Genomic DNA, 226,249 nt, shown 5'->3' with positions numbered 1-226,249 from the left:
ACGAGTATTGGTGAACACGCCGGTGCAGACCCTCAAGACCCACTTCCCGGCTGGCTAAGCGAGTTTGACCTTCAAGTTCACATCAAGCGTGTCGTCCGAGGCATTGAGCGCAGGCCTATCGTTCCAGCCAGTAGCATCACACACGGGCAGATAAGGGGTGACAGAGATTTTCTTGTGGTCCTGAGTCCGGATCAAGGAAATGGATTCAGTTTGAACACCGCAACACTGATGAACAATCGACCAAAGCTGCACGAACCCTGTGTGCCGCACTGACGGTTGCGCTCCCGCCACGCTACCAGCCATGCGGGATCGCCATCAGCCTGTATTTGCGCAGTTCTATGTCCAGTTAACTTCCCATGCACGGAAGGCAGCGACAACCGCCACCATATCCCGCCGATCCAACTCTCGCCCTCAATGCCAGACGGCACCTCGCACTCACCCCAAGCGTCTAACCAGCCGAAAGGGGGCGCGAACGGCAATGATGTCGACTTCTCCGCTTCCTCGATCCGCTTAACACGATGCCGCAGAGACATAGATGGAGACACCTCCCCCTCCCCTTACCAATTGTCAATCATTGGCCCGCATAGCGGAAGGATCACGGTGGGGACCGGATATGACTCAGAATCTGTTCGACTTTTTTATGCATCTGGCCGCGATGGCGGCGATCCTGACGGGCTTTGTGACGGTCCGTCGGCGCAGGCGGCGGCAGCGTAACTAGGCGCTCTGCCGCGCGATTATCCGGCGGACCGCCCCATGGGCGCGGGCGATCGCGTGTCGGCCCGCCTTTCGCACTGTCCTACAGATAACCATATGGGATAAATGATCCGCTTCCTTTAACCACAGGAGGCGAATCATGGATGTTGACGACCTGATCGAGGGCGTGATCGCGCGCGAAGGTGGCTTCAGCGATCATCCGTCCGATCGCGGCGGCCAGACCAATATGGGCATCACTGCGGCCGTGGCGCGCGCCAACGGCTATTTCGGCGATATGCGGGCGCTGCCGCGCAGTCTGGCGGAGACGATCTATCGCCGGCTTTACTGGGAACAGCCGGGCTATCATTTCGTCGCGACAATCAACTGGATCATTGCCGCCGAGTTGTTCGACACGGCGGTCAATATGGGCGTCGGCACCGCGACCGGCTTTCTCCAGCGCGCGCTCAATGCGCTCAACCGCAACCAGAAGGATTATCCGGACCTGAAGGTCGATCGCGTCATCGGCGCGCGCACGATCGCCGCGCTGCGCGCCTATCAGGCGCTGCGCGGTTCATCCGGCGGATTCGTGCTGTTGCAAGCGCTTCAGGCGTTGCAGGGCGAACGCTATATCGAACTGGCCGAAAACCGTCCCGCCAACGAAGCCTTCCTTTATGGCTGGCTCGCGAACCGGATCGGCTAGGATGGAGCCTATCCCCAACAGCGGCGCTCCCGCCTCCCTGGACGACAGCATTGATCCATGGATCGCGCGCGCCCGGCCCGCCTTCCTCTATGTCATGTATGCCCTGCTGCTCTGGTCCGTGCCGATGGGCCTGATCGCGGGCGTCCAGCCACAGGTTGCGGCGGCGATCATCACCGGCATGCGCGCCTATCTCAACGCCCTGCCCGAACCGCTCTATGCGCTCTTCGGCACCGGCTATCTGGGCTACACCGCCGCCCGCGCATGGGGCAAGGCGAAGGGGGTGGAGCGCTGATCCTGCGGGCGGGGCGCCTGTCGTCCCGCCCGGATTGCCTGTCAGAATCGCCGATGCGCGGCCGCATCCACCGTGTCGCACGTGCCGTGAAAAGCATAATCAGCGGTGCCGATGATGCTGATCTGTCCGCTCACCCGGTTGACCAGGATGCGCGGCTTGTTGAGGCCGTTCAGCCGATATTCGCCGCTGATCCGGTCGGGCTGCATCGAGACATTATAGACGTCCCACCAGCCATCGTCTGTGCCGCGCGAATGGATCGGCGGGACGAGCTTCCTGGGCAGCTTGATCCGCCCGCCGCCTGCCCAGAATTGCAGCATGACCGATGCATCGAACTGCTGCGCCGTCATGTCGATGCGATTGCCATAGACATAGCGTTTGCGATCATGATCCCAGGTCCAGCCATAGCTGTTGGCGACGCCCGGCCGCTGCCCGTCGCCAAAGCAGACGAGGCCAAGGTCCACCGCTTGCCCATCCACCATCACCGGTTCGCGATCCGGCGCCGCATAGCTGGGCGCTTCGCGCGCCGCCTGTGGTCGGGCATAGCCGATATCGGGATGATAGCCCGATCCGCGCGCATCGCCTTGCTGCGCCCGTTCGCCGCAATCGGGCGCGGGAGTAGCGGTGATCGCCTGATAGCGACCGTCATAAGTGGCGACGCTCAGGCATTGATGCCGCTGCGGATGCCACCAATAGCTCCATTTGCGATCGTCGCCCGCCTCCACCCGTACGAAGCGATAGCCGCGCGCCTGCAACTGGGTTTCGCCGCCCGCCCCCTTCGCACCGACCAGATCGGCGACATCCGACGGCTCCTGCGCCATGGCGGCTACGGCAAAGCACAGGGGTAAGGCGAGAGAGACTCCGACCGACAAACGCATATCCGACTCCGGGACAAGAGGGCATGACCCGCCGATTATGGCATCAAAGCGCGACCGGCGCATGACGACAGTCGCTGCGTCTCTTATCCCTCCGCCGGGAAATGCGCCTTCATGAAGTCCAGCACCAGCCGCACGCGCGGGGGCAGGCGTCGGTGGGACGGGTGGACCGCGAAAATGTCGAGCGGGGCGATGGCGCTGTCGGGCAGGACCGGCGCCAGTCGCCCCGCAGCCATATCCCCCGCCACGCGAATCGCGGGCAACAGCGCGATGCCAAGGCCGCTGCGCGCCGCGCGATGCACGGCTTCGCTATTGTCCGACCGGAAGACGCCCGTCACCACCCGTTCGCGCCCGTCGATCGTCCAGCGCGCGCGCCGGTCACCATAGGCATAGGCGATGCACTGGTGATCGGCCAGATCGTCGACCCGCGCGGGCACGCCATGGCGCGCCAGATAGTCGGGATGCGCCACCAGCCGCCGGGCCAGCGCGCCCAGATGATGCACAACCAGACTTTCGTCGCCAATCGGCCCGACCCGCAGCGCCAGGTCCAGCCTCTCTTCCACCACATCCCGCTGCCAGTCGGTCATGGCACATTCGATCTGAAGGCCGGGATGCCGCGCCGTCAGTTCGCCCAGCCGCTCGACATAATGCAGCCCCAGCGCAGTCGTCAGCCCGACCCGCACCAGTCCGCGCGGCTGATCGCGCGCCGGGCCGAAATCCGCCTCCGCACTGTCGAGCGCGTCCAGCATCATGCGCGCATGCACCAGCAGCCGGTCAGCCTCCGCCGTGGGCACCAGCCGCCGCGTGGTGCGGTGGAACAGCGGCACGCCGAAATGCGCCTCTACCTGATCCAGCCGCCGGGCGACCGTGGTATGGCTGGCGTGCATCTCCTGCGCGACGCGGGAGAAACTGGGCAGTTCATGCAGTCGGACGAATGTCCGTAGGGCGACCAACAGATCAGACATATGAACGTAATCCGCACAATCTTTGTGCGGTGAATCCTTATTGTCTTCCTGCCGGAAAAGCCAGAACGGAACATCTGAAAGCGGCCCGATTGACCGCAGGAGGTAGAGGATGATGACCAATCGTATCGCCCATGCGGGGCTGGCGTCGAAAAGCCGTTCCGCGCAGGATGCCGCCGCGCTGATCCATGACGGCATGACCGTGGGCATGAGCGGCTTTACCGGGTCGGGCTATCCCAAGGCAGTGCCGCTGGCACTGGCCGACCGCATGACCGCCGCGCATCAGGCAGGCGATCGGTTCCGCGTGAAGATCTGGACCGGCGCATCGACCGGCCCGGAACTGGACGGCGCACTGGCCAAGGCCGATGGCGTCGAATTCCGCCTGCCCTACAACAGCGATCCCATCGCCCGCGAGCGCATCAATCGCGGCGAAATGCATTATTTCGACATGCATTTGAGCCAGGTCGCGCCGATGGCGTGGCAGGGCTTCCTGGGTGATCTGGACGTTGCCGTGGTCGAAGTGACCGGCATTACCCCGGATGGCGACCTGATCCCCTCCGCGTCGGTCGGCAACAACAAGACCTGGATCGATCGCGCCAAGGGCGTGATCCTGGAGGTCAATCGCTGGCAGAACCCCGCGCTGGAGGGGATGCACGACATTTATTACGGCACCGCCCTGCCGCCGCACCGCATCCCCATCCCGCTGGTCCGCGCCGACCAGCGCATCGGCCAGCCGACCTTCCGCTGCGATCCCGACAAGGTGATCGCGGTGGTGGAAACCGACGCGCCCGATCGCAACGCCCCCTTCTCCCCGCCGGACGCCGCCGCCCATGCGATTGCGGGCCATCTGCTCGATTTCCTGGGCCATGAAGTGCGGCAGGGCCGCCTGCCCGCCTCGCTGCTGCCGCTCCAATCGGGCGTGGGCAATATCGCCAATGCCGTGCTCAGCGGCCTGATCGACGCGCCGTTCGACAATATGGTCGCCTATACCGAGGTGATTCAGGACGGCATGCTCGACCTGCTGGAATCGGGCAAGCTGCGCATGGCGAGCGCCACCGCCTTCTCGCTTTCGCCGGAAGCCGCGGCGCGGCTCAACAGCGACATGCATCGTTTCCGCGACAAGATGCTGCTGCGCCCGCAGGAGATCAGCAACCATCCCGAACTGATCCGGCGGCTGGGTTGCATCGCGATGAACGGCCTCATTGAGGCGGACATTTATGGCAATGTCAATTCGACCCATCTGATGGGATCGCGCATTCAGAATGGCATCGGCGGATCGGGCGACTTTGCGCGCAACGCCTATCTGTCGGTGTTCATGACGCCCTCCACGGCCAAGGGCGGCGCGATTTCCGCGATCGTGCCGCATTGCAGCCATGTCGATCATATCAATCAGGACGTGCAGGTGATCGTGACCGAACAGGGGCTGGCCGACCTGCGCGGCTTGGCCCCGCGCCAGCGCGCGGAACTGATCATCGCAAGGTGCGCCCATCCCGATTTCCGGCCGATGCTGGCGGACTATTATGCGCGGGCGCAGAAGGGCAGCTTCGGCCTGCAATCGCCGATGCTGCCGGGCGAAGCGCTCGCCTGGCACCAGCGCTATATCGAGACAGGCACGATGCGGGGGTAGGAGACAGGGCTGGTGGCCCCTCCGCCAGCCCATCCCGCATCATGCCCGGCGGGCCTGCGAGCGCACACGCAGGCCCGCCTTTTCGCGTGGAAGCGGCCTTATGCTTCCGCTTTGTCTATCCTCTCCACGATCACCGGGGCGACCGGCACCGGATCGACGGCGCTCTTGACCAGCGTGTCGAGGCTGGAGCCATCGAGGCCCAGTTCCTTCATCAGCCCGTCGATCACCGGGGCCTGCGCGCGGTAGCGCAGGGCGGCGGAGACGGCGGCGCTGGCGAGATTCTGCTCGCCGCCGGTGCCGAGGATCGCGCCGTCGCCACCGCCATGACCGCCGGTGATGCCATCGACCTGCACGATCTTGATCGAGTCGATGGATTCCATCGGCTTGGCGGCCTCGCGGATCAGGTCGGGCAGGACTTTCAGCAGCGCCAGCTTGGTCTGGAGCGACATCTGGTCGGACGACAGCAGGTTCGCGGCCTCGTTGACGGCGCGCTGGCCTGCGGCTTCCACTTCGAAGCGGACCCGATCGGCATCCGCGCGCAGCTTGGCGGCTTCGGCTTCACCCTCGGCCGCGACGCGCAACGCTTCGGCGCGGTCGGCGGCGACCTGCTTTTCGGCTTCCGCCTCGACGCGAATCGAAATCGCGGCGCGCTCGGCCTCGCGGGAGGCGTCGATCAGCTCGATCCGCTTGGCGCGCTCGGCGATTTCGGTGGCGCGGCTGGTCTGCACCTGCTCCTCGGCGGCGACCGCCTTGGCACGGGCCTCGTCGGCCTGCGCCTTGGCCTGACTTTCCTCGCGGCTCTTATTCTGCACCGCGATCTGCTGTTCCTGCCGGGCGAGTTCGAGCGACTGGGCCTGCTGGATCTTGGCCTGCTGCACGGCGCGGTCAGCCTCGATCTGCTGGCTGTCGACCAGCTTCTTCGCCTCAATCCGCGCCTGATCCGCCTCCTGCTGGCGCAGCGACTGTTCGCGGGCGACTTCGGCCGATTGCACGGCGCGGCGCATCTCCACTTCGCGCTGCTGCTCCAGCCGGGCAAATTCGGTGTCGCGCGCGATCAGCATCGACTGGCGCTCGGCCTCCAGATTCTTCGTCTCGATCTGAACGCGGGTATCCTGTTCGATGTCGTTGCGGGTCTTCTTGCGCAGTTCGATCTGCTCGGTCAGCTTGGTCAGGCCCTCGGCATCGAAAGCGTTGTTGGCGTTGAAATGTTCGATCGACGTCTGGTCGAGACCGGTGAGCGAGACGCTTTCCAGTTCCAGACCGTTCATAGCGAGGTCGACCGACGACACCTGCTGCACCTTCTGCACGAAATCGCCGCGCTGTTCGTGCAGCTGGTTCATGGTCATGCCGGCCGCGACCGATCGCAGCGCGTCGACGAACTTGCCCTCGACCAGCTCCTTCAGCGCTTCCGGGTTCATGGTGCGCATGCCCAGCGTCTGCGCGGCGGTGGCGATCGACTGGGCATCGGGGCGGACGCGGACGTAAAATTCGGCCTTCACGTCGATGCGCAATCGATCGAGCGTGATCAGCGCGTCGCTATTCTTGCGCTCCACCGCCAGGCGCACGGTGTTCATGTTGACCGGCATCGTTTCATGGAAGATCGGCAGCACCAGCGCACCGCCGTTCATCACGACCTTCTCCCCGCCAAAGCCGGTGCGGACAAAGCCGATTTCCTTCGATGCCCGTTTGTAGAGGCGGGCTATGATGATGCCGATGACGAGCAGGGCGATAACGCCAACACCCGGCAGGACGACATAGGGAAGGATGGAAAAGCTTTGCTGGACGGCAGGCAGGTTCATGTCTGTCTCCTGGACTTTGTGGGGATTTAAATTCTCGGCAGATAATGGTCGCCATGGGAAATGGCGCGAAACAGATGCTCTTCCCGGCGGACGAGCAGGATGGTTTCTCCTTCTTCCAGTGTCTGATTGCCATTGTCGGGTTCGACCATGACATAATGGGCCTGACCATGATGGTCCTCGACCCGGGCGCGGGCGGGCGATCCGCTGGCGGCGCGGCCGGTGACGATCGTCGCGCGGCTGCCGACCAGATGGTCGAGCGAAATGGCGGTAGTGTGATCCTGTGGCAGGAAGGGGGCGACGATCCGCGCCGCAACGCCGGTGGCGGGCAGGGCGGTGACCGCCGCGCCGGGGACGGCTATCCACGGCGTGATCATGCCGCCGAACAGATCATGCGCCGCCTGCTGCCCCAGCAGGCCGATGATCGCGAACAGGGTGAGGAACAGGGCGACCAGCGCCAGCAGCGGAAGACGACCCAGACCCAGCCAGCCGAGCAGATCGGCGTCCGTATCCAGATCCAGACCGGCGTCGCCGGCAAAGCCCAGCGCCTGCACGGCGCCGATCAGCAGCATCAGCACAAGCGCCGACACGAAGACGATATTTTCCGGCGCGAAAAGAAAGGCCTCCACTCCTAACCTCCTGATTCGCCAGCGATGCTAACCGACGAATGGAGGCAAAGACAGGATAAAGCGACTCGACTGTATTATTTTACTGCATCACCACGTCGCGGCTGAGATAGACCTGCGCCACGCGGCCATCCTTCATCGCGCAGGTGAAGCGGCGGGTGGTGCCGCTGGCGGCGCGATAGCTGGCGCGGGTTTCCACCTCGCCATCGATGTTGGTCGTACCGCCCTGTCCGGCGCGGGGTGCCTCCATATGGCGGATTTCGGCATAGCCGCTCTGGCCCTGTGCTTCGTCCCGCGCGGCGAGCGCGCAGGCGTCGGTCAGGGCGTCATCCCCGGCGGCGACATCGGAAAAGTCGGCATCGTCGCGGCTGGGGGCGCTATGGACGTCGGCGCCATAGTCGGTGCCGCTGCTGGGCGGTGGCGCGTCATAGTCGTCGCTGTCGTTGCGGGCGGTCTGCGCCTGCTTGTCCTTGTTCAGGGAGGAGGCAACGATCGCCACCGCGCCGACGAGCGCCGCGACACCCACCGCATCGCCGAAACCGAAACCATTGCCGCGATGGCGATGATGATGGTCCCAACCGCCGCGACCGCCATAGCCGCCGCCCCATCCGGGCTGCGCCTGCGCCGTGCCGATGCTACCCAGCATCAGCCCCGCGCTTACCAGCGCTCCGGTCATCCAGCGTGCCTTGGTCCCGATCATCTGCCTGTCTCCTGCGATGGATAGAGGCATAGGCGAGGCAGGCTGTCGCAAGGCTGAACGGGGACGCAGATGGTAATCCTCCCCTTTTCAGGAGAGGTGGCACGCGCGAAGCGCGTGACGGAGGAGGCTGGAGGAACGATGGAGGTTGCGCCCCCCTCCACCACGCCCTTCGGGCGCGGTCCCCCTCCCCTTGCAGGGGAGGATTTTTATTCCGGCTTCGCGCTGATCGTCAGGCCGGTGAAGCGGGCGAGGAAGGCATAGCTGTCGGCATATTCGTCGATCAGCTTGTCGACCGGCTTGCCCGATCCATGGCCGGCGCGGCTTTCGACCCGCAGCAGGCGGGGGCGGGTGCCCAGATCGGCGGCCTGCAGGGCGGCGGCATATTTGAAGCTGTGGGCGGGGACCACCCGGTCGTCGGTATCGGCCGTCGTCACCAGGATCGCGGGATAATCCTTGCCCGACAGGATGTTGTGATAGGGTGAATAGCCGTAGAGCAGCGGAAAATCCGCGGCCTTTTCCGGCGATCCATAATCGTCCACCCAATAGCGCCCGGCGGTGAAGCGGTCGAAGCGGAGCATGTCCATCACCCCCACCGCCGGCAGCGCGGCGGCGAACAGGTCGGGCCGCTGGTTCACCACCGCGCCGACCAGCAACCCGCCATTGGAGCGCCCCTCGATCGCCAGCCCGTCCTTTGGCGTGTAGCCATTGGCCTTGAGCCATTCGCCCGCCGCGATGAAATCGTCGAACACATTCTGCTTGTTGGCGCCGCGCCCGGCATCATGCCACGCCTTGCCATATTCCCCGCCGCCCCGCAGATTGGCGATGGCATAGGCGCCGCCCTGTTCCAGCCAGGCCATGCGCACCGCCGAATAGCCTGGCGTCAGGCTGATGTTGAAGCCGCCATAGCCATAGAGGATGGTCGGCGCGGCGATCGCCTGATCGGCCAGCCGCTTCTTGCGCAATATGGTGATCGGGATCATCGTCCCGTCCTTCGACGGATAGAGCCGCTGCTCCACGCCGAAATCATCGGGGTCGAAGGGCAGGTCGGGCTGCGCGAAAATCTGGCTTTGCAGGGTCGCCGTGTCGAAGCGATAGATGCTGGACGGGGTGACGAAACCGGAGAAGCTGAAGAAGGTTTCCGGGTCGCCCGCCCGCCCGCCAAAGCCCGCCGCCGTGCCGAATCCGGGCAGGGGCACGTCGACCACCTTGCGCCCGTCTAGTTCGACCAGTTCGGCGACCGTCTGCGCGTCGCTCATATAGGCCAGAATCATGCGGTTGCCGACCAGCGATCCGCCCGCCAACGTCTCGGATCTTTCCGCGACAATCTCCTGCGCGCGGCGACCCGGGCGGGCGGCGTCGAGCGTCACCACGCGCATATGGGCGGCGCGATCGTCGGTCAGGAAGAACAGGGTCGATCCCCGGCTACCGATCAGCCGCCAGTCGTGGGCCGGCCCCTTGACCAGCAGGCGCGGCCTGACCGGGCTGCCGTCCAGCATCGCGACATGGACTTCGCGGCGCGGATCGATCCCCTGAAAGCTGTTGATGACCAGCCAGCGGCCGTCCCCCGTCACCTGCGCCTGATGGCTGAGCGCGGGACGATCAGGCGTGGCATAGATCAACTGGTCCTGAGCCTGATCGGTGCCGACGCGGTGATAGAAGAGCTGCTGCCCCTCGCTGGAAGACTGGAAGGCCTGCCCGCTCTGCGGCGCGGCGAAGCGGGAGTAGAAAAAGCCCTCCCCCCGGCCGTCCCAGGCGATCTGCGAGAATTTGACCCAACGGACGGCATCGTCCAGCGCCTTGCCGCTGTCCACATCGATCAGCCGGAGCGTGCGCCAGTCGCTGCCGGCATCCTGCACCGCATAGGCCAGATATTTGCCGTCCGGCGATGGCGCCCATTCGGCGAGCGCGCTGGCGCCATCCTTCGCCCAGTCATTGGGGTCGAGCAGCAGCCTCTGCTTCCCCTCCAGCCCTTCACGGACATAGAGCGGGGTCTGGTTCTCCAGCCCCTTGTTATAGCCATAGAAATACCGTCCACCGGCTTTGCGCGGGATGGTGTAGCGGCCATGCGAGAAGAGCGCCTGCATCCGCTTCTTGAGCGCGTCGCGCCCCGGCAGATCGTCGATATAGCGGCGGGTAAGGCTGTTTTCCTGCGCCACCCAGTCACTGACCGCCGGATCGGCGCGCAGATCATTTTCCAGCCAGCGATAGGGATCGGCGACCTTCACGCCGAAATGATCCTCCACCAGATCCAGCCGCCTGGCGAAAGGATAATGCAGGGCGTCCGGGTTGCCCGCCTCGATCGCCGCGCCATCGGGGGTGGCGGGCGCGGGCGCCGCCGCCAGCAATAGCAGCGGCAGGATCAGGGCAGCGAGGCGCATCCTCTCTTTTTTCACTCTTTTCCAAACAGAACAGGCCGCGTTTCCCTAGGGAAGCGCGGCCTGTCCGTAAAGCATCCAGTCCGGAAGTCGACTTTACGCCTTTTCCGAGTCAGCCGGTGTTTCCATCGGCCTAGAAAAAGCTTGGGTCAGACCGGTCAGATCAAGCTTCTTCCAGCTCGTCCGCGTCGGCGCCCTGGACCGGACCGGAGTCCTGACCCTTGGCGGAAACGTCACGGTCGACCAGTTCGATGATCGCCATCGGCGCGGCATCCGAAGCACGGAAGCCAGCCTTGATCACGCGGGTATAGCCGCCGTCACGATCCTTGTAACGCTCGGCCAGAATGTCGAACAGCTTGATCAGCTGCACGTCATCCTGAAGACGGGCGTGGGCCAGGCGACGGTTGGACAGGCCACCCTTCTTGGCGAGGGTGATCAGCTTTTCGACGTAAGGACGCAGTTCCTTGGCCTTGGCAGTGCCGGTCAGGATCTGCTCATGCTTGATGAGCGAGGCTGCGAGGTTACGCAGCAGCGAGTTGCGGTGACCGGCGCTGCGCTGCAGCTTACGATGACCAACCTTATGACGCATGATATCTTCCTTCGTTCGTTAAGGGGCCGTTTCAGGTACCCCAGACCAGGCAGTGTTAAGGGCCACCGCCTTTTGCCCATAAGGAACCGGGCCGGAGCATACGCTCCGGCCCTGTCCGCTTAACCAAGCAGCTCCTGTTCGAGCTTCTTGGCCATTTCCTCGATATTTTCCGGCGGCCAGCCGGGGATGTCCATGCCCAGGCGCAGGCCCATGGACGACAGCACTTCCTTGATTTCGTTCAGCGACTTGCGGCCGAAATTCGGGGTGCGCAGCATCTCGGCTTCGGTCTTCTGGACCAGATCGCCGATATAGATGATGTTGTCGTTCTTGAGGCAGTTGGCCGAGCGGACCGACAATTCCAGTTCGTCCACCTTCTTGAGAAGATAGCGGTTGATCTGGTTGGTGTCGCTTTCGCCTTCCGAAGTGGCGGCAGCAGCATGACCGGCGGCGGGCGCCGCGGCAGGCAGTGCGTCTTCGAAATGGACGAACAGCTGCAACTGGTCCTGAAGGATGCGGGCGGCATAGGCCACTGCATCTTCCGGCGTCACGGTGCCGTCGGTTTCCAGCGTCAGCGACAGCTTGTCATAGTCCAGTTCCTGGCCGACGCGGGTGTTATCCACCTTGTAGGCGACCTGGCGAACCGGCGAGTAGAGCGCATCGACCGGGATCAGACCGATCGGGGCGTCTGCCGGACGGTTGGCGACAGCCGGAACATAGCCCTTGCCGATGTCGGCAGTCAGTTCCATGTTCAGCGTGGCGCCCTGGTCCAGGTGACAGATCACCAGATCGGGGTTCATCACTTCGATGTCGCCCACGACGCTGATGTCGCCAGCTTTCACCACGGCCGGGCCGGTGGCGGACAGCTGAAGACGCTTGGGGCCTTCGCCTTCCATCTTCAGCGCGACCTGTTTGATGTTCAGGACGATGTCGGTGACGTCTTCACGCACGCCGGCAAGCGACGAGAATTCGTGCAGGACGTTCTCGATCTTGATCGAGGTGACCGCCGCGCCCTGAAGCGAGGACAGAAGAACCCGACGCAGCGCGTTGCCAAGCGTCAGGCCGAAACCGCGCTCCAGCGGCTCGGCGACGAACGTCGCCTTGCGCTTGCCGTCACCCGAAACCTTGATCTCAAGGCTGTTGGGCTTCTTCAATTCCTGCCAGTTCTTCATGTTGACAGTCATGTATTTCCCCTGGGGATGGGCCGGAACGCTTATGAAATCCTGAACCCGACAGGACGTTCCGGCGATGCAAACGGGAAAACGGGCGACGCGTCCGCCGCCCGCATGTCATGCAACGCTGCGTTTAGACGCGGCGACGCTTGGAGGGACGCACGCCATTGTGCGGGATCGGCGTCACGTCGCGGATCGACGTGATGTGGAAGCCGACGGCCTGCAGCGCGCGCAGGGCCGATTCACGGCCCGAACCGGGGCCCTTGACTTCCACTTCGAGGGTACGGACGCCATGTTCCGCAGCCTTGCGGCCGGCGTCTTCGGCGCACACCTGAGCGGCGTACGGGGTCGACTTGCGGCTGCCCTTGAAGCCCATCATGCCGGCCGAGGACCACGAAATCGCGTTGCCCTGGGCGTCGGTGATGGTCACCATGGTGTTGTTGAAGCTGGCGTTGACGTGCGCGACGCCGGCCGAGATGTTCTTGCGTTCGCGGCGCTTAATGCGCTGGGGTTCGCGTGCCATTTTGCTCTAATCCTACTGAAATCTTGTGTTGCTGGAGGCGTCTTCCTTGGGGAGAGCTGCCTCCGGCGGAGAAGAAGACGAAACAGTCCCCCGGACTGTTTCTTACTTCTTCTTACCGGCGATCGCCTTGGCCTTGCCCTTGCGGGTGCGCGCATTGGTGTGCGTGCGCTGACCGCGGACCGGCAGGCCCTTGCGATGACGCAGGCCGCGATAGCAGGCCAGATCCATCAGGCGCTTGATGTTCATCGCGGTTTCGCGACGCAGATCGCCTTCGACGGTCAGGTCGGCGTCGATCGCTTCACGGATCTGGAGGACTTCGGCGTCGCTCAGGTCCTGGACCCGGCGGCTCTGGTCGATGCCCAGCTTGGTGGCGATGTCGACGGCCGTCTTGCGACCGATGCCGTGGATGTAGGTGAGCGCGATGATTACGCGCTTGTTGGTCGGGATGTTAACACCCGCAATACGTGCCATGGTATTAGTTTCTCCTGCTCCACAGGGCCAGCTTTCGCCGTCCCTATCTCAAAGCGTCAAGCCGGATTTCCCTGGCGAGGAAAAGCGGCCAATTACAAGGCCCCAAGACGCACAAAAGACGGCCAGTGCCAAAAGCACCGCCGCTCGCCGCGTTTAGGGGAAGGGGGCCTGTAGCGATTCGCCCCGAAATAGTCAATTGCCGTGCGGCCGGACGCATCGGGTCGGCGGCTCGACCCTTTCGGCCCCTTTTCGGGTTGAGCGGGGCGGATGGCTCCGGCATGGAGGGGGGATGCGCCTCATCCCGTCCTTCGCCGCCTTTGCGCCCTCGCTGGTCCTGCTGGCTTCCTGTGTCGGACCTGCGCCGCAACGGCCCGCACCCACGCCTCCGCCTGCGACGCGCCCCGTCGCACAGCCCCGCCCGGCGCCGATCGCCCCGGCCCAGCCCACCCCCGTGGCGACCGAATGGCAATATCGGCCCGCCAGTCCGGGCAACTGGACTTATCGCCCTGAAGCGGCGGGCAGCGTCGCTGTCTTCGGCCTGTCCGCCAGCGACGCGCGGCTGACCCTGCGCTGCGACCGGGCGAGTCGGCGCATCAGTCTGGCTCGCGCCGGCGTCGGCCAAGGCGCGATGATCGTGCGCACCAGCTATGGCGCGACCAGCTGGCCAGCCACTTCATCTGGCGGCGCGACGCCCCAACTCGTCGCCTTTCGTGCGGCCTCCGACACGGTGCTGGATCAGCTCGCCTATAGCCGGGGCAAGTTCGCGGTCGATGTTGCGGGGCAGGAGGCGCTTATCGTCCCGGCCTGGGCCGAAATATCGCGGGTGATCGAGGATTGCCGGGGATAGCGGAACGACGCGGTTCGGGCTGGCTCGAAGGACGCGAAATTATGATTCCAAAAAAGAAAATTACAAGTCTTGATCATAGCCTGCGTCTGATTCACATTTCCTCTCGTGGACCGGCCAAGGGTAGATCGAAGTCGGCCACTACGGGCTTCAACATAGCGAAAGGAGGTGATCCGATGTCTCATGGTTCAGCAATGGGGTCGGTTCAGTCCATTCGGGAAACGCGCCGCTGAGCGACGCCTTTAGCGTCGATCCGTCATCCGTCAGATATATCTGAGCGCCGACAAACAGGCCGTGTCTGCGGGTGATCGATAGCGCGACCAACCGTTTCCTTCTGGCGGTGCTTCCGGCCGCTGACCATGTCAATGATGGGCCGTCGGGCACTGACCCGGCGGCCCCTCTCATTTTCGTGACTCGCCCCGTTGCAGTCGATTCGATCTGCCGCCGGTAGCGATCCACAGCATGCCTTGATGGACGCCCCGCCCCAACGCGCTATACTGGCCCGTATGACAGCCGCCACGTCCCTTGGACATCCCGTCTACCGGGACATGCCCACCACCATTTTCGAACATATGTCGGCCCGCGCGCGGGAGACGGGCGCGATCAATCTGGGGCAGGGCTTTCCCGAAGGGCCGGGGCCGCAAGCGGTGTTGCAGGCCGCCGCCGACGCGCTACTGACGCAATCCAGCCAATATCCGCCGATGCCCGGCCTGCTGGAATTGCGCATGGCGATCGCCGCCCATTATGCCCGCAGCCAGCAGATCGACCTGACCCCGCAGGAGATCATCGTCACCTCCGGCGCGACCGAGGCGATTGCCGCCAGCCTGCTGGCGCTGGTGCAGCCGGGCGACGAAGTGCTGATGCTCGCCCCGCTCTATGACGCCTATCTGCCGCTGGTGGAGCGGGTCGGCGGCGTGGCCAGGATCGTGAAGCTGACCCCGCCCGACTGGCGTATTACCCGCGAGGCGCTTGAGGCGGCGATCACGCCCCGCACCCGCATCCTGCTGATGAACAATCCGGTGAACCCCACCGGCATCGTGCTGCGCGACGAGGAACTGGCGCTACTCGCCGACCTATGCGTCACCCATGACCTGATCGCCATCTGCGACGAGGTGTGGGAGGAAACCGTCTATGACGGGCTGCCCCACCGGCCGCTGATCGGCTTTCCGGGCATGCGCGACCGCACCGTCAAGATCGGGTCGGCCGGCAAGATCTTCTCCGTCACCGGCTGGAAGGTCGGCTGGATGTGCGCCGCCCCGCCGATCGCCACCCTGCTCGCCCGCGCGCATCAGTTCCTGACCTTCACCACCCCGCCCAATCTGCAATGGGCGGTGGCGGAGGGGCTGGGCTGGGCCGAAGACTGGCTGAACGACCAGCGCGCCGCCTATCAGGCGTCGCGCGACCGGCTGGCGGCAGGGCTGGAGCAGGCAGGCTATGTCGTGCAGCCCAGCGGCGCGACCTGGTTCCTGTCGATCGACCTGCCTGCATCGGGCATCGCGCTGGATGACGTGACCTTCTGCAACCGCATCATCGAGGAAGCCGGGGTGGCGGCGATCCCGATCAGCGCCTTCTATCCGCAAGACCCGGTGACGCATCTCGTCCGCCTGTGCTTTTCCAAGACGGACGAGACGCTGGATCAGGCGATCGGGAGGCTGGCCGCCTTTCGCGCAGCGCTGGGCTGACGCAGGATCGCCGCGCCCAGGATCAGCATGACGATCAGCAGCAGCCCCTGCGCGGCGAGGAAGGGCGGCTCCTTGCCGGTCGGTGCGAAGGCGTTGAGCGCCGGTACCTTCAGGAAGCTCTGCACCACCAGCACGAACAGGTTCATCCACAGGGCGATGGTCGCAGTCACCGCATAGACGGCCCGCGCCCGGCCGCGCAGCTTGAGGCCGTAGAGCGCGACGAAGGCAAGGATCAGCACCAGCGTCGAAATTATCCCTACCCCGATCGCGGGGGTGAAGCCGCGAAAGGGAAAGAGGAAGCCGGTCAGGCTGGTGAGCAGGGTGGTGACGAGGAAGATCGCCTGCGTGCGCGGCAGGAAATGCCCCCGCGCCTGCGCCGGGAGGGCGACAAGGCCCGCAAAGATGCCGATCAGACTGATCGCGACATGCAGCGCGATGAAGGCGGGAATGGAAAGACCGAGGATCATGATGTTTCTCCTTGATTTCCAGAGGGAAGGTCAGGCCCGATAGCGGGCCGCCGCATCCTTGAGCGACAGGTTGGGCCGCAACGCCGCGCGCGCCGCCATATAGGCGTCGAGGCCGGCATTATCGGGCAGCGCGGGAATGGTGATCGGTTCGCCCATGTCCAGCCCGGCCAGCGCCGCGTCGACCATCACCTCCACATCCATCACCATGGCGGCGGGAATGTTGGCGATCTGCTCCGGCGTCCAGATGGCGGTGCGGGTGATGCCCGGCAGCACGGCCTGCACCTTTACCCCCTTGCCGCCCAGTTCGACCTGCAACGCTTCGGTAAAGGCCAGCACATAGGCCTTGCTCGCCGGATAGACCGCGGTGAAGCCATCGGGCATCAGCGCCGTGACCGACGTGATGTTGATCAGCGTCCCCGCGCCTTTCTCGGCAAAGCGGGGCGCGACAGCGCGGGATAGCCGCGTCACCGCCAGGATGTTGAGGTCGATGAGGCCGGTCAGATAGGCCGGGTCCGTCTGCGTAAAGGCCTGTTCCCCGGCGATCCCGGCATTGTTGATGAGGCCGGTGATGGCATCATCATCGCGCAGCCGCGCCTCGATCCGGGCGAGGTCGTCCGCCTTGGACAGGTCCGCCGCAATCACTTCGACAGCGACGCCAGTGCCACGCAGCTCTGCGGCCAGCGCCTCCAGTTTCTCGGCCCGCCGGGCGACCAGGATCAGATTGGCGCCGCGCTTCGCAAAACGATCGGCATAGACCGCGCCGATACCGTCCGACGCGCCGGTGATGAGGATGGTGTCTTTGGTCATGGGATGTCTCCTTGGAAACGATCCCGTCCGGTCCCGGGTCTGCCGAAATCCGAACGAGATCGGAAATGTCAGCCGTTGATGAAATCGAGCAGGTCGGCGTTGAACCGGTCCTGATGAGTCTGCGTCAGCCCATGGTCGGCGCCTTCATACACGATCAGCACCGCATCCGTAACGATCTTCACGGTCGAGAGGGCCGCCGCACCGATCGGCACGATCTGGTCGTCATCGCCATGCAGGACGAGCGTGGGCACATCGACCTTCGCCAGATCGGCATGGAAATCGCTTTCCGAAAAGGCGCGGATCGAGTCGAGCTGTCCCTTGAGGCCGCCCATCATCCCCTGCCGCCAGAATTCTTGCGCGATACCTTCGGAGATCACCGCGCCGTCGCGATTATAGCCATAGAAGGGGATGGTCAGATCGCGGAAAAACTGGCTGCGATTGTCGAACGTCCCCTTGCGAATGCCGTCGAACACATCGATCGGCAGCCCGCCCGGATTGGCCTCCGTCTTGAGCATCAGCGGGGGCACCGCGCCGATCAGCGCCAGCTTGGCGACCCGGCTGGTGCCATGGCGGCCGACATAGCGGGTGACTTCGCCACCGCCGGTCGAATGGCCGACCAGCACCACATCCTTCAGGTCCAGCGCTACGATCAGTTCCGCCAGATCGTCGGCATATTGGTCCATATTATTATTGTCCCACACCTGATCCGACCGGCCATGGCTGCGCCGGTCATGGGCGATGGTGCGGAAGCCTTGTTGGGCGAAAAACACCATCTGCGCGTCCCAGGCGTCGGCGCTCAGCGGCCAGCCATGGGAAAAGACAATCGACTGTCCATCGCGCGGCCCCCAATCCTTGTAGAAGATGCGGGTGCCGTCCTTGGTGGTGATGACATTGCTCATGATGAAAGTCCCTTTCCCTATCTGGAAGAGCGTCTCACGCCCTGTGCTTGCAGAATTAGGGGGAATCGCGGAGGTTCGGGATTGGCGGTTCCGACATTAAGCGGGCCGATTCCGACAAAGGCGCGATACCATGCCCGCAACGCCCCTGCCCAAAGCCGAAATCGGCATTCTCTTCTATCCCCGCTGCCAATTGTCGATGGCCTATGGGCTGACAGACATGATCGCGATCGCCGGGCAATTTTCGATCGACCATGGCGGCCAGCCCCTGCGCGTCAGCCGCTGGGAGCATCAGCCCGATGGCGGCTTCGCCCGCAGCCATGACACGCATCCGGAACTGGGGGACGCGACCCGACCGGAAATCTGGCTGGTGCCCGGCCGCCTGACCGGCATCCCCGATGCGCAGGAGGCCGCGCCCTATGCCCGCTGGCTGGTGGACCGCCATGCGCAGGGCGCCACGCTCGCCTCCAATTGCGGCGGCGCTTTCCTGCTGGCGGCGACCGGCCTGTTATCCGGCCGGCCCGCCACCACCCACTGGTGGTTCGCCGACCAGTTCCGCACCCGCTTTCCCGATGTGAAACTGGATTGCGACCGCATCGTCATCGACGATGGCGACATCATCACCGCCGGCGGGCTGATGGCCTGGACCGATCTGGGCCTGCGGCTGGTCGACCGGTTGCTGGGGCCGACGGTCATGCTCGACACCGCCAAATTCCTGCTGATCGACAGCGCCGGGCGCGAACAGAAGCATTTCGCCCGCTTCATGCCGCGCCTGACCCATGGCGACGAAGCGATATTGAAGGTCCAGCACTGGCTCGCCGCGCGGGAAGGCAAGGCGATCAGCGTCGGCGAAATGGCGGCACAGGTCAGCATGGAAGAGCGCACCTTCCAGCGCCGGTTCAAGGCCGCGACCGCCATGACGCCGATCGAATATGTCCAGCATCTGCGCATTACCAAGGCGCGCGAGCATCTGGAATTCACCAGACGCACCGTGGACCAGATCGCCTGGAGCGTCGGCTATGAGGATGCCGCCGCCTTCCGCAAACTGTTCCACCGCCTCGTCGGCCTGTCGCCGGGCGACTATCGCAGCCGCTTCGCCGCGCCGACTGCGCAGGCGGCGTAGAGCGGGATGACTTTGTATTGAATCGTCATTGCGAGCGAAGCGAAGCAATCTACGGGCGCGCCATTGGATTGCTTCGCTTCGCTCGCAATGACGGCGGGGAGCGGTAGGAATCCAGTCCCGCCCTTGTAACTTGGCTCCTGCTTTCGCAGGAGCACGTCGCGCTTGCGGCCACGGCCTCCCCTCGCTAAGTTCCCGTTTCGTTCCCAGCAAGGATATTATATGGACAGCCTGGCCGCCCTTCTGATCGTCATCGCGCTGCTGATCGGCCTTGCCGTGGGCTGGCTGCTCAAGGGCAAGGCGCTGGCGCCGCTCGCCGCCGAGAAGGCCGATCTGGCCACGAAACTCGACCTCGCCGCCACCCAGCGCAACGCCGCCATCGCCGAACTGGCGGTGGAGCAGGAGCGGGTGACGCAGGCCAATGCCCAGATCGCCCGTGTCGAATCGGCGCTGCACGCGGCCGACCAGCGGCTGGAATCGGCCCAGCTTGCTGCCAGTCAGAAGATCGACGCGCTACAGGCCGCCGCCGCCCAACGGATCGAGGCGATCCAGACCGAACGCGAAGCCGCCCTGCGGGAACTCGCCAGCCTGAAATCCGATATCGAAGCGCGCACCCGCGCGTTCGAACAGCAGATCGCCGCGCTGAAGGACGCCAAGGAACAGCTTTCCGCCCAATTCAGCGAGATTGGCGGCAAATTGCTCGACCAGGCCCAGACCCAGTTCCTGACCCGCGCCGACCAGCGGTTCGCCCAGGCCAATGAGAAGAGCGAGGCGCAGCTCAAATCCTTGCTCAATCCGGTCGAAACCACGCTCAAACGCTATGAGGAAGGGCTCGCCCGCGTCGAAAAGGATCGCGTCGGCAGCTATGCCGAACTGCGTGAGGCAGTGCAGCAGGTGCATCTGGGGCAGGGGCAGGTGCGCGAGGAGACGGCCAAGCTGGTCAATGCGCTGCGCGCCGCGCCCAAGACGCGCGGCCGCTGGGGCGAACAGCAGTTCAAGAATCTGATCGAGACGGCCGGCCTTTCCCCCTTCGTGGACTTTCAGGAGGAAGTGTCGGTCGCGGTCGAAGATGGCCGGATGCGGCCGGACTTCATCATCAACCTGCCGGGCGACCAGCAGATGGTGGTGGACGTCAAATGCTCGCTCGTCGCCTATCTGAACGCCGTCGATCAGGTCGATCCGGCGCTGCGCGACGCCCATATGCTCGACCATGCCCGCGCCATGCGCACCCATGCCGACGCGCTGGGGCGCAAGGCCTATTGGGAACAGTTCGACAAGGCGCCCGACTTCGTCATCATGTATGTGCCCGGCGACAATTTCGTCACCGCCGCGCTGGAAGCGGACATGGATCTGTGGGAACGCGCCGCCAAGAATCGCGTCATCATCTGCGGCCCCGCCACCTTCCTCCCCCTCGCCCGCACGCTGGCGGGCCATTGGCGGCAGGCCAAGATGCAGGAACAGGCACAGCAGGTCGGCCATCTGGGCAAGGAATTGTATGAGCGGCTTGCGGTCGCGGCTGGCCATTTGCGCAAGCTCGGCTCCGGCCTCAACAGCGCCGTGTCCAACTATAACAGCTTCATCGGCAGCTTCGAAAGCCGCGTCCTGTCCACCGGCCGCAAGTTCCGCGATCTCGACATCGAAACCGGCGGCAAGGAAATCGAGACGGTCGAGCCGCTGGACGTGATCGCCCGCGACGCGCAGGCCGACGAAGCAAAGGCCCTGCCCGCCGCCGAATAGAAACTTTCCCCCTCCCGCAAGCGGAAGGGGGTCAGGGGGTGGGCCTGCGCAACCCCACCACACCGTAAATAACGCAGGAACAAGCCAGCCCGCCCCGCGTATCTTCTCTATAAGCGACCGGAAATCCCCATGGTCGCGGACAGGAGAGTATCATGTGGAAGGCCCTGCTGGGGCGCCGTCCGCTGCGGCGGCGCACCGTCCCGATCCCCGATCGGCCCCCGATCGAAAAAGACCGCGTCCTGCGCGACGATCCCTTTGCTGACCTGATCGCGCAACTGAACAAAATCCCCTATCAGCGCCGCCGCAAGGCCGGGATGGGCTGCTGAAACCTGTCCTATTCCGGCTGTCCGACCTATAGGTGACGGACGATGTGGCGGATCATGCCCTGCGTAATATAATTTCCAACTCTTGTTTCATAATGTCGAAATTTGCGGGACATATGCGAAGTTAAGCGTGTGTTTTCCTATTCCCCGCCACCCCTACCCTGTCCCTGCGTGCTTCTGCAGCCCATTGCCGCCTCGCCCCGCCACTGGCATGGCAGCATCATGAAACGCATCGGCCTGCTCGGCGGCTCCTTCAATCCGGCCCATGGCGGGCATCGCGCCATTTCGCTCTTTGCCAAAGACGCCCTCGATCTCGATGAAATCTGGTGGCTCGTGTCCCCCGGTAATCCGCTGAAACCCGCAAAGGGCATGGCCCCGCTGCCCGCCCGCCTCGCTCATGCCCGCAAAGTCGCCCGCCGCGCCCCGATTCGCGCCACCGCGATCGAGCGGCATTTGCGCACCCGCTACACCGTTGACACGCTCCGCGCGCTGACCGGCCGCTATCCCCGCCACCGCTTCATCTGGCTGATGGGCGCGGACAATCTGGCGCAATTTGGCCAGTGGCGCGACTGGCGTGGCATTGCCCGACAAATGCCCATTGCCGTAATCGCGCGTCCGGGCTATAATGAGGCTGCCCGTGGCTCTGTGGCCATGAGCTGGCTGCGGCGCTTCGTCCGGTCCGCGCGCCAGAGTGCAGACTGGACGAATTGGAGACCACCGGCGCTCGTGCTATTGCGCTTTCGCCCTGATCCAAGATCGGCGACCCTGCTGCGGCAGGCGGACCCCCTCTGGCATCGCGAATATGAAGCAACGTGTGTGCGCGATCCGCTCACGCGCCGGTTGATCGTCTAGATTGGAGTTTAATTGACTAACCTCGCCCCTGCCAACGATACCGCGCTTGGCGCAGAATCCGTGGCCGCCCTGCACGCCCTTGTCATGCAATCGCTCGACGACGATCAGGCACAGGAAACCATCTCCATCCCGCTGGAAGGCAAGAGCAGCATCGCCGATCATATGGTGATCGCGAGCGGCCGTTCGTCGCGTCAGGTCGCGGCCATGGCCCAGCATCTGGCCGAACGCATCAAGAAGGAAACGGGCCGCTCCGCCCGCGTCGAAGGCCTGCCGGTCGCCGACTGGGTGCTGATCGATGCCGGCGACGTGATCGTCCACCTGTTCAAGCCGGAAGTGCGCAGCTTCTACAATCTGGAACGGATGTGGGGCTTCGTCGACGCGCCGGTCGCGGGCAACGCCTGATTTAATTTCGAAGGGGCCAGCCCCCTTCGACAGACGGGCCATGACAGTCTAAGGGAGGGGCCATGCTCCTCCACATCATCGCGCGCGGCAAGATCGGGCGTTCGCCCGAGGCCGATCTGGTCGACCGCTATGTCAAGCGGCTGACCATGCCGCACAAGATCACCGAAATGCCCGACCGGGGTGGCAAGCTGCCCCCCGTCGCCCCCGGCACCGTCACAGTCATGCTGGACGAAAAGGGCAAGCAGCTCGGCTCCATGGACTTTGCCCGCCGAATCGAGGGCTGGCGCGACGCGGGGACGCGCGAATGCCGCTTCCTGATCGGCGCGGCTGACGGCTTCGATGATGCCGACCGGGCGAACGCCGACCTGCTGATCGCCTTTGGCGCGATGACCTGGCCGCACATGATGGCCCGCGCGATGCTGGCCGAACAGCTCTGGCGCGCCTGCTCCATTCTCGCAAACCATCCCTATCATCGCGAAGGCTAGAAGCCCGGCCATTTTCCGCCTAGTCAGGGCGAAATAAGGCAGGGCATCGGGTGAAGCGCACTATCCTCATTACCGGCGGACTGACGGGCCTTATGGCCCTTGCCGCCGCGCGCCTCTCCGCTGCGGACGACAGCGCGATCATCCTGTCCGGTACAGCCGGCACCACGTTGGCGCAGGAGCAGCAGGCGCTCAAAAATGCGCGCCGCCAGTCGGACGAAGCGCGCGATCGCTCCGCCCGCCTCGAACAACAGGCCGGCGCCGCCCGCGACGAAGCCGAACAGGCGCGTCGCCGCGCCGCCGCCGTCGCCGCCCGTATCCAGCAGGCGGAGGCGGATATTCAGGCGGCGCAGGCCCGCATCGCCATCATCGCCCGGTTGCAGCGCGCGCAGGCCGCGCGCCTTGCGGCCAAGCAGGAACCCGTCGTCCGCCTGACCGCCGCGCTCCAGATGATGGCCCGCCGCCCGCTGGCGCTCGCACTCGTCCAGCCCGGATCGGTGGCCGATGCCGTCCATATGCGCGCGGTGCTGGGCCAGATCCTGCCCGTGATCCAGCAACGCACCGCCGGTCTGCGGCAGGAGCTGGACAAGAGCCGCGGCCTGCGCGCCACCGCCCAGCAGGCCGCCGATGCGCTGGGCAAGGCGCAGGCCGATCGCAAGGACCGGCAGACCGCGCTCGCCGCGCTGGAGGCGCAGAAGCGCGTCGCCGCCCGCGACTATCGCGCCAATGCGGGGCTGGAGAGCGAACGCGCGCTGGCGCTGGGCGAACGGGCGCGCGACATTGTCGACCTGATGGACCGGCTGGAGGAAGCGGGCGATTTGCGCGACCGGCTGGCCGCTCTGTCCGGCCCGCTGCTGCGCCCCGCCCGCCCCGATCAGGCCGCCGCCCCCGCACCCGAACGCGAAAGCGCCGCCGATGGCCCGCCGCCCTATCGCCTGCCGGTGATCGGCCAGCTCGTCACCGGCATGGGCGAAGTGAATGACGGCGGCGTCCGCTCGCGCGGCCTGACTCTCGTCACGCAACCGGGCGCACAGGCGATCGCCCCCACGGCCGGCCGTGTCGCCTTTGCCGGCCCCTATCGCGATTATGGCCAGATATTGATCATCGACCATGGGCAGGGCTGGACCACGCTCATCACCGGCCTCCACCGCGTGACCGCCCAGGTCGGGGACAGCGTACGCCAGGGCGACCCCGTCGGCATCACCGGCGCTGAACGCCCCAACATCACCGTAGAACTGCGCCGCAACGGACGCCCGGTGGATATCGTGCCGCTGGTGGGGCGGGGGTGAGGCCTATTATCGCTGCCAAAGCATGACGACTTGCGGCACATCACTCTCATCTGATGCGAACAGATAGGCGATGCCCCCGCCAAAGTTCGGCCCCTCACCGACATGGGTTCGCCCCTCAAACCCCTCACCATCAGGTGTGATCCAGCTGGTGTGACGGGTGGGTGCTGAAAGAAAACTGTACACAGAGTCTAGTTGCCCAAGGAACCGCCAGCCCGCAGGCCCTTCTTCTGCGCCTTGTAGCCAACGCGGCGCGCCGCCGAGGCGGGTTGACCAAGTGATATCCGCCAAATCATCATCACCCAATGCGAAGAATGTTTCGTCCGAGAAAAATGCCGACTTGATCGATTCAGGGAGGGGAGAAACTCGCTCGACCCAGCCATTGATAATAGCGGCATTATCGAGAGGAGGATTATCTGTTGGGATTTGCGTGACTGCACGCATCAGTGTTTCCGGTTCAAGAACAAGGCAGTGATTTGCACCGGAAAATGCTTCCCAAGTGGCACACATCCCCGGATCGTGATTGCATTGGAAGACGTATAAAACCCTTCCCTCTCGCCCCAGATTTAAGCGATCCGAATCGTGAGCAAACTGGGCAAGCAATGATTGCGACCCACCACATTCCTTGCATATCGGCCACAGACTTATCGGCAACCCGAAGGGAAGACCGCCAAGGTGCTCAGCATGGGCCGATGCTGCATCCTCCGTTTCAGCCAAATCCAGTTGGGGAACAAAATATCGCAATACCCGCATCCTCACATTGCAACACGAAATTCTAGAATAAGGCATTGGATCATGCCAGCTTCAACCCCATTAACCCGACGCTCATCGACCCTGCACGACACTCCATCGAAGCGCGCTTTTGCGTTGGCACGCGAATCGGCCTATATCGGGGATCAGATGCCGGAATCTAGGACAGCCATGAAATCCACCTTCCTCCAGGGCGCGGTTGCGCTCGGGGCGCTTGCGCTCATCCCTGCTACGACTGCCGCTCTCGCTGACGGAGAAGCGTCGAGTTACAAGGCGCTCGATGAATTCATGGATGTGTTTCAAAAGGTCCGCAGCGACTATGTCGAGAAGGTCGACGATGAAAAGCTGATCAAGGGCGCGATCGACGGCATGCTGGCCAGCCTCGATCCGCACAGCAGCTTCCTCGACGCGCGCGACTTCCAGAATCTGCGCACCCAGACCGAGGGCAGCTATGGCGGCCTGGGCCTGTCGGTTACGCAGGAGGATGGCGCGGTCAAGGTTATCGCGCCGACGCAGGATACCCCGGCCTGGCGCGCGGGCATCAAGGCGGGCGACTATATCACCCATATCGACGGGCAGCTGATCTATGGTGGCACGCTGGACGAAGCGGTGGACAAGATGCGCGGCGCGCCGGGCACGTCGCTCAAGCTGACCCTCGTCCGCGCCGGCCGCGACAAGCCGATCGAACTGACCCTGACGCGCGAGATCATTCAGTTGAAGCCCGTCAAATGGGAAGTGAAGAACAATATTGGCGTCATCAACATCGTCAGCTTCTCGGCCAATACCGGGGCGGACGTGCGGTCGGCGATCCGCAGCATCGACAAGTCGCTGGGCCACAAGCCGACCGGCTATATTCTAGACCTGCGCTCCAACCCCGGCGGCCTGCTGGATGAGGCGGTGAGCGTCAGCGACACCTTCCTGGAGCGCGGCGAGATCGTGTCGCAGCGTGGCCGGGCCAAGGGCGATGTCGAGCGTTACTATGCCAAGCCCGGCGACGATGCGAAGGGCCTGCCGGTGATCGTGCTGGTCGATGCGGGCTCCGCTTCGGCTTCCGAAATCGTGGCCGGTGCCTTGCAGGACCAGCATCGCGCGCTGGTGATGGGTGAGCGCAGCTTCGGCAAGGGCAGCGTGCAGACCATGCTGCCGCTCAGCAGTACCACCGCGCTGAAACTGACCACCGCGCGCTATTACACACCATCGGGCCGCAGCGTGCAGGAAGGCGGCATCCAGCCCGATATCCGCGTGCCGCAACTGTCCGATCCCGATTACAAGAACCGGCCGAAGTTCCGCGAAAGCGACCTGCGCCGTCACCTGATCAACGAGATCAAGACCGACGACAAGGCGCTGGAAGAGGATACGAAGGACGATCCGCGCTTCGCCATGTCGGCCGAGGATCTGAAGAAGAAGGGCGTGGAGGATTTCCAGCTCGACTATGCCTTGAAGACCATCTCGCGCCTCGCCAGCACGCCGGGAGCGACCATCGCGCAGGCGCAGGCCCGCAAGCCGGCGGCGAAATGATCCGATGTCCTTCGGTTCGGGATCGGCTCGAACCGAAGGACATCATTATCTTCAACAAGTTCAGCATGACGAAAGGCGGACGAGGGTTTAAGCGGGCATCATGAACAGCCTGTCTCCCTCCCTTGCCAAGGCCCGCGCTCTGGCCCTGCTTGCGCCAATCGCCATGCTCGCTGGCGCCTATGCCTTCCAATATATTGGCGGCCTGCATCCGTGCGAAATGTGCTGGTGGCAGCGTTATGCCCATTTCGCGGCGATCCCGCTGGCGCTGATCGCCTATGCCGCGCGTGATCGCGCATGCATCAGCGGCCTGTTCGCCGGGTTCGCGGGCATTGCCGTGGGGCTGAGCGGCCTCATCGGCCTGTTCCATGCCGGGGTCGAATATGGCTGGTGGGAAGGGCTGACCAGTTGTTCCACCAGCGCCAGCGGCAATGCTGCCCAATTGCTGGACCAGATATGGGCAACCCCTTTGATCCGGTGCGATGTCGCCCCCTGGCACCTGTTCGGCATTTCGATGGCGGGCTATAACGGCCTCTTGTCCAGCGCCGTCGCACTCGCCATCTTGGCCCTGCTGCTGAAAGCGAGGAAAGCATGAGCGCCGCAAAGGATTTTCCGCGTCCCGGCAAGCGGTCCACCCCAGCCGACCGCGCATCCATGGTGCGCGTCGATCAGGCGGGCGAATTCGGGGCGGTGCGCATCTATGGCGGGCAACTGGCGGTGATGGGCGATCGCCATCCCTATGGCCGGCTGATCGCTGGCATGGCGGCGCAGGAGGAACGGCATCGCGCCGCCTTCGACGCGATGATCGCCCGACGCGGCGTGCGCCCGACGCTGCTGGCGCCGATCTGGAATGTCGCCGGCTTTGCGCTGGGCGCGGTCACCGCGGCGTTGGGGCCAAGGGCCGCCATGGCCTGCACCGCCGCCATCGAAACCGAAATCGACCAGCATTATGCCGACCAGCTGGAACAGCTGGGATCGGACGATCCGGAACTCTCCACCGCCATCGCGGATTTCCAGGCGGAGGAGGTCGAGCATCGCGAAGCCGCCATCGCCCATGGGGCGGAGCAGGTACCGGCCTACCCCTTGCTCTATGGGGCGATCCGGCTGGGCTGTCGCGCCGCCATCGCACTGTCGAAGCGCATCTGATAAGGACGGTTATATGAACAGGATTCCGATGATCGCCAGCAGCCTGACCTTTGGGTTGATGCTGGGCGCGTCCGTCCCCGCCTTTGCGCAGCCGGCCAGCAGCACGACCGAAAAGGTCAATATCGTCATCGTCTATGGCGAAGATGCCTGCCCGCAGAGCAAGGGCGACGATATCGTCGTGTGCGCTCGCAAGGGTGAGGAAGAACGCTATCGCATCCCCGAACCGCTGCGTGGCGACCCCAACATGCCCAGCCATCAGGCCTGGGGCGAACGGGTGCGGTCGATGGAATATGTCGGCGCCAGCGGCACGGAAAGCTGCTCTCCCGTGGGCGCAGGCGGCACCACCGGCTGCTTCACCCAGCTCGCCCGCCTCGCCAAGGCGGAACGGCAGGCGGCGGACAATGCCAGCTGGAAGGATCTGGTCGAGGCCGAACGCGCCAAGCGCCTGTCCACCATCGATGCCGACAGCAAGGCGATCGAGGAACGGGTGAAGGCGGAAGAAAAGGCCGAGCAGGAACAGAAGGGCACGCCGCCCCAGCCATGACGGTTCGGAGACGCCGGTGGCGTCTTCGCCTTGAATCGCCGGGCGCGGGGCGCACCCGGCATTCGACAGGGGATATGAAGGATATTTCTATGCGGCGCTCTGTCGTGCTTCCCCTGATCGGCACCTTGCTGATCCCGATGCTCCCCTCGACCGCGCTCGCGCAGGCCGAGCCGCCGCCCGATCGCATCATCAACTTGCTGGTCTATGGCGACGATCCTTGCCCTGAAAGCAAGGGGGACGAAATCGTGGTGTGCGCGCGCAAGCCCGAGTCCGAACGCTATCGCATCCCCAAGAAGCTGCGCGAAAAGCCCGAACCCGTCGGCGGTCCGGGCTGGGGCAGCCAAGTCGCGACGATGGAACAGACACAGCGCCAGACCCTGCCCAATAGTTGTTCGGTCATCGGCAGCAACGGCTTTACCGGCTGTACCGCCCAGATGCTGCAACAATGGTTCGCCGAACGGCGGATGCAGGAAAGCAAGGGCGAGCCATAGAGTGTGTAGGGTCGAAACCACCGCCGTTCGTCCTGAGTAGCCGCTGAGCTTGTCGAAGCGGCGTATCGAAGGATGGAATGCGCCAGCCCCTTCGATACGGGCCTTCGACAAGCTCAGTCCCTAGTCAGTGCGAACGGGTCATATTTAAGGCTCGGTTCTCTGCAGCTCAGGGACGATTGCCTTCCAGTTCCGGCCCGGTATCGGCGGTCGGGCGGAAGGTCGGCCTGACATGGATGCCCGACGCCTGCTCATAAGCCAGCCCCGCATCCAGCAAGGTCTGTTCGGCATAGGCGGTGCCGATGAAGCTGAGCCCCACGGGCAGCCCGCGCACCAGCCCCATCGGCACGGTCAGATGCGGATAGCCCGCGATCGCCGCCGGGCCGGTCGATCCGCCCGGCCCTTCATATTGATCGCCCCAGACCGTATCGGATGGCCAGGCCGGACCGTAGCTGATCGTCACCAGCAGATCGACGCGGTTTTCGGCCAGCATCGCGTCGATCCCCTCCCGTCCGGCCAGCCGCAGCGATTTTTCCCGCGCCGCCTTGTACGCAGCATCGTCCAGCCCCGCCTTGGCCTGCGCCATTGCGAAGATATCCTGCCCGAACAGTGGCATTTCCCGATCGGCATGGGCGACATCGAAGGCAATCAGATCGCTTAGCGTGCGAACCGGCACCTGATCGGCGCGGGTGGTCGCCAGATAGGCGTTCAGGTCCGCCTTGAACTCATATTGCAGCACGTCGTAGCTGGCGGCGGACATGCCTTCCATTGCGGGCTTCTTCACTTCGACCAGCGTCGCGCCCAATCCCTTGAGCACGCCCAGCGCCACGTCATAGCGGGCCAGCAATTCCGGCTGCGCGCCGCCACGCAGCACGCCGATTCGCATGCCCCTGATCTTCGCCGGGTCGAGCGCGGCCGCATAATCCTGCGCATGCGCCATGGCATCAGCGGTGGCCGGATCGGCGGGATCGCTGGCGATCAGCGCCGACAGCAGGATCGCGACGTCGCGCACGTTGCGCGCCATCGGCCCGGCGGTATCCTGACTATGGCTGATCGGCACGATATGGGTGCGCGGGATCAAGCCGACCGTAGGCTTCAGCCCCACAAGGCCCATCATCGATGACGGGCAGATGACCGACCCGTTCGTCTCGCTGCCGATGGCGCCGGGCGCGAAGCCGGCCGCCACCGCTGCGCCCGATCCGCTGGACGACCCGCAGGTGGTGCGATCGAGCGCATAGGGATTGCGGGTCAGCCCGCCGACCGCGCTCCACCCGCTCATCGACCGCTCCGACCGGAAATTGGCCCATTCAGACAGGTTCGTCTTGCCCAGAATGATCGCGCCCTTCGCTTTCAGCGCAGCGGCCACCGGCGAATCCCGCCCCGGATCGTTGCGGACGAGCGCCAGCGATCCGGCGGTCGTCGGCATCCCCGCCACCTCGATATTATCCTTGAGCAGGATCGGCACGCCATGCAGCGGCCCACGCAGCCTGCCCGCACGCCGTTCCGCATCCAGCGCGCGCGCCTGTTCAATCGCCTGCGGGTTGAGCGTGATGATGCTGTTGAGCCTTGGCCCCTTGCGGTCCATCGCGGCGATGCGTTTGAGATAGGCGCGCACCACCCTTTCGCTGCTCGTCCGTCCGCTGGCCAGATCGGCGGACAGAGAGGCGATCGTCGTTTCCTCCAGCTGCGCCTGTACTGGCGCTGCGATCAGCAGCAGGGCAAGGATCGGCAGCAACTTCTTCATCGCGGATAGACCTTATCCATATGGGCGATGCTCCTGACGATCAGCGCTTCCAATACCGCCATGTCCACGCCCGCCAGCCGCTTGACATAGAGGCAGCCTTTCCCGCGCCGATATTGACCGAGCGGCGCGAAATCATCATCTTCCAGCCCCGCCAGATAGAAGACCAGTTCCGCCTTGCGCGGCGAAAAGCCGATCCGGCACATGTCGCCTTCCCGTCCGCTGTCATAGCGATAATGATAGCGACCAAAACCGATGATGCTCGGCCCCCACATCGCCGCCGGTTCGCCAGACAGGCGCGCCATCAGCGCCGTCACCGTCCGGCCATCCGCCTGCCGCTCTGCCGGTTCGACCCGCGCCAGAAAATCCTCGACCGCTGCGTCCGTCTCGACCGTCTTGTTCGCCTGCGCCATGGCTTGCCTTCCCCGCCTGCCTCGACTAGAGGCTAGCGAGTCATCTGGGGAGTAGCCAGCCGTTCCGATTGCAGGAGCGGGCCATGCGTCAACATATTTGGCCGAGAGGTCATGGCGTATGGGAAGCAGCCAAAGGCTGCATCGGGCGAGACCAATGGCATCGGCGCTTTTCTGTCCGGCCGGGCGGGAAGCCACGGTGGCATTGTGTCTGTCAATCTTCGCCCGGCCCCGGAACAGTCAGATGGAAGCTCTTCTTACCTCCGCCGCTTTGGTCGCGCTCGCCGAAATGGGCGACAAGACGCAGTTGCTCGCCATGCTGCTCGCCACCCGCTTCAGGAAGCCGGTGCCGATCATCCTGGGCATATTGTTCGCGACGCTTGCCAATCATTTCCTCGCCGCGCTGGTCGGCCATTCGATCGCGGGCGTCCTGACGCAGGGCTGGTTCCGCTATGCGGTGGCCGCCTCCTTCATCGCCATGGCCGCCTGGACGCTGGTGCCCGACAAGATCGACGAGGATGCTCCGCTCAAGGCGCCGTCGAAGGCCGGCGTGTTCATGACCACACTGATCGCCTTCTTCCTGGTGGAGATGGGCGACAAGACGCAGGTCGCAACCGTGGCGCTGGGCGCCCGCTTCGACAATCTGATCGCCGTCACCGCCGGTACGACGCTGGGCATGATGCTGGCCAATGTGCCGGCCGTGCTGTTCGGCGAAGCGCTGGCGCGCAAGGTGCCGATGCGCGCCTTGCAGGTCGGCGCGGCGCTGCTTTTCCTGGGGCTGGGCCTGTGGATGCTCGCTGACTTGCAGGGCTGGATCGGCTAAAAAGGGGACCGGGCCGCGCGCGGGCGGTTGTCAGCGCGCGGCGGAAGTTGCAAGGGGATTGGCAGAGTCATTCCCCTTATCGATGAACATGGGACGCACGTGATGAAGGACAGTCTGGTTACGATCTTCGGCGGCGGCGGCTTTCTGGGCCGGCAGGTTGCGCAGGCGCTGATGGCGCGCGGCGCGCGGGTGCGGATCGCCCAGCGCGACCTGGCCGTCGCGGTCAAGGTGAAGTCGCTCGGCAATCTGGGCCAGAGCCAGTTCGTGGGCGCCGACATCCGCAAGCCCGCGACCGTCGCCCGCGCCATCGCCGGCAGCGACATCGTCATCAATCTGGTCGGCATCCTGTCGGGCGATTTCGACGCGGTCCAGCATGAAGGCGCCGCCAATGTGGCGCAGGCCGCAGCGGCCGCCGGCGTGAAGGCGCTGGTCCATGTGTCGGCGATCGGCGCGGACGCGAACAGCCCGTCGGCCTATGGCCGGTCGAAGGCTGCTGGCGAAGCGGCGGTCAAGGCTGCCTTCCCGACCGCGACCATCCTGCGCCCGTCGATCATCTTCGGCGCGGAAGACCAGTTCCTCAACCGCTTCGCCCAGATCATCGGCTCCGCGCCGGTGATCCCGGTGATCGGCGCGGCCACCAAGTTCCAGCCCGTCTATGTCGCCGACGTGGCGCAGGCGATCGCCAATGCGGCCGAGCGGCCGGGCGTGTTCGGCGGCAAGACTTATGAAGTCGCCGGCCCGCAGGTGCTGAGCATGAAGGAGATCAACGCCTGGATCGCCAAGGCGATCGGTCGTGACAAGCCTTTGGTGGACGTGCCCAATGGCTTCGCGACGCTGCTGGCGCTGCTGCCCGGCGGCCCCATCACCCGCGATCAGCTCGCCATGCTGGGTCAGGACAATGTCGCGGCCGCAGGCTCGCAGGGACTGGAAGCGCTGGGCGTCGCCCCGACGCCGCTGGGCGCGGTCGCCGACAAATGGATGGTGCGCTATCGCCGCCACGGCCGCTTTGCCGGCCGGGCGAGCGCCTGAGCCGCCACCGCAAATGACAGGGCGGGGCACGCATCACGCTGCCCCGCTTTTCATGCCCCTCCCCGCAAACCGGGGAGGTTTTTTATGCCAGGACATTAGGGACCATCCATGGACCTCCATTATCTGACCGTCATCCTGCTGGGCATTGTCGAGGGGCTGACCGAATTTCTGCCCGTCTCCTCGACCGGCCATCTGATCCTGGCGAGCGAATTGCTGGGCTATGACGCCGCCACCTGGGCGATGTTCAACGTCGTGATCCAGCTTGGCGCCATCCTGGCGGTTGTGGTGCTCTACTGGCGCACCTTCTGGGCGGTCGGCATGGGCCTGTTGCGGCGCGAGCCGACAAGCTGGCGCTTCCTGCGCAACCTGATCATCGCCTTCATTCCCGCGGCCGTCATCGGGCTTGCGGTGCATGACTATGTCGAGATGCTACTGGGCGCGCCCAAGGTCGTCGCCTGGGCGCTGATCGCCGGCGGCATCGCCATTTTGCTGGTCGAACGGGCGGTAAAGGCGCAGCGCTTTCACGGCATTGCCGATATTCCCGTTCTGCGCGTGATCGGCATCGGCCTGATCCAATGCATCGCGATGATCCCCGGCGTCAGCCGGTCCGGCGCGACGATCATGGGTGCGCTGACGCTGGGCGTCGAACGGCGGACGGCGGCCGAATTCAGCTTCTTCCTCGCCATCCCGACCATGCTGGGCGCGACGACGCTGGAACTGCTCAAAAAGGGCGACCAGATCACCAGCGCGGCCGTGGGCTGGGACAGCATCGCGCTGGGCTTTGTCGTCGCCTTCGTCGTGGCGCTGCTGGTCATCAAATGGTTCGTCGGTCTGGTGTCGAAACATGGCTTCGCCCCCTTCGCCTGGTATCGAATCATCGCAGGCATCGCTGCGCTCATCTGGCTCACAGCCAGATAGTTCCGATACGGTCCTAATAAACCGGCGGAATTTGCGACCTATTCTCAAAAAAGGCAAAAACAGCTAGATAATAGGTCATTAATCCTGTCCTACATGCCAGAATCCACGTGACTCCGTGGGTTTTTCTGCTATGCGCGCTTCAGCAACATAGGCAGGGACAGGGTAATGGGCGACAATCCGATGCTGAAATTTGTGGGCAAGGCACAGGCCTACCCGGAAAAGCGCGCGGCCGATGATCGCGCCGATGACTTTCTGGAAATCAGCAAGTCCTTCATTCTGGACAAGGCGGAGGAACAGGCATCGCGCTGCTCGCAATGCGGCGTGCCCTATTGCTCGACCCATTGTCCGCTGCACAATCATATTCCCGACTGGCTGCGCCTGACCGCCGAAGGGCGGCTGCGCGAAGCCTATGAACTGAGCAACCTGACCAGCACCATGCCGGAAATCTGCGGCCGCATCTGCCCGCAGGACCGACTGTGCGAAGGCAATTGCGTCATCGAATTTTCCGGCCATGGCTCCGTCACCATCGGCAGCGTCGAGAAATACATCACTGACACCGCCTGGAAGGAAGGCTGGGTCGAACCGCTGGTCCCCGGCAAGCCGCGCGGCCAGTCGATCGGTGTGATCGGCGCAGGCCCGGCGGGCCTGACCACCGCAGAATATCTGCGCGTCGCGGGTTATGACGTGCATGTCTATGATCGGCATGACCGCGCCGGCGGCCTGCTGACCTATGGCATCCCCGGCTTCAAGCTGGAGAAGGATGTCGTCATGCGCCGCGTCCAGCGCCTGAAGGACGGCGGCATCATCTTCCATGAGAGCTTCGAGGTCGGCCGCGACGCCACCATGGAGCAGCTGCGCGACAAGCATGACGCGATCCTGATCGCGACGGGCGTCTACAAGCCGCGCGATATCAAGGCGCCGGGCGTCGGCGCGCCGGGCGTGGTGAAGGCGCTCGACTATCTGACCGCCTCCAACAAGGCGGGCTTTGGCGACGCCGTGCCGGAGCATGAGGATGGCACGCTGCTCGCCACGGGCAAGAATGTCGTCGTCATCGGCGGCGGCGATACCGCGATGGACTGCGTCCGCACCGCGATCCGCCAGGGCGCCAAGTCGGTGAAGTGTCTCTATCGCCGCGACCGGGAAAATATGCCCGGATCGCAGCGCGAAGTCGCCAATGCCGAGGAAGAAGGCGTCGAGTTCGTCTGGCTGACCGCACCGATCGCCTTTGAAGGCACGGAGCATGTCACCGGCGTCAAGGTGACGAAGATGCGTCTGGGCCAGCCCGACGCCTCCGGCCGCCGCGCACCCGAACCCGATCCGGGCAGCGAACATACGCTGGAAGCCGATCTGGTCATCAAGGCGCTGGGCTATGATCCCGAAGAACTGCCCCGGCTGTTCGGCGCGGAAGACCTGTCCGTCACCCGCTGGGGCACGCTGCGCGTCGATCACAAAACGATGATGACCAGCATGGACGGCGTGTTCGCGGCAGGCGACATCGTGCGCGGCGCGTCTCTGGTCGTCTGGGCGATCCGCGACGGCCGCGACGTGACCGAGCATATGCACCGCTATCTGAAGGCCAAGGCAAAGGCTGGCGAAAAGGTTGCTGCGTGATGCGCTCCCTTCTTCTCAGCCTGTTTCTGCTGTCGGCACCGGTCGCTGCACAAGCACAGCCGGCCAGCGCACAGGCTGAAGCCACGGCACCGGTCGATCCGGCGCTGCTGGCCAAGGCGCAGCCCATCGCCTCCGTCATCCTGCCGAACGGCACCATGGAACGGATGATGGGGCCGATGATGCAAAAGATGATCGGCCCGATGATGGACGGCATGACCAAGATGCCGATCCGCGAATTCCTGAAGGTCGGCGGGATGGACCCGGAACAGGCGGACGGTCTGGGCGAGGCCACGATCGAGCAGATGATGGCGATCATCGATCCCAATTTCCGCAAGCGGATGGACGTGATCGTCAACACCATGATGCCGGCAATGGGTCGCTTCATGGGCCGGTACGAACCGGATATGCGGGAAGGCATGGCGGAAGCCTTCGCCCACCGCTATGATGCGGCCGAACTGGACCAGATCGCAGCCTTTCTGAAAACGCCGACCGGCGGCAAGTTCGGTGCGGGTTTCATGGAGCTGGCGACCGATCCGCACTATATCGGCCGCATGCAGAAGATCATGCCCGATATGATGCGGGCCATGCCGGACATTCTGAAATCGTCCGAAGCCGAACTCGCGAAATTGCCGAAACCGCGCACCTATAATGATTTGAGCAAGGCCGAACGCGATCGCCTGACCGCCTTGCTCGGCGCGGATGCCAAGAAGGCGAACTGACAATCGGAACCGGCATCATCCGGTTCCAGCAAGTTGACAGCGGCCATGACCGGAAAACGGATGGCCACAAGCAAGGGTAAGTCATCATGACCGACACCAATTTCATGGCCAGCCCCGAAGAGCGCGCACGTATCGCTGCCGAGGGCATGTATCATCCTGAACTGGAGGGCGACGCCTGTGGCGTGGGCCTCGTCGCCGCAACGGACGGTCGCGCCAGCCGCCGCGTTGTCGCCAGCGCGATCGATGCGCTGAAGGCCGTGTGGCACCGTGGCGCTGTCGACGCGGATGGCAAGACCGGCGACGGCGCGGGCATCCATGTGGACCTGCCGGTGCGCTTCTTTGACGATGCGATCGCGGACTCCGGCCACAAGCCGCTGCCCAATCGCCTCGCCGTCGGCATGATCTTCCTGCCGCGCACGGACCTTTCGGCGCAGGAAGCCTGCCGCACCATCGTCGAAAGCGAGATCATCGACGCGGGCTACACCATCTATGGCTGGCGCCAGGTGCCGGTCGACGTGTCGGTGATCGGCCAGAAGGCGCAGGCGACCCGTCCGGAAATCGAGCAGATCATGATCGCCGGCCCGATGCCGGAAGAGCGCGATCAGGCCGAGTTCGAAAAGGATCTCTACCTCATCCGCCGCAGGATCGAGAAGAAGGTGATCGCGAACCAGATCAACGACTTCTATGTCTGTTCGCTGTCCTGCCGCTCGATCATCTATAAGGGGCTGTTCCTCGCCGAATCGCTGTCGGTCTTTTACCCGGACCTTCAGGACGAACGGTTCGAGAGCCGCGTCGCGATCTTCCACCAGCGCTATTCGACCAACACCTTCCCGCAATGGTGGCTGGCCCAGCCGTTCCGCACGCTCGCCCATAATGGCGAGATCAACACGATCCGCGGCAACAAGAACTGGATGAAGAGCCACGAGATCAAGATGGCCTCGCTGGCCTTTGGCGAGCAGTCGGAAGATATCAAGCCGGTGATCCCGGCCGGTGCATCCGACACCGCCGCGCTGGACGCCGTGTTCGAGGCGATCTGCCGCTCGGGCCGCGATGCGCCGACCGCCAAGCTGATGCTGGTGCCGGAAGCCTGGCAATCGGCCAGCGCCGACCTGCCCCAGTCGCATGCCGACATGTACGACTATCTCGCCTCCGTGATGGAGCCGTGGGATGGCCCGGCCGCGCTCGCCATGACGGACGGCCGCTGGGTCGTGGCCGGTGTCGACCGCAACGCGCTGCGCCCGCTGCGCTACACGCTGACCGGCGACAATCTGCTGATCGTGGGTTCCGAAACCGGCATGGTCGTGGTGCCCGAAACCACCATCGTCAAGAAGGGCCGCATGGGCCCCGGCCAGATGATCGCCATCGATCTTCAGGAAGGCGAACTCTATGACGACCGACAGATCAAGGACCAGATCGCCGGCGAGCGCCCATATGGCGAACTGATCAAGGACTTTCTGGCCATCGACGATCTGGCCGATGCGCCGACCGCCCTGCCCGGCTGGGACAAGGCCGAACTGACCCGTCGTCAGGTCGCCGCCAACCTGACGCTGGAGGATATGGAACTGATCCTCAGCCCGATGGTGGAGGATGCCAAGGAAGCGATCGGCTCCATGGGCGACGATACGCCGCTGGCCGTCATTTCTGACAAGCCGCGCACGATCAGCCATTTCTTCCGCCAGAATTTCAGCCAGGTCACGAACCCGCCGATCGATCCGTTGCGCGAACGGCATGTGATGAGCCTGAAGACGCGCTTCTCCAACCTCCACAACATCCTGGAGGAAGACGCGCAGAACAGCCATGTTCTGGTGCTGGAATCGCCGGTGGTGACGAGTCATGAATGGGCGCGGCTGAAGGCCTATTTCGGTCCTTCAGTGGCCGAAATCGACTGCACCTTCCCCGCGACCGGCGGGCAGGAGCAACTGCGTGCGGCCATCGCCCGCATCCGGGAGGAAGCCGAACAGGCGGTGCGCGAAGGCCGTACCGAAATCTTCCTGACGGACGAGGGCGTCGATACCGATCGCGCCGCCATTGCTGGCGTGCTGGCGGCAGCGGCCGTCCACACCCATCTGGTGCGCAAAGGGCTGCGCAGCTATGCGTCGATCAACGTGCGCTCCTCCGAAGCGCTCGACACCCATTATTTCGCGGTGCTGATCGGCGTGGGCGCAACCACGGTGAACGCCTATCTGGCCGAAGCCAGCATCGCCGATCGCCACAGCCGCGGCCTGTTCGGCGACCTGTCGCTGGACGCCTGCATCGAACGCTATCGGGTCGCCATCAACGAAGGCCTGCTGAAGATCATGTCCAAGATGGGCATCGCGGTCGTCAGCAGCTATCGCGGCGGCTATAATTTCGAAGCGGTCGGCCTGTCGCGCGCGCTGGTGAACGATCTGTTTCCCGGCATGCCGGCGAAGATTTCGGGCGAAGGCTATGCCTCGCTCCACTACAGCGCGATGCTGCGCCATGAAAAGGCGTTCGACACGGCGGCCGTGCGCCTGCCGATCGGCGGTTTCTATCGCCAGCGTCAGGGCGGCGAAGCGCATGCCTATTCGGCGCAGTTGATGCACCTGCTCCAGACGTCGGTCGCGACCGACAGCTATTCGACCTATCTGCAATTTTCGCGCGGCGTGCGCGATCTGCCGGCGGTCTATCTGCGCGACCTGATGGAGTTCAACTTCGCCCGCGAAGCCGTGCCGATCGACGAGGTGGAAGCCACCACGGAAATCCGCAAGCGCTTCGTAACGCCGGGCATGTCGCTGGGTGCACTTAGCCCCGAAGCGCATGAGACGCTGGCGATCGCGATGAACCGCATCGGCGCCAAGGCCGTGTCGGGCGAAGGCGGCGAGGATGCGAACCGCTTCAAGCCCTATGAAAATGGCGACAATGCCAATTCGGTGATCAAGCAGATCGCGTCGGGCCGCTTCGGCGTCCATGCCGAATATCTGGGCTCCGCCGAGGAAATCGAGATCAAGGTCGCACAGGGCGCCAAGCCCGGCGAAGGCGGCCAGCTGCCCGGTTTCAAGGTGACCGAATTCATCGCCCGCCTGCGCCATTCGACGCCGGGCGTGATGCTGATCAGCCCGCCGCCGCACCATGACATCTATTCGATCGAGGATCTGGCGCAGCTCATTTACGACTGCAAGATGATCAACCCGCGCGCCAAGGTGTGCGTGAAGCTGGTCAGCCAGGCCGGCATCGGCACGGTTGCTGCTGGTGTGGCCAAGGCGCATGCCGACGTCATTCTGGTCGCCGGCCATGTCGGCGGCACCGGCGCCAGCCCGCAGACCAGCATCAAATATGCCGGTACGCCGTGGGAAATGGGCCTGTCGGAAACCAATCAGGTGCTGACCCTCAATGGCCTGCGTCATCGCGTGAAGCTGCGCACCGACGGCGGCCTGAAGACCGGTCGCGATATCGTGATCGCGGCGATCCTGGGCGCCGAGGAATATGGCATCGGCACGCTGTCGCTGGTCGCCATGGGCTGCATCATGGTGCGTCAGTGCCATAGCAACACCTGCCCGGTGGGCGTGTGCGTGCAGGATGAAAAGCTGCGGGCGAAGTTCACCGGCACGCCGGAGAAGGTCATCAACCTGATGACCTTCATCGCCGAGGAAGTGCGCGAAATCCTGGCGCGTCTGGGTTTCCGCAGTCTGGATGAGGTGATCGGTCGCACCGAATTGCTGAAGCAGGTCAATCGTGGTGCCGAGCATCTGGACGATCTCGACCTTAACCCGATCCTGGCGAAGGTGGATGCCCCCGACGATCAGCGTCGTTTCAGCCTGGACGGCCGCAATCCGGTGCCCGACAGCCTGGACGCGCAGATGATGAAGGACGCGCGCGCCGTGTTCGAACGCGGCGAGAAGATGCAGCTCACCTATACGGTGCGCAACACGCATCGTGCCGTGGGCACGCGCCTGTCTTCCGCCGTGACCGAGAAGTTCGGCATGTCGACGCTGGCCGACGGACATCTGACCGTGCGCCTGCGCGGATCGGCCGGCCAGTCGCTGGGCGCCTTCCTGTGCAAGGGCATCACGCTGGAAGTATTCGGTGACGCCAACGACTATGTGGGCAAGGGGCTGTCGGGCGGCATCATCAAGGTGCGCACGACCGTTTCCTCGCCGCTGTCGTCGAAGGACAATACGATCATCGGCAACACCGTCCTTTACGGTGCGACCAGCGGCAAGCTGTTCGCGGCAGGTCAGGCCGGGGAGCGCTTCGCGGTCCGCAATTCGGGCGCGCAGGTCGTGGTCGAAGGCTGCGGTGCCAATGGCTGTGAATATATGACCGGCGGTACGGCGGTCATTCTGGGCAAGACCGGCGCCAATTTCGGTGCGGGCATGACCGGCGGCATGGCCTTCATTCTGGACGAGGATGGCAGCTTCCCGACGCAGGCCAACCCGGAAAGCATCGTCTGGCAGCGGCTGGAAAGCGCCCATTGGGAAGCGCAGGCCAAGGCACTGATCGCCGAACATGCGGTTGCCACCGACAGTAAATGGTCGAACACCATCCTGGACGACTGGGACCGCTGGCGCCGTTACATCTGGCAGGTCTGCCCGAAGGAAATGGTCAATCGCCTCGCTCATCCGCTGAGCGATGCGCCCGCCGAAACCGTGGCGGCCGAATAAGGCTGTCTCCTATCTGGGTTGCCCCGGTATCGTCGCCACGACAGGCGGCGGTATCGGGGCATCCTCTATCGCGACCTGCGTCATGGCCGCAGGTTGCAGCGCTTCCCCTGCCGCGAATCGCGGGACCTGCGGTGGCAAGGGATGGACCGGCGAGGCGGGAACATCGGGCAGGAGATTTTCCGGTGCTTCCGCCGCCTGATAATCCTGTTCCACCCTATCGCTGTCGTCGGTCGACATCGCGTCCAGATTCAGACCTGCCATATCCGCTTTCCAGCGTCGCTCGGCCAAGGTCGGCCCGCATCCAGTGCAATGGATCGCGACCGGGCGATCCGCTGCGGCGACGGCGGCATCGGCCAGCGACTGACTGTCGTAGGTGGATTCGGCAACCGGCGCATCGGCGGGCGACCGGCCCTGCGGACTGGTGACATAGCCGCCCAGACCCAATCCCATCAGCGACGCGGCCACAACGGTCCCGCCCGCCGACATCCAGAAATGCATTGCCATCGTCGCCTGCTCCTGCGCCGGTCGCCTCCTCTCGCGACGCCGGCATCCTCATTCCCGATCAATCACAACGCGGATGCAGATCATATGTTGCATGACCCAAAAGCCTTTGCTAAGGGCCGCCTCCTACCAAGTCACCGGCCCCGCCGGTTTCCTGTTTGATTGTGCGGTCATGGCGGAATTGGTAGACGCGCAACGTTGAGGTCGTTGTGGCCGAAAGGCCGTGGAAGTTCGAGTCTTCTTGACCGCACCATCACCCTGCTCCGGGGCCTTACCCGGCAGAATCTTTACCCGCGAAACGATTGGCTGTTGCATTGCAACAGGGGCTGGCGTTTGATCCGGCCATGCTCAAGGCCGCACTCCACCACCTGACATCCTACCGCTACAACCGCCCGATCCGATTGGGCCCACAGGTGATCAGGCTGCGCCCGGCGCCGCATAGCCGGACCAAGGTGCCCAATTATGCGCTGAAGATCGAACCGGCGAACCATTTCCTGAACTGGCAGCAGGACCCGCATGGCAACTGGCTGGCGCGGATCGTCTTTCCCGACCCGATCGATCATTTCAGGATCGAGGTCGACCTGCTCGCCGATCTGGACATCATCAACCCGTTCGATTTCTTCGTGGAGCCTTATGCGGAGGAATATCCCTTCGCCTATGACGATCAATTGAAGACCGATCTCGCCGCCTATTTCGATCTGGAGGATCAGGGGCCGTTGTTCGACGCGCTGGTCGCCGAATATGACGGACAGACGTCCCGCACGGTCGATTTTCTGGTCGAGGTAAATAGCCGCCTGCAACAGCGGGTCGGCTATGTCATCCGCATGGAAGCGGGCGTGCAGACGCCGGAAGAGACGCTGGACGTTGGCACCGGATCCTGCCGCGATTCGGCCTGGTTGCTGGTGCAGTTGCTGCGGCGGCTGGGCTTCGCCGCGCGCTTCGTGTCGGGCTATTCGATCCAGCTGGTTGCCGATGTCGAGCCGCTGGACGGCCCCAAGGGCGTCCGCCAAGACGTGGTCGACCTGCATGCCTGGGCGGAGGCCTATGTGCCCGGTGCCGGCTGGGTGGCGCTGGACGCGACCAGCGGCATGTTTGCGGGCGAAGGCCATATCCCGCTGTGCGCTACGCCCCATTATCGCTCGGCCGCGCCGATCAGCGGCATGGCCGAACCCGCCGAAGTCGATTTCGAATTCGCCATGAGCGTGTCCCGCATTGCCGAGGCTGTGCGGATCACCAAGCCCTTCACCGATGCCCGATGGGACGCGGTGATGGCGCTGGGGGCCAAGGTGGATGCCGACCTGCAGGCGCAGGATGTGCGGCTGACCACCGGGGGCGAGCCGACCTTCGTCGCGGAAAATGGCGGCGATGCGGGCGAATGGAATGGCGATGCTGTCGGCCCGACCAAGGCGGCCTATGCCGACAAGCTGATCCGCAAGCTGCGCAGCGAATTCGCCCCCGGGGGCCTGCTGCACCATGGGCAGGGCAAATGGTATCCGGGCGAAAGCCTGCCGCGCTGGGCCTATGCCGTCTATTGGCGCAAGGATGGCGTGCCGGTCTGGCGCGACGCCGACCTGATCGCCACCGATGATGCGCCGGAAGGCGCGCGGACGGTGACGGCGGCGGATGCGCAGGCCTTTCTGACGGCGCTCGCCAGCAATATGGGCTTTTCGGCCGACTATACCCACCCGGTCTATGAAGATCCGGCGGTCTGGGCGGTCAAGGAAGCCGACCTGCCGGTCAACACCTCACCCGAAGCGCCCGAAATCGCCGATCCCGAAGCGCGCGCGCGGATGGTGAAGGCATTCAGTCGCGGCCTCGACCAGCCGGTCGGCTATGTGTTGCCGGTGCAGCGCTGGCAAAGCGCGGTGGCGACGCCGCGCTGGCAGAGCGAAATCTGGCAGTTGCGCCGCGGTAAGCTGTTCGCCGTGCCGGGCGATTCGGCATTGGGCTATCGCCTGCCGCTGGGGTCGCTGCCCTATGTGCCGCCGTCCAGCTATCCCTATATCCACCCCCGCGACACCAGCGAACCGCGCGGGCCGCTGGCCGACTATCGCGTGCAGGTGAGCGAGGCGGCAACCCGCGAGGAAGCGCTAGCCCAGCCGGTCCAGCGCGTAGCCGAAGCGGAAGGCGGCATGGCGGCCCAGACCCGCGTCGAACAGGTCATCATCGAAGGCGCCGTCCGCACCGCCATCACGGTCGAACCCAACGGCCATTGCCTGTCCGTCTTCCTGCCGCCGGTGCAGATGCTGGAGGATTATCTGGAACTGATCGCGCAGGTCGAGCTGGTCGCGGAAGCCACGCGCATCCCCGTGCGGATCGAAGGCTATACCCCGCCGCCCGACCCGCGCCTCGACGTGCTGAAGGCCACGCCTGATCCCGGCGTGATCGAGGTCAATGTCCATCCCGCAGGCAGCTGGGACGAGACGGTGGCCATCACCGAACGGCTCTACACGCTGGCCCGCGAATGCGATCTGACCGCCGACAAATTCATGGTGGATGGCCGGTCGGTCGGCACCGGTGGCGGCAATCATATCGTGCTGGGCGGGGCGAGCCTGAACGATTCCCCCTTCATCCGCCGCCCAGACCTGCTGAAAAGCTTCGTGCTTTACTGGCAGCGCCACCCTTCGCTCTCCTACCTCTTCTCGGGGCTGTGCATCGGCCCGACGAGTCAGGCTCCGCGCATCGACGAAGCCCGGCATGACGGCCTGTATGAGCTGGAAATCGCACTGGCGCAGGTGCCCGATCCGGTGAAGGACGGCGTGGACAGTTTGCCCCCGCCCTGGCTGGTCGACCGTCTGTTCCGCAACCTGCTGGTCGACGTCACCGGCAATACGCACCGCACCGAAATCTGCATCGACAAGATGTTCTCGCCCGATGGCCCCACCGGCCGCCTTGGCCTGCTGGAGTTTCGCGGCTTCGAAATGCCGCCCGAAGCGAAGATGAGCCTGGCCCAGCAATTGCTGATCCGGGCGCTCGCCGCCTGGTTCTGGCGTCAGCCGCAACAGGGCGGGCTGGTGCGTTGGGGCACGACGCTGCATGATCGCTTCATGCTGCCCCATTTCGTCTGGGCCGATTTCCTGGAGGTGCTGAACGACCTGCGCGGCGCGGGTTATGACTTCGACCCCAACTGGTTCGAGGCGCAGCGTCAGTTCCGCTTCCCGATTCATGGCGAGGTCGAGGCCGGCGGCGTAGCGCTGGAAATCACCCATGCGCTGGAGCCGTGGAATGTACTGGGCGAAACCGGCGCGATCGGCGGCACGGTGCGCTATGTCGACTCCTCGACCGAACGGTTGCAGGTGCGCGCCACCGGTCTGGTCGCCGGGAGGCACATCATTGCCTGCAACGGGCGTCAGGTGCCCATGACCGCCACCGCCGTACCGGGCGAAGGCGTCGGCGGTGTCCGCTACAAGGCGTGGACGCCCGCCAATTGCCTGCACCCCAATCTGCCGTCCAATGCGCCGCTGACCTTCGACGTGCTGGATAGCTGGAGCGGCCGATCGCTGGGTGGCTGCGTCTATCATGTCGCGCATCCGGGCGGGCGCAATTACGACACGCTGCCGATCAACGGCTATGAAGCGGAAGCGCGGCGCAAGGCGCGCTTCCAGGATTATGGCCATACCCCCGGCCCGGTCGACATGCCGGCCGCCGAACTGCCCGGCGAATTTCCCATGACGCTCGACCTGCGCTTCAAACATCCGGGCGTGTGATGGATTTGGATTTTCGCCCTCACCCTTCCCACTCGGCTGCTCCGAGCGGGCCCCTTCCCTCTCCCATCGGGAGAGGGAAATTTGTCGGGTGATCTTGTGGATAGTGACCTTCAACTAGACTGGGCAGCCACCTATCTGGCTGCCGCGCCGAAGGGCGACCTGTTCGCCGATGCATCGCCCGATATGGCGGCGCACTGGCGCACGATGCTGGGCAAGCTGTCGGCGCAGGCGCAGGCTGATCCCGCACGGCTGGCGGACCATGTCGGGCGGCAGGCAAGCGATCTGGGCATGGCATTCCGCCTGACCGGCGACGAACAGGAACGCCCCTGGCCGCTGGGGCCAGTGCCCTTGCTGATCGGCGCGGAGGAATGGACGCATATCGAGCGGGGCCTGACCCAGCGGGCCGAACTGCTCGAACGGGTGATTGCCGACATTTATTCCACCCAGTCGCTGGTGCGCGATGGCAAGCTGCCGGCCAGTATCGTCACCGGCAGCCCGCATTATTGGCGGGTGATGACTGGCACGCCGCCGCCGCGCGGCCATCATCTCCATTTCTATGCCGCCGATATCGGGCGCGGCCCGGCGGGCGAATGGCGGGTGCTGGCGGACCGGGTGCGCACGCCCGTTGGCGTGGGCTATGCACTGGAAAACCGGCTGGCCCTCTCCCGCGCGACCGGCGACCTGCTGGGCGCGATGCATGCGCGGCGGCTTGCGCCTTTCTTCGCTGACCTGCGCCGGGGCCTTGCCGCCGACTGCGCCCGCGCCGATCCGCGCATCGGCCTGCTGACGCCCGGTCGTTTCAACCAGAGCTATGCCGAGCAGGCGCATTTGGCCCGTTATCTGGGCCTGTTGCTGGTCGAGGGCGACGATCTGATCGTATCGGACGGACGATTGTTCATCCGCACGATTCAGGGGCTGAAGCGCATTGATGGCCTGTGGCGCTGGATGGACAGCCGGTTCCTCGATCCGCTGGCCTTTGACAGTAAATCGCGGATCGGTGTGGCGGACCTGTATGACGCCTGCGCACGCGGCGGTCTGATGGTCGGTAACTGGCCGGGCGCCGGTGTGATCGAATCGCGTGCCTTCGCCGCTTTCCTGCCGCAACTGGCCAAGGCGATGCTGGGGCAGGACCTGATCCTGCCCAATATCGCCACCTGGTGGTGCGGCCAGACGCGCGAGCGCGAGCATGTCCGCACCCGGCTCGACAATCTGGTGGTTGGTTCCGCCTTCGATCAGGATGTGGCGGGCCTGCCCGACGCGCATTTCACGCCGGGCGCTTCGCTCGACGCGGCGCAGCGTGAAGCGCTGCTGGCGGCGATGGCGCGGCGGCCGATGGACTATGTCGGGCAGGAGGTGGTGAAGTTATCCACAACCCCGGCGGTGATCGATGGCCGGATCGCCCCCCTGCCCTTCACCCTGCGCGTGTTCGTGGCCCGCGACGGGGCGGGCCAGTGGCGGGTGATGCCCGGCGCCTTTGGCCGACTGGCTGGCCATGGCGATATTCGCGCGGCGCTGATGGGACAGGCCGACATGTCGGCCGACATGTGCGTCATCGACGCGAAGCCGGTGCCGCCCGACACGCTGCTGGGGTCGGGCGCCCCCGCGATCCGCCGGGTCGGTGGCATGTTGCCAGCCAAGGCGGCGGACAATCTCTTCTGGCTGGGCCGTTATATCGAGCGCACCGAAATGACGCTGCGGCTGATCCGCGCGATCGCGGGCGGATCGATCGAGGCCGATCTGGGTCCGTCGCTCGATTCGCCGGCCATGGCCCGGCTGGTCGGGCTTCTGGTGCAATGGGGCGCGGTGTCGGCCAGCGAAACGGCGATCGGTCCGCTTTGCGCCACCGCTCTGGGCGATGCGCGCCGCCCCGGCAGCGTGCGGGCGCTGATGGCCGTGGTCGCCAATATCGGCGAGGGCCTGCGCGACCGGCTGGCGAGCGATTTCTGGCGGCTGGTGCGCCTGCCATTGCCCAGCTTCGACGGGGCGGTGACGGAAACCCTGCTCGACGCCTCCTCCCGCATGATCGAACGGATTTGCGCGCTGGCAGGGCTGGCGGCGGAAAATATGGGCCGCACGGAGGGCTGGCGCTTCCACGACATGGGCCGCCGCATGGAACGCGCGGTCAATGGCTGTCGCCTGATCGCCCTGTTCGGCGGCGACGGTGCTTCGGCGGATGACCTGACCGTGCTGCTGGACCTGATGGACAGCCAGATCAGCTATCGCACCCGATACCTGACCGATCCGGCGCTGCCGCCGGTGCGCGATCTGCTGGCGCTGGAACCCTATAATCCGCGCGCCATCGCCTATCAGGCGCTGCGCATGGCCGAACATGTCGCCGCGCTGCCGACATTGCGCGCCGATGGCATGCCGGAAGAGCCCCGGCGGCTGGCCGATGCGCTGGTCGCGCGGCTGTCCCCGCTAACCGGGGACATGCTGTCCATGGCGGATATTGCCGACGCCGAAAGCCGCTTGCTGGGCCTGTCCGATGCGATCGGCCAGCGTTACTTCCTGCAACTCCACAAGACGGAAAATGCGGACCTTCTGTCATGATCTACCATGTCCGCCATCGCACCATATTGCGCTACGCCGCGCCCGTACAGGTCGCCCGCTTCAACCTGCGGCTCAAGCCCGCGCCCTGGCCGGGGCAATGGACATCCGATCATGCGCTGTCGGTCAACCCCGCCCCGTCGGTGATCGAATCGCGCCCGGCCGCCTGGCCGGTGCAGGTGTCCCGGCTGGTCATCGAAGGATCGATCCGGGAACTGGTGATCGAAAGCAGCTTTCGCGCGGGGGTTCAGGGCGGCGCAATCACCGCCCAGCCTGACGATCCCGACATCGGCACAGTCGCGCAGGCGGCGCTGGTCGATCGCGGCATGGGGCCGTCCGCCCCCGCCAACTATCTCTATGCCTCGCCGCGCGCGCCATTGCTGTCGGATATCGGCATATGGGCGGGCGAGACATTGTCGCCCGACCAGCCGATCGTCGCCGCCGCGCTGGCGCTGGCGCTGCGCATCCAGTCGGAATTCGCCTATCAGCCGGGCGTGACCGATGCCGGTACGCCGGTCGCCGACGCCTTTGCCGCGCGCCATGGCGTGTGCCAGGATTTTGCCCATGTGATGGTGGTCGCGCTGCGGCTGGCGGGACTGCCCGCCGCCTATGTCAGCGGCTATCTGCGCACCGATCCGCCGCCGGGCATGCCCCGGCTGGTGGGGGCGGACGCGATGCATGCCTGGGTCATGCTATGGTGCGGGCCGACGCGCGGATGGATCGGCTTCGATCCCACCAATGGCTGCATTACCGGCGACGGGCATCTGTTCGTCGCCATGGGCCGCGACTATGCCGATGTTGCGCCGATGGACGGGCTGTTCATCGGCGGCACGGGCCAGAGCCTGTCCGTCATGGTCGACGTGGCCCCCGAAGAAGAGGAAGTTGCATGATTGCCGCCATCATCCTGGTCCTGGCCGGCCTTTATTGTCTGGCGCGCGGCGTCATGGACCTGCGTGCGAAGCGCTGGGTCTGGGGGGCGCTGGGCATCGTGGCGGGAATCGGGATCATGGCCGCGCCGATCCCGACAGAGGTGCAGGTCGCGTTACCAGCAGGCAGCGCTACCCGGTAGGCGATATCCGCTCGAACAAAAGCGGCATCCCGGTCCGGGGGCGGATGGTGAGGCGGCTGATCGGTTCGGGCTTGAAGCCGGCGGGCACGGTCAGGCGATAGCGGCGGATGACCGAGGCGATTACGGTCATCACCTCCTGCTGGGCAAAGCCCGCGCCGACGCAGACGCGCGGTCCCCGGCCGAAGGGGAACCAGGCCTGTTTTGCCATGTCGGCATTGGCCGGATCGTCGAACCGGTCGGGATCGAAGGCGTGGGGACAGGCCCAGTTATCCTTGTTCCGCTGGGTCAGCCAGGGCGCGACCACCAGCATCGCCCCCTGTTCCAACTGCTTGTCGCGCATCGGCATGGGGCAGGTGACTTCGCGCGGCAGGAAGGAGACGGGCGGATAGAGGCGCAGCGTTTCCTTGAAGATGTTGCGGACCTGTCCCATGTCCTTGAGCATCGCGCCGGTGAAGGGGGCGTCCCCCGCTACATCCGCCACTTCGGCGCGGACCCGGTCCTGAATATGGGCGCATTCCGCCAGCATATAGAGCGCCCAGGTCATGGTGCTGGCCGAGGTTTCATGCCCCGCGAGGAAGATGGTCGATACCTGTTCCATCACCTGATCGCAGGTGAAATGGATACCGGTTTCGGGATGCTTCACCTCGATCAGGGACTGGAGGATATCGCGTTCCAGCGTTTCCCCGCGGGTGTGGAAGGCCTCGTAGCGGGCTTCCACGATCGGGCGGAACACGTCGTGGATGGCGCGGGCGGGTTTGCGCGATCGCTTTTCGAACCAGCCCGCAGGCAAGCCGTAAAGCCGCAGCATCGACGCGCTGTGGGCCAGCCGCTGGAACTTGCCGAAAGCGGTGTGGATGATGTTGGAGCGGGGTTCATCCAGCGTCTGGCTGAACAGCGTGCGGAAGATGATGTCGGCCGCGACATGGGTCATCATCGGATCGATATCGACCGGTTTGGCACGATCCGCTGCATCGAGCCGGGCCAGCAGGGCATCGGCCGCCGCGACCATCAGCGGCATCGACCGGCCGAGCGCGGTATGGGCGAAGGCCGGGTTCACCATTGCCCGCTGGCTTTCCCAATCCTCGCCATTGGCGGAGAAGACCGAATTGCCGATCAGCGGATCGAGATTGCGGACCAGTTCGCTATGCTTGGGATAGGCGGTGCCGCCGCGCAATATCTGGTCCACCAGCGGCAGTTCGTTGGCGATATACATGGTGCGGCCGGGCGTGCGGATTTCGCCCATCTTCATCGTATAGCTCTTGTCGAAGAGCACATGAATCCAGCTGTGCCAGCCGCGCAGGAAGCGCTTTATGAGGCCGCGCTTGCTTTTGGGCGGCTGCGGATAGGGCGGCGTGAAGAGATCGGTCACGGGATCGTCCTGAAGGCGGCGACGGCTTCGTCCACGGTAGCGCGTCCGGCGGTCAGGCTGATAAAGTCGATCGGGGACAGGCGGTCGCCCACCCGCAGATAATCGAAATGCGCCTCATATTTGTTCGACCAGCCCCCGTGATAATTTTCCGGCTCGTAGAAGAGATGGAAGCGCGGCGATAGCATGTCGACGCGGGCGGCAAATTGATCCGCGACAAGGCGAAATGGATTGACGTTATAATAGGCGGCGCCATCGGGCGGGGAGCTGATGTCGACATAGCGGAAGCGCGTGTCGGCCAAGGCGCGCAGATCGTCATGATACCAAGCGGCATCACGGCGCAGGCCGATGACCGGCACCACCTGCCCCAGCCCCAGCATCACGAAATGATCGGGCAGCGTGCCGCCGCGCAGGGCGATCAGGCGGCGCATCAGCCGCATGCCAAGGATCGTGCCGGCGCTGTGGGTGACGAGTTGCACCTCATCCCAATCGCCGTCCAGTTCCTGCGCGATGCGGGCGGCGAACTGATCGAGCCGTTCGTCCAGCGCATCGCCCGGCCCGTCGGCCGCCAGCGCGCCATGATAGGTCATGAAGCGCAGCAGCCATGGCACCACCAGCTTGGCGAGGATGCGGCCGGACAGGAAGGCGCTGAAAGCCATGCCGATGATCGCGCCGGCCCAAAAGGGTAGCAGCAGCGACAGCAACAGAGCGGGCACCAGCGCCAGCAGCAGCGGGATCAGCACCGCCAGCACCGGGGGATAGAGGATGGTGATCACCGGCCCCTTGCGCAGGCGGCGCATGCGGGCGAAGTCCATCAGCCGCGCATGGCCCGCATAGGCGCGGGCGGCGCGCAGGGCGAGGCTCATGGGATTGCGAATCCACACCTTGCCGATCAGATCTTCCCAGCGGAGATATTCATAGTCGGTTTCGACAGCGGCGGCCAAGTTATCCACAGCCCAGCGCGCGGACACGGCCGAGCCTGCTGCGCCCGCCTGTCGCCCGCCCACGGCGATGGGATCGCCGGTCAGCGCGGCATGGCGCGCCGCCTGATCGCGGTAGAGCTGATGATAGAAACGAACGCCGCGTGGATCGAAACCGCCAAGGTAGAAGACTTTACGCTTGAATTTCTGCACTGCCCCGGTCCTAATCGGGACATGACCACGCCCGAACGCGATTACTGCTATTTCATCGACCACCGTAAGTACAACCGCAATCTTGGCTGCCGGAAGCATGACAATATGTACGGCATCAATGGCGGCGGTAGCGAGCGGGACCGGTGGCGCGCCGACATGACATTTTATCGCCATATGAAATCCAATGGCGATCCAATGGCCTTGCCCGCCCTGCTCGCCTGCCTGACTTTCGGCTGGTTCTGCTGGAACTATCATCCGGGCAAGGGGCTTTGGCGCGGACAATTGTTGCGCCGCTTCGCCAAAGCGCCCAAGTGAGCGGCATGAGCGATCCCAAGCATGTGAAGGTCGGCGCCGTCACCTTCGGCAACGACCTGCCCTTCGTCCTGATTTCCGGCCCCTGCCAGATCGAAAGCCGCGACCATGCCCTGTTCATGGCAGAAGCGCTGGCGAAGGCGGCGGAGGATGCGGGCGTGCCCTTCATCTTCAAGAGCAGCTTCGACAAGGCGAATCGCACGTCGGTATCGGGCCGGCGCGGTGTCGGGATCGACGCGGGGTTGCGCATATTGGCTGACGTGAAGGCGGTGCTGGGTTGCCCGGTGCTGACCGACATTCACGGGCCGGAACAGGTGGAGGCGGCGGCGCAGGCTGTGGATATCCTGCAAATCCCCGCCTTTCTCTGTCGCCAGACCGACCTGCTGGTCGCGGCGGGCAAGACGGGCGCGGTGATCAACGTCAAGAAGGGCCAGTTTCTGGCCCCCTGGGACATGGCGGCGGTGGCGCAGAAGGTCGCGTCGACCGGCAATGAGCGCATCCTGCTGACCGAGCGCGGGGCGAGTTTCGGCTATAACACGCTGGTCAGCGACATGCGGGCGCTGCCGACGATGGCGCAGACCGGCTATCCGGTGGTGTTCGACGCCACCCATTCGGTGCAGCAGCCCGGCGGGCTTGGCACGGCGTCGGGCGGCCAGCGTGAATTCGCGCCGCTGCTGGCGCGCAGCGCGGTGGCGGCGGGTGTGGCGGCGATCTTTGCCGAAGCGCATGAAGACCCCGACACTGCGCCGTCTGACGGGCCGGTGATGCTGCCGCTGGGCTGGGTCGCGCCGATGCTCAAAACGCTGCGCGCGATCGATCAGGTGGTGAAGGCGCAATAGGATCGCGCGGGCTTAACTTCGCATATTTCCCGCAAATCGTGACATATCGTTACGCGGCGCTGATCCTATCGGAAAGTCCCAGCCCCACGTCCCTTACCGCCCGATCTTCGCAAGACCGGGCGGGATAGGACAGATATTTCAGGGACGCGTATTTCAGGGGCGTGCCTGGCCGGTGCCGCGTACGATCCACTTATAGGTGGTCAGCCCTTCCAGAGCCACCGGGCCGCGTGCATGGAGGCGGCCGGTCGAAATGCCGATTTCCGCGCCCAGACCGAATTCGGCGCCATCGGCGAACTGGGTAGAGACATTCCACATCACGATCGCGCTGTCGACGGCATTGAGGAAATATTCGGCCACCACCGCATCTTCGGTGATGATCGCATCGGTATGATGGCTGGCATGGGCGGCGATATGGGCGATCGCCTCCGCAACGCCGTCGACCAGCCGGATCGACACGATCGCGTCGAGATATTCGGTATCCCAGTCCGCCTCCGACGCCGCGATCACGCGGGCGTCCATCGCCTGTACCGCCTCATCGCCGCGCACTTCGCATTTCGCATCGAGCAGCGCCTGAACCAGCGCAGGCGCCTGCCCATAGGCACGGTCGATCAGCACCGTTTCGGTCGATCCACAAATGCCTGTGCGGCGCATCTTGGCATTGACCACCAGATTGCGGGCCATGGCGGGATCGGCCGCACCGTCGACATAGCTGTGGTTGATGCCATCCAGATGAGCCAGCACGGGCACGCGCGCTTCCTCCTGCACGCGCGCGACCAGGCTCTTGCCACCGCGCGGCACGATCAGGTCGACAAATTCCGAGGCCCTGAGAAGCGCGCCGACCGCCGCGCGATCGGTGGTGGGGACCAGTTGCACGGCTTCGGCGGGCAGGCCGGCGGCGACGATCCCTTCCACCATCGCAGCGTGGATGGCGCGGTTGCTTTCCTTCGCCTCGCTGCCGCCGCGCAGGATGACGGCATTGCCGGCGCGCAGGCAGAGGGCAGCGGCGTCCGCCGTCACATTGGGGCGGCTTTCATAGATGATGCCGATCACGCCCAGCGGCACGCGCACGCGGGAAAGCTCCAGCCCGTTGGGGCGCACCACCTTGTCGATCACGCTGCCGAGCGGATTGGGCAGCCCGGCGACCTGCTCCACGCCAGCGGCGGCGCCCTCGATCCGGCCTTCGTCCAGCCGCAGCCGGTCCAGCATTGCGGGCGACAGGCCGTTGGCGGCGGCATTTTCCATGTCGCGGGCGTTGGCGGCGAGAATCGCTGGCGCCTGATCCCGCAACGCCTGGGCAGCACGGCGCAGGGCATCCGCCTTCTGCGCGTCGCTCGCCTGCGCGATCACGGCGGCGGCCGCGCGCGCGCGCGCGCCGAGCATCGCGATCAGCATTTCGGGGGTCTGGGTCAGGTCGTTCATGCAAAGCTCTCGCCGGAAGATCGGCCGCGCCTGTAGCATGAAAGCGCCGTCCGGCAAAAGCCTGTCAGGTCGATGATGACGGATGTCGAGGGGGTGGTGCCGACGGCCGAACCATGGGTCGCATATGGTCCGGCCATCGGCGGGCAGAAGAACCCTGCCTCGCCATCCTTCCTATCCGCTTCGCAGCTGCACCACATACCCCATAAGGGGTAGAGCTATAGAAAAGCGGTGAAAATCTCAGTGACTGATCAGGCCGACGATGCGGACAAGCTGGGATTCCCGCTGGCATCCGGTCTTGTCATAGATGCTGCGCAACTGAACCTTCAGCGTGGCGGCGGAGACGCCCCGCGCGGCGGCGATGTCCGGTCGCGACTGGCCGGCAGCCAGACGGATCGCGATGTCCGCTTCGGCAGGCGTCAGGCGGAAGGTGCGCGTCAGCAACTGCACATGGCGGTCGCTGGGCGCACCGACCCGCGCGATGGCGATGGCGCGCGGCGCGAAGGGCAAGGCCCAGGGCCGCACCGGCAGCGGATAAAATTCCAGCATGATCGCGACCCCGCCATCCGCATCCGCGAGCGCCACCGGATCGGCGGCGCGGCCGGGCGGTTCGATGACCGCGCGCACGGAGCGCAGGATGGCGCGTGTCTCCTCCGCCCGGTCGCTGGCCAGCCAGCCATCGCTGACCCGGATACGGCTGGTCGACAGCAGCGCGTCCGCACGGGGCGTCATGCCGCCGACCCGCCCGGTTGCGTCGAGCAGCCAGCAGGCGCGGTCCATCGCCTCGAACGTGCCGGCCAGCAGGGCGAAACCCTGCTGCTCGATCGCCTGTTGCAGGCGGACGGCGGTGCGGGCGTGGCCGGCAATATCGGCGAACAGGGCGCGCTGTTCTTCGGTCGTCCGGCCATCCTTGCCGCCGCGCAGCAGGGCCAGGCCGATCATCTGATTGTCGCTCGCCACCAGCTTGGCCTGACAACCGTCGAAAATGTCGAAGTCCGAACAGAGATCAAGATAATCGTCCGCGCGCAGCGACTGGCGGGCGATGTCATAATGGGCTTCATGGACGATGGCGGGCCGATCGGGCAGGCGATCGGCACCGACGCGGAAATTGAGGTCCGGCGCGCTCTGGTCGATCGACGCGCTTTTGGCGAGGATGCTGTCGTCGACCGCGCTGATCCAGTTGAAGGCGGACGCCCCCGCGCCAAAGCCGATCAACTGGCCATGACGCGATCCCGTCGCTTGCGCCATCGCATGGATGGCCTGCCCCCATTTTTCCGGTTCCAGCGCGGCCGACAGGAAAATGTCGGCCCAGTCCCCATTGTTGCTGGCGGATGTCGCCATCTCTAAATGTCCCCAAGCCCCGGATCGGCGTTATCCGAAGGACAGGTGGAGTCAAACAAGATGTCGTTTCTGGACCTTATCCGTTGCTATTCTTGATTAAGGTCAAGAATTAGGCGGCTTGCGCCATCAGATCCTGCTTCACTGCACGAATCATGCGGCAGGGCGGGATGTTGCGCCATTCCAGCGAGTCGCTGACATCGTCGAACAGTGGCGTCAGCATATCGCACACATAGCGCGAATATTGATAGATCAGGAAAGCGCCGCCCGGACGCAGCGCGGCGCGCGTTTCGGCGCAAATGGCCGTGCCAACGCCGTCCGGCAAGGTGGAAAAGGGGATGCCGGACAGGACATAGTCGGCCTGATAATGGCCGGCTTCCTTGATGAAACGGCGTACATCGGCGGCCGATCCATGGACGACGCGCAAGCGAGGATCGTCAATCTCCGCTTCCAGATAGGCGACGAAATCCAGATTGAGGTCGATCGTCAGCAAGGTCGCGTCGGCCGGCAGCCGATCAAGAATGGAGCGGGTGAAGGTGCCCACGCCCGGCCCATATTCCACGAACAGCCGGGTATTACGCCAGTCGACCTGATCCAGCATCCGGTTCACCACCACGGAGGAGGACGGAATGACCGATCCGATCATGCCGGGATGCTTCATGAACTGGCGGAAGAACATGCCCCACTGGCGGAAAAATGATCCGGTAGACCCGGCGCCAACCTTGTTCTTTTTCTTCTTCAACGGAGTGGAGGCCATCAACGCTCGCCTGTCTGTACCATGGTCACGGCCTTGCAAATCCGAAGCCGACTGGCAAGCGGCTTTGCAATAAGCCCGTCATAAAACGCAAGGAGGGCGGACTGGTTCAATCCGCCCTCCTTGCATCAACCATGGTCAGTCGGTGTGATCGCGCGGCCGCAACATGCCGGGCGAGACGAAGCCGATCGGATCGACCTGCATCGCGCGCTGCTTCAGTTGCGAGCGGATCTGCTCATATTCGCGCTCCATCTCTGGCGTGACCGAGGCGCGCGTCTCTTCCAGCGCGGCTTCGAAATGCGCCTGCGTCACAGATGCCACGCTGAGCGACTGGCGCAGCGCCACCAGACCGGCGCGCCGGACCAGATCTTCCAGATCGGCGCCGGTGAAGCGTTCGGTCTGTGCCGCCAGCGCATCCAGATCGACATCATCGGCCAGCGGCATCTTGCCGGTATGGATGCCCAATATGCGCCGTCGCCCGGCCTGATCGGGCACCGGCACATAGATCAGTTCATCGAACCGGCCAGGCCGCAGCAGCGCCGGATCGATCAGCGTCGGCCGGTTGGTCGCGCCGATGACGACCACCGACTGCAACTCCTCCAGCCCGTCCATTTCAGCCAGGATGGTGTTGACCACCCGTTCCGTCACCGCCGGTTCGCCAAGCCCACCGCCGCGCGCGGGGACCAGACTGTCCAGTTCGTCGATGAAGATGACGGTGGGCGCCACCTGCCGCGCACGGGCGAACAGGCGGGCGATCTGCTGTTCGCTCTCGCCATACCATTTGGACAGGAGGTCGCTCGACTTGGTGGCGATGAAGTTGGCCTGCGCCTCCCGCGCGACCGCCTTGGCCAGCAGGGTCTTGCCGGTGCCGGGCGGGCCGTAGAGCAGAAAGCCCTTGGCCGGGCGAATGCCGATCCGGCGGAAGGCGTCGGGGTCCTTGAGCGGCAGCTCCACCCCTTCCTTCAGGCGCATCTGTGCGTCGTCCAGCCCGCCGATATCGGACCAGCCGATATTGGGCGCCTGCACCATCACTTCGCGCATGGCGGACGGCTGGACCCGCTTGATCGCGGCCATGAAGTCCTCGCGCGTGACGGAGAGTTCCTCCAGCACGTCGGCGGGGATCGTCCCTTCCTCCAGATTGAGCCGGGGCATGAAGCGGCGCACGGTTTCGATCGCCGCCTCCCGGCTGAGCGCCGCGAGGTCCGCACCGACGAAGCCGTAGGTCATGCGCGCCAGTTCCGCGAGGTCGACCTTGTCCCCCAGCGGCATGCCGCGCGTGTGGATACCCAGGATTTCGCGCCGCCCCCGCTCATCGGGAACGCCGACCACGATTTCCCGGTCGAAGCGGCCGGGACGGCGCAGCGCCTCGTCAATCGCTTCGGGCCGATTGGTCGCGGCGATGACGACGAGGTTGGTGCGCGGTTCCAGGCCGTCCATCAGAGTCAGCAACTGGGCGACGAGGCGCTTTTCCGTCTCGCCGGTCACATTGCCGCGCTTGGGCGCGATCGAATCGATCTCGTCTATGAACAGGATCGAGGGCGCGGACTTGGCCGCCGCCTCGAATATCTCGCGCAGTTGCTTTTCCGATTCGCCATAGGCCGACCCCATGATCTCCGGCCCGTTGATCAGGAAGAATTCCGCTTCCGATTCATTGGCGACGGCGCGGGCGAGCCGGGTCTTGCCGGTGCCCGGCGGGCCGTGCAGCAAGACGCCCTTGGGCGGATCGACGCCCAGCCGCTCGAACAATTCGGGATAGCGCAGCGGCAGTTCGACCATTTCGCGCAACTGGTCGATCGTTTCGGCCATGCCGCCGACATCGTCATAAGTGACGTCGGCACGGCGCGATTCGCGCGGCTCCTCATATTCGGCGCGCAGTTCGACTTCGGTTTCCGCATCGATATGAACAACGCCCTTGGGCACGGTCGACACCACGACCAGGCGGATTTCCTGAAGGGCGTAGGCCGGTGCGGCCAGCATCTGGCGCAACTGGGGCGGCATGTCGCCGGGCGGCACCTGTTGCTGACCAGCGGTCGCGACGACATCGCCCGCCGCCAGCGGCCGCTGAAAGAAAACGCGCTTGAGCGCTTCGGGATTGCCCTGAAGTCGGAGGTTATTTTGTGCAGGCGCGAACACGACGCGCTGGGCCTGACGAGGCTCAATTTTCGCGATCTGGACGAAATCGCCCGATCCGACACCGGCATTGGCGCGTTGCAGACCGTCGAGCCGGAGCACGTCCAGCCCCTCATCTTCCTTATAGGGGCGCACCACCCGGGCGGAGGTCGGCCGCTTGCCGATAATCTCGATCACATCGCCTTCGGCCAGATGCAGTTCGGCCATGACGGCCAGCGGCATCCGCGCCAATCCGCGTCCTGCATCCTCCGGCCGCGCATTGGCGACCTGAATCCGGCGTCCTGTCTGTTCCTGATCGGCCACGCATCGTCCCCGCTTATGGTTCGCCAAGAAGATAGGAAACGCAGCGGCGATCGGAAAGACCCCGCGCTCGCGACCGCGAAAGACAAAAAAAGGGCCAGCCCGAAAGCCAGCCCTGAAAGTTTTTAGGAGAGGATGCCTAAAAGGCCTGCTCTATGTGCAGTGCGGCATGATTTTTTGCGAGTGCGAAATAATCCGATGAGTTGCAAAAATTGCATCTTGCCATTTCTCCCATTTTCCTGCTCTCTATGTGCAGGATGCTTGGAACCGGGATGCGCGCCGTTCGATAAATAGAATTGACGCGGCGCAGCGGATCGGCTTCGGACTTTTACAGATTATGCGCAGATTGCCGCCCCTAACGGCCCTGGAGGCCTTTGTTCAGGTTGCCCGCCTTGGTTCCGTCAAGGCGGCCGCCGAAGAACTCGCCCTGTCGACTCCGGCGCTGAGCCGCCGGGTGCAGGCGCTGGAGCGATTCATCGGCCGCCCGCTGTTCGACCGGAAGCATCAGGCGCTGGAGATCAATGTCGACGGGCAGCGCCTGCTGGACGATATCGCCCCCGCGCTCGATTCGCTGAGCCAGGCGCTGGAAAATATCCAGAGCGGCGGCAACCAGCTGCGATTGCGGCTGGCGGTTATGCCGCTGTTCGCGACGCAGCGCCTGTTCCCGCATCTGGGCCGGTTGCGCCAGCAGCATCCCCAATTGCATATCGATATCGAAACGACGCCCCACGCCGTGGCGCGTCTTGGCGAAGGGCTGGACGCGGCGATCGTGCTGATGGCCAAGGATATCGATCCGGCGCTCTATGCCCATGAACTGGACCATGAAGAAGTCTATCTGATCGGGCGGCGGCAGCTGGGCGAAGGACCGCAGGCGCTGAAATCGCCCGAAGAACTGGCGCAGCAGACCGTGCTGCTTCACCGCGACATGGCATTGTCGTTCGATGCCTGGAAGGAAGCGGCGGGCCTGCCCGACCTGCAACCGCTGGCGATCGACAATTATGATTCGGGCCAGCTGATGCTGGAGGCGGCGGCGCAGGGGCTGGGCGTGGCGGTGATGCATGCCAGCCATTATGAGCAATCAGGCGATCCACGGCTGATGCGGCTGTTCCCGATCCATGTCGACAGCCCCTATCGCTACTTCTTCGTCTGCCGCCCGCGGGCGTTGCAGACGCGGGCCGTGCGCATCTTCCGCGACTGGCTGATTGCCGCGGACATCTGATTTTTTTGGGAAACGCGCTGCCGGTGCGGCTCCCGAAATGCGCGCTTTCGCACATTTCCAAGATGCCGCCGTGATTCTTTGTGGCCAGCCCCTTAACCTTGTTTGGCCGCAGCCGTTATTGCCATCATGACTGGGGCACCATCTTCATCCGCTAGTCCGCAACATGGGCTAACCGACCGTCTGGCGCGCTGGGCCAGAGGGCTTTCCGGCAAGGTCGAGGAGTCGGACGAGGAAGAAGAGCAGCGGCCGCGAACCGGCACCGCCTCCAATCGGGAAATCAACCGCCGTCGCCAGCTTTATGGGGATATCGGCGATTTCCTGTTCGCTCATGACCTTGACCTGACGCCGATCAACTTCAGCGTCGCGCTCGATTATCTGACCGGGGCTAATATCGGCGTCGAGAAGGCGATCCGCGCGGTCATGATGGAACGAGGCAAGATCACCAACAGCTGGATCGAATCGGTCGCCGCCGAACAGCGCGCCGATGAAATCACGCCCGAATCGCTCGCATCGATGCTGGACAAGGTCGAGGAAAATCTGGGCCAGTTCACCGGGCTGATGCATGAATCGCGCAATTCGGCGAAGGATTATGGCGCCGCGCTGCAAGAGCAGGCCAAGGATCTGGCCGCCGGTGGCGATAGCGAGCCGGTTCTGTCACGACTGGTCGGCCTGACCCGGTCGATGGTGGAAAAGACGCGGCAGGTGGAAAGCCAGCTGCGCGAAAATCAGAAGCAGACGCAAGCGCTGAAATCGAGCCTGGAGACGGCCCGCCGCGCGGCCGAGCATGACCATCTAACTGGCCTGCCCAACCGTCGCGCCTTTGAAGGCGTGCTGCGTGAAGAACTGGCGCTGGCGCAGGAACAGCATGAAACCCTGTCGGTCGCCTTCTGCGATATCGACCATTTCAAGAATATCAACGACACGCACGGTCATGACACCGGCGACCGGGTGCTGAAGTTCGTCGCGGGCCTGCTGGCCAAGATTTCCAACGACCGCTGCCATGTCGCGCGGCATGGCGGCGAGGAATTCGTGATGCTGTTCCGGGGCAAGACCGCGGCCGAGACTTGCGAGGCGGTGGACGGCGTGCGTGAGGATCTGGCCAATCGCAGCCTGGTGAACCGCACCAATGGCGAACGAATGGAGCGGGTGAGCTTTTCCGCCGGCGTCGCCAATGTGCTGGCCTATGAAGACCCGCGCGCCGCGCTAAAGGCGGCGGATCGTGCGCTATATCTCGCCAAGGAACATGGTCGCAATCGCGTCTATCTGGCGGCGGAGTCCGACTGACGGCCTTCGCTCGCGTGTTTATAGCAGCGCGCTTCTAATATGGGCCGTTCGTCCTGAGCCTGTCGAAGGACGTTTCGCACGTCCTTCGACAGGCTCAGGACGAACAGAGATTAGGTGATCCCAATTTAACGCCCAGCGCTCTTAGAAATCGGGTTTTTCATAATGGGGCGGCGGGGTGATGATTTCCATCCGTTCCGACAGGAGCGGCCGGAAGGATGGCCGCGACTTGAAGCCGGCATACCAGCGCTTGACCGGTTCATGCCCGGCCCAGTCGATCCCGCCCAGATAATCCGCCACCGACAGATGCGCCGCCGCCGCGATATCGGCCAGACTGAGCGTCCCTCCCGCCATCCAGCTGCGATGGTCGAGCAGATAATCCATATAATCCATATGGACATTGGCGCGCTTCATCGCCTCCCGCAGCACGCGCGCATCCGGCGGCGCCCGTTCGATCAGTCGCTTCTTCATCCGTTCGTGCAGCAACGGGCCGACCACATCACCATAGAAGCTCTGGTCGAAAAAGGCGGTCAGCCGTCGCACCTCCGCCCGGCCCGCCGCCGTGCCGGAGATGAGCGGGACTTTCTCCACCGTCTCCTCGAAATATTCGCAGATCGCCTGACTGTCGAGCAGGGTCACGCCGCGTTCCTCATCCACCATCACCGGGGTCAGCCCGGCGGGATTGAGATCGAGAAATTCGTCGCGCATCGCCCAGGGCGATTCGCGCACCAGATCATAGCCGATCCCCTTCTCCCCAAGGAGAAGCCGGACCTTGCGCGAAAAGGGGCAGAGCGGGAATTGGTAAAGCAACCACATAGGCGATCCCTGTTAGGCGCGCCCGCGCATTGGGGGAAGCGGCAAAATGTCCCGACGATGATCATGCTGCATGGCAATATTGGCCAAAAGGATGGCGGCAAAGATCATGGTCCGGCCTTTCGATCCTGCTATCAAGGCGATAGAAGTGACCGCAATAATGGTTTCGCGATGGAAAGGATGCTTGATGTCTGACGATTTCTTCCCGGTGCCCGAAAGCTGGGCCAAGGGAGCATTGATGGACCGGGCCGCGCGCGAGGCCGATTATGCGCGCTCCATCGACGATGCCGATGCCTATTGGCTGGAGAAGGCGCAGCGGCTGGACTGGATCAGCGCGCCGACGAAAGCCAATGAAAGCAGCTTTCACGAAGCCGATTTCGGCGTGAAATGGTTTGCCGACGGCATATTGAACGTCAGCGCCAATTGCGTCGACCGGCATCTGGCGGAGCGGGCCGACCAGACGGCAATCCTGTGGGAACCCGATTCGCCCGATGCGGAGCCGCGCCGCTACAGCTATGCGCAACTGCATGAAGAAGTGTGCCGCTTTGCCAATGTGCTGAAGGAAGCGGGCGCCAAGAAGGGCGACCGCATCACCCTCTATCTGCCAATGATCCCGGAAGCGGCCTTTGCCCTGCTGGCCTGCGCGCGGATCGGCGCGATCCACAGCGTCGTCTTCGGTGGCTTTTCGCCCGAAGCGCTGGCGGGCCGCATCATCGATTGCGATTCCAACATCGTCATCACCGCCGACGAAGGCCGCCGCGCGGGCAAGAGCGTGCCGCTGAAGGCCAATGTCGACGCCGCGCTGAAGGAATGCCCCAGCGTCAGGAAGGTCATCGTGGTCAAGGCCACGGGCGGCGCGATCCTGATGCAGGATGGCCGCGACCTGTGGCTGCATGAGGAAGCGGCAGCCGTGTCCGCCGACTGCCCGCCCGAACCGATGCAGGCGGAAGATCCGCTGTTCATCCTCTATACGTCCGGTTCGACCGGCAAGCCCAAGGGCGTGCTGCACACCACCGGCGGCTATCTGCTGTGGGCCAGCCTGACCCATGAAATGTGCTTCGATTATCGGCCCGGCGACATCTACTGGTGCGCGGCCGATATCGGCTGGGTCACGGGCCATAGCTATATCGTCTATGGCCCGCTGGCCAATGGCGCGACCACGCTGATCTATGAGGGCGTGCCCAATTATCCCACGCCCGCGCGCATCTGGCAGGTGGTCGACCGGCATCAGGTGCAGACCATCTTCACCGCCCCCACGGCGCTGCGCGCGCTGATGAAGGAGGGCGACGATTTCGTCCATTCCACCAGCCGCAAGTCGTTACGGGTGCTGGGCACGGTGGGCGAGCCGATCAATCCGGAGGCCTGGCGCTGGTATCATCATGTCGTGGGCGAGGATCGCTGCCCGATCATCGACACCTGGTGGCAGACCGAGACGGGCGGCGCAATGATCGCGCCGACGCCGGGCGCCACCGACCTGAAGCCGGGTTCGGCGACCTTCCCCATGCCCGGCGTGGTGCCGCAGATACTGGATGGCGAGGGCAAGGTGCTGGAGGGCGCGACCGAGGGCAATCTGGTCATCGCGGGGAGCTGGCCGGGGCAGATGCGCACCGTGTGGGGCGATCATGAACGCTTTTTCCAGACCTATTTCAGCACCTTCCCCGGCAAATATACGACCGGAGACGGCGCACGCCGCGACGCGGACGGCTATTACTGGATCACCGGCCGGGTCGATGACGTGATCAACGTGTCGGGCCACCGCATGGGCACGGCCGAGGTCGAAAGCGCGCTGGTGCTGCATGAAAGCGTCGCCGAGGCAGCGGTGGTCGGCTTCCCCCATGATATCAAGGGACAGGGCATCTATGCCTATGTCACGCTGAACAGCGGCGAAGAGGCGAACGACGCGCTGCGCAAGACTTTGGTGCAATGGGTGCGGACCGAAATCGGGCCGATCGCCACGCCGGACGCTATCCAGTTCGCGCCGGGCCTGCCCAAGACACGATCGGGCAAAATCATGCGCCGCATCCTGCGCAAGATCGCCGAGGGCGAGGTGTCGGCACAGGCGCTGGGCGACACCAGCACTTTGGCCGACCCGTCGGTGGTGGACAATCTGGTCGCCAATCGTCAGGGTTGATGGGCCGTCCCAGCGGGCGGCCCATAACAGAGTGAGGCCATGGGCATCGGGTAGGATGGCCATGGCTTTGGCCGACATCCCAAAAGGAGCAGCCCATGGCCCGTTATACCTCCGTCGCCCGTGCCCTGCACTGGATCATCGCCGTCCTGATAGTGGGCAATCTCTTCTTCGGCTTCGCGCATGAGGCGCTGCCCAAGGACTGGGCGGTGATGCCCGTGCATAAATCGATCGGCCTGACCGTATTGGCGCTGACCCTGTTGCGGATCATCTGGCGGCTGACCCATCGCGCCCCGGCGCTGCCCGCCGCGATGCCGCTGTGGGAGAAAGGGGCCGCGCATGCGACGCATTTCATTTTCTATGCGCTGATGCTGATCCTGCCGCTGTCGGGCTGGATCATGTCATCGGCCGGGCCGCGCCCGCTCAACTGGTTCTTCCTGTTCGACGTGCCGAAATTCGGCGTGGCGAAGGGCGACGCGATCGTCGGCCTGTCGCGCGGCGCGCATGAATTGCTGCCCTGGCTGTGGGTCGCGCTGATCATCCTGCATGTGGGCGCGGCGCTGCGCCATCATGTCCTGCTGAAGGATGATGTGCTGCGGCGGATGCTGTGACGGCTTGCCGGGGCAACTAGCCCGTCGCCCCGGCTGCCTGCCTCGTCCTATCTTTCCCGTTCGGGCTTGTGCGAACATTCCCGAACGTCCAGCGCCTGCAATGTCGCCGCCATATGTTTCGCCAATGGTTCGGCGCGCGGTTCTTCCGCCACCGGTTCGGCCTTGGACAGGCTGGACATGCGGCTGCGAAGCGATTTGCATTCCGCGCGCCAGCTTTTCATCGTGACGAGGCGCTTGCGGCTCTCCGCCTTGTAAACATTGCAGAATTGCGGGAGCATCTGCGCCCAATAGGGGAACTGGAACCCCTGCGAGATGATGGTCGAGGTCGATCCCTGGCAGGCCTGCGAGACAGCGCCCAGATCACCGGTATCGGCGGCTGCGGAAATCCGTTCGGCATGGTCCGCCCAGTTTTTCCAGCCGGTTGCCTTGTCCGCTGCCAACGCGCTGCCAGTCAGCGACGCTGCAACCAGCCAGCCGGAAACGAATAGAAAATGCTTCTTCATAACACCCCCTCTCGACCCAAGGAGGAAGCTATCAGAAGCAGAAAGAAATACTATGGAATAACGCGACCGGCGAAGAGTTTATACTTTAGATCATCTCGCCCGTCAGCAGCCTAGGCAGCGCGCCGGACTGGCCGCGCGCTTCGGCCATGAATCGGTTCTTGAGCATGCCGCTGCGCTGCACCGCTGCCAGTCCCGCGCGGCGGACCAGTGACGGGATCTTGCCCGGCACGTCGAACAGGCGGACGAGGCCGTCCATCGCGACGCTGGTCATCATCGTGTCGAGGCCGCGCCAGCGCTGATAGCGGGCGAGCAGTTGCGCATCGCCCGGATCGAGGCCGAGGCGCATGCCTTCCACCAGCACTTCGACCAGCGCGGCGACATCGCGGAAGCCAAGGTTCACGCCCTGCCCCGCGATCGGATGGATGGCATGCGCGCTATCCCCCACCAGCGCGAGGCGCGTGTCGGTGATGCGCGCGGCATGGTGGAAACCCAGCGGATAGGAGGAGCGCGGTCCGGCCAGCGCGATATCGCCCAGAAAGCCGCCGATCCGCTTCTGCGCCTCGGCCAGCCAGGCGCGTTCGGACAGCTTCATCATCGCCGGTGCCTGCTCGGTGGGCACGGTCCACACGACGGCGGAGCGGGTGCCCGGCAGCATCGGCAGCAGCGCGAAGGGGCCGCCGACATAGAAGATTTCATAGGCGGTGTTGGCGTGCGGCACCTCATGGTCGATCGCCGTCACCATGGCGGTGTGCTTATATTGCCAGCGCGTCGTGTTGATGCCCGCTGCTTCGCGCGTGGGGCTGTTGCGTCCTTCCGCCGCGACCAGCAGCGCGCCTTCGATCGTCGCGCCGCTCGCCAGCGTCAACGATACGCCATCGGCATTGCGGTCCACCTGCACCGCGCGGTCGGGCTGGAAGAATGTGAGGTTCTTTGCCTCCGCCGCCGTCTGCGCCAACGCGATGCGCAGGTCGCGATTGGGGAACATCGTCCCCATGACGCCATCATCCTCATCCGGCACGAAGTCGAGCGCGCCCGGCTCCAGCCCGTCGCTGACCCAGATGCGATCGATGGGGCAGCCCTTGCCCGCCAGATGCTTGCCGACGCCGATCGCGTTCATCATGGCGAAGCTGGTCGAACTGATCGCCGACACGCGACCATCGAAACCGGCGGCGGTGGTCGCGACCGGATCGGCCGGGTCGATCACGGCGCAGCGCACGCCATGGCCGGAAAGAGCGATAGCCAGGGTCAGGCCAACCAGCCCGCCCCCCAAAATCACGACATCGAAGCGTTCCATGGAGGCGTGTCTAGGCGCTTGGGAAGGGATTGGGAAGTAAGAGCTTCCCCTGAACTTGTCAGGTCGTCATTGCGAGCGCAGCGAAGCAATCCATGCGTGCGCCAGTGGATTGCTTCACTGCGCTCGCAATGACGAACAACTAAGCGAAAATTACAGTGTGCGGACCCAGTTGGCCGGATCGGCGACCACGCCGCGCTGGATGCCGGTCAGTTCGGCGCGCAGCGTTTCCGTCACCAGCCCGCCATCGCCATTGCCGATGGTGAAATCGCCATCCGTGCTCTTGACCGTGCCGATTGCCGTCACGACCGCGGCCGTGCCGCAGGCGAAGGCTTCGCGCAGCTTGCCGCTGGCGGCGTCGGCGCGCCACTGGGCGAAGCTGTAGGGTTCCTCGCGCACATCATGGCCCTTGGCGCGGGCCAGCGAGATGATCGAATTGCGGGTGATGCCGGGCAGGATGGTGCCGGTCAGCGGCGGCGTGACGATCGAGCCGTCATCCATCACGAAGAAGACGTTCATGCCGCCCAGTTCCTCGACCCACTTATTTTCGGCGGCGTCGAGGAAGACGACCTGATCGCAGCCATGCTTGATCGCTTCCTTCTGCGCGACCAGCGAGGCGGCATAGTTGCCGCCGCACTTGGCCGCACCGGTGCCACCGCGGGCGGCGCGGGTGAAATGTTCCGACACCCACAGGGTCACGGCCTTCTTCCCGCCCTTGAAATAGGCGCCGGCGGGCGAGGCGATGACGCAGAAGATATATTCGTTCGACGGGCGCACGCCCAAGAACGCCTCACTGGCGAACAGGAAGGGGCGCAGATAGAGGCTGCCTTCGCCGGTCGGAATCCAGTCGGCATCGATCTTCACCAATTGCTCGACCGCTTCCAGGAACAGATCCTGCGGGATCGCCGGCATCGCCATGCGCTCGGCCGATTCGGCGAAGCGACGCGCATTTTCTTCCGGGCGGAACATGGCGACGCTGCCATCTTCCAGTCGGTAGGCCTTCATGCCTTCGAAGATTTCCTGCGCATAATGCAGCACGGCGCAGGCCGGATCGAGCTGGAACGGCGCGCGCGGCTCTACCTTGTGGCTGTGCCAGCCCTGCCCTTCGGTATAACGAATGGTCACCATATGGTCGGTGAAGAGCCGGCCGAAACCGGGATCTTCGAGCAATACAGCGCGCTGGTCTGCCGTCACAGCCTGGCTGTTGCGGGTGACGGTGAAGCGCGACGTCTGCTCGGCGGCCATGGTGAGTCTCCTTATAATGGCTCGGAAGGGGCCGCCTATGTCACAGAGCGCGGCCCGAAACAATTGGTCATATATACTGACCCATTTTTTGGCGAAAGGGCCAGCCGGGTGGCGCTGGCCTCTTCCCGCGCTGCGGCGGCCCCGCTATCGCTGCGCGATGCATTTCTTCTCCGACAATGTCACCCCGATCTGCCCCGACGTCATGGCCGCGATCGCCGCCGCCGATCATGCCGACCATGGCTATGATGGCGACGCCTGGAGCGCGCGGCTGGACGGGGCCTTTTCCGACCTCTTCGAAACGCCGGTAAGGGCCTTGTGGGTGTCGACCGGGACGGCGGCGAACTGCATCGCGCTGGCGACGCTGTGCCCGCCCTATGGCGGCATATTGTGCCATGAGGAAGCGCATATCATCGCCGACGAATGCGGCGCGCCGGTTTTTTTCACCCATGGCGCGACGCTGATGCCGCTGCCGGGCGAGGGTGCGAAGCTGACGCCCGAAATCGTGATCGACCGGCTGAAGATGATCCGCCCCGATGTGCATCAGGCACCGGCCCGCGCGATCAGCATTACCAACGCCACCGAATATGGGCTGGTCTATGCGCCTGCCGAAGTCGCCGCGCTGGGCGAGGTCGCCAAGGCCCATGGTCTGGGCTTCCATATGGACGGCGCGCGCTTTGCCAATGCGGTGGCGCATCTGGGCTGCACGCCCGCCGACGTCACATGGCGCGCGGGCGTGGACGCGCTGTCGTTCGGTTGCGTGAAGAATGGCGGGATGGTCGGTGAGGCGCTGCTCTTCTTTGGCGAGGCGGCCGATGCGCGCACCGCCGAAGCGCAGCGCTGGCGCAAGCGGTCGGGCCATCTCTTTTCCAAAGGGCGCTATCTGGCCGCGCAGATATTGGCGATGATCGAGGACGATCTGTGGCTGCGCAACGCCCACGCCGCCAATGGCGCGGCGCAGGCGCTGGCGGACGGGGCGGCCGGGCGGTTGATGCACCCGGTGCAGGCCAATGAATTGTTCGTGCGGCTGAGCACGGAAGAAGCAGCGACTTTGCGCGCGCAGGGCTTCGACTTTTACGACTGGGGCGAAGGCGCTGCCCGGCTCGTCACCAACTGGGCGCAGGACGCGGCCAGTGTCGCGCCGCTGGCGCAGGCGCTGAAAGCCCTGACCGGTGGCTGAAGGCCGGACCGGCGGCGTCGCCATCCCCTTCATCCTGGTCACGCTGATCTGGAGTTCGACCTGGATCGTGATCCGCGACCAGATCGGGTCGGTGCCCGCTAGCTGGTCGGTCTGCTATCGCTTCCTGATGGCCGGCGTCGCCATGGCGGCCTTCGCCCGGTGGCGCGGCATTCCCCTGAATATCGGGCGCAGCGGCCTGCTCTATGCCGCGCTGCTGGGCGTCGCCCAGTTCGTGCTGAATTTCAACTTCGTCTATCGGGCGGAACATTATCTGACATCGGGGCTGGTCGCGGTCGTCTATGCGATGCTGCTCATCCCCAATTCGATCCTCGCCTTCCTGATCTTTTGTCAGCCGGTCAGCCGCGCCTTCATCGGCGGATCGGTGGTGGCGGTGACGGGGATATTGCTGATGCTGCTGCATGAGTATCATGGTGCCACGGTACGGCCGGACATGGTGCTGCTGGGCGCGGCCTTCTCCTGCGCGGGGCTGATGAGCGCGTCCACCGCCAATGTGATGCAGGGGATGGAGATTGCCCGGCGGCTGCCGATGGTGGCGGTGCTGGCCTGGGCGATGCTGATCGGCGCGGGCGTGGATGCGCTCTATGCCTGGGCGACGGTCGGGCCGCCGGCATTCGATCCGCGCAGCGGCTATATATTGGGGGTCGGCTGGCTGGGGCTGGCCGGATCGGTCGTGACCTTCCCGCTTTATTTCACCCTGATCCAGCGCATGGGCGCGGGGCGGGCCGCCTATACCAGCGTGCTGATCCCGGTGATCGCGATGCTGATCTCTACGCTGGTGGAGGGCTATCGCTGGTCGGCGCTGTCCATTATCGGCGCCCTGCTGGCAGTTGCCGGCATGGCCATCGCGCTGCGATCCAAGGCGCGTTAACGCATCGCGCCGGGCTGGTAGCGTAGCTTGGCGGCGTTGACCTTGTCGAGCAGGCTGGCGATCGATTGGGGCTGCGATGGCGAGCGGCCCGACGTGCCCAGTTCGCACATCTTGTGGCTGAGGGTCGTGAAAGCCTTATCGATACGGGTCATGCGGCATCCCTTTATGAAGCGATAAGCCGCTTGTCGACCAGTTCGGTTAACAAGGCGTAAACCATCGCATTGGATGCATCAGAGGCAGGCGCGAAGCCCTTCGCGATAGGTGGGATAGAGCGGCGCCCAGCCCAGCAACCGCTTCGCGCGGCCATTGGCGACCCGACGGTTTTCGGCATAGAAGCTCCGCGCCATCGGCGACAGTTGCGCCTCTTCCAGCGTGAGGAGCGGGGGCACGGGCTGGCACAGGATGGCGCAGGCTTCCTCGATCAGCCGGTTCTGCGCGCAGGGCAGATCATCCGACAGATTATAGGTGCCCGGTGGCCCGGCATGGATCGACGCGATGACCCCGGCGACGATGTCATCCACATGGGCGCGGCTGAAAATCTGGTCAGGCAGGTCGATGCGATGCGCCCGCCCCTCCCGCACGCGGTCGAGCGCGCTGCGGCCGGGGCCATAGATGCCGGGCAGGCGGAAACGGCGTACATCGGGGCGAAGTGCGCCCCAGTCTGCGTCGGCCTGTGCGCGGGCGGCGCGGCGGCCGGAACCTGTGGCGCTACTTTCATCCACCCATGCCCCCGCCGCATCGCCATAGACGCCGGTGGAGGACAGATAGCCGGTCCAGATGGCGGGCGCAGCGGCGATGGCAGCACCATAGCGGGTGAGGACGGGATCAGCCTCCGCTTCGGGCGGGACGGAGGAGAGGATGTGGCTGGCCTGCGCGATGGCGGCACGGACGGCGCTATCGTCATCGAAGGCGAGGGTTTCGGCGTCGGCGCTGCGGCGAATGCCGGTGATACGCCAGCCTTCGGCGCGCAGGCGGGTGGCGAGGCGGGAGGCGGTATAGCCCATGCCGAGGATCAGCATGTGGGGCATCAGCGCCCTCCCCCTTTAGTCGGTGTCAGACCGTGAAGCTCTCGCCGCAGCCGCAGCTGCCCTTGGCATTGGGGTTGGCGAAGACGAAGCCGGCGGTGAAATCATCCTCGACCCAGTTCATGGTCGATCCGATGAGATAGAGGACCGAAGCACCGTCAATGTAAAGGACGCCGCCGGGGGTCTCGATCTTCTCGTCGAACTTGGCTTCCTGCGTCACATAGTCGACCGAATAGGCAAGGCCCGAACAGCCGCGCTTGGGGGTCGACAGCTTGACGCCGATCGTGCCTTCGGGCGCTTGTGCCATCAGATCGGCGATGCGCTGCTCCGCGCTGGGCGTCAGGAGGACGGCGGCGGGGCGGGCGCGGGTCTTGGTTTCCACGGTCATCAGAGCATCCCCAGTTCGAGCTTCGCTTCGTCCGACATCTTGCCCGGATCCCATGGCGGGTCCCAGACCAGATTCACTTCGACATCGCCGACGCCGGGCACCGCGCCGACGCGCAGTTCGACTTCGCCGGGCATGGATTCGGCGACCGGACAATGGGGCGTGGTCAGCGTCATGGTGACGACGGCATGGCCATCCGCCGTGACGTCGACGCCGTAGATGAGGCCCAGATCATAGATGTTGACCGGGATTTCCGGGTCGAAAATCTCCTTCAGCGCATCGATGATGCCGTCATAGAGATCGCCACCCGGTTCGCCCGCAGGCACGGTGCTGGGCGCCTGTGTCAGGAAGCCGTCCAGATAGTCGCGCTGGCGCGGCGCGGCCTCTGCCTCCTCGACGCGCGCCTTGGGCGGGGTTTCCACCGCGTCCACTTCTTCCACCATGATCTTACGTTCCTCGGTCATCCGAAGATCTTCCTCACTCGTTCGATGCCCTTGACCAGCGCATCCACATCGCTGTCGTCGCTATAGATGCCGAAACTGGCCCGTGCGGTCGCCTCGACGCCCAGATGCCGCATCAGCGGCTGGGCGCAATGATGGCCGGCGCGGATCGCGACACCCGTTTCGTCCAATATGGTGCCGACATCGTGCGGATGCACCCCCTCCACCTCGAAAGAAAGGATGCCGGCCGAATCTTCGGGACCAAAGACGCGCACGCTGTTGATCTGGCCGATCGCGGTGCGGGCCTTGGCCACCATGGCGCATTCATGGGCGTGGATCGCGTCGAGGCCGATGCCCTGCACATAATCGATCGCGGCGGACAGGCCGACGACGCCGACGATATGCGGCGTCCCCGCCTCGAACCGGGTCGGCGCGGGGGCGTAGGTGGTCTTTTCGAACGTCACCTTGTCGATCATCGACCCGCCACCCTGATAGGGCGGCATGGCGTCGAGCAATTCCTTGCGCCCCCACAGCACGCCGATGCCGGTCGGGCCATAGAGCTTGTGCGCGGAGAAGACGTAGAAGTCGCAGTCGAGCGCCTGAACATCGACAGCGAGGCGGGGGACCGCCTGGCAACCGTCGATCAGGATCTTGGCGCCGACCATATGGGCGATGTCGGCGGCGCGGCGGCAATCGAGCACGCTGCCGAGCACGTTCGACACATGGGCAAGCGCCACCATGCGGTGCTGCGGCGTGATCATCGCGCGCATCGCGTCAAGATCGATCCGGCCATCCTGCGTCAGCGGCACGACGTCGATCTGGGCGCCGACCTTTTCGGCGACGATCTGCCAGGGGACGATATTGCTGTGATGTTCGAGGGTCGACAGCAGGATGCGGTCGCCCGCCTTCAACTGCGTGCCGGCCCAGCATTGGGCGACGAGGTTGATGCCCTCGGTCGCGCCGCGGACATAGACGATCTCGCTGTCCGACTGCGCGCCGATGAAGCCGGCGACCTTGCGCCGGGCGGCCTCATAGGCGAGCGTCATATTGGCCGAGCGTTCATAGACGCCGCGATGCACGGTGGCATAGTCGGGGCCATAGGCGCGGGCGATCGCGTCGATCACGGCGGTCGGCTTCTGCGCGGTGGCGGCGCTGTCGAGATAATGCCAGTTGCCGACACCGGGGAAATCGTCCCGCAGGCGCAGGCCTTGGGCGAGATCGGTCATACCAGCGTCTCCAGCTTGGCGAGCGCGGCGGCTTCCAGCGCGTCCTTCACCGCTTCGTCCGCAACATCATCGAACACGCCTGCGACGAAGGAGCGCAGCAGCAGCGTCTTGGCGGTCGCCGGGTCCATGCCGCGCGAGGCCATGTAGAAAAGCGCCTGCTTGTCCAGTTCGCCCACGGTGGCGCCATGGGCGCATTTGACGTCGTCGGCGAAGATTTCCAGCTCCGGCTTGGCATTGGCCGTGGCGGTACGATCGAGCAGCATCGCCTTGATCGACTGGAAGGCATCGGTACGCTGCGCGTCGCGGGCGACATTGATGCTGCCCAGATAGCTGCCGGTGGCGCGCTGGCCCAGGATGGACCGGATGGTCTGGCCGCTGGTCGAATCCGGCTTTTCATGGGTGACGCTGGTGATGATTTCCAGCGTCTGGTCGCCGCCGCCGATGATGGCGCCGTTCAGTTCGAAATGCGCGTTGCTGGCGATCGTGACGGTGAAGGTCACGCGGCCCAGCTTGCCGCCGATGTTGAGCACATGGAAATCGCACCGGGCGCCATCGGCAATAGTGATGACATAATCATGCACCGCTGCCGCGCCGTCGGCCGCATCCTGCAACAGATGATGGCGCACGGCCTCCCCCGCCGCCACGTCGATGCGAGTCGGCGCGGGCACGGGCCACACGGTCGCCAGCGCCTCAAGGTCGCTATAGCGCCATTCTTCCGCCTTGCGGGTCGGCAGGGTGAGAGCGTTCACGCGGCCACCACCTCGGCATAACCCTCACGTTCAAGCTCCAGCGCCAGTTCGGGGCCGCCCGACTTGACGATCCGGCCGGCGGCCAGGACATGGACGAAGTCCGGCTTCACATAGTCGAGCAGCCGCTGATAATGGGTGATCAGCAGCACGGCCTTGTCGGGCTTGCGCATGATGGCGTTGATGCCCGCACCCACGATCTTGAGCGCGTCGATGTCGAGACCCGAGTCGGTTTCGTCGAGGATCGCCAGCTTGGGATCGAGAATGCCCATCTGGACCATTTCGGCGCGCTTCTTTTCGCCGCCCGAAAAACCGACATTCACCGGACGCTTCAGCATTTCCATGTCGAGGCCGAGCAGACCGGCCTTTTCCTTGGCGAGCTTGATGAATTCGCCGCCGTTCAATTCCTTCTCGCCGCGCGCGCGGCGCTGCGAATTGAGGCTTTCGCGCAGGAATTGCAGGTTGGAGACGCCAGGGATCTCGACCGGATATTGGAAGCCCAGAAAGAGCCCGGCAGCGGCGCGCTCATGCGGGTCCATGGCGAACAGGTCTTCGCCCTCGAAGGTCGCGGTGCCGCCGGTCACGTCATAGTTGGGGCGGCCGCCCAGCGTGTAAGCGAGGGTCGACTTGCCGGCGCCGTTCGGCCCCATGATCGCGTGGATTTCGCCCGCATTGATCTGCAGCGACAGGCCCTTGAGGATCGCCTTGCCGTCGATTTCATTGGTGAGATTGTCGATATTAAGCATGATTTTGTCCCGGCAAAGCGGCTTGGATTTCAATCCTCCCCTGGAAGGGGAGGTGGCAGGCCAAAGGCCTGACGGAGGGGTGTCCCGCTATCGAGAGGGGCAACACCCCTCCACCGGCTTCGCCGGTCCCCCTCCCCTTGCAGGGGAGGATGAGAAGAACACCCATCGCCCTTAGTCCTTGTGCGCGCGCTGGAGCGTCCGCGCGGTCCAGAAGGCCATGTCGCGCACGTCGCCCGGCGCGGGGAAGAGCGTGTCGATATGGCGCTTGATCGGCATATAGGGCCACCAGTCGGCGTCGGGTTCCGGCGCGCCCTTTTCCAGCAGCGCGACGACGAATTCGCTGACCGGTCCCATGCGGGCGAGGTTGGGCGCCTTCGCCTTGTGGAAGGCCTTGTCGGTGCGCAGCTTCTCGGTCATGGCGACATCGCCCTTTTCCAGCGCATCGCGGCATTCGGCCTGATAGGCGTCGAGATCGCCGAAATCCTTGACGGCGCGGGCGGCAAGCTCGCCCTCTTCCAGCTCATAATCCTCGGTCAGGATGCGGATCGCGGCGGTCCATGCCTGACCATTGCCGACATCCTCCGCGAAATCGGCGAGGGCATCCTGGATATCGTCTTCGTCGCTCAATTCATTTCGTCCTTTTTTTTGCCTCAATGGCACCATTTCAATGATGCGAGCCATCGAAGAAAATACGTGGGCCAACGGAGAAAACTTGCGCGATAAATGCCGCATCATTGAGCGGATAGCCGCTGGCATCCCCAATGACGTATTGCTCATCGCAATATGGGCAAAACGCGGAAGCATGCTTAGCAAGATCGCGCTTTCCGACAGGGTTTCCTTCGAATATTTTCCGATCGCCTTTGCTAGTCACAATCCATCGACAAATTTCAGAAGGAGCAAACCGCTCCCGGCACCCCAAGCATCGACATGAGTTGCTGCGCCTGATCTCATTGTGATTATCGTAAGCGTGCTGCCAAACTCCAATGAAGTCCCCTTCAGTCATCATCCGACCGAACCCTCAAGGCTGATGCCGAGCAGCTTCTGCGCTTCCACCGCGAATTCCATCGGCAGTTGCTGCAGCACTTCCTTGGCGAAGCCGTTGACGATCAGGCTGACCGCGCTTTCCTGATCCAGGCCGCGCTGCATCGCGTAGAAGAGTTGATCGTCGCTGATCTTGCTGGTGGTCGCCTCATGCTCGATCTGGGCCGAGGGATTGCGCACCTCGATATAGGGCACGGTGTGGGCGCCGCACTGGTCGCCCAGCAGCAGGCTGTCGCACTGGGTGAAATTGCGCACGCCTTCGGCGCTTGGGCTCACGCGGACCAGGCCGCGATAGGTGTTGTTGGACCGGCCGGCCGAAATCCCCTTCGACACGATGGTCGAGCGGCTGCCCTTGCCATTGTGGATCATCTTGGTGCCGGTATCGGCCTGTTGCAGATTGTTGGTCAGCGCGACGGAGTAGAACTCCCCGACGCTATTCTCGCCGTTCAGCACGCAGGACGGATATTTCCAGGTGATCGCCGACCCGGTTTCCACCTGCGTCCACGAAACCTTGCTGTTGCGGCCCTGGCAGAGCGCGCGCTTAGTCACGAAATTATAGATGCCGCCCTTGCCATTCTCGTCACCGGGGTACCAGTTCTGGACGGTGCTGTACTTGATCTCGGCATCGTCGAGCGCAACCAGTTCCACCACGGCGGCGTGGAGCTGATTCTCGTCGCGCATCGGCGCGGTGCAGCCTTCGAGATAGGAGACATAGGCGCCATCGTCCGCGACGATCAGCGTGCGTTCGAACTGGCCGGTATTTTCCGCGTTGATGCGGAAATAGGTGCTGAGTTCCATCGGGCAGCGCACGCCCTTGGGAATGTAGACGAAAGTGCCGTCGGAAAAGACCGCGCAGTTGAGCGTGGCAAAGTAGTTGTCATGCATCGGCACGACCTTGCCCAGCCACTTCTTCACGAGGTCCGGAAATTCGCGCACGGCTTCGCTGATCGAGCGGAAGATGACGCCCGCTTCCTCCAGCTCCTTGCGGAAGGTGGTGGCGACCGAGACGCTGTCGAACACGGCGTCGACGGCAATCTTGCGGCTGCCCTTCACCCCGGCGAGCATTTCCTGCTCGGCGATGGGGATGCCCAGCTTCTGATAGGTCGCCAGGATTTCGGGATCGACCTGATCCAGCGAATCCAGTTCGATCTTCTTCTTGGGCTCGGCGTAATAATAGGCGTCCTGATAGTCGATCGGCGGGACGTTGAGCTTGGCCCAGTCCGGCGCTTCCATCTTCTGCCACATGGCGAAGGCCTTCAGCCGCCAGTCGAGCAGCCATTGCGGCTCATTCTTCTTGGCCGAGATGAAGCGGACCGTATCCTCGTTCAGCCCCTTGGGCGCGAAATCCTGCTCGATGGCGGACGACCAGCCATGTTCGTAGGTCGACGCGCGATCGGCGGCGTCCTGCGCTTCCTGGTTGCGAACGGAGGTTGCTTGTTCAGTCATGCCATTTCTCGTGTCAGACTGGCGATCGTCACCCCCGCGAGCGCTTCGCGGATGGCATTGTTCGCCACATTCATGTGCGGTCGGATGCGGCAATCCTGTTCCAGATTGCAATCATGCGCCCCTTGTTCGCTGCAGGCGGTCATGGCGATCGGTCCTTCGACCGCCTCCACCACATCGGCCAGCGTGATGGTGGCCGGCGGGCGCGACAGGCGCACGCCGCCGCCGGTGCCCCGGCTCGATTCGAGCAGGCCGGCGGCCGACAGGCGGCTCACCAGCTTTTGCGCGGTGGGCAGCGGAATGCCGGTTTCGGCGCTCAGCGTGGTCGCGTTCATCTTCGCGGCGCCACAGTGGCGCGCGGCGGCAGACATCAGCACAACGGCATAGTCAGCGAAGCTCGACAGTTTCATGTCGCGTCACGCGCCCTTCGTAAGTTGCGAACCATTCTCAAATCGGACTGATTCCATCCGATTGGGCGCATGTGGTCGCACAGGGGCGTTTAATCAAGGAATTTTTGCTTGGGCGCGGTCAACTCAGGCGGTTGAGAACGGCCACGTCGCCGCCCAGCGAACGGCGCAACAGCGTCAATTGCGCGACCGCAGAAGGCTCGGTTTGCAACTGATGCGGGGTCAGGCCGATGAAATGCTTGATCTCGCGGATGAAGTGCGACTGGTCGTAGAAACCGGCCTCCTCACACAATTGCTGCCAGCTTTCCCCGTCCAGCGCGATCCGCGCCGAACAGCGCAGCGCCCGATATTTGCGCGCCAGCAATTTGGGCGGGGCACCATAATATTTGTTGGTCAGGCGCGCGAGCTGGCGCGGGGACAGGTCGGTGATTTCCGCCAGCGTCTCGATCCGCGGCGACCCTTCCCCCATCAGCCAGGCATCGACCACGGCCAGCAATTCCCAGATCGCCGGGCGCGGCGGCCGCAGCAGCTTGCCCAGTTCCGCCCAGCACAGGGCCGCCATCGCCTCCACATCGTCGCCTGCCGCGCGCAACCGGTCCAGCAACAGGCGATACAGATCGCCCTTTTCCGCCGCCAGATCGCATAGCCGGTCCGCCAGCAAGCTCGCGTCTCCGCCATGCAGCGTCATCCAGCCCGCCGGCAGGACTGAAATGCCCAGCACGCGCGCCGGCCGGTCCAGCTGAAAGCGAGTCGCCGCCGTGGTCGGCCCCAACAGGCAGACGTCGGGCGTCGGCATGACGACACCGTCCTGAAAATGATAATGGCCGGCCCCGTCCAGCATGAAGCGCAGTTGCGGCACATCGGCTCGTGTTGCGTCCGCGAAACGATCGGCAGAAACAGTGAAGAAATAAAGCGATCCGAAATAGGGCCGCAGATGCGGCGGCGGCGCGAAGTAGCTCAGCCGGACAGGGCCCTGCGCCGCTGCCACCGTGTAGGATAGCGGCCCACGGTCATCGGGTAGCGCGACCGCGCCACCGACCCTGTCGATATGATGCAACCCCATGTTCTTCACCCCAAGGAAAAACACTATGCGCCAACGGCATGGCTAGGCAAGCGTAATGGCCGCCGGACTGTCACTTTTGAGCCGCGAGGATCGTGTCGGAAAAAAATGACCCGGCGATTTTCATCGCCGGGTCAGGAAAAGGTCTCATCGGCCATGGGCCTAAGAGCCTTCGGGTCGCAAGACGGCTTTACGCCGGAATTGGTGAAATATTATTGGATGGATCGGACATTTTGCGGTTGCTAACGGTCTCAATCATGACGTTTTCTGTCATGAAATAACGCGGGCCAGCTATAGTGTCTCATTGGCAACAGCGACTCGACGCCCCGACGCATCGCTGGCATAGGCGGCGCCATGTCCTATCGCCTGCTTCGCCCGCTGCTCTTCACCCTGGATGCCGAGCGCGCCCATAATCTGTCGATCGCCGCCCTGCGGATGATGCCCACCGCCGCGCCGCTGGCGCCCGATCCGGTGCTGGAATCGGTGGTGGCGGGCATCCGCTTTCCCAACCCGGTCGGGCTGGCGGCAGGTTATGACAAGGATGGCCGGGTTGCGCACAAGATGCATGGGCTGGGTTTCGGCTTTGCCGAACTGGGCACGCTGACCCCGCTGGCCCAGCCGGGCAATGTGCAGCCGCGCCTGTTCCGTCTGGTCGAGGACCGCGCCGTCATCAACCGCTTCGGATTCAACAATGGCGGACAGGGCGCGGCGGCCGACCGCATCGCCCGCTATCGTCGTGCGGTAGGCGACGGCCCGGTGATCGGCATCAATATCGGCGCGAACAAGGAGGCGACGGCGGAAGGACGCGGCGTCGCCGACTATGCGACCGGCGTCACCTGCATGGCGCCGCTGGCCGATTATCTGACCGTCAACATCTCCTCCCCCAACACGCCGGGCCTGCGCGCCTTGCAGGGCCGGGCGGCGCTGGACGATCTGCTGTCGGCGGTGATGGCCGCGCGCGGCGAAGGCAGGACGCCGATCTTCTTGAAAGTCGCGCCCGATCTGGAGCCAGCCGATGTCGAGGATATCGCCGCCGCCTGTATCGACCATCGGGTCGATGCGCTGATCGTTTCCAACACCACCATCACCCGCCCGGCGCTGCGATCGGTCCATGCCGGGGAGACGGGCGGCCTGTCCGGCGCGCCGCTGACCGACCTGTCGCACGCAAGGCTAAAGGATTTCCGCCGTCTGCTGGGTGATCGCCTGCCGCTGATCGGGGTGGGCGGCATCGCCAATGCGGAGCAGGCCTATGCCCGCATCCGCGCCGGCGCATCGCTCGTCCAACTGTACAGCGCGCTGGTCTATGAGGGGCCGTATCTGGCGCGGCGGATCAACAAGGGCCTCAAGGCGCTGATGACGCGCGACGGGGTGAAGACGATAACGGAACTGGTGGGCGTCGACGCCTGATCCAATTAGGCCAGCGTTGGCGGCTCAGAAGCCGACCACGCTGCGCTCCTCGACCTTCTTGCCGGTGCGGGCTTCATAGCAGACCAGATAAGATCCAGTCCCATCTGCGGCGGTCGATCGCAATTCGATGCAGATTCGATCCGACAGGCGCATGACGATCGGAAAAGTCTTCCGTTCCTGCACCGTTTCAGGAAAGATTGCGCGCGCGTCCTTTCGGGCTTTTTCCACCCAAGCTGCGTCGTCGCGCCGGACAAGCGGCAGATTTGCCGCAGGATAGAGAAAGGTAAGAGTGGCAAGGGATGCGACCAGCAATAGGGTCAGCCCGATGATGATGGTTCGACTGGACAGATGCATGGCCGACCATCAACGGCAAGGGTGCCCGCTCCGCAAGCGAAAATCCCCTGCGACGGGCCAAAATGCCTGAAGGGCCAAGTCGATTGAAAGGGTTGCGGCAGGCAACCTTATGACTAGGGTGGCGGCCATGATCCTTCGAACGCTTTTTAATCCAATGGCCGGCCTGCTGGCCTCCGTCGCCCTTCTTGCCCTGTCACCCCTGCCTGCCGCCGCGCGGGAGCCGGTGTCGACCAATGCCACCGTCTCCGCCGCCGATCCGCGTGCGGCGCAGGCGGGGCAGGAGATATTGCGCAAGGGCGGCAGCGCCACCGACGCCGCGATCGCCATGATGCTGACACTGGGCGTGGTCGAACCGCATAATAGCGGCATCGGCGGCGGCGGCTTCCTGATGCATCATGACGGCAAGACCGGCGTGCTCGACTCGATCGACGGCCGCGAAACCGCGCCCGCCGCCGCCCGGCCGGATCGCTTCATGGGACCGGACGGCAAGCCCCTGCCCTTCATACAGGCCTGGCCGGGCGGCTATTCGGCCGGCGTGCCGGGCAATCTGCGCATGGCGTGGGACGCGCACAAGAAATGGGGCAAGCTGCCCTGGGCCGACCTGTTCCAGCCGGCGATCCGCTATGCGCAGGATGGCTATCAACTGGGCGAGCGCACGGCCACGGCGCTGCGTGCGACGCAAAATATCTGGGCCGACTTCCCGGAAATCCAGAAATATTTCTGGGTCAATGGCGCCCCGCCACCGGTCGGCACGCTGCTGAAGAATCCGCCGCTCGCGGCGCTCTACAAGCGGATTGCTGCGGAAGGGCCGGATGCTTTCTATACGGGCGAAAATGCCCGGCTGATCAGTCAGGCCGTCACCAACGCGCCGAAAAATCCGGTGCCGATGACGGAAGCGGATATCGCCGCCTATAAGGCGGAACCGCGCAAACCGGTCTGCGGCCATTATCGCGTCTATACCGTATGCGGCATGGGGCCGGTGTCGGCCGGAGGCATTACCGTGCTCGAAATCCTGGGCATGGTGGAACGCTTCCCGCTGGCGCAATGGGGCAAGGATGATCCCCGGTCCTGGCATGTCATCGGGGAGGCGATGCAGTTGGCCTATGCCGATCGCGACACCTGGCTGGGCGATCCCGCCTTTGTCTCCGTGCCGATCAGCGGCATGATCGATCCCGCTTATCTCAAGCAACGCTCTTCGCTGATCCGGCTGAACAAGGCGCTCAATGTCTATAAGCCCGGCACGCCGCCCGGCGCGCAGCCGCGCACGGCATCGCTGCCCCAGCCCGAAAGCGGCACCAGCCATTTCGTCGCGGTGGACCATGATGGCGACATTGTCGGCTGGACCTCCACGATCGAGAGCTTCTTCGGCAGCCAGCTGATCGCCAATGGCGTGATCCTGAACAATGAGCTGACCGATTTCAGCTTCACCCCGGAAAAGGACGGCAAGCCGGTCGCCAACCGGGTGGAGGCGGGCAAGCGGCCGCTCTCCTCCATGTCGCCGACCATCGTCTATGATGAGAAGGGCACGCCCATCTTCACTGTCGGCGCGGCGGGCGGCAAGACCATCATCATGCAGGTGGCCAAGGCGCTGATCGCGCATTTCGACTGGGGCCTGTCCGCGCAGGAATCGATCGCGCACGGGCTGGAATTCTTCAACGGGAACGGGCTGGTGCTGGAGCAGGGCACGTCGCTGGAAGCGATGAAGGCGCCGCTGGAGAAGCTGGGCCATCGCGTCAGTGTCAGCAAGCTGGGGCTGAAGGCCAATGCCGCCGAGCGCATGCCGGACGGTCGCTGGGTCGGTGCGGCCGATCCGCGCAGTCCGGGCGTGTCGTTGCAGGAATAAGGGACATGTTTGCGAGCGGAGGCTGGATGGCCAACCCCCGCTCGCAATGCGGTATCAGCCTTTCAAATTCAGCCCTTCGACGTTGAACTGGAAGGGCGCGGTCTTTTCCTTGCCGTCGACCACCAGATCGACCTTCACACTCTTCGCGTCCCGGATCGCGTCATAAGCCCCCTGCGAGGGCGCGATGGCGATCCCGTCGTCATTGGTCGCCATCCGCCCCTTCCACTCATGCTCTTTGCCATCGTCCGTGGTGGCCTTCACCCGGCAATCGGACAGGTCGCAGGTGAAGGGGGCGCCCACCAGCTTCACCGTGACGTCCGCGCCGCCTTCCTTGAGCGGCTGGACCAGCAGCACCGAAAATGTGTCGGGCGCGGTCATCGTCACCACGCTGTTGGTACTGCCGATATAGGCGACCTTGGCGGCCTTGCCTTCGCCGCCCTCATATTTCCACGACTGGCCGATCTGCTCGCGCTGGGTCGGCTCTTTGGGTTTTTCGGCACAGGCGGCCAGCGTAGCCACGGCCGCGATCATCAGGATGGCGCGCATCGCCACTCTCCTTCCATACAGTTACGGAAGGATAATGTTTCGGCGGCGGGGAAAGTTGCGTGGGGAGGGAATGGAGGGAGCGGGGGTGGGGGATCGCCCCACGCGCAGCGCCAGAGGATAGCCCCCACCCCAACCCCTCCCCTGAAGGGGAGGGGCTAAAGATGCCAGATCTTATCGTCTGCTGCTCCGGTCACCCTATCCCGTATAACGCCCGGCCGTTTCGCGGATCAGGGCGATCATGTTGGGGATGCCCTGGGTGCGGTTGGAGCTGAGCTGGTTCTTGAGGTCGAAGGGCGCCAGCGCGCCTTCGATATCGGTCGCGCCGATTTTCGCCGGGCTGCGATCCTGCACGGTCAGCAGAACCAGCGCGATGATGCCCTTGGTAATGGCGGCATTGCTGTCCGCCAGGAAATGCAGCCGCCCGTCATCCAGCACCGTGGGATAGACCCATACCGCCGCCGAACAGCCGCGCACCAGCGTCGCGTCGGTCTTGAGCGCGTCGGGCATAGGCTCCAGCCCGCGTCCCAGATCGATCAGCAGGCGATAGCGATCGTCCGCGTCCAGAAATTCATATTCTTCCTGAAGATCGGCAAGATTGGGCATGTCGGTCATGGCCGCCATATAAGGCCAAATGGCGTGGGCGGAAGCGTGTTTTATAATAGCGTCAGTCACTACGGAAATTCGTCATTGCGAGCGCAGCGAAGCAATCCACGGGTGCACCATGGATTGCTTCGCTGCGCTCGCAATGACGATATGGTCCTAGCTGACCACCTTGCACCCCTTGGCCGCCGCCATGCCGCGCAGATAGCCGCGGCGTGCGATCCCAGCCGTTACCGCCGCCTGCAAGCGCCGTTCTGCCGGGGCCGCGCCGCTGATCTCGCGTACCAGCCCGCGGAATGGGATGAGCGAATTGACGATCGTCTTGCCGACTGCCTCTGCGATCTTGCCGGTGCGATTCTCGTTCGCCTTGGCGCCGACGGTGAAATCCTCGCCCAATACGGCGTTCAGTTCGCCCAGCGACGCCTTCAGCCCCTTGCAGGTGCGCGAGGGCGGCGCGGCATAGGGATTTTCCACCGCCTTGAGCAAAACGGGCGGAATTTCCTCCTTGTCCAGCCCCACGTCGCGGGCCGGCTGGGTGGCGATCTTGCCCGCCTTGTCCAGATTGCCGTCCTTCTTCTGGTCGGCCTCTTCCTGTTTGGGCTTATCTTGATTCTGGGCGATCGCCGCGCAGGGCGTCAGCCCCACCAGGACGATGGCGATGGCAAATGATTTCATGACAGATCCTCCGCCTCGCCAAACCAGCGACGGGGCCTGTCGGTTCCCTTGCGAAACGATCAGGATGGGAGACAGCAAAGGAGACAGGGCCGCCCAGCCGGGCTATGCGAAAATACCGTTCCCGCAGGAGCCGATAGCCTTGTCCGACACCCGTTTCGCCATTTCATCCTCCGCTCTGTCCGCCAGCATCGATCCGCTGGGAGCCGAACTCTGGTCGTTGACCGATGCGCAGGGGCATGAGCTGATGACCGATGCCGATCCGCGCTGGTGGACCGGCCATGCGCCGCTGCTCTTTCCCTTTGTCGGCCGGTCGCGCGGCGATATCTATCGGCTCGACGGGCAGGATTATCCGATGGCGCAGCATGGCTTCGCCCGGCGAAAGTCCTTTGCGGTGGTGGAGCAGGGCGAGAGCAGCCTGCTGCTGCGGCTGGAGGCGGATGAGGAGACGCGCGCCGCCTATCCGTTCGACTTCCGGCTCGACATGGGCTTCGTGCTGGAGGACGCCAGCCTGCGCATGACCGCCACCGTCAGCAACCGGGGCGAGGCGCCGATGCCCTTTTCCTTCGGCTATCATCCCGCCTTCGCCTGGCCGCTGCCCTATGGCGGCGCAGCGGAGGCGCATCGCGTGACTTTCGAACAGCCCGAACCCGCGCCGATCCGCAAGGTCGGTGAGGAACCGGGCCTGATCGCGCGCGAAATCATCCCCTCGCCGGTCGAGGGCGACACGTTGATCCCGACCCAGGCCATGTTCGAGGGCGACGCGCTGATCTGGGACGATCTGGCCAGCCGGTCGCTGACCTGGGGCGTGCCGGGCCGGCCGCATCTGAAGATCGATTTCCCCGACACGCCCTGGCTGGGCCTGTGGCAAAAGCCGGGCGCGCATTATCTGTGTGTCGAACCCTGGGCCGGGATGGCCGATCTGGAGGGGTTTGACGGCGATGTGTGGGGCAAGCAGGGCATCATGGCGCTGCTGCCCGGGGATAGCCGCAGCTTCCGCATGGACGTCAGCCTTGTGGACGTGTAACGGGCGCGTTTAAAGAATTCCGTTCGGACTGAGCCTGTCGAGCCGAAGGCAGCCATAAGGCTAACCCCTGTTCTTCTTCAAAAGAATGAGGACTGCCCTTCGACAAGCTCAGAGCGAACGGCTGTTTTCAAGAGCCGCCAGATATGACCATCCCATCCCGCCGCACCTTTGCGATCATTTCCCACCCGGACGCCGGTAAGACCACGCTGACCGAAAAGCTGCTGCTGGAAGGTGGCGCGATCCATCTGGCGGGCGAGGTCAAGGCGCGCGGTGCCAATCGGCGCGCCCGGTCCGACTGGATGAAGATCGAGCAGCAGCGCGGCATCTCCGTCACCTCCTCGGTCATGACGTTCGAGCGGACGCGCGACGGCGAGACGATCACCTTCAACCTGCTCGACACGCCGGGGCATGAGGATTTCAGCGAGGACACCTATCGCACGCTGACCGCCGTGGACTCCGCCGTGATGGTGATCGACGCGGCCAAGGGTATCGAGCCGCAGACGCGCAAGCTGTTCGAAGTGTGCCGATTGCGCAACCTGCCGATCATCACCTTCGTCAACAAGGTCGACCGGGAAGGCCGCGAAGTCTTTGGCCTGCTGGATGAAGTGGCCGATCAGTTGCAGCTCGACGTCTGCCCGATGAGCTGGCCCGCTGGCATGGGCGGCGAGTTCGAGGGCATTTACGATTTCGCCACCAACCGGCTGATGCAGCCCGTCGGCCCCAGCCGTGAATTTGACGGCACCCGTCATCAGTTCAGCGGCCTGGACGATCCGAAGCTGGCCGATCATCTGTCCGACCGCGCGCTGGACAGGCTGCGCGAAGAGGCGGAACTGGCGCAGGGCGGCTATGCTGAGTTCGACCATGACCGGTATCGGGCGGGCGACCTGACCCCGGTCTATTTCGGGTCAGCGCTCAAACTGTTCGGCATCACCGAACTGATCGATGCCCTGTCCGCCCATGCCCCCGCGCCCCGATCGCAGCCGGCCGAACCCGCCGCCGTCGAACCCGACCAGAGCGAAGTCACCGGCTTCATCTTCAAGGTGCAGGCGAATATGGACCCGATGCACCGCGACCGCATCGCCTTCATGCGGCTGGTGTCGGGCAAGTTCAAACGCGGCATGAAGCTGACGCCCAGCGGCAGCGGCAAGGCGCTGGCGGTGCATTCGCCCATCCTCTTCTTCGCGCAGGATCGCGAGCTGGCGGACGAGGCTTTCCCCGGCGACATCATCGGCATCCCCAATCATGGCGCGCTGCGCGTAGGCGATACGCTGAGCGAAAAGCCGGGCCTGCGCTTCACCGGCCTGCCGAACTTCGCGCCGGAAATCCTGCGCCGGGTGCAGTTGAAAGACCCGACCAAGACCAAGCAACTGCGCAAGGCGCTGGACGACCTGTCCGAAGAGGGCGTGATTCAGGTCTTCTATCCGGAAATCGGCAGCAACTGGATCGTCGGCGTGGTCGGCCAGCTTCAGCTCGAAGTGCTGATCAGCCGGCTGGAAGCCGAATATAAGGTTGCGGCGGGGCTGGAACCCTCCCCCTTCGACACCGCGCGCTGGATCAGTGGCGATGATGCTGCGATCAAGGATCTGGTCAGCTATAATGGCGCCAACATGGCCAAGGATCGCGATGGCAATCTGGTCTTCATGGCCCGCAGCGCCTGGGACATCGGCTATCAGCAGGAGCGCCACCCCAAGGTGAAGTTCAGCGCGACCAAGGAACGGTAAATAGGGTGGGTCGTGGCGTCACGCCGCGACCCAGTCCTTGCGCAGCGCCTTGCCCGCCAGCGCCATGAATAGCCCGGCAAGCAAGTAAAATCCCAGCGCCGCGACGATCGCATAACGCAGCGCCTCATTGCCATAAGTCGGCGTCAGCGCGTCGGACAGGCTGCCGACCGCCCAGCTTCCCAGCCCCAGCCCGACGAGGTTGTTGATCAGCAGGAAGGTCGCCGAGGCGCTGGCCCGCATCTGCGGCGGCACCAGATGCTGCACGGCGGTCAGCACCGGGCCGAGCCAGACATAGACCAGAGCCTGCGGGATCAGGAACAGGGCGAAGGCGAAAGTGACGCTGGACGACAATACGCCCACCACGAACAGGGGCATGCCGACGATATAGCTGACCGCCGGCACCCAGGCATAATAGGCCTTGTCCCGGCCGCCCATGCGATCGCCCAGAAAGCCGCCCAGCAGCACGCCCGCCACGCCGCCGATCAGCAGCAGTCCGCCCAGAAATTGCCCCGCGCCGATCAGGTCCAGACCAAAGCTGCGCATCAGCAGGCTGGGCAGCCAGAAGGCGACGCCATAGCCGCACATCGAACTGCACGCCGCTCCCAGCGCCAGCATCCAGAAGCTGCGCTTGGCGGCGAGGATGCCGAACACGGCGCTGACCGGCACGGCATCGCCAGCCTGCACTGGCCGTGCGGGTTCGCGCACCACTAGCCGGAAAAGTGGCGCGATCAGGATGCCCATGATGCCGACCGCGATGAAGGCGGTGCGCCATTCGACCGTCTGCGCGATATAGCCGCCCAGCAGCACGCCGCCCGCCGACCCCAGCGGAATGCCGAGCGAATAGATGGACAGCGCCCGTGCCCGCTGATGCTGGGGGAAATAGTCGCTGATGACGGCATAGGAGGGTGCGACGCCGCCCGCCTCCCCCACGCCCACGCCGATGCGGAACAGGAACATCTGGGTGAAATTGCCCGCCACGCCGCACAGGGCGGTAAAGCCGCTCCAGATGGCGAGGCTGACGGTGATCACCCAGGTCCGGCTCGTCCGGTCCGCCAGCAGCGCCAGCGGGATCGCCAAGGTCGAATAGAGCAGCGCGAAGGCGATGCCGCCCAGCGCGCCGAGTTGGGTGTCGGTCAGCTGCAACTCCGCCTTGATCGGCCCGGCGAGGATGCCGAGAATCTGCCGGTCGAGGAAGTTGAACGTATAGACCAGCAGCAGCATCGCCAGCACGACACCGCGATAGGCGGGGGAAGAGGTTCGGTCGGTCATAGGCACTTACCCATCTTCGTTCGGTTCGAGCTTGTCGAGAACCGTTGTGCGCGGGTTCTCGACAAGCTCGAACCGAACGGGAGGAGTTGGACGAAGATCAGAATTTCACCGTACCGGTCAGGAAGACCTGTCGCGGATTGCCGTAGAAGGCGGTCAGCACGCCTTCCCGGCCCAGCGTGGAAACGCCGGTGGCCGACTGATAATTATAGCCCGACGTGATATAATGTTTGTCGGTCAGGTTCTTGCCATGCAGGCCCAGCGAATAATGATCGTCGGCGGAGGTCCACACGATGCTGGCATCCAGCAGCGCATAGCCCGGCTGGTCGAGCGCCGGGATCGGCACTTCGAACTGATGGGTCAGGCTGCGATAGGACAGGGTCGTGGACAGGTCGAGCGATCCGCCCGCCATCGCCACGCCGGCATTGAGCGTGCCAGACACGGTCCATTTGGGCGTATTCTGGAAGGTGCGGATGTCCGACACGTCTACCCCGGTCGGGCCGATGAAGCGCTTATATTTGGCGTCGACATAACCCAGCGCGCCAACGAAGCGCAGACTTGATCCGTCGCCCGCGAAATCGCGCGCCAGCAGGGCGTTGGCTTCCGCCTCGATACCCTTGATATCCGCCTTGGCCGCGTTGGTGGTGATGCCGCAGAAGCTCTGTACGCCGCCGACCAGACAGCCGACCGATCCGGGGATCTGGACGTCTTTATAGTTGGAGAAGAAGCCCGCCAGGCTGAGGCTCAGGCGGCGATCGAACAGGGAAGCCTTGTAGCCGACTTCATAGCTGTCGACCTTTTCCGGGTCGAAGGACAGAAAGTCGTAGATTTCCTGATAGCTGCGTACTCCGTCACCATTGCTGTCGGGCGCCGAGGTGCCCGACCCGCGCGGGTCAAAGCCGCCACCCTTGAACCCCTTGCTGTAGGAGGCATAGACCATGTGGTCCTGCGCCGGCTTGTAGCTGAGCGATGCGCGCGGCGTGAATTCCTTGAAGGTGCGGGTGCCGCGGAAATTGGTCGCGGTGGCGATCACGATCGGATCGGCGCCGCCAAATTCGGGCGAGGTGCCGCTGATCCGGTTTTGCTTGAGGATATAGGCCGACCGCTTGTCATTGGTGTAGCGCCCACCGACCGACAGGCTGATCTGATCGGTGAAGTCGAAGGTGAAGTCGCCGAACACCGACCATGTGTCGGTCCGCACATCACCCGCCGTATAGCCGTTGAGGCCGGGAAAGCCGATCGCCGCGCCGGTGAGGCCTAGCAGCACGTCGAAGGAGGTCGCCGCTTTCGCATCGAGATAATAGAAGCCCAGCAGCCCCTTCACCCGGTCGCTTTCATAGAGAAGCTGCCATTCCTGGCTCAACTGCTCGTTGCGATAGACGGCGGGGACGTCGACATCTACCGCGGGGAGCGCATCGAAATCGATCGGGGTGTAGCTGGTATCCTTGCGCCAGGCGCTGATCGACCGCAGCGTGAAATGATCGGACAGTTCGGCGGTGATGTTCATCGCCAGACCATAGGCCTTCACATCCTGTCTCGGATTGTTGAGGCCCGCGCGAGTATCGAACACATCGTCCAGCACCGGCGCGCCCGATACCAGGCCGGGGATCAGGCGATGGCCGTTGCGGGCATTGGACTTGTCGCGGGTATAGTCGCCCGAAATGCGGATCAGCACCGGCTGGCCATTGCCGCCAATCTCCACCGTGCCGCGCCCGGCCCAGACGTCCTTGTTATAATTGTCGATACCCAGCGTCAGATTTTCGCCAAAGCCGCCGCGCGACAAGCGCGCCACCGACCCGCCGACGCGAATCAGATCGCTGATCGGCGTGCTGACGGTCAGCACGCCGTCCGCCTGATCATAGCTGCCATAGGTGCCGCGCAGCTTGAGCGAAAATTCGTCGGGCAGCGACTTGGTCACATATTTGACCGCCCCGCCGATGGTGTTGCGGCCATAGAGCGTGCCCTGCGGCCCGCGCAGCACTTCGATCCGCTCCACATCATAGATATCCAGCACCGACGCCTGCGGCCGGTTGAGATAGACGTCGTCCAGATAGATGCCGATGCCCGCTTCGAACCCCGGCACCGGATCCTGCTGACCCACGCCACGAATGAAGGCGGTCAGCGTCGAATTGGTGCCGCGCGAATTTTCCAGCGTGGTGTTGGGGGTGACGTTGGAAATATCGGTGATGTCCAGCGCGCCGCTGCGCTCCAGCGCCTCGCCGGAAAAGGCGCTGACGGCGATCGGCACGCTCAGCAGGCTTTCTTCGCGGCGGCGGGCGGTGACGACGATATCGGTGCCGGTATCGTCCACCGCCGGACCATTATCCTGCGCCAGTACCGGCAGGGCGATCACGCCACCCCAGGCGGCGGAAGCGAGCGCGAACGCGCGTAATGTCTGATGGGCCTTCATCGGGTCGGTCCTCTCCTGAAATTGGCGCGCCCGGTCTGCCGGGTCGCTTTGCCTTGATCGACTCGATAATGAAAGTTGAACCAGCTTTCAACTTGAAATAAGAGGCGGGGGACGAGAGCGTGATGCTGCGGCAAAAAGAACACAGAGTTTCAGGAGTGGACATGACGGAAAGTGCCGCCGCAAAGGACGACAAGACGCCGCGTACCGCGCGGGGCGAGCGCACTCGTCGCGCGCTGCTATCCGCCGCTGCGGCCGAATTTGGCGAGAAGGGATTTCATGAAGGATCTATCAGCGGCATCACCCGCCGGGCGGGCTGTGCGCTGGGCAGTTTCTACACCTATTTCGACAGCAAGGACGATATTTTCCGTGCGCTGGTAAACGACATGTCCGGGCAGGTGCGCGACTATGTATCCCCACGCATTGCCGATGCGCGGGACGGCATCGATGCCGAACGGGTCGGGCTGCTCAGCTTTCTGGAGTTCGCCCGCGCGCACAAGGAAATCTATCGTATCATCGACGAGGCGGAGTTCGTCGATTCTGCCGCCTATCGCGCCCATTATGAGAACACCGCCAGCCGCATGGCATCCCGCCTGACCAAGGCAGCGGAGCGCGGCGACGTGCGCGCCGATGTGGAGGAAGTCCATGCCTGGGCGATCATGGGCATGAACGTGTTTCTGGGCCTGCGCTATGGCGTGTGGGACGACAGCCGCCCGGCCGAGGAGATCGCCGCCATCGCCAACGCGCTGATCGAACGGGGGATCGGGCGAAAGGGGTGAGGCTGCCCCCGTTGCACCCTGCTTGCTCTAATGACCGGGATTGAACGAAAAGAGCAGCATGCCCAGCAAGATCAAGGCGCCAGCGGAAAGAGCAAGAAACAGGACCAGGCCGCCGATCACCAGCATCGCCCTTCGCAACAGGGAGGGCTTCTGCCTGCATTTGGCGCAGGAACCGGCGTGCGTTGATCTGATAGGCGGCGGAGGCTCACCCGCTCCGGGTTCAGACGAAAAATAGCGATCGAATTTCCCGGTTTCCGATCGGAACTGGTCTGCGTCGGGAAAGCCTTGTTTGCTCTTGGCGACGATGTTCGGCCAGAGCAGCGAATATTTCGCGTTCAATTCGATCCACGGCTCGGCACGCAGTTCGGTGTCGAAGACGATGGCGTCCACCGGGCATTCCTCAATGCAACAACCGCAATCGACGCATTCCAGCGGATTGATGACGAGCATATTCTCGCCTTCATAGAAGGCGTCGACAGGGCAAACCTCGACGCAATCCATATATTTGCATTTGATGCATGCGTCTGTGATGACACCCGCCATATGCGCCTCCCTGGCCGCGACATGCCTTACATAGACGGTTTCATCCCATGGTTTTGCGGTGAAATCCTACTGCGACTGCAAGCGCATGTATCAGACAGGGGAAGGCGGGATCTGACAGCCCGCCGCGATTGCGGTCAGACCAGCCCCAGCCGCGTCAGTTCGCCCAGCAGCGCGGGCGGCATGGCGTCCCGGTCGTCCATCTCGCCATCATTGAGGTCGGCCGGAGCGTCCTTCCCCTCCAGATAGCGCCAGCCCTGATGCGCGCGCTTGGGCTGGCTGCGCACGGGGATCAGGCGCGGTTCCAGCCGGACCCAATAGCGGCCCTGCCCCGTCTCCTCGAAACCCAGGATCGGGCTGCGGCCGACCAGCATATGGCCGTGAATCCAGTAGAGCGATCCGCCGGCCATTTCCTCCACCCGCTTGGGCAGATAGCGGGTGGTGATCCGCGCCTCCCCGGCATGGCTTTCCAGCCAGGCGCGCAGGGTAGCGGGGCTTTCGCTCTGAAAGGCGATCTTGGTGATGTGCAGCGGCATGAGCGGGTCTAGATGGGCGCGGGGCGGTTGCGGATCAATGCGTCAGGTGAGGAAGATCGTCGCCAGCCCGAGGAAGGTGAAGAAACCCAGCGAATCGGTCATCATCGTGACGAACACGGCCGAGGATACCGCCGGATCGATATTGGAGCGGTCCAGCGTCACCGGGATCAGCACACCGGCCAGCCCCGCCACCATATTGTTGATCAGGATCGCGGCGGCGAACACCAACGAGAGTCCCAATTGGCCATAGACCAGATAGGAACCGATGCCGATCAGCACGCCCAGCACCGATCCGTTGGTCGCGGCGATGCGGAATTCGCGCCCGATCATGCGCATGGTGTTCGAACTCGTCACCTGATTGGTGGCGATGGCGCGCACCATCACCGCCAGCGTCTGCGTGCCCGCATTGCCGCCCATGCCCGACACAATGCCCATCAGCGCCGCCAGCAGCGCCAGATGCTCGATCGTCTTTTCGAACAGGCCGACGACCGAAGCGGCGATCATCGCGGTGCCCAGATTGACCACCAGCCAGACAAGGCGCGTGCGCACCGTCATCAGGATCGGCTGGTTGATGTCGCCTTCGCCCGCACCCGACAGGCGGAGGATATCCTCGCCCGCTTCCTCGGAAATGATGTGAACGACGTCATCGACCGTGATCATGCCGACCAGACGGCCGCTGCCATCCACTACAGCGGCGGAGATCAGTGCATATTTCTGGAAGCGCAGCGCGACCTCTTCCTGATCCATGTCGACCGGGATCAGCGTCTGTTCCCGCTTCATCAGGTCCGCCATGGCGATGCCGCGCGGGCAGGTCAGTACCCAGCTGAGCTGGCAGGTGCCGATCGGTTTGTGCGCGGCGTCGACGACGAAGATTTCCCAGAAGTCGCGGGTCAGATCCTGATTGTCGCGCAGATAGTCGATCACCTGACCGACCGTCATATGTTCGGGCACCGCGACCAGATCGCGCTGCATCAGACGGCCGGCAGATTCCTCCGGGTAGGACAGCGCGCTCTGGATCGCGGCGCGGTCTTCCGGCTCCATCGCGTCGAGGACGGCCTGCTGGTCGGCCTCCTCCATATCCTCGATGATGGCGACGGCGTCGTCGGTGTCGAGTTCGGCGGCAAATTCGGCGACCTGTTCGGGCGCCAGTGCGCCGATCAGGTCGTCGCGAACATAGTCGTTCAGTTCGGACAGAACCTCCGCGCCGACCAGATCGCCGAGCGCCGCCGCCACGGCACCACGCCGTTCCGAAGGGGTCAGTTCCAGAAGGTCGGCGATATCTGCCGGGTGCAGTGGCGAAACGAGGTCGCGCGCCGCTTCGCTGTCGCCATCCTCCACCGCGTCGAGCACGGCGGTCAGGAATTCAGGTTTCAGCCGGTCATCCTCGTCCAGGCCGGTTTCGGCCTGATCGATCAGAATGTCGTCAAATTCTTCCCCATGCACAAGGGGTTCGGCTGTATCGCCGCGCTCGCTCATAGCGCCCCCTACTGTCCGGTTCCTGTAACATTCTGTCGCTTTCGCCGATGCACAAAAGAATTGCAATGGGGGGACAGCGCTTCCATCCGCCTCATTAGCCTTTATATGGGCTCCCCATACCCTTCCCCGGCAAGAGAGGATTCCCATGGCCGACGAAACCCTGACCTTCACCCTCGACAGCGGCGGCGACGTCGTGATCAAGCTGCGTCCCGACCTGGCGCCCGGCCATGTCGAGCGCATCACCACGCTCGCCAAGGACGGCTTTTACGACGGTGTCGTGTTCCACCGCGTCATCCCCGGCTTCATGGCACAGGGCGGCGATCCGACCGGCACCGGCATGGGCGGATCGAAGCTGCCCGACATCAAGGCCGAATTCAGCCGCGAACCGCATGTCCGCGGCGTCTGCTCGATGGCCCGTTCGTCCAACCCGAACAGCGCGAACAGCCAGTTCTTCATCTGCTTCGACGATGCCACCTTCCTCGACGGCCAGTACACCGTCTGGGGCGAAGTGACGTCGGGCATGGACTATGTCGACGCGCTGCCCAAGGGTGAGCCGCCGCGCACCCCCGGCAAGATCATCAAGGCGACCGTGGCCTGAGCGCCAACCGGCTGGATTGATGGATAAAAAAATATGCCCGGCCTTTTCAGAAAGGCTGGGCATATTTTTTTTCAGGGCTTGTCGGCCATGCCGTCTGTCATCGAGATGGCTTTGGGCGGTTCGGCTGCATTGTCCCCCGCCGGCACTTTGGGCGGCACATAGGCGGCAATCGATTCGATATGCCAGCGCCGCTGCGTCTCGGTCGATCCGGGCACGTCGTTGACCCGGCGAAGCAGGACCTGCCGCAGCGTGTAGAAGGGCTTTCCATTGGTCTTGATCCGGCCATAGACCTGCACCGGCACGGTGACATAGGAGGAACCGGCCGCACCTTCGGGGTCGGACGGTGCGCCGATATTGGCGTGGATTTCACCGAAGCCGCGGAAGCGCGCCTCGAAATGGGCGTCATCCTGCGCGCCGATTGCCCCCTCCGGATCCCAAAGATCCTGCGCATCCTCGAACCGCTTTTCTTCCAGCAGGCCATAATAGCCCTGCACCACCTGCGCCGCGCCCTCTGCGCTGTCGGGATCGATCGATCCTTCCGCCAGCGGCGCGGGATCGACAGGCAGGCCGCCGGGCGTGCCGGGGGCTGGCGGATTGAGCGGCTCCATCAACGCCATCGCTTCGGCGCGGACGTTATTTTCGACCTGTGTGCTGTTGGCGCCGTTGGCCAGATTGTCGATCGCGCTCTCTTCCCGCCCGTCGCACGCGGCGACGAGCAGGAGTGGGAGCAATATGGCGGTCCTGATCCCTGCCCGCATCAGTTGTTGCGGGTCCGGGGAGATGCCGCATTGCGGCTGGGCCCACGCATCGGACGATCGGCCCGTGGCTGGCTCATCTGCGGGCGTGGCTGCGGTTGCGGACGCGCCTGCTGCGGGGGACGAAGACCGGGCTGGGGTTGCGGGCGGGCGCCATCATTGCCACGCCAGCGGCCCGGCCCACGATCGCCGCCCTGTGGTGGGCGTTGCCCGTTCCAATTGCCATTGCCCGGCGGACGATTGGGATCGCGATTGCCCCAGTTGCCATCCCGACCGGGGCCACGTCCATCGCCCGGACGACCATCACCGGGTCGTCCATAGCCGGGGCGACCATCGCCGGGGCGCCCAACACCCGGACGACCGTCTCCCGGCCGTCCTGCACCGGGATGATCGCCCCTGCGGCCTTCCCAATAGCGACGCTGGCCATCGTTCCAACGATGACGACGACCGCCCCGATCATAGACATAATAGCCGTTACCCGGATAATAGAAGCCGTCATACCAGCCATAGCCACCGGGATAATAGCCCGGACTATAATAGGGATCGTAATAGCCGTTCCCATAATAGCCGCTGCCGACGCTGACGCCGCCATAGCCATAACCATCATCATAGCAGCCACCGAGCATCAATGTGCCCGCAAGGCCCATGGCCGCCAGAAACCGATGTCGGATGCCCGTCATCGCCTGTCTCCTCAAATCATCCTATGCCCTGCGTAACGCGGCCAGCTTGAATTGGTTGTGAATGGATTATCCTTTCCATGCCAGCATTTATCGCAGGTTCAGAAAAGCCGCCTTCTGTTCATGGGAATGACAGAAAGCGTGTTCTTTCCGTCACATAATCGGCTTTTGCCCGATTTTTCGATTTCGTTCAGGAAACCTTCCGGCCCGCTCATCCATTTCTCCCCTGCCGACACCGAGCCGCTTTGAGCGCTCCCTTCGGCCCGGCGGGTCCACACCGCCGCATTCCAATCATCAACGAATAAAAGGGTCACACCCATGAAGACACTGGTTTTCACGGCCGCCGCTGCTGCGTGCCTGCTCCCCGCCGCCGCCTTTGCACAGGACGATGCCGGCTCCACCAAGCGCCTTGAGCCCTATGTCGGCGTCATGGCCGGCGTGCATAATTATGATAGCGAAACCAGCAAGGAAGGCATTCCGCCGGTCGGCTATAAAGGCCGCATGGTCGAAGGCGTCGCCGGCGTGAACTATAATGTCGCCGGGCCGGTCGTCGTCGGTGTCGAAGGCACCGCGTCGAAGGGCGTGAGCGGCGATATCGACTGGGAATATGGCGCCGCTGGCCGAGTTGGTGTGAAGGCGGGCAAGGACAGCCTGATCTTCACCAAGGTCGGCTATCAGTGGACCAATTTCGATGCGCTGGGCAAGGATAGCCGCGACTATCATGGCATGACCTATGGCGCGGGCGTCGAACTGTCCCCGGCCGACATGGGCGGTTCCGCGCAAAGCAGCAGTGTCCGCCTGCGCGTACAGGCCGATACGACCGGCAACTTCCACTCGATCCGCCCGATGGCAGGTGTTGTCGCCAAATTCTGAATGGATGCGCGGGCGGGCTGAAAGGTTCGCCCGCGCGCTTTGACATCGCGCATCGTCGATCCACCCCGACGATACGCACGGATCACCTCCCTCTGGCGGGAGTTGGGGTGCGGGGCGGCCTTTGGACTGCAGCCGTTCCGCATTCCCCCTGATCCAATATTGCCCGTGACAACAGGCCGCCATAAGCCTGTAGCCATGAAACAACTGATCAGCCTGCTGGCCCTGACCGCCATGATCACCGGGTGCAGCGACAGGCCCCGCACAGAGAGCCTTGTCGGCGACTGGCCGGTTGCGAGCGATGCGACGCTGGCGGGCGAGAGCATTACCTTGCAGTTCCGCAAATATGGCGATGGCGACCTCAGCCGAACCCTGTCCTACACATTGGCGCCCGATGGACAGATGACGGTCGAGCGTGGCGCCGACCATCATGTCTGCTGCTTTGGCGGGGTTGACGGCCATTTCATCGATAGTCGGAAAGTGTATAGCCTGCCCCAAGGCAGGGCCATGCAGTTGCGCCGCATGTTCGGACGGCTGCGGCCGGAAAAGCTGACGGCCGACCTGCCTTTCGTCCTGCCGAAGGGCTGCACCTATATTTTCGATGGCGGTGCGGTGGCCGGCGTGAATTTCGACAAGGGGTCTGCCGGCGGCTCTTTCATTTTCCAGTCCGGATGTGACGGAGACGGAGCGCGGCAGGTGCAGCACATGTTGCGTGCGATGCAGACGCTGCTGCCACCGGTCGAAAACAGCCTGGCCTATCTGCCGCCCGCCACCTGACGGGCCAGGAAAAAACCCCCGGCACAGGCCGGGGGTCGAGGTTCAGGGGGAGTGCCAGCGGCGACAGAGGGGGGTCTGTCTAGAGGCGCCGCTGACAAGGAAAGAGATAGGCGCGATGTGCGTCCGGGGAATGTCCGGTTTGTTGCAAAAGTCGACGGGGTCGATTGGCGGGATAATGTTCGTCGCTAGGCTGTGGTGATCCCACTTTGATCCATTCCGTCATTGCGAGCGCAGCGAAGCAATCCACCGATGCACCATGGATTGCTTCGCTGCGCTCGCAATGACGATTCAAAGTGATAGCATTCCGCTCTAGCCGCTGTTCCGGAGCGCGGTAGCAATGGCGTTGATCGACAGTTCGATGCCTTCCTTGATCCGCGCATCATCCTCACCCGCGCGGTGACGCTTGAGCAGTTCGACCTGAAGCAGGTTCAGCGGCTCGATATAGGGCAGGCGCAGGCGGATCGAGGTTTCGAGCGCCGGGCTCTTTTCCAGCAGGCGCGACTGGCCGGTGGCTGCCAGCAACCCGTCATGCGCCTGTCCCCAGCCATCTTTGATGCGGCCGAAAAGCTCGTCCGCCTTGGCCTGATCCTCGACCAGCGGCAGATAGCGTGCGGCGATGCCCAGATCGGATTTAGCCAGCACCATCTCCAGATTGGCCAGCGCCGATTTCAGGAAAGCCCAATGCTGCGCCATGTCGGCCAGCAGCGCCTTGTCCTCAAACTGGGTCAGCGCATGGCCCACGCCATACCAGCCGGGCAGCATGACGCGCGCCTGCGCCCAGCTGAACACCCAGGGGATGGCGCGCAGATCCTCGATCGCATTGCTCTTGGTCCGGCTGGCCGGACGGGAGCCGATCTTGAGGCCGGAAATCTCCTGTATCGGGGTAAGCTGGCGGAAAAATTCCTTGAAGCCGTCGGTGCCGTAGACGAGGTCGCGATAGGCGGCGAAGGCGTTTTTCGACAGTTCGTCCATCGCGCCGGAGAAGCGCGCCGCGTCCCGCGCCGAAATCCCCTCCGGCTCCAGACTGGCGAGCAGGGTCGCGCTGGTCATCGCTTCCAAATTGGTCATGGCGACATCGCGCGTGCCGAATTTGGCGGCGATCACCTCGCCCTGTTCGGTGATGCGGATGCGCCCCTGCACGCTGCCGCGCGGCTGCGCCTGTATGGCCTTGAACGCCGATCCGCCGCCACGCCCCACCGCGCCGCCGCGGCCGTGGAACAACTGCATCGCCGCACCGGCATCGGCAAAGACCGGCTCCAGCGCCTGACTGGCCTTGTACAGGCTCCAGGTGGAGGTGATGTAGCCGCCATCCTTGTTGCTGTCCGAATAGCCGATCATCACTTCCTGATGGCCCCGCGCTTTCACCACGCCGGCGATTTCGGGCAGGCCGAAATAGGCGGTCATGATGCTGGGCGCGGCCTCAAGATCGGCGATGGTTTCGAACAGCGGGATCGCCATGATCGCCGCCTGCGGTGCGGCGCCATCCACGCCTGCGCGCCACAGGCCCGCTTCCTTCAGCAGGATATTCACTTCCAGCAGGTCGGAGACGCTCTCCGCCTTGGAAATGATATAATGGGTGATGCAGGGCGAACCGTATCGCTGGTGTGCGGTCGCGGCGGCATGGACAATCGCCAGTTCGGACGCGGTTTCCTCCGAATAGTCGGAAAAGCGCGATCCCAGCGGCCGGTTGTTCGCCAGTTCTTTCCGCAACAAAGCGATGCGGGCATATTCGTCGAGCGAGAGATAATCCGCCTCGACCCCCGCGACTTTGAGGAGTTCACCCACGACCCGTTCGTGGACGGCGCTATTCTGCCGCATGTCGAGCGTGGCGAGGTGGAAGCCGAAGGTTTCGACCGCGCGAATCAGCCGACCAAGCGCACCGCCGGTCGACAGGGCACCATCACCCTCGCTCGCCAGCCCCTGCGCCACGGTGACGAGATCGCGGCGGAAATCCTGCGGCGTGGCATAGGCTTCGCCCTTGAGCGCCGACGGCCGGGCCGGCTGCCCGCCGGTCAGGGCGACGCAGGTGGCGGCAAGTCGGGCGTAGATGCCGGAAATGGCGCGGCGATAAGGCTCGTCCTTGCGGCTGGGCGATGCGTCACCGCTGGCTTCGGCCAGGTCCAGCACGGCCTGCGGCACATGGGCAAGTTCGGTCGACAGCGACAGTTCGGCGCCCAGCGCATGCAGCGCATCAAGATAATAAGCGATGGCCGCCTGACAGCCGCGTTTCAGCGCGAATTCGAGCTGCGGCGCCTGTACGAAGGGATTGCCGTCACGATCGCCACCGATCCAGCTGCCGACTCGCAGGAAACTTTGCGGGCGGGCGCCCAATACCCGCTCCCACCGGGCATAGAGGGCGGGCAGCACGGGCAGGAAAGTGTCGCGGAAATAGGCGAGGACATTTTCGATCTCGTCGGCGACGAACAATTTCTCGCGGCGCAGCGGGCGCGTCTGCCACAGCAGGGCGATCTGGCGGAAGATCGCTTCGTCCAGATTTTCGCCCTCGTCGGTCTCGGCCCGCCCCGCATCCTTGAGCAGCATCAGGTCGGCGATGCGATTCTTGTGATCGATCATGCTCTTGCGCCGCACCTCGGTCGGGTGGGCGGTGAGGACCGGAACGATCAGCGCATGGGACAGGAGATCGAGGACGGCGTCGCGGCCGACGCCTTCGCCCTCCAGCCGGGCCAGCGCGGAAGCGACGTCCGCGCCCGGCTCCGCTGCGACCCCTTGCCGATCTTCGGCCAGATTGGCGAGCATCGAGAAGAGCATGAAACCACGGGTGAAATTCAGCGTGTCGTCAAGGCTGAGCGCCTCCAGCCCCGTGTCGGTCAGGTCCGCGCCCTGCAAGCCGCGCGCCCGGTCGACCGAAGCAGACCGGATATATTCGGTCTGTTTGTAGAGCTTGTCGCCGCCATAGGCGCGTATGACGTCACCGAGCAGCCGCCCGAGATAGCGGATGTCGGGATTCTGCGTGATCGCAGGCGCGGATTGGGCGGTTGCGTGACTCTCCATAACACGTGATGCTGCACTGCGGCATGGCAGTGGTCAAGGCACCCGATCGTATATTCGTAGATGACCATCCTACACCGCTGTTTCAGGGCTCCTGATCGGACTGGCGGCGCAGATAAGCGATGATATCCGCCCGGTCGAGCGGATCGGGGATGCCGGCAAATTGCATGTTGGTGCCGGGCACGACCTGCCGGGGGTTGGCAATCCAGGCGTCCAGCGTCGGCGCATCCCAACGGCCGCCCTTGTCGATCATCGCCTGCGTATAGCCGAACCGGCCGCTATGCTGGCCCATCACCTGACCATAGACGCCATAGAGATTGGGGCCGCCAAAGTCGGGGGCATCCTTGCTCGCCTTGTGGCAACCGGCACAGACGCCGAATTTGCGCGCGCCCGCATCGGCATTCGCAACCTTCAACAGCGCGTCAAGCGAGGGGTTGGGGCCGGCCGCGCGCAGCCGTTCCTCCCGCCGATCATCGCCACAGGCTGAAAGGGACAGCAGGATCAGCGCCGCCGCAATGGAAAACCGCAAATGAAGACTCCTTCTGCCTCGCCCCTAGCGGATCAACACGGGCCGGGGACAGCGGACCGTTTGTCCCAACATGCCCTTGCGCTCCCCTGCCCGCTTGGGCCAAAGGGCATCAGTGACCGCCAGCATCAGCATAGGAACCGACAGCCACGGCAAGGACGTGCTGGTCGATGTCGAGGAATTGCTCGCCACCCGGCTGCTCGTTCAGGGCAATTCGGGGTCGGGCAAATCGCATCTGTTGCGCCGCCTGCTGGAAGAAAGCGCGCCGATGGTGCAGCAGGTGGTGATCGATCCCGAAGGCGATTTCGTGACGCTGGCCGACGAATATGGCCATGTGGTGATCGACGCGGGCGACTATAATGAGCGCGAGATCATCAAGATGGCGACGCGCATCCGCGAACATCGCGCGTCGGTGGTGCTCAGTCTCGAATCGCTGGAACTGGAGGCGCAGATGAAATGCGCCGCGACCTTCCTGTCGACCCTGTTCGATGCGCCACGCGACCATTGGTATCCGGCGCTGGTGGTGGTGGACGAGGCGCAGATGTTCGCGCCCGTTTCCGCCGGTGATGTGTCGGACGAAGCGCGGAGGCTTTCACTGGCCGCCATGACCAACCTGATGTGTCGCGGCCGTAAACGCGGCCTGGCAGGCGTGATCGCGACCCAGCGCCTCGCCAAGCTGGCCAAGAATGTGGCGGCAGAAGCCTCCAACTTCCTGATGGGCCGGACCTTCCTGGACATCGACATGGCGCGCGCGGCCGACCTGCTGGGCATGGAGCGGCGGCAGGCCGAGCAGATTCGCGATCTGGAGCGCGGGCGCTTTCTGGGCCTTGGTCCCGCCATCGCGCGGCGGCCGGTGGGCGTGAAGATCGGCACGGTCAAGACCGGCACGCGCGGCGGGACGCACAAGCTGATGCCGCCGCCGGTGACGACGGGCGGGGATTTTCAGGAGATGCTGTTCGCGCGGGTCGAGGAGGAGGCGCTGCCGCCGCCCCCGCCGCGCGCCGAACCGACCGCACGCCCGGCCGAGGAAATCATGCGCGCGCTGGCCGACACGCCATCGGCCAAGCCCGCCGCGCCGGAGCTGGATTTCGGAGAGAATGAACCGGTCGTCATTGCCGTGCTGGAGGATATCGTCGCCGATCTGGGCGATGCCGCGCCCAGTGTGGCGGCGATGTATCAGGATTTCGGCGTCCGCTGCCGGATGAAGGGGCTGAAGCGATCGCCGCTGGACCTGCCCGCCTTCCGCAAGCGCTTCGCCATGGCGCAAGCGGGCATGGCCGATGCCGATGATCCGCGCTGGCAGGATGCGATCCGGGCGGCGGAACCGGTGCCGGAGGATATGCTCGCGCCCTTCCTGCTGATCGCGCGGGCGGCGCTGGATGGACAGCCCTGCCCTGACGACAGCGCGCTGGCCCGCGCCTATGGCACCAGTTCGCCGGGCCGGGTGCGCCGCCTGATCGACTATATGGAGAAGTTGGGCGTTATCGTCGCCCGCACCGATTTTTCGGGCAAGCGATCGATCGGCCTACCGGGGCTGGGCCTGTCGACGGCGGCGGCCGAGGGATGAGCCAGCCGTCCGTCCTGTTCGTGTGTCTGGGCAATATCTGCCGGTCGCCGCTGGCGGAAGCGGCCTTGCGGGCGGAAGCGGAGAAGGCCGGGCTGGCTATCATCGTCGATTCGGCCGGGACCGGCGACTGGCATGTCGATTGCCCGCCTGATGCGCGGGCGCAGCGACAGGCATTGTCCCATGGCATCGACATTTCCCATTATCGCGGGCGACAGGTGACGGCGCAGGATTTCCGCCGCTTCACTTATGTTTATGCGCTGGATGCCGACAATCTGCGCAATTTGCGGCGCATCCGCCCGTCGGATGGGACGGCCGAGCTGCGACTGCTGATGGACATGGTGCCGGGGCGGGAGGGCAACGGCGTGACCGATCCCTATTATGGCGACGAAGCCGGCTTTGCCGTGACCTGGGACGATGTCACCCGCGCCGCGAGGGCCATTGTCGGCAGTTTGCAAGCTGTTGATAGAACTTCTTGAGTTAGCCCGTTCGTCCTGAGTAGCCCCTTCGACTGCCTGCCAAGGTCCAAAGCAGGCACGTGACTGCTTTGGACGCTCAGGACAGGCATTGAGCGAAGCCGAAATGGCGTATCGAAGGACAGGTGCTTCGATACGGGTCTTCGACAACCTCAGACCCTACTCAGCACGAACGGTTCATATTTGCTCACCCCCCTATTATCCGGCGGGCTTGGCCAATATCTCTTTCGCACGGGGCGCCAGACGGTCGACCGCTGCGGCATGGATGCCCGGCGCGGCGCAGAGCAGGCCGAAGGCGACGGGTTGGGGGCGGTTAAACCGCAGCGGATCGCCCAGCGCATCGGTGACGGTCGCGCCTGCTTCCGTGCAGATCAGTGCGGATGCGGCGACGTCCCATTCATTGCCCCAGCGCACGGTGGCGACCAGATCGGCCTCGTCCGCGGCGACCATGGCCATGCGCAGGGCAATGCTGTTGGGCTTGTCCACCGCCACCAGATCACGATCGGCCTTGGGCAACTGGTCGGCAGGCACGCGCGCGCCGGGCAGGATGCTGCGGTCGCCCGCCCGCAAGGCCAGACCATTGCGGATCGCGCCTGCGCCCGCCTGTGCCACCCACAATTCGTTGCGGGCGGGCGCGGCGAGAATGCCGATGCTGACCGCGCCATTTTCCACCAGCGCCACCGATACCGACCAGCCGGGGCGGCCACGCAGATAGTCGCGCGTGCCGTCGATCGGGTCGACCACCCAGACGCGCGGCACGCCGAGCCGGTGGACGGTATCCGCCGTTTCCTCCGACAGCCAGCCCGCTTCCGGATCGATCGCCGCCAGTCTTTCGCGCAGCATGGCGTCGACCGCCAGATCGGCTTCGCACACCGGATGGCCGGGCACTTTTTCCCACTGGCGCACGCGGGTTTCCCCGCCCGCCCAGAGGGTCAGCGCATGATCGGCCGCATCCGCCACGGCGGACACGACGGCGCGTAATCGGGCGTCATCCCCCGGCAACGGTCATCCCGTCGATACGCAGCGTCGGCACGTTCATGGCGTAACGGAACAGCAGGTCATTGGCAGGGACCAGCGTCCGGAACATGTCCTTCAGATTGCCGGCGATGGTGATTTCCGACACGGCATGGGCCACCGCGCCATTTTCGATCAGGAAGCCCGCTGCGCCGCGGCTATAGTCGCCGGTGACGCCATTGACGCCCATGCCGATCAGTTCGGTGACATAGAGGCCGCGTTTCACATCCGCCATCAGATCGCCGGGCGAAATGCTGCCGGCCTCCATATGGACATTGGTGATGCTGGCGCCCGGCGCACCGGCGCCACCGCGACTGGCATGGCCGGTGGGCTCAAGACCCAGTTGACGCGCTGAAGCGCTGTCCATCAGCCAGCCGGTCAGCACGCCCTTGTCGATCAGTGCGCGTCGCTCGACCGGCAGCCCCTCGCCATCGAAGGGGCGCGAGCGCAGACCGCGCTGCAACAGCGGATCGTCGATGATGGTGACGCTGCTGTCGAAGATCGCTTCGCCCAGCATGTCGAGCAGGAAGCTGGACCGGCGCGCGATCGCCGGGCCGACCATGCCGCCGATCAGATGGCCCATCATGCTGGAGCCGATGCGCGGGTCGAAGATCACCGGCATCACGCCGCTTTCGACCTTCACCGGATTGAGACGCGCCACCGCACGCTGGCCAGCGCGGATGCCGATCGCCTCGGCATCGTCCAGATCTTCGAGGTGGCGGACGCTGTGGCTGGCATGGTCGCGCTGCATATCGGCGCCTGCGCCCGCCAGCACGCTGGCCCAGGTCGCGTGGCTGGTGCCGGCATAGGCGCCGGCAAAGCCATGGCTGGTGGCCAGCGCCACCTGACTGCGGCCGCTCGATGCGCCGCCGCCTTCGCTGTTGGTGATGCCCGGCACGCCCCGCGCCGCTTCCTCCGCGATCAGCGCGCGTTCGCGCAGGGCAGCGGGTTCGGGCTCTTCCGCATCGGCCAGATCGAGCGAAGGCGGGCGCTTCTTGAGCAGCCGATCCTCCGGCGCCAGCCCGGCATAGGGATCTTCGGGCGCTTCGCGCGCCATGGCGATGCAGCGATCGACCAGAGTGGCCAGCGTCGCGGGATTCATGTCCGAAGCGGAGATGCTGGCGGAACGCTGGCCCACGAAAACGCGCAGGCCGATCTCTTCGCCCTCGGACCGCTCGACATCCTCCAGCGCGCCCAGCCGGACCGACACATTGGTCGACGCATTGCAGGCATAGATGGCGTCGGCCGCATCCGCGCCCGCCTTGCGCGCGGCGCTGACCAGATCCTGCGCACGCGACTGGGCTTCTTCTAGGCTGAGCATGGAGGAGAGATAGTCCTTATTTGGGCGTAGATAAGAGCAGGGCCTTACGCGCTTGCTGCGGAGGGGACAAGCGGGGGCACTGGCGGCGGGACGGACGCGGGTCCAGTGCCCGCCAGCCAATGATCGAGCAGATGCCAAGCGACGGCCATGCGCGGGGGGGCAAGGAAGGGCGCGTCTGCTTCCCCGGCCATCGCCGCGCGGATGCCCGCCAGATCGCACCAGAAGGCGTCTTCAATCTCGGTCTGGTCGAGCGTCAGCGCCGGATCATCGGCCTGCGCGATGCAGGCGATCATCAGGGACGATGGGAAGGGCCAGGGCTGACTCATCACATAGCGGACATCGCGCACGCGGATGCCGGCTTCCTCGAACAATTCGCGCGCGACCGCTTCCTCGATCGTCTCGCCCGGTTCGACAAAGCCCGCCAGCGCCGAATAGCGGCCCTGCGGCCAGCTATGCTGACGGCCGAGCAACACTCGCCCGTCATGTTCGGCCAGCATGATGACGACCGGGTCGGTGCGCGGGAAATGTTCCGATCCGCAGCCGCTGCATTTGCGCGACCAGCCGGCCTTGACCGGATCGGTACCGCCGCCGCAGACCGAACAGAAGCGATGCCGGGCATGCCAGTGCACCAGACTGCGCGCCGTGCCGTAGAGCGCGACTTCCTCGGCCGGAACCTGATCGGCGATGGCGCGGCTGCGCGGTGTCGGGCTGAGGCCGGGGCCAAGATCGGCGATCAGACGTGCGAAGATCGGGCGACCGGTCGGGTCCACGCCCAGCAACACATGATCCTCAAGCTGCGCATCGGGTGCCAAAGGCTCCAGCACGAGATGGCCGTCCGCCTCGACCGGCTCCAACCCATCCAGCAGGAGCAGGCGGGCGGCAGGATCGGCAAATGTCTCCGCCAGCAGCGCGGCATTGGTGCGGATATGATCTACCCGGTCCAGCGTGCCGCCGACAAAGCCCGGCAGCGGCCTGTGTATATCAGTTCCGTGCATCTCATTCCTTTCTTACCGCCGCGACGGCGCGGGCGAACAGGGTGGGCAGCCCCGCCTCCTCGATCCGCGCGATCGGCCACCATTCGCCTTCCCCGGCGGGCGCGTCCTTCACATGGGCATGGTGGACGCTGAGCGCCAGCGAGAAATGGGTGAAGACATGGACGACCGGTTCTGCAATCGCGCTCCAGCGTGCGGCGATCGGCGGCGTGCCATCAGGCGCGGCGCTCCAGTCGGAACTGGGCAGCGCGCGCATCCCGCCCAGCAATCCCTTGTCCGGTCGCCGGATCAGCCAGACATGGTCGTCGCGTTCCATCCACCAGGCATGGCCGAGGCGATGGGGCTTCACCTTCTTGGGCGCCTTGACCGGATAGGCGGCGGGATCGGCGGTCAGGACGGCATCGCAATCCTCCCGCAGCGGACAGATGCCACAAGCCGGATTGCGTGCCGTACAGATGGTCGCGCCCAGATCCATCATCGCCTGCGCGAAATCCCCGGCGCGGGCATCGGGCGTGATCCGGTCGGCGGCTTCGCGAATCTCCGGCCGGGCGGCGGGTAGCGGCGTCTCGATGGCGAAGAGCCGGGCCACCACCCGCTCGACATTGGCGTCGACCACCACCGCCCGCCGGCCAAAGGCGATCGCGGCGACAGCGGCGGCGGTATAGGTCCCCACCCCCGGCAACGCACGCAGGCCATCCTCCGTATCGGGAAAGTCCCCGCCATGGTCGCGCACGACCGCGCGGGCACATTCCAGCAGGTTGCGGGCACGGGCATAATAGCCAAGCCCGGCCCAGGCGGCCATCAGATCGGCATCCTCGCTCGCGGCGAGATCGCCGACCGTCGGCCAGCGCTGGGTGAACTTCGCGAAATAGGGGCCGACCGCCGCCACGGTCGTCTGTTGCAGCATGACTTCCGACAACCAGACCCGATAGGGATCGGTTGCATTGGCGCCCGGCGGCGCACGCCAGGGCAGGCGGCGCGCATGGACGTCATAATGGGCAAGCAGGTCGCTCGCGATTTTTATGTCTCTACCCTCGACGCGCATGGCGGCCCTATGCCATTAAGCGCGCCATGACGGAACGCCCGGTCCCACCGAAAATGAAGAGTCGCAAAGTGTCGGCCGAAGAACGGCCACGCATCGGCGCGCCGCGCCAGATTTCCGACCTGATGCCCGACATCGGCCGGGCCGCCTTCCGCAAGTTCGGTTTCGTCCAGTCCAGCATCGTCACCCGCTGGGCAGAGATTGTCGGCCCCCATTATGCCAGCATCAGCGCGCCCGAATCGATCCGATTCCCCGTCGGCCAGAAAGCCGGCGGTACGTTGCAGCTCACCGTGATGAGCGGCCATGCGCCGATGGTGCAGCATGTGCTGCCCGACATTGTCGATCGGGTAAACCGCTTCTTCGGCTATGCCGCCGTCGCCAAGGTAGCGATGCGGCAGGGCGATATTCGTCCCGCCACCGCGGAGCGCCGTCCGCCGCCGCGCAACCTGAAGCCCATACCGGTCGAACTGGGCGATTCGCTGCGCGACATTGGCGACCCGGAATTGCGCGCGGTGCTCGAATCGCTGGCGCAGGGGCTTGCCAACAGCAGCGGCTTGCCCAAGATCAACTGATATCAGTTCGGCTGTGGTTCAGCCGGCTCTTGTTACGGACCCGCCCCATGAAAAAATTCCTGTCGCTTGCCCTGCTCGCCGTTCCCGCCGCTCTGGTCGCCGCGCCCGCGGTCAACTGGGTCAGCCGTGTAACCATCACGCCGATCGGCGGCCATTATATGGGCAATCCGGCGGCGCCGACCAAGCTGGTCGAATATGTGAGCTATACCTGTTCGCACTGCGCCCATTTCGTCGGTGAGGCGAGCGCGCCGCTGAAGGCGGACTATGTGAAGGGCGGCAAGGTCGCGGTCGAGGTGCGCAATGCCGTGCGCGACAAATATGACCTGACCGCCGCCCTGCTCGCCCGCTGCGGCGGCCCCGCCCGTTTCATGGGCAATCATGAGGCGCTGTTCGCCAACCAGACCGTCTGGATGGAGCAGCTGGAAACCTATGACCGCGATGCGACCAAGCCGACCGAGCAGGTTCCCGCATTGCAGGATATCGGCCAGAAGACCGGCCTTTATGCGCTGATGAACAAGCGCGGCTTTACCAATGCGCAACTCAACGCCTGCATCGCCAGCCCGCAATCGATGAAGCAGATACTGGCGATGACCGACGAGGCGTGGAACAAGGTGAAGATCACCGGTACGCCCGGCTTCGTCGTCAACGGTACGCTGGTGCAGGGATCGACCTGGGCCATTCTTCAGGCCGCATTGCCCGCCGCCGCGCGCTGATCTACACCCCGCCTCCTACGCCAATCATCGGAGCCTTGCCCGTCGTGAAAGCCTTTTCCGGTATCGCCATCCTCGCCCTCAGCCTGACCCTTGCTGCCTGCAACAAGAGCGAGGAAGGCGCCAAGCCGACTGGGGAGCCGATCGCCGCCGTCGCCGCGCCTGCGGGCACAAGCTGGTCGGAAACGGTCGCGGACACGCCCGACGGCTATTATGTGATGGGCAATCCCAATGCGAAGGTGAAGCTGGTCGAGTTCGGTTCCTACACCTGTAGCCATTGCGCGGCTTTCGCCAAGGAAGGGTCGGAGGAGATCAAGAAGATCGTCGATACCGGCAAGATGAGCTTCGAATTCCGGCCCTATCTGCGCGATCCGATCGACCTGTCCAGCGCGCTGCTCGCCCGCTGCGGTGGCAAGGACATCTTCTATCCGCTGTCCGAGCAGTTTTTCGCCAACCAGAGCGCGATGTTCGACAAGGTGCAGGGCAACGACGCCGCGTTCAAGGCGGTGGAGCAAATGCCCGCCGCGCAGCGCCCTGGTGCCATCGCCCAGATTGCCGGGCTGGTCGAATTCGCCCAGCAGCGCGGCATTTCTGCCGATCAGGCCAAGCAGTGTCTGGCCGACACGGCGGCCGCGACCAAGCTGGCCAAGGGCGTGGAAGCGGCCAACAGCCAATATAATATCGAAGGCACGCCGACCTTCGTCCTGAACGGCGTGGTGGTGCCGAACACCGCCACCTGGGCGACGCTCCAGCCCCGGCTCAAGGAAGCGGGTCTCTGATTGGCGCAGGGGGGGCTGATATCGGCGCGCGCGCATAGGAAGGCCGGGGCGGAACGCTGCCCCGGCGCGATCCCGTGCAGATAAAGCGCCTCAAGCTCTCCGGCTTCAAAAGCTTCGTCGATGCGACGGAGCTGCGGATCGAACCGGGCCTGACCGGCATTGTCGGCCCCAATGGCTGCGGTAAATCCAACCTGCTGGAAGCCATCCGCTGGGTCATGGGCGAATCCAGCGCCAAATCCATGCGCGGCGGCGGCATGGAGGATGTGATCTTCGCCGGCACCACCAGCCGGCCGCAGCGCGACTTTGCAGAAGTGTCGCTGCTGACCGTGCAGGAACAGGGCGAACTGTTCAACGCGGTCGAGGTGGGCGCTGACGGTGAACTGGAAGTCACGCGCCGGATAGAGCGCGGCGCGGGCAGCGCCTATCGCGCCAATGGGCGCGACGTGCGCGCCAAGGATGTGGCGCTGGTCTTTGCCGATGCCGCAACCGGTCCGCATAGCCCGGCGCTGGTCAGCCAGGGGCGCATCGCCGCCGTCATCGCCGCCAAGCCGCAGGAGCGGCGCGCCATGCTGGAGGAAGCAGCCGGGATCGCCGGCCTGCATGTCCGGCGCAAGGATGCCGAGCAGAAATTACGTGCTGCCGAGGCCAATCTGGCGCGGCTGGACGAAATATTGATCGATATGGACGCGCGGGCGGCCAGCCTGCGGCGACAGGCCAAGGCAGCCGAACGCTATATCCGGCTGTCCGATCAGATTCGGATCGCCGAAGGACGCGTGCTGTTTGCCCGGTGGCGGGAGGCCAATGCCAGTGCCGAGGCCGCACGGGCCGAGGCCAAGCAGGCCGACGCCGCGGTATCGGCCGCGCAGGAGGGACAGATGGCGGCCGCCGCCCATGCGCAGGCCGCCGTCGCCGCGCTGGCCGAACGGCGCGCCGCCGCGCAGGAGGCACGCGATGCCGCCAATGAGGCGGGCCATCGGCTCGCGGCGCTGCGGACCGAGCGGGACTCGGTGGTGCGCCGCCTGTCTGACCTCGCCCAGCAGGCGAAGCGGCTGGAGGAAGACCGGGCGCGCGAAGGGACGCTGGCCAATGATGCGGCGGACGCCATCGCCCGGCTGACCGCCGAGATCGCGACGCTGAAGAGCCGGATCGCGGAAACCGAAAAACTACGCCCCGATTTTGCCGTGCGCATCGCAGCAGCCGAAGCGGCTGCACGCGATACCGAACTGGATCTGGCCAAGGCGATGGCGAAACAGGCCGCGGAACAGGCAGAATTGCGGGTCGCGGAAGCGGCGCTGGTGGCAGCGCGCAGCCGGCTGGACCGGGCGGAGCGGGATGTGGCGCGACTGGCCGCTGAAGCGGGCGCCCTGCCCGACGCTGCGCCGCTGGAAGCGCAGCGCGCGGCCGCCATCGACTGGCAGGCGCAGGCTGGTGCCGATCGCGATGCGGCCGAGGCCACCATTCAGACCGCCGACAGGGACCGGCAAGCCGCCGCCGAAGCGCGCGCCACCGCCGAAGCCGCGCTGGCCGCCGCCCGCGCGGGACTGGCGGCACTGGATAGCGAGGCGGCTGCGCTGAAGCGGGCCGTCGACAGCGGCAGCGGCCATCGCAGCCGCGCGCTCGATCAGTTGAAGGCGGCGCCCGGCTATGAACGCGCGCTGGCGGCGGCGCTGGGCGACGATCTGGAAGCGCCGGTCGGGGCCGAGGGCAAAAGGCGCTGGGCCGGGGCCGATTCGCTGCCCGCCGATCCGGCACTGCCTGCCGGGACGACTGCGCTTGCCGCCCATGTCAGCGCGCCAGCTGAACTCGCCCGGCGTCTGGCGCAGGTCGCGGTTGCGCAGGAAGATGACGGCCAGCCGCTGGCGGTCGGCCAGCGGATCGTCACGCTGGACGGGCGGTTGCGCCGCTGGGACGGCTATGTCGCGCTGGAAGGCGGGGCGGCGGCGGCCGAGCGGCTGATCCGTCTCAACCGGCTGGAGGCGATCGCTGCTGCCCGTCCTGAGGCGCAGGCCGAGGTCGAAAGTGCCGCCGCGGCGCAGGAGGACGCCAAGGCGCGCGAACAGGCGGCGGCGCAGGCTTTGGCGGCGGGTCGGACGGCGCTGTCGCAGGCCGATCAGCGGCTGCGTACCGCGCTGCGCGCCGCTGACGAAGCAACGACCGCGCTGGAACGGCTGGCCGGGCGGCGCGAAGGCATAGAGGAACGACTGGCCGAAGCCCGGCGGGATCAGACTGCGGCTCTGGCCGAGCATGACAAGGCCGGGACGGCGCGCGCCGCCGTGCCCGACGGCGCTGAAACCCGGACGCTGGTCGCTGCGCTGGTTCAGGCCAGCGAGAAGGCCCGCGCCGCCGTCAGCCAGTTGCAGGCCGATCAGGCGCTGGCCGACCGCGCCTTGTCCAGCGATCGCGAGCGGCAGGCCGCCGCCGATGCCGAGACGAAGGGATGGCGCGCCCGCGCCGGGGAGGCCGCCAAGCGCATCGCCGCCATGGTCGATCGGGCGGAAGAGATTGCGACCGAGCGCACCGCGATGGAAGCCCAGCCCGATGCGCTGGCGCAGGCGATCACCGACCTGAGCGACCGGGGCAGCGCCCTGACCGACGCCGCCGATCAGGCCCGCCGCGCCGAAATGGAATCGGAAGGCACGCTGCGCAGTGCCGAAGGGCGGGCCGCGCAGGCAGGCGAAACGCTGGCCGCGGCGCGCGAAGCCCGCGCCACCGCCGTCGCCCGCGCCGAAGCGGCCGATGAACGGCGGATCGAAACCAACCGCCTGTCGGGCGAGCGGTTCGAATGCCCGCCGCCGGTGCTGCCGGAGAAACTCGGCTTTTCCAGCGCGGACGTGCGGCTGGCGCAGACCGAACAGGCCGAGCATGACCGGTTCGTGGTCGAACGCGAGCGGATCGGCCCGGTCAATCTGGTCGCGGCGCAGGAACTGGAGGAACTGGAAGCCACGCAGGCGACCAGTCGTGCAGAAAGCGCGGAACTGACGCAGGCAATCAACCAGTTGCGCGGATCGATCGGCAGCCTCAATCGTGAAGGGCGACAGCGGTTGCTGGCCGCGTTCGAGGCCGTGGACGGCCATTTCCGGCGTCTGTTCACCACATTGTTCAATGGCGGGCAGGCCCACCTTGAGTTGATCGACAGCGACGATCCGCTGGAGGCCGGGCTGGAGATCATGGCCCAGCCGCCGGGCAAGAAACTGGCGGCGCTGACCCTGTTGTCGGGCGGCGAACAGGCGCTGACGGCGGTGGCGCTGATCTTTGGCCTGTTCCTGACCAATCCCGCGCCGATCTGTGTGCTGGACGAAGTCGACGCGCCGCTGGACGACGCCAATGTCGAGCGTTTCTGCGACCTGCTGGACGCGATGGTGGCGCAGACCAACACCCGCTATCTGATCGTCACCCATAATGCCGTCAGCATGGCGCGCATGCACCGGCTGTTCGGCGTCACCATGGTCGAACGCGGGGTCAGTCGCTTGGTATCAGTCAATTTGCACGGCGCAGAAGCGTTGCTGGCGGCGGAATGAGGCAATTTGAAGCAACAGTCCAACTGACCGGCGAAGATGTCGCTGCCGCTGCGCGTCATCATTATCTTGGTAACTTACGATTCTTGCGTTGGGCCATACCGATATTGGGCATCTTGATTGTGCTTATCGTCGCTCTCGTCATTGTGGTCGGACCGCAGGTTATGGGAGGCTGGTCGGACAACATCGTGCTGATCACCGCTCTTACGGTGGGAATAGCTTCCTTCTGGGGCAATTATGCAATTTTCATCCCACGCGCCGCGCGTCGGCAGTTCGAGGAGCAAGCCGGGCTTCAGGGAAGCATGCACTATAGCTGGGATGAACAGCATATTAGACTGGAAACGAAGACGAGCCACGCCAACATGCTTTGGACGCAGTTCCATGCATATCATGACGCAGAGAACGTCATGCAACTTTACCTATCTCGGCAACTTTATTGGGTGATCCCCAAACGCTGTCTGCCGCCGGATTGCGCCGCCGATTTACTGGCGCGGCTCGAAGAACATGCCGTACCTGCGCGAAACAAGCGCAAGTAGATTTGTTCAGGCCAGCAATGCGGAACCGGTCCTTGCCGCCGCGCACTGACTGACGAAGCTGGCGCACCGATCATGGAGTAGTCTCATGGACCTGCCCCCCTTCGCCCTCGATCACTGGCTGTCGAGCTATGATTTTGCGACCCCGCCGATCGCCTATAATCTGGCATCGAGTACAGGCCCGCGCTGGAGCGTTGCGGACCTGTGCGCGCTGAGTGCGGCACCGTTGGTTATCGATGATACGGTGCTGAGCTACGCCCCGCCCGAAGGCAGCCGACCGTTGCGCGAAGCGATCGGCGCCTTTCATGGTGTGGAAGCGGATGCGGTGATTGCCACCACCGGATCGTCGGAAGCGCTGTCGATCCTCTTCTGCCTGAGCGCACAGCCGGGCGCGAATATCGTCCTGCCCGATCCGGGCTATCCTGCCTATGCGGCGGTGGCGCAGGCCTGGGGACTCTCAACACGCAGCTATCGGCTGGAAAGGTCGGACAGGTTCGCGCAGCGCACCGACGCGATCCTGGCGCAGGTCGATGCCGACACGGCGCTGGTCATCCTCAACACGCCGCATAATCCGACCGGCACCGTCATGCCACGCGCCGACATCGAGGCGCTGGCTGCAACTCTGGCCGAACGCGGCGTGCCGTTGCTGGTGGACGAAGTCTATCACCCGCTCTATTTCGCCGCGCCGCAGCCTTCGGCTGCGGGCATTCCCAATGTCATCGTCACCAGCGACCTGTCCAAGGCGCTGTCGCTGCCGGGCCTGCGCACGGGCTGGCTGATCGATGCGGATGCCGACCGGCGCGCGCGCATCATCGACGCCCGCAGCTATTTCACGATCAGCAGTTCGCCTTTGCTGGAACGGCTGGCAACGCAGGCCTTGCAGCATAGCGATGCCATCCTCACCCGGCTGCGCTCGGTGGCGCAGAAGAATATCGCGATGCTCGACAGGCTGGTGTCGGAATCGGGCGGTCGGCTTGACTGGGTGCGGCCGGATGGCGGGACGACAGCCTTCCCCTGGCTGGTGGACGGCCGGGACAGCCGCCCCCTTTGCCAGAGTCTCGCGGCGCAGGGCATATTGCTCGCACCGGGCGACTGTTTCGGCCATCCCGCCCATATGCGGCTGGGCTTCGCACAGCAGGCGGAGGGCTTCGACGTCGCAGTGGGGCGGATCGCCGAAGCGCTGGCGACTCTCTAGCTCCGCCCGAACCAGCCCTTCATCCGGCGGAACAGGCCGCGTTCGCTGACGGGTTCGAACATTTCCTCCGGCCCTTCGGGGTCCAGCACCTCATGGTCGGCGATCCATTGCTGCACATCGTTGAGGTCGGGCGTCACATAGGGACGCAGGGTGCGGCCCGGCTTCTGGCGCAATTCCTCGATGGCGGCGATCAGGCCGCGTTCGGCGATGACGGCCGACACACGCTCGGCCGGCAGGTCGAGATGTTCGGCGATCAGGTCGTCGCGAATCTTGAGGATCGTCGCCTGCCGCCCGTCATTGCCGGGCAGCGCCGTATCGATGCAGACGTCGCATTCGGTGTCCAGCCGCATCGACCGGTTGTTCATGTTCGAGGAGCCGACGCGGATCAGCCGGTCATCCACGATCAATATCTTGGCATGGACATAGATGGGCACGCCGCGACTGGTGAAGGGATGATAGATGCGGAAGCGGCCATGCGTGTCGCGCGCCTTCAATGCCTCAAACAGGCGGGCGCGGGCGGAGTCCATCGCCTGCTGTTCCAGCCAGCCATCGGCCTGCTCGGGATTGACGATGACGATTTCCGGGCCATCCGGTTCGCCCAGCCGCCTGGCGATCGCCTCGGCAATGCGGCGGGAGGCAAAATATTGGCTTTCGGCATAGATGCGATGCTTCGCCGTCGCGATCTGGTGCAGGTAGAGCTGCTCGATCTCGATCAGTTCTTCCTGATCGTCCATCTTGGGCGCGGTGCGGGCGATGGCGACATCGACGCCTTCGAATTGCACGGGCAGATGGTCCGGCCAGCAATCCTGCACGCCGTCGACCGGCTCCAGCGGATCGCCGCCCGCGCCCACCCAGCGATTGCGCGCATGTTCCCCCAGCGCGGCAGCGACCGGCCCCATCAGTGCCGTCGTCGCGTCATGCCAGGGGCCATAAGGTGTGCCATCGGGATGGAGCCGCCCCGGCTCTTCATCGCGATGGTGGCGCGTGTCCCATCGATCGCCGGTCATGTCGATGCCGCCACAAAAGGCGAAGCAATCGTCGATCACCACGATCTTCTGGTGATGGGATGCGGCCGGGGGATGATGGCCGTCCAGCTTCACGGTGATGCGCGGATGCGCCATCCAGCGCAAAGTCGTCACCAGATGCGACGGGCGCACCATCGATTTCATCGCACCCACGTCCCAGCGCAGCAGGAAGATTTCCAGTTCGGGCGTGCGCTCCACCAGCCAGGTGATGAAATCGCCGATCACGACCGGGGCGCCATCCTTTGCCTCATCTTCGCGAAGCAGGCTGATCGCCGGGTCGAAATCCCAGCCGATCAGCATGATGCGGCGCGTCGCCTTCAGCATGGCGGCGCGGGCCTGCCGGAAATAATTGTCAGCGTCGATGATGACGCTGGCCTTTTCGGCGCGGGCGACGCGCCAGCAGTCCGTGCCCGGCTGCGGCGTCAAAGTGAAGCGCTCCCCACGACAAGGCAGCCCAGGAACATCAGGAAGCCGGAGAAACGGTTGGACCGGAATTTACGCAGCGGATCGACTCCATCTTCTTTCAATGTGCCCACCTGCCACAGCAGATGAACGGCCATGGGCAGCAGGGCTGCCAAGGCTAACGATTGGGGGCGTATTTGCCATATCGCACAGGCCCAGAGCGTCAGCGCCAGTGCGTAGCAGAGCGTCACCCCGCCGCGCACATGCCGCCCCATCGACAGCGCGCTGGACCCGATACCGATCAGCGCGTCATCCTCCCTGTCCTGCAGGGCATAGATGGTATCATAGCCCACCACCCAGAAGATCGACCCGGCATAAAGGAGCAGACCCGGCAGCGTCAGCGCGCCCGCGACTTCGCTCCAACCCACCAGCGCCGCCCAGGAAAAGACGAGGCCCAGCCAGACCTGCGGCCAGCCGGTGATTCGCTTCATGAACGGATAGGCGGCGACCAGCGCCAGGCTGCCCAACGCCACGATCTGCGCATAAAAAGTGAGTTGCAGCAGTACGATCAGACCGATGAGGCACAGGGCCAGCAGCCACAGCCATGCCGTCCTGACCGCCATCGCACCGCTGGCGAGCGGACGCGCAGCGGTGCGCGCGACCTTCCGGTCGAGATCACGGTCGACAATGTCGTTGAAGACGCAGCCCGCGCCGCGCATGGCGATGCTGCCCAGCAGCAGCCAGCCGATCAGCGGCCAGCGCGCAAAGCCGCCGCCCGCCAGTGCGACTGCCCATGCGCCGGGCCAGAAGAGCAGCCACCAGCCGATCGGCCGGTCGAATCGCGCCAGTTGCGCCAGCGTGCGGGGGGTATCCGGCAACCGCGCGAGCAGGCCGCGCGCTTCACTGTCGGGAACGATGGTCTGATTCAACTGCGACTCCGTTCGCCCTAACGCTTGTCGAAGGGCCATGCTTCTCTTTAGGGAAGAACATGTATCCGGCAAGACAAGAGACGCATGTGACCGCAACCCCCGCCTGGCCCCCGCAAAGCGCGCCGCGCCTGCATGTCGAAACCCAGTTGGGCGAAGGCGTCGCCGTGCCGGTGGACGGCAACCCGGCCCATTATCTGATCAGCGTCATGCGGGTGAAGGCCGATGATATCGTGCTGCTGTTCGACGGCCGGTCCGGCGAATGGGCGGCGCGGGTCCGCGATATCCGCAAGCGCGATCTGGTGCTGGAATGTATCAGCCAGACCAAGCCGCCCGAAATCGTTCCCGATTTCTGGCTCTGCTGCGCCCCGATCAAGAAGGGGCGGATCGACCTGATCGCGGAGAAGGCGTGCGAACTGGGCGTCGCCCGGCTCCAGCCGGTGCTGACCCGTCGGGCGGTTGTGGATAAGTTGAACCTCGATCGGCTGCACGCCCATCTGGTTGAGGCGGCGGAGCAGTGCGGGCGCACCGCGCTGCCGGAACTTTCCGAGATGGTGAAGCTGGACGCACTGCTCAAAGGCTGGCCGACCGACCGGCACCTCTTCTTCGCCGACGAAACTGGCGGCGCGCCGCTGGAGGCGACGCTGCGCAGTCATCCCGGCCCGGCGGCCTTTCTGGTCGGGCCGGAGGGCGGTTTCGACCCGGCCGAGCGCGAGGCGATCCGCGCCACGCCGGGCGCGGTGCCGGTGTCGCTCGGCCCGCGCATCCTGCGCGCGGAGACGGCTGCGATCGCCGCGACGGCGGCCTGGATGACCGTGAATGGCGATTGGAAATAGTTTCATTCCGCCATCTTATTGCAGTTCGCATAGGGGCAACTTATCTGTCGGCCGCGCGCTCTTGTTTGACGCGCGTTGGGGAAGCACTAAGGGCGGGGCATGAGCACTAGAACCGACTCCGGGGATCATGATCCCGTCATCGAAAGCCGCGACCAGTTGATCGCGGCCTTTTCCAAGGGCGAAAAGCCCAAGGAACGCTGGCGCATCGGGACCGAGCATGAGAAATTCGTCTATAGCCGCAAGGACCATCACGCCCCGGCCTATGAGGAAAAGGGCGGCATCCACACCCTGCTGATCGGCCTGACCCGCTATGGCTGGAACCCGGTGTTCGAGGGCGAGAATATCATCGCCCTTTCCGGCGCCGACGGCACCATCAGTCTGGAGCCGGCGGGGCAGTTGGAACTGTCTGGCGCGCCGCTCGACAATCTGCACCAGACCTGCGCCGAAACCGGCCGCCATCTGGAGCAGGTGAAATATGTCGGCGATATGCTGGGCCTGGGATTCCTGGGCCTGGGCATGTGGCCGGACAAGAGCCGCGAAGAGCTGCCCATCATGCCCAAGGGCCGTTATGACATCATGCTGCGGCACATGCCGCGCGTGGGGTCGATGGGCCTGGACATGATGCTGCGCACCTGCACCATCCAGACCAACCTCGACTATGGCAGCGAGGCGGACATGGCGCAGAAGTTCCGCGTTTCGCTGGCGCTTCAGCCGCTGGCGACGGCGCTGTTCGCCAATTCGCCCTTCACCGACGGCAAGCCTAACGGCTTCCTGTCCTATCGCAGCCATATCTGGTCGGACACCGACCCGCACCGCACCGGCATGCTGCCCTTCGTGTTCGAGGACGGTTTCGGGTACGAGCGTTATGCCGACTATGCGCTCGATGTGCCGATGTATTTCGTCTATCGCGACGGCGGCTATATCGATGCGGCGGGCCTCTCCTTCCGCGACTTCCTTGACGGCAAGCTGTCCGTCCTGCCGGGCGAGAAGCCGACCGAGAAGGACTGGGAAGATCATCTCTCCACCGCCTTCCCCGAAGTGCGGATGAAGAGCTTCCTGGAAATGCGCGGCGCCGATGGCGGGCCATGGAACCGAATCTGTGCGCTGCCCGCCTTGTGGGTCGGTCTGCTCTATGATCAGGGCGCGCTCGATGCAGCGTGGGACGTGGTCAAGGACTGGAGCATGGAAGAACGGCAGGTGCTGCGCGATAGCGTGCCCAAGCTGGGCCTCGACGCGCCGATCGGCGGTGGCGCCAAGCTGCGCGACATTGCCAAGGAAGTGGTCGACATTGCGCGCTCGGGCCTTGCCGCACGCAATCGCCTCAACGGCGCGGGCGACAATGAGACGGGCTATCTGTCCTTCCTCGACGAAGTGGTTTCATCGGGCAAGACCAACGCCGAACGGCTGCTGGAACGCTATCATGGCGAATGGGGTGGCGACCTGAGCAAGGTCTACAGCGAAGAGAGCTTCTGACCTCTATTCCGCTGGCTGTGCCGTGACCGCCATCGTTTCGCGCTTCTTCCCCGTCATCCAGGCGAAGAAGCGCGGGACGGGCGCGTTGCGCTCCATCCAGTCGCTATAGGCGCGATAATCGGGGTCGGCGCCCAGATGCTGTTCCTCGGTCTTCGCGCGCCAATAATAGACCGCGTTGGTCAGGGTCAGCATCGCGCAATTGCGCACCATGTCCGTCAGCGATCCACTGACCGTCAGGAAGGGCAGCGCGGAAAACCACCAGAAGAGGTTTTTCGAGAGGTAAGCCGGGTGGCGCGTCCAGCGATAGGGACCATGGGTCAATATGCCGCGATGGGTGAGGTTGGAAAAGCGGATGCCGAACGCCACCGTCGCCCAGGCGTAAATGCCCGTCAGCAGGACCAGCCAGCCGCCCAGCAGCCATTGCAGCGCGCTCGACCCCTGCGTCCAATAATCCCATTCCGCGCCGCCCGCATGATAATCAAGCGGGCCGCCGCCGCCCATCAGCACGAAGGGCGGGTAGCAGATCAGCGCCGCCAGCCAGCCGCCCAATAAAGGGTTGGCAGTGCGGATGTGGGAATCGAGCGGCTTGAAGGTCAGGATATAGCCGACCGTCGCCAGACAGACGTCGATCATGAACATGACCGCGATCAGGAAGCCTACCAACGCCACCGGATGGGACAGCGCATGGTCGATCCGCCATTCCACCACGCTGGCGAAATTGCCCGGCACGATCGACACCATGAAGGCGAGGAAGAAGCCCTTCACCGCCCAGGCGCGGGCATGGTGGGCGACCTGCGCCATGTCGGGCGCTCCCGCCGCGCCGCCGATCACCCATTGGCCAAAGCTGTAGCAGGCGTCCTTCGGGGTGGTCAGCCGCCGGTCGATCCAGAGGATATAGGGCACGGACGCCACCAGCAGCCAGGGTGCGGCGGTCATGAACAGATCCATCGAGAAACGATAGCTGCCGCTCCAGTACCAGCGGGCGATGCAGTAGAAGATAGCGATGGCCAGCCATGTCGCCCACAGCCCGGCGATCTTGACGATGCTGGTGTCGAATACCTCCCGCAAGGGGCGCGGCGCGGCCCGCCAGTCGATCCCCGTCGAAGCGTTGCGATGCACCTTGTCGACGATCAGCGACCAGAGCACCATCGGCAGGCCACAGGCGACCACGGCGGCCAGCCCGGCATTGGGGCCGTTCATGCCATAATGGCGCGCCACCAGCGTCCATACGGCAAGGCCCATCAGGCCAGCGATGCCGACGCCATGGCTGACGGCGGACTTGGGACAGGGATCGGCCTTGCTCATTGTCATCAGCCTTTAGCAAAGATTCGTAATCAAGCCATGAAGGCAGGAGAGGGCCTGATGCTGGCGATTCGTCGCAAAAGCGATGACGCCCGGTGAACCGAAGCGATTTCAGATCGTTATGGAAGCCGAGCGGGCCTGATAAGAGGAAAAAGTCGATGTCCATCGCCGTGCAGTTTCCCGATGGCAGCGTCCGTGAGGTTCCCGGGCAATTGTGGCAGGTCGACGATCCCGCCAATGGGCAGCCTTCCTTCGAGCAGATTCCGCTCAACTGCGATTCGCGCTGGCATTTTTATCGCAAGGGCCGGATCTGGCGCGCGCGGCTACGCCATGGCCATCTGACCGCCCTCCGCCAACCCGAGGAAGCATGGTGGGAAGCCATCGCCATATTATGTGACGATAGAGGCCGTGATGAGCCGGGCCAATGGGAATCAGCCGCCTGATCCGCCCAGCACGTTGATGGTGAAGGCCAGGATGCCGAGGTTGAACAGGAAGGCGGCGAGGCACTGAAACAGCACCGTCTGGCGCATCACCGTCGACCCGATCGAGACGTCCGACGTCTGGAAGGTCATGCCCAGCGTGAAGGCGAAATAGAGGAAATCCCAATAGCCCGGTTCGTCCGTATCCGGGAAATCCAGCCCACCCCTGTCCTTCCCGGCTGACCCCGGCAGGTAGAAGATATGGGCATAATGCATGGCGTAGACGAGGTTGGAAAAGAGCCAGGCGATCAGCAAAGTCGCCAGCAGTAGCGCGATGCTGATCGCGTCCGGCCCGCCATGCTGGCTGGTGGCCACACCCACCGCGACCAGGATCACCAGACTGACGATTCCGGTCAGCAGCAGCATGAGGCCCCGATTTGCATCGTTCGCCAGCGCCTTGCGCCGCATCGATGCGGCATCCGCGTCGATCAGCGGGATCACCGAGAGCATGAAGGCGATTGCCGCGCCATCAAAGCCCGCCATTACCGCTTCGTGCCAGGGCAGGATCAGTAACAGCGGGACGATCAGGACGAGCAGCGCCAGGAACATGCCATAGCGCCAGGGGAAGAGCGTGGGGGAGCGCATGGCGGCTATCAAAGGCCCGAAGGAGGAATGTCGCAAGGGGCTAATTGCTCGTCATTGGGAGCGGAGCGAAGCAATCCATGGCGCGACAGTGGATTGCTTCGCTCCGCTCGCAATGACGAAGGCATGTGGGATGTTACAATACGCCCGCGATCAGGCCGAGTGCCTGCGCCTCATTGGCTTCCAGATACCAGTTTTCCGGGGCCTTTTGCAGCAGTTCCTCCATCGTCACCTGCGATCCCAGAATCAGATTTTCAAACCCTTCATTCTGGATGGTGATCGAGGATTCGATCTCGTTCAGCGTCGCTTTCAGCGTCGCGATACAGGTGGAAAGCGGGCCGGCCAGCTGGATCGACTTGGTGATGATCCGCTCGTGAATCATCAGCCGTGTGCCGCGCGTCAGGTAGCGATTTTCGGTCGCAAAGAAGCTCATGAAGGTCGCGCCGGCGGAATAGACGGCGGTGCGGCCCATGAACACCAGCCGCCGTTCGGGGTAGAGTTCCGAATGAAAGCGGATATCCTCGCCCATCAACCGGGCGACTTCCGGGTCACCGCCCAGCGTGGATAGTTCCACCACGACCAGCCCGGTTTGCGGCGCGGTGGACAGGCAGTTTTTGAAATGCAGATACATGCCGTGGTCGACCACGCCCGACAGCATGATCGAGGGGAATTCGAAATCCTTGGGCGAAAGCACAGGGGCAGTCATCAACATGCGGCCATCCTCTTGTTTGGCGAAGTCGCGCTGCATTACGCATGGGAGGGGAAAAGGTGCCGCGCTTTTGACTGGCGCGCCGCGCGTCAGGCTGTAAAGAACAGATCATGACCAAAGCGCAGCGTGCCAAGGGGCAAGGCAGATGATCGCGAAACTCAAGGGGCTGCTCGACAGCACCGGCATCGATCATGCGATCATCGATGTGGGCGGCGTCGGCTATCTGGTCGGCGCGTCCTCACGCACGCTGGCCGCGCTGGGGCCGGTGGGGGAGGCGGTGACGATCCACACCGAAATGCTGGTGTCGGACGACGCCATCCGCCTGGTCGGCTTCGCCCGTGCCGAGGAACGCGACTGGTATCGGCTGTTGACCCATGTGCAGGGCGTGGGATCGCGCGTGGCGCTGGCGATCCTGTCCGCGCTGGAACCGCACGACCTGCACCGGGCGATCGCGGCGGGCGACAAGGCGATGGTGGCGCGAGCGAACGGGGTTGGTCCGAAACTCGCCCAGCGCATCGTCAATGAACTCAAGGACAAGATCGGCGCGATCGCGGTCGGCGGGCCGGCAAGCATGGGCGGCGCGGTGGCGATGCCTACGGGCAGCTTCGCGGCAGACGCGCTGTCGGCGCTCCAGAATCTGGGCTTCAAGCCTCATGAAGCCAGCCTTGCCGTGGCGGCAGCCGAGGAAGAGTTGGGCGACGGCGCCAGCCTCGACGCGCTCGTGCGGCTGGCGCTGCGGAAGGCGGCGAAGTGACATCCTTGGCGCCTGCGATCGAAAGGTTTATGCTGTAGCCATGGCCAATCTGAACATCTCCATGCCACCGGCGCTCGAACAATGGGTCGACATCCGACTGTCACAGGGCCGTTACGCGGACGCCGCAGACTATCTGCGCGATCTGGTTCGCCGCGATCAGGAGCAAGCGGAAGAGGACCGCGAGTGGTTGAAGGCCATGATCGCGGAAGGTGAAGCGTCAGGGATACTGGACGACAAGCCCGAGGATATCATCGCGCAGATCATCGCCGAGTATCCGGCACGCGATGCGTGAGTTGAAGCTCGCCAGAGCGGCACGTTCCGACCTCGTAGAAATACGCAAATATTCAGTGGCCGAGTTTGGCGGCGATATTGCCGATATATATTTCAATGGCTTCAACCATGCCTTCGCACGGTTACAGGAGCATCCTCTGATCGGTGCAATCCAGAGAGACTTTGATCATGGGTTGCGTTGCCTGACACATCGCCGACATCGGATATTTTACAGGGTGAGTGATGACGCAATCATTGTCTTGCGCATTCTGCATCATGCACGAAATGCAAGAGAGATTCTGCATCCATGACTGACGACCGCCTTCTCACCCCTGCCCGTCGCCCGGAAGATGTCGACGCGGCGTTGCGGCCCAAGTCGCTCGACGAGTTCGTCGGCCAGCAGGCCGCGCGCGAGAATTTGCGCATCTTCATTCAGGCCGCGAAGTCGCGGGGCGATGCGCTGGACCATGTGCTGTTCTTTGGCCCGCCGGGGCTGGGCAAGACCACGCTGGCGCAGATCGTGGCCAAGGAAATGGGCGTGGGGTTCCGCGCCACATCCGGCCCGGTCATCGCCAAGTCGGGCGATCTGGCCGCGCTGCTCACCAATCTGGATGAGGGCGACGTGCTGTTCGTGGATGAAATCCATCGCCTCAATCCGGCGGTCGAGGAAGTTCTCTATCCCGCGATGGAGGATCGCGCGCTCGACCTGATGATCGGGGAGGGGCCGTCCGCCCGGTCGGTGCGGATCGATCTGCCGCGCTTCACGCTGGTGGGCGCGACGACACGGCAGGGCCTGCTCACCACGCCGCTGCGCGATCGCTTCGGCATTCCGGTGCGGCTGCAATTCTACACGGTCGAGGAACTGGAACTGGTGGTGCGCCGCGCCGCCCGGTTGCTGGACCTGCCCATCACGCCCGACGGCGCGATCGAGATCGCCCGCCGCTCGCGCGGTACGCCGCGCATCGCCGGGCGGCTGCTGCGCCGGGTGCGCGACTTCGCCAATGTCGCCGGCGCGCCCACGGTCGACGCGAAGGTTGCCGATGCTTCGCTGCGCAGGCTGGAGGTCGACCAGCTTGGCCTCGACCTGATGGACCGGCGCTATCTGATGATGATCGCCGATATTTATCGCGGCGGTCCGGTGGGCGTCGAGACGCTGGCGGCGGGCTTGTCCGAAGCGCGCGACACGATCGAGGAAGTGATCGAACCTTACCTCATCCAGCTTGGCCTGATCGCCCGCACCGCGCGCGGACGCTGCCTGAATGGGCCGGGCTGGAAACATCTGGGCCTCAATCCGCCCGCCGGCGCGCAGGACGGTCTTTTCGATTAAAGGAAACCATCGGAAAAGCATGGTCGTTACGGCAAGGCGCTATTATAGCCTTGCCCATCATGCAGGCGCACGTCAGAGGCGCCGGAAAACCGCAGGAGTCGAGCCTTGAGGGCCATCGAGAAATTTCCCAACCTCGTCACCATGTTCTTCGTCCGCGCGCAGGAGCAGGGCGATGCGCCCTTCCTGTGGCGCAAGAGCGGCGGAGAATGGCAACCGCTGAGCTGGACCGAGGTTGCGCAGCAGGTTGCCGCGCTGGCCGCCGCGCTGAAGGCGCAGGGGTTGAAGCCCGGCGACCCGGTGATGCTGGTCAGCGAGAATCGCCCGGAATTCTGCATCGCGGACCTCGCCATCATGGCGGCGGGCTGCATTACCGTGCCAACCTACACCACCAACACCACGCGCGATCACCAGCATATATTGACCGACAGCGGGGCGCGCGCCGTCATTGTGTCGACCGCCAAGCTGGCGCAGGCGCTGATGCCCGCCGTCGTGCGTTCGCAGGCCGCCTTCGTCATCGGCATGGAGCCGCTGCGCGGGGCGCAGGGCACATGCGCCTGCCATTTGTGGAGCGACCTGATCGCCGCCCATGCCAGCGATCCGGCGGCCGATGTAGACAGCATGGCCGCCAGCCAGAGCGCGACCCGTAACGATCAGGCCTGCATCATCTACACCAGCGGCACCGGCGGCGCCCCTCGCGGGGTGATGCAGCATCATGGCGCGATCCTGGCCAATGTGGAGGGCGCGGGGAAGGTCGTGGCGGAAGATTTCGGCTGGGACGACGAAGTCTTCCTGTCCTTCCTGCCGCTGTCCCACGCCTATGAACATAGCGGCGGCCAGTTCCTGCCGATGCTGCTGGGCGGACAAATCTATTATTCGGAAGGGCTGGAGAAGCTGGCCTCCAATATCGAGGAGACGCGGCCGACGATCATGGTCGTCGTCCCCCGCCTGTTCGAAGTGCTGCGGACCCGCATCATCAAGTCGATCGAGAAGCAGGGCAAGTTCCCGACCTATCTGCTCAATCAGGCGCTACGCATCGCGGCGAAGGAGCAGGCGGGCAAGGGATCGATCCTGGACCTGCCGATGAAGGCGCTGCTCGCCCGCACCCTGATCCCCAAGGTGCGCGCGCGGTTCGGCGGTCGGATGAAGGCGCTGGTGTCGGGTGGCGCACCGCTCAATCCCGATGTCGGCCTGTTCTTCCATGCGATGGGCCTGACCCTGCTTCAGGGCTATGGCCAGACCGAGGCGGGGCCGGTGGTCAGTTGCAACCGCCCCGCCGCCGGCATCGCCATGGATACGGTCGGCCCGCCGCTCGACGGCGTGGAAGTGCGGATCGCCGAGGATGGCGAAATCCTCGTCCGGGGCGAACTGGTCATGCATGGCTATTGGCGCAATCCGGCCGAGACGGAAAAGGCGCTGAAGGATGGCTGGCTGCACACGGGCGACATTGGCGAGATCGACGCGCGCGGCCGCATCCGCATCACCGACCGCAAGAAAGACCTGATCGTCAACGACAAGGGCGACAATGTCTCCCCGCAGAAGGTCGAGGGGATGCTGACGCTTCAGGCCGAAATCGGCCAGGCGATGGTCCATGGCGACCGGCGGCCCTATCTGGTCGGCCTGATCGTGCCGGACGCCGAATGGACCCGCGAATGGGCGATCGAACAAGGCGTCGCGCTGGATAGCGTGGCCGCCAGCCCGGCCTATCAGGCAGCGTTGCGTGCGGCGGTGGACCGGGTGAATGACGATCTGTCGGTGATCGAACGGGTCCGCCGCTTCATTCTGGCGGATGAAGCCTTCTCGATCGAGAATGAGCAGATGACGCCCTCCATGAAGATCCGGCGCCATGTGATCCGCAAACTCTATGCGGACCGTCTGGACGCGCTGTACAAGGCGTAGCCCATCAGAGCGTAGTCCCCCTAAATCTTCTGCCCCTTCCCCCGTTCATCCTGAGTAGCCGCTGAGCTTGTCGAAGCGGCGTATCGAAGGACAGGGTACGCCAACCCCTTCGATACGGGCCTTCGACAAGCTCAGTCCCTACTCAGGGCGAACGGGTCAGGTTTAAACTATGATGGTCTAAGGCTTGGGCGTGCGATAGGGGGTGAAGTCCCCCAGCGCGCAGGCGCCTGATGTCATGCCGGTTTGCAGATTGGCCGTGGTGGTGAAATCGCCACGGCACAGTTGCGAACCGAAGCTGCGCACGATCATCGTGTCACCGAAGGTCAGGCCGTTGCAGCTGCCGATCAGGTCGTTCCTGTACACCAGTTTCTTGCTGACCCGGTAGAGCAGCACATTATTGCTGATCACCGTCAGGTTGGTCTGCGGCTCCCGGTTGATGCAGCTGACCTTCTCGCCGGCCACCTTGCCGGCCAGCGCCTTGTCCAGGTCCGCCGTCTGCTTGGGTGTCAGGGGTTTGGGTTCATAGCTGCCGGTGCAAGCCCCCAAAGTGCCGGCCGCTGCCAGCAGCGGTGCCATCATCATCCACGCGCGCATTGCGACTCTCCGCTTCATCATGCCGACAGGACGGCAGTATAGAATAAAAACCGTCAGGCCGCATCCTTCGCGGCGCGACGGGCGGCAAGTTGCGTCACATCGGTCGCGCGCATGAAGATGTTGGTCGCCCGCTCCTGCCCGATGCTGGTCGGCACGGTCGCTTCGCCCCGCGCCCGCGCCGCTTCCACCGCGGCGACCCGCTGCGCCAGCGCGACATTGTCCGGCTCGATACCCAGCGCGAAGCGGCCATTGGAGAGCGTATATTCATGCGCGCAATAGACGATCGTATCGTCCGGCAGGGCGGCCAGACGCGCCATATTGGCGAACATCTGCGCCGCCGTCCCTTCAAACAGGCGCCCACAGCCCATGGCGAACAGCGTATCGCCGATGAAGATGATATGATCCCCCGCCAGATGATAGGCGACATGCCCAGCGGTATGGGCCGGCACCGCCATCACGGTGGCGACATGATCGCCGATGCGAACATGGTCCCCCTCCCCCACCGTCCGGTCGAGCGTGCCGATCTTCCCGGCCTCGGCAGCCGGGCCGGTGATGATGCAGCCCGTCGCGGCCTTGATCGCCGCATTGCCGCCGACATGATCGCCATGCCAGTGGGTGTTCCAGATCTGGTCGATCGTCCAGCCGCGCGCGGCAGCGGCCTCCAGCACCGGCTCTGCCACCGCCGGATCGACCACGACCGTCTGGCCGCTGGCATCATCATGCAGCAGCCAGACATAATTGTCGTTGAGAACGGGGATGCGGACGACCTCCAGCATGGCTTACCAGCTACCGATATTGGGCATCGATACCCAGGGTTCGGCTGGTTCCAGTCGCCCGTCCTGCAACAATTCGATCGAGATATTGTCGGGGGTGCGAACGAAGGCCATATGCCCGTCGCGCGGCGGCCGGTTGATCGTCACGCCTGCATCCATCAGCGTCTGGCAGGTGTCGTAGATATTTTCGACCTGATAGGCGATATGGCCGAAATTGCGCCCGCCATCATAAATTTCGGCCGGGCTGCCATCTGCCGACGGCCAGTTATAGGTCAGTTCGACCTGCGCATCCTCATCGCCCGGCGCCGCCAGATAGACCAGCGTGAAACGGCCCTGTTCGCTGTCGAACCGCTTTACTTCCTTCAGGCCCAGCAATTCGAAGAAATGCTTGGTCTTGTCCACGTCGGTCACGCGGATCATGCTGTGCAGAAATTTGGGCAAGTCTGATTCTCCGTTCGTCGCCATAAAGCAACGGTTCATCTATAGATTGGCAGATATGCCCCCAAGATAAGGTCGCACATCACCGGACGGAAGAGGAAAGCAGCATGGCGTTGGATGGGCGGGACAAGGTTTTTCTGGGGGCAGCGGCATTGCTCGCTCTGGGCGTGATCAGCGGCGGCTATCTGCTGGGGGACGGGCTGAAGCGGGCCAAGGCAGCGGACAGGTCGGTCACGGTGCGGGGCCTTTCGGAAAAGGATGTGACGGCGGACCTCGCCACCTGGTCGATCAGCTATTCGGCGACCGGCTTCGACCTGCCCGGCGTGCGCGCGGAAATCGACAATAATACCAGGGAATTGCAGGCCTATTTCAAAAGCCTCGGTTTCCGGCCCGACGATCTGAAGCCCGTCGGCGCGGGGGTGAACCAATATCTCAATAATGGCGTCAACACGATTACCATCACCCAGCGGATGCTGCTGCGCACGACGGACATCGCCCGCGCGCAAAAGGCCGTCGCCCAGCAGTTCGACCTGGTCCGGCGTGGCGTGACTTTGCAGGAAGGATCGGGGATGCGGTACAGCTTCACCAAGCTGAACGACGTCAAGCCGCAGATGGTGGCCGCCGCCACCAAGGATGCACGCGCCGCCGCCGAACAATTTGCCAAGGATTCGGGCGCGGATGTGGGTGGCATCAAAAGCGCGACCCAGGGCTATTTCTCCATCGACGCGCGCGATGGTGAAGGCGGCGACGGCGGCAGCGACACGCCCTACAAGAAGGTGCGCGTCGTCACGACCGTCGACTTCTACCTGAAATAGGAAGTCGGCGCGGGGTCAGCAGCGGCCCCGGCGCCGATCCTTGCGCGAACAATCGCTCTTGTCGCCGATGATCGCACCCGCCGTGCCGCCGATGATCGCGCCTTCGGTGGTGCCAAGGCCGGTCGCGCTGCCGACCACCGCGCCGCCCGCACCGCCAATCAATCCACCGCGCGTTGCACCGCGCGAACAGGCACTGGTGGCCATCGCGCCCGTGACCAATAGTCCGATCGCCACTATATTTTTGATCTTGCTGTCCATCTCGCCGTCTCCTTCATCCGACCCGCCGCATTCGACGAACGGGCCAGAGGAAAGGGCGTTCCGTGACAAAGTCTTGCTGGCGGATCGCTAGCCCGCCGGTTTGTCCGCCGGCAACCGCGACAGGTTATCGCTGGCCGCCTTGCCCGACGGCGAATCCGGCGATAGGCGAACGGCCCGCTGCCAGGCCGATCGGGCAATATCCGCATGATCGCTGAGCACCGCGACATTGCCCTCCTCCAGCGCGACGGAGGCGTCGTCGGGCGACAGTTGCACGGCCCGTGCGATATGCGCCTGTGCCAGCTTCAGATCGCCCGACCGGCGCGCCAGCGTGGCCGACAGCAACCAGCCCAAGGGGTCTTTGGGCGCCTGCACCAGCGCGACGTCGAGCGAATCGCGCGCTGCATCGACTTCGCCCAGCGCCACCAGCGCCCGCGCCCGGTCCAGATGCACCTCGCCCTTTTCCAGCCCATCGGGCAGGCCGCGTGCCAGCGCGGCATCGAAATCGGTCCGCGCCTTGGCGACATCGCCGCCGGCCAGCGCCGCATTGCCCGCCTGTGCCCAGAGGCGCGCGCTTTGCGCCATCTCATTGCCGCGCTCAGCTTCCTCCGCCGCCTGTTCGAACGCGACGACGGCCGGGGTCCAGCGTTCGGCGCGGGCATAGGCAAAGCCCATGCAATGGCGCGCATAGAAGCTGCCGCCGTCGATCCGCCATTTCTGCGCGAAACTGACGCCCTCGTCCGGCGACTGGATCGCGGCGTCGAGGCACGCCTGGAAAGGACCGGCGAATTTGGCGGGTACCGGTATCCGGCCATCATCCCGTTCGGGCGAGCCGGCCGCCGCCTTGGCCTTGGCTGTTTCCGTCGCCGCGGCATTGTCGGCCGCAGCGGCGCGTTCTTCCTGCTTGCGCCGGCGGCTGTTGCGCATCACCGCCCCAATCTCGGGATCGAGGGTCTGGAGCAGGATCGGCAGAAAAAAGGGCATCAGAGGCTGTCCAACAGGCTGGCGACGGTATCGATCAACAGCGCGATGTCGCCGTCGCGCGACAGGCGATGGTCGCCGTCCTTAATCAACAGCGTCTGCACGTCGGATGAACGCAAGCGGGCAGCGGTGCGCAGGGCGATGTCCCACGGCACATCGGGATCGGCCTGACCATGGAGCAGCCGCACCGGACCTTCGAAGGCGATCTCGTCCTCCAGCAACCGCAGCGCCTGCCCCGATTCCCAGAAGCCCAATGTGGTCACATAGGGCTGGTCACCATAGGGTGTCGGCTCCTCGATCCGTCCCTCGGTCGCCAGCAGCGCCTTGTCCGCATCGGTAAAGCCCCATTGGGTGAAGTCGGGCGCGGCAGCGATGCCGACGATGGCCACGACCCGCTCCGGCCGCGCCAGCGCAACCAGCAGGGCCAGCCAGCCGCCCATCGACGATCCGACCAGCACCACCGGCCCCTGTATCAGTTGATCGAGCAGAAGCAGCACATCGTCACGCCAGCTTGCCAGCGTGCCATCGGCAAAGCGCCCCTCGCTGGCGCCATTACCGGCATAATCGAGCCGCAACATGGCCCGCCCCTGCCCCAGCGCCCATTGATGCAGCGCCACCGCCTTCCCGCCTTCCATATCGGACATATAGCCCGGCAGGAAAATCAGGGTCGGGCCATCGCCGGCGCTGAGGCGATAGGCCAGGTGCAGGCCATCGGGCCGGGCAAGGAACTGGAGCGGCGGGGCATCGGCGGCGGTCATCGATCGGGTCATCCTGTTTTAGACGCCATGCTTTGCCCCAAAATTGGCTTTTTTGCGAAACCCAAAAAATAATACAGACAATGCGTTGACAGCATTTGAGGTCGCCGTTAGAGGCGCACTCCTACCCCGTGCCCAGATGGCGGAATTGGTAGACGCACCAGCTTCAGGTGCTGGCGATCGCAAGGTCGTGGAGGTTCGAGTCCTCTTCTGGGCACCACTGACGCCTCTGGATTCGTCCAGAGGCGTCCGGTAAGCGGCTGGTTTAACAGCATTTTCCGACAGAGAATCGCCAGACACCGTCCGGCGAAATCCGGCTAGGACCACCAGCAGCGACCCCTAAATGTTGCTCTTATTGGTGGTCTCGGATTGACCCGGCTTTGCTGGGAAACGACCATGCTGACCTACATCCAGATCAATGCCGCCAAGCCGAGAGAGAAGGCTTGGAGCCTTGTAGATTCACAAGGCCTTCACCTTTTTATCCAACCCAATGGCTCGAAGCTGTGGCGCTTCAAGTATCGGTTCCTCGACAAGCAGAAGACCCTTCACCTCGGCGGATGGCCGCAGGTGAGCCTTGCCGATGCCCGGGTGCGGCGTGACGAGGCGAAGAAGAAGATTGCGGAAGGGGTCGATCCAGCGCTGGAGAAAAAACGTGCAAGGATTGCTGCAAAATACGCGGCAGCAAACACGTTTGAGGAAGTCGCCAAGGAATGGCTCATTAAATGCGAACGGGACGGGCTGGCACCGGTGACCGTCGACAAGATCCGCTGGCTCCTCGCCAAGGCCTATCCGGTGATCGGCACCATCCCGATCGCGCAGATCACCCCGCACGAAGCTCTTGCAGTCCTGCGCAAGGTCGAAGCCACCGGCGCCTATGAAAGCGCGCGGCGCATGCGAAGCGTTCTGAGTCGCGTCTTTCGCTACGGTGTCGCGACCGTGCGATGCGACAAGGACGTCGCTGCCGATCTGCGCGGTGCAATCGCGGCGCCAAAGGTGAAGCATTTCGCCGCCATCACGAAGCCCTCCGAAGTTGGGAAGCTGCTTCGCGCCATCGACGGGTATACAGGCCATAAGGTGACGGTGATGGCCATGCGGCTGTCACCGCATGTACTGCTCCGCCCTGGCGAGCTTAGGCAAGCCGAATGGACCGACATAGACTTCGACGAAGCCATCTGGTTCATTCCTGCCGAACGTATGAAGATGCGGCGGCCGCACCGGGTGCCGCTGTCCCGTCAGGTGATCGCGATGCTTAAGGAACTGCATGAGCACACCCATTGGTGGCAATATCTTTTTCCTGCTCTTGGCCGGCCGCGCAAGGCCATGTCGGAAAATGCGGTGAACCAGGGACTGCGCCGGCTTGGCTACACTACGAACGAGATGACGGCACACGGCTTCCGGGCGATGGCGGCAACACTTCTCAACGAGATGGGCGAATGGAACCCCGACGCTATCGAGCGGCAACTCGCGCATGTCGACACCAATCAGGTGCGACGCGCCTACGCGCGCGGTGAATATTGGGACGAACGCGTTGCGATGATGCAGCGTTGGTCGGACTATCTCGACGAACTCCGAGACGGTGGAAAGGTTCTCCGCCCAGAATTCGGAGCGAAGCGGCTCAGGAGCTAACGCGTATACCCCACAGGGGGATAAGTTCTGCTTATTCCCCTGTGGGGTATCAAACGAGCGGGCCTAACGATCCAGCGCATCGACGCAAATTTGATAGGACTTCAGGCGGTCTGACTGATTGGCGCTACTGGCGGATTTTTGACCAAATTGCGACATTGAAGCGGTCTGCTTCTAAGGCCAGGTCTCGACGCGTCCCGCCGTTCAGACAAACCAGTAAGCTGTCATCCGCTCCCTGCCGGTAGCGTCAGTACGGTACACGTGGCGGCCTTATCTGAGGGAGAGAGTTTCGATTGCCAGGACGAGAGCGAGGCCGATCATGATCGCACCAGATATGCGGCCCACAGCTTTCGCTGCCTCGGGGCGCGTTCGCAGGACAGCCTTGGACCCGTAACCCACCACCAGATAGACGATCCCACAGTTGAGGATGTGAATGCCGCCCAGGCCGACAAGCTGCGCCGGAACTGGCCAGGCCGCATGGACGTCGGTAAATTGCGGCAGAAGCGCCAGGAACAGCAGGATAACCTTGGGGTTAAGGCCGCTCACTCCGAAGCCTTTCACGGCCCAATGGCGCCAGCCTTTATCTGGCGCGATCGCGGCACTCTGGGGAACGGGTGGATTTGTGAGAAGTCCGATACCCAGCCAGAGCAGGTAGGCCGCACCGATCAGGGTCAGCCCTGTCAGCGCGAAGGGGATCGCCGCAATGAGGCCGGCGATACCGGCAGCGACGATCAAGGTCGCCAACAGGTGGCCTAACAGGAGCCCTCCTACCGCGGGTATCACAGCGCGATGGCGCAAGCCTGCCGAAATGGCGTAGGCCCAGTCCGCGCCGGGAGTGAGGACGAACATCATCGATACCGCCCAAAAGGCGGCGAGCAGTACCAAGTTCACAGCGTGGTCCCAATGTGCCTGCAGCGAAGGCAGGGGAAGAAATATAATCTGCCAAGTGGTCAGGAATGGCGCACAGTCGCGCCTCGGTCACTTCAAGAAGCATTGCTCATTTGCGCGCCGCCAGACGATATTCTTCCGCCTCTGCCGGGAATATTGCCGATCTGACGTCTTGAGCGAAGGTCTCGATCGCGTCCGAGACGGTTGATCTGAGATCGGCGTAGCGCCTGACGAATTTCGGAGTCCAATCGAACATACCCAGCATGTCCTCGGTCACAAGGATTTGCCCGTCGCATGCAGCGGATGCACCGATGCCGATCGTGGGGCAGGATACCGACTGCGTGATCTCCGCCGCGAGTTCCGGCGTCACACCCTCGACCACCATTGCGATGGCACCAGCAGCGTCCGTCGCCCGTGCCTCTTCCAGTACACGCGCGCATTCTTCCTTGCTGCGCCCACGGGCTTTAAAGCCGCCGTCGAGGTGAACGGCCTGAGGTCTCAGACCAACATGACCGATGACAGGAATTCCGCGTCCGGTGAGAAATGCGATGCTGTCAGCAACACCGCTTGCCGCTTCGACCTTGACGGCCTGAGCACCTGTTTCGCACAAAATACGGGACGCTGTATCGAAGGCCTGTTCGCACGATCGCTCATAGGAGCCGAACGGCAGATCAATCGCCACAAAGGCGTGCGAGCTGCCCCGGACTACGGCCTGGCCGTGCAGGATCATCATCTCCACTGTCACGCCGACGGTGGTCGGCAGCCCGTGCACCACCATGCCGAGGCTGTCGCCGACCAGAAGCAAATCGCAATGCGGGTCGAGGAGTTGCGCCATCGGCGCTGTGTAAGCAGTTAGGCATACGATCTTCTCGCCACGTTGCTTGCGAACCCGCAAGGATGGAGCAGTGACCCGCTGAGAGACTGATTGCTTCGACATCAACAGATTCCTCGCTCCCGCCGAGGTTCCGGCGGTCTGTTCGTTGCAAGCAATCTTTAGCTGATAAATCGCGCTATGTGCTTGCGATATTGTCGCTCTTGGCTCAGAAATCTGGCATAATCTTATCGATATTTAATTATGTGAGGCATATTATGCCAACTAATCTAGACCCCATTGATCATCGCATCCTCCGGACGCTCCAGCAGGACGGACGTCTTCCTAATAACGAGCTGGCCAAACGGGTCGGCCTCTCTCCTTCACCGTGCTTGCGACGAGTTCGCCTGCTGGAGGAGAATGGTGTGATCGAACGCTACACGACCGTGATCAATCCAGCGAAGGTCGGGTTCGGAATGACGGTTTTCGCCCGCGTCTGGCTTACAGGGCAGGATGAGGATCAGGTCGACCGATTCATTCAAGAGGTCGGCAAGCTGAACCAGATCGTGGAATGTTATCTAATGGCCGGCGATTGCGATTTCCTGCTTCGTATCGTGGCCGAAGATCTGGAAGGGGTGCGGCGGTTTCAGAGTCAGCGTCTTGCGCGCATCAAAGGCGTTCAGAGTATCAAGACGGACATCCCCATGCAGCGAGTCAAGGACCAGCGAGAAATCCCCTTGTCACCGGACACCCGTTCGTAAACGTAGCGAAGATCGGTGCTGGGGCCGCGTCCGCGAATGGCGGGTACAGATCGTAAGCCGACATTTCACGCACGCATTCGACCGAAAAGGCGGGAAAGTCCCACTACGCGGCTTTTGGCGCTCCGGGGGAACTGACCCGTCTCGGACTATCAGCCTCCAGATTCCAATGCCCAACTCCGGTCCGTCCGCTATCCCGGCAGATCGCGACCAGATCTCACCCTTCCTACGCAGCGACATGAATGTCCGGTCACGCCGAATTGTCAGTGCAGAATGGCCGCTGGGGGATCGACCACAGCCGGAGTGCTACAGCCTTTAACACATATCCGGTATGATGTTAGCTGGGAGGTCCCGGCGATGCACACAGATCCTGTCCAATGGTCCCGCATTCGTAAACTCGTCTTGATCGACGGGCAATCGATCAGAGGAGTTGCCCGATCGCAACGGCTTAGTCGAGCCGTGGTCCGCAAGATGCTCACACGGGAGCAGCCCGCCAAATATCGGCGGCCGAGCCGCCCGCCAGCAATCGCGCCGTATGTGCCCGCTATCAGTTCAATGCTGACCGAGGATGAAGCGAAGCCGCAGCGGGAGCGCCGCACGATGAAGGCGGTTTACGAGTCGCTGCGAGATCAGCACGGCTACCTTGGCGGTTATGATGCCGTCCGCAGGCAATGCCGGAAAGCCCAGTCTTCTTATATGAAGATCGCCGTCCGAGCGCCAGAGATTGACGCGTCAGGCACGAGCTTGACTTTCGCTCGAGGGGCGCGGGCTTTTCAGCTCAAAGTTGACGCAACGGCTGCGGGTTCGAGCATCGTTCTCAGCCTGGAGCGCGACCGCCGTGCCGAGCAGGGGCTTGAGGTTGCGCATTGGATCAATAAGCTTCGGGGAGACCGCCTTGGAACCCAATTGCGTGTATCAGCCGATGTCGCTTCAAAGCTTCTGCCTTGCGTCCATGATCCCAGCAGCCGGCGGCGCAATCGGGCCATCAGCGTCTTAGCCTATGCGCAGGGCTTCCCGATCCGCCGCATCTCTGCGTGCCTCGGGCTGAGCCGGAATAGCTGCCGACGCCATATTCGCGCGTTCCAAGCCGGCGGGGTCGAGCAATTGCTTGCCCCAATGAGCAGGGGAGTGCTGAAGGCTGAGCAAGAGGATTTGAAGGCCGCCGTATTCCGCATTCTCCATGAGCCGCCAAAAGATCATGGCATCAATCGTACGTCGTGGACCATGCGCGATCTCCGGGCGGTGTTAACCTCGGCGGGGCATCCGGCGTGCCATCACGTTGTACGGCAGATCATCAAGGATGCCGGCTGGAAATGGCGCAAGGCGAGGATCGTGCTGACATCCCAAGACCCCGCCTACCGGGAGAAGCTGGCGGCCGTGCAGACCATATTAGGCAAGCTGGCGCCAGATGAGGCCTTCTTCTCGATTGACGAGTTCGGCCCCTTCGCAGTCAAAATGAAGCCAGGAGTCAAGCTCGATCCCCCAGGCCCGCACCGTGTGGTCCCACAATGGCAGCGATCAAAGGGCTGCATGATCATGACGGCGGCGCTGGAGCTGAGCGGAAACCAAGTCACGCACTTCTACAGCGAGCGAAAGAATACAGCCGAAATGATCCGCATGATGGAAGTGTTGATCGAGCAATATGCCGATCGACGCACTCTCTATCTGTCATGGGACGCCGCGTCCTGGCACATGTCGAAAAAGCTGCGCCAGCGGATCCTGGATCACAATGCGATCGCCAGGGTGGCTGGAAGGCCGCGCGTCGAAACGGCTCCACTGCCAGCCGGCGCTCAATTCTTGAACGTCATAGAGTCAATTTTCAGTGGGATGGCCCGGGCGATCATCCACAACAGCAATTATGTCTCGGTCGACGAAGCACGCGCAGCCATCAACAGCTATTTCGCCGAGCGCAACAAGCACTTTCGCGAGCACCCCAAGCGGGCTGGCAAGCGAATTTGGGGAGACGAGCGTATCGAGGCCACCTTCTCAGATAGCAATAATTGCAAGGATCCGCGATGGAGATAATAATCCGCTCGAGTGGCCGCTTTTGAACGTTGGCATGGCTCCGTTACCTTCAGGGAGCGGTCGAGCTGCATTTTCCGACAGCGGCATCCGACACGTCGTGAGGGGGCTTGAGCGGCAGTCGACCAGACCCGGTCACTCAGGTTGCCTGCCTTGAACGTCGTATCTAGCCGGAAGCGGTCGATCGCTGAGAGGACAGCGGAAGGTCAGCAAAGCGCCCTAAACTCTGCCGTTCGATCCGCCGGTAGATGATCCTGAAAGCTGCCGCTCGTCCACGTGGCTGCTCGGCGACGCGACGCTGGGGGCTCGCCGAGAGGGGATGGCTCCCCCTCTCGGCGCCTGACAAGCACTCGTGGGTTGTTAAGCTTGGGTCTTGTTCTTCCTTGAGGCCCGGCTGGGTTTGTTTGGCTTGGTTGCCGAGGCGGTTGCCGAATCCCGCAGTCGCTGTTGCCCAAGGTCCAGGACGCGAAAGAAGACATTGATCGGGCGGCCATCGACCCGGTACCGGACATTCAGTCCCCGCGGGCCATTGCCGACGCGCAGAACCTCATCAAGCGCCTCGAGATGATAGCCGTCCGGGGCCTCCTCGCGGGCGATCTCCTTCAACACCGTCATCAGCCGGGTGAAGTCCGAGAACCAGGCATAGGTCAGGTGATAGTAGAGCGCGCAGTCCTCATAGCCGAGCATCTTGCGGAAGTGGTGGGTCAGGTTCTCCTTCCCGACGCCGTTGCTCTGAACGATCGCCTCAATGACCGCGAGCGTGGTCAGGCCGTCCACGAGGACGAGATCCCGCTCGCCGTAATTGAAAGCGGCGGTGTAGCCGCCCTTGGTCTGGTCCGGTACCGACCAGCCGAGATGGGCGAAGCGCGCATTGAGCAGCTGCTTCACGATCGCGGTGATGTCGTCCTCATTGTCCCCGATCACGCCCGAGTTGAGGAGCGGCGCGAGGTTTGACACAGCCGACAGCACGCTGTCGAAATCCTCGGTAACGAGCGCTGCCAGGGCATTATCGCCGTCTCGCAGGATGCTCGCCTTGTCATTGGCACTGCGGCGACCAAAGCTGGTCATCGCTGCGCGAAGCCGGTGCAGATCCTCGACATCGAGGGCGAACAGCGCCTGACTAGCAGCGCCCAAGCCGCCGGTGGACGGCTCGCCCACCAAATGCGCTCGCGCTGCGTCGATGAGCGGGCTGGTGCCGAACTTGTCGATCGCCCGAGTTAGCGCCAGATGCGCCTCCTTAACGCGGCCGAGGCGCCCATAGCCGATCGCCAGATTGGCGGCGCGTGACGCAGAGTCCGATTTTTCGGGAAGCGCCAGCAGGCGGGAGAGGGCGCGTCCCGCATCGCCCACCGCCAGATCGAGGACTGCCAGATTGGCCGAACAGGTGTCCCGGTCCTTTTCGTCGGCGCCGGCCATCCATTGTTCGATCTCGCCCATCAGCTGGCGGGCTGGCCGCTGTTCCGCTCGCGCGCATTGTGGGAACGCATCGTTGCCGAGGAGTGCTACGGCTCTCGCGGCGAAGAGGTTCACCTGATAGCCTGCCTCGCCGGGATTGTCCCTTACCAGCCGCTCGAAGATCGCGACCGCTGCTTCGGGATCGCCGCCTTCCTGCCGGAGCAGTGCAAGGCCTCGAAAGCTGTCGAGTATTCGTTCGCACAACACTCGCTCGTCTGGCGGCAGAGCATCCGGAATCTGCGCCGCGGCGATCGCCGCCCAGTCGCCCTTGCGAAAGCTCAAGCGCAGCCTGTGCGCCAATTCGGTGCGAGCGCGGTCGCGCGCTGCGCCCATTGTGGTGGCGTCCTTGGCCGACTCCATCAGCAGCTCGGCTGGGCCGAGCAGGCCAGCGTCGAGCAGTGCGTCGATCCGCAAGTGCAAGGCAGTGATGCTGTAGGTCGGGATCGCCTGATCGGGTGGCAGAGCCTCGATCCGTTCCTCGATGCGCTTGCGGTCTTCTTCCGGCGCCGTCTGGTGCAGATCGGCGAGCAGCGCCGGGTCACGCAATTCGAGGCACGCCGCAAGCAGCTCCTCACGGTCGTCCCGGTGCAAGGCGGATAGCGCCGTTCCCAGCAAGGTCCCGATGCTGATCTCGGCAGGGTGTGCCCAGGGCAGCGCGGAGAATCGCGGTCGGAACGCCGATACCCTCAAGGCGGTGAGATCATCCTCGGAACCAGCGCGGACATGGTCGGCCAACGCGATAATCAAGTCATCGGGTGCGTCACCTGCCTCACTTGCGGCAGCGCGGGCGAAAGTTCGGGTGACTGCCTCGATCGACCGACCCACCTGCCACTGGGTTTCAAGATCGGTATCGGCGACGCCCTCGAGCTTGTCCCTCCAGTCGATGGGATAGAAAAAACGGGAGAAGCTGGGCCTGCCGCACCGCCGCGCTAGCCGGACCAGCGTGGACGCCGCTGCTTCGGAGAGGCGGTTAGCGGAGAGCTGGTGATGTCCCTTTCGTACGGTCGCGGCGAACAGCGCTGGAAGCGGATCGGGATCGACCGCCTCGACGAGCCCGGCCGCAGCGATCAGGTCGAGCGCCGCCAGGAATATTGGCGCGTCGAGCGTCTCCAACTGCGCCGTCGCCGCAAGAGCGGCGGCGATCGGCGCTGCGGCGCCTTCGAGCGCCTGGAGCGTGTTGAGAACCATCGTGGCAGTCGCGTTGGCGGTTGCGAGGCGACGCGGCCGACCGTCGGTGTCATACACCGCCGCCAGGAGCGAAGCGGCCTCAAGCGCAAGCGCGCCCGTCTCATCTGCCTTGAGGAAGCGTAGCAGAAGCGCGAGGCCGTCCTCGAGCGCGGGGATCGCAAACTGGGCGGCGGTCTCGTCCTCTCCTGCCCAGGCTGGACCTGCGGTGCGGACCGACAGCAGCCATATGCCCAGCGCGCATGTCGCCGGCCGAGCCAACAGGTCCGCGATCGCCAGAGGGTAGAGCTGGGTGCGTTCCAGTATCGCGCCGAGCAGGTCGGGCCGCTCGATCGCGAGATCGACCAGACGGGCAAAGTGCGGATCCGGGACCATACCGTGCTGGCGCCGCTCGATGTCCGCCGAGATGAGGAAGACCAGGTTCCGTGCTTCCTCGAACGCATCGGTGCGCATCCGCGGAAGTTCGCCCAGGACTGGATCGCCCAGCCACCGTGCGCGGCCAATCAGGGTTGAAGGCAGGTGCGGGATGCGCTCCAGCGTCGCGGCTTCTTCCCGCGCAGAGGCGCGCATCATTTGGTTGGCGGTTGCCAGCGGGATGTCACACCAGGGGATCAGGGCCGGTTCGGTTTCAAGCCGATCGAGGACCAGGTTCGTGAAATGCTGGGCCACCGAGGCCTCCCAGACTTCGAAAGGCGCGAGGGGGACATGATGAAGCAGGGCCCAGCGATCCAGCCACCAGCGCAGCGGATCCGAAACGTCGGGACGATTTTCCCAAAGGCGCGCAGCGACCCAGGCCGGAGTCCGGCACTCGAGCTTCTCGATGTCGCGTTCACCCGCCTCGATCGCGCCGATCAGGGCGGCCAGCGCCTGGCTGATCGGCGGCACCTTGGAGAAATCCTTTGCGATCCCGAAGCGGTCCCCCAGAAGGGGGCGCAGTACGGGCGACAGGGTCGGGGCACGGGATGACGCCACCGACACCGTCAACGGGGTCACGACCCGCCCGAACAGAACCTGGAACCAGCCATCGCGGATCAGGTCATCGAAGGTCAGGGCGGTCGAGCCGGCGCACGCCGTGGCATAGCGTCTGCGCGAGTCGGCTTCATCGGCGGCGTATTCGAGGCGGACATGCTCCAGCAGCGCGAGCATGTCGGCATCTTCGACCGTTTCCTCCTGCGCCGACGCATAGAGCGGTCTCTCCCGTTCCAGGGGACGCAAACGCATGCGCAGCTGGTTCCGGACGTCGTACAGGGTGGTGCGGGGGGCGCTGAGGTCTCGCATCAAGTTCAGATAGGAGCTTTCGGGTCATGGCGCCACGTCCGCGCCGGCGCATCGAGGAGCAGGATTTGGTTCAGTTTGGTTCGATATCGAAACCGTGAAAAACGACGCGTGAGCGCATATATCTTTTCGAATGTCGAACAATGCCTCCCCTCCTGCAACGAAGCCAGCCAAAACGGGCGTGAAGCGACCGGCACCGGCTTCCGATCTGCGAGCCGCCCTGCTCACCTTGCCGGCGACCCGTGAAGGGTTCGAGGGCCTGACGGCGCAATTGATCGACGCCGCCACCGGCGGAGCATTGCGACTGCTGGCATCCGGCGATCAGCTGGGAGTCGACGGGATCGCCGATCCTCATGGCGCGGGACCGCGGCGAGCGATGCAGTCGAAACGCTACAAGCCGACGACCTCGCTCGATCGGACCTGACTTCTTGGCAAGATGGCTGCTGCCAACAGTGCATGGCCCGGCATCGACTGCTGGGTGATCGCTTCCACCCGTGAACTGCAGGGCACCACTGCCAAGGCCGTGCATGCCTTCGCCGAGCAATTGGGATGGGGTCTGGTGGCGCTCGACTGGAGCGAGATCGCGCCAAGCTTTCCGCGGCTGGCGACGCTGTGCGCAGCCTATATCGACATTGCCTGTGGCTGGGCGCCTGTCGCGAAGCTGCGGGCGTCGCTCGACGCACTGGCGGCGACACCGGGGTTCGAAGCCGCCCGCGACAAGCTTATCATCGAGCTCAAGGGCGCTGACACCGGGTTTGCTTCCGCAAGAGCTGCGGGCCTTGCCGAGATTGAGCGTATCTTTGCGGACGCTGAGGCGGCGCGCGCAATCGCCGGCCCATCGCCCGCGCTGCTTGCCCAGGCGCCGCCGATTGAACGCGCTGGACTGCGCGCGATGGTCTCGGGCTGGTGGGACGGATCCGCCCAGGCTGGTGTGCTTCTCGGGATCGAGGGGACGGGCAAGACCTGGGAGGCGCTGGACGCGGCGCGCCATCTCGCGGGCCTGACCAATGGACCGATGCCGATCGTCATCGGATCGGCGCGGGCGGCACAGGCAGCCGATGGCGAGGCCGCGCTGATTTCGGCACTCAGCCGGATCGGCGAGGCTGCTGGATTGAAGGTCGCCCACCCGTCCACTTTCTGGCAGCGGCGGTTCTGCGCTCTTTGGAATGCTGGACCAGACCCATATACAAATCCCCCGCTAGTAGCTTCCCGCGCCCGCCAGACGGACATCGCGATCGCCACGGCAACCGACAGGAGATCACCAGATGCTGCGATCGCCGCACCAATCTCGAAGATCTTAGGCGCATAGGCGTCGAAGTCGAACACCAGAAGAAGAAGGCGAAGGGCTGACACACCCGATGGTCGGCGATTCAGCACCAAGGTCGGCCCGACTCAGGCTGATACGCGAGGGCGTGTGCTGTCCATTTTGCGTCGCCGCCCAGACGCAACTGAAGGCGATCAGCAAGACCGCGAATAGCTGGCCCCAATGGATTTTGGTCGCGGACATCAGCGCTCCTCCCTTCAACTGCGTTGTCAGAAAGCGCGCCAACACACGGCCGAGATGAGGCGCGTCGTACTCTAGCGCAGGAAAACAAGTCCTGGAGCATCCCGAAGAAGGGGCTTTCGTCCATGACCCCGAACGACTACGCTGCGCTTGCAAACTGATCTGGCCGAAAGCTGGATTGCCGTGGGGGAACCCACATAGACAACCTGCGAAACAGGAGTTGGAATATGGCCGTTCCGCAATACTCGAACCTATTCACTTGTCTGCATGACGAGCCGGAACCCGTGGGGGCACTTGGCCGTGGGACGCATTACTCCATCTTCAGATGCGTCGAATGGCTCGACGTTGCACGCCGGCCCTTACAGGTCCCTCAAATCCACGATTTCGCTGTCGTCTGGGACGAAGACCATGACACGCGTGTCGTTGAAGCGATCGAGCGGATATACATGGCTGGCCTCTTGTCGCCCGTGCAGTTCATCGGTGAACGGAAGGGCTTCCTGACCGTGATTGTCGCCGCGCGCTTTTACTTCTATGGAAGTGAGGAGCAGCTCCAGGCATATCGTCGCGCCATCGAAGCCATTGCGGACGATCTCGACGATCCGTGGACGGTTGAAATTGGCAGTTTCGATCGCCAGCCAGGCAGTCCGCATCAGACCTTCCCAGAGGCGATCATCAGCGACAATGAACATCGCGTAAGGCTTTATCTGGCGAACATCGATTCGCTTTGGAGCCTTGGGACAAGAGCGTATCGGCCATCACCGACTGCACCGCATCTTCTGATGCCTGCTGCATCATCGCCTGGAGTGATGCCGAATTCGCCCGCACCACGCATTTTCCCACCGGGCGGCGTGCTGCCGCCAACAGGAGACTGACGGCCATGCCGTTCAAGGGTTTTCGAGGATATCTGGCCGAAGTGGAGGACGGCGATCGCACGCTCGAGGTGATGGCCTTCTATCACTTCGCCGCTGACGACGTGCTCGCGCAGTTCATCCTCTCCAACATGCTGACCGAGGACCGTAAGCAGGTCGATCTCGGCCAGGGTCGTATGATTTATTTTCACACCGCGCATGTGACGCCCGGCCAAGATCATCTGCATTTCTACCAGAATGGCGCCAAGCTCTACGCGATCAATCGTGATGGGTCCGCGCACGATGCAAGCCATGGAAAGAAAATGGCGCGCTGGGCTCAAGACGGCGTGAAGGATAATTATCCCGGTTTCACGCTGCCGAAGAGCAAGCTCATCGAGACCCTTCTCGATCACGAGGGCTCGTCTCTGCTGATGGAGAGTTCCGGCAAGGCTGACCTGGTGCTAGTGTCCAAAGCTATCCAAATTCTCGCGGTGGAGGAGGCGGCGAAGGCTTGATCGGCATGGTCAAACGCCGCTTACCTTTCCGCGGCCCAAGCTCCCGTTACCCCGAGAGGCATGCCCCAACATCCGTCTGAATCACGTTGGAAAAAGCGAATGTCGCGATCAGTGCGCCGGCGACAGCCAATATCGCGAGGACGGCGCGGTGCCAGCATGGCGGCGAGACCGGCCCGAGGGTTGCCGGAACTGCTCTTCCTGCAGTTCGGCCGAGGTGAGGAGCTCCAACAGTCCCCGCCGGCAAAGGTCCGCGATGACCGAGGAGCAGAGCCTCGCCATGCAGCGCGACTACGCAATGAAGGACGGTCGCCGCGAGATTGATGTCCGCCTATCCCTGGCCTACTACTTCATCACGCGGATAAACCTGGACCTGCCGCCGGCCAGCACGCGAATCTGCCTGAGCAACATCGACGAGGTAAGTGAAGTGATCGACGACACCAAGGCCGGGTCGAAGACGCGCATCCTGGAGCGCAAGGGACGGTCGGACGGCCTGAACGCGCGTTGATGGAGGGCGGGGGCGCGGCGACTCAGGGCGGGGTCGGCTACCAGGACCAGGTCGCGGCGCTGTACATGGGGCGCATGCTCGACCAGCGGCCCCGGCCGCCGAAGGACCGGCCTGAATCGGTCAGGGTCGAGGCGACGTCAGCAGTCGACGACGCGCTCGTCGAGATGGCAGACGGCCGCCGCCTCTTCATCCAGGCAAAGCGCGCGCTCGCCACCAGCGGCGCGGCTTGGACGGGCATGTGGAAGGCCTTCGCCAACCAGGCGACAACAGACTTTCGCCCTGGCGACTCGCTCTCCCTCGCGATCGGCGAGACCACGACTCTGGCAACCCGCCTCAGGGAAATCTGCACGCGCTCGAACGAGCCCGACGTCGTGGAGTGGCATCAGAGGCTCAGCGAGCCACAGCGCCGCCTCGCTGCCGCGATAGCGGTTGCGCTCGGCGGCGACGACGCTCTAGCACTGTACGTATGTCGGCAGCTCGACGTCGACATCTGGCCTGCGGAAGGGCTGGCGCGCGACTACGCGCCGCTCTGGATGCCGGCGTGCGACCAGTCGCCGGACCAGCTCCACGCCGTCCTTACCGGGATCGCGCTCGAGGGCGCCGCCACCCGCCAGCGATTCGCGCCTGCCGAACTCTACGACCGCCTGCGCGCGGACTGGGACATTCGCATCGATTCGCCTGAGTCGTGGGGAGCGGCACGCTATCGCGGAGCGATTGCGAGGTCCGCCGTCGTGACGCTGCCGGGCACCGGCTTCAGCCGACCGATAGGCGATGACTTCCTGTGGCCGCGCTGCCTACCCTACGACCGCGGCCGCAAGTCGGACTTCGACGACGACGCGCCGCGGTGGCGGAAAGCGGGGGACTCGGCCGCGGAGACACTCCGGGACTTCCCTAGCGCCGATCTGGATTCGGTCGTCCTCATCGCCGGCCCTGGATTCGGGAAGTCCACCCTGGTCCAGGCGACCGCGGCGAGGCTCGCAAACGATGGGCTCCTTCCAGCCATCATACGGATTCCCGAGCTGGCAGACGCTGGCTCCGGCATCGCCGAGTTCCTTGCGAACGAGGTCAACTCGGCGTTCGGGGTCGGCATAGACTGGGCCGCCGCCGGCGGCGCGGGCACGCTCGTCCTGCTACTCGACGGCCTCGACGAGGTCTCAGGATCCCGGCGAACGGCGGTGCTGCAGAAGCTGTCCGACTACCGCGCCAGCTCGCCTCAGGTGCGATGGCTCATGACGGTGCGGGATCCCGCTGCCCTCGCCATGCCCGAAGGTGCGCGCGTCCTTGAGCTGGCACCGCTGAGCGACGAGGAGATAGACCGCTACGTCGAATTCTATCGGCCGGGTGAACCCGCACTGCCGGCGCTGATACGCGAACGCCTGCGCGGGCGGCCCGACCTGAATCGCCTGGTGCGCATCCCGATATTCCTCGCGCTGATGCTGGTGCTCCGGCAGGAGGAGAGGAACATCAGCAGGGGCGACCTGCTCGAGACCTATCTCGAAGTCCTGTTCAACCCCAAGGACTACAAGTCGTCGCAGGACGAGGCCGTCGATCCGACCGCCCTGCGCAAGATCGCTGAGCGCGCCGCGTTCGAGGCACTGGAGGATGACGATGTGGGCATGGGCGCGCAGGCCCTCGATGGGTGCACCCACCACCTGGCACCGGAAGTCGGACCTGACGTCGTCCGCCGCTCCCTGCTCAGCCGAGGCGTGATACGGAGGGTCAACGCGGTGCGCTTCGACTTCCCGTTCCCGATCGTGCAGGAGTTCCTGGCATCGACCGAGCTGCTGCGGAACCACGCGCCGGAGCTGGAGGCGCGCCTTGCGATGATTGCGCACCGTCCGTGGGCCCAGGCGATCCAATTTGCGCTCGAGCGGCATCCCGATCCCGAACCGCTAGTGCGGCATCTGCTCTCGACGACTGACGACGCCTTCCACACCGCGCTCCGCCTGACAGGACGCTGCGTCTCGAACGGGATGCGGCTGCCGGCATGGCTCCGAGACGAGGTGGGCGACCGTCTCGTGGCGATCTGGGGCCGGACCTCTTGGCGGACCGCCGAGCTCGTGGCGGGCATCATCATCGACGCGTTCTCGCAGCCCCTCCACCCGGCAGTTCGCGAGCGACTTGGCGACCGGCACCTCATCCATCACGGCTCGGACGCGATCCTGGCGCGGCACCGAGACCAGGCTCTAACGTTGGATGTCATGGCGCGGCTGCTGGCCGGCGACATCGAGCACATGCTGAACATCGGCGAGTTGCAGGGAGAGGTGAACCGCATCGGAGGACCGGTCTTTGCGATGTATGTCGGCGCGGCGCTCACCAACCCGTCAGACGGCGCATCCGGGGTTATCACGGCTCTTATCTCGCACATGGGCCGCGGGTCGGTCCTCGAAGTCGACGCCCACGACGCCTTCTCGAATGAGGAACTTCCGATCGGGGTCAGGCTGGCAGCCTGGGTGCATACGGACGCGCCGGTCGACGACGTGATCGAAGGCCTGATCTCGGAGGCGCTCCGCGTCGACGACTATGAGCACCGTAGTTCCGCGGCGCGGGCGCTGAGCGTCCCAGCGATGAGCACGGAGGCGACGCTCCGGCCACTCCTGGACCCCAATCTGGAGGATGAAACGCGCGAGAAGGCGCTGGACTACCTGCTGGCGGACTGGCTCCGCTCGAAGGAGCGCGGCCGCATTGAGGAGCTGGCCCGCGACAAGTCGTTGCCCAGCGCTCTGCGCGATCGCGCGGAACTCTTCGCCCTGGCCGCCGGCGCGGTGGAACTGATCGACCCGCTCGTCGAGCGTATGTCGGCCATGGACGCACAGATGGTGGCCGCCGTGGCAATCATGTTCGGGCATGTGCTGCGGCGCGGGCCGGTCGAGCGCGCTGTCGAACTGATCGAGGCCCGGAACTGGTCCCCCGCCGATCGGTTGACGATCGCGCATTCATTGATCACGGGCCTGACCTACCGAATGGAGATGTTCTCGTTCCGGTCGGGCACGCTTCATCCGATCCCGCCACACCCCGGACGGGCGGTTCCCCTCGATCTCATCAGGCGGTGGCTCTCGCTCGGCGGCTACACGGCACGAGAGCGGCTAAGTCTCGCGCTGGAAGCGATCCGGATCGGGGCGTCCTCAGGGTCGGAGCTGTCGGTTCTCCTGGAGGATGCGTTGAAGGAACCCGCCGACAGCCACGCGGCGGACGCGTCTACCGCCGGGCGGGCCATCGAGGAGCTGGAAAAGGGGCCCAACCGGCTCACTCTCCCGCGTCTCCTCGAACTGCTGGCCGAGGAGGACTACAACATGTCGTCTTCAGCAGCGAGCGTGATCGCTGGGCGGGGAACCAGAGAGGCAGCCGACTCCCTCATAAGCGCCTTCGGTCGGCTCGAGGACGGTCACCTTAAGGGAGCGGTCCTCGACGCGCTCGAACCGCTGGCCGGGCGGCTTGGATTGCGCGTGACGCGGGAAGGCAAAGAGCTTCGCGCCGTCAGCTCGCGCTGAGGACCCATCAGTCCTCTAAGGCAGGAGCCGACACTGGCGATGTCTGTTTCAGCCACTAGCAAGCCAATTGCTGCCAGTCAGCAACCGGCCACCTCTGCTCCTTCAGGACCGCGAGTGGCTCCGCCAGCGAACGTCAGGTTCTGGGAGGAGCAGACGTTCGAGCTGCCAGCACAGATCGGCCGCTTAGTCCCAATTCAGGGCCTTTAAAAGAGAAAGGGACGCCGTCACGATAGACGGCGCCCTTTGTGCACTGGGGGGCGGAATTACTTGGCTTCGGTACCGACCGGGGTGGTCTTGGGTGCCTTGCCATCTTCGACCCGGCCTTCGTTGCGAAGGTCGCGTCCTTCCTGAGCTTTCTTTTGGGCCTCTGGGGACTTACCGTGCTCGTTCAGCTCTTCCTTGACATAGCCTGCGGCTTCCTTGGCCTTGCCTTCGATGCTCATGCTATTCTCCTTCGATTCAAAAACTTGATTGTCACAAGGAACGAGGGTGTCAGCGGCTTAGTTCCCTCCCGCCTCTTATCAGTCAGTAGTCGCGCGGCAGGCTGTCAGGACCTTGAGGCTCGCATATTGCACCAACGTCGCCCGTCCGACCTTCACAGTGTCGAGATCGCCGGACTGAATAAGTTCGTATATGCGCGATCGACTGAGGCCCGTGATGCGGACGGCGGTTGAGATACGAACCGTGAGGGGCTCGATCTTCTGCTCCCAAGCCCGCTCGATCATGGCCGCCCCTTTCGCGCATCATCGCGCGCCCGTGCAAAGTTGCGGTCGCTTTCAAGAAACGAGGCCAACATCGCCGGGATCAATTCGGTAACCGGCTCCTCACGCCCGTAGGCTTGGGCGTAGATCGCGGCATAGTCGTTGAGAGCAGCCTGTAAATCCGGGGTGATGGTAATGGCGAGCTTGACCGGCGTGCGATCGGGCAACCTTGCAAGTTTGATATCGACCATGTGTCAGCTCCCTGCATTTTTGCGCCATGGCGCCAGTATGAGATCGCGGGTCACCAGCACGCGGACGGGCGCGCCCGGCCGGATGGTGATCGTCGGCTGGATGTCGAGATTGCGCTGTGTGATCTGGTCGCCGGCCCTCGCGGTGCTCGACTGAGCAGACTCGCGGATCGCCTCCAGGAGATCGCTCTCGCCAGAAATCGACAGCTCCGATCCGACTCCCAGCATCGTGGCGATGGCGACGCCCTTGAGCAGGGTCCAGGTGTGAAAATCCACCTTGTCGACAAGCCCGGCATAACCCGCCGCGTCAGTCGCCGGCATGTTGTCGAGCCATACCGAACTGCCATTCGGCAAGATCAGGCGCTGCCATATGACCAGTGCCCGGCGCTGTCCAAAGGCGACGACGGAGTCATACTTGCCGATAAGGCGCGCACCCTGCGGCACGAGCAGGATGTTGCCCGTGACCGTATCGAACACGTTCTGCGTGACCTGCGCAGTGACCATGCCAGGCAAGTCGGAGTTGAGCCCGGTGATCAGGCTCGCTGCAATCACGCTGCCGGCAAGCAGGCTGTTGGGGGACATCGGCGCCACCAACACTCCTGAATTGACATCGCCACCATCGTCCTGGGCAGACGCGAACTGTTCCTTGCGGGTTCCGGTGGCGGTCGGATTGGCCGGCTGGCTATCGAGCGTTGTGGCACTTGCGCTTGCCGGGGCCGCCGCGCCGCGGCCGCTGGTAGTCTGCGCCATGAGCCCGGACTCTCTTGCAGCCTTGAGATCCGCTAGCCGCTGCTGGCGTGCCGCCGCAGCGGTATCGACCGGCGTGGACGCGGTCGCGGCTTCCGCCCGTTCCTGCGCACGAAGGATCGGCCGACCCAGGTCGCCAGGCAATGGCGGACCGAGTTTAGGCGTATCGCCATAACTGGTCGGCAATTCGGACAGTGCGTCCGAGGCCGACTTCGCCATCGGCTGCGACAGTTCGCTGTCCTGGACGACGTGCCGGAATACCTGCGGCTTCAGCGCCATCCAAGCGACGCCTACGAGGCTGACCGAGCCGAGCGCGGCTGCGCCGATGATCGCGCCCCGGCGAAAGCGTAGCGCCCGCGCCGGTCGCGAGCGAATGCTCAGCGTTTCGGGATCGAGCTTCGCCGCCGGTATGGTCGGCTGCTCGGTGGCGAGCGTGTCAGTCATGCGCCCCTCCGCTTGGAAGGGCGCGACACGCGGTCGATGCGCACGACCTCGCTCTTCTTCAGGCCGAGGCGAAGCTCGGCGGCGTCGAAGATCCGGTCGACGACGTAGAAGCGGTCGCGCTGCCGATAGTTGACCAGTTCAGCCTTCCCGTCTGCACCAAGGACGAACAGAGGTGGCGCCTCGCCGACGCCAAGCGATGCGGGGAACTCGATATAGGTCTTCGTCCCGTCGTCGAACGCGCGGAGCGGACGCCATGCAGGACGGTCGCCGCTGACCGCATAGTGGAAGTGCAACTGATCGATGGCGACGCCGGCGGCCACCGGCGCTGCGACCTGGGCGGCCTCCGCCTTGCGTTGGACCGCCAGCAACTCGTCCTGGGGATAGGTCCACCGCATTGACGACAGGGCGGTCGCCGAGGTGCTTACCAGCCGGACATGGTACGCGCGGCGATCGGTGGTGATGACAAGGTTCGTCAGCAGGCCCGCCGAGAATGGTTTCACCAGGACATGCGTCTGCTTGCCATCCCCCGAGCCGCTGGTCGTGTCTCCGATCACCCAGCGGGCGGTGTCGCCGCTGGCGACCGCAACGAGGTTTTCGCCAGACTGCAGGATGATGTCAGTCACCAGCCCCGGCGCGGCATAACCCGCGAAGATCGTGCCCTCGCTGAAAGGATAGACCTGTGCCCCGGCGATGAAGCCGAGGGCGACCGGTTCCACGGTGGCGCTGCGCGTCGCCGACCGGACCGTCTTGAGTGTTGATGCGGAGCGTTCCTGCGCTAGCGCCGGGCAAGCGAGGAGCATTCCGGCGATCGCCGGCAGAAAGACGAGCTTCATGGATTCTTCTCCTGGGGAGAGGGGGAAACCGGCATCACGGTCTGGGCCCCGAGGTCGGGATCGAGCGGCGATCCCATGGGCACGTGCGCGGCAGGTTGTTGTGCGGGTTGCGCCATGGGCGAGGAAGCGGGCGTGGTGTCGAGTTCGCGGCTCCAGTCGATCGCATCGATGTAGATGCCCAGAGGGTTCTTGCGCAGGACGTCGGTCGATGCTGGCGGGCGCGTGACGGTGGTAAGAATGGCTGTCCATCGGCTGCTGCCCGCCTGTGACCCGCGCTCGAACGCCGTCTCCGTCCACTTTACCTGGAACGACTTGTCCGACGCACGCACGACGCTGGTAACCTGCACCGACACGGTATGCTCGCCGACGCTGGCGAACGGCGACGCCGAGCGGGCATACTCGCCGAGGAACTGCGCGCCTCGCTTGGTCGCGAAATCATAGGCCTCGAGCCAGTCGCGGCGCATCAGCACCGGGTCGAGCGATACCGACCGGACGTTGGTGATGAAGTGCGAGAGGTGCCAGGCAACCTGAGCGTCGGTCGGCTGATACGCGACATCGGCTGCCAGCACGGCGCGCGCCTCGCCCAGCCGATCCACCTCGACGACATAGGGCGTCACCCGGCTCTGCAAGGATTGCCAGGCGAGGCCCGCCGAGGTGCCGGCGGTCAGCGCGAGGCAACCAAATGCCATCAACCGCCAGTTTCGCGCCTGCACCCGTGCTGAGCCAATCCGCTCATCCCACAATTGTCCTGCGCGCTGGTACGGCGTCTCAGGAGGTGGTGTGCGCCCGTAGCGCTGCGCGCTTCGCTTAAAGAACATGGCTCAGTCGTTCCTTTCGTTGATGTCCGGGGTGGCGGATCCACCGCCGCGATCGCCCTGCTGGAGCGTGTGGATCGCCTGGCTCTGGCGATGGCGGCTCGTTTGCTGGTCGCGCATTGCGCGTGCCCAGGCGGGCGTCCCGCCGGCATCCCCGCCGCCGCCCGGACCACTCGGGTTGGATGACCGAGAGCTTTGGTTGAGCGCATTCCAGGCAGCCTGACGACCGCCGGCCGCGGCTTCGCCGAGACCAAGAGCGCCGCCCACGCGCGACCGCGCGGCATTTCCTGCTGCACGGGCCACACCGCCGAGGCCCGTGCCGACCGATGGGGTGGCGGCGGTCTCGCGGCCAAGCTGGTAGGCGGTCGATGCGGCCGACCCCATTGCCGTGCCCGAGCGGACAGCGCCCAGTGCAGCACCACCCAAGGCGCGCGCTCCGCCCACGGCGGCGCCGCCAGCCAGCATCGTCACCCCGGCAGCGCCGACGGCGGTGCCGAGGGCTGCGCCAGCGCCCAATTGCGGCGCGCCGGACACCAGGCCAGAAGCGATCGTCGGTCCGAATATGCCCAGGCCGAACAGGGAAAGGCTCGCGAGCACGACGCTCATGGCCTGGCCGATGTCCGGCTCCTGGCCTTGCAGCGCGTCGGTGAACTCGGTGAAGAAGTTGGAACCGATGCCGACGATGACGGCGAGCACCATCACCTTGATGCCCGAAGAGACGACGTTGCCCAGCACGCGCTCGGCAAGGAAACTCGTCCGGTTCCAGAGCGCGAAGGGCACGAGGATGAAGCCGGCCAGCGTGGTCAGCTTGAACTCGAGGATGCAGACGAACATCTGCACCGCGAGGATGAAGAAGGCGACGATCACCAGCGCCCACGCGAACAGCAGGACCATGATCGTCAGGAAATTGTCGAAGAATGTCGTGAACCCGACCATCTCGCTGGCCTGTTCGAGCAGGGGCCACGCTGCAGAGAAGCCCGTTCCCGCAAGCCGCCCGGGCTTGAGCAGGTCATTGGCCGAGAGGGTGCCGCCACCCGCCGTCAGGCCAGCCTGCGCAAACGAGCGGAAGATGATGTCGGCCAGCGTCGAGAAGCTGTTCAGGATGAAGGCGAACGCGCCGACGTAAAGGATCTTGCGCAGGAACCGGCCGATGACATTGTCCTCGCCGCCCATCGCCCAGAACAGGCCGGCAAGCGTGATGTCGATGCCGATCAGCGTCGCGGTCAGGAATCCGACATCGGGCCCAAGCAGTCCGAACCCACTGTCGATGTAGGTGATGAACGCCTGAAGGAAGCGGTCGATGACATTGAGGTCGTTCAAATGACTGCCTTCCTGATGGAGCGAAGAGGTGTCGCGGGGCGCGGCGGGGGAGCGGGCCACGCCCCGCGACGGCGATCGACGGCATGAGAAGGGTCACCGCCGATCGCGGGCCGGATCGGACCTGCGGCCCGGGGGCTATTCAGGCGTGTAGGCCGATCCGGAACCGAGGAACTTCTTCGTCGCCGCGCGGGCTTCCGCCGCCTGCGTGGTTTGACGGGCCCGCTCGACGGCCTCGCTGCGGAACTGCGCGGCCATCATGTGCTGGAGCTGGAGCTGCTGCTTGGCCGTGAGCGCGAGAAGCTGGTTCGTCGCCTGCTGCGCTGCAAGCGAGCCCTCGGCACCCTGGCTGCGCGCGACGATGTCGGCCAGCGCCTCGGTGTCCGACTGGATGTTCTCGACCACCTGGGCCTGCACGGTCATCGTCTGGCGGAACGCGCCCATGCTGGCGTCGAGGCGCCCTCGCGCGTCGCGCACGCGGGCATCGGTGCGCAGGGCAGAGCTGAAGTCCGGGGGGAACAGCGACTGGAACTTGTCGTCGAGCTGGTCGACCCGGAAGTCGATGGCCTGCGCGCGGCCCATCAGCCGGTCGATCTCGGCAAGCTTCTGTTTGAGGGCATCGAGCTGCGGGAAGTCGATGCGCGTCAGGTTCTTGCCCATGTTGACCAGCATCCGCGCTTCGTTCTGAAGTTGCTGAATCTGCTGGTTGACGGTCTGCAGCGTGCGGGCGGCGGTCAGGATGTTCTGCGCATAGTTGCTCGGATCGAATACGATGCCGCTGAACTGGGCATGTGCTGGGCTCGCCGTCATCGTCATCGCGCCGATGCCGAGAGCGCCGCACGCGCCGAGGCCGAGCACGGCGGCGATCATGTGCTTTCGATTGGGACTACGCATTATTACTCTCCTTCGTGAGGGCTTGGGCGCCGGGAGGGGGGAAATCGGCGGCGAGGTCGGCCGCCCAGTCGAGGCCGGCGTCGCGCAGCAAGGCTTCGGCGAACCGATCGCGTCCATGCTCGGCCAGGACCGCATCGATCCGCGCCTGCGCTGCGGGATCCGACGAGCCGCACAAAGCCAGCGCGATCGGGCCCAAGCCCAGTTCGAACAGCCGGTTGCCGCGTGCGGACTGGAGGTAATAGTGGCGCTTGGGCGTGGCCCGCGCGATCAGCTCGATCTGCCGGTCATTGAGGCCGAATCGTGCATAGATGTCATGGCCCTGTGGCTCGATCGCCCGATCGTTAGGCAGCAGGATCCGCTGCGGGCAGCTTTCGATGATGGCCGGCGCGATCGCGGAGCCCGCTATGTCGGCGAGGCTTTGCGTCGCGAACAGCACCGCTACGTTCTTTTTGCGCAGCACCTTCAGCCATTCCCGGATGCGGGCGGCGAAAAGCGGATGATCGAGGAAAATCCAGGCCTCATCGAGGATCAGCAAGGTTGGGCGGCCATCGAACCGCTCTTCCAGCCTGTGAAACAGATAGGTCAGCACAGGCGCGACCGCGCCGGTCTGGCCCATCAGCGCCTCGGTTTCGAAGCATTGCACGTCGGCCAGGCTAAGCTGCTGCTCGGAGGCATCGAGCAGCCGGCCATGCGGGCCTTCGAGCGTATAGGGCTGTAGCGCGATGCGCAGCGCGTTCGACTGGAGCAGCAGTGCGAGCCCGGTCAAGGTTCGCTCCTCGCGCGGCGCGGAAGCAAGGCTGCCGAGCGCGGTCCAGATCGCGTCCTTTATTTCCGGCGTTACGACCAAGCTCTCGTGCATGAGCAGCGCCGCGATCCAATCCGCAGCCCAGCTGCGCTCGCCGGCATCGTCGATGTTCGCCAGCGGCTGGAAGGCCAACGTCTCGCCGTCCGCTTCCGCCGATCCCAGCGCGTGGTGGGCGCCGCCCATCGCCAGCACGGCTGCCCGCGCGCTGTTGCCCTTGTCGAAGATGTAGACCTGCGCGCCTGGGTATCTGCGGAACTGAAGCGCGATGAGGCTCAGCAGCACCGACTTGCCGGCACCCGTTGGCCCGACCACCATCATGTGCCCGACATCCCCGACATGCGTGGAAAGCCGGAACGGCGTCGAGCCGGCGGTCTTTGCAACCAGCAGCGGCGGTCCGTCGAGGTGGCCATTGCGCACCGGCCCGGCCCACACCGACGAAAGCGGCATCAGGTGAGCGAGGTTGAGCGTATGCACCAGCGGCTGCCGGACATTGGCGTAGGTCTGGCCAGGCAGCGAAGAGAGCCAGGCCTCGACCGCATTGACGGTCTCGCGGACGCAGGTGAAGCCAAGCCCGTTGACGATCCTCTCGACGGCGCGGACCTTGTCCTCGACCGACGCCCGGTTCCGGTCCGTGACCGTGATCGTCGTGGTGAGGTAGCCAAACGCGACATGGTCGCCGCCAAGCACCTGGAGCGCCTGGTCGGCATCGGCCACCTTGTTGTCGGCATCGCTGTCGAGCAATTGCGCGGGCGAATTATAGAGGACCTCGCGCAGCAGCGCGGTGATCGACTTGCGCTTGTTGAACCATTGGCGCCGGAGCGAGGTGAGCGTCTTGGTCGCCAGCGTCTTGTCGAGCGCGATGAAGCGCGTGACCCAGCGATAGCCAAAATCCTGGTGGTTGAGCGCATCGAGGATGCCGGGACGGCTGAGGCTCGGGAAGCCGAGGATCGTCAGCGTCCGCACATAAAGGTCGCCAAGGCGCGGTTCAAGCCCGCCGACCAGCGGCGTATCGGCGAGCAACCCATCGAGATACATCGGCGTCTCGGGCGCCGCGACCCGATGGTGCCGGTCGGAGATCGCGCCGTGCAGGAATGTCAGCGTCTCGCCATCGTCGAGCGGGCGCACCTGCGGCATGAAGCCGGAGAGCAGGTCGAGCACGCGGTCGGTCTCGGCAACGAAACTTTCCAGTGCGCCGCGCCAGTCGCGTGCGTTCTCGCCATCGGGCCGCTGCACAAGGCTCCGACCCGCTCGGTCGCTCGCATCTGCCGGCGGCAGCCAGGTCAGGGTCAGGTGATAGCGACTTTCGAAATGCGTGCCTGCCGCCTCGAATGCCGCTTGTCGCTCGCCATCGACGAGCCAACTCGCCGCATCGGGAAAAGCGCTATCGGGATAAGCCTGCGCCTCGCGCCGCTCCGCGTCGAAGAACAGCGCCCAGCCGCTGCCGAGCCGTTTAAGCACGTTGTTCGCTCGCGAGCAGGCGGCGACCAGCTCGGGCTCGGTCGCGGACTCCAAGTCGGGACCGCGAAAGGCCAGCACGCGCAGAAAGCTGCCGTCCTTGTTGAGCACCACGCCGGGCGCCACCAGCGCTGCCCAGGGCAGGTGATCGGCAAGCCGCTCGGCGGACGCGCGATATTCGCCTAAGAACATCATTTCAGGTGCCTCAGCATGCGAAATATCCCTTCTGGCGAATGTGGCGAAGGAGCACCGGCGCGAAGCTCGGGTCGCGGTGGGCGGCCATCACGGCGACGCTTTGGCCGACGGCCCAGAGCAGTATCCCGGCGAGCCATTGCTGGAGGCCGAGCCCGACCGCTGCGGCCAACGTCCCGTTGACGATCGCAAGGCCCCGCGGTGCGCCGCCGAGCAGGAGCGGCGAACCCAGCGAGCCGTGGATCGGCACTTCGTACCCGTCGATATGCTGTGCCCCGAAGGACATGGCGCCGGTCACGAGATCAATGCCCCGCCGCCGAAGCTGAAGAAGGACAGGAAGAAGCTTGACGCGGCAAAGGCGATGGAGAGGCCGAATACGATCTGGATCAGTCGCCGGAAACCGCCCGAACTCTCGCCGAAAGCGAGCGTCAGGCCGGTCACGATAATGATGATCACCGCGACGATCTTGGCAACCGGGCCCTGCACGGATTCCAGCACCTGCTGCAATGGTTCTTCCCAGGGCATACCGGAGCCGGCCGCCTGGACCTGGGTGGCGAGCGTCAGCGCGATACCAACCGCAACACCGATAAGCGACAGGCGGTTGGCGATGCGGCGGGGATTGCGGGCAAGGGTCATGGGTCAGGTCTCCTTCGGGCTGGACTTGGGGGGATTGAGCTTGGGAAGATCGGCGAGCACGTAGGCGCCGGTGTCGGGGTCGAGTCCGGCAACACGCGCGATCGTCGAGACGCGGCGGCCGATGCCGCGCCCGGAGATGAAGACGATCATGTCGATGGCCTCGGCGATCAGCTGGCGCGGCACAGTGACGACCGCCTCCTGCACCAACTGTTCGATGCGGTAGAGCGCAGCGATGGCGCTGTTGGCGTGGACGGTCGCGATCCCGCCGGGGTGGCCGGTGTTCCAGGCCTTGAGCATGTCGAGTGCTTCGGGGCCGCGGACCTCGCCGACCACGATGCGATCGGGACGCAGGCGCATGGTCGATCGCACCAGGTCGGTCATCGACACGTGCGGCGGGCGGGTCCGGAGCGCGACGGTGTCTGGCAGCGGGCATTGCAGCTCGCGCGTGTCCTCGATGACGATCACGCGGCTATCCACCCATGCCATCTCGGCGAGCAGCGCGTTGGCGAGCGTCGTCTTGCCCGAGCTGGTGCCTCCGGCGACGAGGATGTTGTAGCGCTGCGTGACAGCGGCGCGCAGGGCGTCTGCCTGGACCTCCGACATCAGCCCATCGGCGACATAGTCGTCGAGCATGTGCAGCCTTGTGGCAGGCTTGCGGATCGAGAAGCAGGGCGCCGAAGACACGGGAGGCAGCACGCCTTCGAAGCGCTCGCCCGCGCGGCCCTCGATATGCGGCGGGAGCTCGGCCGATATGATCGGGTGCTCGGCATGGACTTCGGCACGGACATGGCTCGCCACCAGCCGGATGATCCGCTCGACCTGTTCGGGTTCGATGCGGACCTCGGTATCGGTACGACCTTCGCCAAGACGATCAAGCCGCAGCGCCCCGTCAGGGTTCACCATGATCTCGGTGACTTGGCTGTCGCGCATCGCGGCGGCAATTTCGCCGCCAAGGGCTGTGATCAGCATGCGACGACGGCGCTCAGCCGAGGTTGTCGGCCCTGCGGGGGCTGGCTGGGCGCTCATTTGCCATCTTCCGACGAGGCAACCAGCGTGCGCCGCCCGGTCGAGACTTGCCGTCCGACCTGGGTCACAAAGGCTTCGAACCTTTTGGCGCCGAGTGCTCGGCCCGCCTGGTCGTTCTCGGCGAGCGGCGTCTGGATCGCGAGTTCGAACCGGATGAAGAGGGCGAGCGTTTCGAGGATCACATAGGCGTCGCGATCGACCCGGCCGATCGCTTGCGTGAGCCGATCAAGGCGGATCGCAAACCGATCTTCCAGCTCCGATACGCCGCGGCGATTGAGCCAGGCGGTGACCGCATCGACCAGGATCGCCGACTTGCTGGCACCGGGCCTGGCGGCGAGCGCTTCCAGCCGATCGGACAACGGCTTGGGCAGGAACAGCTGATGGCGGACCTTCTCCATGGTCAGAATCCCAGCTGCAAATCGTCAGGACGGCCGGAGGCGGCATCGAGGCCATAGACCGTGCGCGCGGCGCCGAGCTGCTGGATCCGGTCCATCGCCCGGCGCTCGGCAGCATGGTCTCCATCGTCCTCGCCAAGGCCCAGGGGGTCAGCGATCTCTGGTTCGATGACGATTGCGGGTTCGATCTCGTGCGCGGGGTGACGGGCCTGCTCGAGGCCGCCGGCGTCAGCTCCTTCATCGGCATCGCTGCCGGTGGACAGGCGCATGTCTGCACCGCGAACCTGACCAGCCCAGTCATCCGGGCGAGCCGCCGGAAGGTCACGATAGCCGGCGCTATCCAATATCGGTGCAGGCGACAGGCGTTCGGTGAACCGGCGATCCTCGTAATAGCGCAGCTTCTTCACGCGGATCGGGGGGTGTCCCGAGATCAGGACCAGCCCGTCCGTCGGCGCAAGCTGCATCACTTCGCCCGGCGTCAGCAGAGCCCGCGCAGTCTCCTGGCGGCTGACCATGACGTGCGCCAGCCAGGGCGCCAGTCGGTGCCCCGCATAGTTACGCATCGCGCGCTGTTCGGTCGCCGTGCCGAGCGCGTCCGAGATCCGCTTGGCGGTCCGCTCGTCGTTGGTCGCAAAGGCGACGCGGACATGGCAATTGTCGAGGATGGCGTTGTGCTCGCCATAGGCCTTTTCGATCTGGTTGAGGCTCTGCGCGATCAGGAAGACGCGCACGCCGTAGCCGGCCAGAAAGGCAAGGCTCGTCTCGAAGAAGTCGAGCCGCCCCAGCGCCGGAAACTCGTCAAGCATCAGCAGGAGGCGGTGACGGCCCTTGGCTGCCTCGCCGTCCTTGCCGACGCCGTGCAATTCCTCGGTCAGCCGGCGGCCGATCTGGTTGAGGATAAGGCGAACCAGCGGCTTGGTGCGACTGATGTCGGACGGCGGCACGACGAGGTAGAGCGAGATTGGATGCGCCGCTTCGACAAGATCGACGATGCGCCAGTCGGATGCTGCCGTCACTGCTGCGACGGTCGGGTCGCGGTAGAGCCCCAGGAACGACATCGCGGTCGACAGCACGCCGGAGCGTTCGTTCTCGCTCTTGTTCAGCAGTTCGCGGGCGGCCGAGGCGACCACGGGGTGGACGAGTGGGACATCGGCCGTTCCGAGATGGTTGGTGGCCATCATTCTTCGCAGGGTCGCTGCGAAGCTGCGTTGCGGGTCAGACAGGAAGGTTGCCACGCGGGCGAGCGTCTTCTCTTCCTCGGCATAGAGGACATGGAGGATCGCGCCAACCAGCAGCGAATGGCTGGTCTTTTCCCAGTGGTTTCGACGTTCGAGCGCGCCCTCGGGATCGACGAGGATGTCGGCAATATTCTGGACGTCGCGGACTTCGTTCACCCCGCGCCGGACTTCGAGCACCGGATTGTAGCGCGCCGAGCGGGCGTCGGTCGGGTTGAACAGAAGGCAGTGCGAAAAGCGCGCGCGCCAGCCGGCGGTTAGTTGCCAGTTCTCGCCCTTGATGTCGTGTACGACCGTCGAGCCTGTCCAGGAAAGCAGCGTTGGAACGACCAGCCCGACGCCCTTGCCCGACCGAGTGGGGGCAAATGCCATGACGTGTTCGGGGCCGTCGTGGCGCAAGTCATCGCGACCAATCCGGCCCAGAACGACGCCGCGCTGGTCAAGGAGACGGGCACCCTTGATGTCCCGGTGCGTCGCCCAGCGGGCTGAGCCATAGGTCGTCAGATTGTTCGACTGGCGCGCGCGCCATACCGAGCCAAAGATCGCGGTGCCGCAGCCGACGAAACCGCCGGCGGCTGCGATGGCTCCAGCCTTGTCGAATACTAGCGGCGCATAGGCGTCGAAGGAAAACCACCAGGGAAAGATCGACCAGGGATGGTAGATCGGCTGGCCCAGCAATACGAACCAGGGGCGGCCGAGTTCGGGCTGGTACGCGAGTTGCGCCGCTGCCCACTGCGTCGCAGTCCATATGCCCGCGAGGATGATTGCGAGCACAACGAGGATCTGTCCTATAAGCAGCTTTGTCGGGGTCATGCGGGCCTCCGCCGAAGTCTGGAAGATGACTGCGGGTTCGGGCACATGGTCTCAGATGCGCGGCTGAGGCGTCAGGGTGCCGCTGATATCGCCAGGTATCTCTTCGCGGTCTTTCGCGACCGCGTCTGGAACACCATCATGGCGGAGGCACGAGTCGGGCATGGGGATCGTCGGCTTCTTGACGAGTCCATGCCGTCATTCACATCCGGCATCGGCCTGTGCGCTTGGCCCTCTGCGGTGCGCAGGTTGGGAGCCGCGCCTTTCAGTGGACTCGGATGGGATTGGCAGCCTTGACCAGTCGGAGGTCGGTCGTGCCCCGGATATGCGTTGTTTATGACGGCATAATCCTTTGAGATTTCTCACGACCGCATGCCCTCCCTAGGCTCGCCCCAGTTTTAGGGAGTGATGCCATGTATATCGCCGTTTTCATGGGGCCCTTCGGGCGCGGGCCTCGCGATGATCGCGCACTGATCCACTATTGTACGGAAGGCGCGATCAAGGCTGCTGCCGATGGCTTCAGCCTCGTGACGTTCGGCGAGCAGCACTTCAACAACTACGAACCCTACTGCAATCCGCTGATGATGGGAGCGCGTTTGGCGCCCTTCCTGGGGGACGCTTATTTCGGCACGTCGATGTGCCCGCTTCCCTATCACAATCCCATCCTGATGGCGGAGAACATCAATCTCCTAGACCAGTTGCTCGATGGAAAGCTGATCGTGGGCTTTTCCGCCGGTCGTGTCGGTTTCTCCCCTGACTTCGAGAATTTCGGGCTCGACCCGAAGGAACAGCGAGCGATCTACGCCGAGAAGTTCCATGCCCTGATGATGCTGTGGCGGCACAAGCTGGAAGACGGCCCGCTCACCTTCGAGGGAAAATGGGTCAAGGGCGGCATGCACGGCCGCGTGATGCCGGTCTCCTACCGGGGGCCGCATCCCCAGTTCATGATTGGCACGAACACCGACGAGACCTGCGAGAAGGTCGGCCGGGAGGGAAATATCCTCTCGCTCGGGCCGTGCACGCTCGAGGAGGCCGCGCACAAATATGCGCTGTTTCGCACGGGTCTGGACGAAGGTGGCTACAGTGAGGCCTACAAGGCGGAACGACTGGCGAAATCGCTGGTCCACCATCAGGTCGTCGTCGCAACGAGCGACGAGCAGGCGTGGGAAGATGCGCAGGTGATGGTCGGCAACAACCCGATGCTGCGCCGGGACCTGGACAAGCGATCGCTGCGCCAGATGTTCGAGGATGGCGAGGCCGGTCGCACCGACATGACCCAGCAGGAAGCTGCGAACAGCAAGTTCGTGCGCTCGTGGTTCATTGTCGGCAATCCGGACCGCGTCACCGAGCAGCTCCTAGCGCATCAACATGCCGGTATCGAGCAGGTTCTTACCCGCTTCACGGTGGGGGTTTACAACCCGCCGCTATGGGACGCCTCCTACAAGCTGTTCGTAGAGCAATGCCTCCCCAGCCTGGAACCGCAGCACTTCACGGCACCGAGCGGGGATGATGTCCATCCCGCTGTTTCGGCCGGACCCGCGCCATTCCAGGCGAATGCGGAATATGCCGCGCAGGATCCTCGTAAGTTCCGGCTGCAGACCGCGGAGAACTGAGATGGCGCGGAAACAGCCGCTCATCGTCGGCATAGGCGGTACGCTGGCGCAGAACAGTTCGACGGCAAGACTGCTCAAGCATGCCTTGGACATATGCGAAGAGGCGGGAGCGCAGACTCGCCTCTTCACCGCCAATGCGCTCGAGCTTCCCTTCTACGCGCCAGGCAGGGAACTGGCGAGTTCGGCGGCCTCCACATTGGTCGCAGCTATGCGCGAGGCCGATGCGATCATCCTGTCCTCGCCCGGCTATCATGGCTCGATATCGGGCCTTATCAAGAACGCGCTCGATTATACCGAAGAGATGGCGGAGGATTCCCGCCCCTATTTCGATGGTTTGCCGGTGGGCCTGATCGCCGCTGGGTCGGGTTGGCAGGGCGCCAACACGACGGTCGCCGCATTGCGCTCGATCGTCCATGCTCTTCGCGGCTGGCCGACGCCCCTGGCGGTCGCGCTCAACTCGCGCCAACCCTTGTTCGATGCCGAAGGCCAGTTGGTGGCGACCCAGGTGGACGAGCAGATTCGCGCCATGGCCGGCCAGATCATGCATTTTCTGGAACGCGCGCGGCCCCCGGTGGCGGCCTGACAAGGAAGCCACGGGCTGCGTTCCGAGCGCGGCCCGGCCTTTCGATTACCAATGTTCAAAAGCCGCAGACGAGAAGGCGGCACGAGGGGAGAAGACATGAAGGGACGTTTCAAATCCGGCATTTCGCCGATGGTGCTGGCTGCAGGACTAGCGGTAGCGCCTGCTGTAGCCTTGGCCCAGCAGACCGCGGCCGGTTCCGCTACAGGGTCGCAGGGCAGTGCATCCGCAGCGACTGATGGCGCAGGTACGCAAACGAGCGAGGGCCTCGCTGACATCGTGGTGACCGCCAGCAAGATCTCGGCGAACGTGCAGAAATTGCCGGTCGCGATCTCGACCATCGATGGCAGCGACCTCGTGAGGCGTGGCGTCAGCCAGGCCCAGGACGTCTCCAAGCTCGTGCCGGGGCTCCAGGTCGAGGCGAATGCCGGAGGCGCGGCATCGATCTACATCCGTGGCATCGGATCACGAGTTCTGACCGCCAACGCCGACCCCGCCGTCGCCTTCAGCGTCGATGGTGTCTATTTCTCCCGCGCATCCGGCCTCAATTCCGGCTTCTTTGACATCGCGCGCGTCGAGGTGGTCAAGGGGCCCCAGGGCACGCTCTATGGGCGCAATGCGACCGGCGGCGCGATGAATATCATCACGAACAAGCCCAAGCTCGGCGTGCGCAGCCTCGAAGGCAGCCTCGAAGTGGGCAACTATGACAGCATTCGCACCGCGCAGGCGGTGAACCTGCCGCTGACGGACAACCTTGCGATCCGGCTAGCGGGACAGGTGGTGCATCGCGATGGCTATCTGAGCGACGGTTATAATGACGAGGTCAGCCAGGCCGGTCGCGTGAGCCTGGCATGGGAGCCAACGTCCACGATCAAGGTCTATCTGTCGGGCGACTATGCCCATCAGGGCGGCAAGGGTAGCGCGTTCACGCCCACCGGGCCGAAAGCCGCCAAGGGGCTCGCAACCCGCTTCGTCGATCCATCCAATCCGTGGCTGGGCCCGAGCGATCTCAAGGTTACGGCCGCCTTGCAGGCGGCGGCACCGGCCAGCGCCATTCCTGTGCCCCTGGCAGGGACCTACTGCGCGGGTCTGCCTTATCCCGTGGGCCAGGCCCAGCCGGTTGCCGGGACGCCGGCCATCCTGACCTGCTCCTATCCATTCGGCGCGTCAGCGGTCGGCAGCGATGGCCGGCTCGACAACAAGTTCGGCGGGGCGAACCTGACCGTGGACGCTGACCTGGGCTTCGGGACGCTCTCCGCGATCGGAGGCTATCGCAAGACCAAGGTCGATTCGGTTGGCTATGCGACGCTGACCCGTCAGTCCCAATATCAGGACGTGGACCAATATACCGGGGAATTGCGGCTTGCCTCGAATGGCGCAGGGCCGCTGCGCTGGATCGTTGGGGGATATTATTCCTACGAAAAGCAGTTCTCGACGCTTTACGTGCCCACCGGCAACCTGGCCTTGTCCAACCCGCTGCCTGCATCCGGGTCACCTTTGCCTGGAACCGTGTGCGCCGGCCCCCTTGACCCCGATGGCCCTGGTCCGCAGCCTGCGGTCTCCGGCCTCTGCCTGGCGCAGGCATCGATCATCCAGAACGCGATCCTGATCTCCCAGCCCGCCCTCGTCGACGAGAATTACGCGGCCTTCGGCCAGGCGACCTATTCCCTGCTGGATAGCCTGCGCCTGACGGCAGGAATCCGCTACACGCATGAGCGCAAGCAATCGGATGGCGGCATCATCCAGTCCTACTACACCGCGCCGGCAGGGCTCGTGACCAGCTTCCCAAGCGAAGGGCGGGTCAGCTTCAACAATACGAGCTACCGCCTCGGCGTCGAATACGACATCGCGCCACGCGCGATGTTCTACGCGCAGTTCGCGACCGGCTTCCACGCAGGTGGCTTCAACCTTGGCGTCGAGGAAGGCCCTAACTTCTATCCCTACAAGCCTGAAACGGTGAAAAGCTATACCGTGGGCCTGAAGACGCGGCTGTTCGCTAACCGCCTGCAGTTCAACATCGAGGGCTTCTGGGTGGATTATGACGACTACCAGACCCAGCGCCTCGGGCGGATCAACGACGGTTCGGTCGCCTGCAGCCAGTTGGCGATCCTGCCTTCCTGTCCGCTGACGGTCCGGACCGAGAACGCCGCTGCTGCGCGCAGCCGCGGCATCGAGGCGGACATTCTGCTCCAGGTCGGCGCCAACGGCACTCTCAGCGCGAACATCCTCTACAACGACGCCTATTTCCGTAAATTCCTGCTTGCCGACACCTTCACCGGGGCGATCACCGACTATGGCGGCGTATCTCTGCCGGCTGCCTCCAAATGGACGGTCTCGGCCGGTTACCAGCATCGCTTCCCGCTTGCGAACGGCGGGACCGTGGTGGCCGAAGCGCGCACGCAGTTCAAGAACGACACCTGGATGTGGTATATCCACGATGCCGGCAACTTCCAGAAGGCCTATACCCGCACCGACCTGACGCTGGGCTATGAAGCGCCTGACAACCGCTGGAACATCAGCGCCTTCGTGCGCAATCTCGAAGACAAGGCCACCCTCCAGCAGGGCACGCCGCCCGACGCGCAGACCGGCCTCACGCTCAACACGCTCAACGCGCCGCGTACCTATGGCGTCAACCTTGCCTACCGGTTCTAGAAGGGCTGCCTGACAGATGAACGCTTCAAGCCCCGCCGATCTTGCCACGCCTCCAGGCAACCGCCTGGAGGTCGAACCGACCCGAACAGGCATCTATGCCTGGTACGTCCTCATGCTTCTCGTTCTCGTCCACAGCTTCAATGCGGTGGACCGGGCCATCATCAGTATCCTGGTCGAGCCGATCAGGCTCGAATTCGGCTTCTCGGACGGCCAGATCGGCCTGCTCGCGGGGCTCGGCTTTGCCATCTTCTATGCCCTGTTCGGCGTTCCGGTCGCGCGCCTCGCGGACCGGACCAACCGTCGCAACATCCTGGCCGTGGGCGTCGCGCTCTGGTCAGGCATGACCGCCCTGACGGGCTATGCGACCGGCTTTGCCACCATGCTCGCCGCCCGCATCGGCGTCGGCGTCGGAGAGGCGACCTGCTATCCGACCGCTTATCCGCTGATCGGCGACTATTTCTCTCCGGCGAGGCGCCCCAAGGCTTTCGCGCTGTTCCAGGCGGGCGCGTTCATCGGCATCGTGCTCGGCGCGGTGATCGCGGGCAAGGTCGCCGAGGCGCACGGCTGGCGCGCCGCTTTCCACATCATTGGCCTGCCTGGCCTCGTCCTGGCTGTGATCGTCTGGCTGACGGTGCGCGAGCCTGTTCGCGGTGCCTCTGAAGTCGCGCCGCCGCTTCCATCCACCACGACCGGCCTGCTCGGCGCATTCCGTGAACTTTTTGCCCAGCGCGACTTCGTGATGGTCGTCTTCACCGCGACGGCGCTCTCCTCCACGCAGGCGATCGCCGCAAGCTGGGGCTCGGCCCTGCTCATGCGCCTTTACCATGTGAGCCAAGGGGACGTCGGATTGATTGCTGGTCCGGTGGTAGGCCTTGGCGGCGTGGCCGGTACGGTGCTGGGCGGTCTCGCCGCCAGCTACCTGACGCGCCGGCAAGGCACTTTACGCGCTGGTCTCCTCGTGCCGATCTGTACCGTCCTGTTCGCACCGATCGCGCTTGTGCTGTTCTGCTTTGGCCCGACCTTGCCATTCGTGCTCGTGGGGGGCGGCCTTGGAGCATTTCTTGTCGCTGCCCATACGGGGCCGGTCATCGCCGTGGCCATCGGCCTCGTCGGGCCCCAGAACCGGGGCGTTGCGTCATCCTTCCTTGTCCTGGGCCAGACCCTCATCGGCTTCGGCTTCGGACCGACGCTGGTCGGGCTGCTCAGCGATGCCCTGGCGCCCAGGCTGGGCCTCGACGCGCTTCGCTACGCCATGCTCGCGGCCCCAGCCTTCGTGGTCCTTGGCTGGATCGGCCTGGTGCTCGCCTATCGCCGCATCGGCGACCGTCCTGCCGAAGCGCGCGCCTAGCAACAGCGTCCCGGATTTCACCATAGTTCAGGCTGCTAGCCCCGGCTCCGGAACGGATGCCGGGGCCATTTGCATGGAAACCCGCTTCATCAATTCGACCAGCCAAAGGATGATCGGCTCCCGATCCCGGTAGGACTGCCATTGCGCGACGAAGGTCAGGCGAGGCGTTTCGACCGGGCAGGGCACGACGCGCAGTGGCATCGTGCTGGCGCACATGTCCGCGAAGCGACGCAGCGTGGTGATGACGAGGTCTCCTCCCACCACGAGGCGGGGGAGCGTCGAATAGGCGCCCGTCTTGACGGCGATGTCCCGCCGGCCGTGCAGGTGGTGCAAGGCCGCTCCCACGGGATGCCGCATCGCATTGGGCGTATGCTCGATGGCGGCGTGCCGCAGGCTGAAATACTCCGCTTCCGTCATCGTCTCGCCGACCTTGCTGTTGCCCTCCCATATGAGACAGCACAGTTCGTCGCTGAACAGCTCCATGGAAGGATAGTCGGGCAAGGAGAACGCCTCCGAGACGATGGCGACGTCCAGCGGTTCACGAAACAGGAGGTCGACCGGCTCGTAGGAAATGGCTTCGACACCAGGGAGAGATGCGGTGCCTCGCGCTGGACGGCCCCGAACACTTCGTTCAGGAAGACATATTCGACGATGTCGGGTGCCGTCACCGTCAACGTCCGCCCATCGGTGAGCGGATCGAAGTCCAGTGAGAGGCCGAGGGCGTCGCGTGCGGATTGCAGCGTGGCGCGGATCCGTGGCCGCAGCGCGATCGCAAGTTCCGTGTAGCGGGTCTCGGTCGCAGAGTAGACGACCAGCTCATCCTCGAAATAGGCGCGCAGCTTCTTGAGGGACACGCTCATCGCTGGCTGCGTGACGTGCAGGTTGTTGGCCGCCTCGGTCAACGTCCGTGCATGGAGGATCGCATCGAGCGCGAAGAACAAATTGAAGTTGAACCGTTTCATGTCAGGCCTTGCGTCCGTCGTCCCGCGGAGCGCCGGCACCCGTTCATCGTGTCCTCGACCCGCGTTTCCCGTGCGGTCCCCGCGGCCGCACCCTTGCGGCTATCCTAGCCCTTCACCATCGAAAGTGGGATAAATAAACGACATGAGCGGATAGTCCTTAGTGATTGGCCAGCCCGTTGCCGCAACCATAAGCCCGTCCGGAACAAGAATGGAGGGGTTCAGTGCGCATCGACGTCCACGCTCATTACTATCCGGAGCGCTACACCGACCGGCTGGTCGATCTCGGCCTCAACCAGGCCCGCGGGGCCGGCCAGTCCCCGGACCTGTCTTCCCGTCTCAAGGCGATGGATGACACCTGTACCGAGGTGCAGATCCTCTCGTCCGCCGCGCTCGACACGCAGGTTCGCAACGTCGAAGGGGCGGTGGAGGCCGCCCGGCTCGTCAACGACCTCTATGCCGAGACAAGCCAGCAGCATGGCGGCCGCTTTCGTGCCTTCGGCTGGGTACCGCTGCCCTATGTCGACGAGGCCATCAGCGAGATGCAGCGCTGCCTCGACCAGCTCGGTTTCGCCGGCATCTGCTTCCCGACGCTCTTCCACGAGCGGCCGCTCGACGACAAGGCGTTCGACCCCTTCTGGGCGGAGATGAACCGCCGCAAGGCCAAGGCCTACGTGCATCCGGTGGGCAGCCACAGCATGTGCCATCATGGCATGGGTGACTTCGGCCTCCACACCGCGATCGGCTCGATGGCGCAGGTGCAAATGGCCGCCCAGCGCATCGTCTATTCGGGTCTCAGCGCCCGCTATCCCGACATCGAGTTCATCTTTGCGGTCTGCGGGGGTTATCTGCCCTATACCTGGGAGCGCATCCGCCGAAACCTCGACCGTGCCCTGACGCTGAGCGCCAAGGATGCGGTGGGCGGTGGCTTCTTCTCCTGGATCAAGGATACGCCGATCACCATCGACGATCCGATGAAGCCGTTCCGACGCTTCTGGTACGATACCAGCGTCCAGGACATTCCCGAGGCCATGAAATGCGTGAAGAGCAGCTACGGCGTGGATCGCCTGCTCCTGGGCTCGGACGAGATCTTCGCCAGCCTCGTCGAGGTGGTCAGTTACATCGAGACCAACCCTTATCTCACCGCCGAGGAGAAGCGGATGATCCTCGACGAAAATGCCCAGAAGCTCTTCCGGTTCTGAGGGCGACGCAGGATGACACGCATCGACGACAAGGGCCTCGACCTTCTGTTCCGCACGGCCCGGAGCCATAATGGATGGAGCGACCGGGACGTCGGGGACGAACTGATCCGCGAGGTCTATGATCTCGCGCGGCTGGGCCCGACATCCGCCAACACCAGTCCCGCACGCTTCATCTGGGTCCGCGGCAACGAGGCGCGGCTGCGCCTCGCCGCCTGCGCGATGGGCCCCAATGCCGCCAAGATCCTGAGCGCGCCGGTGACCGTCATCGTCGCGCGCGACCTCGGTTTCGTGCGCAACATGCCGGTCCTCTTCCCCCACGCCCCGCATATGCACGACATGATGGCAGACCCCCGGTTCGGGGTACCGACCGCCGTGCGCAATACCACGCTGCAAGGCGCTTACCTGCTGCTGGCGGCGCGGGCGCTCGGCCTCGATTGCGGGCCGATGTCGGGGTTCGATCCGGTCAAGGTCAAGGACGCCTTCTTTGCCGACGAGGATCTCGAGGCTGATTTCATCTGCTCGATGGGATTCGGGAACGGCGAAGGGATGTTCGAGCGGCTTCCACGCCTGGCGTTCGACGAGGCGAACCGGATCGCCTGACCGAGGCCGGATAGGACGAAGCAATGAACAGGCCTCGGCCTTGGGCGCGGGGCCGCACGAGAGGCACGACTATGAACGATAATGACACCGGGAGATCGCTCCCGCTCCTCGTGATCGGCGGCGGCATTGCGGGCATGTCCTTCGCGATCCGCGCGCGCGAGGCGGGGCATGCGGTGCACCTCGTCGAGGCCGATCCGGACTGGCGCGTGGCCGGTGCCGGGATCAGCATCACCGGCCCGACCTACCGGGCCCTCAAGCGCCTTGGCCTGCTTCAGGCGGTGATGGCGGAAGGCTTCTATATTGGCACGGGCAGCTATATCTGCGCGCCCGATGGCAGGGTCGTCGCGGAACTGCCGATGGAGCGGCTCGAACCCGACTTGCCCACGGCGGGCGGGATCCTGCGGCCGCGCCTTCACCGCATTCTTTCCGAGCGCGTGCGGCAGCTGGGCGTCGAGGTCCGGCTTGGGATCACCGTTTCGAGCCTTGAGGAAGGCGGAGAAGGGCTTCTCGCCCGCTTCTCGGACGGCTCGAACGGCCATTATCAATTCGCCGTCGGCGCGGACGGCGCCTTCTCTACGACCAGGGACCTGCTCTTCCCCGACGCGCCGGAGCCTCGCTATACCGGGCAATATTGCTGGCGGATGCTGGCCGACCGACCATCCGAGATCGACCGGCCATTCTTCTTCATGGCCCCCGACATCACGGCGGGGCTCATGCCATGCTCGAACGACCAGATGTACCTGTGGGTGCTCGAGAACGCGCCCGCGCGGCGTCGGATCGACGACGCCACCGCCGCCGAAGGACTGCGGGCGCTGTTGGCCCCGTTCGGCGGGGCACTCGGGCGCCTGCGCGATACGATCGATGGCACGACCGAAGTCATCAGCCGGCCACTCGATGCCCTCTTGCTGCCGCGTCCGTGGCACAAGGGGCGTACCGTCCTGATCGGTGATGCGGTGCATGCAACGACGCCGCACCTGGCATCCGGCGCCGGCATCGCGATCGAGGACGCGCTGGCGCTCGGCGAGGCGCTGGCTCTCGGCGGCGATCCCGCAGCAATCTTCACCCGCTTTGCCGACCGGCGCTGGGAACGCTGCCGCCTGGTGGTGGAAAGCTCGGTCGAGATCGGCGCCATGCAGCAGGCCGGCGGCTCCCCCGACAAGCTCAACCACCTCATGCACGCCGCCCAGCAGGCGCTCAACCAAAAAATCTGATCGGAGACCACCCATGGCAATCCTTGGCATTGAAAGCGTTATCTACGGGGTCGACGACCTCGAGGCCTGCACGCGCTTCTGGGACGACTTCGGCCTCGAGCCGGTTTCGCGCGACGCACGCGAGAGCATCTTCGAGGTCGCCAGCGGTTCGCGCGTCATCGTGCGACGGCGCGACGATACCGGGCTCGCCGACTGGTTCGACTGGCCCGGCGTGAAGCTCGTCACCTGGGGTGTCGACACGCCCGAAGCACTGGAGGCGTTGGTGCGCGATCTTTCGCGGGACCGCGACGTACGCCGCGACGAGGATGGCACCGCCTACGCCTTCGGCGACGACGGGATGCCTTTTGCACTGAGGCTATGGGCCAAGCGCCCAGTGGTCTCGCAGCCCGATGCCGTCAACGCGCCCGGCTGCATCCAGCGGCTCAACCAGCATCGCAAGTGGCGCAGCCGGGCGCGTCCCAAGACGCTCAATCACGTCGTCTTCTTCTCACACGACTATGTGAAATCCTTTGAATTCTACCGCGATCGCCTCGGCTTCCGGCTCACCGATCACAGCGAAGGCCTCGGCGTCTTCGCCCGCGCCAATGGAACCTACGAGCATCACTCGATCTTCTGGGTGAACACCGCCCTGCCGGTCGCACCCGACGCGCAGGGCTTCATGCATCTCGCCTTCGGCCTCGAGGATATCGACGAGGTCATGCTGGGCGCGAACATCATGGCGGAACGCGGCTGGACGAACACCTCGCCCAACAGCTCGGGCGGACTGTCCCGGCACCGCATCACTTCCGCTATCTACTACTATCTCGACAATCCCAACGGCGGCGAAGCGGAATATCACTGCGACACCGATTATCTCGACGACAATTGGGTTCCTCGCGCGTGGGACTGGAAGTTCGGATCCTTGCTCTGGGCTCACAATACGCCGTCCTTCTTCCGGACGGACAACGATAATTGGGACATGCGCTTCGATCCCGAGGGCACGTCGCTCGAGCCGTTCCGCAAGGACGCCAGGCCGGCGCTTCCCTCCGGCCTGGACGCGATCACCGCGCAGGACGAGCACGCCCTCTAAAGGAAATCGACGATGTTCAGCTATTTCCCGGACAATTATGTCTGGAACCTCTCCGTCGACATCGCCATCGAAAGCGGTGCCCAGATCGGCGAGATCGAAGAGATGTGCGCGCCCCTGCGGGACGCGGCGAAGCGCGGGGCCGATGCGGGCACGGCCGCCTTCATGGCCAGCTGGGTGGCGATGGCCGACAGGCTCGACGCCCTGGCCCATGAGGATGCGGCGCTGGGCCGCAATTTCTCGGCCGGGACCAAGCTGCACCGCGCGGCCCTCTACTACCAGACGGCCGAGCGCATGCAGGCGCACGGCGCCCCATCGCGGATGGCGGTCTTCGAGAAGGGCCAGGATGCGTTCCGCCGCGCCATCCTGCTTGGGCGCGACAATCTCGAGCGGGTGGAAATACCCTATGAGGGCGGGATCATCCCCGGCTACTTCATGGGCGCGACCCATGGCGAGGGCGAGCGTCCGACGCTGGTGTTCGTGAACGGCCTCGACAGCTCGAAGGAAATGCTGGTCTGGACCCGTCTCGGTGCAGAGCTCGCGCGGCGCGGCGTCTCGACGCTCCATATCGACCAGCCCGGTACCGGCGAAGCCCTGCGCACCCATGGCCTTGTCGCCGTGCCGGATAGCGAGCGCTGGGCCTCGAAGGTGTTCGACTACCTGGAAACCCGGCGCGACGTGGACGAAGACCGCATCGGCATCATGGGCCTGTCGCTCGGCGGCTATTATGCGCCGCGCGCGGCAGCCTTCGAACCCCGCTTCGCACTCTGCGCGGTCTGGGGGGCCAATCATGACTGGGGCGCGGTGCAGCATGCCCGCCTCAAGCGCGAGGGCGAGAACCCAGTGCCCCATTATTGGGAGCATGTCCGCTGGGTCTGGGGCGCGGCGGACATGGATAGCTTCATGGAGATCGCCAACAAGGTGACGCTGGACGGGGTCCTCGACCGCATCAAGGTGCCCTTCCTCGTCACGCATGGCGAGAACGACCGCCAGATCCCTCTCGCCTATGCCCAGCGAACCTATGACCAACTGGTCAATTCACCCAAGCGCGAGTTCAAGATCTTCGACAAGCGGACCGGCGGCGTCGAGCATGTGAGCCTCGACAACATGTCCTATGGCCGCGACTTCATTGCCGACTGGGTCGCCGAAACCTTTGGGGAGCGGACCGCATGAGCACCGAGCCAGGCACGCCGATCCGCCGGATCGTCACCGGTCACGACGGCCAGGACAAGGCGATCATCGCTTCTGACGGGCCTCCCACCCGGGTTTTCGACCAATTGGGAGAGGAAGGGCTCGTCTTCTACGAGATCTGGAACACGCAGGGCACGCCGGCCCGGATCGACCGGAACGATGAAGAGCCGGCGGAAGATCGCCTCGTCCTTGCACCGCCGCCGCACGGCACGCGGATTCGCATCCTCGATATCCCGCCCGACAAGCCCGAGGCCGACTTCGACGCGGTCTTCGAGAATATCGGTGGCAAGGATGCCCATGTCGGGGAGGCTTCCAAGCGTCACGCCAGCTTCCACCGTACGCGCTCGATCGACTATGGCATCGTCCTGTCGGGCGAGATCACCTTGCTGCTCGACATCGGCGAAACCGTGGTGCGCGCCGGCGACATCGTCGTGCAGCGCGGCACCAACCATGGCTGGGTCAACCGCAGTGACCGGCCCTGCCGGATCGCCTTCATCCTTGTCGACGGCGTCTTCGAGGACGGGCTTGCATGACGATCCTCGTCACCGGCGCCACCGGGTTCGTCGGACAGGCGCTGGTTGCCCGCCTGCGCGCGCGCTCCTGCCGCGAGCCAGTGCGCCTGCTCGACCGGGTCGAGCCGCCGCGCATCGATGACGAGCGCTTCACCGCGCTCGCCGGCGACCTCCTCGACCCGCCGGTCGTTACCGCGGCCCTCGCGGGCGTCGACACCGTCATTCATCTTGCCTCGGTTCCCGGCGCCGCGGCCGAGGCGGACCCTTTGCTGGCGCGCCGTGTCAATATCGACGCTACCCTGGGCCTTCTTGAGCAGATCGATGCGGGCAAGCGCCCCGTCCGGTTCGTCTATGCCAGTTCGATCGCGGTATTCGGCAGCCTGCCGGGCCATGTCGATGATGCGACGGCGGCACTCCCGGCGATGGTCTATGGTGCGCAGAAGCGAATGATGGAACTGGCGCTGGCCGACTTCCATCGGCGCGGGCGCGTCCGGGGCATCGCCTTGCGGCTGCCAGGCGTCGTCGCCCGCCCATCTGGCGCCTCGGGCCTCAAATCGGCCTTCATGAGCGAGATCTTTCACGCTGCGGCCAACGGCGATGCCTGTGTGCTGCCCGTCAGCCGCGCGGCGACAGCCTGGATGATGTCGGGCAACTGCGCCGCCGGCAATCTCCTTTATGCAGCGACGCTCGGCGACGTCTCCGGCCAGGCCTTGACCCTCCCTGCGGTGCGGGTTCGCATGGGCGATCTTGCCGACCTCCTCTTCGGCGAGCGATCGCCCGACGTCCGTTTCGAGCCCGATGCGGCGCTGGAGACCGCGTTCGGATCCTATCCTCCGCTGTCGACCCCGGCGGCCGAGGCCCTCGGCTTCCGTCATGACGGCGATCTTGCCGCGCTGGCCGACACCGTCCTTGCCGATGTCTTGGACCACGGGTGAGCGACGTCCTTCGCCGCTGGTTCGGTCTTGAAGGCCGCACCGTCCTGCTGACCGGCGGGACCGGCGGGATTGGGACGGCCATGAGCCGTGCCTTTGCCGGCGCGGGCGCAAGGCTGGTCTTCTCCGGTGACGACGAGGCGACCGGCAGCCTGCTCGCACGCGCCCTCGGCGATGCGGGGCATGAGGTGCTTTTCCATCCATGCGATGTCGCGGACCGCGGGACGCTCGATGGGCTGCTGGAAGCCACCTGCCGCCGGTTCGGCCCGCCGGCCATCCTCGTCTGCAACGCGGGTATCGCTGGTCCGCATGGGACGATGGGTTCGGCCAGGGAAGCCGAATGGGCAAGCCTGCTGCGCATCAACCTCGACCATCCGCTTCACCTTGCCAATCGCGTTGCCCCGCTCATGGCCCAGGAGCGCGGCGGCAGCATCGTGCTGACCGCCTCGCTTGCCGGGCTGCGCGGCAACAAGGCTGTCGGGCTCTATGGCATCGCCAAGGCCGGCCTCATCCAGCTCGCCCGCAACCTCGCGGTGGAATGGGGGCCCGCGGGTGTCCGGGCCAACGCCCTCGCGCCCGGCCTTGTCGAGACGGGCTGGGCAGGCGCCATCCTGGCCGATGCACAGGCCCGCGAGCGCCGTCTGTCGCTGACCCCGTTGCGGCGGGTCGGCACGCCCGAGGAGATCGCCGCCGCCGCGCTCTTCCTCGCGGGCCCCGGCGCCGGCTTCATCACCGGGCACTGCCTCGTGGCAGACGGCGGCACGCTCATCTCGGATGGAAATTGAGGACGGAACGAAGACCATGAAGCTTGCCACTCTCGACGATGGAACCCGCGACGGATGCCTCGTCCTTGTTTCCCGCGACCTCGGCGCGATCCTTGCCTGCGACGACGTGGCTGGGACATTGCAGGAAGCGCTCGAGGATTGGGATCGGGTGAGCCGGCTGCTGGCGGCCATGGCCGAGAGGCTCGACCATGGCGGTGCGGCGGGTGCCCGTCCGTTCGATGCCGGCGCGATGAAGGCGCCTTTGCCCCGCGCCTGGCAATGGCTCGACGGCTCCGCTTTCTCCACCCATGGCCAGCTCATGCAACTGGCCTACGACCTGCCGCCGGTGCCGAGCGACATTCCCTTGATGTACCAAGGGCTTTCGCACCGCTTTGCCGCAGGCCACGAGGACATGGTCTTCCCGAGCGCAGCCGACGGCATCGATTTCGAGGCAGAGCTGGCCGTCATCGTCGACGACGTCCCCCAGGGCGTGTCGCCCGAGGAGGCGCTTGGCCACATCCGTCTCGTCATGCTGGTGAACGACTGGAGCCTGCGTGTCCTTGGTGCCGCCGAGATGCGCACCGGCTTCGGCTGGGTGCAGGCAAAGCCTGCCTGCAGCGCGGCGCCCGTCGCCGTCACGCCGGATGAACTTGGCGACCGCTGGAAGGACGGCCGGGTCCACCTGCCCGTGATGGTGCATTACCAGGGCGGCCGGTTCGGGGAGGCCGACGCCGGCTGCATGGACTTTGGGTTCCACGAGCTGATCGCCCATGCCGCCCGGACGCGCGCGCTGTGCGCGGGGACGATCATCGGCTCCGGCACGATTTCCAATCCCGCCTACAATGTCGTGGGCTCAAGCTGCATCGCCGAACGGCGGGCGATCGAGAAGATCGAGCGCGGCGCGCCGCACACACCGTTCATGCAGAGCGGGGAAGCCGTGCGCATCGAGGTGCGCCAGCGGCGGGGATCGCTTTTCGGCGCGATCGACCAGCGCGTCGTCGTCGCAGGACGGGATTGAGCAAGTGCCGTGCCTTTTCCGGGCGCGGACGGGGAATATCGAGCGGACAGGGGGGAAGCATGGATAGTCTATCGGGATAGCGACGCCCGGATGGTGAGGTGCGATGGAGCCACATGGGCATCTTGCGCAGGGCATCATCACGGCCCTGCGCGCGGTGAAGGAAATCCATGAACTGAAGGGCCTGATGGAAGCGGTCGCCAATGAGATCGGCTGCCGCTTCTGGGCGCTCGTCCACCATGACGATCTCGCGGTGCCCCGCGACGGCCTCGTCAATCTCAAGCATTATCCCGCCGCCGTCGTTCGCCGGCTGGTCCGCGACCGGCACATGCGGCGCGATCCTGTGATCCGGGGCTGCCTCTTTGCCGACAGTGCCTTCGTCTGGTCGGATTTGCCCTCCATCATCGCGCTCGATCGATCCGATGAGGCCGCGCTCGCCTTCGGCGCTCGCTGGGGCCTCAACGAAGGCATATCCGTGCCGAGCTGCCTGCTCGGCGATTGCATCGGCTCGTGCACCTTCGCTGGCATGCGCCGGCCCGAGACCGCGCCGTCCCTCCTGGGGCTCGTGCAGATGATCGGCATTTTCGCCTTCCAGGCCGCACGGCGGCTCCATGGCGCCCCTGGTGCGCCGCGCGCCAGGCCGCGCCTGCATCCACGTCCGCGCGATTGCGTGGCGCTGGCCGGGCGCGGCTATTCCAACAAGGAGATTGCCCGGGCGCTCGGCCTCGCACCGCGGACCGTCGATGGCTATCTCACCGAGGCCCGCCGCCTCTTCGATGCCCACGACCGGACCGAGCTGGTCGTGAGCGCAATCCTTGCCGGCGAGGTCGGACTGCACGAGCTTCGGCGCGGTCAACCCGGGTAATTGCTCGGTCTATCTGGGCGCGCGCCGCACTGCTTCCTTGGCAATGCAATCCAGCCAAGCGGAGCCATCGCATGATCCACCTCATCGCCAATCATCCCGCCCATCCAAGGCGCGATCTCGTCCAGTCCATGTTCGCCGATCGCAAGCAGCTCTTCGTCGACTTTTTCGGCTGGGACGTGCCGGTCATCGACGGCCGCTTCGAAATCGACCAGTTCGATACGCCCGAGGCGCTCTACATCATCATTGCCGAGGAGACCGGCGCCCATGCGGCGTCGCTGCGGCTCCTGCCGACCGAACGCCCCCACATGCTGGGCACGATCTTTTCTGACCTGTGCCCGCTCGGCGTCATTGCCGACGCACGGACCTGGGAAAGCACCAGGCTGTGCTTGCCCCGCCGCCACGGCGCTGCCCGGCGCCGGGACTTGCGCAACCAGCTTATCTCGGCCATGGTCGACGTGGCGCTGGAGCGCGGGATCGATCGCTATACCGGCGTCCTTCCCGAAAGCTTCCGCAAGGACGTTCTGGCGATGGGCTGGAAAGCGGAGCCGCTCGGCCCCGTCGTTCGCATGCCCGGCGGCCCGGTCGGCGCCTTCCTCGTCCACATCGAGCCCGAGACGCCCAGGCGGCTGTGCTGGACCCAGACTTATGTCCAGGCCGGCAAGGCAGCTGCGGCATGAACGCCGATCGTCTCGCCGCGACGCTCGACCGCGATGGCTGGTGCGTCCTGGAGAAAGCCCTGTCGGCTACGGTGCTCGACGATCTCGAGCAGGACCTGTCACCCAGTTTCGGCGCGACGCCGCTTTGCCAGGGACCATTTTATGGCGAGCGGACACGTCGCTTTGGCGGGCTTCTTGGCCGCTCTATCCATGCCCAGAAGCTGGTCATGCATCCCACGATCCTTAAGGTCGTCGAGGCGCTGCTGCACCCCTGGTGCGAGCGCATCGCCCTCAATCTCACCCAGGCGATCGAGATCATGCCCGGCGCCTTGCCGCAGCTTCCCCATCGCGACCAGGACATGTGGCATGGGCCAAAGGGCAGTGTCGAATATCTCGTCAACGTCATGTGGCCGCTCACCACTTTCACCCGGGAAAATGGCGGCACGCGGCTGTGGACCGGGAGCCAGTTCGACCAGGACATCCCGGTGCTGCCCGATGAGGACACGATCGTCCCGCATCTCTCTCGCGGGGACGCCCTGGTCTTCCTGGGCTCGACGCTCCACGGTGGGGGCGGCAATGCTTCCGCTGCGCCCCGTCGCGGCATCGTGGTCAGCTATTGCCTTGGCTGGCTGAAGCCGTTCGAGCTGCAATGGCTGGTCTACCCGCCTGCGGTCGCCAGGAACTTCCCGCCCGAGGTTGCAGCGCTCGTGGGCTACGCCCAGCATCGCCCGAACCTCGGCAACGTCGAGGGCCAATGTCCATCCATTCTGCTTGGCGAGGATGTTCCCCGCTATCTGCCGGCGATCGATGCCCTGCGGCCCGACCAGGCCGAGGCAGCCGATCTGTTCGTCCGGTCGCAGATGGGCGAGATGGGCTGAAAGCGATGGTTGCTCGCGCGCTTCTCGGCCGGCTTGATGCGCTGGCCCGCTGCGGGCGTGCGGGCCTTGCCTGGGAGGTGTTGCGACGCAATCCGGCCTACCGCTCGGCGGTCCGAGACCTTGCCGGGGCCATGTGCCCCGGCAAGGCCGCCTCCCAAGACTTTACCGCTATCTGGGGGCTTCACTTTCGCTGAAGATCCGGCGTTGGATTGCGCCCGCGTCCTGCCGATCTGGGCGGCGGGGTTGGATCCGTGCGTCCTGCGCGCGCAGGCGGTGCGGCCCGGCTCGCCGTCGCCGACTTTGTGGCTCGAAATAGCGGGCCGGCATTGCCAATGCGTCGTGGGTGCGGATACGACGCACCTTGCCTTCGCCTGCGCCGGGGAAATCGCCCGGATCGATCTTGAGGGTACTGCCGCGCCTGCGGCACGCTTGCTGCTGCAATTCGAGGTCCTGGCGGACGGTCGGCTGATCCATCAGCTTGCGGCCGTTCACCGGCTATTTAGCGGAGGCGGAGTCAGGCCAGATCCTCGCCGGCTTATGCGCCAGCATCTTTCCCTGCTCGCTCTCGACGCGCATACGGACGGCGCCAGCCTTCGGGAAACCGCCAATCTTGTGCTGGGGCCTGGCGACTGGCCCGGTGACGGCGATCATCGCAAGTCTCAGGTGCGCCGGCTGATCGAGGCGGGCGGTCGTTTGCTGGCGGGCGGGGTTGCCGGGATCTTTTCGTAAGATTCATAAAACTGCAGAGCGCGTCAACGTCGCGTGCGAAAAGGCTCTCATGATTGCCGATAATCAGTCCGGCGTTAGCCCTCTCTGCCGGGATCGCTGATAAGCGCGCATGGATCGACGTGGAGAGCGTCGGCGATTTTACCAATAACGGTGACGCTGGCCGATACTCGAGCCCGCTCGATTGATCCGATGTAACGTGAGCTGAGGCCGGTCAGGCCCGCTACATCTTCTTGAGTGAGGTCACGCTTATGGCGAAGCAGACGCAGGTTGGTCGCCAAGGCATGCTTCAAGTCCATACTCCAGCGATCCGGGAGCCGGAACGAAAGTTCTAGGAACGATAGTTCCTAAACGGTATGCTTGCGTCACTGGACGCGAGACGATGATGACAAATCTTATTGATGTTCCATCGGAAGAAGGTGAGGTCTGCGATTATGACCTCAACAATCTGGCGCTTTACGCGGCCCTAATGGATGCCGCCGATGCCGGCCTTTCATGGCAGGAGTCTGCGCGCCAAATTCTGCGTCTCGACGAGTATGATATCATTTCATTTGATCTCTATGAACGACACTTACAGCGCGCGCGCTGGATAGTCGGCAAAGGTCTTCAGTCAGCGCTAATCGCATTTTCTAAGAAAACGTAATCGCTGGGATTGAGGCGCACCGCGGCATAGCCGCGACCGCGCTCTAGGGTTCGCTGCACTCACCCCCGAGCCCCTACAGGTCTCGGCCTGCCGGCAACGATCGCTTGCGCATGGGTGGTCGCCGCGCAGTGCGCGCGGCGGCGTTTTCTGTTTGCCTCTCCCGGCGTGGCGGGTGTGGCCGGCGCTCCCGGCTAGGCCCGTCGCGGCCAGGGACAACCCCGCTCGCTGCGCTCCTGCGGGGTGCTCCACGTGCGTTTCGCCCTTGCGGTGCCCTTGTCCGCTGGAGCCGGGCCTTTTGGTCGCGTTTCGCCGCCCACCCCCGCCTTTGCGGGGAGGCTTTGTGCCTTTTTAGGGTGGCGGAAAGGACAGGCCATGCCGAAATCTTCAAGCCGCAGAGCCACCTGTGAGGTCGGAAAGGACAGGAACGGCGAACGGGCGAGCCTCTATGACGAGGTGAGCACGCGCATCGTCGCGGAACTGGAGGCGGGTCGCTTCCCGTGGGTCCAGCCATGGGGAAAGGTCGAGGGGCTGGGCACCAATGCAGCGCCCGGCCTGCCGCGCAACGCGGTGACGGCCCGGCCTTATTCGGGCGTCAACATTCTGATTCTGTGGTGCGCCGTCATCGAAAACGGCTGGCCGTCGCAAGGCTGGCTGACCTTTCGGCAGGCTCGCGAAGCCGGGGGATGCGTCCGCAAGGGCGAGCGCGGCGTGACCGTGGTCTATGCCGATCGCTTCACACCCAAGGGCGAGGCCGAGCGGGCCACACGCGACGGCGACGAGGCACGCCCCGTTCCCTTCCTTAAGCGCTTTACCGTCTTCAATGTCGCTCAATGTGATGGGCTGCCCGCAGACCTTGGCGGTGATCCGGTGCCGTTGGCCGAGAGCGAGATCGCGCCAATCGCCGGGGAGGTGATCGCTGCCTCGGGCGTCGAGTTTCGCGTGGGCGGGGAGAAGGCTTTCTATGCGCCCGGTGCCGACTTCGTCGCCGTGCCGCCGCAGGCCGCCTTCTTCGATCCGGTGAACTGGCACAGGACGGCATTTCACGAACTTTGTCATGCGACCGGCCACCCCAAGCGGCTGAACCGGGACATGACCAATCCTTTCGGCAGCAAGGACTATGCCCGCGAAGAACTCGTCGCGGAGATGGGCTCCGCCTTCCTGTGTGCCGCGCTCGGCATCGTCCCGACCGTCCGTCATGCGGATTATCTCGGCGCATGGCTCGACGTGCTGCGCGAGGATAACCGCGCGATCTTCCGTGCCGCCAGCGCGGCTTCGAAGGCCGCTGACTGGCTGCTTGCCCGCCATCGCGAGGTTGAGAATGCCCGAGCCGAGGAAAGGATCGCAGCATGATCCTGCTTCCCGATGACCTGCGCGAGACCCTGCGCGCGAATGCGATCCGCCATGGCATCGCCATGCGCAGCGGCCTTGCCGAACCGGACTTCGTGCCCCTCCTCAAGCTCTTCAATCCGCTGGGCGCGGCCACATGGCTGGCGACCGAGCTTGCCGAGGATGGCGATACCCTGTTCGGTCTTGCCGATCTTGGCTTTGGATGCCCGGAAATGGGCACGTTCAGCCTCTCGGAAATCAGCGCTGTCCGGCTGCCCTATGGCATGGGGATCGAGCGCGATCTGGCCTTCGAAACGGCTCATCCGCTTTCCGTCTGGGCCGCATGGTCGCGCCGTTCCGGCTCGATCCTCTGGGCGCAGACGATGCTCCGCCGACACGGTCCGGCTTCCCCCGACGCGCCTGTGGACCCTGACATTCCACCGTCCTGACGGCGGATGACGCGAGGCGGCGCGTCACGCCGCCATGTAAGTGCCGGTCAAGCCACGAACACCGCAACCAGCGCGGCCGGCACCTTTTGAAGAAAGGTGATGACCCATGAAACTCGATCATATTCCCCTCGACAGGCTCTATGTCGACAAGACAAACATGCGCTTTGGCCGCAAGGCCCCGGACGTGTCCGACATCCTGCCGACCGTCCGCGCGCGCGGCGTCATCCAGACGCTGCTGGTCCGTTCTCCCGATGCCGAGGGGCGATTCGGGATCGTCGCGGGAAGCCGCCGCTTCCATGCCAGCCGCGTTGTCGCCGACGAACGCCGGGAGGCGGGCGACATTGATCCCGAAACACTGCTCCTGCCCTGCGCCATCATGGAGGAAGGCGATGATGCCGCCGCCATCGAGGCCTCGATGATCGAGAACATGGCCCGGCTTGACGCCGATGAAGTGCGGCAATGGGAGAGCTTCACCCGGCTGGTGCGAGAAGGACGAGGGCTGGACGACATCGCCATGACCTTCGGACTTCCCGAGCTATCCATCCGGCGCGTCCTCGCGCTAGGCAACCTGCTGCCGCGCATCCGCGATCTCTATCGTGCCGAACGGATCGACCGGGCCACGGTTCGTCACCTGACGCTGGCGAGCAAGAGCCAGCAAAAGGCATGGCTGGCGCTCTTCGACGATCCCGACGCCTATGTCCCGACAGGCCACCAGTTGAAGGCGTGGCTCTTTGGCGGCCAGTCGATCCCGGCCCGCTTCGCCCTCTTCGACATCGATGGTTTCGGGGGCGCAACCATCGCCGATTTGTTCGGCGAAGACCGCTATTTCGCTGATCCCGACGCCTTCTAGACGGCGCAGAACGCAGCGATCGAGACGGCGCGTGCCGCCTATCTCGAGCAAGGCTGGAGCGATGTCGTCGTGGTCCCGCCTGCCGAGCACTTCCAGTCTTGGGAATTCGAAAAGGCCGCGAAGCGCAAAGGCGGGCGCGTCTATATCGATGTGCGCGGCACCGGCGAGGTCATATTTCACGAAGGCTATGTCACGCGCGCCGAGGCGCGCCGGATCGAACGCGGCGAAGCCGCCTGCGCGCCCAGGGTGCAGCGTGGCGAACTGACGTCCACGCTCCAGACCTATGTGGACCTTCACCGCCATGCGGCTGTGCGCGCCGCGCTCATAGGCCATCCGGCGCTCGCCCTGCGTCTCATGCTCGCGCACGCCATCGTCGGCTCGTCCCTTTGGACCGTGCGTGTCGAGCCGCAGGCGAGCCGCAATGACGAGGTGCGCGAAAGCGTCGAAACATGCCGGGGCGAGGCGGTCTTCGACGCGGAACGCCGCTTGGTCCTCGATACTCTCGGCTTCGCCGCCGAAGAGCCGACCGTCACCGGTGGAAGCGGCGACGACCATGGCGTAGCAGGGCTGTTCCTGCGTCTTGTCGCGCTTCCTGACGAGGCCGTGATGCGGGCGATCACCGTCGTCATCGGCGAGACCTTGGCGGCAGGCTCGGCTGCCGTCGAGGCGTCGGTGAGGAGGTCGGGATCGCCATGGCGGACTGGTGGCAGGCCGATGAAGCCCTCTTCGCGTTACTGCGCGACCGCGAAGTGCTGGGCCGGATGACGGCCGAAGTGGCGGGCGAAACGGTCGCCAATGCCAATGCGGGGGAGAAGAGCAAAACCTTGAAGCGGATCATCGCCAACCATCTCGGCGGCGCCGAAGGGAGGGACAAGGTCGAGCGCTGGGTGCCCCGCTGGATGCAATTGCCGCCTTCTGTGTACACCGAAAGGGGCGGTGTCGGCACCGTGGCTGCCCATGCCGAGGTCATGGCTGCGCGGCAGACGGCCAGTGGCAGAGGCACTGCTGAACTGGAGAAAGAAGAGGATCGGCTGCTGCCGCAGGCGGCGTGAATTAGCGTGGGCGGGAGCGATCCCGCCCGCCTTCGGCCTGCTGGGAAAATCGCGCCGCGCGGCCTCGCCCTATGGGCTCGGCCGCGCGGCTTTGTCGTGCCTGGATGGGTGCTGGAACAGACAAGCACGGCCCATTATGATCGCCAGACTGCTCATGGAACCCGGGCGGGAAATGCAGGAGCGGTGATGAAGCGCGCAGACACGACCGACATCAGGATGCGGATCGTCATCGATCGGCCCGTTCCTGGTGTGCTCCACAGCCTGCAATCCAAGGACGGCAAGCCACTCGATCCGCAGCGCTCCCGCGACGGCGAACCACTTGCTTTCGATTTCGCCGTTCGTATCGGACCCGGCCCGAAATTCTACGGCGACCACGTCCGCTCCGAGGGCCCCATCCGCCAGTTCGTCTATGTTCGCGTCGGTCAAGCGGCCGGTGATCCCGGCTCACCCTGGTCCCGCCGGATGAAGGTCGATATCCATGATATCGACCCTGTGCTGTTGGAGCGTGCGGCCAGAGGAGGAATTATCGTCACTACGGTCAGCGGTGCCGGCAAGGACGGCAGCCCCGCCTGCGCCACGGTCCTCGCGTTGCGCCGGGAGCTTCTCGAGCGCTAGGACGCGGGGGGCGTTGTGCGCACACCCTAGCGTTGCGGCTTCCCCGTAGCCGGTTTTTTTCCACGGTATCGTAGCCATATCGTGGGAACAAACGTCTCCACCTTTGGATCGCTCATGCCGACCTTGGCCTCTTTCGAAGGCTGGTCTGGCGGCGTGCGCGCCTAGTCCATGCAACGGCTTCGCGCCTCTTTCTTCCCCGCCCTGACGGGCTCCTCGCGGATCAAGAAACAGGCGCTTCCGCCGTCCTTCGCTGGCGCTGCGGCCGTCCCGGTGCACGGCGGCGCGACACCGCCCGATCGACCGCCATCGAGGCCGCATCGGGCGGCATTCGGGCAATCGAGAAGGAGACATATTATGGCACAGATCGGCAGCTTCACCCGCAACGAGGACGGCGTCTACAACGGGGAAATCCGCACCCTCACGCTTCGCGTCAAGGCCACCATCCGGCCCGTCGAACGTGAGCACGACAAGGCCCCGGACCATCGCGTCAGCGCCGGCGGCGTGGAGTTCGGCGCGGGCTGGACCAAGGCGGCTCGGGAGACCGGCGCCGAATATCTCAGCCTCAAGCTGGACGATCCCTCGCTCCCCGCACCGATCTACGCAACGCTGACCCAGGGCGACAATGGCGAGCACAAGCTCATCTGGTCCCGCTGAGGAGCACGAGCCCCGCGTCGAAACCGGCGCGGGGCCTGGCCCTGCTGTGTCGAAAACGCGCCTAGCGGTTCCGACACTCCCGGCCCGGTATCCCGCCAGCCATCCTCGATGTCGCGACCGCATTGTCGCGGGTCGCTCTATTCGAAGGATGGCTCATCATGGACGACGACGACCAGATCGCCCGGGCGACCCGCGCCAAGCGCGGCTCGCCCTTCCTCAACACCGAGCAGGCGGCAGCCTACCTGAAGATTTCCGGTCTGCTGCTGCGGCGCATGCGGCGCGGCGGCACGGGACCAATCTTCCGCCGCCACAGCCGCTTCGTCCAATATCATATCGATGATCTCGATGCCTGGTCGCGCGAGCATAGTGCGCGTGGGCTGTCGAAGTGAGCGGCCGTCGCGACAGTGGGCGCGATGCGCCGCTTCTCGCCTGGGGTGAGGCGCTTCGCCTGCGCAAGGAGGTGCAGCGTCGCCGCAGCCGGCGCTTCTTCGCCGTCGGACTGGGGCTCGGCATGGTCCTTGGCTCGGCCATGCTTCCGCCAACGCCGCGCCTCGTCTGGAACGCCAGCGCCAGTGCTCCGGTCGGGCTCTACTGGATCAATCCGCATGCGACCGTGGCTCCCGGCGACATGGTGGTGGCACGCTTGCCCGAACCTGTCCGGACGCTCGCCGCCGCCCGGCGTTATCTCCCTGGCAATGTCCCGCTCGTTAAGCGCGTCGTAGCCGAGGCGGGCGATGAAATCTGTGCGCTTGGCGACCAGGTCTTCGTAAATGGCCGGCCGGCGGCGAGGCGACGGGTGGCCGATGGCGCAGGGCGAGCCATGCCCACGTGGCACGGCTGTCGCACGCTGCGGGGGCAGCAACTGTTGCTGCTGATGGACAGTCCGGACTCGTTCGACGGCCGCTATTTCGGGGTGACCGAAGGCAACGAGCTCATCGGGAAGGCACAGTTGCTGTGGCGCCGCTGAGATGGGCCGTGGCCCTTCTGGCGTTCGCCGCGCCGGTCCCGGCAGCGAGCCAGCCATCGGCCCAACAACGTGGATCAACGGTTGCGACATGGCGGCCGTACATCCGCGAGGCGTCGCTGCGTTTCGGCGTCCCGGCGGCCTGGATCGAGCGCGTCATGCAAGCCGAAAGCCGAGGCCGCACCTCCCAGGGCGGACGGCCGATCCGGTCATCGTCGGGCGCGATCGGACTCATGCAGGTCATGCCCGCGACCTGGTCGGACATGCGCGCGCGGCTTGGCCTTGGCGCCGATCCGGATGACCCGCGCGACAACATCCTCGCGGGCACATTCTACCTGCGCCTGATGTACGATCGCTTCGGCTATCCTGGTCTTTTCGCGGCCTATAATGCCGGTCCGGCGCGCTATGCCGACTATCTGGCCGGTCGCACGAGGCTGCCGCGCGAGACCATCGGCTATCTCGCTAGTGTCGCGCCGGAAGCAAAAGGGAGTGGCCGGGCCTCGGCAGCAGCGCGGCCGGTGGAGGGGCTTTTTGCCGTACGAAGGATCCCGGCATCGCCGCCTTCCGATAGCCCTGATGCGACGTCCCACGGGTCACTTTTTGTCACCCTGTCGCAGGGGCAATGACGTGAGGTCGTGTGCCCACGAGAGGGAGGAAGCTCGTCTCGATAGACCTATGATGACGGCTGGCGGAGCGGCTATCAAGGCCCGCAGGTGCCCCCCAATTTGCTGCGCAAATCGGTTCCCCCCACGTCCGCTTCGCGGCGCTGCGCTTCGCTCCGCGGCCCTGACAGCCGCTCCGCCATCCGTCCTTCGAACGCCGTTCTCGATGATGGGAACGCGAAGCTTGGAGGTTTCAATGGGCATGTATCAAAGCATCGGAACGGCGTCGGGCAATGCCGTTGATCGCGCGATGACAGCGCTGGTTTCTGGCCTTGAACTGGAATTCGGTCGGGGTGCTGGCGAAGCCTTGGCGCACCGGTTTCTGGAGGCTGAGGAAGCGGACTTTTGCTGGGATGCTCGGATCGAGGAGCGCTGGATCGGCGCTTACGAACGCACCGATGGCGAGGAATTCGAACTCGACCGGATCGCGATTTGCGGGCGGCTCGACGGGAAATGGTTCTGTGCCACCATGATCGTGGATGGCGATGGCCAGGCCCACGGGATGGTGGGATGTCGCCAGTTCACGTCACGGGTCAGGGCAAGGGACGCGATGCTCCATGCGCACTGATCGCAGCGCAATTCGCGGGGAGAGGCGGCGTCAGAAGGCGCTCGTCTCTCCCCTTTTTTTGAGCCTTGGGGGTGAGTGGGAGGGAAGGGAGGGGAAACAAGATAAAGGCAGTGTCTCTCGACCCCTGCCAAGTCTTTGTCTGCACTTCCTTTTTTCAGGAGACAGGCAATCGCGACCGCGAGACAGTCAAGGCAAGAGTGACGGAAATCAGACATTTTCTGCTCGAAATCGCGAGACTGAGGCACCTTGTGATGTCTGACGACGATTTTACCCCCAGGCTCGGCAGCCAGCGCGGCAAGGACGGCAAGAAGGTCGTCAAATATGGCGGACGCATCCGCGCTGCTGCACGCCTCGCGGGCACGAAGACCGGAGTCCGCTCGCGACGGTTCGACGGCAGTCGGATCGGGCGCGGCGCCAGCATGGGGCGATTACTGTCGAGCCGCGACCGGCTCGCGGGTTTTCGCGGGCGCCGTGCCGTGGTGAAGGCGAGCCTGATCCGCTTGGCTGGCAAGGGCGGCCAGGCCGCCCGCGCGCACATGCGCTACATCCAGCGCGACGGGGTGACCCGCGAGGGCTTGCCGGGCGAACTCTACGGTCCCGAAACCGACCGTGCAGATGGCGGTGATTTCCTGAAGCGGACCGCCGGCGATCGCCATCAGTTTCGCTTCATCGTCTCCGCCGAAGACGGCGCGGAATATCCCGATCTCAAGCCCTATGTCCGGCGACTGATGACCCAGGTCGAGCAGGACCTTGGCACGAAGCTGGACTGGGTCGCGGTCGACCACTTCAACACCGAGCGTCCGCATACGCACATCGTGCTGCGCGGGGTGGATGATCAGGGCGACAATCTGGTCATCGCGCGGGAGTATATTTCGCACGGGCTTCGCGAGCGCGCGTGCGAGCTTGTGACGCTCGACCTCGGCCCTCGTACCGATCATGAGATCGAAGCGCGCCTGCGCCATGATGTTGACCAGGAACGGCTGACCGCGATCGACCGCCGGCTGGTCCGCCGCATGGACTTCGACCGAACGGTGTCACCGGCGGACAACGATCCCTTCCAACAGTCGGTCGCGGCGGGACGGCTGCGCAAGCTTAAGGCGATGGGCCTGGCCGACGATGTTGGTGGCGGACGCTACAGGCTCGCCGAGGGGCTGGAGGACACGCTTCGCCGAATGGGTGAGCGCGGCGACATCATCCGCCTCATGCAGCGTGAACTGACCGCCCGCAGGCTTGACCGTGCCGGCGTCGAGCAGGTCGTGGCAAATGACCTTCGAGAACCGATCATCGGACGGGTGATTCAACGTGGCTTTTCCGATGAGCATCGCGACCGGCATTACCTGATGGTCGACGGAGTCGATGGCCGGGTCCATTATGTCGATATCGGCCGAGGCGATGCCACACCATCGGTTCCCGAAGGATCGGCGGTACGGGTCGCGCCGTCGCGGATCGAGGCAACCCAGGCTGATCGCACCGTCGATGCGATCGCCCGCGCCAATGGTGGGCGCTACTCGATCGACCTGCACTTGGCGCACGATCCGGGCGCCAGCGAAGCGTTCGTAACCAGTCATGTCCGGCGGCTCGAGGCGATGCGGCGCGCGGGCACTGGACCCGAGCGCCTGGCGGACGGAAGCTGGACGATCCCCGACGATCATCTTGCCCGCGCCGATGCCTATGCGAGAGCCCAGCAGCGCGACCGGCCAGTCACGTTGGAATTACTGTCGCGGTCTCCGATCGACGACCTGGCCGGGAAGGATGCGCCGACCTGGCTCGATCGGAAGCTTGCCGAGGGCAGTCATGTTGCTGTGCGCGATGTGGGATATGGGCGGGAGGTACGGACCGCGCTCGCGGCGCGGCGGCAGTGGCTGATCGAGCAGCAATTGGCGGACGACGAGCGGCCCGGGTTCCGATATCGGGACGGTGCGCTGGACACGCTGCGCCAGCGTGAATTGCAGCACGCCGGCGAGCGGCTCGGCGACGATATCGGGAAACGGTTCGAACCGGCGCGGCTCGGCGAACGGATCGAGGGAAAGATCGCCCGTCGGGTCGATCTGGAAAGTGGAAGTTTCGCTGTTGTCGAGCGATCGCGGGACTTCACGTTGGTGCCGTGGCGCGACGTGCTTGAACGCAACATCGGCAAGGCCGCTTCGGGCATCATGCGCACGGATGGGATCAGTTGGCAATTCGGGCGCGGTCGAGCGGGGGCGACCATCTCCTGAAGCATGAGGATGTACTTGTCGGGTCTCATCTGGTCAATTCGCCAAAGGCCTTGAGGCAGCAATCAGGCGGACCAATGCCATTCCGGCACGCGCTGGTCCTGCAAGAGCCTCAGGCGCCGCCAATCAAAGGCAGTGAAAATGTCGCCCAGATCCTCCCCTTGGAGGACAGGCAGTGCGGCTGCTGCTTCGCGCAGGAATCGGTGGCGCAGGGCCGCATCGTCGAGGTAGGCATCATGCCACCATGTGATAATCCGCTCGCGGCTCTCGGCGAACATGGCAGCAGAGGGCAACCGATCCCGCTTTTCGTGGCGGTTTATCCGAGAATCGCAGGGCGCAAGATTCCAAAGATCGCCACATGGCCATGCCGACCAAGGCAGGCAGTGATCCACATCCAATTTGGCCTCGCTCAGTCTCCGGGCGGTCCAGACACAGGATAGCCCAGGCCCTCCAGCCACGAGCTTCTGCGCCGCAAACCGAGCGGTTGCCGTGCTGCGCACGGGTTCGCGCCATTCGAGTGCAGCCTCGGCACTGCCGGCTGGGACCGCGAACCCGATATGATCAGCATATCGGCGAATGAGCCTTGCCCATTCCGTCACGAGCATCGGCTCGATCCATGGGCCAAAGCGAGAAAGCGCACGCCACATATTGCCAGGGACGGTGAGGGTTCCCCATGATCGCAGCTGATCCACACCAAGTTCCAGACCCTGTTGGCGCCCGTATCGCCCACGCTGCACAGCGAAAACGGGCTGCTCTGAATTGGGAAAGCGCGTAAAATGGGCGGGCATTGCAGCGATCGTGCGCGCTGCCTCGGTAATCGCTGCCGCGATCGCAGCGCCGCGCTCTGTTTCAAAGACCGAGCCCACACGCAGATCGTAAGCCTCCGTGCCATCCGCGAGAAGCGCCCGGAACCCCGCTTTGGCAAAGCTCAACCCGTCAGGACCGCTGTTGCGCGGAGCCTGGGGCATGCCCAGGCGGATCAGAGGCAAATAGAGGCGAACCCAAGTCAGTGCCACGAGGCCAAGAGGAAGGTCGACAGCATCATCCAGTTCCCGCGAAGGCGTGGCGGCCGCTGGCGTCTGCTCTGCGATCCGAGCCACTGCCCGCAATAGGCCGAGCTTGTAGGTGGATGACTTTTCGTCGCCCAGCACAATGCCGCGGATCAGAGGCAGCGCACTGGTGCCATCATCAGGCAGACGCAGACAGACAGTGGTCCAGCTGACGCCTTCGCGTCCTTGTAGATCGTGAGACGCATGGACCTTGAGGATCTCCATGCCATAGGTTCGTGCCAGGCCTTCGATCTCGCCACTCGAGGTAGAGAACATCGGCCGGTCTTCAGGCGCCGGCCCGGACCGTAAAGTGAGGACCATAACGCCACCCGCACGGAGCAGGGTGACCAATTTTCGAAAGGCGCGCGCCCGGTCTGTTGGCACGACATGCTGCCAAACGGCTGACAGCACGATCAGATCGAACGCCAAGCCGAGCCGATGCACCTGGTCCAGACTGGGCAGCTGGTCGTCGAGCCAACGAATGTCTGGGCTATGACGCGCGCGGCCCTCCAGGCGAAATCCGTCAGCAGGCTCTACAGCGACGACATCATATCCCTGCGCGTGAAGCCAGGCAGCATCCCGCCCAGATCCGGCCCCTACATCGAGCGCCAATCCCTTTTTGGGCAACAGGCCATGGGCCTGCACAAAGGCAGCGCCGCCTGGCAACGCCTCATATCGCGCAGCCAGATCTGCCGCTGCCGCATCATAAGCTGCGATCGTGCGGGCGTAAGAGGTCAGTGCAGGTCACCCATGAAGCGGGCCCGGTGCCGCGCGACATATTCAGGCCGAGGCCGGAATTTAGGATTGGTAGGCAAGTGAATAGGCATGCCGGAAGGCGGGAAGAGGCGGCTGAGCTCGGACGGCACCTTATTATGCGACACGAGTAGACCAAACTGCTCATCCAGGCTGATGAGATGCCGGTCGAACAGCCAATGAGCCGTTGCCGACAAGGCTATCCCATTCTGCACCTCATCAGGTCCCCCGTCGGCGACCGACCAGATATGCGCTGCCTGCGCTTCTGCCTTGCCGCCGCCATTGATCATTCTGAGCCCTGTCACCGCACAGCGATTGTCATACGCGTCGAGCACATGCCCCCGAAAGGCTGCGCTCCGGATCTTCTTATTGATAAGAATCTGTTCGATCCGGCGCTCAGATGGGGGCTCGTGCAGCAAGGCCTGCGTCATCGGATCAAGATGCGCGGCGTCCAATTCCAGGCGAATAGCAAGCCGCTCCGAAAGCGTGTCGGTCAGCCCATCACTGACGATCGCAGTGAAATCGCTGCCGCTCAATGCTCTCACCGACCGCCCGCGCAGTGCACGCCCTGCCTCAGCTGGATTCGAGAGATCCCGCAGCATCTGTTCAGCGAACCGACCTGTCGCGTCGCGATAGGCAACCGGGCGGTCAAATTCGACGAACTGGCTGATCCGCGCATAATAGAGGCCAGGTGCGGCCGGGTCGGCGTCAATTCGGTCGACATGACCTGCTGCGACATAGGCTTTGCGACCACCACCTGATCCCGTCTCGCGGTAAATGATCCAGTCGCCGATACAGGCTTGCGCGGCCCGCAGGTAAATGCGTGGGAAGTGATAACGCTCAGCAATGAGATCGTCATAGCGCGACGCCCCGCTGATCTCGAAGACACCCTTCACAGTCTCATTGCCCGCACCTCATTCCAAAGCGAACTACAATGCAGCCCAGCCAAATGCCAGCCCTAGTCCGGTTGCTTATGGCAGTTGAGCACAGGGAATGGTCATAGTGATATGGACCTCCGGCGCCGAACAGGATTATGATCACGGTCGATGCCACGGGGAAGCGAACATGATCTGACTGGGATCCTGCTCGAAAACGGATTCTACCCCATCCTGCGTATGCCAGGCGGTAGCGAATGGCGGTTAGACGTCACCAAGCGCCACAAACATCTTTTCGGCACACGCGTGAGAGTTGTCGGCGTCCGCGATGGCTTCGATTTGCTCGCTGTGCAGAAAATCGAACCCGCATAACGCGAGACGAAGAGCTTTGGGGCATGGCCCTTATGATGCTGCGGCAGCATGGCGATAAAGCGCCATCCGAAGTCGCCGGCCGGATCGCGAGGTTGGCACATCATGGCGAGGATGGTGGCGTTGCCCTAAGTCTGACAGAGCGCACCAGCTCGCTCATGGGTAGATTTTTCGTGCTGCCTGAAGCACGACGGCACCGATTTCGCGCTCCTCCTCAAATGTCATCAAGGATAGATCGATCGGGCGGCCAAGTTGATCAAGATCGATCGCTGCACGCAAGGCATCTGCCTGCGCCGCGGTCTCGCACAAAATCAGCAGGTCAACATCGGAGCTGAACTCCTCTTCGCGATCCATCGAGCCGAACAGGTACCATTCCGTGTCTGCCGCGACCGATCCGAGCTGTCCGGCCAGAGCTGTGAGTGCATCTACGTTGTGGGCGCGGGTCACTTCGCGAGGCGTCGCATGAGGTCGCCGAACATCATTGCCTCGGCCCCGATCGAGTCTGCTGCGTTGCGTGCCGCATCGGTCACCTTGCCGTAGCTCGACATCTTCAACGCGATGTCGAAGGCGCCGATCTTCTTGCGTGCGTTGCGGACGTCTTCCGCACTGAGGTTATAGGCATCGATGAGAGCGATCGTAAGGTCGTCGCCTCTTCTGCGGTGGGCGACGAATACCGACTCGTACGGCCGCGAGACTTGCCTGACATTGGTGTGCTGGCCGATCGCGTCCTCGAAGAAGGCGAACTCCTTGTTTCGGTAGCCGGTCAGGTTCCCTTTTCGTACCGCCTTCCCGAGGTCACCGAACGTTCCGAAGCCCGCCGGCACGCCTTGCGCCAGAGCGATAGCATCACCGGTCCAGATCGAGCTCGAGGGCACGTTGATGATGAAATCCGGCTTCGTCGCCATCGCTAGGACGGGAGCAACGTCCGCCGCTTCGACCATCGGTTTGGCGCCGATTACGGCAACGGTACCGGTATTGCCCTTGCCATCATCGATTTTCAGGAAATCCTCTGCCGTCCGCCCGACTACTTTGTAGCCCGATTGATCATCGACGTGGGCTTCGACCCAATCTGTAACGCTGCCGGCCACGATCATTTCTCCAAAATAGTCTGCATGCCAGCCGGGAAGCAGCTTGCATCTTCATTTGCACCGCCGATGTGGACGGCTTCGAGGTCGTCGACGTGCTGGCGGAACACCTCGACGGTTTTGAGTTCCTCTCCGGAGAGCAGGTGCCGGTTCGCGTCGAGCTGGGCCAGCACGCGGTTGTTGTTGGGTAGGATCCCGGTGAGCATCTTGCGGCGCCACGTTTCGGCTGCTCCGCTCTCCGGATCGCGCGCAGCCTCAATGTGAGGACCATACTGACTGAAGATCGCATGGTTCTTGGCCAGCAGCGGAGCTATTGCTTCGCGGGCAGCGGCACGATCGGGGAAATTCGTAACACCGAACACCGCCGCCAGCTTCTTGGTGTGCTCGCGTTTCCATTCAAGGATGCGCGTGTCGGGAAAGGCGTCCGGCGCCTTGTCGATCATGGTATGGCAGATCGCGCAAAGCAGGATCAGGTTCTCGAAGGCTCCCCGTTCTTCCTTAGTCAGTTCCGGCTTGGCGCGCGGTCCATCGTCATTTGCTGCGAACACATGGGCCATTTCGGCGACGTTCACGGCTTGGCCGTCCGCGTCGATAAACAGCTCCCGCACGCAGTTCGGATTTTGACAATACCCGCCTGATGCGGCGAACAGCCGCCGTTGAGTATTGGTGTCCGGTGAGGCAGCACCGCGAGCACAAGCCAAGTTCAATCTCCGAAATCGTTAATCTGCCAGCGAATATAGGAAACCACGCTGGAAGTCATGCAGCGCCGTGATTTGGATACAGTTGCGCCTTCCGCATTTCGGTCCACCCTTAAGTCTCGCCTATCGGCCGACCTCCAACAAGAAGGCGTCCATGAGGCGCTCCATCTCGGCGCCAGGCGGTTGTGCGAGATCTTTGGCTTCAAGCAACTTGCACAGCAGCGGCACATCTAGGTCGAGCATTAGTTTGCCGACATCGCGTAGCGCGCCATGGGCCGCCCTCTTGGCCGGGTCACTGAAACCTTTAGGGGAAATGATCACTGCAGCGCCGCGCAACGCCTTAGCGTAAAGATATTTCTCGGTGATGTGTATTAGGTTCGCCCCGATCTTGTCCTTGTAGTTCTTGAACTCGAACAGGATGTGGCGTGTGCCGAAATGCTCGATAAGGGTGCGGCAAAACACGTCGCTACCCTCGATCTTCGCGCGTGCATCAAGTCGGCTGTCGTCACCAGCCACGGCCTCTTGGGTGCCCCAGTTCCCCAGCACGCCTTCGAACACATATTGCAGAGCCTCGTAGCAGACGTCCTCGAACAGTCGCCAGTTCACCCCCTCCCGCCCCGTGGACGGCAGTTTCTGCTTCAACGCTTTCCCTGGCTTGATCTCACTAAGTTCGGTTACCAGCACCGCGCCGCGAGCTGGCACTGGCGTGTCCGACGTCGGTGCCGGCGGGGTCACCTTCATATGTAGAGTAGATGGGATAAACGGCACTTTCGGTCGGGCGAGACCGGCGCTATCGAAATCGCGGAGCGCTGAAGACAACTCCTCGTCGACCCGGCCGATCTCTTCCTTCAACTCCGGGGTGATTGCGAGCTCGGCCAGATCGTCGATGCCGACTAGGATCACGCCATCGTCGATAGCGCCGGAGGGCCGGATCCAGTCGCGATAGAGGTTGGTAACCAGCATCGCATGATCGGCTTGGAAGACTACCTGCACATTGCGGACCTGTGCGATCGCCTTGCTCCCATCAGGTATGTAGCGTGAGCGACTGCGATAGAGCTTGACCTCAACAACTGTCTTTACGCCGTTATCCGCGGTAAGGAGCAGATCCGCCTCGACGTGGCGCCTGTCGTGTACATGCCTCACCTCCTGTTGAACGTCAAAGCCTTGCGCCCTGAAAACCCTAGCAACCAGATCAAGAAACTCGAACTCGCGATACCGGCTGGTCGGCCGTTGATTGCTCTCACCCAACGCACTTCCTCCAGTCCCACATCGTTTCACCTCGCCCACATCGTCCGCCACTAGAATGGAAGAGGGAACCTTGAGGCGCAAGGCAACAGCAGCGAAGCTGTCGCCGAAAGCTGAACTTCGCCACCTGAAATTCGGACGACGGGTTTGTCCCACGACCCGGCAAAGCGCGCTTGGCAAAGTCGACCCTTTGCAGACGCTCGGTAGCGAATTTTTCGTTCAGGGGACCGGTCCGACCGCTTTCTCATTTTTCAGGGCCACGGGTGGGAGACAAGAGGCCGATCTACTTCGGCTACCTAGATTGGCTACCTTCGCCTCGCACGAGCCGCCAACGGGGGATGCTGCGGACGTGGCCGCCGTTCACAACCAAAATCGATCATCGGAAGCTGTATAACGTTCAGCGCTTGGCGTGGCGCAGATGACTACCTGCGTCTGTTTCACCCGGCCCCGCGGACCTTTTCAAGCAGACGATCAAAAAACTCCGGCAGCGCTTCGTCGGGATCCAGGGAGTCAGAGACGATCGGCGAAACACCACGGCTCTCCAGCACTTCCTCCTGAACGACGTCCGGCCGGACCAAAAAGATGAACGATCCCGGCCGCCGCTTCGCGTAAGCAGTGCCGTCCCACGTACGCTTGAGCTTATAGAGGAGAAGGCGAAGGTTCAGATCCTTGAGGCTGTACCCAACGAACAGGATTGTGCGACCAAGCACGTCCGACCGAAGCTTCAGGTCGAGAGGTGATTCAAATTCCAGACGTTCGAAATAGTCCGATTCGGTCAGGACGAGCGAGTTGTCATCCGAAAAATCACCATGAAATTTGACGACATGGGTATGGTCCGGCTTTGCATCCGCGATATCGACCACCGAAGCGATCTTCGATACGTCGCGTCCGCGTAGCCGGAATGCGCGTTCGAGATTGGCGTCGTAGTTCGTCGTGTAGACGAGGGGAAATCCGAGATCGACGATCTGGCTGTGGACCTTCGAGGCGAGCAGTTTCTCGTCGGTTACGTTCCAACTCTTGTCCATCCAACTGCGTAGGTCCCCGATACTTCCCTTCCGTAGCTTGTAGAATTCTGCCACCTGTAGGTAGTCGGCGCCCGGTCCGACCAGAATAGCAGGATCGAAATCCAGCTCTGCAGCCATGTGTTCGATCAACTCTCCCCATGATGGAAGACCGAGCGGCCGAGACAAGCCAGCCCCTACGAAAAGGATCACCTTGCGATCCCGGATTTCGCGCGCAAGCATATCAAGCATCGGTCTTCACCCGTAGATGATCAGCAAACGCGTTTAGGGCGATCCTGCGCATCGATATTTCGTTCTTTCCGTCTCCCATCTCCGCGAAGGTCAGCTCATGTCCATCCGGAATGAATACGCAGTCCCACTGAAAGGAGCGATCACCACGTGGCGCCGATGCAACGGTTCCACGAATCTCGCCTTCGAAGTGATGGATACGCCTTCCGTCGCAGTAGCCGATCCAAGTTTTAGCTGTGAGGCCGCGCTTTTCCCCATTGCCGAACAGTTCGCAGAACCGATCGGCCTCTAGCGAATCCCAGAACGGTTGCGTTAGGCCACCAGGAAAGCCGTTTAACGCATCGATATAGAGGCATGTCTGCTCGACAAAGAGTCTGTGGCCGATGCGTTCAAAGGCACGGAGTACCTTGTCTCGCACGATTGCCTTCACGTCCCGGGTCTGGATCTCGTCAATCGCGACGCTGATCGGAATTACCTCGGCGCCGAGCGGCTCAAGGATATTTCTGGCCTCATTGATCTTGTGCCCGTTCTTCGAAAGAAATCTAATTCGCATCCCGCCTTCCACTTCGTTACGGCAGCGTTTATCGTCACATCTTATGTTAGTCGACCTTCACGTACATCTTAGGGGGACGCTGGTCCGGGAGACCGTACTCTTCCTTGCGGAGCGCAACGCTGTTTCGATCCCTGAGGCTATTCTCGCCGATGCGCGCTATGGCTGGCACGACTTCGCGACCTTTCTGAAGGCCTACGATCTCGTCACCTCTGTGGTGAAATCCGCCGCTGATCTAGAGGTGATCACAACCTCCTACCTTAAACGGTGCGCGGAGCTGGGCGGCGGCTATGTGGAATTTATGCTGTCGCCACCAGACCTTGCTCGCACTGGCGTTCCGTTTCCCGATCAGTTGAAGGCTCTTGCCGCCGCAGGTGACCGGGCTGCCGAAGAGTGGGGCGTCCGTTCGCGCCTCATCGCTACTGCCGTTCGCCATCTCGGGCCAAAGGCCGCTGTAGAGGCAGCACGTATGGCTACGTCAATTCAGTCGGACATGCTGGTGGGTTTCGGGCTCACCGGCGACGAGCATAAGCATGAAGTGGGCGAGTTCGCCGAGGCGTTCAACATCGCGCGGGGTGAGGGCCTGCGTGCCACGGCGCACGCCGGCGAACATCGCCCCGCCGACACGATAATAGAGGCAATCGAGCTTCTTGGCCTCGACCGCGTTGGACATGGCATCAGGGCCGTGGAGTCGCCAGACGTCATGAGGCAGCTGGCTGAAGCCCGGATGCCGCTCGAGGTTTGCCTCGGCAGCAACTTAGCCCTCGGGCTCTACCGATCGATCGCTGACCATCCCGTTGGGAGAATGGTCGATGCCGGCTGCACCATTGTGCTCGGCACCGACGATCCGGGTTTCTTCGGAACCAATCTGGCCAAAGAACACGCCCTCGCCATCGCAGCCGACCCACGTCTAGGAATAGAAGCGGTATCGACGAACGCGATCGCGGCAGCTTTCTGCGATGAACATACCAAGGCCTCACTCGCCCACATGCTCGAGAGCCGTCTGCGCAGCAACCAAGATATCCTAGTTGCCTAGACCTCCAACATGCGGCGATCGGTCAGCCCGACAAGCGTAGCCACCCTGTTATTTGGCAGAATGAAGGTTTGCTCGGTTACCGTGAAACGCTCGGCCACCGGAGTGTCGAACCAGCAAGACGCCTTCACGACGACAGGCTTTCGGCTTTCCTGACCGCCGTTGAAGAGCGTCCTAAAGGCGGGACTTTCTGGCAGGAGATCCGATCGCGGGAACCAGCGATCTGGTACGATAGGCGGACGGCGGAACCAGCGCATACCCTCGTGCGAATGGCAGACCAGCAAAGAAGGGAAACGATTCGTACCAAGCGCCTTTATCGCCGTTGCCGTCATGCTTGTCTGAAATCTGTCGGCCAGCATCTTCACAGATTCCAGGGTCAGCCGATCGAAATCGCCCGCGAGTGGCCTGAAAATGTATCCTGGAAGGAGCAAGTCGGAAGCGTAGGCATCCGCCTGGAGTTCTGCGGTGGGAGGCGTCCGCCTTCCGTCGCTAGTCTGCCTCCCGATATCTGCGCTGCGGCACTTCAGGCACAAACCTCTGTGCCGGTGCCAATGTCCGAGTTCATGCCCAATCGAGAAGCGCCGGCGCCGGAGCTTTGTCGCTGCGTCCACAGTGATGATCGCCCGCCCGTCCTGCCCTACGATCCGTGCTTCGCAAGACTTCAGGGGACGATACCTCACCTTCGCTCCCAGCGAGTGGGCGACGACCTCCACATCGATCTCTTCTGGTTCGGTGATCCCCAGCGCCTGGAGTGCCTTCTCTGCGGCATTGACTGAGGCGCTCATTCCTTTTCGGACGTCCTGTCCCGTTCCAACTCTGCCAGATCCTCTAGCAGCCCTTCTTCCTCGTCATCGCCGCCCTCCACGGCGTTGCGCGCTGCTAGAGTCATCTTCACGTCCGGATCATTCGCGGCCGCCCGGAGCTTCGCACGCATTCGGTCTGTATCGACATGAAGCGCGATCGGATTCCGACGCTCGCTATCGATCTGCGCCCTGATCGCGGCCAACCGGCTCTTTCGCAGCGCGAGTTCAGCACCATCGAGGCTTTTCAGCAGGGATTCCAGCGCGCCGGCTTCCTCCTGAACATCGTCGGCGAAGATTTCGTCGAGCATGAAGTCATCGATCAACGACATGCGATCCGCATCATTGCCGTTCATAGTCCCGATCCCTTCGGAAAGGCGCTTTGGAGCCGCCGCTTCAATTTCCTGCGTGCCGCAGCCAGACCCTTGGTATCCGTGCCCAGCAGTTCCTCCAACTCCTCACCCCGCATCTTGTCGCATATCCCTTCGACAAGGAGCTGGAGTTGCACGTCATCTTCTATGACCTTGCTGATTTCGGCCAGCATCGGCCCGTCGTCATGCAACGAGATGACGAGCGCCTCAGGAGACGGCGCAGGGTCCATCAAATCGGGCGAAGTCACGCCGTCCGGTGGCGGTCGAACCTCCCGTAACCCGCTCTTGGCCGCGTCGCACTCACTCGAAGCCAGGCTCTTGATTATGCCGGCGACCTCGCGAGCGAAACACGCATTCCGTCGAGCGTGGCGATCGCCGGATAGAAGGCGCGTCAATGCCTCTTGCTGTAAATCGTCAGCGGGCATCCCGCAGCGTGCCGAGAACCAGCGGGCGGCCTGGAATATGCGCGTGGCGTCGATCGCGGTGAGCTGGCGGATCATCGCCCGTACCTCATCCACCGACAGATATGTCGGTTCATCGTCATCGATCACTTCGGCATTCGTATGCACCGGCTCAGTCCCCCTTCAACGGCATAGGCGGGGCAACCTGAAAACTCGGACACGAGAAAAACATTGTCCGAATTCGCAGACCAGTCCGCCTTCAGTCATTGGAAGACGGAGTCGCGGTGCTGGCAAGCCTGAAATGAGGAGCCGGCCGAAATTGGAGCTAATGGCAATGACGAAGAGCTGGAAACACGACCGAGCGGCGGACCACATCAAGAAGAAGATCAAGGATGTCGAGACCGTCTCCATCGTCGATTATCGACGCGACATGTCGCTGGAGAGCATCCCCACGAACAAAGCCTATCGCGTCGATGGCGTCCATTTGTACGCAGACATCCTAAACCTTTCGGAGATGCTCAACGTAACGTCGGAGGAAGGCGTCACATGCCATCGCCGTACGCTTCGTTTCCTCAACCTTCACTATCGCGCGGTGCATCGCATTCTCGACCGCTGCGACGCGCGCCGGGTGGATTTTCACAACCAGCGGCTCCACTCTATCCTGACGAAACCCTACAACACCGAGACCGACGCGGAAGCCAAGCGCGTGCGTCGAGCAGTCGCCACGGCTCAGCTGATCATCGACGTCTTGCAGGAAACCGGCGATGCGGACGAGAAGATCGCCAGCGCGAAGGTGCGCGTCGGCATTGATACTGGTACCGCGCTGGCGGTAAACAACGGTCGGCGGGGCGGACGTGAACCGCTGTTCCTGGGTCTGCCCGCCAATCACGCGGCCAAGATGTCCGGCGGTGGAACGAAGGCGGGGATCTTCCTCACCAACGAGGCCCGTGAGGCCATCGGTCTCGACAGCGTGGACAAGCCAGCTGCGACTGCACTCACCGCCGAGGAAATCAAGGATTGCGAGAAGAAGGCCGCGCTCGGTGTATCGAAGGACCAGATCGTAGAGGAATGGGAGGACGATCTTGAAACGAACCCGGTTGGCGCATTTGAATTTTCCCGTCACACCCCGCCGCTGTGCACCCTCGACATCACCAAGTTAACACCCGGCAACTCACGTCGGCAGGAGGCAGCTTCGGTTTACGCTGACATCGACGGCTTCACCGCCTATGTTGCGGAACACATCGATGATGAAGCGGAGGACGTTGTGCGTGTCTTCCATGTCATCCGCGCAGAGCTGGACCGCGTCCTCACCTGCGACTTCGATGGTCGACGGATCCGGTTTATCGGGGATTGCCTGCACGGATTGCTGTGCGACGGGACCGTCCATATCACCGATGATCCGGAGACGATCAGCACAGCGACGTTGTGCGCTGGAGCCTTGCGATCAAGCTTTGAACTCTGTTTGGAGAAGCTGGACGACGAGGGCGTCGACACGGCGGGGCTGGGACTAGCCATTGGCTTCGAGTTTGGCCCGATGACCGTCACCCGCCTCGGCATGCGGGGCGATCGTGTGCGTTGCTCCGTCAGTCGCGGTGTCCTTGCATCCGAGCACGAGCAAACTCGTTGCGCCGGTGACGAGACCGCCATCGGGCCACTGGCCTATGACGCAGCGACCCAAGCGGTCCGCGATATCTTTGGCTCCAGGCGCAAGGTCAGCGGGCTCGATTACAACGAGGCCGTGGAAGCCTTGTCCGAAAAGGGTGACGGAACTGCCAAGGCCGTCAAGGCCGCAGCCTTCGCGGCAGCGGCTCCGGCTATCGCGGCGGCTTCCGACCGCATCGTACGTCCCTATGCGGAGGGTAAGTAACCGCCGTGGCGACAACGGATTCCATAGCCCTTCTGGCTGGCCGATTAACGGAGTTCGGAGCCACCGAACTCCTGCGCGAGACAGGGATAATCCGTATCTCCATCCCGATTCCTCTGAGTGATGGGCGCCAACCTGTTTTTATCCTGGATTTGTCGGTCTCAGGCACGTCCGCGACGGCCTGCGAGACGAAGCCAACGCATCTGCCTGCTTTCTGTCCAGACCGTCATATCAACGACGACGGTAGTTTCTGCCTGTACTGGCGGGCGATCGACGGCATCGAGATCGACTGTCCGGAGGCGGCGCGCGCATGGTTGGAGACGCTGGTTCGTTTTCTCCAGCTCCAGTTTCGCGCGGCACGTCTACGCCGCTGGCCTGACAGGAAAGCGCGCGCGCATGGCTCCGCAGTCCTCCACCAGAATCGTGCGGAAGCGGCTGCGGCCCGGCTGGGCGAGCCATTCGCGACAGATATGGCAGAGGGCGCCCTGACCGTGATCAGGAAGACAGGGAGCGCCGAGGGGACCGCCCTCAGAGTCATGAATGGACGAAAGCGACTATTCGCCGTGTGGGAACGCAGTCGCCGCGCGGTGAACCAGCGCGGCCGTTGCCTTTGTCCGGCGGGTTCAGGCACGCGTCCGAGCGTACTGAAATCCTGCGGTGATCACGCGCTGGCGGCGGCCGACCTCGCGGTGGAACTCAATGCAATGGCGGTCGCGGAAAAGCGCTTTTGGAAGGCCGTGAAGGGTTCGTCCTGCTGCGGTTCGATGGACAGCTGCCCTCTGGCCAAGGCCTCGTGACGTGCGGCGTGAGATATAACGGATGATTGTTGATTGTGGAGGTTTCGCAGATGACGGGATTGAGTGACCGGTTCGACCGGGCGGGCATTATCGACGCGCTGCTCCGCCAGCCTCTTATCCGTCGCGATCGGGCGTTGGCAGAGAAGTTCGCGGTTGTTGGGCGTCCCAAGGAACTGGCGGTCGGCGAAGTCCTTGTCGAACAAGGCGATTGGGCAAATGACCTCTTCTTCGTGCTTGCTGGTGAGTTCGAGGCTTTGGTGGGCGGCCAACGTAAGCAGTTGCGCACGGCGGGCGAGGCGGTTGGCGAACTGGCAGGCCTCAGTCCGTCCCGGCCCCGGACGGCTACATTGAAGGCTACGAAGCCGAGCTTCGTTCTGGCCATCGGCAACTCCGAACTCCAGGACATCGTCGGATCCGACGTGGAGTTCTGGAAGGCGACCGCCGATGCCGTCGCGGATCAGCTGGATCATCGCAACCGCGAGGTGGGGGCCGTGAACGAACATCCTCGCGTCTTCGTGATCTCCTCCAGTGAGGCCATCGAGGTGGCACGCGCGGTACGGAAGAATCTCGATGCCGACGACATGCATGTATATCTCTGGGATCAAGGCACCTTCGCCATCTCCGACTATCCTGTGAGCTCGCTCGAAGATGCCATCGAGCGGGCGGACTTCACCATCGCGGTGGCAAAAGCCGATGACGTTCTCGTCACCCGAAACGAGAGCCACAAGGTGCCGCGCGACAATGTGCATTTCGAGTATGGCATATCCGTGGGGCGGATCGGCAGGGAGCGTTCGTTTCTTCTCGTCGAGGCTGACTCGAAGGTGAAGCTTGCCTCCGATCTCGCCGGCCTTACCACCCTACGCTATCAGGGTGCTGACAAGGACAAGGTGGAACGTACGGTGGCCAAGGCTTGCGATCTCGCGCGCGAACGGATCGAATTCATCGGCGTCCGTTGCGACCGGAAAACATGTTGAAAAAATGTTCAGGCGGTTTCCAACGCCCCAGTTTGCTATTTTTTCCTGAGGTGCTGCGATATTTCTTATCGCTTAGCTACGCAGCATGTCGGCATTGGCACTTGGTGTTTTGGATTAGCGCGAAGCCAGAGCTCGACTTCAGCCCCTCAGCGGCAGCAATAGCCTAGGGATTTCTCCTAAGCCGACTGTCGCGAAAGTCCCAGATGTTGCCTTGTGAGCTTCTTTAGACTTTGATACTGGATCAGGGTGGCCCGGCCCACCTTCGCGGTTTCCAAGTCGCCCGACTGGATGATCTCGTATATGCGCGATCGGCTCAAGCCAGTGATGCGCACTGCCGTCGAAATCCCGACGGTCAACGGCTCGAGCTTCTTTTCCCATTCTCGCTTGATCATGCCCTTGCCTTCCTCGCGGGCGCGCATGAAGTTGCGGTCGCGTTCCAGGAATGCTGCCAGCTTCGCCGGGACAAGTCGGTTATGATAGTCGGCACTGCCGTCGACGATCAGAGCGCGAGCGTCGCCTGTCAGGGTTCCGGCGCCGGTGGTGGATATGCCTGCGATACCAGGAACATTTCGGTGGAGTGGTATGGCCAAACTGAGGTTGGCCCATCAGGGGAACGCTTTCCCCACGATCTTATTGCATCGGCGGAACTGCGCATCGCGAGGGCAACGATACAAAAGCTTGGTCATTGCATGTAAATACCAAGGAATTATATCATGCTGTATGAAACTGACGACTCATCGAGAGCGGGCCCTGGAGGTCGTCCGACACTGCGGCATCGCGCGGGGGCGTGATTTCGACGCGGCCGGCGTCACGCGGGCGACCCTGCAAAGGCTGCGTAACGAAGGCGTCCTCCAGCAGGTCGGCCGCGGCCTCTACAAGTTGGCCGATGCTGATGTCGACAGCGCGACGAGCCTGGCCGAGGCCGTGCGTATCCAGCCGCGCGGCGTCATCTGCCTGCTCTCGGCACTGCAATTTCACGAGCTGACCACGCAGACCCCCCGCGCGGTGTGGATGATGCTCGGCCAAAAAGAGTGGGCACCGGTCAATCCGTCGGTGGCGCTGAAGATTGTTCGCGCGAGCGGCGAAGCTCTGACAGCGGGCGTGGAGACACATGTCATCGACGGCGTTCCCGTGCCCATCACCGTACCGGCCAAAACCGTCGCCGACTGCTTCAAGCACCGCAACAAGATCGGTATCGACGTCGCGGTCGAGGCGCTGCGTGATTTCATGAAGTCTCCACCCCGGCCGGACCTCAATGCGATCTACCGTTATGCCCAGCTCGATCGGGTCCAATCGGTGATCCGGCCCTATCTCGAAGCCATGACATGAGCCGACCGCCGAAGAACATGGCGATCTCGGTGCGCGACCGGCTGGCGGGGCGCGCCCGCGAGCGCCGGGAAAACGCACAGCTGCTTATGACCCGCTACGTCATCGAACGCCTGCTGTTCCGCTTGAGCCTGTCGCCCCATCGCGAGCGGTTCGTGCTAAAGGGCGCGATGCTGTTCAGCCTGTGGGCAGAAGCCCCCTATCGCGCCACCGGCGACCTCGATCTGCTCGGCATCGGCGAGAACGCGCCCGAGCAGCTCGAGGCGGTGTTTCAGGAAATTCTTGGCGTCGCAGTCGATGACGACGGCATCGTGTTCCGGCCCGAAACCCTGCGCGCTGCCGCAGCCCGTGCCGAGGATGAATATGCCGGCGTCCGTATCGACTTCGTTGCCGAACTCGCGGGCGCGCGCCTGCCGATGCATGTCGATATCGGCTATGGTGACGCGATCACGCCGGCCGCGATCGAGATCGAGTATCCGTCGCTGCTAGGCCAACCCACCGCGTATCTTCGGGCTTATCCGCCTGAAACGGTCGTGGCTGAGAAATTCCAGGCAATGGTCGCACTCGGCATGCTGAACACGCGCCTGAAGGATTTCTACGACATCTGGGCGATCGCGGGATCGTTTGCGTTCGATGGCGCTGTGTTGTCGCGCGCCATCCAGGCGACCTTCGATCGCCGCCAAACCCCGTTGCCCGTCGAGACGCCCCCCGCGCTCAAGCCCGCCTTCGCCGACGAAAAGCAGGGCCAATGGACAGCGTTTCTGAGGCGGACCGAAATCGCGTTGGCGCCCGAACCGTTCGCGGCAATCCAGGGGCAAATCGCGTCGCTCGTGATGCCGCCGGTGCTGGCGCTCGGCCAAGGCACCGCCTTGGCCAGCGACTGGCCCATTGGCGGTCCCTGGAAGGACAGGTAACGCCATGTAGGTCGATAGCTCGGAATGCTCCCTATCTGTTCCATCTGAGATAGTAAGGCGGATGCGGACAATTCAAAACGGACCGGAGTTCCATCCCAACGATCGTCACGGCGCGTGAGGGCTCCGACACGCCGTTCGATATCAAGACACTTGCCGGGCTGCACTGGAAGACCGACGGTACCGCAGAGGGGAGTTACCGCCGCGTTCGCCTCAATAATGCGCAACCGTTAGGTTTTCGTGTCGCGCGGTTTTTAGGTTTTTATGCTGTCGAACTTTTAGGTTTTGTGTCGAACGGCCCGAATCCTGCTAACCAAATATCCGTCTAATCGACCGCATTCTCCCCCTCGACCGCGTTTTTCGCTCCATATTGGCAGAGTCTCGGCGCGCTGGAAAAGTCGCTGGCAAAGTTTGCGTACCCGCTTACCCGTCCAAAATTTGTAGATGTAATTCGGACAAAGCTCCAACCAACCCATGCCCAGCAGGACTCGAACCGCCTCGTCCATACACATCCAGCCTTTTCCACGAATCCAGATCGTGCTAATGATGTCCTTGGCGACTTCTCATGTCACTGATTTGACTGAGAAATCAACCGCTTAAGCGGCGTCCCAGAAAGCTCTTCTGAGTCCGTGTTCGTCTATCAACGTCCACGTTCGTCCAGCTATTTCCGACATGGCGCTGCGTTCCGACGCCGCCAGCCCCTCTTGTGATTTGTCAGAAATTCGCGTCATGTATCTGACAAACTAATTGTGGTTTGTCAGAATTGCGTATACACGCTTCTGACAAAGGAATTGCCATGCGCGGGCCGGGTCTCGATCTCAAAAGTGCCATAACGAGCCGGATGGTCTCCGGCGGCGTGCCTTCGGTCTGGACGCCGCAGGACTTTCTCGACCTCGGTTCTCGCGATGCCGTCGACCAAGTGCTCCATCGACTGACCCGCAACGGCGAAGTCCGCAGGATTGCCCGCGGGCTTTATGACAAGCCGAAACTCAACTCCCTCACGGGCAAGCCCACGAATCCCGATCCGCGCACTGTCATCGATGCGCTGGCTCGCCGGGACCAAGCCCGTATCCTCGTCGATGGCGTAACCGCAGCCAACGATCTAGGACTCTCCGATGCCGTCCCTGCTCGTATCGTCGTCCACACGGACGCGAGGTTGAAGCCCATCACGCTCGGCAACCTCAAGATCGATTTCAAAACCACTGCGCCAAGTCGGCTTCATTGGGCTGGGCGACCAGCGATGCGGGTCGTGCAGGCCCTGCATTGGTTGCACGACGCCGGGGGCGATACCGATCCGGATGTTGCCAAGCGTCTGCGCAACATCTTCGCCCACCCCGGTCACGGCGCCGACATCGTCAACGACCTTCAGACCGATATGCTGACGCTCCCGCTCTGGATGCAGAATCTCCTGCGCGATACGATGCCGGCTACCGCGTCAGCCAACCGTCCGAAGACCAAGCGAGCATGACAATGAATCCCGCTTACGCCCAGTTCCTCGCGGCCGACCCGACGGATCGACGGGATGTGTTTATCGGCGCCGGGCAGCGGCTCGGCACTGCGCCCCAGAATATCGAGAAGGATTTCTGGGTCTGCTGGACGCTCGATGCGCTTTTCAATGGTCCGGCGTCCCACGGCCCGCGCTTCCTGTTCAAAGGGGGCACGTCGCTGTCGAAGGGCTTCGGCCTGATTCAACGTTTCTCCGAAGACATCGACATCACAGTGTTTCGTGAAGACATCGGCCAAGATGCAAGCGTCGAGGCGCTGGAGGAGATGTCCGGTAAGAAGCGACAGGCAAAGCTCGACGCCATCAAGGCGGCATGCCAGGCCTTCATAGGCGGAGACCTGCTCGCCCAGCTTTCGAAGACCCTAGCCGATGCAGTTGGCGAGGGCATGGCAGGCGCGAAGGTCGAGCTCGATCGGGACGATGAAAGCGCCCAGAGCATTCTCCTTTGGTATCCAAGCGTGACCGCCGAGTCCGATGGCTACATCCGCAAAGCCGTCAAAATCGAATCCGGGGCCAAATCCGCTCTCGACCCTCATGCCCGCCACAGCGTCATTCCCTATCTCGCTAACGATCTGCCCGCCCTCGATCTGACGGTTGCCAACGTGACCATCGTCGATGCGGAACGCACCTTCTGGGACAAGGTCGTCATACTCCATGGCCTGCGCCGCTGGTTCGACGCCCGGCAGGTTCTGCGTGCGGGTGGCCAGCGCGTCTCGCGCCATTACTACGACGTGCACCAACTGATGATCGCCGGAACGGGCGCTTCAGCGATGGCTAACCCCGCGCTCGGCAGGGATTGCGTCGCACACGCCCGGATGTTCTTCAACAGCCGCGACCTTGATCTTGCCCATGCTGAGCCCGGTAGCTTCTCCCTGATGCCGACCGATGCGATGATCGCTGACCTTCGCCGCGACTATGGTGCCATGGCCGGCATGATCTTCGGCGATGTGCCCGACTTCGATGACGTTCTCGCAACCGTCGAAACGCTCCAGCGCTCGTTGAACGAACCGGCTGCATGATTACCACCTAGGGCATCGCTCATTGTCCGAAATTTGTGGGTGTATTTCGGACATGAGCAGCCGAATGCCAAAAGGACTCGAACCATCCCGTCATTCAGGTGCGAGCTGGTTTACCGGCGTCCAGATACCCAATGATTTGAATGGAATGGCACGGTCCAACGATGACCTTCTGAGGCATCTCATTCGTCACCGCAGGGGCCATCGGTGATCGGCGCTTCGTGGCTATGTCCGACCAGAACGTGCCGTTCCGATGCTTCCCCGGGAAGGTCTGCTCATGCCGGAACCGGTCATTCGCGAGTTCGGCAACTGCCGGGCAGCGATCGTCCCTTTTCAGCCATTCCGCTGAGGTTGGCCCAAACCCTAGAATCCTCCGTCCGTTCATCTAGCGGCAGGCTACGGCCTGCGCCATGCGCGTTTTTGCAAGGTTTGCGTTAGCCGGGTAATAGTTGGTGATATATGGAACCCAAGCCGCTGCCCTTCAGACCGTCGGCTCTTCCCGGAAATCACCCATCCACGGCAAAAGCTCCCCGATCCTGTCCTTGAACGGATAACTCCGTTGCACGCCTATATTTGCGGCATGCGCGACTGACAGCATGAAGCCCTTCTTCTCGCCCGAGGCGATCGTCCTGGCAGCCGAGAGAAAGCTATCTGCGGTGCCGTTCTGGAGCGCAAACTCGACATCGTCGATCTGGCAGAATGCAATCTCGCGACGATCCTCCGTGTCAATGCCACCTTCCGCGTCCGCAAGTCGATGCGCCGTTGCAAGGACGTTCTCGGCCTGATTGCTCGCCATTGCGAGCCAGCTGTCGGCCGTCACAATGACTGGCTGGCAGTCCGGGGCAAGTGTCAGCGTTCCAGTCCACCCGCATCGTGCATGCGCGAAAAAGCGCCAGAGTTGAAATATCCCTTTGGCGAGTTCGTCGAAACCGATCGCCGCCTCGCTTATAGGGTCATCGGCATATCGTGCGGCAAAACTCATGCGCTTCGCCTTGCATTCAATCAGCCCAACGATCCCAGCGGGGCCAGTCACGAGGATGTCCGGGGTACGATACTGCGCCTTTTTCGGCCCGTATGTGACCTCGCCTGACACAGTATAGGGTGCCATCATGGCATCGAGATAGCCGAGCACGTAGGTCTCGAACCGCTTGCCGATTTCGGTCCATACTGCTGCGCCGCCACGAACCACATCGAGATACAGCCCGGTGGTATAGCGATACATGATCAATTCCGGGATTGGTGCCCGAAGTCGCTCGCCTCGAGAGCCAAACGCTATGATCGGAAAGTCGCGCAATATGCTGGGACTGTATCCCGTATGACGCTGATTTTTGCGCATCCGGGCCGCACGGACGCGGGCTTCACCATGGGAGATCGCCAGCCTGGCAAGTGCCGCTTCACGAACTTTGGGCGTGATCCCGATCATCGTCAGGTCTTTTGTTCGCTCGGTATAGTCTCTTCCGGCAAGCGCTCCCGAAAAACAGGCGCCCACTTTGACAAAGTCGGGAATGGCAAGGCCAGCGTCATCCTCGAAAAAGTCGCGCGCGCTGCCGGTTCCGTAGAGTAGTATCGATCGGTAGAGATGCGGTGCATTCGCAACGCCCCGTTGCCACGGAAACTGTCGCTGGGCGATCCGCGCCATCTCATAGGAAACATCGTGATTTTTGAGGAAGACGCCGTCTTCGGCATTTTCGAGCTTGATCAGGATGCCCTGCAAAACGCGCAATGTCTGGAACCGCTGCGCGTTGAGGAGCCTGGTCTGGCCAACACCAAACCCCTTGGGCTTCGGGATCGCGAGCAGTTCGTTGACTAGGGTTTCCAGGGACCAGGGTGGAATATGGTACGGAGATCCAAGCTCCGCGCCGAGCGCCTCACCCGGGAGATCATGAACCGCCTGGAAACCGCTGGCATGGCCGGACTGCACGGCGACGACGGCGGATATGAGCGAAATCATATCCTCATCAATGCTTTGCGATAAGTATCTCGCCAGCTTGCAGCGATATACTTCGCGCCCGATCTGGCCCATTGCCGCGTTACCGCCCTTCGATCCGCAGTTTCGCGTCGAGATCCTCAATTGCCCCGTGTCGGTCATAGGAGCGCGCCAGTTCATGCAAAGCCTTGCCGACTTGCGGATGGGTTTCCTCCAGCCCGTTAGCATGATGGCGATAATGCGCCGCGAGCTCCCGTTCTTGGTCGCCGCCCTCATAGGCGGCTCGTGAATGTACGCCGCGCTTGTTCATGCTGCCGGTGTAGAAGCCTCGAAGCATATCCTCGGAGGGTGCGCGTTCCAGCAGTACCCTTGCGGAGTCGCCCGGCCAAAAGCCGTCAGCGCCATTGGGTGCGTGCGCGAGAATCTGTCCGAGCGTGATATCGCACACCTCGAGCCGGTCCTGTTCGGTGGCAAGTCGCCGGGCATCTTCGACAAACTGGATCGCCAGATCGCCGTCGATCGACCCGTCCGGATTCGTGCCCGGCTGGCGCTCGCATGCATGCAGGATGTGCCAGGCATTCTCGGCTGCGCCTTTTTGCTGGTCGTCGGCATCCCGCGGCGGCCCATTGCGCGGCTTGTAGATCAGGCAGAGGAGTTCGAGGAACACTTCAGGTCGTGACATTAGAACCCGGTACAGCGACTTGGCGTGCTGCTCCTCCTCAAAGCCCAGCGCGCGGATAAGCGCGAATTCAAGTTGAACCAGTTGCATCTCGTCAATCGCGCCGGTCTCTTCCAGATAGTCGATCGCATGCTGGAACACATAGCTCTGCGGCACCTGGGCTTCGTCAAGCTCGAACCCTTTCATGACGCCTTCGAGCATCTCCATCACCAGTTCGGGGTCATGGCCCGAGAATTTGATGTGACAGGCTTTGAGCGCCGAGACTGGGCGCCGGTGCGCGACCAGCTTGCGCAGAGCGGTTTCCATCTCGGCAGGGTCGTCGAGCCATAGATTGCCGATGCAATGTGACCAGAAATGCTCGGTCTCGCCGATGCTGTCGGCGCGTGCCCAGATCTGCGGATCGTGTGGGCACAGCAGCAGCAGGCGAACCAGCCACTCCGAGCCATGCTCGGCGATGCGCGCGCGCTCAAAAATCCTGTCCAGCGCCAGATGACGCTGCTCCGGCGACACACTGCACAAAATGCTCGTGGCAAGACTTGTCCGAATCTCGCCGCGATGCAGTTGGCCCGCATCTTCCACGATCCAGCGTTCGAGTTCCTGTTCCGCTATGCCGAGATGGCGCAGATGGGCACCGAGCGGCCATGCTTCGCCGTGCCGGGTGGCCAGTTCGAGAACACCCTCCCAGCCCAAGACTTCGAATATCTCCCCAAGCGCGGCCCGAGCGGCCTGTGCGCTCTGCTTGCCTTCGGCGTCCAGCTCGGTCCCGCGTGTCCGGGTGGGCAGCTCAACCCAACCGCTCTGGAACAGCCAGGCGTGGCGGATCAGAAGATCGTCGGGTTCGAGGTCAGCATAGGCGGCCTCCAGCGGCGCGAGGAACTCAGCAAAGGTCGGGTCGTCGCGCTTGTCGTCATAATTATGGTGCCAGTAGAGTTTGTGACGGAGCGCAGAACGGATCAGTTCCTTGTCCTGGTCGCCCACGGTTCGGCACTCCCGGATCAGCGCCATGAGACGCTCCTGGCGCGGCGCGTCGAGCGTCGTATATTTGGAAACGAGTTTCGCGATGCGGGCGGCATTGCCGCGTGACATCTCGATCTGCCGGTCGATAGCCGCGACCAGCATCGTATGGCGTTCGAGATGGGTCGCGCCATAGCCTGCACCCGCATCGTCATCCCGCCATTTGGGGCGAGCGATATGGGATGCGGAATCGGGGCCTGGGCCGGTCAGACTGTTGAGCAGCCGATAAGCTGCCTCCGGGACCTGCTCGATCAGGAAATCGATCGCTGCGATGCGCTGCTCGACGGTCGCGGCGGTTTGCGGGAACCAGCTACGGTAGAGGTCCTGCAACGAGCTTTGCGGCGTATTGCCCCAATTGCCTTCGATCGTGACGGCAGTTAGCCTGGCCAGGATCAGCGAAACGCGCCGCAATCGATTGGGCGCCCAAGCCAGCGTCTCGAGCGCCCAAAGTATCCCGGCATGCCAGCAGCGGCTGCCGATGCCCGCGCTCCTAGTCTCTGCGAAGACCGCCAGCGGGCCGCTTCCGGGTACATCGAGGCCGCGCTCGACCGCGCCAAGAAATTCGTGCGGGCTTGCCTCAGCCAGTGCGGGCAGCAGGCTCGCCAGCGAAAGCCAACGCACCCGATCACAATCACGCAGCAGATTGTGGACGAGGCGGCCGATTCGGCCTTGGATGTCGATCGCCACGAGCGCCGGGATGTCAGGCCCCCGGACCGCCAGCTTGATCAGGGTGTCGCAAAGCGAATCGAGCAACAGGCCGCTGATTGGCCGCACCTTGCCGTGAATGGCGGCGGCGAACCGGTCTTCTTCCGCAAGTTCCAGTTCCGGATCGGGCGTGGAAAGGATGGCCTCTAGCTCTGTGAAATAGCGGTCCAGCTGAGTTGGAGTGAGGCGCTCCCCGAATATAGCGAGCAGTTCGAGCGCAGACTTTGCTTTCCAAACGCTGCCGATGTGTAGCAGCGGGGAATCGTCGAGCCGCTCGAGGGCAAGCAGATCGGCTTCAAGGTCGTCATAGGATCTGCCAGCGATCCTAGCGACGATTTCGGCATCTCCGGGTTTCCCGGTCGACCAGCCCCCGATGAGGCACACCGCGGCAAGCGCATCGGCCGCAGGGCTGTCGAGCCAGGCGGGCCGCCGGATAGCGGGGTTGATCGCGTGCTGACGCCGAAATACCGACCAGGATCGGCCACAAAGGGTTGAAAGGCGCCGCGTGTCATTCTCGTCGAGCCCGATCGCTTGCAGCGCTTTCTCGAATTCCTCGGGCAGCGCCCGCTCGAGCACCATCTCGGCATCGTTCAGCCGTCCCGCGACGCCTCTGAACTGGCGGGCCATATCGCCCGACGCATAGGGTACGAGCAGGGCCAGCCGCTCGCGGGTCGCGGGTGCCTCGGCGACGGCTGGCGTCGCCGCAACGGCAATGGTGATGCCGATGTTCTTCTCGACATAGCGCCAGCCATCTGCGCTGGTCACGATCACCGCCTGACTGGACAATTGTTCATGCGCGATCAGCGCAGCTGCGGCGAACGCGACTGCCTCCTCGACGCTGTCGGCCTTGATAGCGAGTGGGTCACGCGCCGTTCCGCTGTGGATCTGATCTATCCGCCCGGCCAGTTTGGCCATTTGATCGACTCTGCCAGTAAGCAGCGCGTCCGGCATGATTTTAGGTTTGCACTGCGCGCCCCATTTTTCCAGATACGCCGCCAAGCTCTCGACGCCCGGACCGGCGATGCCCAGCTCCTCGCCAAATGCCAACGCGACCGCCGGACATTGCTCGAGCCATTGTTCCAGATCGTCGGCATCATAGGCACGAACGTCCTTCCAGCTGCCCTCGGCGATCTTCTCATCGCGCCAACGCGTCTTTCCCGCCCAGCGCCGTGCCGTGCAGGCCACGTAAATTCGGTCAGCCTTGACCTCGGCAGGCGTCGCTAGGGCCCGTTTGCTAAAATCCTCATTCGCCTTGGTGGTAGCGTCTGCGCGGCAGCTCAATTCCCAGAACGAATGACCGGCCGGCACCCAGGCATTGCCGATCTCGCTGTGCAGCTCACCATCAAAACCTGGCAGGGACACGGACTCGCCGGCTGGCATCGTTATCTGCGTCGTGGTCGCGACGCTGTGAATGAGTCGGCGCAGCAGCCGAGGCAGTTCTGTCGCAGCGGGTGTCGTGCCCGCCCAATCGGCAATCTGTATCGCAGTAACCATGACGTCAGAATAGCGCTTGAGAGATTCGAACGGAAGAAGAACAATCGGAATTGTCACAGCCGTCGCCGCGACATATTAAGGAAGCGCTGGAGCACGTTTGTTGGTGGAAGGGCAGTGGATAACTGGAACGGGAAATCGGGACGATCTCAGTGTATCGCGATCAACCATCCGAAAGCCGACGGGCAGTTGCCGCCCCAATTCTAGCTGCTCGATCAACCATTACCGCGATGTCCGCTCGCGCCGTTGACTGGCTATGAAGCGTTCAAGCGGAGTTAGGGAGTCGCGGACTGGGGTGACCGATTGCAGCGTCGCCACTGCCAGCGTCAGCGTGGCAGGCTGATGATGAAGCGCCAGATCAGCACGTCGAGATGGTTTTCCGCGCTGTCGATGTCGTCGCCGAATTCGAGCATTTCGATCAGGTCGAGGTTCGAGAGGACGAGGATCAGCTTGCCGCTTTCCCGCATCGCCCCTTGCGCTGCGCGCTGGCAGCTATCGTCGCCGCCTTTGCGGGCGATCAGGAAGCAGACCGTGCGTAGCGCGCTCGAGAAGAGGTAGCGCTCGGTCGAGTAGATCTGATCGGCTGTGATCGGATCTGTGTAATTCTTGCACTCGAAGAGTATCGCGCGGGTGCGGAAGTCGGTTTTGAGCGCGCTCCAGAACGCGCGATCCGTGGCGATGCGGCAGATGAAGTCGTAGCGGTTTGCGCCGTCGCTTGTCCCTGTCTGTGACTCGAAGCCGAACAGGCTGGGATCGAACAGGAACCTGAAGACCTCCTTGCAAAGACCCTCATAGTCTGTGGGTGTGAGCACGCCTGCGTCTGCATCGTGCGCGCGCAGTCGCGCGATAAGAGTTTCCCGTTCCGCGAGCCGCGCCTGCGCGCGCTGTTGCTCAAGGTCTTCGGCAGATAGGGGGGCAAAGTCCGGGTTTGGTGGTGCCTGTGCATCCGCCTCCGCCTCGAGGTCATCAAGCCGGATGATCCGGACCTCGGTCTGATGTCGCGCCCAATGGGCGGTGACCGGCGTTGCGAAGCCTGTGACGATGATGACCGGCGTGTCGGTCCAGGCGTCGCGTCCACGCAGGGTCACCAGACGAAGAACTTCGCGCCGTAGCTTGTCGATCTGGCCGGAACCCACTTCGCCGGAAATCTCGACGGGAGTTTTCTTCGGACCGTCCTCGATCAGGAGATCGAGCTGAATGCCGTTCAGCACCACGCCCTGGTGGACGATATATCCCAGCCGGCGATACGCCGAGACGACCCGGTGCAAGAGATTGGCTTCAGCGCGTGCTTGACGTTCGGCTGTGGGTATCTCGTCGTAACTGAAACCTGTGCTGCGTCCGATGGCGAGGCCCCGCATGGCCGGCAGATTGGAGGTCATGGCAATCCTTTTCATGTCCGCGACGGAGAATGCTGTGGTGTGATCTAGGCCAATGATCGCCCGAAGTCTGGCGGAGAAAACACCCGAAATGGTGTCGCTGGCCGACTGTGCGACGTGATCGACTGGGACGGCCCCGCCTTCACGATTGAGGACCTGCCGGACAAAGGGCCGCCGACCCTGCGTTTGACCCAATCGTCATGGCTGTTGGGGCGTCCGCTCTTCAGGCCAAGCCAAAGGAGGGAGGGGCCGCTTCTGCCGAAAGATGTCGTTCGCCGTCGCTGCTGGGAATGGCAAATAAGTCCCACGACGCGGCGTTCTGCTTCCGGCAGCACGCGACCAACTCGAGCCGCTCCCCGACCCGCGTCTGGCCGGCTGATCTTGCCGAAACTCGCCATTCCCGCTTCGAGGCAGAACATTGCCGCCAAGCCCTCAGCAGCAAATGGTCTGGTTCACCGCCGGGCCACCGCGATGAGCGCGGTCGAAGGGATAGGGAGGATCGCGCGATCACCAGCCATAGCCCGCACTTCGGCGATGACTGCGACTTTCTCCGCATCGCTTAGACTGGTCCAGTCGGGCGACATGCCGAACAGGGTATCGGGCTCGACAAGCAAGGTCATATCCACCGGGTAGTCGTAGGTGACCTCTTCGATCCGTGGGTCGTGATATCCCGCAAGAACCAGCTCGCGCGCGAAATCGGTCGGGTCGCTCAGCGCCTTGACCGCGTCCGGCATGGTCATGCCTTCACGATCAGGAAATAGCTTGCGACGGATCTGGCCGAGCAGCAGGAAGGTGGCGGCACCCCGGTCCTGCCATGTCGCAACAACGCCTGTCCCGCCGATGCGCGTTACCCTTGCCATTTCGGCAAGGCCCTTGCGCCAGTCGGGAAACATGATGACGCCAAAGATCGAGAACACCGCATCGAAACTGCCATCGTCTAGCGCCAGCGCCTGTCCATCCATCACCCGTGTTTCGACATTGGGCATCTTCGCCGCCGCGATGCGTGCCACCATGCCGGGGGAGAAATCAGTTGCGAGCACCTGCGCGCCGCTTCGTGCTGCCGTCAGCGCCAGCGCACCGGTGCCGGCCGCGACATCCAGGACGCGGCTTTCCGGTGTCAGCGTAACGCGCGCCAGCGCCGCCTTGGCATAGCGCATAGTGAAGGGATGCGCCGTCTTCTCATAATGCTGGGCGGCGGTGTCCCAATGGTCTGGGCTCTCGAACTCCGGCATGGCGAACGCTCCACGAATCATGTAACAATATAAGTATCGTGATGAGATGCGCTTGCCAATCCCTCGACGTCCGGGAAAGATCTTGCCGTGCGAAACGACAGCCGCCTTTCGAGAATGCTCCATGTGCTTCTTCACATGGCACGCCATGATGGCCCGATGACGTCCGACGCCATCGCGCGGATGCTCGGGACGAACCCAGTAGTCGTCCGCCGCACGATGGCAGGCCTGCGCGATGCGGGATATGTCAGATCGGAGAAGGGGCATGGCGGCGGATGGGGCATCGCCGCGGATCTGGAGACGGTTTCGCTACTCGATGTCCACCGGGCGGTAGGTGGTTCGCGCATATTCGCAATCGGTAACGAGCATAGTAATCCAAACTGCGCGGTCGAGAAGGTCGTCAACGCTGCGGTGGAGGATGCGTTGCGAGACGCTGAAGCGCTACTGGTCGCGCGGCTGGGCGTGGTCAGCCTCGCCGAACTGGCGCGTGGCTTCGAAGTGCATTGCGCTCAGGCTGATAGCGTCGCGCCTAAATAAACGCCTGACCCTTTGGCTACATAACACTGACAGCAGGCGACCAACTCAGGACGTAGCCATCCACACCGGTAGCGTCAGCTTCCGGCCAAAAAGCCGACGATCATTCGGATGCTACCGGTCCCAAGGCTTCGACAATGCGGCATTCTGCGACAGTCCCGCCATCGCAGGAGTCGATCACTGCCTTCAGTTCTCGTCTCAAGGCTTGGAGATCAGCGATCTTGCGATCCACCTCCACGAGGTGCTGGTTGGCGATCCGATCGATCCCGGCACAGTCGCAGCTTCGGTCGTCGGAAAGGCCGAGTAGCGCGCGCACCTGATCCAGCGAGAAGCCCAGATCACGGGACCGCCGGATGAAAGACAGGCGGCCAAGCTCAGCTTGCCCATAGTTCCGGTAGTTGCTCGACGTGCGCGCGGGCTTTGGAAGCAGACCGATCCGCTCATAATAGCGGATCGTCTCGATCTTCGTGCTTGTGGCCTTTCCCATTTCCCCGATCGTCAATGCCATGCTCTTGACCCTGTAGTTGCTACAGCCCCTATATAGGCTGCCATCAATGCGAAAAGGAGATGGCACATGGCTGGCGGTTGCTGCAGCGGAACACCCGACCCTGGCGGAAAGACAAACGATCGCGTCTGGCGCCGCGCGCTCTGGATCGCGCTGATCATCAACGCCGGGATGTTCGGCGTCGAAATCGTCGCCGGCGTCACGGCAGGATCAGCATCGCTCAAGGCTGACGCGCTCGATTTTCTGGGCGACGCGGCCAACTATGCCATCAGCCTGGGTGTTGCCGGACTCGCGCTGCGCTGGCGCGCCCGCGCTGCCCTCGCCAAAGGCATATCGCTTCTGCTCCTGGGCGTTTGGGTGATCGGCAGCACGGCGTGGATGGCGGCCAAGGGCACGCTCCCCACAGCCGAGACCATGGGCATCATCGGCGTGCTCGCGCTGGTCGCCAACCTGATCTGCGCCGTGATGCTGTGGCGGCATCGGGAGGGCGATGCGAACCGCAGATCGGTCTGGATCTGCTCACGCAACGACGCGATCGGGAACATCGCCGTGGTCGCGGCAGCATTGGGCGTCTTCGGCACCGGAACGGCTTGGCCTGACATTGCTGTCGCAGCGGTGCTGGCCGGTCTTGGTGTCTCGGGCGGTTGGCAGATCATTTGCCAGGCATGGTTAGAGTTGAAGAGCCTCGACCACGGCCATGCTATTCCCCGCCAAACCGGAACCGCACACCCCCATTGAGGACGAAGCCATCGGTCGGCGCCCAGGCGTCGACCGTCCACGCACCTGTCGGCGCGCGACTGCGGAGGAGCAACGGGTCGAATTTGGTCTGCCGGACATTGAGCAGGTTCTCGGCGTTCACGAACAGGCTGACCTTGCCCAGTACGAGTTCGCCCATGGCGCCAAGCTGGACATAAGGTCGGCTGCGGGTGCGATAGGGATTGTCATCCAGCGACTGGCGACCGGTGTAGTAGGCTTCGATCCCAATACGTCCGCGCCCATGCTTTTCCCACATGGCGACCAGTCCGGCGCTGTCGCGGGGTGTCAGGGGGACCGTGCGTCGACCAGCGGCGTCAGGGTCGGGCTCGCGCGCATCGACATGAACATAGCTGCCCGTCAGGGTGACTGCATCCCAACGGTAGCGAATCAGCACTTCCGCACCGCGCGTCTTCGTCAGGCCAGCAGCGTTGATAAGCGTCACATGGCTGGAATCGACCGTTTGCAGTTGCACGGCATTGTCGATGTTGGATGCGAACAGGCTGACATTGGCTTCCAACGGGCCATGGACGTAGCCGAAGTCGATGGAGGCGCTGTCCGCCACCTCGGCCTTCAACTTCGCATAGGGCACGAGGCGCGAAAAGCCGTTCGCCTCGATCTCCTCGACAAACGGCGTCGGTGCATAAAATCCGCGCCCGAGCGACGCGCGGATTGTCCACGGTCCGGGCTTATAGAGCGCCGAGAGGCGCGGGCTGACACGCGAACCATAGTCGCTATGACCATCCCACCGCGCGCTGCCCGCAAGGGTCAGCCTGTCTGCCACCTTCTGCTCCCCCTGAAAGAAGAGCGATGGCACGGTGTAGCTATAGTCGAAGGCAGAATAGGCCTTGGAGCGATAATCATCCGCCTGGATGGCCACGCCCGCCAACCAAGTGGTCGCACCGGCCTCTCCGCCGATCGATGCCTCGGCCAGACCGGTCCTGTGCCGGTCATTCTCTTGTGTCTCACCGAAGCGATGGCGATGAGACTGGGTCACGCCGGACGCACGTAGGTGAAGCGTGCCAATGCCCTCCAGCGGCGTCTCGGCAGTCAGACCCAGATCATATCGGCGGCTGCGTTGCGCCTGCACGAAAGGCTGCCCATCCGGTGCCGCCGCGCCCGGCATCGTGCCCCCGTCACGCTGTTCGGCCATTGCGCCGAAGGTCAGCAAGGCCTTCGATCCGTCAGCGCCATCCCAGAAAAGCCGGGGTCGAACGGTGAAGCGCTCAAAGCCGGGCATATCCGCCCAACCATCGTCGTTGAGGTCTTGGCGGCTCTGCCGATCATAGCCTGCCGTGACCGATGCGCTCAACGTCTCGCTGATCGGCGAGGCAACATAGCCCGTGACGTCTTGACCGTTCCGGCTTGTCGCGTTCAGCAGTAACTCACCCTGCGGTTCGCTCGCCGGCCGGCGCGACACAAGGTTGATGACGCCGCCAAGGGCCGAAGGTCCGTAGAGAGCCGATGCGGCGCCCTTGATGATTTCCACCTGACCGAGATCTGTAGGGGGAATCTGGAGCAGACCGATGGACGGGGTCTGCCCGCCATAGAGCGGCAGGCCGTCGGCAAGGATTTGGGTGTATCGGCCCTTTAGGCCCTGGATGCGTACATTCGCCCCCCCCCAACGCAGGCGACGTGGTCTGAACCCTGACGCCAGGGGTCTCGCTGACCAGCATGGCGATGTTGCCCGGCCGCATGAGGAGCTTCTCCTCGATCTCTTCCCTGTTCACAACATCCACACGGATCGGTTCGTCCTGCACGCGCCGGCCCGTCCGCGTCGCCTGCACGACGATCTCGGGCTCTTCTTCCCCGTCTGCGTCGGTATCTGCCTGCGCATAGGCCGTCGCGGGCCATGCAGCCCCCAAGAGCAGCAAGTGGAGGACGTAGTTCGCCGGTCGGCGCGTTCGAGAAACAGACTTCAATGCCAACCCCTGTTCGATCAGACTTACGATCAAGGGGCGCCTCATAGGGCCTGTAGCAACTACAGGGTCAAGGCAAAGATGACCCACGTATGATATGGCTAGCGAACCCACATGGCCTGGCTAAACTCGCCCAAATGAAGAAGGTTCAGTCTGCAGCCATTCCCTATCGCCTCGATGAGACGGATCAGCTTTCCCTTTTGCTCGTCACTTCTCGCAGGAAGGGCCGCTGGGTTCTGCCAAAGGGAACTGTAAGCGGCATGTTGCCACACGCTTCGGCAGCGCGGGAGGCCTTTGAGGAAGCCGGTGTGATCGGCTCAATCGCAGAGACGCCGTTCGCCAAATATCATCTGCGGAAGAAGGTCGGCTATGGGGCGGCGATAGAGGTTCCGGTTCACGCATTTCCGATGCGGGTGACGGTGGAATTACCAACCTGGCCGGAAATGAATTTCCGGCAGAGGCAATGGGTTTCAGCAGCGCAAATCCCCGAAATGGTTGAAAGCGCCGAACTTCGTTCCCTCCTCCAGCGCTTTGCTCAATCAGATGAAGCGCGCTCCTGATGGTTGATTAGCTGTCATCGGCACTGTGAGCGGCAGGTTCCATAAGAACCTGCCGCTCAGCGGCTCATTCGGGAACGGCGGAAAAGCCCCATCTCTCCGCGATCTCGGGGGAGATCGGTCGCGACCAACACGCGCCGTTTGTTGTTTAAGCGATAGAATCTTCCGCGATGTCCCAGATCAAAACCTGCCGCCACGACGTCGACCAGCCGTCCTTCGGTGACGAGGTCGATATGAACCTGCGGGTAGCGCTCCATATAGCCCAAAATCAGCGGCACCATGATCTCGCGCGCGGCCGTCGCGAACGCATTGATGCGCAAGGTGCCGGACGGCGTCTCCTGCTGCGACCGCGCCGTATCCATCGCCTTCTGGATGCCTTCGAACTTGCCGTTATGGCCTGCATTGGCGTAATCGGCGCCATCGAAAGGGCAAGCCGGCAGCTCATGAGTTAAACTGCGCATTCAGCGGTACGATCCGACGGCATCCACCAGACCGTTGAGGACAGTCTGGACTGCCAACGACTTGTATCGCTTCGACGTGCTGACGATCCAGGCATCGGCTGCCGGCATCGGAAACTCGTTCAGCACGACCGTCAGATCGCCCCGGGCGATATCCGCTTCGATCATGAAGTCGGGCAACAGCGCGATCCCGTTGCCCATCAGCGCCAGCTGGTGCGCAACCAGCATGTTGCCTGCCGCGATCGACCAACGCATTGAGCAGTCCCATCCGCCTTCGAAACGCCAGGTATCCAGCGCCGCGCTGGTCAGGATTGCCTTGTGAGCACCCAGGTCTGCCGGCTCTGCAGGCAGGTCCGCCCGTTCGAGATAGGAGCGTGAAGCGACGAGGCGGCGCGTTACCTGGCAAAGGCGACGGGCAACCAGATCACTGTCCTCCAGCGCGCCCATACGCACCGCCAGATCGATGCCGTCGCTCACGATGTTCACTCGCCGTTCGGTCAGGCGCAGTTCGACCTGGAGATCGGAGTAGGTCTCGGACAGCGCGACCAGATGCGGCGCGACAAGATACTGTCCCAGTGCGGCGGTCGTCGTCAGCGTCACCCGGCCTCCAACCACACGCCCGCGTGTCGCGATGGCCCGCGCCGCTTCGTCGGCCGCCAGGATAGCAGGCTTGGCCATTTCGTAGATCCGCTTCCCTTCGTCCGTGAGGGAAAGTGCGCGCGTCGAACGACGGAACAGCGACGTGCCCAGCAAGGCTTCGAGGTCCGAAAGACGGCGGCTGACCGTCGATTTGGGAATGCCGAGTTCCTTCGCCGCAGCCGTGAACCCGCCTTGGTCGGTAATGGCTACGAGCAACGCCAGATCGTCGAGGGAAGGTTTCATCGTCCCGAAAATGGAACAATGCCTTCCCAACTGCAAGGATTATCGGAGCGCACGAACAGGCGCATATAGGTTTCAACGAAAGCGAGAGTAACCGCCATGATCCAGTTCTCCTCCATCCATTCTCCGACGCTGATGCGTCACGGCAACGTCTTTTCGGCGCGGCAGTATCCGCGCCAGGCCTTCGGCAACCTGATCGACCCGGTCATCAACATCGACTGGTTCGAGATGAACGGGCCGACCTTTCCGCCGCATCCCCACGCCGGTTTCTCTGCGGTGACTTACGTTTTCGCAGACTCGCCTAACGGCTTCGTCAATCGAGACAGTCTGGGCGATGTCCAGAATATCCTTCCCGGCGGCCTGCACTGGAGCCGGGCCTCGCGCGGGATGATGCACGAGGAGACGCCGATCGAGGGCGGCGGGCCGGCGCGGGGGCTGCAGATCTTCGTAAACCTTCCCGCCGCCAGCCAAGCCGATCCAGAAGCTGCCTTCGCAGTTCCTGCCGCAATGGTCCAGGACGCTTCAGGCGAAGGTTGGACAAGCAGGACAGCCGTGGATGGGACAACGCTGGGCGCAGCTGAAGATGCATTGCCCTCGCCGGTCCGGATCGCCGAATTCGCGCTGGAAGCGGGTGTCGCCCATGACTTCGACGTACCGGCCGGCTGGGGCGGCATCCTCATCGTGCTTGAAGGCGCAGCAATAATCAGCGCGACCGCCCTCTCGCAGACCCAGGCCATAGGCTTCGCATCTGACGAGGGCGACCGCATTCGGATCGAAACGCAGGATATAGCGGCTCGAGTCGTCCTGATCTCCGGCGCGCAGCTCAAGCAACCAATCTACGCCCATGGTCCCCTCATGACCGCAACGCCTGCGGCTCTGGATGACGCCATGCGGCGCGTATCGCACCTCTCTATCTGACCCAAGCAAAGGCCCCGGGGCCATTCCCGGAACATCGACAAGAAAGGAACCTACAATGACCACCTCGTCCATTCCCGACCGCTTCACCGCGCAAGACACCGCGCTGCTGCTGATCGACCATCAGGTCGGCACCATGCAGTTGATCAAGAACATTGATGCAGGGTTTGCCGCCAAGCAGTCGATTGCGCTCGCCAAGATGGCAAAGATCCTGAACCTGCCGACGGTCATTACCTCTAGCCAGGAAGAGAACGCACAGGGGCCGATCCTGCCCGAGATCGCTGAGATTCTGCCCGAGGCCTACGAAGCACGCGTGAAGCGTCCGGGCGTCGTCAACGCCTGGGCCTATCCCGATTTTCGCGACGCCGTACTTGCCACGGGCCGCAAGAACCTCATCATGGCCGGTGTCACCACCGACGTGTGCCTGATCTTCCCGGCGATCGACGCCGTCCTCGAAGGCTTTTCGGTTCAGGCCGTGCTTGATGCCTCGGGTTCGCCGAGCGACCTGTCCGAGGAACTGGCCCGCCAGCGCATGCACGACGCCGGCGTCGTACTCACCGCGACCAATACCTTGATGGCCGAAATCGCGCAGGACTGGTCCACGCCGGACGGCCAGCAACTGATCGGCCTTCTGTTCAGCGACGTGTTCCCGGCGCTCGGCGCGGGCATCGCCTGACGCCTCCCATGCAGGCCGGATCAGCTTCAAGCAGGCGGTGATCCGGCCTTTCTGCATACTTCGAACACCAGATCGGGTGCCGGACGTTGTAAGCGGCGCGAAGGAGAAGAACAGAGATGGATGAACGGCAGACCGAAGTTCTGGATTTCTGGTTCCGCGAGTTGACCCCGGAGAACTGGTTCGCAGGCGGCCGAAAGCTCGACCCGGTCGTGCGTAACCAGTTCGGCCATCTGCACGATGAAGCATCTGCTGGAATACTGGATGATTGGCAGGCTACCCCTCTGGGCCGCCTCGCTCTAATACTCGTACTCGACCAGTTTTCCCGGCACATCTACCGCGGTACTGCGCGCGCTTTCGCACAGGATCGCAAAGCTCAGAAGCTGACGCTGGAGGGGATTGCAACCGGCGCTGATGAGACGCTTTCCTTCGCCCATCGCCATTTCTTCTACATGCCACTGATGCACGCTGAGGACCCGGTTCTTCAAGAAAAGAGCGTCGAACGCTTCACGGCGCTGAGGCAGTTTGCCGACGATCTGCTTGCATTTGCGCAAACCCATTCTGACGAGATTTCACGCTTCGGTCGGTTCCCATATCGCAACGATGCTCTTTCCAGGGAACCCACCGGCGAGGAGTGGGAGTTTCTAAAGGACCGAAGCAGGCGCGGCTAATTGCCCGATGTGATCCCAGCTATCAGAAGCGGCGGGCACGAGCGCCTCGATATCATTTCGGCGATTTTGGGTCTGGTTTTTCCGAAACCTGCCGTTCCTCAAGGTAGCCCCGAACGACGGTTTTGTCCCAGGCCCGGACGCGCATCAAAGAACGCAGCGACCAGAGGCGACCCGTCCATCTACGTCCAGCCTTTTCCACAAATCGAAAGCATGCTAAAGTTGCTCCCGGCGACTTCGCAAGTCTATGATTTTACTGCGAAATCAATCGCTTAGGTCGCCCGGCCGAAAGCTCTTCTGGCACCACTTTTTCTAGGGGCTTGAAATCCCTAGAAAACATTGGAATTGCAGGCTTTTTCACAAGCGTCTAGTACAAACGTACGAAGGACGAAGCCGTGTCTTCCTATCTGCACAAAACACCCAACGGCGTATATTATTTCCGAATGAGCATCCCTGCGGACTTGCGCCCGTTCATGGGTGGCAAGCGGGAAATCAAAATGTCTCTGAGCCTAAAGGACCGGGACGCCGCGAAGCTAATCATCCCCGATCATACCAAGGCCGCTCATAAGCTGCTGGATCAAGCGCGCCGGGATAAGGCCGCTGCTGACAAGCCTGCATCTAAGCCGCCCATTCCCAAGGTCGAGTCGGTCATATGGGAAAGCGATCCCGCAACCGATGACAGAGACTTTGAGATTGAGGCGCTGGAGCCGATCATGGATGCGATGGCAGAAGGCAGGAGCATTGAAGCCTCTCCAGCCGACATTCTTCGGGCTGGGCAACTGCTAGTCCAGCATGAGCGGGAAATGGCCGACATTGAGCAAGAACGGCTCATTGGCCGGATGCTCAAGCGCGGATCGGCAATGCAGCATCAGGCCGTAGAGTACCAAGGCGACACGCCTGCCGGGAAGGGCAAGGGCGTCTATCTCGACACTGATATTGTCGATGGCTGGGCTGCGGAGCGCAAGCCGTCTCCCCGTGGCAAGGATGCCTATTGACGAGACGCAAAGCTGTTCAACAGCATGATAGGCCGGAAGTCCGTTGAGCAAATCACCAAGGCCGATGTGATGACCTATAAACGGTTGTTGATTGCCGATCCTAAACGGTCGCAAATCAATGTGCGGGACCGGCTGACCTATCTCCGCACCCTGCTAGAGTGGGCAGCGCAAGAGGATAATGTTCCGGTCAACGTGGCCCGTGATGTGAAGATGGCCGTCAGTGAGCGGGGCGAGAAGCGCAAGGATTTCAGCATTGATGACCTCAATGCGCTGTTCTCTGGCCCGGTCTATACGGCTGATAAGCGGTCGAAGGCTGGCTATGGGGAGGCTGCATATTGGATGCCGCTCATTGCCCTGTTCATGGGGGCGCGACGGGAAGAAATCGGCCAGCTTCGGGTCAGTGATGTGAAGCGCGTTGCCTACATAGACGCTGCCGAACAGCGGCAAGAGGCATGGTGCATCGACATTACCGACATAGGCGACGATGACGCCTTACCCAATCAAATCAAGAATGAGGCGAGCAGCCGCTTAGTGCCGCTGCATCCCAAGCTGATTGAAATGGGATTTGTCGATTATGTGACCAAGCTGCCCGATCAGTCGGGACGGGTCTTTCCTGCCCTACAGCCTATCGGTATCGGCATGAAGCTGACTGACAAGTGGGGCCAGTGGTTCAGCCGGTATAAGCGGGCCTGCGGTATTGATGACAAGGCGAAGGTCTTTCACTCCTTCCGGCACACATGGAAAACCCATGCCGTTGATGCCGGTATGCCGGAACGGGTCTGCCGCCAATTCCAAGGACATGAGGGCAAGGATGCTGCCGACAAATACGGTGCGGCTCCATCCATGCGTGTCCTTGTCGATGCCATCGCATCCTTCCGCATTCCCGGCCTGAAATTGCCGATGCCGCAAGGGTAGCACGCATCAAGCGGTCGGAATGACGCCTTCTGTCGAGAAAGTCGGTTACAGGTCCGCTTCCACCAAAAGTTCGGAAGGGCGTAGCTGGATAGCGGCGGCGATGCGACTTAGGTTCAGGAACGTGACATTCCGCTCGCCGCGCTCAATCTTGCCCATGTGTGAGCGGTCTATGCCAGCAGCATCCGCCAACGCTTCTTGCGATAGCCCTACCGACTTGCGTTTGCTGCGGATCGCAACGCCCAGTCGAGCCAGTTGCCCGTCTGTGTCATTATGTCCTGCGATCCGTGCCACACAATATGCGGTCGTCGGATCAGGGATTTAACACCACGGCATTTACGACCCTTTTCCTTTGTTCTAGGAATTGGGCATGAGCATCTTTAGGCCTATGCTAGCTGTGATTGGGATGACTTGCGGTGAGGTGGTCCCGCCTTCTTGGACAGTTTGGCGGCTAAGTTAAGCTAATCCCGGTTGTCGTTCACGCCGCCTGTTTGATCATCAGATCATGGGGGGCATGCCCCCCATGATCTGATTGCGCGATCCGCCGATAGGCCTCGACCGGGGTTTTTCCGGCCAGGCCTGAGTGCGGACGCTGGGTGTTG

222 protein-coding genes, 2 tRNA genes, 5 pseudogenes and 1 riboswitch are annotated in these 226,249 nt (G+C 63.9%); of the genes and pseudogenes, 118 read left to right on the top strand and 111 right to left on the bottom strand.

Annotated features, from left to right (window positions below; all coding sequences use genetic code 11):
* Positions 1-853 precede the first annotated feature (853 nt).
* Together BMY84_RS01110 and BMY84_RS01105 are read left to right on the top strand one after the other, a co-directional pair.
* A complete protein-coding gene (locus BMY84_RS01110) occupies positions 854-1,393 on the top strand; it encodes a glycoside hydrolase family 108 protein (protein WP_093079592.1) in 540 nt (179 codons plus the stop codon).
* 1 nt (position 1,394) lies between these two features.
* On the top strand, positions 1,395-1,685 hold the full coding sequence (locus tag BMY84_RS01105) for a 3TM-type holin (RefSeq protein ID WP_093079589.1): 291 nt from the start codon (positions 1,395-1,397) through the stop codon (positions 1,683-1,685).
* A 41-nt stretch (positions 1,686-1,726) separates the two neighbouring features.
* On the opposite strand, the gene BMY84_RS01100 is transcribed toward BMY84_RS01105, so the two are convergent.
* Entirely contained in the window at positions 1,727-2,560 is an 834-nt protein-coding gene (locus tag BMY84_RS01100; RefSeq protein WP_093079587.1) for a hypothetical protein, read from the bottom strand.
* An 83-nt stretch (positions 2,561-2,643) separates the two neighbouring features.
* Positions 2,644-3,522, bottom strand: coding sequence for a LysR family transcriptional regulator (locus BMY84_RS01095; protein WP_093079584.1), 879 nt, complete (start codon positions 3,520-3,522; stop codon positions 2,644-2,646).
* Between the two features lie 109 nt (positions 3,523-3,631).
* On the opposite strand from BMY84_RS01095, the gene BMY84_RS01090 reads away from it, so the two are divergent.
* The gene (locus BMY84_RS01090; RefSeq protein ID WP_177203859.1) at positions 3,632-5,146 is read left to right on the top strand and encodes an acetyl-CoA hydrolase/transferase family protein; all 1,515 of its coding nucleotides are present in this window, start codon (positions 3,632-3,634) and stop codon (positions 5,144-5,146) included.
* Between the two features lie 98 nt (positions 5,147-5,244).
* Here the strand turns inward: BMY84_RS01090 and BMY84_RS01085 are convergent, their stop codons facing one another.
* The 8 genes from BMY84_RS01085 to rpsM all read right to left on the bottom strand — a co-directional run bounded on the left by BMY84_RS01085 (position 5,245) and on the right by rpsM (position 13,395).
* Positions 5,245-6,945 carry a flotillin domain-containing protein gene (locus tag BMY84_RS01085; RefSeq protein ID WP_093079582.1) on the bottom strand — a complete coding sequence of 567 codons (1,701 nt, stop codon included), beginning with the start codon at positions 6,943-6,945 and terminating at the stop codon, positions 5,245-5,247.
* 26 nt (positions 6,946-6,971) lie between these two features.
* Positions 6,972-7,571: an OB-fold-containig protein gene (locus BMY84_RS01080; RefSeq protein WP_093079579.1), complete on the bottom strand. Its 600-nt coding sequence runs from the start codon at positions 7,569-7,571 to the stop codon at positions 6,972-6,974.
* A 79-nt stretch (positions 7,572-7,650) separates the two neighbouring features.
* Positions 7,651-8,268 carry a hypothetical protein gene (locus tag BMY84_RS01075; protein ID WP_177203858.1) on the bottom strand — a complete coding sequence of 206 codons (618 nt, stop codon included), beginning with the start codon at positions 8,266-8,268 and terminating at the stop codon, positions 7,651-7,653.
* Positions 8,269-8,474: 206 nt separating this feature from the next.
* Complete coding sequence (locus BMY84_RS01070) at positions 8,475-10,646, bottom strand: prolyl oligopeptidase family serine peptidase (protein ID WP_093079577.1); 2,172 nt, start codon at positions 10,644-10,646, stop codon at positions 8,475-8,477.
* A 160-nt stretch (positions 10,647-10,806) separates the two neighbouring features.
* The gene (rplQ, locus tag BMY84_RS01065; protein WP_093079574.1) at positions 10,807-11,232 is read right to left on the bottom strand and encodes a 50S ribosomal protein L17; all 426 of its coding nucleotides are present in this window, start codon (positions 11,230-11,232) and stop codon (positions 10,807-10,809) included.
* Between the two features lie 119 nt (positions 11,233-11,351).
* Complete coding sequence (locus tag BMY84_RS01060) at positions 11,352-12,413, bottom strand: DNA-directed RNA polymerase subunit alpha (RefSeq protein WP_093079572.1); 1,062 nt, start codon at positions 12,411-12,413, stop codon at positions 11,352-11,354.
* Positions 12,414-12,534: 121 nt separating this feature from the next.
* Complete coding sequence (gene rpsK, locus BMY84_RS01055; RefSeq protein ID WP_004208752.1) at positions 12,535-12,924, bottom strand: 30S ribosomal protein S11; 390 nt, start codon at positions 12,922-12,924, stop codon at positions 12,535-12,537.
* Positions 12,925-13,026: 102 nt separating this feature from the next.
* Positions 13,027-13,395, bottom strand: a complete 369-nt coding sequence (gene rpsM, locus BMY84_RS01050) for a 30S ribosomal protein S13 (RefSeq protein WP_093079569.1) — start codon at positions 13,393-13,395, stop codon at positions 13,027-13,029.
* Positions 13,396-13,684: 289 nt separating this feature from the next.
* On the opposite strand from rpsM, the gene BMY84_RS01045 reads away from it, so the two are divergent.
* Together BMY84_RS01045 and BMY84_RS01040 are read left to right on the top strand one after the other, a co-directional pair.
* Positions 13,685-14,242 (top strand): hypothetical protein, encoded by a 558-nt coding sequence (locus tag BMY84_RS01045; protein WP_093079567.1) that lies wholly within the window; start codon positions 13,685-13,687, stop codon positions 14,240-14,242.
* Positions 14,243-14,709: 467 nt separating this feature from the next.
* Positions 14,710-15,921 carry an aminotransferase gene (locus BMY84_RS01040; protein WP_256214992.1) on the top strand — a complete coding sequence of 404 codons (1,212 nt, stop codon included), beginning with the start codon at positions 14,710-14,712 and terminating at the stop codon, positions 15,919-15,921.
* Here the strand turns inward: BMY84_RS01040 and BMY84_RS01035 are convergent.
* From BMY84_RS01035 to BMY84_RS01025, 3 genes are all read right to left on the bottom strand, one after another.
* Positions 15,876-16,388 carry a hypothetical protein gene (locus BMY84_RS01035; protein WP_093079562.1) on the bottom strand — a complete coding sequence of 171 codons (513 nt, stop codon included), beginning with the start codon at positions 16,386-16,388 and terminating at the stop codon, positions 15,876-15,878. The genes BMY84_RS01040 and BMY84_RS01035 overlap by 46 nt on opposite strands.
* Before the next feature lie 30 nt (positions 16,389-16,418).
* Positions 16,419-17,195 carry an SDR family NAD(P)-dependent oxidoreductase gene (locus BMY84_RS01030; protein ID WP_093079559.1) on the bottom strand — a complete coding sequence of 259 codons (777 nt, stop codon included), beginning with the start codon at positions 17,193-17,195 and terminating at the stop codon, positions 16,419-16,421.
* A 68-nt stretch (positions 17,196-17,263) separates the two neighbouring features.
* Positions 17,264-18,094: an alpha/beta fold hydrolase gene (locus BMY84_RS01025; RefSeq protein WP_093079556.1), complete on the bottom strand. Its 831-nt coding sequence runs from the start codon at positions 18,092-18,094 to the stop codon at positions 17,264-17,266.
* 130 nt (positions 18,095-18,224) lie between these two features.
* Here BMY84_RS01025 and BMY84_RS01020 point away from each other — a divergent pair, with 130 nt between their 5' ends.
* From BMY84_RS01020 to BMY84_RS00995, 7 genes are all read left to right on the top strand, one after another.
* A complete protein-coding gene (locus BMY84_RS01020; protein ID WP_093079554.1) occupies positions 18,225-19,214 on the top strand; it encodes a GlxA family transcriptional regulator in 990 nt (329 codons plus the stop codon).
* 219 nt (positions 19,215-19,433) lie between these two features.
* On the top strand, positions 19,434-20,948 hold the full coding sequence (rmuC, locus tag BMY84_RS01015) for a DNA recombination protein RmuC (protein ID WP_093079551.1): 1,515 nt from the start codon (positions 19,434-19,436) through the stop codon (positions 20,946-20,948).
* 152 nt (positions 20,949-21,100) lie between these two features.
* Positions 21,101-21,274 carry a hypothetical protein gene (locus BMY84_RS29590; protein WP_177203857.1) on the top strand — a complete coding sequence of 58 codons (174 nt, stop codon included), beginning with the start codon at positions 21,101-21,103 and terminating at the stop codon, positions 21,272-21,274.
* A 219-nt stretch (positions 21,275-21,493) separates the two neighbouring features.
* Complete coding sequence (locus BMY84_RS01010; protein WP_093079548.1) at positions 21,494-22,123, top strand: nicotinate-nucleotide adenylyltransferase; 630 nt, start codon at positions 21,494-21,496, stop codon at positions 22,121-22,123.
* 12 nt (positions 22,124-22,135) lie between these two features.
* Positions 22,136-22,525, top strand: a complete 390-nt coding sequence (gene rsfS, locus BMY84_RS01005; protein ID WP_093079546.1) for a ribosome silencing factor — start codon at positions 22,136-22,138, stop codon at positions 22,523-22,525.
* Positions 22,526-22,587: 62 nt separating this feature from the next.
* A complete protein-coding gene (locus BMY84_RS01000) occupies positions 22,588-23,010 on the top strand; it encodes a 23S rRNA (pseudouridine(1915)-N(3))-methyltransferase RlmH (protein ID WP_093079543.1) in 423 nt (140 codons plus the stop codon).
* 92 nt (positions 23,011-23,102) lie between these two features.
* Positions 23,103-24,296 carry a murein hydrolase activator EnvC family protein gene (locus tag BMY84_RS00995; protein ID WP_371262397.1) on the top strand — a complete coding sequence of 398 codons (1,194 nt, stop codon included), beginning with the start codon at positions 23,103-23,105 and terminating at the stop codon, positions 24,294-24,296.
* A gap of 6 nt (positions 24,297-24,302) precedes the next feature.
* On the opposite strand, the gene BMY84_RS28965 is transcribed toward BMY84_RS00995, so the two are convergent.
* Positions 24,303-25,037 (bottom strand): hypothetical protein, encoded by a 735-nt coding sequence (locus BMY84_RS28965; protein WP_143074959.1) that lies wholly within the window; start codon positions 25,035-25,037, stop codon positions 24,303-24,305.
* Positions 25,038-25,214: 177 nt separating this feature from the next.
* On the opposite strand from BMY84_RS28965, the gene BMY84_RS00985 reads away from it, so the two are divergent.
* The 5 genes from BMY84_RS00985 to BMY84_RS00965 all read left to right on the top strand — a co-directional run bounded on the left by BMY84_RS00985 (position 25,215) and on the right by BMY84_RS00965 (position 28,739).
* The gene (locus BMY84_RS00985) at positions 25,215-26,561 is read left to right on the top strand and encodes a S41 family peptidase (RefSeq protein WP_093017315.1); all 1,347 of its coding nucleotides are present in this window, start codon (positions 25,215-25,217) and stop codon (positions 26,559-26,561) included.
* Positions 26,562-26,661: 100 nt separating this feature from the next.
* Positions 26,662-27,153, top strand: coding sequence for a disulfide bond formation protein B (locus tag BMY84_RS00980; RefSeq protein WP_093079535.1), 492 nt, complete (start codon positions 26,662-26,664; stop codon positions 27,151-27,153).
* Positions 27,150-27,704, top strand: a complete 555-nt coding sequence (locus BMY84_RS00975; protein WP_093079533.1) for a demethoxyubiquinone hydroxylase family protein — start codon at positions 27,150-27,152, stop codon at positions 27,702-27,704. Before BMY84_RS00980 ends, BMY84_RS00975 begins: the two co-directional genes overlap by 4 nt.
* Before the next feature lie 13 nt (positions 27,705-27,717).
* Positions 27,718-28,248 (top strand): hypothetical protein, encoded by a 531-nt coding sequence (locus BMY84_RS00970; RefSeq protein ID WP_093079529.1) that lies wholly within the window; start codon positions 27,718-27,720, stop codon positions 28,246-28,248.
* A gap of 74 nt (positions 28,249-28,322) precedes the next feature.
* Positions 28,323-28,739, top strand: coding sequence for a hypothetical protein (locus tag BMY84_RS00965; RefSeq protein WP_093079527.1), 417 nt, complete (start codon positions 28,323-28,325; stop codon positions 28,737-28,739).
* Positions 28,740-28,905: 166 nt separating this feature from the next.
* Here the strand turns inward: BMY84_RS00965 and BMY84_RS00960 are convergent, their stop codons facing one another.
* Together BMY84_RS00960 and BMY84_RS00955 are read right to left on the bottom strand one after the other, a co-directional pair.
* Complete coding sequence (locus tag BMY84_RS00960) at positions 28,906-30,480, bottom strand: amidase (RefSeq protein WP_093079524.1); 1,575 nt, start codon at positions 30,478-30,480, stop codon at positions 28,906-28,908.
* Complete coding sequence (locus BMY84_RS00955) at positions 30,477-30,890, bottom strand: DUF1801 domain-containing protein (RefSeq protein WP_093079522.1); 414 nt, start codon at positions 30,888-30,890, stop codon at positions 30,477-30,479. The genes BMY84_RS00960 and BMY84_RS00955 overlap by 4 nt, the downstream gene beginning before the upstream one ends.
* A 33-nt stretch (positions 30,891-30,923) precedes the next feature.
* A riboswitch (yybP-ykoY riboswitch) is annotated at positions 30,924-31,085 on the top strand.
* A gap of 46 nt (positions 31,086-31,131) precedes the next feature.
* Here BMY84_RS00955 and BMY84_RS00950 point away from each other — a divergent pair.
* The 6 genes from BMY84_RS00950 (at position 31,132) to gltB (ending at position 40,609) form a co-directional block, all read left to right on the top strand.
* Positions 31,132-31,710 (top strand): TMEM165/GDT1 family protein, encoded by a 579-nt coding sequence (locus BMY84_RS00950; protein ID WP_093081574.1) that lies wholly within the window; start codon positions 31,132-31,134, stop codon positions 31,708-31,710.
* A gap of 102 nt (positions 31,711-31,812) precedes the next feature.
* A complete protein-coding gene (locus BMY84_RS00945) occupies positions 31,813-32,739 on the top strand; it encodes a complex I NDUFA9 subunit family protein (RefSeq protein ID WP_093079519.1) in 927 nt (308 codons plus the stop codon).
* Positions 32,740-32,847: 108 nt separating this feature from the next.
* A complete protein-coding gene (locus BMY84_RS00940) occupies positions 32,848-33,657 on the top strand; it encodes an undecaprenyl-diphosphate phosphatase (RefSeq protein WP_093079516.1) in 810 nt (269 codons plus the stop codon).
* A gap of 165 nt (positions 33,658-33,822) precedes the next feature.
* A complete protein-coding gene (locus BMY84_RS00935; protein ID WP_093079514.1) occupies positions 33,823-35,268 on the top strand; it encodes an NAD(P)-dependent oxidoreductase in 1,446 nt (481 codons plus the stop codon).
* Positions 35,268-35,987 (top strand): DUF2059 domain-containing protein, encoded by a 720-nt coding sequence (locus BMY84_RS00930; RefSeq protein ID WP_093079511.1) that lies wholly within the window; start codon positions 35,268-35,270, stop codon positions 35,985-35,987. Before BMY84_RS00935 ends, BMY84_RS00930 begins: the two co-directional genes overlap by 1 nt.
* Before the next feature lie 86 nt (positions 35,988-36,073).
* Entirely contained in the window at positions 36,074-40,609 is a 4,536-nt protein-coding gene (gltB, locus tag BMY84_RS00925; protein WP_093079509.1) for a glutamate synthase large subunit, read from the top strand.
* A gap of 9 nt (positions 40,610-40,618) precedes the next feature.
* Here the strand turns inward: gltB and BMY84_RS00920 are convergent, their stop codons facing one another.
* Complete coding sequence (locus BMY84_RS00920; RefSeq protein ID WP_143074958.1) at positions 40,619-41,113, bottom strand: hypothetical protein; 495 nt, start codon at positions 41,111-41,113, stop codon at positions 40,619-40,621.
* 163 nt (positions 41,114-41,276) lie between these two features.
* Between BMY84_RS00920 and BMY84_RS00915 the strand changes: the two genes are divergently transcribed.
* From BMY84_RS00915 to BMY84_RS00895, 5 genes are all read left to right on the top strand, one after another.
* Positions 41,277-41,363 (top strand) — tRNA-Leu (locus BMY84_RS00915).
* Positions 41,364-41,454: 91 nt separating this feature from the next.
* A complete protein-coding gene (locus tag BMY84_RS00910) occupies positions 41,455-44,817 on the top strand; it encodes a transglutaminase family protein (protein WP_093079504.1) in 3,363 nt (1,120 codons plus the stop codon).
* A 183-nt stretch (positions 44,818-45,000) separates the two neighbouring features.
* Positions 45,001-47,367, top strand: coding sequence for a circularly permuted type 2 ATP-grasp protein (locus tag BMY84_RS00905; protein WP_371262396.1), 2,367 nt, complete (start codon positions 45,001-45,003; stop codon positions 47,365-47,367).
* Positions 47,364-48,254 (top strand): transglutaminase family protein, encoded by an 891-nt coding sequence (locus BMY84_RS00900; protein ID WP_093079500.1) that lies wholly within the window; start codon positions 47,364-47,366, stop codon positions 48,252-48,254. Before BMY84_RS00905 ends, BMY84_RS00900 begins: the two co-directional genes overlap by 4 nt.
* Positions 48,251-48,433 (top strand): hypothetical protein, encoded by a 183-nt coding sequence (locus BMY84_RS00895; protein WP_093079498.1) that lies wholly within the window; start codon positions 48,251-48,253, stop codon positions 48,431-48,433. Before BMY84_RS00900 ends, BMY84_RS00895 begins: the two co-directional genes overlap by 4 nt.
* Here the strand turns inward: BMY84_RS00895 and BMY84_RS00890 are convergent.
* Complete coding sequence (locus BMY84_RS00890) at positions 48,423-49,802, bottom strand: cytochrome P450 (RefSeq protein ID WP_093079495.1); 1,380 nt, start codon at positions 49,800-49,802, stop codon at positions 48,423-48,425. The genes BMY84_RS00895 and BMY84_RS00890 overlap by 11 nt on opposite strands.
* The gene (locus BMY84_RS00885) at positions 49,799-50,932 is read right to left on the bottom strand and encodes a hypothetical protein (RefSeq protein ID WP_093079493.1); all 1,134 of its coding nucleotides are present in this window, start codon (positions 50,930-50,932) and stop codon (positions 49,799-49,801) included. The genes BMY84_RS00890 and BMY84_RS00885 overlap by 4 nt, the downstream gene beginning before the upstream one ends.
* Before the next feature lie 21 nt (positions 50,933-50,953).
* On the opposite strand from BMY84_RS00885, the gene BMY84_RS00880 reads away from it, so the two are divergent.
* Complete coding sequence (locus BMY84_RS00880) at positions 50,954-51,247, top strand: hypothetical protein (RefSeq protein ID WP_093079490.1); 294 nt, start codon at positions 50,954-50,956, stop codon at positions 51,245-51,247.
* Between the two features lie 5 nt (positions 51,248-51,252).
* Complete coding sequence (gene kdsA / locus BMY84_RS00875) at positions 51,253-52,083, top strand: 3-deoxy-8-phosphooctulonate synthase (protein WP_093079488.1); 831 nt, start codon at positions 51,253-51,255, stop codon at positions 52,081-52,083.
* A gap of 153 nt (positions 52,084-52,236) precedes the next feature.
* Here the strand turns inward: kdsA and BMY84_RS00870 are convergent, their stop codons facing one another.
* The 4 genes from BMY84_RS00870 to BMY84_RS00855 all read right to left on the bottom strand — a co-directional run bounded on the left by BMY84_RS00870 (position 52,237) and on the right by BMY84_RS00855 (position 58,024).
* Positions 52,237-53,502 carry a glutamate-5-semialdehyde dehydrogenase gene (locus BMY84_RS00870; protein WP_093079485.1) on the bottom strand — a complete coding sequence of 422 codons (1,266 nt, stop codon included), beginning with the start codon at positions 53,500-53,502 and terminating at the stop codon, positions 52,237-52,239.
* A 237-nt stretch (positions 53,503-53,739) separates the two neighbouring features.
* On the bottom strand, positions 53,740-54,840 hold the full coding sequence (locus tag BMY84_RS00865) for a helix-turn-helix transcriptional regulator (RefSeq protein ID WP_093079483.1): 1,101 nt from the start codon (positions 54,838-54,840) through the stop codon (positions 53,740-53,742).
* 109 nt (positions 54,841-54,949) lie between these two features.
* Complete coding sequence (locus tag BMY84_RS00860; protein WP_093079480.1) at positions 54,950-55,594, bottom strand: class I SAM-dependent methyltransferase; 645 nt, start codon at positions 55,592-55,594, stop codon at positions 54,950-54,952.
* Positions 55,595-55,729: 135 nt separating this feature from the next.
* Positions 55,730-58,024, bottom strand: a complete 2,295-nt coding sequence (locus BMY84_RS00855) for a CDC48 family AAA ATPase (protein WP_093079477.1) — start codon at positions 58,022-58,024, stop codon at positions 55,730-55,732.
* A 334-nt stretch (positions 58,025-58,358) separates the two neighbouring features.
* On the opposite strand from BMY84_RS00855, the gene BMY84_RS00850 reads away from it, so the two are divergent.
* Together BMY84_RS00850 and BMY84_RS00845 are read left to right on the top strand one after the other, a co-directional pair.
* Positions 58,359-59,240: a LysR substrate-binding domain-containing protein gene (locus tag BMY84_RS00850; RefSeq protein WP_093017184.1), complete on the top strand. Its 882-nt coding sequence runs from the start codon at positions 58,359-58,361 to the stop codon at positions 59,238-59,240.
* Between the two features lie 126 nt (positions 59,241-59,366).
* Complete coding sequence (locus BMY84_RS00845) at positions 59,367-60,524, top strand: GGDEF domain-containing protein (protein ID WP_093079475.1); 1,158 nt, start codon at positions 59,367-59,369, stop codon at positions 60,522-60,524.
* Positions 60,525-60,665: 141 nt separating this feature from the next.
* On the opposite strand, the gene BMY84_RS00840 is transcribed toward BMY84_RS00845, so the two are convergent.
* Positions 60,666-61,337 carry a glutathione S-transferase family protein gene (locus BMY84_RS00840; RefSeq protein WP_093079472.1) on the bottom strand — a complete coding sequence of 224 codons (672 nt, stop codon included), beginning with the start codon at positions 61,335-61,337 and terminating at the stop codon, positions 60,666-60,668.
* A gap of 184 nt (positions 61,338-61,521) precedes the next feature.
* Between BMY84_RS00840 and acs the strand changes: the two genes are divergently transcribed.
* Positions 61,522-63,465, top strand: coding sequence for an acetate--CoA ligase (acs, locus tag BMY84_RS00835; RefSeq protein ID WP_093079470.1), 1,944 nt, complete (start codon positions 61,522-61,524; stop codon positions 63,463-63,465).
* A 95-nt stretch (positions 63,466-63,560) separates the two neighbouring features.
* Positions 63,561-64,073, top strand: a complete 513-nt coding sequence (locus tag BMY84_RS00830; protein ID WP_093079467.1) for a cytochrome b — start codon at positions 63,561-63,563, stop codon at positions 64,071-64,073.
* A 47-nt stretch (positions 64,074-64,120) separates the two neighbouring features.
* Here the strand turns inward: BMY84_RS00830 and BMY84_RS00825 are convergent, their stop codons facing one another.
* The 3 genes from BMY84_RS00825 to BMY84_RS00815 form a co-directional block, all read right to left on the bottom strand.
* Positions 64,121-64,576: a hypothetical protein gene (locus tag BMY84_RS00825; RefSeq protein WP_093079465.1), complete on the bottom strand. Its 456-nt coding sequence runs from the start codon at positions 64,574-64,576 to the stop codon at positions 64,121-64,123.
* Positions 64,577-64,661: 85 nt separating this feature from the next.
* Positions 64,662-65,870 (bottom strand): UbiH/UbiF/VisC/COQ6 family ubiquinone biosynthesis hydroxylase, encoded by a 1,209-nt coding sequence (locus BMY84_RS00820; protein WP_093079462.1) that lies wholly within the window; start codon positions 65,868-65,870, stop codon positions 64,662-64,664.
* Positions 65,871-66,020: 150 nt separating this feature from the next.
* Positions 66,021-67,112 carry a branched-chain amino acid aminotransferase gene (locus BMY84_RS00815; RefSeq protein ID WP_093079460.1) on the bottom strand — a complete coding sequence of 364 codons (1,092 nt, stop codon included), beginning with the start codon at positions 67,110-67,112 and terminating at the stop codon, positions 66,021-66,023.
* Positions 67,113-67,269: 157 nt separating this feature from the next.
* On the opposite strand from BMY84_RS00815, the gene BMY84_RS00810 reads away from it, so the two are divergent.
* Both BMY84_RS00810 and BMY84_RS00805 read left to right on the top strand, forming a co-directional pair.
* On the top strand, positions 67,270-68,289 hold the full coding sequence (locus BMY84_RS00810; protein ID WP_093081569.1) for a threonine aldolase family protein: 1,020 nt from the start codon (positions 67,270-67,272) through the stop codon (positions 68,287-68,289).
* Positions 68,282-69,178, top strand: coding sequence for a DMT family transporter (locus BMY84_RS00805; protein WP_093079457.1), 897 nt, complete (start codon positions 68,282-68,284; stop codon positions 69,176-69,178). Before BMY84_RS00810 ends, BMY84_RS00805 begins: the two co-directional genes overlap by 8 nt.
* On the opposite strand, the gene BMY84_RS29585 is transcribed toward BMY84_RS00805, so the two are convergent.
* The 12 genes from BMY84_RS29585 to BMY84_RS00755 form a co-directional block, all read right to left on the bottom strand.
* Positions 69,175-69,330: a hypothetical protein gene (locus BMY84_RS29585; RefSeq protein WP_177203856.1), complete on the bottom strand. Its 156-nt coding sequence runs from the start codon at positions 69,328-69,330 to the stop codon at positions 69,175-69,177. The two genes, BMY84_RS00805 and BMY84_RS29585, sit on opposite strands and share 4 nt — an antisense overlap.
* 78 nt (positions 69,331-69,408) lie before the next feature.
* Positions 69,409-70,206 (bottom strand): NAD(P)-dependent oxidoreductase, encoded by a 798-nt coding sequence (locus tag BMY84_RS00800; protein WP_093079455.1) that lies wholly within the window; start codon positions 70,204-70,206, stop codon positions 69,409-69,411.
* A gap of 25 nt (positions 70,207-70,231) precedes the next feature.
* Positions 70,232-70,591, bottom strand: coding sequence for a HesB/IscA family protein (locus BMY84_RS00795; protein ID WP_093079452.1), 360 nt, complete (start codon positions 70,589-70,591; stop codon positions 70,232-70,234).
* A complete protein-coding gene (locus tag BMY84_RS00790; protein ID WP_093079449.1) occupies positions 70,591-71,052 on the bottom strand; it encodes an SUF system Fe-S cluster assembly protein in 462 nt (153 codons plus the stop codon). The genes BMY84_RS00795 and BMY84_RS00790 overlap by 1 nt, the downstream gene beginning before the upstream one ends.
* Positions 71,049-72,254, bottom strand: a complete 1,206-nt coding sequence (locus tag BMY84_RS00785) for an aminotransferase class V-fold PLP-dependent enzyme (protein ID WP_093079447.1) — start codon at positions 72,252-72,254, stop codon at positions 71,049-71,051. The genes BMY84_RS00790 and BMY84_RS00785 overlap by 4 nt, the downstream gene beginning before the upstream one ends.
* Positions 72,251-73,003 carry a SufD family Fe-S cluster assembly protein gene (locus tag BMY84_RS00780; RefSeq protein WP_093079444.1) on the bottom strand — a complete coding sequence of 251 codons (753 nt, stop codon included), beginning with the start codon at positions 73,001-73,003 and terminating at the stop codon, positions 72,251-72,253. The genes BMY84_RS00785 and BMY84_RS00780 overlap by 4 nt, the downstream gene beginning before the upstream one ends.
* Positions 73,000-73,746 (bottom strand): Fe-S cluster assembly ATPase SufC, encoded by a 747-nt coding sequence (gene sufC, locus BMY84_RS00775; protein WP_093081566.1) that lies wholly within the window; start codon positions 73,744-73,746, stop codon positions 73,000-73,002. The genes BMY84_RS00780 and sufC overlap by 4 nt, the downstream gene beginning before the upstream one ends.
* 171 nt (positions 73,747-73,917) lie before the next feature.
* Positions 73,918-74,373 (bottom strand): hypothetical protein, encoded by a 456-nt coding sequence (locus BMY84_RS00770; RefSeq protein WP_093079442.1) that lies wholly within the window; start codon positions 74,371-74,373, stop codon positions 73,918-73,920.
* A 37-nt stretch (positions 74,374-74,410) separates the two neighbouring features.
* Positions 74,411-74,752, bottom strand: a complete 342-nt coding sequence (locus BMY84_RS28960; RefSeq protein WP_143074957.1) for a hypothetical protein — start codon at positions 74,750-74,752, stop codon at positions 74,411-74,413.
* Complete coding sequence (gene sufB / locus BMY84_RS00765; RefSeq protein WP_093079439.1) at positions 74,749-76,233, bottom strand: Fe-S cluster assembly protein SufB; 1,485 nt, start codon at positions 76,231-76,233, stop codon at positions 74,749-74,751. Before sufB ends, BMY84_RS28960 begins: the two co-directional genes overlap by 4 nt.
* On the bottom strand, positions 76,230-76,640 hold the full coding sequence (locus BMY84_RS00760) for an RrF2 family transcriptional regulator (protein WP_093079437.1): 411 nt from the start codon (positions 76,638-76,640) through the stop codon (positions 76,230-76,232). Before BMY84_RS00760 ends, sufB begins: the two co-directional genes overlap by 4 nt.
* Before the next feature lie 118 nt (positions 76,641-76,758).
* Positions 76,759-77,700 carry a helix-turn-helix domain-containing protein gene (locus tag BMY84_RS00755; RefSeq protein ID WP_093079434.1) on the bottom strand — a complete coding sequence of 314 codons (942 nt, stop codon included), beginning with the start codon at positions 77,698-77,700 and terminating at the stop codon, positions 76,759-76,761.
* A 351-nt stretch (positions 77,701-78,051) separates the two neighbouring features.
* Between BMY84_RS00755 and BMY84_RS00750 the strand changes: the two genes are divergently transcribed.
* Positions 78,052-79,104, top strand: a complete 1,053-nt coding sequence (locus tag BMY84_RS00750) for a quinone-dependent dihydroorotate dehydrogenase (RefSeq protein ID WP_093079432.1) — start codon at positions 78,052-78,054, stop codon at positions 79,102-79,104.
* Between the two features lie 24 nt (positions 79,105-79,128).
* Here BMY84_RS00750 and BMY84_RS00745 read toward each other — a convergent pair whose 3' ends face one another.
* A complete protein-coding gene (locus tag BMY84_RS00745) occupies positions 79,129-79,458 on the bottom strand; it encodes a hypothetical protein (protein ID WP_093079429.1) in 330 nt (109 codons plus the stop codon).
* A 127-nt stretch (positions 79,459-79,585) separates the two neighbouring features.
* On the opposite strand from BMY84_RS00745, the gene ggt reads away from it, so the two are divergent.
* Positions 79,586-81,301, top strand: a complete 1,716-nt coding sequence (ggt, locus tag BMY84_RS00740) for a gamma-glutamyltransferase (protein ID WP_093081563.1) — start codon at positions 79,586-79,588, stop codon at positions 81,299-81,301.
* A gap of 54 nt (positions 81,302-81,355) precedes the next feature.
* Here ggt and BMY84_RS00735 read toward each other — a convergent pair whose 3' ends face one another.
* From BMY84_RS00735 to BMY84_RS00725, 3 genes are all read right to left on the bottom strand, one after another.
* Positions 81,356-81,847, bottom strand: coding sequence for a hypothetical protein (locus BMY84_RS00735; RefSeq protein ID WP_093079427.1), 492 nt, complete (start codon positions 81,845-81,847; stop codon positions 81,356-81,358).
* Between the two features lie 195 nt (positions 81,848-82,042).
* Positions 82,043-82,468, bottom strand: coding sequence for a SufE family protein (locus BMY84_RS00730; protein WP_093079424.1), 426 nt, complete (start codon positions 82,466-82,468; stop codon positions 82,043-82,045).
* Positions 82,469-82,606: 138 nt separating this feature from the next.
* A complete protein-coding gene (locus BMY84_RS00725) occupies positions 82,607-83,122 on the bottom strand; it encodes a hypothetical protein (RefSeq protein ID WP_256214986.1) in 516 nt (171 codons plus the stop codon).
* 139 nt (positions 83,123-83,261) lie between these two features.
* Between BMY84_RS00725 and BMY84_RS00720 the strand changes: the two genes are divergently transcribed.
* Complete coding sequence (locus BMY84_RS00720) at positions 83,262-84,146, top strand: aldose 1-epimerase family protein (protein WP_093079422.1); 885 nt, start codon at positions 83,262-83,264, stop codon at positions 84,144-84,146.
* 143 nt (positions 84,147-84,289) lie between these two features.
* Positions 84,290-85,867: a peptide chain release factor 3 gene (locus tag BMY84_RS00715; RefSeq protein WP_093079419.1), complete on the top strand. Its 1,578-nt coding sequence runs from the start codon at positions 84,290-84,292 to the stop codon at positions 85,865-85,867.
* Between the two features lie 18 nt (positions 85,868-85,885).
* Here the strand turns inward: BMY84_RS00715 and BMY84_RS00710 are convergent, their stop codons facing one another.
* Both BMY84_RS00710 and BMY84_RS00705 read right to left on the bottom strand, forming a co-directional pair.
* Positions 85,886-87,136, bottom strand: a complete 1,251-nt coding sequence (locus tag BMY84_RS00710; protein WP_093079417.1) for a spinster family MFS transporter — start codon at positions 87,134-87,136, stop codon at positions 85,886-85,888.
* A gap of 97 nt (positions 87,137-87,233) precedes the next feature.
* Positions 87,234-89,543, bottom strand: coding sequence for a TonB-dependent receptor (locus tag BMY84_RS00705; protein WP_093079414.1), 2,310 nt, complete (start codon positions 89,541-89,543; stop codon positions 87,234-87,236).
* A gap of 161 nt (positions 89,544-89,704) precedes the next feature.
* Here BMY84_RS00705 and BMY84_RS00700 point away from each other — a divergent pair, with 161 nt between their 5' ends.
* Positions 89,705-90,319, top strand: coding sequence for a TetR/AcrR family transcriptional regulator (locus tag BMY84_RS00700; protein ID WP_093079412.1), 615 nt, complete (start codon positions 89,705-89,707; stop codon positions 90,317-90,319).
* A gap of 204 nt (positions 90,320-90,523) precedes the next feature.
* On the opposite strand, the pseudogene fdxA reads toward BMY84_RS00700, so the two are convergent.
* The 3 genes and pseudogenes from fdxA to mgtE all read right to left on the bottom strand — a co-directional run.
* Positions 90,524-90,862 (bottom strand): annotated as a pseudogene (gene fdxA / locus BMY84_RS00695) (ferredoxin FdxA); the annotation flags it as partial.
* 134 nt (positions 90,863-90,996) lie between these two features.
* Positions 90,997-91,395, bottom strand: coding sequence for a DUF1489 family protein (locus BMY84_RS00690; protein ID WP_093017137.1), 399 nt, complete (start codon positions 91,393-91,395; stop codon positions 90,997-90,999).
* Between the two features lie 42 nt (positions 91,396-91,437).
* Positions 91,438-92,871 (bottom strand): magnesium transporter, encoded by a 1,434-nt coding sequence (mgtE, locus tag BMY84_RS00685; protein ID WP_093079407.1) that lies wholly within the window; start codon positions 92,869-92,871, stop codon positions 91,438-91,440.
* A 145-nt stretch (positions 92,872-93,016) separates the two neighbouring features.
* Between mgtE and BMY84_RS00680 the strand changes: the two genes are divergently transcribed.
* A complete protein-coding gene (locus BMY84_RS00680; RefSeq protein ID WP_093017133.1) occupies positions 93,017-93,469 on the top strand; it encodes a peptidylprolyl isomerase in 453 nt (150 codons plus the stop codon).
* A 71-nt stretch (positions 93,470-93,540) separates the two neighbouring features.
* Here BMY84_RS00680 and BMY84_RS00675 read toward each other — a convergent pair whose 3' ends face one another.
* The 3 genes from BMY84_RS00675 to BMY84_RS28955 form a co-directional block, all read right to left on the bottom strand.
* The gene (locus tag BMY84_RS00675) at positions 93,541-94,227 is read right to left on the bottom strand and encodes a hypothetical protein (RefSeq protein WP_093079404.1); all 687 of its coding nucleotides are present in this window, start codon (positions 94,225-94,227) and stop codon (positions 93,541-93,543) included.
* On the bottom strand, positions 94,227-94,904 hold the full coding sequence (locus BMY84_RS00670) for a hypothetical protein (RefSeq protein ID WP_093079402.1): 678 nt from the start codon (positions 94,902-94,904) through the stop codon (positions 94,227-94,229). Before BMY84_RS00670 ends, BMY84_RS00675 begins: the two co-directional genes overlap by 1 nt.
* Positions 94,905-95,002: 98 nt before the next feature.
* Positions 95,003-95,239: a hypothetical protein gene (locus BMY84_RS28955; protein WP_143074956.1), complete on the bottom strand. Its 237-nt coding sequence runs from the start codon at positions 95,237-95,239 to the stop codon at positions 95,003-95,005.
* Here BMY84_RS28955 and BMY84_RS00665 point away from each other — a divergent pair.
* The gene (locus BMY84_RS00665; protein ID WP_093079399.1) at positions 95,220-95,774 is read left to right on the top strand and encodes an outer membrane protein; all 555 of its coding nucleotides are present in this window, start codon (positions 95,220-95,222) and stop codon (positions 95,772-95,774) included. The genes BMY84_RS28955 and BMY84_RS00665 overlap by 20 nt on opposite strands.
* 195 nt (positions 95,775-95,969) lie before the next feature.
* Positions 95,970-96,548: a hypothetical protein gene (locus BMY84_RS00660; RefSeq protein ID WP_093079397.1), complete on the top strand. Its 579-nt coding sequence runs from the start codon at positions 95,970-95,972 to the stop codon at positions 96,546-96,548.
* A 309-nt stretch (positions 96,549-96,857) separates the two neighbouring features.
* Here BMY84_RS00660 and ppc read toward each other — a convergent pair whose 3' ends face one another.
* Both ppc and BMY84_RS00650 read right to left on the bottom strand, forming a co-directional pair.
* Entirely contained in the window at positions 96,858-99,560 is a 2,703-nt protein-coding gene (gene ppc, locus BMY84_RS00655) for a phosphoenolpyruvate carboxylase (protein ID WP_093079394.1), read from the bottom strand.
* Positions 99,561-99,642: 82 nt separating this feature from the next.
* A complete protein-coding gene (locus BMY84_RS00650) occupies positions 99,643-100,086 on the bottom strand; it encodes a c-type cytochrome (protein ID WP_093079391.1) in 444 nt (147 codons plus the stop codon).
* 112 nt (positions 100,087-100,198) lie between these two features.
* Here BMY84_RS00650 and BMY84_RS00645 point away from each other — a divergent pair, with 112 nt between their 5' ends.
* Positions 100,199-101,650, top strand: coding sequence for an ATP-binding protein (locus tag BMY84_RS00645; protein ID WP_093079389.1), 1,452 nt, complete (start codon positions 100,199-100,201; stop codon positions 101,648-101,650).
* Entirely contained in the window at positions 101,647-102,126 is a 480-nt protein-coding gene (locus BMY84_RS00640) for a low molecular weight protein-tyrosine-phosphatase (protein ID WP_093079386.1), read from the top strand. Before BMY84_RS00645 ends, BMY84_RS00640 begins: the two co-directional genes overlap by 4 nt.
* A gap of 195 nt (positions 102,127-102,321) precedes the next feature.
* On the opposite strand, the gene BMY84_RS00635 is transcribed toward BMY84_RS00640, so the two are convergent.
* Genes BMY84_RS00635 through BMY84_RS00620 form a run of 4 tightly spaced genes read right to left on the bottom strand, consistent with a single transcriptional unit; the run spans position 102,322 to position 106,495 of the window.
* Positions 102,322-103,125, bottom strand: coding sequence for a 3'(2'),5'-bisphosphate nucleotidase CysQ (locus BMY84_RS00635; protein WP_093079383.1), 804 nt, complete (start codon positions 103,123-103,125; stop codon positions 102,322-102,324).
* Entirely contained in the window at positions 103,112-104,458 is a 1,347-nt protein-coding gene (locus BMY84_RS00630; protein WP_093079380.1) for a TldD/PmbA family protein, read from the bottom strand. Before BMY84_RS00630 ends, BMY84_RS00635 begins: the two co-directional genes overlap by 14 nt.
* A 44-nt stretch (positions 104,459-104,502) precedes the next feature.
* Positions 104,503-105,453 (bottom strand): NAD(+) diphosphatase, encoded by a 951-nt coding sequence (gene nudC, locus BMY84_RS00625; protein ID WP_093079378.1) that lies wholly within the window; start codon positions 105,451-105,453, stop codon positions 104,503-104,505.
* 1 nt (position 105,454) lies between these two features.
* Positions 105,455-106,495, bottom strand: a complete 1,041-nt coding sequence (locus BMY84_RS00620) for an A/G-specific adenine glycosylase (RefSeq protein ID WP_093079375.1) — start codon at positions 106,493-106,495, stop codon at positions 105,455-105,457.
* A gap of 26 nt (positions 106,496-106,521) precedes the next feature.
* Here BMY84_RS00620 and BMY84_RS00615 point away from each other — a divergent pair, with 26 nt between their 5' ends.
* The 6 genes from BMY84_RS00615 to BMY84_RS00590 all read left to right on the top strand — a co-directional run bounded on the left by BMY84_RS00615 (position 106,522) and on the right by BMY84_RS00590 (position 113,796).
* A complete protein-coding gene (locus tag BMY84_RS00615) occupies positions 106,522-107,064 on the top strand; it encodes a DUF721 domain-containing protein (RefSeq protein ID WP_093079372.1) in 543 nt (180 codons plus the stop codon).
* 47 nt (positions 107,065-107,111) lie between these two features.
* Positions 107,112-107,777: a thioredoxin domain-containing protein gene (locus tag BMY84_RS00610; protein ID WP_093079370.1), complete on the top strand. Its 666-nt coding sequence runs from the start codon at positions 107,112-107,114 to the stop codon at positions 107,775-107,777.
* 44 nt (positions 107,778-107,821) lie between these two features.
* Positions 107,822-108,553 carry a DsbA family protein gene (locus tag BMY84_RS00605; protein WP_093081558.1) on the top strand — a complete coding sequence of 244 codons (732 nt, stop codon included), beginning with the start codon at positions 107,822-107,824 and terminating at the stop codon, positions 108,551-108,553.
* Positions 108,554-108,627: 74 nt separating this feature from the next.
* Positions 108,628-112,071 (top strand): chromosome segregation protein SMC, encoded by a 3,444-nt coding sequence (gene smc / locus BMY84_RS00600; RefSeq protein ID WP_093079367.1) that lies wholly within the window; start codon positions 108,628-108,630, stop codon positions 112,069-112,071.
* Positions 112,068-112,604, top strand: a complete 537-nt coding sequence (locus BMY84_RS00595) for a YcxB family protein (protein WP_093079365.1) — start codon at positions 112,068-112,070, stop codon at positions 112,602-112,604. The genes smc and BMY84_RS00595 overlap by 4 nt, the downstream gene beginning before the upstream one ends.
* Before the next feature lie 85 nt (positions 112,605-112,689).
* Complete coding sequence (locus BMY84_RS00590) at positions 112,690-113,796, top strand: pyridoxal phosphate-dependent aminotransferase (RefSeq protein WP_093079362.1); 1,107 nt, start codon at positions 112,690-112,692, stop codon at positions 113,794-113,796.
* On the opposite strand, the gene BMY84_RS00585 is transcribed toward BMY84_RS00590, so the two are convergent.
* Both BMY84_RS00585 and ubiA read right to left on the bottom strand, forming a co-directional pair.
* Positions 113,793-115,247 carry a phospholipase D-like domain-containing protein gene (locus tag BMY84_RS00585; RefSeq protein ID WP_093079360.1) on the bottom strand — a complete coding sequence of 485 codons (1,455 nt, stop codon included), beginning with the start codon at positions 115,245-115,247 and terminating at the stop codon, positions 113,793-113,795. The genes BMY84_RS00590 and BMY84_RS00585 overlap by 4 nt on opposite strands.
* Positions 115,244-116,152, bottom strand: coding sequence for a 4-hydroxybenzoate octaprenyltransferase (ubiA, locus tag BMY84_RS00580; RefSeq protein ID WP_093079357.1), 909 nt, complete (start codon positions 116,150-116,152; stop codon positions 115,244-115,246). The genes BMY84_RS00585 and ubiA overlap by 4 nt, the downstream gene beginning before the upstream one ends.
* 86 nt (positions 116,153-116,238) lie before the next feature.
* On the opposite strand from ubiA, the gene BMY84_RS00575 reads away from it, so the two are divergent.
* Together BMY84_RS00575 and BMY84_RS00570 are read left to right on the top strand one after the other, a co-directional pair.
* The gene (locus BMY84_RS00575; RefSeq protein ID WP_093081555.1) at positions 116,239-116,985 is read left to right on the top strand and encodes a 16S rRNA (uracil(1498)-N(3))-methyltransferase; all 747 of its coding nucleotides are present in this window, start codon (positions 116,239-116,241) and stop codon (positions 116,983-116,985) included.
* 99 nt (positions 116,986-117,084) lie between these two features.
* Positions 117,085-118,458: a glutamate--cysteine ligase gene (locus tag BMY84_RS00570; RefSeq protein ID WP_093079355.1), complete on the top strand. Its 1,374-nt coding sequence runs from the start codon at positions 117,085-117,087 to the stop codon at positions 118,456-118,458.
* Between the two features lie 3 nt (positions 118,459-118,461).
* Here the strand turns inward: BMY84_RS00570 and BMY84_RS00565 are convergent, their stop codons facing one another.
* Positions 118,462-119,763 (bottom strand): methyltransferase family protein, encoded by a 1,302-nt coding sequence (locus tag BMY84_RS00565; RefSeq protein ID WP_093079351.1) that lies wholly within the window; start codon positions 119,761-119,763, stop codon positions 118,462-118,464.
* A 155-nt stretch (positions 119,764-119,918) separates the two neighbouring features.
* Here BMY84_RS00565 and BMY84_RS00560 point away from each other — a divergent pair, with 155 nt between their 5' ends.
* Positions 119,919-120,203, top strand: coding sequence for a hypothetical protein (locus BMY84_RS00560; RefSeq protein WP_093079349.1), 285 nt, complete (start codon positions 119,919-119,921; stop codon positions 120,201-120,203).
* Here the strand turns inward: BMY84_RS00560 and BMY84_RS00555 are convergent.
* Complete coding sequence (locus BMY84_RS00555; RefSeq protein ID WP_093079346.1) at positions 120,192-120,824, bottom strand: DUF1345 domain-containing protein; 633 nt, start codon at positions 120,822-120,824, stop codon at positions 120,192-120,194. The two genes, BMY84_RS00560 and BMY84_RS00555, sit on opposite strands and share 12 nt — an antisense overlap.
* Positions 120,825-120,957: 133 nt before the next feature.
* Positions 120,958-121,533 carry a peptidase S14 gene (locus BMY84_RS00550; RefSeq protein WP_093081553.1) on the bottom strand — a complete coding sequence of 192 codons (576 nt, stop codon included), beginning with the start codon at positions 121,531-121,533 and terminating at the stop codon, positions 120,958-120,960.
* Positions 121,534-121,675: 142 nt separating this feature from the next.
* On the opposite strand from BMY84_RS00550, the gene ruvA reads away from it, so the two are divergent.
* The 5 genes from ruvA to BMY84_RS00525 all read left to right on the top strand — a co-directional run bounded on the left by ruvA (position 121,676) and on the right by BMY84_RS00525 (position 125,777).
* The gene (gene ruvA / locus BMY84_RS00545; protein WP_093079344.1) at positions 121,676-122,284 is read left to right on the top strand and encodes a Holliday junction branch migration protein RuvA; all 609 of its coding nucleotides are present in this window, start codon (positions 121,676-121,678) and stop codon (positions 122,282-122,284) included.
* A gap of 40 nt (positions 122,285-122,324) precedes the next feature.
* The gene (locus tag BMY84_RS00540) at positions 122,325-122,576 is read left to right on the top strand and encodes a type II toxin-antitoxin system ParD family antitoxin (RefSeq protein ID WP_093079341.1); all 252 of its coding nucleotides are present in this window, start codon (positions 122,325-122,327) and stop codon (positions 122,574-122,576) included.
* Positions 122,569-122,865, top strand: coding sequence for a type II toxin-antitoxin system RelE/ParE family toxin (locus BMY84_RS00535; protein WP_093079339.1), 297 nt, complete (start codon positions 122,569-122,571; stop codon positions 122,863-122,865). The genes BMY84_RS00540 and BMY84_RS00535 overlap by 8 nt, the downstream gene beginning before the upstream one ends.
* Positions 122,862-123,881, top strand: a complete 1,020-nt coding sequence (gene ruvB, locus BMY84_RS00530; protein WP_093017080.1) for a Holliday junction branch migration DNA helicase RuvB — start codon at positions 122,862-122,864, stop codon at positions 123,879-123,881. Before BMY84_RS00535 ends, ruvB begins: the two co-directional genes overlap by 4 nt.
* Before the next feature lie 141 nt (positions 123,882-124,022).
* On the top strand, positions 124,023-125,777 hold the full coding sequence (locus tag BMY84_RS00525; protein WP_093081550.1) for an AMP-dependent synthetase/ligase: 1,755 nt from the start codon (positions 124,023-124,025) through the stop codon (positions 125,775-125,777).
* Between the two features lie 177 nt (positions 125,778-125,954).
* On the opposite strand, the gene BMY84_RS00520 is transcribed toward BMY84_RS00525, so the two are convergent.
* The 3 genes from BMY84_RS00520 to BMY84_RS00510 are packed head-to-tail and all read right to left on the bottom strand — an operon-like array spanning position 125,955 to position 127,585.
* Positions 125,955-126,371 (bottom strand): hypothetical protein, encoded by a 417-nt coding sequence (locus tag BMY84_RS00520; protein WP_093079336.1) that lies wholly within the window; start codon positions 126,369-126,371, stop codon positions 125,955-125,957.
* 53 nt (positions 126,372-126,424) lie between these two features.
* The gene (gene gloB / locus BMY84_RS00515; RefSeq protein WP_093079334.1) at positions 126,425-127,147 is read right to left on the bottom strand and encodes a hydroxyacylglutathione hydrolase; all 723 of its coding nucleotides are present in this window, start codon (positions 127,145-127,147) and stop codon (positions 126,425-126,427) included.
* Between the two features lie 3 nt (positions 127,148-127,150).
* The gene (locus BMY84_RS00510; RefSeq protein ID WP_093081548.1) at positions 127,151-127,585 is read right to left on the bottom strand and encodes a VOC family protein; all 435 of its coding nucleotides are present in this window, start codon (positions 127,583-127,585) and stop codon (positions 127,151-127,153) included.
* A 104-nt stretch (positions 127,586-127,689) separates the two neighbouring features.
* Here BMY84_RS00510 and BMY84_RS00505 point away from each other — a divergent pair, with 104 nt between their 5' ends.
* Complete coding sequence (locus tag BMY84_RS00505; protein ID WP_093079332.1) at positions 127,690-128,397, top strand: SIMPL domain-containing protein; 708 nt, start codon at positions 127,690-127,692, stop codon at positions 128,395-128,397.
* A gap of 15 nt (positions 128,398-128,412) precedes the next feature.
* Here the strand turns inward: BMY84_RS00505 and BMY84_RS00500 are convergent, their stop codons facing one another.
* From BMY84_RS00500 to BMY84_RS00490, 3 genes are all read right to left on the bottom strand, one after another.
* Complete coding sequence (locus BMY84_RS00500; protein ID WP_093017072.1) at positions 128,413-128,655, bottom strand: hypothetical protein; 243 nt, start codon at positions 128,653-128,655, stop codon at positions 128,413-128,415.
* Between the two features lie 87 nt (positions 128,656-128,742).
* Positions 128,743-129,636, bottom strand: a complete 894-nt coding sequence (locus tag BMY84_RS00495) for a tetratricopeptide repeat protein (RefSeq protein ID WP_093079329.1) — start codon at positions 129,634-129,636, stop codon at positions 128,743-128,745.
* A complete protein-coding gene (locus BMY84_RS00490) occupies positions 129,636-130,391 on the bottom strand; it encodes an alpha/beta fold hydrolase (RefSeq protein WP_093079327.1) in 756 nt (251 codons plus the stop codon). Before BMY84_RS00490 ends, BMY84_RS00495 begins: the two co-directional genes overlap by 1 nt.
* A 130-nt stretch (positions 130,392-130,521) precedes the next feature.
* On the opposite strand from BMY84_RS00490, the gene BMY84_RS00485 reads away from it, so the two are divergent.
* Both BMY84_RS00485 and BMY84_RS00480 read left to right on the top strand, forming a co-directional pair.
* Positions 130,522-130,608 (top strand) — tRNA-Leu (locus BMY84_RS00485).
* A gap of 176 nt (positions 130,609-130,784) precedes the next feature.
* A complete protein-coding gene (locus BMY84_RS00480; protein WP_093079324.1) occupies positions 130,785-132,014 on the top strand; it encodes a tyrosine-type recombinase/integrase in 1,230 nt (409 codons plus the stop codon).
* Positions 132,015-132,281: 267 nt separating this feature from the next.
* Here BMY84_RS00480 and BMY84_RS00475 read toward each other — a convergent pair whose 3' ends face one another.
* Together BMY84_RS00475 and panB are read right to left on the bottom strand one after the other, a co-directional pair.
* The gene (locus BMY84_RS00475) at positions 132,282-132,902 is read right to left on the bottom strand and encodes a LysE family translocator (protein ID WP_093079321.1); all 621 of its coding nucleotides are present in this window, start codon (positions 132,900-132,902) and stop codon (positions 132,282-132,284) included.
* A 106-nt stretch (positions 132,903-133,008) separates the two neighbouring features.
* Positions 133,009-133,836, bottom strand: coding sequence for a 3-methyl-2-oxobutanoate hydroxymethyltransferase (panB, locus tag BMY84_RS00470; protein WP_093079319.1), 828 nt, complete (start codon positions 133,834-133,836; stop codon positions 133,009-133,011).
* Positions 133,837-133,988: 152 nt separating this feature from the next.
* Between panB and BMY84_RS00465 the strand changes: the two genes are divergently transcribed.
* Together BMY84_RS00465 and BMY84_RS28950 are read left to right on the top strand one after the other, a co-directional pair.
* On the top strand, positions 133,989-134,471 hold the full coding sequence (locus BMY84_RS00465) for an Lrp/AsnC family transcriptional regulator (protein ID WP_093081545.1): 483 nt from the start codon (positions 133,989-133,991) through the stop codon (positions 134,469-134,471).
* 456 nt (positions 134,472-134,927) lie between these two features.
* A complete protein-coding gene (locus BMY84_RS28950; RefSeq protein WP_218146907.1) occupies positions 134,928-136,493 on the top strand; it encodes an IS630 family transposase in 1,566 nt (521 codons plus the stop codon).
* 357 nt (positions 136,494-136,850) lie between these two features.
* Here BMY84_RS28950 and BMY84_RS00455 read toward each other — a convergent pair whose 3' ends face one another.
* Complete coding sequence (locus BMY84_RS00455; RefSeq protein WP_143074955.1) at positions 136,851-140,411, bottom strand: tetratricopeptide repeat protein; 3,561 nt, start codon at positions 140,409-140,411, stop codon at positions 136,851-136,853.
* Positions 140,412-140,586: 175 nt separating this feature from the next.
* Here BMY84_RS00455 and BMY84_RS00450 point away from each other — a divergent pair, with 175 nt between their 5' ends.
* The 6 genes from BMY84_RS00450 (at position 140,587) to BMY84_RS00425 (ending at position 147,268) form a co-directional block, all read left to right on the top strand.
* Positions 140,587-140,829 (top strand): hypothetical protein, encoded by a 243-nt coding sequence (locus tag BMY84_RS00450; protein ID WP_143074954.1) that lies wholly within the window; start codon positions 140,587-140,589, stop codon positions 140,827-140,829.
* Positions 140,830-140,841: 12 nt separating this feature from the next.
* Complete coding sequence (locus BMY84_RS00445) at positions 140,842-141,714, top strand: hypothetical protein (protein WP_093079310.1); 873 nt, start codon at positions 140,842-140,844, stop codon at positions 141,712-141,714.
* A 422-nt stretch (positions 141,715-142,136) separates the two neighbouring features.
* Positions 142,137-142,781 (top strand): hypothetical protein, encoded by a 645-nt coding sequence (locus BMY84_RS00440; protein ID WP_093079308.1) that lies wholly within the window; start codon positions 142,137-142,139, stop codon positions 142,779-142,781.
* A 5-nt stretch (positions 142,782-142,786) separates the two neighbouring features.
* Positions 142,787-143,272 (top strand): hypothetical protein, encoded by a 486-nt coding sequence (locus BMY84_RS00435; RefSeq protein WP_093079306.1) that lies wholly within the window; start codon positions 142,787-142,789, stop codon positions 143,270-143,272.
* Between the two features lie 253 nt (positions 143,273-143,525).
* A complete protein-coding gene (locus BMY84_RS00430) occupies positions 143,526-143,777 on the top strand; it encodes a hypothetical protein (protein ID WP_093079304.1) in 252 nt (83 codons plus the stop codon).
* Positions 143,777-147,268 carry an NACHT domain-containing protein gene (locus BMY84_RS00425; protein WP_093079301.1) on the top strand — a complete coding sequence of 1,164 codons (3,492 nt, stop codon included), beginning with the start codon at positions 143,777-143,779 and terminating at the stop codon, positions 147,266-147,268. The genes BMY84_RS00430 and BMY84_RS00425 overlap by 1 nt, the downstream gene beginning before the upstream one ends.
* 263 nt (positions 147,269-147,531) lie before the next feature.
* Here BMY84_RS00425 and BMY84_RS00420 read toward each other — a convergent pair whose 3' ends face one another.
* The 14 genes from BMY84_RS00420 to BMY84_RS00355 form a co-directional block, all read right to left on the bottom strand.
* Positions 147,532-147,711, bottom strand: a complete 180-nt coding sequence (locus BMY84_RS00420; protein ID WP_093079299.1) for a hypothetical protein — start codon at positions 147,709-147,711, stop codon at positions 147,532-147,534.
* A 78-nt stretch (positions 147,712-147,789) separates the two neighbouring features.
* Positions 147,790-147,993, bottom strand: a complete 204-nt coding sequence (locus BMY84_RS00415) for a DNA-binding protein (RefSeq protein ID WP_093079296.1) — start codon at positions 147,991-147,993, stop codon at positions 147,790-147,792.
* On the bottom strand, positions 147,990-148,220 hold the full coding sequence (locus tag BMY84_RS00410; RefSeq protein ID WP_093079293.1) for a DUF2274 domain-containing protein: 231 nt from the start codon (positions 148,218-148,220) through the stop codon (positions 147,990-147,992). Before BMY84_RS00410 ends, BMY84_RS00415 begins: the two co-directional genes overlap by 4 nt.
* Before the next feature lie 3 nt (positions 148,221-148,223).
* Positions 148,224-149,408, bottom strand: a complete 1,185-nt coding sequence (locus BMY84_RS00405; RefSeq protein ID WP_093079291.1) for a TrbI/VirB10 family protein — start codon at positions 149,406-149,408, stop codon at positions 148,224-148,226.
* Positions 149,405-150,241, bottom strand: a complete 837-nt coding sequence (gene trbG, locus BMY84_RS00400; protein WP_093079288.1) for a P-type conjugative transfer protein TrbG — start codon at positions 150,239-150,241, stop codon at positions 149,405-149,407. The genes BMY84_RS00405 and trbG overlap by 4 nt, the downstream gene beginning before the upstream one ends.
* Complete coding sequence (trbF, locus tag BMY84_RS00395) at positions 150,238-151,059, bottom strand: conjugal transfer protein TrbF (protein ID WP_093079287.1); 822 nt, start codon at positions 151,057-151,059, stop codon at positions 150,238-150,240. Before trbF ends, trbG begins: the two co-directional genes overlap by 4 nt.
* A gap of 3 nt (positions 151,060-151,062) precedes the next feature.
* A complete protein-coding gene (trbL, locus tag BMY84_RS00390) occupies positions 151,063-152,376 on the bottom strand; it encodes a P-type conjugative transfer protein TrbL (RefSeq protein ID WP_093079284.1) in 1,314 nt (437 codons plus the stop codon).
* A gap of 135 nt (positions 152,377-152,511) precedes the next feature.
* On the bottom strand, positions 152,512-153,267 hold the full coding sequence (trbJ, locus tag BMY84_RS00385) for a P-type conjugative transfer protein TrbJ (RefSeq protein WP_093079282.1): 756 nt from the start codon (positions 153,265-153,267) through the stop codon (positions 152,512-152,514).
* Positions 153,260-155,722, bottom strand: a complete 2,463-nt coding sequence (gene trbE, locus BMY84_RS00380; RefSeq protein ID WP_093079279.1) for a conjugal transfer protein TrbE — start codon at positions 155,720-155,722, stop codon at positions 153,260-153,262. The genes trbJ and trbE overlap by 8 nt, the downstream gene beginning before the upstream one ends.
* Before the next feature lie 10 nt (positions 155,723-155,732).
* On the bottom strand, positions 155,733-156,005 hold the full coding sequence (locus BMY84_RS00375; RefSeq protein ID WP_093081543.1) for a VirB3 family type IV secretion system protein: 273 nt from the start codon (positions 156,003-156,005) through the stop codon (positions 155,733-155,735).
* Between the two features lie 8 nt (positions 156,006-156,013).
* Positions 156,014-156,355 carry a TrbC/VirB2 family protein gene (locus BMY84_RS00370; RefSeq protein WP_093079276.1) on the bottom strand — a complete coding sequence of 114 codons (342 nt, stop codon included), beginning with the start codon at positions 156,353-156,355 and terminating at the stop codon, positions 156,014-156,016.
* A 3-nt stretch (positions 156,356-156,358) separates the two neighbouring features.
* Positions 156,359-157,324: a P-type conjugative transfer ATPase TrbB gene (gene trbB / locus BMY84_RS00365; RefSeq protein WP_093079273.1), complete on the bottom strand. Its 966-nt coding sequence runs from the start codon at positions 157,322-157,324 to the stop codon at positions 156,359-156,361.
* A 53-nt stretch (positions 157,325-157,377) separates the two neighbouring features.
* Positions 157,378-157,779 carry a CopG family transcriptional regulator gene (locus BMY84_RS00360; protein ID WP_093079270.1) on the bottom strand — a complete coding sequence of 134 codons (402 nt, stop codon included), beginning with the start codon at positions 157,777-157,779 and terminating at the stop codon, positions 157,378-157,380.
* Positions 157,780-157,781: 2 nt separating this feature from the next.
* Positions 157,782-159,824 carry a conjugal transfer protein TraG gene (locus tag BMY84_RS00355; RefSeq protein ID WP_093081540.1) on the bottom strand — a complete coding sequence of 681 codons (2,043 nt, stop codon included), beginning with the start codon at positions 159,822-159,824 and terminating at the stop codon, positions 157,782-157,784.
* 410 nt (positions 159,825-160,234) lie between these two features.
* Between BMY84_RS00355 and BMY84_RS00345 the strand changes: the two genes are divergently transcribed.
* The 4 genes from BMY84_RS00345 (at position 160,235) to BMY84_RS00330 (ending at position 166,014) form a co-directional block, all read left to right on the top strand.
* Complete coding sequence (locus BMY84_RS00345) at positions 160,235-161,434, top strand: LLM class flavin-dependent oxidoreductase (RefSeq protein ID WP_093079264.1); 1,200 nt, start codon at positions 160,235-160,237, stop codon at positions 161,432-161,434.
* 1 nt (position 161,435) lies between these two features.
* Positions 161,436-162,017: an NADPH-dependent FMN reductase gene (locus tag BMY84_RS00340; protein WP_093079261.1), complete on the top strand. Its 582-nt coding sequence runs from the start codon at positions 161,436-161,438 to the stop codon at positions 162,015-162,017.
* A 96-nt stretch (positions 162,018-162,113) separates the two neighbouring features.
* The gene (locus tag BMY84_RS00335) at positions 162,114-164,666 is read left to right on the top strand and encodes a TonB-dependent receptor (RefSeq protein ID WP_177203852.1); all 2,553 of its coding nucleotides are present in this window, start codon (positions 162,114-162,116) and stop codon (positions 164,664-164,666) included.
* Positions 164,667-164,682: 16 nt separating this feature from the next.
* Complete coding sequence (locus tag BMY84_RS00330; protein WP_093079256.1) at positions 164,683-166,014, top strand: spinster family MFS transporter; 1,332 nt, start codon at positions 164,683-164,685, stop codon at positions 166,012-166,014.
* A 27-nt stretch (positions 166,015-166,041) separates the two neighbouring features.
* Here BMY84_RS00330 and BMY84_RS29580 read toward each other — a convergent pair whose 3' ends face one another.
* Both BMY84_RS29580 and BMY84_RS00320 read right to left on the bottom strand, forming a co-directional pair.
* Entirely contained in the window at positions 166,042-166,536 is a 495-nt protein-coding gene (locus tag BMY84_RS29580) for a hypothetical protein (RefSeq protein WP_256215089.1), read from the bottom strand.
* Positions 166,428-166,976 carry a LysR family transcriptional regulator gene (locus BMY84_RS00320; protein WP_093079251.1) on the bottom strand — a complete coding sequence of 183 codons (549 nt, stop codon included), beginning with the start codon at positions 166,974-166,976 and terminating at the stop codon, positions 166,428-166,430. Before BMY84_RS00320 ends, BMY84_RS29580 begins: the two co-directional genes overlap by 109 nt.
* Before the next feature lie 221 nt (positions 166,977-167,197).
* On the opposite strand from BMY84_RS00320, the gene BMY84_RS00315 reads away from it, so the two are divergent.
* From BMY84_RS00315 to BMY84_RS30790, 13 genes are all read left to right on the top strand, one after another.
* Positions 167,198-168,175, top strand: coding sequence for an amidohydrolase family protein (locus BMY84_RS00315; protein ID WP_093079249.1), 978 nt, complete (start codon positions 167,198-167,200; stop codon positions 168,173-168,175).
* A gap of 12 nt (positions 168,176-168,187) precedes the next feature.
* A complete protein-coding gene (locus BMY84_RS00310) occupies positions 168,188-168,775 on the top strand; it encodes a malonic semialdehyde reductase (protein ID WP_093079246.1) in 588 nt (195 codons plus the stop codon).
* A gap of 71 nt (positions 168,776-168,846) precedes the next feature.
* Positions 168,847-169,986 (top strand): FAD-dependent monooxygenase, encoded by a 1,140-nt coding sequence (locus BMY84_RS00305; RefSeq protein ID WP_177203850.1) that lies wholly within the window; start codon positions 168,847-168,849, stop codon positions 169,984-169,986.
* Positions 169,987-169,999: 13 nt separating this feature from the next.
* Complete coding sequence (locus BMY84_RS00300) at positions 170,000-171,055, top strand: VOC family protein (RefSeq protein WP_093079241.1); 1,056 nt, start codon at positions 170,000-170,002, stop codon at positions 171,053-171,055.
* Positions 171,056-171,067: 12 nt separating this feature from the next.
* Positions 171,068-172,225 carry an alpha/beta hydrolase family protein gene (locus BMY84_RS00295; RefSeq protein ID WP_093079239.1) on the top strand — a complete coding sequence of 386 codons (1,158 nt, stop codon included), beginning with the start codon at positions 171,068-171,070 and terminating at the stop codon, positions 172,223-172,225.
* Positions 172,222-172,776 (top strand): cupin domain-containing protein, encoded by a 555-nt coding sequence (locus tag BMY84_RS00290; RefSeq protein WP_093079236.1) that lies wholly within the window; start codon positions 172,222-172,224, stop codon positions 172,774-172,776. The genes BMY84_RS00295 and BMY84_RS00290 overlap by 4 nt, the downstream gene beginning before the upstream one ends.
* Positions 172,773-173,690, top strand: coding sequence for an NAD-dependent epimerase/dehydratase family protein (locus BMY84_RS00285; RefSeq protein WP_093079234.1), 918 nt, complete (start codon positions 172,773-172,775; stop codon positions 173,688-173,690). The genes BMY84_RS00290 and BMY84_RS00285 overlap by 4 nt, the downstream gene beginning before the upstream one ends.
* A complete protein-coding gene (locus BMY84_RS00280; RefSeq protein WP_093079231.1) occupies positions 173,687-174,472 on the top strand; it encodes an SDR family NAD(P)-dependent oxidoreductase in 786 nt (261 codons plus the stop codon). Before BMY84_RS00285 ends, BMY84_RS00280 begins: the two co-directional genes overlap by 4 nt.
* A gap of 16 nt (positions 174,473-174,488) precedes the next feature.
* Positions 174,489-175,469 carry a fumarylacetoacetate hydrolase family protein gene (locus BMY84_RS00275; RefSeq protein WP_093079229.1) on the top strand — a complete coding sequence of 327 codons (981 nt, stop codon included), beginning with the start codon at positions 174,489-174,491 and terminating at the stop codon, positions 175,467-175,469.
* A 103-nt stretch (positions 175,470-175,572) separates the two neighbouring features.
* Positions 175,573-176,331: a LuxR family transcriptional regulator gene (locus BMY84_RS00270; protein ID WP_093079226.1), complete on the top strand. Its 759-nt coding sequence runs from the start codon at positions 175,573-175,575 to the stop codon at positions 176,329-176,331.
* 71 nt (positions 176,332-176,402) lie between these two features.
* Entirely contained in the window at positions 176,403-177,008 is a 606-nt protein-coding gene (locus tag BMY84_RS00265; RefSeq protein WP_093079224.1) for an acyl-homoserine-lactone synthase, read from the top strand.
* Positions 177,005-177,865 carry a phytanoyl-CoA dioxygenase family protein gene (locus tag BMY84_RS00260; protein ID WP_093079221.1) on the top strand — a complete coding sequence of 287 codons (861 nt, stop codon included), beginning with the start codon at positions 177,005-177,007 and terminating at the stop codon, positions 177,863-177,865. The genes BMY84_RS00265 and BMY84_RS00260 overlap by 4 nt, the downstream gene beginning before the upstream one ends.
* A gap of 5 nt (positions 177,866-177,870) precedes the next feature.
* Entirely contained in the window at positions 177,871-178,059 is a 189-nt protein-coding gene (locus BMY84_RS30790) for a transcriptional regulator domain-containing protein (protein ID WP_371262387.1), read from the top strand.
* Here BMY84_RS30790 and BMY84_RS30330 read toward each other — a convergent pair.
* Complete coding sequence (locus BMY84_RS30330) at positions 178,034-178,339, bottom strand: hypothetical protein (RefSeq protein ID WP_256215103.1); 306 nt, start codon at positions 178,337-178,339, stop codon at positions 178,034-178,036. The genes BMY84_RS30790 and BMY84_RS30330 overlap by 26 nt on opposite strands.
* Between BMY84_RS30330 and BMY84_RS30325 the strand changes: the two genes are divergently transcribed.
* Positions 178,295-178,594 carry a DNA -binding domain-containing protein gene (locus tag BMY84_RS30325; protein WP_256215088.1) on the top strand — a complete coding sequence of 100 codons (300 nt, stop codon included), beginning with the start codon at positions 178,295-178,297 and terminating at the stop codon, positions 178,592-178,594. The genes BMY84_RS30330 and BMY84_RS30325 overlap by 45 nt on opposite strands.
* Before the next feature lie 74 nt (positions 178,595-178,668).
* Here the strand turns inward: BMY84_RS30325 and BMY84_RS00250 are convergent, their stop codons facing one another.
* Positions 178,669-178,890: a helix-turn-helix domain-containing protein gene (locus tag BMY84_RS00250; RefSeq protein ID WP_093079219.1), complete on the bottom strand. Its 222-nt coding sequence runs from the start codon at positions 178,888-178,890 to the stop codon at positions 178,669-178,671.
* A gap of 83 nt (positions 178,891-178,973) precedes the next feature.
* On the opposite strand from BMY84_RS00250, the gene BMY84_RS00245 reads away from it, so the two are divergent.
* The 11 genes and pseudogenes from BMY84_RS00245 to rlxS all read left to right on the top strand — a co-directional run bounded on the left by BMY84_RS00245 (position 178,974) and on the right by rlxS (position 188,590).
* Entirely contained in the window at positions 178,974-179,234 is a 261-nt protein-coding gene (locus BMY84_RS00245; RefSeq protein WP_256214983.1) for a hypothetical protein, read from the top strand.
* Positions 179,235-179,606: 372 nt separating this feature from the next.
* Positions 179,607-180,584, top strand: a complete 978-nt coding sequence (locus BMY84_RS00240; RefSeq protein WP_093079216.1) for an ArdC family protein — start codon at positions 179,607-179,609, stop codon at positions 180,582-180,584.
* Positions 180,581-181,009, top strand: coding sequence for a DUF2958 domain-containing protein (locus BMY84_RS00235; protein ID WP_093079214.1), 429 nt, complete (start codon positions 180,581-180,583; stop codon positions 181,007-181,009). Before BMY84_RS00240 ends, BMY84_RS00235 begins: the two co-directional genes overlap by 4 nt.
* A 106-nt stretch (positions 181,010-181,115) precedes the next feature.
* Positions 181,116-182,911 (top strand): annotated as a pseudogene (locus BMY84_RS00230) (ParB/RepB/Spo0J family partition protein).
* Between the two features lie 186 nt (positions 182,912-183,097).
* Positions 183,098-183,526 (top strand): DUF5990 family protein, encoded by a 429-nt coding sequence (locus tag BMY84_RS00225; protein ID WP_093079211.1) that lies wholly within the window; start codon positions 183,098-183,100, stop codon positions 183,524-183,526.
* Between the two features lie 354 nt (positions 183,527-183,880).
* The gene (locus BMY84_RS00220) at positions 183,881-184,180 is read left to right on the top strand and encodes a DUF736 domain-containing protein (protein WP_093079209.1); all 300 of its coding nucleotides are present in this window, start codon (positions 183,881-183,883) and stop codon (positions 184,178-184,180) included.
* A 158-nt stretch (positions 184,181-184,338) separates the two neighbouring features.
* Positions 184,339-184,569, top strand: a complete 231-nt coding sequence (locus tag BMY84_RS00215) for a DNA-binding protein (protein WP_093079206.1) — start codon at positions 184,339-184,341, stop codon at positions 184,567-184,569.
* Positions 184,566-185,147: a S26 family signal peptidase gene (locus BMY84_RS00210; RefSeq protein ID WP_093079204.1), complete on the top strand. Its 582-nt coding sequence runs from the start codon at positions 184,566-184,568 to the stop codon at positions 185,145-185,147. Before BMY84_RS00215 ends, BMY84_RS00210 begins: the two co-directional genes overlap by 4 nt.
* A complete protein-coding gene (locus BMY84_RS00205) occupies positions 185,135-185,770 on the top strand; it encodes a lytic transglycosylase domain-containing protein (RefSeq protein ID WP_093079201.1) in 636 nt (211 codons plus the stop codon). The genes BMY84_RS00210 and BMY84_RS00205 overlap by 13 nt, the downstream gene beginning before the upstream one ends.
* Positions 185,771-186,002: 232 nt before the next feature.
* Complete coding sequence (locus BMY84_RS00200; RefSeq protein WP_256214982.1) at positions 186,003-186,374, top strand: hypothetical protein; 372 nt, start codon at positions 186,003-186,005, stop codon at positions 186,372-186,374.
* Between the two features lie 251 nt (positions 186,375-186,625).
* On the top strand, positions 186,626-188,590 hold the full coding sequence (gene rlxS / locus BMY84_RS00195) for a relaxase/mobilization nuclease RlxS (RefSeq protein ID WP_093079196.1): 1,965 nt from the start codon (positions 186,626-186,628) through the stop codon (positions 188,588-188,590).
* Positions 188,591-188,652: 62 nt separating this feature from the next.
* Here rlxS and BMY84_RS30320 read toward each other — a convergent pair whose 3' ends face one another.
* On the bottom strand, positions 188,653-190,263 hold the full coding sequence (locus tag BMY84_RS30320) for a class I SAM-dependent methyltransferase (protein ID WP_143074953.1): 1,611 nt from the start codon (positions 190,261-190,263) through the stop codon (positions 188,653-188,655).
* Between the two features lie 107 nt (positions 190,264-190,370).
* A complete protein-coding gene (locus BMY84_RS00185; protein ID WP_093079191.1) occupies positions 190,371-191,285 on the bottom strand; it encodes an HNH endonuclease in 915 nt (304 codons plus the stop codon).
* Between the two features lie 150 nt (positions 191,286-191,435).
* On the opposite strand from BMY84_RS00185, the gene BMY84_RS30315 reads away from it, so the two are divergent.
* Positions 191,436-191,636: a DUF5818 domain-containing protein gene (locus BMY84_RS30315; RefSeq protein ID WP_093079189.1), complete on the top strand. Its 201-nt coding sequence runs from the start codon at positions 191,436-191,438 to the stop codon at positions 191,634-191,636.
* Positions 191,633-191,752: pseudogene (locus BMY84_RS30785) on the top strand (hypothetical protein); the annotation flags it as partial. The gene BMY84_RS30315 and the pseudogene BMY84_RS30785, both read left to right, overlap by 4 nt.
* 37 nt (positions 191,753-191,789) lie before the next feature.
* On the opposite strand, the gene BMY84_RS00175 reads toward BMY84_RS30785, so the two are convergent.
* From BMY84_RS00175 to BMY84_RS00150, 6 genes are all read right to left on the bottom strand, one after another.
* Positions 191,790-192,080, bottom strand: coding sequence for a nucleotidyltransferase domain-containing protein (locus BMY84_RS00175; RefSeq protein ID WP_093079187.1), 291 nt, complete (start codon positions 192,078-192,080; stop codon positions 191,790-191,792).
* Entirely contained in the window at positions 192,077-192,727 is a 651-nt protein-coding gene (locus BMY84_RS00170; protein WP_093079184.1) for a hypothetical protein, read from the bottom strand. Before BMY84_RS00170 ends, BMY84_RS00175 begins: the two co-directional genes overlap by 4 nt.
* Positions 192,724-193,419: a hypothetical protein gene (locus tag BMY84_RS00165; protein ID WP_143074952.1), complete on the bottom strand. Its 696-nt coding sequence runs from the start codon at positions 193,417-193,419 to the stop codon at positions 192,724-192,726. The genes BMY84_RS00170 and BMY84_RS00165 overlap by 4 nt, the downstream gene beginning before the upstream one ends.
* Positions 193,420-193,539: 120 nt before the next feature.
* On the bottom strand, positions 193,540-194,664 hold the full coding sequence (locus BMY84_RS00160; protein WP_177203849.1) for a restriction endonuclease: 1,125 nt from the start codon (positions 194,662-194,664) through the stop codon (positions 193,540-193,542).
* Between the two features lie 434 nt (positions 194,665-195,098).
* Positions 195,099-195,914, bottom strand: a complete 816-nt coding sequence (locus BMY84_RS00155; RefSeq protein WP_093079177.1) for an SIR2 family protein — start codon at positions 195,912-195,914, stop codon at positions 195,099-195,101.
* Complete coding sequence (locus BMY84_RS00150; RefSeq protein ID WP_093079174.1) at positions 195,907-196,464, bottom strand: non-canonical purine NTP pyrophosphatase; 558 nt, start codon at positions 196,462-196,464, stop codon at positions 195,907-195,909. Before BMY84_RS00150 ends, BMY84_RS00155 begins: the two co-directional genes overlap by 8 nt.
* Before the next feature lie 43 nt (positions 196,465-196,507).
* Here BMY84_RS00150 and add point away from each other — a divergent pair, with 43 nt between their 5' ends.
* Positions 196,508-197,497: an adenosine deaminase gene (gene add, locus BMY84_RS00145; RefSeq protein WP_093079172.1), complete on the top strand. Its 990-nt coding sequence runs from the start codon at positions 196,508-196,510 to the stop codon at positions 197,495-197,497.
* Here the strand turns inward: add and BMY84_RS00140 are convergent.
* Genes BMY84_RS00140 through BMY84_RS00130 form a run of 3 tightly spaced genes read right to left on the bottom strand, consistent with a single transcriptional unit; the run spans position 197,494 to position 199,216 of the window.
* Entirely contained in the window at positions 197,494-198,279 is a 786-nt protein-coding gene (locus BMY84_RS00140; RefSeq protein ID WP_093079169.1) for an ImmA/IrrE family metallo-endopeptidase, read from the bottom strand. The genes add and BMY84_RS00140 overlap by 4 nt on opposite strands.
* Positions 198,276-198,650, bottom strand: coding sequence for a hypothetical protein (locus BMY84_RS00135; RefSeq protein ID WP_093079167.1), 375 nt, complete (start codon positions 198,648-198,650; stop codon positions 198,276-198,278). The genes BMY84_RS00140 and BMY84_RS00135 overlap by 4 nt, the downstream gene beginning before the upstream one ends.
* Positions 198,647-199,216 (bottom strand): hypothetical protein, encoded by a 570-nt coding sequence (locus tag BMY84_RS00130; protein ID WP_143074951.1) that lies wholly within the window; start codon positions 199,214-199,216, stop codon positions 198,647-198,649. Before BMY84_RS00130 ends, BMY84_RS00135 begins: the two co-directional genes overlap by 4 nt.
* Before the next feature lie 184 nt (positions 199,217-199,400).
* Here BMY84_RS00130 and BMY84_RS00125 point away from each other — a divergent pair, with 184 nt between their 5' ends.
* Genes BMY84_RS00125 through BMY84_RS00115 form a run of 3 tightly spaced genes read left to right on the top strand, consistent with a single transcriptional unit; the run spans position 199,401 to position 202,701 of the window.
* Positions 199,401-200,933, top strand: a complete 1,533-nt coding sequence (locus BMY84_RS00125; protein WP_093081534.1) for a transcriptional regulator — start codon at positions 199,401-199,403, stop codon at positions 200,931-200,933.
* Positions 200,934-200,938: 5 nt separating this feature from the next.
* Entirely contained in the window at positions 200,939-201,727 is a 789-nt protein-coding gene (locus BMY84_RS00120; protein WP_093079163.1) for an E2 domain-containing protein, read from the top strand.
* 50 nt (positions 201,728-201,777) lie between these two features.
* Positions 201,778-202,701 (top strand): TIR domain-containing protein, encoded by a 924-nt coding sequence (locus tag BMY84_RS00115; RefSeq protein WP_143074950.1) that lies wholly within the window; start codon positions 201,778-201,780, stop codon positions 202,699-202,701.
* Positions 202,702-202,877: 176 nt separating this feature from the next.
* Here the strand turns inward: BMY84_RS00115 and BMY84_RS30780 are convergent, their stop codons facing one another.
* A complete protein-coding gene (locus BMY84_RS30780; RefSeq protein WP_371262386.1) occupies positions 202,878-203,291 on the bottom strand; it encodes a hypothetical protein in 414 nt (137 codons plus the stop codon).
* Positions 203,292-203,421: 130 nt separating this feature from the next.
* Here BMY84_RS30780 and BMY84_RS00105 point away from each other — a divergent pair, with 130 nt between their 5' ends.
* From BMY84_RS00105 to BMY84_RS00090, 4 genes are all read left to right on the top strand, one after another.
* Complete coding sequence (locus BMY84_RS00105; protein WP_093079158.1) at positions 203,422-204,030, top strand: type IV toxin-antitoxin system AbiEi family antitoxin domain-containing protein; 609 nt, start codon at positions 203,422-203,424, stop codon at positions 204,028-204,030.
* Positions 204,027-204,941, top strand: a complete 915-nt coding sequence (locus tag BMY84_RS00100) for a nucleotidyl transferase AbiEii/AbiGii toxin family protein (RefSeq protein WP_093079155.1) — start codon at positions 204,027-204,029, stop codon at positions 204,939-204,941. The genes BMY84_RS00105 and BMY84_RS00100 overlap by 4 nt, the downstream gene beginning before the upstream one ends.
* A gap of 793 nt (positions 204,942-205,734) precedes the next feature.
* Positions 205,735-206,406, top strand: a complete 672-nt coding sequence (locus BMY84_RS00095; protein ID WP_007682943.1) for a DUF6088 family protein — start codon at positions 205,735-205,737, stop codon at positions 206,404-206,406.
* The gene (locus BMY84_RS00090; protein WP_256214978.1) at positions 206,403-207,461 is read left to right on the top strand and encodes a nucleotidyl transferase AbiEii/AbiGii toxin family protein; all 1,059 of its coding nucleotides are present in this window, start codon (positions 206,403-206,405) and stop codon (positions 207,459-207,461) included. Before BMY84_RS00095 ends, BMY84_RS00090 begins: the two co-directional genes overlap by 4 nt.
* 478 nt (positions 207,462-207,939) lie before the next feature.
* Here the strand turns inward: BMY84_RS00090 and BMY84_RS00085 are convergent, their stop codons facing one another.
* The 4 genes from BMY84_RS00085 to BMY84_RS00070 all read right to left on the bottom strand — a co-directional run bounded on the left by BMY84_RS00085 (position 207,940) and on the right by BMY84_RS00070 (position 215,882).
* Positions 207,940-209,547, bottom strand: a complete 1,608-nt coding sequence (locus BMY84_RS00085; protein WP_143074949.1) for a hypothetical protein — start codon at positions 209,545-209,547, stop codon at positions 207,940-207,942.
* Positions 209,489-213,334 (bottom strand): hypothetical protein, encoded by a 3,846-nt coding sequence (locus tag BMY84_RS00080; RefSeq protein WP_143074948.1) that lies wholly within the window; start codon positions 213,332-213,334, stop codon positions 209,489-209,491. The genes BMY84_RS00085 and BMY84_RS00080 overlap by 59 nt, the downstream gene beginning before the upstream one ends.
* A 266-nt stretch (positions 213,335-213,600) precedes the next feature.
* Positions 213,601-214,653, bottom strand: a complete 1,053-nt coding sequence (locus tag BMY84_RS00075) for a hypothetical protein (protein WP_093079145.1) — start codon at positions 214,651-214,653, stop codon at positions 213,601-213,603.
* A gap of 449 nt (positions 214,654-215,102) precedes the next feature.
* Entirely contained in the window at positions 215,103-215,882 is a 780-nt protein-coding gene (locus BMY84_RS00070; RefSeq protein ID WP_093079143.1) for a class I SAM-dependent methyltransferase, read from the bottom strand.
* An 87-nt stretch (positions 215,883-215,969) separates the two neighbouring features.
* Between BMY84_RS00070 and BMY84_RS00065 the strand changes: the two genes are divergently transcribed.
* Positions 215,970-216,416, top strand: coding sequence for an Rrf2 family transcriptional regulator (locus BMY84_RS00065; protein WP_093079140.1), 447 nt, complete (start codon positions 215,970-215,972; stop codon positions 216,414-216,416).
* A gap of 100 nt (positions 216,417-216,516) precedes the next feature.
* On the opposite strand, the gene BMY84_RS00060 is transcribed toward BMY84_RS00065, so the two are convergent.
* Complete coding sequence (locus tag BMY84_RS00060) at positions 216,517-216,921, bottom strand: MerR family transcriptional regulator (RefSeq protein ID WP_093079138.1); 405 nt, start codon at positions 216,919-216,921, stop codon at positions 216,517-216,519.
* Positions 216,922-216,987: 66 nt separating this feature from the next.
* Here BMY84_RS00060 and BMY84_RS00055 point away from each other — a divergent pair, with 66 nt between their 5' ends.
* Complete coding sequence (locus BMY84_RS00055; RefSeq protein ID WP_093079135.1) at positions 216,988-217,656, top strand: cation transporter; 669 nt, start codon at positions 216,988-216,990, stop codon at positions 217,654-217,656.
* On the opposite strand, the gene BMY84_RS00050 is transcribed toward BMY84_RS00055, so the two are convergent.
* Entirely contained in the window at positions 217,619-219,160 is a 1,542-nt protein-coding gene (locus tag BMY84_RS00050) for a TonB-dependent receptor plug domain-containing protein (RefSeq protein WP_256214977.1), read from the bottom strand. The genes BMY84_RS00055 and BMY84_RS00050 overlap by 38 nt on opposite strands.
* Positions 219,161-219,274 (bottom strand): annotated as a pseudogene (locus tag BMY84_RS30310) (hypothetical protein); the annotation flags it as partial.
* A gap of 453 nt (positions 219,275-219,727) precedes the next feature.
* Here BMY84_RS30310 and BMY84_RS00045 point away from each other — a divergent pair.
* A complete protein-coding gene (locus BMY84_RS00045) occupies positions 219,728-220,150 on the top strand; it encodes an NUDIX hydrolase (RefSeq protein ID WP_177203848.1) in 423 nt (140 codons plus the stop codon).
* Positions 220,151-220,314: 164 nt separating this feature from the next.
* On the opposite strand, the pseudogene BMY84_RS00040 reads toward BMY84_RS00045, so the two are convergent.
* Together BMY84_RS00040 and BMY84_RS00035 are read right to left on the bottom strand one after the other, a co-directional pair.
* Positions 220,315-220,527 (bottom strand): annotated as a pseudogene (locus tag BMY84_RS00040) (LysR substrate-binding domain-containing protein); the annotation flags it as partial.
* 81 nt (positions 220,528-220,608) lie between these two features.
* On the bottom strand, positions 220,609-221,487 hold the full coding sequence (locus tag BMY84_RS00035; RefSeq protein WP_093079129.1) for a LysR family transcriptional regulator: 879 nt from the start codon (positions 221,485-221,487) through the stop codon (positions 220,609-220,611).
* A gap of 96 nt (positions 221,488-221,583) precedes the next feature.
* Here BMY84_RS00035 and BMY84_RS00030 point away from each other — a divergent pair, with 96 nt between their 5' ends.
* From BMY84_RS00030 to BMY84_RS00010, 5 genes are all read left to right on the top strand, one after another.
* On the top strand, positions 221,584-222,402 hold the full coding sequence (locus BMY84_RS00030; RefSeq protein ID WP_093079126.1) for a pirin family protein: 819 nt from the start codon (positions 221,584-221,586) through the stop codon (positions 222,400-222,402).
* Between the two features lie 55 nt (positions 222,403-222,457).
* Positions 222,458-223,075, top strand: coding sequence for an isochorismatase family protein (locus BMY84_RS00025; RefSeq protein ID WP_093079124.1), 618 nt, complete (start codon positions 222,458-222,460; stop codon positions 223,073-223,075).
* Positions 223,076-223,191: 116 nt separating this feature from the next.
* Entirely contained in the window at positions 223,192-223,743 is a 552-nt protein-coding gene (locus BMY84_RS00020; protein WP_093079121.1) for a DUF924 family protein, read from the top strand.
* A 392-nt stretch (positions 223,744-224,135) separates the two neighbouring features.
* Positions 224,136-224,735, top strand: coding sequence for a DUF6538 domain-containing protein (locus BMY84_RS00015; protein WP_143074947.1), 600 nt, complete (start codon positions 224,136-224,138; stop codon positions 224,733-224,735).
* A 24-nt stretch (positions 224,736-224,759) separates the two neighbouring features.
* Positions 224,760-225,650 (top strand): site-specific integrase, encoded by an 891-nt coding sequence (locus tag BMY84_RS00010; RefSeq protein WP_093079116.1) that lies wholly within the window; start codon positions 224,760-224,762, stop codon positions 225,648-225,650.
* Between the two features lie 45 nt (positions 225,651-225,695).
* On the opposite strand, the gene BMY84_RS00005 is transcribed toward BMY84_RS00010, so the two are convergent.
* Entirely contained in the window at positions 225,696-225,941 is a 246-nt protein-coding gene (locus BMY84_RS00005; RefSeq protein WP_093079113.1) for a helix-turn-helix domain-containing protein, read from the bottom strand.
* Positions 225,942-226,249: the final 308 nt, after the last annotated feature.

It is taken from the genome of Sphingobium sp. AP50, from assembly GCF_900109095.1.
Taxonomy (GTDB): Bacteria; Pseudomonadota; Alphaproteobacteria; order Sphingomonadales; family Sphingomonadaceae; genus Sphingobium.
This window is presented reverse-complemented; position numbering and strand designations above follow the sequence as displayed.

Bases quoted from the DNA above. Each gene is read 5' to 3' on its own strand.
- BMY84_RS01110 (WP_093079592.1), top strand. From the start codon at position 854: ATGGATGTTGACGACCTGATCGAGGGCGTGATCGCGCGCGAAGGTGGC.
- BMY84_RS01105 (WP_093079589.1), top strand. From the start codon at position 1,395: ATGGAGCCTATCCCCAACAGCGGCGCTCCCGCCTCCCTGGACGACAGC.
- BMY84_RS01100 (WP_093079587.1), bottom strand. From the start codon at position 2,560: ATGCGTTTGTCGGTCGGAGTCTCTCTCGCCTTACCCCTGTGCTTTGCC.
- BMY84_RS01095 (WP_093079584.1), bottom strand. From the start codon at position 3,522: ATGTCTGATCTGTTGGTCGCCCTACGGACATTCGTCCGACTGCATGAA.
- BMY84_RS01090 (WP_177203859.1), top strand. From the start codon at position 3,632: ATGATGACCAATCGTATCGCCCATGCGGGGCTGGCGTCGAAAAGCCGT.
- BMY84_RS01085 (WP_093079582.1), bottom strand. From the start codon at position 6,945: ATGAACCTGCCTGCCGTCCAGCAAAGCTTTTCCATCCTTCCCTATGTC.
- BMY84_RS01075 (WP_177203858.1), bottom strand. From the start codon at position 8,268: ATGATCGGGACCAAGGCACGCTGGATGACCGGAGCGCTGGTAAGCGCG.
- BMY84_RS01070 (WP_093079577.1), bottom strand. From the start codon at position 10,646: ATGCGCCTCGCTGCCCTGATCCTGCCGCTGCTATTGCTGGCGGCGGCG.
- rplQ (WP_093079574.1), bottom strand. From the start codon at position 11,232: ATGCGTCATAAGGTTGGTCATCGTAAGCTGCAGCGCAGCGCCGGTCAC.
- BMY84_RS01060 (WP_093079572.1), bottom strand. From the start codon at position 12,413: ATGACTGTCAACATGAAGAACTGGCAGGAATTGAAGAAGCCCAACAGC.
- rpsK (WP_004208752.1), bottom strand. From the start codon at position 12,924: ATGGCACGCGAACCCCAGCGCATTAAGCGCCGCGAACGCAAGAACATC.
- rpsM (WP_093079569.1), bottom strand. From the start codon at position 13,395: ATGGCACGTATTGCGGGTGTTAACATCCCGACCAACAAGCGCGTAATC.
- BMY84_RS01045 (WP_093079567.1), top strand. From the start codon at position 13,685: ATGCGCCTCATCCCGTCCTTCGCCGCCTTTGCGCCCTCGCTGGTCCTG.
- BMY84_RS01040 (WP_256214992.1), top strand. From the start codon at position 14,710: ATGGACGCCCCGCCCCAACGCGCTATACTGGCCCGTATGACAGCCGCC.
- BMY84_RS01035 (WP_093079562.1), bottom strand. From the start codon at position 16,388: ATGATCCTCGGTCTTTCCATTCCCGCCTTCATCGCGCTGCATGTCGCG.
- BMY84_RS01030 (WP_093079559.1), bottom strand. From the start codon at position 17,195: ATGACCAAAGACACCATCCTCATCACCGGCGCGTCGGACGGTATCGGC.
- BMY84_RS01025 (WP_093079556.1), bottom strand. From the start codon at position 18,094: ATGAGCAATGTCATCACCACCAAGGACGGCACCCGCATCTTCTACAAG.
- BMY84_RS01020 (WP_093079554.1), top strand. From the start codon at position 18,225: ATGCCCGCAACGCCCCTGCCCAAAGCCGAAATCGGCATTCTCTTCTAT.
- rmuC (WP_093079551.1), top strand. From the start codon at position 19,434: ATGGACAGCCTGGCCGCCCTTCTGATCGTCATCGCGCTGCTGATCGGC.
- BMY84_RS29590 (WP_177203857.1), top strand. From the start codon at position 21,101: ATGTGGAAGGCCCTGCTGGGGCGCCGTCCGCTGCGGCGGCGCACCGTC.
- BMY84_RS01010 (WP_093079548.1), top strand. From the start codon at position 21,494: ATGAAACGCATCGGCCTGCTCGGCGGCTCCTTCAATCCGGCCCATGGC.
- BMY84_RS01000 (WP_093079543.1), top strand. From the start codon at position 22,588: ATGCTCCTCCACATCATCGCGCGCGGCAAGATCGGGCGTTCGCCCGAG.
- BMY84_RS00995 (WP_371262397.1), top strand. From the start codon at position 23,103: ATGGCCCTTGCCGCCGCGCGCCTCTCCGCTGCGGACGACAGCGCGATC.
- BMY84_RS00985 (WP_093017315.1), top strand. From the start codon at position 25,215: ATGAAATCCACCTTCCTCCAGGGCGCGGTTGCGCTCGGGGCGCTTGCG.
- BMY84_RS00980 (WP_093079535.1), top strand. From the start codon at position 26,662: ATGAACAGCCTGTCTCCCTCCCTTGCCAAGGCCCGCGCTCTGGCCCTG.
- BMY84_RS00975 (WP_093079533.1), top strand. From the start codon at position 27,150: ATGAGCGCCGCAAAGGATTTTCCGCGTCCCGGCAAGCGGTCCACCCCA.
- BMY84_RS00970 (WP_093079529.1), top strand. From the start codon at position 27,718: ATGAACAGGATTCCGATGATCGCCAGCAGCCTGACCTTTGGGTTGATG.
- BMY84_RS00965 (WP_093079527.1), top strand. From the start codon at position 28,323: ATGAAGGATATTTCTATGCGGCGCTCTGTCGTGCTTCCCCTGATCGGC.
- BMY84_RS00960 (WP_093079524.1), bottom strand. From the start codon at position 30,480: ATGAAGAAGTTGCTGCCGATCCTTGCCCTGCTGCTGATCGCAGCGCCA.
- BMY84_RS00955 (WP_093079522.1), bottom strand. From the start codon at position 30,890: ATGGCGCAGGCGAACAAGACGGTCGAGACGGACGCAGCGGTCGAGGAT.
- BMY84_RS00950 (WP_093081574.1), top strand. From the start codon at position 31,132: ATGGAAGCTCTTCTTACCTCCGCCGCTTTGGTCGCGCTCGCCGAAATG.
- BMY84_RS00945 (WP_093079519.1), top strand. From the start codon at position 31,813: ATGAAGGACAGTCTGGTTACGATCTTCGGCGGCGGCGGCTTTCTGGGC.
- BMY84_RS00940 (WP_093079516.1), top strand. From the start codon at position 32,848: ATGGACCTCCATTATCTGACCGTCATCCTGCTGGGCATTGTCGAGGGG.
- BMY84_RS00935 (WP_093079514.1), top strand. From the start codon at position 33,823: ATGGGCGACAATCCGATGCTGAAATTTGTGGGCAAGGCACAGGCCTAC.
- BMY84_RS00930 (WP_093079511.1), top strand. From the start codon at position 35,268: ATGCGCTCCCTTCTTCTCAGCCTGTTTCTGCTGTCGGCACCGGTCGCT.
- gltB (WP_093079509.1), top strand. From the start codon at position 36,074: ATGACCGACACCAATTTCATGGCCAGCCCCGAAGAGCGCGCACGTATC.
- BMY84_RS00920 (WP_143074958.1), bottom strand. From the start codon at position 41,113: ATGGCAATGCATTTCTGGATGTCGGCGGGCGGGACCGTTGTGGCCGCG.
- BMY84_RS00910 (WP_093079504.1), top strand. From the start codon at position 41,455: ATGCTCAAGGCCGCACTCCACCACCTGACATCCTACCGCTACAACCGC.
- BMY84_RS00905 (WP_371262396.1), top strand. From the start codon at position 45,001: ATGGCGGCGCACTGGCGCACGATGCTGGGCAAGCTGTCGGCGCAGGCG.
- BMY84_RS00900 (WP_093079500.1), top strand. From the start codon at position 47,364: ATGATCTACCATGTCCGCCATCGCACCATATTGCGCTACGCCGCGCCC.
- BMY84_RS00895 (WP_093079498.1), top strand. From the start codon at position 48,251: ATGATTGCCGCCATCATCCTGGTCCTGGCCGGCCTTTATTGTCTGGCG.
- BMY84_RS00880 (WP_093079490.1), top strand. From the start codon at position 50,954: ATGACCACGCCCGAACGCGATTACTGCTATTTCATCGACCACCGTAAG.
- kdsA (WP_093079488.1), top strand. From the start codon at position 51,253: ATGAGCGATCCCAAGCATGTGAAGGTCGGCGCCGTCACCTTCGGCAAC.
- BMY84_RS00870 (WP_093079485.1), bottom strand. From the start codon at position 53,502: ATGAACGACCTGACCCAGACCCCCGAAATGCTGATCGCGATGCTCGGC.
- BMY84_RS00865 (WP_093079483.1), bottom strand. From the start codon at position 54,840: ATGGCGACATCCGCCAGCAACAATGGGGACTGGGCCGACATTTTCCTG.
- BMY84_RS00860 (WP_093079480.1), bottom strand. From the start codon at position 55,594: ATGGCCTCCACTCCGTTGAAGAAGAAAAAGAACAAGGTTGGCGCCGGG.
- BMY84_RS00850 (WP_093017184.1), top strand. From the start codon at position 58,359: ATGCGCAGATTGCCGCCCCTAACGGCCCTGGAGGCCTTTGTTCAGGTT.
- BMY84_RS00845 (WP_093079475.1), top strand. From the start codon at position 59,367: ATGACTGGGGCACCATCTTCATCCGCTAGTCCGCAACATGGGCTAACC.
- BMY84_RS00840 (WP_093079472.1), bottom strand. From the start codon at position 61,337: ATGTGGTTGCTTTACCAATTCCCGCTCTGCCCCTTTTCGCGCAAGGTC.
- acs (WP_093079470.1), top strand. From the start codon at position 61,522: ATGTCTGACGATTTCTTCCCGGTGCCCGAAAGCTGGGCCAAGGGAGCA.
- BMY84_RS00830 (WP_093079467.1), top strand. From the start codon at position 63,561: ATGGCCCGTTATACCTCCGTCGCCCGTGCCCTGCACTGGATCATCGCC.
- BMY84_RS00825 (WP_093079465.1), bottom strand. From the start codon at position 64,576: ATGAAGAAGCATTTTCTATTCGTTTCCGGCTGGCTGGTTGCAGCGTCG.
- BMY84_RS00820 (WP_093079462.1), bottom strand. From the start codon at position 65,870: ATGGAACGCTTCGATGTCGTGATTTTGGGGGGCGGGCTGGTTGGCCTG.
- BMY84_RS00815 (WP_093079460.1), bottom strand. From the start codon at position 67,112: ATGGCCGCCGAGCAGACGTCGCGCTTCACCGTCACCCGCAACAGCCAG.
- BMY84_RS00810 (WP_093081569.1), top strand. From the start codon at position 67,270: ATGCATTTCTTCTCCGACAATGTCACCCCGATCTGCCCCGACGTCATG.
- BMY84_RS29585 (WP_177203856.1), bottom strand. From the start codon at position 69,330: ATGACCCGTATCGATAAGGCTTTCACGACCCTCAGCCACAAGATGTGC.
- BMY84_RS00800 (WP_093079455.1), bottom strand. From the start codon at position 70,206: ATGCCCCACATGCTGATCCTCGGCATGGGCTATACCGCCTCCCGCCTC.
- BMY84_RS00795 (WP_093079452.1), bottom strand. From the start codon at position 70,591: ATGACCGTGGAAACCAAGACCCGCGCCCGCCCCGCCGCCGTCCTCCTG.
- BMY84_RS00790 (WP_093079449.1), bottom strand. From the start codon at position 71,052: ATGACCGAGGAACGTAAGATCATGGTGGAAGAAGTGGACGCGGTGGAA.
- BMY84_RS00785 (WP_093079447.1), bottom strand. From the start codon at position 72,254: ATGACCGATCTCGCCCAAGGCCTGCGCCTGCGGGACGATTTCCCCGGT.
- sufC (WP_093081566.1), bottom strand. From the start codon at position 73,746: ATGCTTAATATCGACAATCTCACCAATGAAATCGACGGCAAGGCGATC.
- BMY84_RS28960 (WP_143074957.1), bottom strand. From the start codon at position 74,752: ATGATGACTGAAGGGGACTTCATTGGAGTTTGGCAGCACGCTTACGAT.
- sufB (WP_093079439.1), bottom strand. From the start codon at position 76,233: ATGACTGAACAAGCAACCTCCGTTCGCAACCAGGAAGCGCAGGACGCC.
- BMY84_RS00760 (WP_093079437.1), bottom strand. From the start codon at position 76,640: ATGAAACTGTCGAGCTTCGCTGACTATGCCGTTGTGCTGATGTCTGCC.
- BMY84_RS00755 (WP_093079434.1), bottom strand. From the start codon at position 77,700: ATGGGGTTGCATCATATCGACAGGGTCGGTGGCGCGGTCGCGCTACCC.
- BMY84_RS00750 (WP_093079432.1), top strand. From the start codon at position 78,052: ATGTCCTATCGCCTGCTTCGCCCGCTGCTCTTCACCCTGGATGCCGAG.
- BMY84_RS00745 (WP_093079429.1), bottom strand. From the start codon at position 79,458: ATGCATCTGTCCAGTCGAACCATCATCATCGGGCTGACCCTATTGCTG.
- ggt (WP_093081563.1), top strand. From the start codon at position 79,586: ATGATCCTTCGAACGCTTTTTAATCCAATGGCCGGCCTGCTGGCCTCC.
- BMY84_RS00735 (WP_093079427.1), bottom strand. From the start codon at position 81,847: ATGCGCGCCATCCTGATGATCGCGGCCGTGGCTACGCTGGCCGCCTGT.
- BMY84_RS00730 (WP_093079424.1), bottom strand. From the start codon at position 82,468: ATGGCGGCCATGACCGACATGCCCAATCTTGCCGATCTTCAGGAAGAA.
- BMY84_RS00725 (WP_256214986.1), bottom strand. From the start codon at position 83,122: ATGAAATCATTTGCCATCGCCATCGTCCTGGTGGGGCTGACGCCCTGC.
- BMY84_RS00715 (WP_093079419.1), top strand. From the start codon at position 84,290: ATGACCATCCCATCCCGCCGCACCTTTGCGATCATTTCCCACCCGGAC.
- BMY84_RS00710 (WP_093079417.1), bottom strand. From the start codon at position 87,136: ATGACCGACCGAACCTCTTCCCCCGCCTATCGCGGTGTCGTGCTGGCG.
- BMY84_RS00705 (WP_093079414.1), bottom strand. From the start codon at position 89,543: ATGAAGGCCCATCAGACATTACGCGCGTTCGCGCTCGCTTCCGCCGCC.
- BMY84_RS00700 (WP_093079412.1), top strand. From the start codon at position 89,705: ATGACGGAAAGTGCCGCCGCAAAGGACGACAAGACGCCGCGTACCGCG.
- BMY84_RS00690 (WP_093017137.1), bottom strand. From the start codon at position 91,395: ATGCCGCTGCACATCACCAAGATCGCCTTTCAGAGCGAAAGCCCCGCT.
- mgtE (WP_093079407.1), bottom strand. From the start codon at position 92,871: ATGAGCGAGCGCGGCGATACAGCCGAACCCCTTGTGCATGGGGAAGAA.
- BMY84_RS00680 (WP_093017133.1), top strand. From the start codon at position 93,017: ATGGCCGACGAAACCCTGACCTTCACCCTCGACAGCGGCGGCGACGTC.
- BMY84_RS00675 (WP_093079404.1), bottom strand. From the start codon at position 94,227: ATGCGGGCAGGGATCAGGACCGCCATATTGCTCCCACTCCTGCTCGTC.
- BMY84_RS00670 (WP_093079402.1), bottom strand. From the start codon at position 94,904: ATGACGGGCATCCGACATCGGTTTCTGGCGGCCATGGGCCTTGCGGGC.
- BMY84_RS00665 (WP_093079399.1), top strand. From the start codon at position 95,220: ATGAAGACACTGGTTTTCACGGCCGCCGCTGCTGCGTGCCTGCTCCCC.
- BMY84_RS00660 (WP_093079397.1), top strand. From the start codon at position 95,970: ATGAAACAACTGATCAGCCTGCTGGCCCTGACCGCCATGATCACCGGG.
- ppc (WP_093079394.1), bottom strand. From the start codon at position 99,560: ATGGAGAGTCACGCAACCGCCCAATCCGCGCCTGCGATCACGCAGAAT.
- BMY84_RS00640 (WP_093079386.1), top strand. From the start codon at position 101,647: ATGAGCCAGCCGTCCGTCCTGTTCGTGTGTCTGGGCAATATCTGCCGG.
- BMY84_RS00630 (WP_093079380.1), bottom strand. From the start codon at position 104,458: ATGCTCAGCCTAGAAGAAGCCCAGTCGCGTGCGCAGGATCTGGTCAGC.
- nudC (WP_093079378.1), bottom strand. From the start codon at position 105,453: ATGCACGGAACTGATATACACAGGCCGCTGCCGGGCTTTGTCGGCGGC.
- BMY84_RS00620 (WP_093079375.1), bottom strand. From the start codon at position 106,495: ATGCGCGTCGAGGGTAGAGACATAAAAATCGCGAGCGACCTGCTTGCC.
- BMY84_RS00615 (WP_093079372.1), top strand. From the start codon at position 106,522: ATGACGGAACGCCCGGTCCCACCGAAAATGAAGAGTCGCAAAGTGTCG.
- BMY84_RS00610 (WP_093079370.1), top strand. From the start codon at position 107,112: ATGAAAAAATTCCTGTCGCTTGCCCTGCTCGCCGTTCCCGCCGCTCTG.
- BMY84_RS00595 (WP_093079365.1), top strand. From the start codon at position 112,068: ATGAGGCAATTTGAAGCAACAGTCCAACTGACCGGCGAAGATGTCGCT.
- BMY84_RS00590 (WP_093079362.1), top strand. From the start codon at position 112,690: ATGGACCTGCCCCCCTTCGCCCTCGATCACTGGCTGTCGAGCTATGAT.
- BMY84_RS00570 (WP_093079355.1), top strand. From the start codon at position 117,085: ATGAGCACTAGAACCGACTCCGGGGATCATGATCCCGTCATCGAAAGC.
- BMY84_RS00565 (WP_093079351.1), bottom strand. From the start codon at position 119,763: ATGAGCAAGGCCGATCCCTGTCCCAAGTCCGCCGTCAGCCATGGCGTC.
- BMY84_RS00560 (WP_093079349.1), top strand. From the start codon at position 119,919: ATGTCCATCGCCGTGCAGTTTCCCGATGGCAGCGTCCGTGAGGTTCCC.
- BMY84_RS00555 (WP_093079346.1), bottom strand. From the start codon at position 120,824: ATGCGCTCCCCCACGCTCTTCCCCTGGCGCTATGGCATGTTCCTGGCG.
- BMY84_RS00550 (WP_093081553.1), bottom strand. From the start codon at position 121,533: ATGTTGATGACTGCCCCTGTGCTTTCGCCCAAGGATTTCGAATTCCCC.
- ruvA (WP_093079344.1), top strand. From the start codon at position 121,676: ATGATCGCGAAACTCAAGGGGCTGCTCGACAGCACCGGCATCGATCAT.
- BMY84_RS00540 (WP_093079341.1), top strand. From the start codon at position 122,325: ATGGCCAATCTGAACATCTCCATGCCACCGGCGCTCGAACAATGGGTC.
- BMY84_RS00535 (WP_093079339.1), top strand. From the start codon at position 122,569: ATGCGTGAGTTGAAGCTCGCCAGAGCGGCACGTTCCGACCTCGTAGAA.
- ruvB (WP_093017080.1), top strand. From the start codon at position 122,862: ATGACTGACGACCGCCTTCTCACCCCTGCCCGTCGCCCGGAAGATGTC.
- BMY84_RS00525 (WP_093081550.1), top strand. From the start codon at position 124,023: ATGTTCTTCGTCCGCGCGCAGGAGCAGGGCGATGCGCCCTTCCTGTGG.
- BMY84_RS00520 (WP_093079336.1), bottom strand. From the start codon at position 126,371: ATGCGCGCGTGGATGATGATGGCACCGCTGCTGGCAGCGGCCGGCACT.
- gloB (WP_093079334.1), bottom strand. From the start codon at position 127,147: ATGCTGGAGGTCGTCCGCATCCCCGTTCTCAACGACAATTATGTCTGG.
- BMY84_RS00505 (WP_093079332.1), top strand. From the start codon at position 127,690: ATGGCGTTGGATGGGCGGGACAAGGTTTTTCTGGGGGCAGCGGCATTG.
- BMY84_RS00500 (WP_093017072.1), bottom strand. From the start codon at position 128,655: ATGGACAGCAAGATCAAAAATATAGTGGCGATCGGACTATTGGTCACG.
- BMY84_RS00495 (WP_093079329.1), bottom strand. From the start codon at position 129,636: ATGCCCTTTTTTCTGCCGATCCTGCTCCAGACCCTCGATCCCGAGATT.
- BMY84_RS00490 (WP_093079327.1), bottom strand. From the start codon at position 130,391: ATGACCGCCGCCGATGCCCCGCCGCTCCAGTTCCTTGCCCGGCCCGAT.
- BMY84_RS00480 (WP_093079324.1), top strand. From the start codon at position 130,785: ATGCTGACCTACATCCAGATCAATGCCGCCAAGCCGAGAGAGAAGGCT.
- panB (WP_093079319.1), bottom strand. From the start codon at position 133,836: ATGTCGAAGCAATCAGTCTCTCAGCGGGTCACTGCTCCATCCTTGCGG.
- BMY84_RS00465 (WP_093081545.1), top strand. From the start codon at position 133,989: ATGCCAACTAATCTAGACCCCATTGATCATCGCATCCTCCGGACGCTC.
- BMY84_RS00445 (WP_093079310.1), top strand. From the start codon at position 140,842: ATGGCTGCTGCCAACAGTGCATGGCCCGGCATCGACTGCTGGGTGATC.
- BMY84_RS00440 (WP_093079308.1), top strand. From the start codon at position 142,137: ATGGCCGTTCCGCAATACTCGAACCTATTCACTTGTCTGCATGACGAG.
- BMY84_RS00435 (WP_093079306.1), top strand. From the start codon at position 142,787: ATGCCGTTCAAGGGTTTTCGAGGATATCTGGCCGAAGTGGAGGACGGC.
- BMY84_RS00430 (WP_093079304.1), top strand. From the start codon at position 143,526: ATGACCGAGGAGCAGAGCCTCGCCATGCAGCGCGACTACGCAATGAAG.
- BMY84_RS00425 (WP_093079301.1), top strand. From the start codon at position 143,777: ATGGAGGGCGGGGGCGCGGCGACTCAGGGCGGGGTCGGCTACCAGGAC.
- BMY84_RS00420 (WP_093079299.1), bottom strand. From the start codon at position 147,711: ATGAGCATCGAAGGCAAGGCCAAGGAAGCCGCAGGCTATGTCAAGGAA.
- BMY84_RS00415 (WP_093079296.1), bottom strand. From the start codon at position 147,993: ATGATCGAGCGGGCTTGGGAGCAGAAGATCGAGCCCCTCACGGTTCGT.
- BMY84_RS00410 (WP_093079293.1), bottom strand. From the start codon at position 148,220: ATGGTCGATATCAAACTTGCAAGGTTGCCCGATCGCACGCCGGTCAAG.
- BMY84_RS00405 (WP_093079291.1), bottom strand. From the start codon at position 149,408: ATGACTGACACGCTCGCCACCGAGCAGCCGACCATACCGGCGGCGAAG.
- trbG (WP_093079288.1), bottom strand. From the start codon at position 150,241: ATGAAGCTCGTCTTTCTGCCGGCGATCGCCGGAATGCTCCTCGCTTGC.
- trbF (WP_093079287.1), bottom strand. From the start codon at position 151,059: ATGTTCTTTAAGCGAAGCGCGCAGCGCTACGGGCGCACACCACCTCCT.
- trbJ (WP_093079282.1), bottom strand. From the start codon at position 153,267: ATGCGTAGTCCCAATCGAAAGCACATGATCGCCGCCGTGCTCGGCCTC.
- trbE (WP_093079279.1), bottom strand. From the start codon at position 155,722: ATGATGTTCTTAGGCGAATATCGCGCGTCCGCCGAGCGGCTTGCCGAT.
- BMY84_RS00375 (WP_093081543.1), bottom strand. From the start codon at position 156,005: ATGTCCTTCGGGGCACAGCATATCGACGGGTACGAAGTGCCGATCCAC.
- BMY84_RS00370 (WP_093079276.1), bottom strand. From the start codon at position 156,355: ATGACCCTTGCCCGCAATCCCCGCCGCATCGCCAACCGCCTGTCGCTT.
- trbB (WP_093079273.1), bottom strand. From the start codon at position 157,324: ATGCTGATCACAGCCCTTGGCGGCGAAATTGCCGCCGCGATGCGCGAC.
- BMY84_RS00360 (WP_093079270.1), bottom strand. From the start codon at position 157,779: ATGGAGAAGGTCCGCCATCAGCTGTTCCTGCCCAAGCCGTTGTCCGAT.
- BMY84_RS00355 (WP_093081540.1), bottom strand. From the start codon at position 159,824: ATGACCCCGACAAAGCTGCTTATAGGACAGATCCTCGTTGTGCTCGCA.
- BMY84_RS00345 (WP_093079264.1), top strand. From the start codon at position 160,235: ATGTATATCGCCGTTTTCATGGGGCCCTTCGGGCGCGGGCCTCGCGAT.
- BMY84_RS00340 (WP_093079261.1), top strand. From the start codon at position 161,436: ATGGCGCGGAAACAGCCGCTCATCGTCGGCATAGGCGGTACGCTGGCG.
- BMY84_RS00335 (WP_177203852.1), top strand. From the start codon at position 162,114: ATGAAGGGACGTTTCAAATCCGGCATTTCGCCGATGGTGCTGGCTGCA.
- BMY84_RS00330 (WP_093079256.1), top strand. From the start codon at position 164,683: ATGAACGCTTCAAGCCCCGCCGATCTTGCCACGCCTCCAGGCAACCGC.
- BMY84_RS00320 (WP_093079251.1), bottom strand. From the start codon at position 166,976: ATGAAACGGTTCAACTTCAATTTGTTCTTCGCGCTCGATGCGATCCTC.
- BMY84_RS00310 (WP_093079246.1), top strand. From the start codon at position 168,188: ATGACACGCATCGACGACAAGGGCCTCGACCTTCTGTTCCGCACGGCC.
- BMY84_RS00305 (WP_177203850.1), top strand. From the start codon at position 168,847: ATGAACGATAATGACACCGGGAGATCGCTCCCGCTCCTCGTGATCGGC.
- BMY84_RS00300 (WP_093079241.1), top strand. From the start codon at position 170,000: ATGGCAATCCTTGGCATTGAAAGCGTTATCTACGGGGTCGACGACCTC.
- BMY84_RS00295 (WP_093079239.1), top strand. From the start codon at position 171,068: ATGTTCAGCTATTTCCCGGACAATTATGTCTGGAACCTCTCCGTCGAC.
- BMY84_RS00290 (WP_093079236.1), top strand. From the start codon at position 172,222: ATGAGCACCGAGCCAGGCACGCCGATCCGCCGGATCGTCACCGGTCAC.
- BMY84_RS00285 (WP_093079234.1), top strand. From the start codon at position 172,773: ATGACGATCCTCGTCACCGGCGCCACCGGGTTCGTCGGACAGGCGCTG.
- BMY84_RS00275 (WP_093079229.1), top strand. From the start codon at position 174,489: ATGAAGCTTGCCACTCTCGACGATGGAACCCGCGACGGATGCCTCGTC.
- BMY84_RS00270 (WP_093079226.1), top strand. From the start codon at position 175,573: ATGGAGCCACATGGGCATCTTGCGCAGGGCATCATCACGGCCCTGCGC.
- BMY84_RS00265 (WP_093079224.1), top strand. From the start codon at position 176,403: ATGATCCACCTCATCGCCAATCATCCCGCCCATCCAAGGCGCGATCTC.
- BMY84_RS00260 (WP_093079221.1), top strand. From the start codon at position 177,005: ATGAACGCCGATCGTCTCGCCGCGACGCTCGACCGCGATGGCTGGTGC.
- BMY84_RS30790 (WP_371262387.1), top strand. From the start codon at position 177,871: ATGGTTGCTCGCGCGCTTCTCGGCCGGCTTGATGCGCTGGCCCGCTGC.
- BMY84_RS30330 (WP_256215103.1), bottom strand. From the start codon at position 178,339: ATGGATCAGCCGACCGTCCGCCAGGACCTCGAATTGCAGCAGCAAGCG.
- BMY84_RS00250 (WP_093079219.1), bottom strand. From the start codon at position 178,890: ATGGACTTGAAGCATGCCTTGGCGACCAACCTGCGTCTGCTTCGCCAT.
- BMY84_RS00245 (WP_256214983.1), top strand. From the start codon at position 178,974: ATGATGACAAATCTTATTGATGTTCCATCGGAAGAAGGTGAGGTCTGC.
- BMY84_RS00240 (WP_093079216.1), top strand. From the start codon at position 179,607: ATGCCGAAATCTTCAAGCCGCAGAGCCACCTGTGAGGTCGGAAAGGAC.
- BMY84_RS00235 (WP_093079214.1), top strand. From the start codon at position 180,581: ATGATCCTGCTTCCCGATGACCTGCGCGAGACCCTGCGCGCGAATGCG.
- BMY84_RS00225 (WP_093079211.1), top strand. From the start codon at position 183,098: ATGAAGCGCGCAGACACGACCGACATCAGGATGCGGATCGTCATCGAT.
- BMY84_RS00220 (WP_093079209.1), top strand. From the start codon at position 183,881: ATGGCACAGATCGGCAGCTTCACCCGCAACGAGGACGGCGTCTACAAC.
- BMY84_RS00215 (WP_093079206.1), top strand. From the start codon at position 184,339: ATGGACGACGACGACCAGATCGCCCGGGCGACCCGCGCCAAGCGCGGC.
- BMY84_RS00200 (WP_256214982.1), top strand. From the start codon at position 186,003: ATGGGCATGTATCAAAGCATCGGAACGGCGTCGGGCAATGCCGTTGAT.
- rlxS (WP_093079196.1), top strand. From the start codon at position 186,626: ATGTCTGACGACGATTTTACCCCCAGGCTCGGCAGCCAGCGCGGCAAG.
- BMY84_RS30315 (WP_093079189.1), top strand. From the start codon at position 191,436: ATGCCACGGGGAAGCGAACATGATCTGACTGGGATCCTGCTCGAAAAC.
- BMY84_RS00170 (WP_093079184.1), bottom strand. From the start codon at position 192,727: ATGATCGTGGCCGGCAGCGTTACAGATTGGGTCGAAGCCCACGTCGAT.
- BMY84_RS00155 (WP_093079177.1), bottom strand. From the start codon at position 195,914: ATGCTTGATATGCTTGCGCGCGAAATCCGGGATCGCAAGGTGATCCTT.
- BMY84_RS00150 (WP_093079174.1), bottom strand. From the start codon at position 196,464: ATGCGAATTAGATTTCTTTCGAAGAACGGGCACAAGATCAATGAGGCC.
- add (WP_093079172.1), top strand. From the start codon at position 196,508: ATGTTAGTCGACCTTCACGTACATCTTAGGGGGACGCTGGTCCGGGAG.
- BMY84_RS00140 (WP_093079169.1), bottom strand. From the start codon at position 198,279: ATGAGCGCCTCAGTCAATGCCGCAGAGAAGGCACTCCAGGCGCTGGGG.
- BMY84_RS00135 (WP_093079167.1), bottom strand. From the start codon at position 198,650: ATGAACGGCAATGATGCGGATCGCATGTCGTTGATCGATGACTTCATG.
- BMY84_RS00125 (WP_093081534.1), top strand. From the start codon at position 199,401: ATGACGAAGAGCTGGAAACACGACCGAGCGGCGGACCACATCAAGAAG.
- BMY84_RS00115 (WP_143074950.1), top strand. From the start codon at position 201,778: ATGACGGGATTGAGTGACCGGTTCGACCGGGCGGGCATTATCGACGCG.
- BMY84_RS00105 (WP_093079158.1), top strand. From the start codon at position 203,422: ATGAAACTGACGACTCATCGAGAGCGGGCCCTGGAGGTCGTCCGACAC.
- BMY84_RS00100 (WP_093079155.1), top strand. From the start codon at position 204,027: ATGAGCCGACCGCCGAAGAACATGGCGATCTCGGTGCGCGACCGGCTG.
- BMY84_RS00095 (WP_007682943.1), top strand. From the start codon at position 205,735: ATGCGCGGGCCGGGTCTCGATCTCAAAAGTGCCATAACGAGCCGGATG.
- BMY84_RS00090 (WP_256214978.1), top strand. From the start codon at position 206,403: ATGACAATGAATCCCGCTTACGCCCAGTTCCTCGCGGCCGACCCGACG.
- BMY84_RS00085 (WP_143074949.1), bottom strand. From the start codon at position 209,547: ATGACCGACACGGGGCAATTGAGGATCTCGACGCGAAACTGCGGATCG.
- BMY84_RS00075 (WP_093079145.1), bottom strand. From the start codon at position 214,653: ATGACCTCCAATCTGCCGGCCATGCGGGGCCTCGCCATCGGACGCAGC.
- BMY84_RS00070 (WP_093079143.1), bottom strand. From the start codon at position 215,882: ATGCCGGAGTTCGAGAGCCCAGACCATTGGGACACCGCCGCCCAGCAT.
- BMY84_RS00060 (WP_093079138.1), bottom strand. From the start codon at position 216,921: ATGGCATTGACGATCGGGGAAATGGGAAAGGCCACAAGCACGAAGATC.
- BMY84_RS00055 (WP_093079135.1), top strand. From the start codon at position 216,988: ATGGCTGGCGGTTGCTGCAGCGGAACACCCGACCCTGGCGGAAAGACA.
- BMY84_RS00045 (WP_177203848.1), top strand. From the start codon at position 219,728: ATGAAGAAGGTTCAGTCTGCAGCCATTCCCTATCGCCTCGATGAGACG.
- BMY84_RS00035 (WP_093079129.1), bottom strand. From the start codon at position 221,487: ATGAAACCTTCCCTCGACGATCTGGCGTTGCTCGTAGCCATTACCGAC.
- BMY84_RS00030 (WP_093079126.1), top strand. From the start codon at position 221,584: ATGATCCAGTTCTCCTCCATCCATTCTCCGACGCTGATGCGTCACGGC.
- BMY84_RS00025 (WP_093079124.1), top strand. From the start codon at position 222,458: ATGACCACCTCGTCCATTCCCGACCGCTTCACCGCGCAAGACACCGCG.
- BMY84_RS00020 (WP_093079121.1), top strand. From the start codon at position 223,192: ATGGATGAACGGCAGACCGAAGTTCTGGATTTCTGGTTCCGCGAGTTG.
- BMY84_RS00010 (WP_093079116.1), top strand. From the start codon at position 224,760: ATGATAGGCCGGAAGTCCGTTGAGCAAATCACCAAGGCCGATGTGATG.